The organism is Frankia sp. CcI49 (assembly GCF_001983215.1).
GTDB lineage: Bacteria > Actinomycetota > Actinomycetes > Frankiales > Frankiaceae > Parafrankia > Parafrankia irregularis.
Genome location: NZ_MOWP01000026.1, coordinates 1 through 230,686, shown reverse-complemented (window position 1 = coordinate 230,686; position 230,686 = coordinate 1). Strand labels below are relative to the sequence as shown.

Sequence of the window (230,686 nt, the reverse complement as noted above, 5' to 3'; positions counted from 1 at the left end):
TCTACGGGCCGGCCGGTTTACCCCGGGCAGCGGCCGTGCCCAGCACATCTGCGTTCCGGCGGCGCCCGCCATCGGACGTCCGGCGGGATGTGATGGTCGTCGCGCGCCCCCGGTGAGCGGCACCGACGGGTCAGCCCGCCGGTGGGTCGGTCCGCCGGCGGTGGGTCGCCGACGGTGGGTCGCGGGCAGGCCGGGACGGGGATCCCGTGCCATCGCGCAGCGCCGGTCCGGCGATTCACATCAAGAGCGGCAAAAGGGGCGCAGAGCCACCTGGCAATCCGCAAGAACTGAGGATTCTGGTTGCGAGAACGACCACGATCCTCAACTGCTGCCCGGCAGCAGCCACAGTCGCGGCGGCCGCCCGACGCGGCGGCGCGAAGAGCCGAGGATTTTCGTCGTCCCGACGACCCCGATCGTCAGGTCCCGTTTGGCGGCGGCCACAGCCCGAAGCTCGCGATCTGCCACACGTTCGCTGGCTCTGGCGACCAGAACCCTCGGGTCCTGTTCGGCGGCGGCGGAGGCGCTCCGCTGGGCCTGGACCCGGAACCGCACCGCCCCCCGAAGGTGTCGTGACCGGGCCTGATAATCAGGCGACGTCCACGCGCACGTCTCGCGCGCGCCGGCGGCCCTGGCCTGAGGATGGAGGGAGCGGCCGTGTCCACAACTGCCGCGGGTGGTGCCGCGGATACTGCCGCGGGCCGCGCGCCGTTCCAGCTCGCCGTGCTGGAGGCGGTGCTGGAGCGGATCACCTACGCCAACGAGGAGACCGGCTACACGGTCGCCCGCGTCGACACCGGCCGCGGCGGTGACCTGCTGACGGTGGTCGGCGCGCTGCTCGGTGCGCAGCCCGGCGAGTCGCTGCGCATGCGCGGGCGGTGGGGGTCGCACCCCCAGTACGGGCGCCAGTTCCAGGTCGAGGACTACACCACCGTCCTGCCGGCCAGCATCCAGGGCATCCAGCGCTATCTGGGCTCCGGGCTGGTCAAGGGGATCGGCCCGCGCTTCGCCGAGCGGATCGTCGACCACTTCGGCCTCACCGCGCTGGACGTCATCGAGAACACCCCGGAGCGCCTCATCGAGGTCCCCGGGCTCGGCCCGAAGCGGACGAAGGCGATCGCGGCCGCCTGGGACGAACAGAAGGCCATCAAGGAGGTCATGGTCTTCCTCCAGGGCGTCGGTGTCTCGACGTCACTCGCGGTCAAGATCTACAAGCAGTACGGGGACGCCTCGATCGGCGTCGTGCGCACCGAGCCCTACCGGCTGGCCACCGACGTCTGGGGCATCGGGTTCCGCACCGCGGACGTCATCGCGCAGGCCGTCGGCATCCCGCACGACAGCCCGCAGCGGATCAAGGCCGGCCTGCTGTTCACCCTGTCGGAGGCGACCGACGGCGGTCACTGCTTCCTCCCGGAGAACCAGCTGATCAGTGACGCGGTGCGCATCCTCGCCGTCGACACCGGGGCGGTGATCGAAGCTCTCGCCGAGCTGGTCGCCGAGGAGGGGGTCACCCGGGAGGAGGTGCCGGGGGAGGACCCGCAGCAGCCGGTGGCCGCCGTCTATCTGGTGCCGTTCCACCGCGCCGAGGTCTCGGTGGCGAACCAGCTGCTGCGGCTGCTGCGGGCCGACACCGACCGCCTGGCGGCCTTCGCCGACGTCGACTGGGAGCGGGCGCTCGGCTGGCTGCACGGGCGCACCGGCGTCGAGCTCGCCGAGGGCCAGCAGGCGGCGGTGACCCTGGCACTGACGTCACGGGTCGCGGTGCTGACCGGCGGGCCGGGGTGCGGGAAGAGCTTCACGGTCCGGTCGATCGTCGAGCTGGCCCGCGCGCGGCGGGCGAAGGTCGTGCTCACCGCGCCGACCGGGCGGGCCGCCAAGCGGCTCGCCGAGCTGACCGGCCACGAGGCGTCGACCGTGCACCGGTTGCTGGAGCTGCGCCCCGGCGGGGACGCGGCCTTCGACCGGGACCGCCCGCTCGACGCCGACCTGGTGGTCGTCGACGAGTCATCCATGGTGGACCTGCTGTTGGCGAACAAGCTGGTCAAGGCGGTCGCACCCGGCGCACACCTGCTGCTGGTCGGCGACGTCGACCAGCTCCCGTCCGTCGGCGCCGGGCAGGTGCTGCGCGACCTGCTCGCCCCCGGCACTCCCATCCCGCACGTGCGGCTGACCCAGGTGTTCCGGCAGGCGAGCGAGTCGGGTGTGGTGACGAACGCGCACCGCATCAACCGGGGCGAGCAGCCGCACGTGCGCGGGCTCGACGACTTCTTCCTCTTCGCCGCCGAGGACGCCGAGCAGGCCGCCGCCCTCACCGCCGACGTCGTCGCCCGCCGCATCCCGGCGAAGTTCGGCCTGGACCCGCGCCGCGACATCCAGGTGCTCGCGCCGATGCACCGCGGGCCCGCCGGCGCCGGCGCGCTCAACATCGCGCTGCAGGAGGCGCTCACCCCAGCCCGCCCGGACCGGGCCGAGCGCCGCTTCGGCGGGCGGGTCTTCCGGGTCGGCGACAAGGTCACCCAGGTGCGCAACAACTACGACAAGGGCGCGAACGGCGTGTTCAACGGCACGCTCGGCGTCGTCACCGCGCTCGACGAGGACAACCAGACCCTGACCGTGCGCACGGAGGAGGACGAGGACGTCGACTACGCCTTCACCGAGCTCGACGAGCTGGTGCACGCCTACGCCGTGACGATCCACCGCTCGCAGGGCAGCGAGTACCCGGCCGTGGTCATCCCGCTGACGACGAGTGCCTGGATGATGCTCCAGCGCAACCTCCTCTACACGGCGGTGACCCGCGCGAAACGGCTGGTGGTGATCGTCGGGTCGCGGCGCGCGATCGGCCAGGCGGTCCGTTCGGCCGGCCACGGCCAGCGGCACACCTCGCTCGCCCACCGGCTGCGGACCGCGGTGGGTTCGGCAGGTTCCTGACCGGGAGGCCGTCGTCCCGGCGCGGCGGGGCGCGTACCCTGCGTGCAGGGGCAGGGCGGGGAGAGGACGCGGGCGTGACGACAACCGACGGACCGGTGGCCGGGGCCCGCGAGGCGGTCACGCCGCCGCTGCGTGACCTGTACGGAGAGGCGCTGCGCCGGCTGCGGCGGGAACAGGGCCGCACCCTGCGGGACGTCGCCGACGCGGCCCAGGTGTCGATGCCGTACCTCTCGGAGGTCGAACGCGGCCGCAAGGAGGCCTCCTCGGAGGTGCTCGCGGCGATCTGCCGCGCGTTGGGCATCAGGCTGGTCGACCTGCTCGTCGTCGTGATGGGTGAGCTCGTCCGCTATGAGCCTCTGCCCGCGCAGCCCGCCCGCCCGGTCGGCTTCGTCAGCTCCAGTTACAGCTCCAGCTCCAGCTCCAGCGCCGGCTTCGGTGTCAGCGCTGTCCGCTCCGTCGGCGGTCTGGTGGGCCAGGCGGGCCAGGTGGGGGTGGCCGGGCCGCACGAGATCGTGTCCGGTGGTTTCTCCGGTCCGCATGCGGTCCTCGGCCGCCACCTGGCCCGCCGGGCGCTCGCCCGCCACCGGTACCCGCTCTCGCCGCGGCCAGGGCTGCAGCGCCGGCCCGCGGTCCGTCCCGGGGCGGCGGGCCCGGCCGTGCCTGCTGCGTCAGGCGGGCCGGGCCACCCGGGTTTCGGGAGCCGGTCCGCCGTGGCGTGGCACGCGGTCGTGGCGCGCTGAGACGTCCACCAGGCCGCCGGGCGGGCCACCCGCCGGGCCGCCGCCCAGGCCTCCTGCCGGGCCACCCGCCGGGCCGTCGGTCAGCTCGCCGGCACGGTGCAGCACATGGTCGACCAGGCCGTACTCGCGTGCCTGCTCGGCGGTGAACCAGCGGTCCCGGTCGGCGTCCGCCTCGATGCGTTCGACCGGCTGCCCCGAATGCAGGGCGATCAGCTGCTGGAGCAGGCGCTTGGTGGCCAGCATCTGGGTGGCCTGAATCGCGATGTCCGAGCTGCCCCCGCCGATGCCGCCGGATGGCTGGTGCATCAGCACCTGTGACCGCGGCAGTGCGTAGCGCTTGCCGGGCGCGCCCGCGGTGAGCAGGACCTGGGCCATCGAGCCGGCGAGCCCCAGCGCGACGGTCGCGACGTCGTTCGAGACGTACTGCATCGTGTCGTAGATGGCCATTCCCGCGCTGACGGAGCCACCCGGTGAGTTGATGTACAGGTAGATGTCCGCGGTCGGGTCGTCGGCGGCCAGCAGAAGCAGCTTGGCGCAGATGGCGTTCGCCATCGCGTCCTCGACCGCCGAACCGAGGAACACGATGCGGTTCGCGAGGAGGCGCTGGAAGACGTGCTCCTCGGACGGTCCGGACGGTGAGCCCGTGGCGTCACCGCCCGCGTGGGCCGGGAGCTGGGCCTGCGCCGGGAACTGCGCCTGCGCCGGGAACCGGGTGTGGGCCTGCAGCTGTGGGCGGGCCTGGACCCGCGGGTGAGCCTTGGACGAAGTGTGCATGGTGGCTGACCTCCCGCCGGCCCGGCGGGGGTGGGAGACGACGAAGGGCCGGCGCTGCCAGCCTCACCGACGGCGACGGCCGCCAGGGGTGTGCTCTGCCTCCGGCAGATCTGCTGCTGGCAGAGCACAGCGCCGGTGCCGACCCGGAGCCGCCGGTGTCAGGAGCTGCCCGGTGCCAGGAGCCGCCCGGTGCCAGGAGCGGCGGTACCAGGAGCGGCAGGCGTCAGTAGGCGTCCGGGTCGGCGTCGAAACGCAGCCGGGCGCGGACGGTGTCGTCGTGCAGCGTCACCATGAAGTCCTCGGCGACGCGCACCTGCTCCTGCAGCGACGCCAGCTTGTCCTCCGCGAGGCTGACCCAGGCGGAGAGCCGTTCGTGCAGCTCCTCGCGTCGCTGCCGGGGAAGCCCGTCCTGCTCGATCTCCTCCCGCAGGCCCACCAGCGCGCGCATCTCGTCGAGGGTGAAACCGAGCGGCTTCATCTTCTTGATGAGAAGGAAACGGTCGAGCGCGTCGTCGTCGTAGAGCGGCCCGCCACCGTCGGCCTGCCCGACGGCCACGAGCAGGCCAGCCTCCTCATAGAAGCGGACCGTCCGCAGGGACAGCCCCACCAGAGTGGCGACCTCGCCGATCTCGTAGCTGCCGCGGTGGGCTGAGGACGGGGTGATGTTGCCAGTCGTGGACAATTCGACCCTTACGTCGGTATCGCGGGCGGGGTGACTGTGGGGTTGGCGCGACCGCGCCGGCCGGGGCGCATTCGGCTGCCGCGCCGTGGCCGGCAGGGGCGAACCCAGCATATTGCGGACCCGCCGGCGGGCATGGAGGCGGCGCCGAACGCGCCGGAGCGATCGAACCCGGCGCGGTGCGCGGCGGGACTGGTCACTGGGCCTGCTGGTCGTCCACCTGGCTCGGCCGCCCCTGCTGTGCCGACTGGCCGGGCTGCCCGTGCGGGTCGTCGGAGCCGGCACGGGACCGCTCGACGTCCCCGTGCAGGCCGACGACGAAGTCCTCGGCGACACCGGCCTGTTCACGCAGGGCCGCGAGTTTCTGTTCGGCCAGGACGGCCCAGGTCCGCAGCCGCTCCCGAAGCTCCACCCGCCGCTGCGCGGTCAGCCCGGGGTCGGCCAGCTCGTCGCGGACCGTGAGCAGCGACCGCATCTCCTCGAGCGTGAAACCGAGGGGCTTCATCTTCTTGATGAGAAGGAGGCGGTCAACCGCGTCGTCGTCATAAAGGCGAAAACCGCCGGGTGTGCGGCCCGTGGGGACGAGAAGGCCGGCCTCCTCGTAGTAACGGACCGTTCGCAGTGACAATCCCACCCGCTCTGCGACTTCTCCGATCTGGAGAGCGTTGCGGCGGATCAGGCCGGGATGGGATTCGTCCCTGCGTATCGTCGACAAAGCTACCCTAACGTCAGGGTCGGGAATCGTGTGCCGTGGCGGACAGGCGGCCGAACGGGGTGACTCCCGAACACGTCTACAGAGACTGTGCCATTGGTAGGGAGCACTGTACGACGTCTGGGAGTCCGGCGAAAATCGGCCAGGGGCGGAAGATCCGGACCTGCTCGGCGGGTCGCGGAGCAGGCGGGCATCGGAGGGCCGCGCCCGGATCGCCGGGGTGTGCCGGCGGCCCGCATGGTCTCGTCCCGTGGGCGGGGCGCTCTCCTCCGGTGGGCCGGCCCGCAGGTGCCTCGGGCGGGCGCCACTTCCGTGGTCGGACGGTCACCCTCGATGAGGTGCGCCGTCGCGGCGGAGGCGGCGGCGCGTGCCGTGGCCGGCTGTGTCGGCCCGGCGATCGGTGGGCGGCCGGCAGGGCGTCCAGCAGGCCTCTCAGTGGCTCCTGGCCGGGCCGACCGGGCGGGCGTGACGGGCGTCGCAGTCGATTCATGATCGAATCTTCGTGGGTCCTTGGTCCCGAACGGGTGTAAGGGCTAGCACGGTCTGGCGGAAATTTCCGGTACATCCGTTTTGTCAGGGCACGATTTCGGTGGATGTCTGTCCGGACATTCAGAACGGGGGGGAGCCCGGCGGATGGAGATTCCGAGGAGGTTGGGGCCGTTCCTGCTCACCCGCCGCATCGGCGCCGGCGGGATGGGGACGGTCTACTACGGGACGATGGGCGGGCCGGACGGTCCGCCGGCAGCAGTGAAGATCATCCGGGCGGAGCTCGCCGATCACCCGGAGTTCCGGGCGCGGTTCCGGCGCGAGATCGAGGTCGTGCGCCGGGTGGCGGGCGCCTGCACGGCCCGGGTGCTCGCCGCTGATCCGGATGGCGACCCGCCCTACCTGGCCACCGAGTACCTGGCTGGGCCCAGCCTCGCCGAGTACGTGCGCCAGCACGGCCCGCTCGCCGGTGACTCGCTGCGCACGCTGGCCGTCGGCCTGGCCGAGGCACTGGTCGCCATCCACGACGCCGGCGTGGTCCACCGTGACCTCAAGCCCTCCAACGTGCTGCTCACCAGGGAGGGGCCGCGGGTCGTCGACTTCGGTATCGCCCAGGCCGTCGACACGGTGTCGCTCACGGGCGCGGGCTCGTCGGTGGGCAGCCCCGCCTACATGAGCCCCGAGCAGATCAGCGGACGCTTCAACGACCCGGCCATGGACGTGTTCGCCTGGGGCTGCACCGTGGCGTACGCGGCGACGGGACGTTCGCCGTTCGGCGGGGGCTCGGCGGACGCCGTGCTGTTCCGCGTCCGGCATGACCCGGCGAACCTGGACGGGGTGCCCGGTCGCCTGTACGGGCTGCTCGCCCGCGCCCTGGCGAAGAACGCGCAGGCGCGACCCGACATCCGCGCGCTGCTGCGGGAGCTGCTCGCCCTGTCGGACGTGGGACCGACGGTCAGCAGTGACGCCGAGGGCACCGACCTGACGGCGCTGGTGAACGAGGTGATCGCGGCGGGCTGGCTGTCCACCGCGCATCTCGACGCCCGGATCCTCGACCTCGACACCCAGGACGTCGAACTGCTGCCGATCGTGCGGGCTCCGACGCCGCCGCGCCCCACGCCGTCTCCCTCGGCGTCCCCGGCCGCCGGCCGGCGCAGGCCCGGCGCGGGCGTCCCGCCGGGACGGAGCGTCCCGGCGGCGTCGACGGGACGAGGCGCGCCCCTGGCGTACCTGCGGTGTGTGCTTCCCGAGCAACGGACCGAGGAGCAGCGAACCGAGGACCAGCGAACCGGCGGAGCCGAGACGACGGCGCCGCGGGCGGCCCCCAGGATGGACACCGCCGCCGGTACGCGCTCCCCGGGCGGCAGGCCTGCCTGGGGCGGAACCACCGCCGCCGCGTCGAGACGGGCGGCGTTCGGGGCACAGCATGCGCCTGGGGCACAGCACGTACCTGGCGCACCGCATGCACCTGGGGATCAGCAGGTGGTACCTGAGGCGCAGCGGGTGCCCGGGGGGCGGGTCGCGCCCGGGGCACCGGCCGGCACGGTGACGGCCGCGGCGCCGGCCCGGCCCCCGCGACCTCGCAGCCACCGGGCCGAGCGGAGGCGTTGCCGGCACCGGCGGGTCGGCGGATCCCACTCCGTCCGGGCCCGATCCAGGAGYCAGGCCGTGGGAGAGCGGACCGCCCGGGTGGGTCCATGGTCGGTGACAGCGGCTGTCACCGCTGCCACCGCTGTGACAGCCGTCACCGGCTCGTTCGGGATCGCCATCGTGGCGCTCGCCGTGCTGGTGCTCATGCTGGTCGGGCTGGCGGCCCGCTGACGGCTCGGACCCCGGCACCGCACCGCTTGGCCGGAGAGGCTCCGGCGCGGTCGTCCCGTGCGGGCTCGGGACGGGACGACCGCGTTCCGGACTGACAGGAATGCCGCGGCGCCGTCAGGAACGGAGCTGACCGGGGGCGCGGTGTGGCGAGCCGTGCCGTGACGTCCGGACCATCGCGTTGCGCACCGCCGATGTGCGCAGCAGCGCAGTGTCCAGCACCATCTCGTCGACGGGGACGGTCAGGCCCTGCTCGACCAGAACCGACGCCGTGACGCTGTCGCCGGCGCGCAGAGTGTCCCTGACCTGTTCCAGGAGCCCGCGCAGGGTCGCGATCTGCTGGGCACAGGTCGGTGCGCCGAGCGACGGCAGCCAGGTCGGCCACGGATGGGCGCTCACCTCGTGGTCCGAGACGCCCAGTTCGCGGGCGAGCGCGAGCTGGGAAATCCGATCCGGGATCACCCCGCGATTCTCCCAGCGCCAGATTTTCTGGCGCTGGGCCGCCATGCTGGAGACACCGAGTTCACGGGCACGTGCGGCGACGATTCGCGCCACGGTTTCATAGGACCAGCCGTGCAATGCCCGTAGCCGGCGGAGCGGATGGGTGGGCCCTGGCTCTGGAAAAACAAGGGGATGGTCGGGCCGCACGACGAACATTCATCTCACCTCTTTCTTGCGCGCCCCCGCCCTCCGATCCGTGCCGCGGACTTCATCTCGACATCTCGACGCCTTTGTCGCGTGCTTTCGATCGCCGCGCACCGTTGTGCCGCCCTGGCCCGCCCTGACCCGGAGGTCGTCTGGTGGTGGCACCCGGGTGGTGCCTCCACAGCGGAAGGAGCCGCATCGCGCCGCCCCCGACAGCGACCGGTGCAAGCCTCGTCGAAACCCCGGCAGGCATCGGCGAGACGCTTCCGACCCGTGCCCGCACCGGACGCGCGGGACGGCCGGACCCGCCCGCACGCTCCACGCGCGGAACGTCGATCGGCATTCAAGCAACGGAAGCACAATAGCACCGTTTCGCGCGGGAAGTATTTGTCGTTTCCCTCGCGCGGCACTCCGTGCGCACCAGGAACGCGCTGCCTGTGCACTGCTCCGTCCTGGGTGGCGCCCGTTGTCGCAGGTCTGCGCCATCATCTCCGGCTGTGAGTGCTGAGGTTGCTGACCCGCTCGGCTTTCCAGCGCGGTTCCCGCGCCCGTACGCGGTGGTTGACGTGGAGACCACAGGCCTGTCGCCCGCTCGGGACAGAGTGCTGTCCGTGGCCGTTGTGCTGACAGCTCCCGACGGCGCGGTACAGGGCCGTTGGTCCACACTTCTCGATCCGGGATGCGATCCCGGCCCCGTGCACATCCACGGTCTGACCCGGGAGCGCCTTGCCGGCAGCCCGACCTTCGCGGCCGTTGTCGACGAACTGTCCGAGCTGCTCGCCGGGCGCGTTCTGGTCGCGCACAACGCGGCATTCGACTGGCGGATGCTCGCCGGTGAGGGGCTGCGTATCGGGCGCACGCTGCCGGTGGAATGGCGGCTGTGCACGCTGACACTGGCCAGCAGGCTCGGCCTGGAACTGGCGAGCCTGCGGCTGGCGGCCCTCGCGGAGCACTGGGGTGTCACCCAGCGGCGGGCGCATGACGCCGAGGACGACGCCGAGGTTCTCGCGGCACTTCTTCCCCGCATTCTCAGCCGCGCCGCGGAGCAGTTCCTCGAACTGCCGCTGACCCGGTGCGGTGTCGAACGTGACGGTGTCGCGGTGTATCCGCCGCGCTACTCCGTGGCGGGGCGGCCGCCGCCGTGCGGCTACCGCAATCCCGGCCCGTTGGCGCCCGGGGCTCCGCTGGTCCAGGGCATGCGGGTCGTCTTCACCGGACCGACCAGGACCGAGCGCGGCGCGCTCGTCGACCGGGCGGCGGCCGCGGGCCTGGAGGTGACCGCCAGCGTCAGCCGGCGGACGAGCCTTGTGGTGACCAACGAGAGGCGCGGAGCCACCCGCAAGGCGCGGGCCGCCGCGCAGCTGGGAATTCCGACCCGTGACGAGCGGGAGTTCCTGGCGTTGCTGGCGGCCGTCGCGCCCGGAGCACCGGAGGCGACGACGCCGGCGCCCACCTGATCCGGGCGGCGGTCGGCCGCCGGCTGATCCCGGTGGACCGGCGCCGGCCGGGGCTGGCCCGCGCGATACTCGAAGGGGCGGCGATCGGGGGTGGGTTCCGGATGTGCTTCTCCCCGGAGGCGGACGTCGTCGCCGCTGCCGTGATCGGCGCCGCGGGTGTCGATGCGCTCCGGCACGTTCAGCGCCGTGCGCAGTGGCCGCTTGCCGCGTTGCCGATCCTGCTGGCCGGGCACACGTTCGTCGAGGCGTTCGTGTGGTGGAGCCTGCGGGGTTCGGTCGGTGCGCCGGGCCAGACGGTCGCGACCGCGATCTACCTGGGATTCGCCTTTGTCGTGCTGCCGATGTACGTGCCCGTCACGGTGCTCGCGCTGGAACGGGTGCCCGCGCATCGGCGGTACGAGATCGTGAGCCTCGTCGCCGGGGCCCTCTGCGCGGTGGCACTCGCCGCGACGTTGATCGACGGGCCGGTCACAGCCAACGCGGACCATCACCACATCGTGTACCGCGTGGATCTGTGGGCCGGCATCGCGGTCATCGTGCTGTATCTGCTCAGTACCTGTGGTGCGCTGCTCGTCTCAAGCCTCCGCTTCCTGCGCTGGTTCGGCGCCGTCAACCTGGCCGCGGTCGGCCTGCTGGCCTGGTTCGAGACGGACGCCGTCACCTCCCTGTGGTGCGCGTGGGCCGCCGTGACCAGCATCGCCGTGGCGGTGCACCTGCGCCGCCAGGGCGACAGCCGCAGGTCCGGTGCGCGCGCGTCCGCTCCCTGACTCCGCCGGCCGGCGGAGTCAGGACCGAAGGAGGCGGGGCGGTCGCAGGTCCGCCACCGGCACCTCACCGGCCTCCAACCGGCGCAGCAGATCGTCGGCCCAGCCGGTGACGCCGGGAAGATCGACGTCGCGTCGTCCCCATCCGCCGCCAGCTCCACCGGCCTGACCGGCCTGACCGGCGGCAGGTTCGGCGGGTGCCGCCGCGTCGGGCTCGCGGGGCCGGTCCGGCCCGCCAGGTGGGAGCGGGGAGTCGGCGGCAGCGGAGTCGATGGCGGCGGGTGCTGACGCCGGCCCCTCGGACGGGCGCGGTCGCGGTGCCAGGCCGGCCAGTCCGCGCCTCAGCAGCGTGATCGCGCCCTGCCGGTTGCCGCGGCCGACATGGACGAGGCCGACCACGATCTGGGTGAGCCCACGCCACAGGTCACGTTCCAGGGCCGGAGCGGCCTTCCAGGCGGCCTCRAGTACCTCGTGTGCCTGGAAGTACAGGCCTTCGTCCAGCAGGTTCTGCGCGGTGAGCAGGATCTCCCGGGGCGACCGTGGCAGGTCCTCGGTGAGTGGAGGGACCCCGGGCGAGCCGTAGGGCAGTGGCCGCCCGAGCCGGTCCCGTGGTCGTTGTGCCGCGGCCAGCGGTGGTGGCTCCCTGCGGTGGCGTGGTATCGGGCGATCGTTCATCCAGGCAGCTCGATCGTCAAGATCGTCGCCAAGGTGCCGACCTCCAGGATCTCCTCGGCCGCCGCGGGTACCCCGGCGGCGGGCGGTGCTCGCTGTCCGTCAGTGCGTCACCGTCGCTGTCAGCGGCGACGGCCCTTTCGGGAGCGGTGTCACCGTCGGGAGCGGTGTCACTGTCGACAGCGACGTCGTCGTCGACCGTATCCGGTCCGTCGAGGACCGGCTCCAGGCCGTGGTCGGCCCCGGGGGGCGTGCTCGCCTGCCGCGGCCGCTCGGCGGTCCGGGCCGGGAACCGACTGGCCGCCGCCCGGACGTCGTCGTCCAGGAACGTCGGCGTCCGGGCCCGCGTGAGCCAGTCGGTTCCACGTGTGCCCGCCATCGCCTGGGCGAGGGCGAGGGCGAACTCGCGGGCGTCGGCCGGGCGCCGGTCCGGATCCTTGGCGAGCGCCCACTCGACGACCTGCGCGACCGGCCCGGGTATGCCGGTCAGTGGGCGCGGAGTGACCGCGACATGGTGGTTGGCCCAGCCCTGCTTCGTCGACGGCCGCACCTGGAAGACGGGCCGGCGGGCGAGCAGTTCGTACAGCACGACGCCGAGGCCGTACAGGTCGGTCGCGGGGCCGAGCTCGCCGAGGGTGAACTGCTCCGGCGCCATGTAACGCGGAGTGCCCGAGGGTGCGCGGACGGGTGTTCGTCCGCCGGCTCTCGGGACGTCCGCATGGGCGATGCCGAAATCGGTCAGCTTCGGGACACCGGCCGAGGTGTGCAGGATGTTCGCGGGCTTCACGTCGCGGTGGAGGATCCCGCGGGAATGCGCGTGCCCGAGCGCCGCCGCCGTACCGAGCCCGATCGCGCAGGCGGCCTCGACGGAGAGCCCGGCGGCGGCCCGCTGCGCCAGGCTGCCGCCGTCGAGCAGCTCCATGACGATCAGCGCGACGTCGCCGTGGCGGACGTGATGGGAGACCTTCACCAAGTGCGGGTGGTCGAGGCCGGCCAGCAGGCGTGCCTCGGCCTCGGCGTCGGGATCGGTCGCGGCGAGGACACGGGGCACGCCGGTGACGCCGAACAGGGGCCGTTCCTCGTCGGCGATCTGCATGATCTTGACGGCGACCCGCTGGTCCGCCTCGTCCCGGGCGGCGAGCACGACACCGGAGCCCCCACGGCCGAGCTCGGCGCCGAGGGTGTAGCCCGGCAGTGCCGCGGCGATGTGGTCGCGATCGATGTTCACGACGCCGCCCGGTGCGCGGGCACGTTGACATCCAGCAGGCGCCGATGGCCCGGGCGCCGGTCACCCGGGCACCGGTTACCCAGGCGCCGGTTACCCAGGCGCCGCTGGCTCACGCGCCGGTATGAAGGTAAACACCGCATGATCGCACCATTGTGGACGTTTCGGTGGCTCTGCGGCGAATTCGCCTCCCGGCCGGACCAGGGTGAGCCGCCCGTCCGAGCCGCGGCCCGGGCTTGGATCAGCCGCCGGCGTGACCGGGTCGACCGGGCGTCGGCGTGACCGGCTGACACAGCGCCCGCGCGGCGGACGACACTGGACCCATGTCGGCCACACTTGTCGCCTCCGATCTGACCGTGCTGCGTGGCGGTGCCGTCGTCCTGGCGGGCGTCTCGCTCACCGTCGCGCCGGGCGACCGTCTCGGCGTGGTCGGCCCCAACGGGGTCGGCAAGTCGACCCTGCTGCGGGCGCTCGCGGGCCTGGTCCCCCTCGACGGCGGCCGGATCGACCTCTCGCCGCCCACCGCCGTGGTCGGGCTGTTGCCCCAGGAACCCGACCGGCGTGCCGACGAGACACTGCGGGAGTTCCTGGCCCGGCGGACCGGTGTCACAGCGGCACAGCTGGCCCTGGACGAGGCCACCGCCGACCTGTCCGGCTCGGTGGCCGGCGCGGATGATCGTTACAGCCACGCGCTGGACCGCTGGTTGGCGATCGGCGCGGCGGACCTGGACACCCGGGCCGAGCAGGTCGTCGCCGACCTCGGCCTGCCCGCCGGTGCGCTGGACCGTCCGACGGTCGCGCTGTCCGGCGGCCAGGCCGCGCGCGGCTCGCTGGCGAGCGTGCTGCTCTCCCGGTTCGACATCACCCTGCTCGACGAGCCGACCAACGACCTGGACTTCGACGGCCTGGAGCGACTGGAGCGCTACGTGGCGCAGATGGCGGGCGCGCTCGTCGTGGTCAGCCACGACCGGGAGTTCCTCGACCGTTCGATCGACGGGGTCGCCGAGATCGATCCGCACCAGCACACGGTCACCCGCTACGCGGGCGGCTGGGACGCCTACCTGGAAGCACGCGGGCTCGCGCGCCGTCAGGCCCGCGAACGCTACGAGCGCTTCGCCGACCGCCGCGCCGATCTCGTCGAGCAGGTACAGCGGCAGCGGGAGCAGTCGGTGCGCGGTGCGGTCAGGGCGAAGCGCCGCTCCTCGGACTCCGACCGCTCCGCCCGGGGCGCCCGGATCGAGGCGGCGACCAAGAGCGCCGGGCGCGTTCGCACCCTGCAGACGCAGCTCGACCGCCTGGACAACAGCGAGGGTGCGGTCGCCGAGCCGCGCAAGGAATGGCAGCTTCGGATGTCGATCGCCGCCGCGCCCCGCTCGGGTGACGTGGTCGGGACGCTGTCCGGCGCCGTCGTGGAGCGCCCCGGTTTCCGGCTCGGGCCGGTGGACCTCACGGTCGCCTGGGCTGACCGGTTCGTCATCACCGGACCGAACGGCGGTGGGAAGAGCACCCTGCTCGCCGCGCTGCTCGGCCGGTTGCCGCTGAGCGCGGGTACCCACTCGCTCGGCTCCGGCGTGCGCCTCGGCGAGATCGACCAGGCGCGGTCGGCGTTCCGTGGGGCGTCCACCGCCGCCGCCGTCGCCGAGGAGGCCACCGGTGCCTCGGCCGCCGACGTCCGGACGCTGTTCGCCAAGTTCGGCCTCGGTGCCGATCAGATGACCCGGCCGTCGTCGTCGCTGTCGCCCGGGGAGCGCACCCGGGCGGCCCTGGCGCTGCTGCAGGGAGTCGGGGTGAACTGCCTGGTGCTGGACGAGCCCACCAACCATCTGGACCTTCCCGCGATCGAGCAGCTCGAAAAGGCCGTCGAGGGCTTCGCGGGAACCCTGCTGCTGGTCACCCACGACCGCCGCCTGCTCGACGCGGTGCGGGTGACCCGACGGTTGCGTGTCGCCGGTGGACAGGTGACGGAGACGGTGCCGTGAGCGGCGTCGAGCTCCTCGCGGTGGCCCTGGTCATGGCGGTCGGGGTGGTCGGTGTCCTGGTCCCCGTGCTGCCGGGCCTGCTGCTGGTCTGGTGCGCCGGCGCGTGGTGGACGATCGCCGACGGTGGCGGGCCGGGGCGCTGGGCGGTGCTGGCGGTGATGAGCGCGCTGTTCGTCGCCGGCACCCTGGCCAAGTACGTGCTGCCGGGCCGCGCCGCGTCCGCCTCCGGTGCGCCGATCGGGACGATGCTCGTCGGTGCGGTCTGCGCTGTCGTCGGGTTCTTCGTGGTGCCGGTCGTGGGCCTGCTGGTGGGCGGCCTCGCCGGCATCTACCTGGCCGAGCTCGCCCGCCTGCGGGACCCGGTGCGGGCGGGCGCGTCGACCTGGGCGGCGACGGTCGCCTTCGGGGTCGGCCTGCTGGTCGAGATCTGTGCCGGCCTCGCGATGGCGGCCGTCTGGGGCCTCGGTGAGCTGGTCACCTGACCGCCTGGTCGCCGCGCTGACGACTGGCGACCAGGTGCGGCGCTGACGGCCCGGTGCGGTGCTGGCGGCCTGGTGGCCGCGCGCCGGGGAACGTCCCGCCGGTGCCCGCTGATGTCGCCGGCATCCTGACAGGCCTGTTCCCCGGCGCCGTCCCCGTGCCGCTGCCCGGCTCGGCGGTGATCAGCGGTCTGGGACGTGGTGGATCAGGAATGTGGTGGGTCAGGAACGTGATGGGGGCAGCGGACTACCAGCCCCAGTCGTCCTTGTCCCACTTGTCCTTGTGCTTACGGTCCTTGTCCCACTTGTCCTTGCGCCAGTCGTCCTTGTTCCACTTGTCCTTGTGCCAGTCGTCCTTGTCCTTGCGCCAGCTGGCTTCCTTGCCCCAGCCGTCCTTGTCCCACTTGTCCTCGTCCTTGTGTCGCTTGTCCTTGTCGCCGAACCAGTCGTCCTTGTCCTTGTGTCGCCTGTCCTTGTCCTTGTCGCCGAACCAGTCGTCCTTGTCCTTGTGCCGCCTGTCCTTGTCCTTGTCGCCGAACCAGTCGTCGCCGAACCAGTCGTCCTTGTCGTGCTTGTTCTGGTGGTATCCCTTGTCGTCCCAGAACGCCTGCGCGGACCCGGCACCCGGACCCAGGGCCAGTGCGGCGGCGGCAACGCCCGTCGCCGCGAGGGCGAGGATCCTACGTGGTGCGGACTTTCCCATCGTTCCCCCATCGCTGAATTCACGTGCGGCGGCCCCGCAGCAATGAAGGGCCTCCCACCCGGAATTCATCGACAAACAAAAATCTTTCCGCCGCGAAATTGCGGCGAATTGGTGCGGGGTAATTTCCGGAATGTTGGTGTGCCGGGTCGCGAACTGGCCGGAGAATGATTTGGCGGATGGTGGGACCTGGCGACGGGTCCGACCCGGGGCTCGCCCAGCGGGGTGGTGGCGGCGGGAATGACCACGGCTCCCGCCGTCCTGGTGCGGATCGAGAATCTCTGGTTGCTCTCGGTCCGCACTGGGTGGACTGTCGCCGGAAATGCGTATCATCCCCGTCGGGAAGGTGGTCCACACATGGAGATCGACCCGTTGGTCACCCTGGCCGGGGTGCTGGTGGGATTCGTCGTCGGGCTGACCGGCATGGGCGGCGGCGCGCTGATGACACCGATTCTGGTGCTGCTCTTCGGGGTGCAGCCGCTCGCGGCCGTCTCGAGCGACCTGGTCGCGTCGGCGGTGATGAAGCCGGTGGGGGCGACGGTGCATCTGCGCCGTGGCACGGTCCACCGCGGGCTCGTCACCTGGCTTGTCCTGGGCTCGGTGCCCGCGGGCTTCTGCGGTGTCCTGATCCTGCGCGCGATGGGCGACGGCGAGGCCGTCCAGGACCGGATGAAGATCTTCATGGGGGCGGTGCTGATCGTCGCCGCGCTCGCCATGCTCGCGAAGGCGGAGCTCGACCGCCGCCGCGGACCCGCACCGACCGACGACGACGCCGCCGTCGAGGTCACCGTCCGGCGGTTGCCGACGCTGGCCGTCGGTGTCGTCGGAGGCCTCGTCGTCGGGATGACGTCGGTGGGCTCGGGCTCGCTGATCATCGTCCTGCTGCTGGCCCTGTACCCGTCGATCCGTGCCTCGCAGCTGGTGGGGACCGATCTGGCCCAGGCCGTCCCGCTGGTCGCCGCCGCGTCACTCGGCCACCTGCTCTTCGGCGACTTCCAGCTGGGGCTGACCGGCTCGCTGCTCATCGGCTCGCTGCCCGGGGTCTACCTCGGCGCCCGGATCTCGGCGGGCAGCGCCACCAGCGCGCTGATCCGCCCGGCGATCGTCGTCGTGGTGTCGCTGAGCGGACTGAAGCTCGTGGGTGTGCCCACCGGGGCCCTGGGCGTGGTGTTGGCGCTCATGCTGGTCGCTGCGGCGGGCGCCGTGGCGCGGGGTCGTCGCGCCCAGCCAGCCACCCCCGCGACGCCGGCCGTGCCCGGGCCTGGGGACACACCCGTCGAGGCGGTGCCGCGCCGGCCCTGATGCCAGGGGACCTGACGCCAGGGGCCCCGACGGAGATGTCGCGCCACCGACCCCCCGAACAATCCGGACCCGTCGATGCCAGACTTGCCGGTGGGCCGGTATCGGTGTTCCGGAGCCGGTAGCGGCAGGGCGTCGGTCGGGTCGCGTCGCTTGGGGGGCGGGTGCGGGCATCGTTTGCCTCGGCGGTGTCACGCGTCACCGCTGCCGGCGGGGGAGAACAGGACCGCGCCGGCGAGGTCGCGCTGCTGGCGGTCCTCGGCGGAGCATTCGGAGCGACCGTTCTGATCCTGACCAGCCCGGACCGATATGACGGCTCCACCGGCACCGTGTTCTCCGGCCTGGTCGGATTCACCTATTTGGCCACCGGTGCCGTCGCCCGTCGGCGGGCGCCCCGCAATGCGGTCGGCCTCCTCATGATGCTCGTGGGCATCGGCTGGTTCGCCGAGGACGTGCAGATTTCCGGCGATCCGCTGCTGCATACCGTCGGGCTTTTCACCCGGGCGGCGTCCGGTGGATTTCTCACGCACCTCGTCGTGGCGTATCCGGACGGAGAGTACCGCTCGGTCTGGGAACGCCGTCTGGTAATCGCCGCCTACGTCATCGTGTTCGCGGTGGTGCCGGCCGCCAGCGTGTTCGACGACTCGTCCGTGACGAACCTGCTGCTCATCCACTCGTTCCGCGGTTTCGGTGCCGGGTATGACGTGGTGCAGGGCGCGATGGGTGTCGCGGTCGTCGTGGTGCTCGTCGCCCACTGGCGTGCGGCGGCCGGTAATCCGGCGGCTCGTGAGCGGCTCGCTCCCGTTCTCGCGGTAGGCCTGCTGGGCGCCGTGGTCAGCGCGCTGCGGGCGGCGAGCCCGCACGGTGGATGGCTGCGCCTGCTCCTGGGCCAGCTGTCGCATGGGTCGATGGTGGCCCTGCCGATCGCCTTCCTGATGGGTGTGCTGCGGGTGCGGCTGGGGCGCCGCGGCGTGGTCGATCTTCTCGTGCGGCTGCCGGGGTCGTCCCCGGACGAACTGCAGGCCCTGCTGGCCAAGGCTCTGCGGGACCCGTCGCTGCGGGTCGGCTTCCACCGGCCCGACCACGGCGGATATGTGGACGCGGCCGGGCGGCCGCTGCGCCCGGCATCGGGGCAGGTGGCGACTCCGGTCGAGCGCGACGGGCGCGCGGTGGCGATCCTCCTGCACCACCCGGCGCTGCGGGAGGATCCGCACCGGCTCGCGGCAGTGGGTTCGGCCGCCGCGCTGGAGCTGGACAACCAGCGCCTCGCGGCCGAGGTCCGGGCCCAGCTGATCGACGTGCAGGCGTCCCGGGCGCGCCTCGTCGCGGCCGAGGACCAGGCCCGCCGCGAGCTGGAGCGCAACCTGCACGACGGCGCGCAGCAGCCCGTGGTCGCCACCGCGCTCGAACTGAACATGGCCCGAGGCATCCTCCGCCGGCGCCCCGAGCCGGACGAGGAGCTCGCGCCGATCCTGGCCCGGTGCGCGGCATACGTCGAAGAGGCGTCCGCCCGGATGCGGCTGCTCGCGCGGGGAATCCATCCCGCGGCGGACGGAGACCTGCGGACGCCGCTGGAGGAGCTGATCGGGCGCAGCCCGTTCCCGATCCGGCTTTCGGGCCGCCCCGTCCCCAGCCTGCCACCGCTCGTCGCGACGGCCGCCTACTTCGTCGTCTCCGAGTCGATCACGAACGCGCAGAAGCACGCGCACGCCTCGTCGATCACCATCGAGGTGGAGTACAGCACCGAGCCGGTTGCTGTCGACCCCACCGAAGATGATCAGGATCTCGCTGGCCGCGTCACCGAGTTACGACTGGCGGTCATCGACGACGGGGTCGGCGGGGCGGTGTGCGACGACGGGCCGGACAGCGGTACGGGGCTGGTCGGCATCCGGGACCGGATCGACGCCCTGGGCGGAGAGTTCGAGCTGGAAAGCCCACCTGGAGAGGGGACGGTTGTGCGGATGACGCTGCCGGTCGCACCACGGTGACGCCGTGCGACGCCGTGCCGGCCGCAGCTGCGAGTGGTGTTCGGGATGCTCGGTCGCGGGTGGTGCTCGCCGACGATCATCCGATGTGGCGTTCGGGTCTCGCGCGGTTGCTGACGGCCGAGGGCTTCACGGTGGTCGAGGAGGTGGGCGACGCGGACGCGCTGCGCGCGGCGGTGTCCGCGCGGCGGCCCGACCTGGCGATCGTGGACATCCGGATGCCACCGGGCGGGCGGCTCGACGGGCTCGAGGCCGCGATCGACCTCCGGCGGTCCCAGCCGGGTCTCGCCGTTCTCGTCGTGTCGGAGCATCTCGCGACCGCACACGTCGACCGCCTGATCGGTGACCGCAGGCATGGCATCGGCTACCTGCTCAAGGCACGGTCCGGTGAGGACGACTTCCTCGACGCGGTACGGCGGGTGGCCGGCGGTGGCTGCGCCTTCGACCGCGACATCGTGGAGATCATGCTGGGGGCGACGCGACGGCGGACCGGCCTCGGCGCGCTGACCGACGCCGAGCGGAAGGTGCTCGAACGGGTCGCGCAGGGGAGGTCGAACGCCGCCGTCAGCCTGGATCTCCAGATCAGCCGACGCACCGTGGAAGCGCACATCCGGAGCATCTTCGACAAGCTGGGGCTGCACGACGACGAGGAGCACAACCGCCGGGTCATGGCGGTGCTGATCTACCTCCGCGCGGGCGCGGGCTGACCGGGGTCGGGCGGCGGCTCCCGGTTCCCGGCGGCTCCCGGTTCCGCCGGCGCTCCGACAGCGGCGGGTCTTCACGGTGCCGATCGTGACCGCCCGGTGGCGGCGCCGCATCGGTGCTGGCACCTAGGGCTGCACCGCAAAGGCAGGTGACGGCACGGATGGCAGCGCCATCCGTGCTCAGCACGATGGAGGCGCCGGGAAATCCCGGCGCACCTGCCGGTGAACAGTGGAGCAGTCATGGACGATTCCTCGAACAGCCCGTCGCGCCGCGCACTTCTCGCCGCCGGTCTCGGGGCCGGCTCCGTCGCCCTGAGCGTCGCCACGGCCGGGACGGCCGACGCGATGCTGACCGTGAACTGGTCCCAGACCGACTGGCGGTTCTGCGGCCAGTGTTACTGCCTCGTTCGGCTCGGGGACGCGAAGAACCGGTGCTCGCTCGGCAGCCGGACGCACTGGCTGGTCGGCTGGAACTTCCGTCTGGACTACACGAAGGACTACGGGCCCCATGCTGGTGAGACGCCGCATAAGCAGAGCGCGTGGCTGCGTTGCTCCTACTGCGCGGTGCTGTACTACAAGGATTTCGGTGGAAGCTGTCCTGGCCGGGCCGGCGCGGTCCACAAGACGACGGTCCCGTTCGTGCAGTTCCTCGTGCCGCACGACGTGAACCCGGTGCCGCGGGACCGCCAGTCGCGGTGGCGCTTCTGCACCAAATGCAGCGCGATGTACTTCGACGGTTACGCGCCGGACCGGGGCGTCTGCCGGGGCAACGGCACGCTGGGGCACGCCCCGGCCGGAAACGTGTTCCAGCTGCCGATCTACCACTACTGACCTCCCGCGGCGGTGGGGGAGACGACATGAAGCGGCGGAATGCGGTGGCGTCGGGCCTGCGCAGACTGGCGGCCACCGGCCTCGCGCTGGCGATCGCCTCGGTGGTGGCGATCGCCTGCGTACCGGGCGGTGGCGAGGACCCACCGGGTGGCGACCCGCCAGGCGGAGGGTCGGCCCAGCCCGGCCTCGCCGGCTGCCCGACCCTGCATCCGGGGGACCAGGACCCGGTCGACGGTACGGACTGCGTGGCGGCCCTGCAGCAGGCGCTGCGTGACAACGGGTACCCGGACCAGGGGCTGGACGGCCAGTTCGGCTCCGGCACGAAGGCGAATGTGATCGACTTCCAGGCGAAGAACGGGCTGACCGCCGACGGCGTCGTGGGCGGGCAGACCCGGGATGCTCTGCTCTCCACGGGCGGCGGCGGCGGTGGCGGCGGGGGCGGGCAGGATCCGCCCGCCGAGGCGAGGATCGTCGCCGGATGCGCTCCCGAGAACTCACTCGGGGCCACCTGCCCGATCACCGGCTCGGGCTTCGCGCCGGGAGAGAAGGTCCGCCTCGACTTCTTCCTGCCGGCCGGTGGCGCCTCCGGTGACGCCGCGGTGGCGGACGACCAGGGTGCCTTCACGTTCACGTTCACGAACGAGCCGCATATCGCGAACACGGGAACGATCCACGTCGTGGCGACCGGTGAGCAGTCGAAGCGCRCCGCGAACGCCCAGTTCATCCAGGACGGATCCGCGGGTTCCGGCCCGGCCGAGATCCATTGCGTGCGCATCGACAACGACGGGTACGGGTTCACCTACGCCGGATCCGGATTCGGCGCCAACGAACCGGTCGAGGTGACCATCGCCCCGGACTCGAATGACCCGGAAACAATCTCGGAAACCGCACACGACGATGGATCGATCCAGCGAGGTATCAACTATCCGGTGAAGCAGGGAATCCATATCGGCCTGCGGGCCCGGGGTAGGACCACCGGCCGGGAGGCCAGCTCGACCGTTTACTGGGCGGGCCCGAGCAGCACGTCGACGAAGTGCTGACATCCGCTCGCAGAGAGGACCTTACTCGGCCGCTCAGTGCGTCGCCGACGCCGGCCTCGTCCTACGAGCCGTCTCCGCCATCGGTGAATCCGACGACTGCCGGACCTCTCTACCGCACAGGCCAGGAGATCTCGCTCGCGGGGGAGACCTCCGCCGTGTTCCCCCGGGAAGTTCCCGGCTTCCCGGGGGACGCTGCGGTGACGACGGGCTCTGGTGGAGCGACCTGTGCCCGCCGGTGACCGTGCCCGGCCGACCCGGTCCCGCGAAACGGGCCGGATGCGCCGCTGTCGTGAACAATGCCGGACGGAACCCCGCGGTGACGGGGCCGGTCGGCGTGTCGCTGCCAGCGCAACCGACCGCCCGCCACAGGCCGGTCGAACCTGGCGCCGGACCACCCGCGCACCCCGGCGAAGCGGCCCCGCTCCCGGCGCCGAGTTGCACCGGGAGCCGCGAGCAGCACGTGCGAGCAGCACGGCTAGTGACGCCTGCGGCCGTCTGATTCGCTGTCCGGCGCCGTGGCCGCGGTCAGCTCCCGCACGCGGCGCTCCGCGGGGCGTCGGCGGCGGGGGAACCGGGCGGTCCGGCCCCCGCCCCGGTTGCCCCCGCCGCGGTGGCTGACGCTCCGGTCGCCCACGCCCACGCCCACGCCCTCGCCCACGCCCACGCCCACGCCCTCGCCCACGCCCACGCCCTCGGCCGGGCCGGATGCGGGGCGCAGTGGGCGGTCCGTGCCGCCCGTGTTCGCGGCCTCGATGGCCGGGCGCTCGCCGATGGTGCCGCTGTCGATCGCCGCCCGGTCCCCTGCTCCTGCCGCTGCAACGGGGCGGGCGTCGCGGGCATGACGGGACTGCGCGGTCGTCGGCGTGCCGGCGCCACCTTCGAGCCCGTCCGGTACCCGACGCGCCGGCCTGGGCCCGCCGGGCAGCGCCCTTGTGGGGGGCAGCGCCGCGCCGAACCGCGCGAGACGTCCGTAGTAGTGCGCGAGGTGCAGGTGATAGTCGAGGTCACCGGTGGTGGGGAAGGTGGCGGAGCAGCCGAGATCCTCGCGCGGGCAGCGGTACAACGTCATGGCGGGTCCTCCTACCGGAAACCGGCGTGGAACGCTTGGCCCGACGGTACGTCCCTGCTCCGGTGAACGCACGGCCGGAAGAGCAGACTGGGGGCATGGCAAACGTGTCCCACGATCCCTCCGAGGACCCTGTGGCGGTCAGGCAGAGACCGGCCGCCGCGCCCGCCGCGCCCGCCGGGCGGCCAGCCGGTGCCCGACCGGCACTCACGGCCGAGTCCGAGGTCGTGGACCTGTGTCGGGACATGCTGCGCTTCGAGTCGGTCAACCGCGGGAACGGTGAGGGCCACGAGCGGCCGATCGCCGAGTACGTGGCCGAGAAGCTGGCCGAGGTGGGGCTGGAGCCCGTCCTGCTCGAGTCCGCCCCGGGGCGGACGAGCGTGGTGACCCGGGTGGCCGGCGCGGACCCGACCCGGTCCCCGCTGCTGATCCACGGCCATCTGGACGTGGTGCCGGCGGATCCGTCCGACTGGCGCGTGCACCCGTTCGCCGGGGAGGAGGTGGACGGATGTCTCTGGGGCCGCGGCGCCATCGACATGAAGGACATGGACGCGATGACCCTGGCGGTCGTCCGTGACCTGGCCCGATCGGGCCGCCGGCCGCCGCGTGACCTTGTCGTGGCCTTTGTTGCCGACGAGGAGGCCGGCGGCACGCTGGGGGCGCGCTGGCTGGTGGACAACCATCCCGACCATTTCGCCGACTGCACCGAGGCGATCAGCGAGGTCGGCGGCTTCTCCTACACGGTTTCGGACGACCTGCGGCTGTATCTCATCGAGACCGCGGAAAAGGGCATCGCCTGGATGAAGCTCACCGTGGCGGGCCGGGCCGGGCATGGGTCCATGCTCAGCGAGGACAACGCGGTGACGAAGCTGTGCGAGGCGGTGGCCCGGCTCGGCCGGCACCAGTTCCCGATCGTCGTCACGCCGACCGTGCGGGTGTTCCTCGACTCGCTCGGGGAGGCGCTGGGCATCGAGCTCGACGCGGGCGACATCGAGAGCACGATCGCGAAGCTGGGGCCGATCGCCCGGATGGTCGGGGCGACGATCCGCAACACCGTGAACCCGACCCAGCTGGTGGCCGGGCACAAGGTGAACGTGATTCCCGGCGAGGCCACGGCCTACGTCGACGGTCGGTACCTGCCCGGGCAGGAGGAGGAGTTCCTGCGCCAGGTGGACGAGCTGATCGGGCCCGAGGTGCGCCGTGAATGGGTGGTGAACGACCAGGCGGTGGAAACCGGTTTCGACGGCCCGCTGGTGGACGCGATGGCCGGCGCGCTGCGTGCGGAGGACCCGGCGGCCCGGGCGGTGCCCTACATGCTCTCCGGCGGGACCGACGCGAAGTCGTTCTCCCGGCTCGGCATCCGCTGTTTCGGCTTCTCCCCGCTGCTGCTGCCGCCGGACCTCGACTTCGCCGGCATGTTCCACGGCGTGGACGAGCGGGTTCCGGTCGAGTCGCTGCGCTTCGGTGTGCGGGTGCTGGACCGTTTCCTCGCGGCTTCCTGACCGCGTGACGTGACGCCGTCCCGGCGTCACCTGACGCCGGGACGGAACGAGACGAGCCCGTCCCGGGCGCATCCCCGGGACGGGCTCATCGTTTGTTCTGTTCCGCTGCCTCGCCGGCCTGGCAGTTCTCCGGCCTGACGTTCGCCGGCCTGACGTTCGGCGGCCTGGTGGCTCACCGGTTCGCCGGTGCGGTGCCCGGTCGGTCAGGCGGTGCCGGCGGAGGCGGTGCCACCGGTCGCCGGGCTGTCCGGGGTCAGCCGGGACGGCTCGGCTGTCGCCTTGCGGGCCTTGGGCACCGCGCCCGGCTGCGCGGCCGGCCGGGTCACCGCCGACGAGCCACGGGAGGCCCAGTCGTCCGGCAGCGTCGGGAAGAACCCGTCGCCGAGGCGTTGCAGCGCCGACCGGGCGAAGATCTGCTGCTGGGTGACCGTGCGCTCCGAGCGGCCGCGGCCGATGAAGCTCACCGTCCAGTGCAGCAGGGTGGTCACCCGGTGCTTGAACCCGATGATGTAGACGAGGTGCACCGCGAGCCACATCAGCCAGGCCAGGAACCCGCTGAGCTGCACGCCCTTGATGCTGGCCACCGCGCTGAAGCGCGAGATCGTGGCCATGCTGCCCTTGTCCTTGTACTCGAAGTTGCGCATCGGCGGGCCGCTGCGCAGCCGGGTGGCGATCGTCTTGGCGGCGTACTGGCCGCCCTGGATCGCGACCTGGGCGACACCGGGCAGCCGGTCGAGGGTGGCCATGTCGCCGACGACGAAGACCTCGGGGTGACCGGGCAGGGTCAGGTCGGGCTGCACCTGGATCCGGCCGGCCCGGTCCAGCACGGCGCCGGACTGCTCGGCGAGCTGCTTGCCCAGCGGGCTGGCAGCGACACCGGCGGCCCAGATCTTGCAGACCGACTCGATCCGGCGCCGGTTGCCGTCGGAGTCCTCGACGTCGATGCCACGGGAATCGACGTTGATGACCCGGGCACCGAGCTGGATCTCGACCCCGATCTTCTCCAGCTTGGCGGTGGCCTTGGCGGCGAGCTTCTCGCCGAACGTCCCCAGCACGGTCGGGGCGGCGTCGAGCAGGATGATCCGGGCCTTGGTCGTGTCGATGCGCCGGAAGTCGTGGCGCAGCGTGCGGTGCGCCATCTCGGCGATCTGACCGGCCATCTCGACGCCGGTCGGGCCGGCACCGACGACCACGAAGGTCATGTAGCGCGCGACGTCCTCCGGGTTGGGGGCGGTCTCGGCGACCTCGAAGGCGCCGAAGATCCGTCCGCGCAGCTCCAGCGCGTCGTCGATGCTCTTCATGCCGGGCGCGTGCTCGGCGAAGTGGTCGTTGCCGAAGTACGACTGGCCCGCGCCGGCGGCGACGATCAGGCTGTCGTAGGGCTGCACGTCCGACCGCCCCAGCAGGTTCGACGTCACCGTCTTCGCGGCGAGATCGATCTCGGTGACCTCACCCATGATCACCCGCGCGTTCGTCTGGCGGCGCAGCACCTCGCGGGTGGCCGGGGCGATCTCGCCCTCGGACAGGATGCCCGTCGCCACCTGATAAAGCAGTGGCTGGAACAGGTGATGTGTGGTCTTTGCGACGACAGTCACCTCGACGGGCTCGCGGCGCAGCGCCTGGGTGGCGAACAGCCCGCCGAAACCCGAGCCGATGACTACGACCCGGTGCTTTTGGTGTCCGTCGCTCGTAGCGGTCACAATCGCTCCCCACATGCCGATGGGTCTCTGACGGAGTGGTTCACGGTCCGTCCGCCTCACCATCTTCCGCCGTGAATCGGAGCGGGGATCGTGGCGATACTCACGTCTCACCCGGCGATGTCCGTCCCGGCGGGTCGGACGTCACATCTGCCGTGCTGTGCCAATTCACCTTTGGCAGGTTGTCGGTGGCGTGGGCCCGCTGCGGTCGGTGACCGGGCCGCCGGGTCAGGTGGGGAGATAACCGGGCAAGCCGCCCGGCCGGCGCCGTCGGCGTAGCACTACTCGGCGGGTCCCATCGGGGTAGATACGGGAGCGATCAAGCTCCCAGTCCCCGAACTCGGCGTGCAGGGTGAGGATCGCCACCGCGGTTCGCCGGTCGGTGCCCGGGGGCATCGTCAGCTTCTGGTACTCGAGCTCCCTGTCGACCAAGGTGCCTGCACCTCCCGTTTCGCCGGCCCGGTGAGCGCACGGACGCCCGCTCGATCACCGGCTCCCAACCCGCCTGCGCGCGTCTCGCGCGCACCTGTTCGGTCACCGTGACACCGGGGACCTTGATGAACGCACGGTGTCCTGGAAAGAAACCTTGTCGTAGCGGTCGATCGCGCACAAGCCGTTGTCGGGTGTGCCGTGGGGAAAAGTCACACCGATCCCGGTCGACGGGGACGGCGGGGCGCCCCGCCAGGGCACCGGACAGGGGCGCCGGACAACGACATCCCGCGTTGCCGGGGGTGAAGTGCGCGGCAATGGGACGCCGCGGGCGACATTGGCCGGCCTGCCCGGCGGAATTTCGGACCAGCACGGAACGACCAGGCCACGGAAGTCCGGTGAGGCGAACGGTGGCGCGGCGACGGCGCGAGAAAACGACGCCGGCCCGGTCCGTCAGACGACGGCCCGGGCGCGGCGACGCCCGCCAGGGGACGTCAGGGCACGTACGAGAGCGTGAACGCGAGGGTCGCGTAGACGGTCATCGCCGCGGCGGAGACGGTGATCACGAACGTCCACACCTCGCGGCGGGCTGTGGCCAGGGCGGCAACGAGGAGGAACGGGAACGCGCCGTAGAGGTAGCGCTCGGAGGAGTCGAGGTTGCTGCCGGTCACGATCGCCAGCAGCACGAGCGTCGACCAGACCGGGTACGACACGGGCAGCCAGCGGAACATGACCACCAGGGCGAGCACGGCCAGCACCAGCCAGGGCACATGCAGGGCCGTGCCCAGCTCGCCGCTGGTCGCGCCGCGGGCCGCGTCGATGATCGTCGAAAGCGGGTTGGCGCTGCTGCCGTGCCGGGCCGCGTCACGTTGCATCGTCAGCGGGGCGAGCCCGTCACCGTGGGCGGACGCGGACCACAGCAGGTAGATCCCGGCTCCGGCCAGCGGGGCGACGAGCGCGCCGAGCCGGCCGGCCAGCTCACGCCCGCCGCCACCGGCAGGCCGGCCGCCAGCCTGCCCGCCGCCGGTCGTCGGCGGCGCGGAGGCGTCGGGCGCTCCGGGCGCTCCGGGTGGGAGCAGCGGGGTGGGCGGGCCCGGTGCTCCGGCAGGCCCCAGCCGGCCCAGCAGCGGGAGGCGCAGCCCGCGGGCCGCCTCGATCGCGACCGGCACGGCGAGCAGCAGGCCCAACGGCCGGCACAGGCCGCCGAGCAGCCCGGCGACGATCGCGATCTCCCAGCGGCGGGTCCGCGCCCCGAACAGGACCGCCGCGGCCAGCAGCCCCGCCAGCGCCTCGGCGTAGCCCATCACCAGCACGAAGGCGGGCGGCGCCAGCGCCCCGATCCAGATGACCCGGCGGGTCGTGTCGTCGTCGAAACCCTCGGCCCGCGCGACGCCGACCAGCACCAGGGCGAACGCGACGGCGATGAGGTTCACCAGGACGAGCAGCACGGCCCCGGCGTGGCCGCCCGCGCCGGGCAGGGCCGTGAACAGGCGGACCAGCAGGGGGAGCAGGGGGAAGAAACGCCGGCTCTCGTCACCGGCCCCGTCGTAGCCGTGCTCGGCGATGGTGAGGTACCAGCCGGCGTCCCAGCCGAGCAGGTCGGTCGTCTCAAGCGTGACGCCGCCGTCCTCGCTGGCGCTGTCCGCGATGAACCGGGTCAGCGCCAGCGCCGCGCCGACGACCACCCGTGCGGCTACCCAGGCGACGAGGACGTCCCGCAGATACCAGCGGCGGGCCCAGGCCCGGGCCCGTGCGGCCGACGTGCGGTCACCACGGCTGACCCCGTGCCTGCCCCGGGCCGGCTTCTCCCGTCGCGGCTGCGGCGTCTCCCGCGTACCCGGAGGCTGCCGTGGCGCCTCCGGGTACGCGGGCTGGCGCGCTGCGGTCATGACACCCGGAACCGCAGCAGGGCGTAGTTCTCGTACACGCGGGCCGGAATGCCCTGCGTCATCACCTCGTCGGCCAGCGGGCGCTGCTCCTGCAGCGTCGTGCGCACCTGGGTGCAGAGCTCCTCGTAGGTCCGGTACGCGCCGGAGCCGGCCATGAACACGGTGTGTGATCCGGCCTCGGCCAGCGCACGCTCGGCGACCGCGACGCCGTTGGCCTTCTTGTTCCGCTCCTCGTAGTCGACCCAGTTCACCCGGTCGGGCGGTGCGTAGGTCGGGACCACGTAGACCTTGAGCCAGGAGGGCACGGTGCGGGCCAGACCCGGCCCGAGCTGGTCCGGGCACACCAGCAGGACGTCACCGGGCTTGGACAGCCGGGTGAGGACCGCGGCGGCCTCGCCGGCCTGGCTGCGTTCCCGCCGGACGTCGCTCGTCCCGGCGACGACGCCGATCAGCGCGGCGAGCACGACCACGCCGCGGAAGACCCGCCGGTCCGCCAGCATCGTGGCGCCGAGGCCGACCACGAGGAGGAACGGGACGAACGCGGTCGCCGTGTAGCGGTCGGCCCAGGCGTTGCCGACCGCCTTGCCGGCCGCCACCGCGACGATCAGGGTCCCGGTGGCGAGGAAGAACAGCGTGCGGCCCGGTTCGAGGCCCTTCAGGTCGAGCAGCATGAACCGGCCCCCGAGGGGACGTCCCGCGATACCGGCGGCGACCAGACCGGTCACGATGAACAGCAGCAGCCGTCCGAGGGTGGTCGGTCCGCCGGCCCACTGCCCGTAGGCGTGGGTGACCGCGGCGAAGCTCGCCGGCTCCCCCCAGGGGGTGCCGGTGTGGGCCAGCTGGGAGAAGAAGTTCGACAGCCAGGGCGCGAACACCAGGCCCCCGGCGATCAGCCCGACCACACCGGCCAGCGGGCCACGCCGGTGCCACTGCGGGACGGTGCGGGTGGCACCCCCGGCCGCGTCGGCCAGCAGCTCGGCCGGGCTCGCGCCGGCGCGGGCACCACCACCCGCCGGATCCGCCGGCTGCGTCCCGGCGGTCGCCGGCGCCAGGCCGCCGGCCGCGTGCGGCATGCTCCCGGCCGCCGTGTGTGCGGGGTTCCCCGCCGCATGCGCCGGATTCCCCGCAGCCGGCCATCCGGGCACGGCAGCCGGCGCGGCCGCCGCAGGGGGGCGCGGCGCGCGTACGGCGCCAGGGCGGTGCCCACCCCGGCCACGCCCGGCGCGGGCGCGCCGGGTGGCCTGCGCCGCGGCGATCCGGGGCCGGATGATGATCAGCCCGATGAGCCACGCGCCGACCGTCAGCAGGACGTAGAGGCACCAGTAGTGCGTCAGCGCGAGACAGCCCGCGCACAGCGCGAGCAGCGCGATGTTCTTCACGGCGGGATCGCGCAGCACCCGTTCCAGAGCCAGCCCGCCCAGCGCCGTGAGCAGCACGATCAGGCTGTACATCCGGGTCTCGGTGCCGAAGTACAGCGCGAACGGGGAGGTCAGGTAGAGCACGACCGCGACCTTCGCGGCCCGCTCGCCGACCAGCTGGCGCCCGAGGAGGAAGATCGGCACCGCCGAGAGCAGGTTGATCACCGCGGACATCGCCCGCACCGCACCCGCGCCGTCGCCGAACAGGCCCACCCACCCGTGCAGGAGGATGTAGTACAGCGGCGGCGAACCGTCCTCCAGCAGCCCGTCCCACATCGTCGGGCCGGCGCCGGACAGGGGGAGGCGGGCGATGGCCACGCTCTGCGCCTCGTCGAGCCAGAGCGGCTGGCGTGCGCTGAAGCGCACCGCCACGGCCCCGGCGATGATCAGAACGAGCGCGGCCCGGAAGATCCGGTCCTCGCGGCCGGGTCGCGCCCCGACCCGTTCAGCCGGCTCGGAGGGGTTTTCCGCCGGCCGCACCGCGACGTCGGTCACGGTCAGTCCCTTCGGTGTGCCAGGGGTGCGGTGCGCGAGGGCCGGGGCTGCCCAGGCAGGCACCCGGCGCTCGCTCGCGCCCGTTGCTACTGGTGAACGTGGACGCGTTCACAATGACGCGTGACGCCGCGGGTCGGCCACGCGAAGGCAGGCGGCGGGCTCGTCGGGAGCCCCCGGCCGTGTCACGGAGGGAGTCCCGACGCCGCCGCCGCGCGTCGCCTAGGCGCGCTTCGAGGAGGACTCCTCGTGGTAGTCCTCCTCGACGTTGACCTCCCAGACGTCGTGGGACTTTCCGTCGATGATGTTCTCAACCGTCAGCATCGCGGTGAGCATCGAGTGGTCCTGGTTGTTGTACCGGTGCATACCGTTACGGCCGACCGGGTGGACGTTGGGAGCGTTGTCCTCGAGCCAGCCGCGGATGATGTCGACGTTCTTCTTGTACTCCGTGTCGTAGTACGGGTACGCCTTGGGCATCCGCACGACGTAGCCGGTCTCGACCTGGCCGGCGCGGACGAGGCCGAGCCGGGCCAGCTCCCGGGTGCCCAGCGCGATCAGGTCCTCGTCGGACGAGTTCCACATCCCGTCGCCCTCGAAGACGAAGTACTCCAGGCCCAGGCAGGTCTTGCCGTCCTTCACCAGGAACGGCGACCAGGACGAGAAGTTCTGGATGCGGCCGACCTTGACGTCCGGGGAGTGGATGTAGATCCAGTTGTCCGGGAACCCGGCCGACTCGGGAACGACCAGCGCCACGGTGAGGAAGTCGCGGTACTTCAGGGCGTTCGCGGCGGCGAGGACGCGCGGCGGAACCGGCGGGTCCATCACGCGCACCAGCGAGGAGAAGGACATCGAGGAGATGAACTGGTCACCCGTGTACTGGTACTCGGTGCCGATGTCCGTCCGCGACGACTCCGGCGCGCCCGCGCCGGGCCCGTAGCCACCCGTGACCACCGTGGTGACACCGGTGGCCTTGCCGTTCTCGTGGTGGATCTTCTTGACCTTCTCCTCGAAGACGATCCGGCCACCCTGCTTGGTGATCTTGTCTGCGGCGGTCTCCCACATCATTCCCGGCCCGTACTTCGGGTACTGGAACTCCTCGATGAGGGAGGTGATGTCCGTCTGGTTGCGCTTCGGCAGCACCGCGTTGATGACGGCGTTGCTCAGGGACAGGCTCTTGATCCGCTGAGCGGCCCAGTCGGAGGGCATCTCGCTGACGGGAACGCCCCAGACCTTCTCGGTGTAGGTCTTGAAGAAGGTGCGGTAGAGCCGCCAGCCGAATCGCGCGACCAGCCAGTTCTCGTAGTTCGACTGGTCCTTCGGCGGGCGCACCCGGGCCGCCGCGTAGGAGCCGATGCAACGCGCCGCCTCCAGCACGCCCAGGCCACCCAGGGCGTTTCCTGGCTTCAGCGGGTAGTCGAAGAACTTGTTGTTGTAGTAAATGCGGCTGGAACGCGGCCGGAGCAGGAAGTCCTCATCCGGCAGAATCTCGTGCCACAGCTTCTCGACCTCGGGAACCTTGGTGAAGAAACGGTGGCCACCGATGTCGAAACGCCAGCCGTCCCGCTCGGCCGTGCGGCTGATTCCGCCGACCACCGAGTCACCCTCGATAATCGTCACGGGGATCTCCCGCTTCATCAGCTCCCAGCCGGCGGAGAGACCGGCCGGCCCGGCTCCGATGACGACTACCTCTGGCTTTTCGGTCACTGTGCCGGACCTCTCCTCAACAACATCGTCCGTGGTCAGTCGGGGGACGCACAGGCGGCGCGTTTCGCGCCCGCGGCTGGCTGGACCCCTCCCGGTGCCGGAACCTTCGCATCCGGCCTCCGGGGCAGTCTCGCATGGGAGTTACCGCCGCTTCACCGGACCCCCCGGTGGGGCGCCGATATCGGCCCGGCACACCTGATGCGGTGGGCCTTGCCCGGGCGGCGCCGCTCCAGTGTGCCTGACCTCGGCGGCCGACCCGCCGGGCGCTCTGGCATGGTGCGGACATGCCTCGCGCACTGCCCACCCCGCGTGTTCCGGAGCCGGCGCTGCTCCTGGCCGGCTGGTGCGGCTGCGCGGTGGGCATCAGCCTGTCGGACGGCAGGTACAGCCCCCTCGCGCTCGTCATGGTGCTGCTGGGCGCCGCCGCGGCCGTGGCCGCCCTCGCCGTTTCTCCGGTGGCGGGTCTCACACCGGGCGGCGGGTCCCCGACGTCGCGGCGCGGGTGGGGTGGCACGGCGGCAGGGTTCGCCCCCCGGGCGGTGATCGTCCTGTGTGGCGTCGTTGTCGCGGCCGGCCCGCTCGTGCGTCACCCTCGCTACTACGCCGCGGGCCCGGCCGCGGCCGTGGCGGACGTCCTGGCGGCCGCCGCGGGGCTGCTCGCCGGGGCAGCACTGCTCAGCGCCGCCCGCACGGCCAGGCCCGCAGGTCCGGCCGGCGCGGACGCTGCGCGGTCCGGGTCCGGGTCCGGGGTGGGGGCCAGGGTGGGCCTGGGCCTGGCCGGGAGCCGGGGGCCGTGGTGGGCGCGGTCCTGGGTGTTCTGGGCGGTGCTCGGCCTCGCGGTCGCCGCCGGCGTCGCCACCATCGTCGCCGCGCCGCGGCCCCGGATCGACGTGTTCCACCTGCTGCAGGGCTCGACGTCAGGGCTGGCCGACGGCGAGAACATGTACCGCCAGCAGTGGGGGCCCGACCCGGTGACCTACGCCCACACCGCGGGCGGGCTCTTCGACGTCTACCCCTACCTGCCGGGCACCTCGCTGCTGCTGGCGCCGTTTCGGTGGGTATTCGGTGACGTCCGGTACGGCCTGCTTCTGGCGGTTGCCTGCGCGGCGGTCATCGCCCGCCCACACGGCGCAGGGCACGGTACCGCGGGCCCGGGCACGGACATGTCCACCGGCACCGGCCCGCGCGTCACCCGGCTCCTTCCGCTCCTGCTCGTCGTGTTCCCGGAGTCGATGTACGCGCTGCAGCAGTCGTGGACGGAGCCGCTGCTCGTGGTGGCGCTCGCCGTGATGGTCCGGGCGGTCACCACCGGCCGCACCCGGCTGGCCGTGGTCGCCCTCGCGCTGGCGTTGGCCAGTAAGCAGCATGTGGCGCTGCTTCTGCCGGTCGCGGCCTGCTGGCCGGCCTTCGGCCCGCGCCGGGCGCTGGCGTCGGCCGGCCTCGGGCTGGCGGTGGTGGCGCCCTGGATCGTGACGGCACCGCGGGACTTCTTCGCCGACGCTGTCCGCACCAACCTCGACTACCCGGTGCTCGACCACTCGCTTTCGCTGCCGGGCTGGGCCCACCATTTCGGGATCACGCTCGGCTTCGGCGCGACCGCCGCCGTGCTGGCTGGCAGCTACCTGCTGGCCTGGCGGGCCCGCGGGGGCGCGGCAGGCTTCTGCGCGGGCTCGGCGGTGGTCCTGCTCGGGCTGGATCTGATGAACAAGCAGACCTTCTTCAACCACTACACGCTGCCGATGGCTCTGCTCGTCCTGGCGGCGACCAGCACGGCGGCCGCGCGGGGCCACCTCGTGGCCCCGCCGCAGCTCAGGGCGCGGCCTCGGCGTGCCGCGGACGGTCAGCGTGCCGCGGAGGGTCAGCGTGCCGCGGAGGGTCAGCGTGCCGCGGACGGTCAGCGCAGAGTGGAGAACCGCTCCAACGCCGCGCCCTCGTAAAGATTGCGCTTCTCGACCTGCAACGCACGGTCGCGCAGCGCCGCGAGCTGGTCGGAGACCACCGCGCAGGCACCTTCCAGGAATCGGTACCCATCGGCCCGCACGAGCAGCACGGCGTGGTCGGGCCCGGCGAGCCCGTTCACCTCGGCGGCGAAGGCCGCGCCGTTCGCGCGCTTCATCCGGTCCGCGTAGTCGACCCAGTCGACGAGGGCGGGGCCGGTCTCGTCGGCGTAGACGATCTCCCGGACGTCGATGTCGCCGCGGCGCACGATCGCCCGGTGCACCGCCGGGCCCAACTGGTCCGGGCAGTAGGCGACGACGTCGCCCGGCCGGGCGATCCGGGCGATCCGGTCGGCGATCTCACCGGCCTGGGTCCGTTCGGTGCGGGCGAGCTGGTACCCGCCGATCAGCCCGCTGACCGAGGCGATGACGAGCACGGCCACGAACGCGCGGTGAACAGGCAGGTGGGCGATGCCCAGCGCGGCCAGCAGGAGGCAGGCCGGCAGGGCGATGCCGGTGTACCGCTCCGCGTAGGCGCTGCCGCCGAACATGTTGACGAAGTAGGCCAGTACGAGCGGAACGAGCCAGATCGCCGCGAGGTACCGGCCCGGCGTGCGCCCGGAGATCTTGACGTGGAGCTCGCGGCCCAGGGGCCTGGCGGTGAGCCCGATCAGCGCGCCGCCGAGCAGGATGACGCCCAGCAGGGCCCCGGTCGACTGCGGCCCGGCCCAGTCGAAGACGGTGTCGAGCAGTACCTGAGCCTGCACCCGCGGTGCCCAGGGCGTCCCGGTGTGCAGCATCTGGAAGAGGAACACCGGCATCCACGGCGCGAAGAGCAACGCCGAGGCCGCCATCGCGGCGAACGCGCGCAGCGCCGGGCGGCGGTAGCCGGGCCGGCGCCGCGCCTGCACGAGCAGGAACGCCGCCACCGTGAACACCAGCAGGAACGTCCAGTAGTGCGTGTAGACCAGGGCGGCCGTCGCGAGTGTCAGCAGGGCCAGCCGAAACGGGCTGCTGCGGTTCAGCGCCCCGATCGCCGCGAACCCGAAGACCAGCACCAGCAGGACGACCAGCGAGTACATCCGCGCCTCGCTGCCGTAGCGGATCGCGTACGGCGAACAGGCGAAGAGCAGCAGGGCGGCGCGCCCGACGCGCTGTTCGGCTGTCGGCCCGCCGTTGCCGAGCGCGGTCGCGTAGCGGCCCACACGCCGCCCGGCCAGCCAGGCCAGCGGCAGCGTGGCGAGCGAGAGCACACCGGACAGGGCCCGGACGGCGACGTCGCCGTCACCGAACAGCGTGATCCACCCGTGCAGGAGAAGGTAGTACAACGGCGGCGAGCCGTCGTGGCGGAGCGCCTCGAGCAGGTCGGGCACCGACCGGGACGCGATCCCGACGGTCAGCGACTCGTCCAGCCACAGATGACTCGGCGTGGCGAAGCGGAGCACGGCACCGGTCACGACCGCCAGCAGCGTCCCGACGAGGACGAGCTGGGGTGCCGCGGCCACCGTCCACTGCCGGGCCAGCCCCAGCCCGGCCGCCCAGCGCTGCGACCACCCCGGTCGGACGCCCTCGGGAGCGGATCGCCGCGCGGACTCCCGCGGGTCGGCCGGCGTGGCGGCCTGCCTGACCGGCACGGCCTGCTCACCCGGCCCCGCCAGCTCGATCGGCACCCGCTGGGCGAGCACGGGACCGTGGGCGGGCGTCTCGGCCGCGGCCGGCGCCTCGCCCGTCTCGTGGGCCTCCAGAACCGGTGCCTGCCCCGGTTCCGAGCTGGTGCCCGGCGCCGAGGACGATTTCCCGACCTGCCCGGTCGGCAGGTCGTCAGGGCTCACCACCCGAACGCTACCCATTCGTGTGCCACGCGATCTTCGTCAGGTCGGGTTCGGCGCCCCGCGACAGCTTCATGACAGGTTTCCTGGCAGTCCTGTGCCCCATGACGTGTTCCTCATGACGGGCTGCCTCATGACGATCCCGCCCGCGTACCGGCCTGCGCCGGTACGGCCAGCGCGTCGGCCCGGCTGCTCGGGCCGCGCCGGCCGCTCTCGTTCGGCGTGTCGTCGGCCGGCAGCTCGTCGGCCGGCAGCTCGTCGGTGTCGTCGTAGGCGTCCTCGTCGTCGTCCACACCCGGGCCGAAGGGGTCGACCGAGCCACCGGCCAGCAGCGCGGGCAGCAGCGTCGCCCGCCGCCGCCCGCCAGCGTCACGCACCGCCGCGCGCAGCGCCGGGCCGTTCACCGAGACGATCGAGAGATGACTGCGGGCCCGGGTCATCGCCGTGTAGACCAGCGGGCGGTTCAGCATGCGACCGGCCTCCGGGGGGAACACGCCCACCACGGCGGCCCACTCGCTGCCCTGGGCGCGATGCACCGTGACGGCCCAGCCGTGCCGCAGGTCCACCACACCGTGCGACGGGATGTCGAGCTCCCCGCCGGGGAAGGCCACCCGCAGCGCGCCCCGCTCACCGAGCGCCACGACGACGCCGATCTCGCCGTTGGCGAACCCCAGGTCCAGATGGTTCGCCGTCGCCACGACCCGGTCGCCCACATCGAACCCGGAGACCTCACCGGGGCCGGGGTTGAGCGCCTTCTTGAGCGCGGTGTTCAGCGCGGTGGTTCCGGCCGGCCCGCCGTGCACCGGGGTCACGACCTGCACCTCGGCGGACGGGATGCCCAGCGCCCGCGGGATCGAGTCGGTGACGAGCTGGACGACCCGGTGGGCGGCCTCACCGGAGGTACGCGCCGGCACGACGACGACCTCGCGGCCGGGGCCGCTGGGCGGCGGAGGCAGCTCGCCCTGGCGGACCGCCGCGGCCATCGTCGCGATCGCGCCACCGTCCGCCTGCCGGTAGAGCCGGGTCAGCTCGGTGACGGGAACGATCTCGGACTCCAGCAGGTCGGCGAGCAGCTGGCCCGGCCCGATGCTCGGCAGCTGGGCGGGATCACCCACGAGAAGGAGATGGGTGCCGTCCGCGCACGCGTCCAGCAGCGCCGCGCCGAGCTCGGCGTCGACCATCGAGGTCTCGTCGACGACCACCAGGTCCGCCTCGAGCGGGTTGTGCTCGTCGCGGGTGAAGCCACCGCCGCGGCCCTGGGCACCGAGCAGGCGGTGCAGGGTGCTGGCCGGGGCGCCGCACAGCTCCTCCAGCCGCTTGGCGGCCCGCCCCGTCGGCGCGGCGAGCGCCACCTCCACTCCGGCGGCCTCGGCCAGCCGGACGACCGCGGCCACGGTGCGGCTCTTGCCCGTACCGGGACCGCCGGTCAGCACGCTGACGCCGGCCTCGAGCGCGGTGCGCGCGGCCCGCAGCTGGATCTCGTCCAGACCGGCGACGGCGTGGTCAGCGGCGGCACCCTGGTCCACCGACCCGCCCCGTGGGCCGCCGGCCGCACCGGGTGCCGCCGGGCCGGCCGCACCGTCGCCGTGGCCGCCGTCGCCGACCTCGCTCCCGCTCCCGGTGCCGGCCTCGTCGCCATCGGTACCGTCGCCATCGGATTCGTCGTCGTCGGCGTAGTCATCGTCGAACATCGACCGGGGCTCCGGCGCTGGGAGTTCGGAGGCGGCGCCGCCGGAGGGCGTGAGTGCCGGTTCCCCGGGCGACCCGGAGGCCGCCCGCCGGCGCCGCCGGGCCTGGCCGTCCTCGCCGTCGGCGCGCAGGGGCTCTGCCGTCGCGAGCAGGCGTTCCACCCCCTCGGCGATCGCCTGCTCGGCCATCGCGAACCGCTCCAGGGCCACCCGGTCGTCCACCTGGACCACCCGGCCGACCTCGAGTGCGCTGGTCAACGCCGTCAGCGGGTCGGTGACCCCCTCACCTGCCGCGGCCCGGGACACGGCCGCCACCTCGGCGGCGGTGTCACCGGCCCGGCTGGCGGCCCGGCCCAGCAGGTGGGTGACGACCGCCGGGCCACGCCGTGGGTCGGTGCGGCCCAGCCCGAAGTGACGGGCGAAGCGGTCGGCGTCCCCGAGCTCGGCCTCACCACCGTCCAGCAGTGACCAGGGGTCGGCGCGCAGCGCGTCGACCGCCGCGGGGCCCAGCGCCTCGCTCAGGCCGCGCGCGAGCCGGGCCGGCAGCCGAGCCGCGATGAGCAGCTCCACCGCGGCGTAGGTGGCCTCGGCCGCGCGGAACGTGTCGAGCAGGCGCCGGGCCCGCGGCCCGGAGACACCGGGCACCGCCGACAGCCGGGCCAGGTCGACGTCCGCCCGGCCTTCGATGCCGGCCTCGYCGAGGCGGCCGGCCGTCGTCCGGCCCAGGCCCGGCCAGAGACCGGCGGCGCAGAAGGCCGCGAAGACGACCCCGTCGTCTGGACCCGTGCCCGCCGCGGGCGAGGCCGGCCCGCCAGGGTCGGCGGTGGGCGCAAGCGGGATGTCGACGGCGTCTTCGGGCATTGCCGAAGCGTAACGACGGCGTCGGGAGCTCCGGGTACGCCCGCTCGGTAGCGTGGTGCGGTAGGTGGTCCGCGGGTGGTCCGATCACGCGTCGTGACGTCGGCCTCTGGCCGGCGGGCACGTCACGTCTGACCTGGTGCGTGTGTCCGGCCTGGCAGCCGCCGGCCGGTGCTCGGCACCGGCAGCCCCACCCGTGTGCCTGCCGGTGTCCGCTGGTGTCCGCTGCGGGTACGCGCCCCGCACTGGTGAAGGAGAAGTCAGGGTTGACCACAGTCCTGCTGGTCCGGCACGGTCTCACCGAGGTCACCGGCAAGATCCTGCTCGGCTGGACTCCCGGCGTCGGCCTCGACGACCGGGGCCGGGCGCAGGCCGCCGCGCTGGCCGATCGCCTCGCGGAGATCCCGCTGGCCGCGATCGTGTCCAGCCCGCTCGACCGCTGCCAGCAGACAGCCCAGGCGATCGCCGAGCGCCGTCCGGCGGGGCCCGCCGCCGCGGGCGGGCGCCAGCCCGTCCAGACCGACGACCGGGTCGGGGAGTGCCACTACGGCGACTGGACGGGGCAGGAGCTCGCCGTGCTGGCCCGCGACCCGCTCTGGAAGATCGTGCAGAGTCAGCCGAGCGCCATCACCTTCCCGGGCGGCGAGGCGCTGCGCGACACCCAGGCCCGCGGGGTCAACGCGGTGCGCGAGTGGAACGCGCGGCTCGGGCCGGACGCGACCTGGCTGCTGTGCTCACACGGTGACGTGATCCGGACCGTGGTCGCCGACGCGCTCGGCATGCATCTGGACATGTACCACCGGATCACCATCGATCCGTGCTCGCTGACCGTGGTGCGCTACGGCGAGCACCGCCCCTTCGTCCGGCGGATCAACGACATCGGCGGCTCCGTGACCGATCTCCTGCCGGCACCCGCCGCCCCGGTGCCGTCCGCCGGCGCGGTCGCGGAGGGCGGGTCGGGGGCCGACGGCGCGTCGGCCGCACCGGGCGAGGACGAGATCATCGGGGGTGGCGCCGGGGTGGCCCCGGTGGCGAGGGCCGCATCGGGCGGGCACCCGTCCCCCCAGCAGCCGCCGGCGGCGAGACTAGAGCCGTGAGCATTTCCKCGGCCGGTCCCGATCCGGGAGAGGGCCCTGCGCTGGATCCGCTCGACAGCGGCGGGCTGGACGCCTCGCAGGCGCTGGAGCTGCTGCGGTCCGGCGAGCTGGAGATCACCGGCCGGCTCGTCGACGCGAGCAACGCGACCCTGCTGTGCGAGATCCGCCTGGACTGCGCGGTCGCGGATGTCGTGGACGTCGAGGCTGGTGCCGGTGCCGGTGCCGGTGCGGATCCCGGTGGTGATGGTGCCGGCCGGGTCACCAGCGCGCGGTGTGTCTACAAGCCGGTGCGCGGCGAGCGTGCGCTCTGGGACTTCCCCGACGGCACACTGGCCGCCCGGGAGCTCGCGGCCTACGAGATCTCCGAGGCGATGGACCCGGGCATCGTCCCGCCCACGGTGATGCGTCCGGGCCCCTTCGGTGAGGGCATGGTGCAGCTCTGGATCGACGTCGACACGACCGTGGACCTGGTGGAGCTGACCCGTTCGGACGATCCGCGGCTGCGGCGCATCGCACTGTTCGACGCGGTCATCAACAACTCGGACCGCAAGGGCGGGCACCTGCTGCCCGCGCCGTCCGGCCGGGTCTACGGCATCGATCACGGTGTGACGTTTCACACCGACGACAAGCTGCGCACCCTGCTGTGGACCTGGCGGGGGGAACGGTTGACCGCGCGGGAGTGCGCCGTGCTCCGTGGCCTGAGCGAGTCCCTCGGAGGCGATCTGGGTGAGCGTCTGACGCCTCTGCTCACCACCGCGGAACTGGCTGCGCTCCAGGCGAGGGTCGAGCGGCTGCTGGCCCGGCGCCGCTTCCCGATGCCGTCCGCGRACTGGCCGGCCATACCCTGGCCGCCCTTCTGATCAGCGGCGCGCTTTCCGACCGGCCGGGTGGTGCGTCCCGGTCTCGGGCGAGCCGGCCCAGCTTGTCCCGCAGCCCGCTTCGGCGCGGTTACCCTGACACGCATGTACGCGTGGCCCTCTCCCCAGCTTCCCAGGCTTCCCGGACAGGGTCGCGACCTGCGTGTCCTCGACACGGCGAGCGGACGGGTCCGGGCGCTGCGGCCGGGTCCGACGGCCAGCCTCTACGTCTGTGGGATCACCCCCTACGACGCCACGCACCTGGGCCATGCGTTCACCTACCTCACCTACGACCTGGTGCAGCGGGTGCTGCGCGACGCCGGCCACGAGGTGCGTTACGTCCAGAACGTGACGGATGTCGACGACCCGCTGCTGGAGCGCGCCGATCGCGACGGCATCGACTGGCGTGACCTCGCCCGCCGCGAGATCGACCTGTTCCGCTCGGACATGACCGCGCTGCGCGTCCTGCCGCCCGACCACTACGTCGGCGTCGTCGAGGCCGTGCCGCTCATCGTCGAGATGATCGGCCAGCTGGTCGAGCGGGGGGCGGCCTACTCGGTCGAGGGCGACCTGTACTTCTCGGTGTCCTCGGCGAAGGAGTTCGGCGAGGTCGCCGGGCTGAGCCCGGCGCAGATGCTGGCGCTGTCCGCCGAGCGCGGCGGCGACCCGGGCCGGCCGGGCAAGAAGGACCCGCTGGACCCGCTGCTGTGGCGCGCCGAGCGGCCGGGGGAGCCGTCCTGGCCGTCGCCGTTCGGCCCGGGCCGGCCGGGCTGGCACGTCGAGTGCTCCGCCATCGCCCGCCACCATCTGGGCGCCCCGATCGACATCCAGGGCGGCGGCAGCGACCTCGTCTTCCCCCACCATGAGTGCAGCGCCGCGCACGCCGAGGTCGCGGGGGGCACGGCGCCGTTCGCCCGCGCCTACGTACACACGGCCATGGTCGGCCTCGACGGCCACAAGATGTCGAAGTCCCGGGGGAACCTGGAGTTCGTCTCGCGGTTGCTGGCGGGCGGCGCGGACCCCGCGGCGATCAGGCTGGCGCTGCTGCATCATCATCACACCGTGGAGTGGGAGTGGACGCCCGCGGACCTGCCGGCCGCCGACCTGATGGTGCGGCGGTGGCGGGCCGCGGCGGCACTGCCCGCACCCACCGCGCCGGACGCCGGCCGGCTGCTCGCCGTGGTCCGGGAGCGGCTGGCCGACGGACTCGACGCACCGGGAGCCGTCACCGCCGTCGACGAGTGGGTGACGGCCGCGCTCGGTGCTGGCGGTGCCGGTGTGGGCGCTTCGGGGGCATCGGGGGGAACAGACGTGACGGAGTCGGTGACCGTCCGCGATATCGTCGATGCGTTGCTCGGTATTGATCTTGGTTCGGGCCTACCGAGAGGAACGTAGCCGATGGGGGCGCACCACCGCCGGGAAGAGTCCGGCGCCGGCATGGAGCGGCCGACGTTCGACGAGGTCGCCCAGGGATACGACCGCCGCCAGGTCGACGACTACGTCGGTGTCCTGTGGCGGTACGCGAGCGAGGTGACGTCCCGGCTGGCGGCGGCGGAATCGGCACTGCGTCACGAGCGTGACCGCCAGGAGGCCCAGGCCCGCCTCGCCGAGGGCGTCCCCGCGCAGGCGGGCGGGCGGATCGGGCTCATGCTCGAGATCGCGCAGCGGGAGGCGGACGACATCCTCGGCGCGGCCCGTCAGATCGCCCAGTCGGCGCTGGCGGAGGCCGTCGCCGAGGCCGGCGCCAACCATCCGATCGTGCGCGAGGCCCGAGAGCAGGCGGAGAAGCTCCTGCTCGACGCGGTCGAGGAGAGCCGCCGGCTCGCGCTCACCCGACACGAGGACCTCGAGGCCGAGATCGCCCGCGGCACGCACTCGCTGGACGCGCTGCGCCGCCAGCAGGGTGAGATCGTCGGCGCCGTCCTGCGGCTGCGCCGCCTGCTCGGCGAGGACGAGATCGACCGTGCCGTCACCGATCTCGTCCGTTCCGGGCTCGCACCCGAGGGCCTGGCGGGCCACGTCGGCCACGACACCGGCGCCGCGGCAACCGGCGGTGCCGCCACCGGCGCCGCGGCGGCAGGTTCCGTCGGCACCGGTGGCTCCGCCGGCACCGGTGGTTCCGCTGGAGCCGCTGGGACGGCCACCACGGGGAGAGCCGCCACCGGGACGGCTACCGCAGCCACCGCCGCCCCAGCAGCCCCGCAGCCGGGAACGGGTGGTCCCGGCGCGGGTTTCGCCACCGACGGCTACGTGGGCGCGCAGGCGGCCGCCCCGTCCGGGTTCGCGGTGGGGGGAGTCCGGCACGCGACGGCAGGCGGGCGCGCGGGCCCGGCCGCGGCCGCCCGCCGCGGCCGGCACCGCCAGCAGCGCGATGTCGCCGACGCCGAGCCCTACGCGGCGGCGGACTCCTACGCGGCCACCGACCCGTACGCGGCGGCGGACCCGTACGCGGCCACCGACCCGTACGCCACGGCGGACCCGTACGCCACGGCGGACCCGTACGCCGCGACCGGCCCGTACTCGACTCCCGGCCCGCGCTCCGCTGGCAACCCGAGTTCGGCGGCGGGCACCGCCGGCGGATTCGTACCCGCGGGCGCGCAGGGCCGTGGCCCGGCGACCGGCGCGGTGCACATGCCTCCGGCAGGTCACCGGCCGGCGCGCGAGGAGGACATCATCGACGCCGAGATCGTCGAGGAGTGACCTCGCGCCCGCCGCGGCGGGCGCGAGGTGTGCGGTTATTCGCCCCGCCTGCGCAGGTAACGCTCGAACTCCCGGGCGATGGCGTCGCCACTCGCCTCCGGCAGGGCGGTCTCCGGCTCGCGTGACTCCAGCGAGCGGACGTACTCGGCCACCTCGGAGTCGCCGGCGGCGAGCTCGTCCACCTGCCGTTCCCAGGCCTTCGCCTTGTCGGGCAGCTCGCCGAGGGGGATCTCCATGTCGAGGAGGTCCTCGACCCGGCGCAGCAGGGCCAGCGTCGCCTTCGGGCATGGCGGGTTCGCCACGTAGTGCGGCACCGCCGCCCAGAACGACACCGATGCCAGCTCCGCCCGGGAGCAGGCATCGGAGAACACCCCGACGATCCCGGTCGGCCCCTCGTAGCGGGACGCCTCCAGCCCCAGCCGGGCAGCGGTCGCCGGATCCCCGGCGGTGCCGCTGATCGGAACGGGGCGAGTGTGCGGAGAGTCGGCGAGCAGGGCACCCAGCGTGATGACCATGTCGCTGCCCAGCGCGTGGACCGCCTCGATCAGCTCGTCGGTGAACCCCCGCCAGCGCATGTTCGGCTCGAGCCCACGCACCAGCACGAGGTCGGAGTCCGACTTCGCCGGCCGGGCGACCGACAGCCGGGTCGTCGGCCAGGCGATCTTGCGTGAGGCGCCGTCGGTGCCGCTCACCGTCGGCCGGTTCACCTGGAAGTCGTAGTAGTCGTCGGGGTCGATCGCACCGATGACCCGAGCGCCGAAGACGTTCTCCAGGTGCTCAACGGCAGCCGACGATGCGTCGGCGGCGTCGTTCCAGCCCTCGAAGGCGGCCACGACCACCGGCGACCGTAGCTGGCCGACGCCGGAGAACTCGATCACCTACCACCTCCTGCCGCCACCTGGCGGCCCCCAGTCCCCGTAACAGGGCAACGGTACGTCCTCGCCGAGTGCGAGAACGTCTGTCGTCCAGTCTGCCGCGTGATCGCAACCTCCGCCTCAAGGGCGCCGAACAACCCCGGCCCGGGGGCCGTCACCGGCCCCGGGTGTTCCACAACGTCATGTCCCGTCGGAGAGGGTATGCCGCACAGGCGCCACCCGGGTGACGACGGGTCACCGCGGGGCTCCCCGGTGGCCCGCGGGCGGCCTTTCGACCCGGTCCCGGTACCCTTCCGGAAGCGTCCCAAGCGGCCGCGGACCTTTCGGAGGACGACATCCTGTGAGTGATTTGCCGGCGGCGGTTCTGCTCGACATGGACGGTCTGCTGGTCGACACCGAGCCGTTGTGGACGATCGCGGAGCACGAGGCGGCCGCGCGCCTGGGCCGGGAGTTCACCCCCGAGATGAAGCAGGCCATGATCGGGCACGGTATCGACACCGCCGTCCCGATCATGCTGGAGATGCTGGGAGCCCCGGCCGCGGAGGAACCCGCGACCGCCGAGTTCCTGCTGCGCCGGTCGGCCGAGCTCTTCCGGGAGCCGGGGGCGATCATCCCCCAGCCGGGCGCGCCGGAGCTGCTGGGTGTCCTCACCGCCGCGGGTGTGCCGACCGCGCTGGTCTCCTCCTCGTTCCGGTCCCTGGTGGACCCGGTGGTCGCCCTGCTCGGCGCGCGGCACTTCACCGTGACCGTCGCCGGCGACGAGGTCGAGCGGCGCAAGCCGCACCCCGACCCGTACCTGGCCGCCACTCGGCTGCTCGGCGTCGACCCCGCCGCCTGCGTCGTGCTGGAGGACAGCCTCACCGGCGCGGCCGCCGGTGTCGCCGCCGGCTGCGTGACGGTTCTCGTGCCGTCGATGCCGCTCCCGCCCGGCCAGGACCTCCCGCCCGTCCAGGCCCGGGTCGCCAACCTGCACGAGGTCGACCTGGCGCTGCTCGCCGGCCTCGTCCGGCGCTCCGACGTCACCTGACCGCGCACCGGCGTCAGGTGACGTCGTACCGGCGTACCGGCCTGACGTACGCCTGACGGCCTCACCACGGTCACGGCGATCATCGGTCAGGTCGAGGCGATCGCGCGCAGGATGTCCATCCGGGCCGCGCGGCGGGCGGGGAAGACCGCGGCCAGCACGCCCAGCAGCGCCCCGACGATCATCACGGCGATGATGGTGCCGACGGGATAGGCGAAGGTGCTCACGCCCTGGCTCTCCAGGGCCCCGGTGAGCGCCCAGCCGAAGAAGCTGCCGACGACCACGCCGAGCACCGCGCCGAAGATCGCGATGATCACGGACTCGACGATCACCATCAGCCGCATCTGCGGCCGGGTCATCCCGATCGCGCGCAGCATGCCGATCTCGCGAGTGCGTTCGATCACCGACAACGCGAGGGTGTTCACGATGCCGAACAGTGCGATGACCACGGCCAGGGCGAGCAGGACGTACACGAACCCGAGCAGCTGGTCGACCTGTTTCTCCTGCTCGGCCACGAACTCGCTCTGGTCGTTGACCTTCAGGTTGGCGTACGGCTTGACGACCTTGTCGATCTCGGCTCGCACCGCGGCCGGGTCGGCGTCGTCGGCCCTCTGGACCATCACGAACAGATCCAGGTTGTTGCCGGAGTGCTTCTCGTAGTCGCCGGTGGTGATGAGGACCGGACCGGCGATCGTGCTCTCCTCGTAGGTACCGACCAGGGTCAGGTTCGTGGTGCCGTCGGGGAACGTGACCGGTACCGGCGCGCCGACCCGCAGGCCCTGCTCCTGGGCGATCTTCTCGTCCATCAGGACCGAACCGTCCCCGAGTGCGCTGAGATCGCCGTCGACCTGCTTGATCGCCAGCAGCTGGCGCAGGCCCGCGGGATCGCCGGCGGTGACGGACGACGTCTTCGACCCCAGCTTGATCGCGGTGCTGCGCACGCCGCTGGAGGTGGCCACACCGGGCAGGTCCTTCAGGCCCTTGGCGACCTCCGGACTGAAACTGGCGTAGTTCTCCCCGAACACGTAGAAGTCGGCGCCGAGGCTGCTCGACACCGTCTCCCGCACCGACTCCTTGATGGACTGCCCGAGGACGGCGAACGCGCTCACCAGCGCGAGGCCGATCATCAGCGCCGACGCGGTGGACGCGGTGCGCCGCGGGTTGCGGATCGCGTTCTCCTGCCCGATCCGGCCGCTGGTCCCGAACAGCGCACGCAGCGGCATGCCCACGATCCGTGTCACCGGCGGGGCGAGCAGAGGGGAGAGCGTGGTGATACCGAGGAAGACGAAGGCGGCGCCCGCCCCGACGACGGTCGCGTTCGCGGACTCGCCCGTGGTCAGCCCGGCCACGACCATGATGGCGCCGAGCCCGGTCAGGACACCGCCGGCGATCGCCCGGGTACGCAGCGACCTGGTGGGCAGCACGTAGGTCTCGCGCATCGCGGCCACCGGCGGCACCGTGGCCGCCTTGCGGGCGGGCACGAACGCGGCGGCGCTGGTGACCAGCAGCCCGATGAGGTAGGCGACGAGGATCGTCCGGGCCTGGAACACCAGGCTGCTCGAGGGCAGCGACACCCCGAACGCCCCCACGGCCGCCCGCAGCCCCACCGCGAGCAGCGCTCCGAGCGCAAGCCCCACGGTCGCGCCGATGAAGCCGACGATCAGCGCCTCGAGCTGGACGGAGAGCTGGACCTGGCCGCGGCTGGCACCGATCGCGCGCAGCAGCGCCAGCTCGCGGACGCGTTGCGCGACCAGCATCGTGAAGGTGTTGAAGATGATGAACGCGCCGACGAACATCGCGATGCCGGCGAAGACGAGCAGGAACGTGGAGAAGCCTCCGATGGCGTCCTGCACGGCGCTCGCGCTCTCCTCGGCGAGGGCGGTGCCGGTGATCGCCTCGATGCCGGCGGGGAGCACCGCGGCGACCCGCTGCCGCAGCTCCTCCTGGGTCAACCCGCCGGCCGCCGCGAGGTTGATCGAGGTGAACCTGTCAGGGGCGAGCATCAGGCGCTGCGCTGTGGCCGTGTCGAACACGGTGACGATGGCGCCGCCCATGCTGTCCTCGCCGCCGATGCGGAACGTGCCGGCGAGGGTGAACTCCTCCGGGTTCGCGGCGGTCTGCACGGAGAGCTTCTGCCCGAGGGTGAGGTTGTACTTGTCGGCGGTCGCCTTGTCGACGGCGATCTCCTGGCCGGTCGGGGCGTGACCGTCGGCGATCGTCTCGGCGCTGGTCGGGGAGTCGCCGCTCCAGTTCACCCCGATGCCCGGCGCTCCGCCGCTCGAGAACGGATCGCCCGTCGCGGGGTCGATCAGCGTCGCCGTCCCGCGGACCACGCCGTTCGCGGCCACGACCCCGTCGACCTTGGCCAGGGTCGGCACCAGCGAGGCGTCCACCGGGCGCCGGCTGTTCATGTCCTGGTTGCCCACCGCGTTGACGGCGCGGACCGAGACGCTGACGTTCTTGTTGATGTCGGTGAAGAGGGTGTCGAAGGTGCGGTTCAGGGTGTCGGTCAGGACCAGCGTGCCGGTGACGAAGCTGACGCCCACGACCACCGCGAGGACGGACAGCATCAACCGGACCTTGCGGGCCAGCAGGCTCCGCAGCGTCGCGCGCAGCATCCCTCAGGACCACCCACCCGGCTGGGGCCGGCCGATCGCCGGCCCACCGGGGCGACCCCCGCGCGGGTCCGGGCGGCCGAAGTCGACGGGAGCCGTGTCCGTGGGGCCCGGCGCCGCGTAGCCGGACACGCCGCGATCGGCGGGGCCACGGTCGGACCCGCTGTGGTCGGACGCGCTGTAGTCGGACCTGCTGTGACCGGCCGCGCCGTAGCCGGGCGTCAGATCGCCGGGGTACTCGTCATCCGGGGCGTCGTAGTCACCGTGGTCGGCGTCGACGGGGGTCCGCTGGGGGCGCGCGGACCGCGGCCGAGGCGGCCCGCCGTCGAACGGCCCGTCGTCGAACTCGGTGTCCGGGTGGGCGCCGGCACCTCCGCGGGCGAGCGCGTCCAGGTTCTTCATCCGGTCCAGGACGGCGTCCGGGGTCGGTTCGGCCATCGCGTCGACCAGACGACCGTCCGCGAGGAAGATCACCTCGTCGGAGTACGAGGCGGCCGTCGGGTCGTGGGTGACCATGACCACGGTCTGACCCAGCTCACGCACCGAGTCGCGCAGGAACGACAGGACCTCCGCACCGGACTGCGAGTCGAGGTTGCCGGTCGGCTCGTCGGCGAAGATGATCTCCGGCCGGGTGACGAGCGCGCGGGCGCAGGCGACCCGCTGCTGCTGCCCTCCGGAAAGCTCCGGTGGGCGGTGGCCGAGCCGCTTCTCCAGACCGACGGCCTCGACGACCATCCGCATCCACTTCTTGTCGGGCCGGCGGCCCGCGATGTCCAGCGGCAGGGTGATGTTCTCCGCCGCGGTGAGCGTGGGCAGCAGGTTGAACTGCTGGAAGATGAAGCCGATCCGGTCCCGGCGAAGCTGGGTGAGCTGCCGGTCGCCCAGGCGGGAGAGATCGATGTCCCCGATGAAGACCCGCCCGGAGGTGACCGGGTCCAGGCCGGCGAGGCAGTGCATCAGGGTCGACTTGCCCGAGCCGGACGGGCCCATGATCGCGGTGAATCTGCCGTAGGGGAAGGTCAGGTCGATACCGCGCAGGGCGGTCACCGCGGTGGGGCCCGAGCCGTAGACCTTGGTGAGCCTGGAGGCGCGCGCGGCTGAGCCCTGCCGGCGGCCGGAGCCACGGCGGGCGGGCGGGTGGTCCGATGCGGGGCGTCGGGCCATTGCGTTCCTCCAAGTCGCGTACTACGTCACCGGCCGGCGGGTGCTGCCCGTGCGGCGCCTCCGGTCCGGGGGCTCCGAACGAACAACGCGGAAGGTAAGATCAACATCTTTCCGCCTGACATGTTCGCAGCTGACGGTAACCGGCCCGGCCTTGGGCCGTACTGTCGGATATTCCGGACATGCTCCCACCGGTCACGCCGGGTGACCACACCGCGGGTGTGGACCGCTCCCGACTGCGCCGCCCACCGGTCAGCCATCGGCCTCACACACCGCGGGCGCGCCGTCGTCGACCGGCACCTCGGCCACGCTTTCCGGCAGCGGCGGAGGCGTCCCGCCGAAGGCCGGGCAGCGCACCTTGTGGTCGCACCAGTCGCACAGCCGGCCCGGGGTCGCCCGCCAGTCGCCCGTGCGGTGGGCGCGCGCGATGGCCGCCCACAGCGCCTCGATCCGGCGTTCCGTCGCCCGCAGCTCGGCCTCGTCCGGAGCGGCCCGCAGCCAGGTGCGGTCGCCCAGGTAGTACAGCCGCAGCTCCCGCGGCAGAACGCCACGGGAACGCCACAGGACCAAGGCGTAGAAGCGCATCTGGAACATCGCCGCGCCCTCGAACGCCGGGCCGGGAGACCGCCCCGTCTTGTAGTCGATGACGCGCAGCGCGGTGCCCTGCGGTGTCTGGGCCTCGTCCAGGCGGTCGACGTAGCCGCGCAGCCGCAGGCCGGACCCGAGAACGTGCTCGACGTACAGCTCGCGCGCCGCCGGCGCGAGCCGGCGAGGGTCCTCCAGGGTGAAGTAGCCGGTGAGAAGGTCGCGGGCGCTGTCCAGCCAGGCCGCCAGCGCGGTCGGATCGGTGAACAGGCCGCCCAGCGACGCGTCCCGCGCCAGCAGGTCCGCCCAGACCGGCTCGACCAGGCCCGCCGCCGCCGGCTGGGTGCGCTCGCGGGCGGGGAGATCGAACAGCCGCTCGAGCACCCCGTGCACCACCGTGCCACGGGTCGCCGCCTCACTCGGCGGTTCGGGGATCCGGTCGATCACCCGGAAGCGGTAGCGCAGCGGGCAGTTGACGAAGTCGGCGGCCCGAGAAGGCGACAGCGAGGCCACCGGACGGGGGCCCTGCGACGGAACCGACGGAGCCGCCGGATCCCCGGCCCGGCCGGGCCGCCCGCCGAGCTGCCCGGGAGAACGACCCTCGGCGCCCCGGCCGGCGGCACCCGGCGTGCCGGACACCGGCCTCGCCGCCGCCGCTCCCTCAGCCGCCGCAACCTCCGCCGCCGGGGCGTCGGTAGCCGGTGCGTCGGCAGCCGGAACAGGTGGGGCGGAGGCCGGTCCTGTGCTCATGGGTCCGACCCTAGAACGCCCCACCGACACGATCGGTCCCGGCTCGTGCCGGTGCCGGTCGCGGTGTCCCGAACGACCGTGGCGCCAGCCCTGTCCGTGAACCGGGCGTGACGCAGCCCACCGGGAGCAACCGGGCATCTGTGGGAGGAGGGGCGTCATCCGGACCGGACAGAGCGCCGGTTGGTCCGTAGCATCTACACCTATGGAGGGTCAGCCCGGTCCGGGGCAGCGCAGAGCATCGGGGGCGACCGAGCCGCCCGAGCGGCGCCCGGCCGAGCGTCCACAGGGGCTGCGGGTCGGCGCGGTGCACGGCGTCCCGATCTTCGTGTCGCCGATGGCGCTGGTCTTCGCGGCACTGGTCGCCTCGCTGCTGGTCGGCACGATCGGGAACCGGCTGCCGTCCGCGACCGACGAGCACGTGCTCGCGCTGTCCGTCATCGTGTCCGTGGGTTTCGTCCTGTCGCTGCTCGCGCACGAGATCGGGCATGCGCTGACCGCGCAGGGCTTCGGGCTGCGGGTCCGGTCGGTGACGATTCACGGGTTCGCGGGCTTCACCGAGTTCGAGCCCGAGCCACCGTCGGCTGGTCGCGAGTTCCTGATCGCCTTCGTCGGCCCGGCCGTCAACGGCATCCTCGCCGGCCTCTGCTGGCTGGGGCTGCTGGCCGTCCCGGACGACGGAAGCATCGGAACGGTGCTGTTCTACCTGGGATTCACGAACCTGACGCTGTTCGTGTTCAACCTGGCACCCGGCCTCCCGCTCGACGGCGGTCGCGTGGTGGTCGCCGCGGTGTGGGCGATCGGGCACGACAGGCTGCGCGGCCAGCGGGCCGGGGCCTACGGTGGCTTCGTCGTCGCCGGGGCGCTGGTGGTGTGGGGCACGCTGACCAGCTCGGACGGGTTCGGCGCCTTCTACGCGTACCTCCTCGCCGGTTTCCTGGGCTTCGGGGCCTACCAGTCGCTGCGGCTGACGAAGGTGCGGGAGCGGCTTCCGGGACTGTCCGCGGGGCGGCTGGCCCGGCGCACGCTGCCCGTCGAGGGCGCGGTGCCGCTCGGCGAGGCGCTTCGGCGGGCGCAGGAGGTCGGCGCGACGGCCGTCGCCGTCATCGACCGGGGCGGCATGCCGGTCAAGATCATGAATGGTCTGTCGGTGGACGCCATGCCGCAGCACCGCCGGCCGTGGACGACCGTCGACGAGGTGAGCCGGACCATCGGCCCGGGGATGACCCTGCAGGCCGAGCTCGAGGGCGAGGCGCTGCTGTCCGCGGTGCAGCGCGTCCCCGCTCCGGAGTACCTCGTCGTCCAGCACGGCCGGCCGGTCGGTGTGCTGGCGATGGTCGACCTCGTGGCCAGGATCGACCCCGCGGCCGCGGCCCGTATGGTCTCTTCTCGGTGACGTTTCGAAAAGCAGGGCGTGTGGTGGCCGTGGGCTGACCGCGGGCACGCGCCGAGAGGACATCGAGATCAGTACTGACCCGACCCCGCCGCACGCGGTCGCGTCCGGCGCCCATGCGGAGCCGGCGGCGAGCGAGCACCGTGAGAACGAGCCGACGCCTCGCCCAGACGAGGCCCAGGAGCCGGTCGAGCTCCTGCCCGTGAGCGGGGAGATCCCGCCCGACCTGGGAGAGATCGCGGCCGGTCGAGCCCCGACCGGTGCCGCGCATCGCCGCGGGGTCTTCACCAAGGGCGACCGTGTCCAGCTCACCGACCCGAAGGGCYGGCGGCACACGGTCGTGCTGGAGCCCGGCAAGCAGTTCCACACCCATCGCGGCGCCATCCCGCACGACGACCTCCTCGGGCAGCCGGAGGGCATCGTGGTCCACAGCACCGGTGGAACCGACTACCTCGCGCTGCGACCGCTGCTGGCCGACTTCGTCCTGTCGATGCCGCGCGGCGCGACCGTCGTGTACCCGAAGGACGCGGCGGCGATCGTCATGTACGCGGACGTGTTCCCGGGGGCGCGGGTCCTCGAGGCGGGTGCCGGGTCGGGGGCGCTGTCGTGCGCCCTGTTGCGCGCGGTGGGCGACGGGGGCCGGCTGGTCTCCTACGAGCGCCGGGCCGACTTCGCGGAGGTGGCACGCAAGAACGTGGAGGCGTTCTTCGGTGGACCACATCCAGCGCACACGCTGCACGTCGGCGATCTGGGTGAGGCGTCCGAAAAGGGTATGGACAGGGTGATTCTGGACATGCTTGCCCCCTGGGAGGTCGTGGGTGTCGCGGCGGACGCGCTCATCCCCGGCGGGGTGCTGTGCGCCTACGTCGCGACGACCACCCAGCTCTCCCGCACGGTCGAGACGCTGCGGGAGCACGGTGGCTTCGCCGAGCCGGCGGCCTGGGAGACGATGATGCGCGACTGGCACGTCGAGGGGCTGGCGGTGCGGCCGGGCCACCGCATGGTCGGCCACACCGGTTTCCTGGTGACGGCCCGGAAGCTGGCGGACGGCGTCACCGCCCCACCGCGGCGTCGCCGGCCCGCCAAGGGCTCCTACCCGGCCGGGCAGCTGGACCAGGGCAACCCGTCAGGTCTGGCGGACCCCGCGAGCCTGGTGGATCCCTCGAGCCTCCCGGGGCCCACGGGCGCCGCGGTGCCCCCCGGGCTGGCCGTGCCCTCGGGCGAGCCGGATCGGGCGGTCGGGCTGGATCAGCCGGACGAGGCGGGCCAGCCGGACGAGGCGGGCCAGCCGGACTAGGCGGACCATTCGGACGAGGCGGGCCAGCCGGACGGGCCGCGGCCGCGGGCGTAGAGCCGAGCCATGGGCGTGATCCGAGCCAGCGGCGTGCAGCCGGATGGCCGGATTCGTTCCGACCCGCCGGAGAGGCCAGGTGGGCGGGGGATGCGGCCGGTGCTGCTCGGGTGCCGTGGCCGCCGGTTTAGGCGGCGGGGTGGGCGGAGAGGTCTGCGGGGGTGAGCGCTGTCATCCGGCGTCCGCACGGGCCTGCTCCGCCGGCTCCTCCTGTGGGCCGCCGGCCTCCAGGGTGCCGTCCGCGTGTTCGAGGTAGATGCAGAAGCCAGGGCACTGCTCGGCGGCGTCACGGACCTCGGTGAGCAGCGGCAGCGGCACGACCACGTGGGTGCCGGGCTCGCTCTGCAGCTCGCCGTCGGCGTTCTTCACGTAGGCGAGGCCGTCGATGTCGAACTCGAACACGGAGGGTGCATACTGGACGCACAGACCGTCGCCGGTGCAGGAGTCCTGGTCGATGCGGACCCGGAGGTCGGGCGAGAGGTCGGGCGAATCGCCCGGGTTCACTGGTGTTGCCACAGAGCTCCGATCTTCTGTCACCATGGCACCGTAACCCGCTGTTTACGGCAAAGCCGCGTCGTACTCGTGCGACAGGCCTGCCAGCGGCTGTGACAACGGTAGTGTTGGTTGCGTCCCGGTCGGCACGGGGGAGGTGGAGGCGCGGTGTCCGGTCCCCGTTCGGGCTCTGGCTCCGGTGGGAGCACGGGTCGTCCTGGTGACGCCGATTCGCAACGGTCGGTGTCCGAGAAGGAAGTACACGAACTCACGACTCAGGTCACCTTCCTGGAGGAAGAAGTGGCCATGCTGCGGCGAAGGCTGTCTGAATCGCCTCGACAGGTACGTGTCCTGGAGGAGCGGCTTGCCCAGATACAGGCGGAGCTACAGACCGCCACCGGGCAGAACGACAGGCTTGTCGCGACCCTTCGGGAGGCACGTGACCAGATCATCTCGCTGAAGGAGGAGGTCGACCGGCTCGCGCAACCGCCGAGCGGGTACGGCGTCTTCGTTCATGGATACGACGACGGCACGGTCGACGTGTTCACGCAGGGCCGAAAGCTCCGCGTGACGGTGTCGCCGAACGTCGACGTCAAGCTCCTGCAGCCCGGTCAGGAGGTCATGCTCAACGAGGCGCTCAACGTCGTGGAGATCCGCGCGTTCGAGCGGCAGGGCGAGATCGTCCTGCTCAAGGAGGTCCTCGAGAGCGGTGACCGGGCTCTGGTGATCGGCCATACCGACGAGGAACGGGTCGTCATGCTGGCCCAGCCCCTCCTGGACGGGCCGATCCGAGCGGGCGACTCGCTTCTCATCGAGCCCCGGTCGGGCTTCGCCTTCGAGCGGATCCCGAAGTCCGAGGTCGAGGAGCTCGTCCTGGAAGAGGTGCCCGACATCGGGTACGAGCAGATCGGTGGGCTCAAGGGTCAGATCGAGTCGATCCGCGACGCCGTCGAGCTGCCGTTCCTCTACAAGGACCTGTTCCTGGAGCATCAGCTCAAGCCGCCGAAGGGTGTGCTGCTCTACGGCCCGCCCGGCTGCGGCAAGACGCTGATCGCCAAGGCGGTGGCGAACTCCCTGGCCAAGAAGGTCGAGGCACAGACAGGCCAGGGCTCCGGCCGGGCCTTCTTCCTCAACATCAAGGGTCCGGAGCTGCTCAACAAGTACGTCGGTGAGACCGAGCGGCAGATCCGGCTGGTGTTCCAGCGGGCGCGTGAGAAGGCGTCCGAGGGCATGCCGGTGATCGTGTTCTTCGACGAGATGGACTCGATCTTCCGGACCCGTGGCTCGGGTGTCTCCTCGGACGTGGAGAACACGATCGTTCCGCAGCTGCTCAGCGAGATCGACGGCGTCGAGCAGCTGGAGAACGTGATCGTGATCGGCGCGTCCAACCGGGAGGACATGATCGACCCGGCGATCCTGCGGCCGGGCCGGCTGGACGTGAAGATCAAGGTGGAGCGCCCCGACGCCGAGGCGGCCAAGGACATCTTCGCCAAGTACGTCCTGCCCGAGCTCCCGCTGCACGCCGATGATCTCGCCGAGCACGGAGGCAATCGCGAGGCGACCTGCCAGGGCATGATCCAGCGGGTCGTCGAGCGGATGTACGCCGAGAGCGAGGAGAACCGGTTCCTCGAGGTCACCTACGCCAACGGTGACAAGGAGGTCCTGTACTTCAAGGACTTCAACTCGGGTGCCATGATCGAGAACATCGTCGCTCGGGCGAAGAAGATGGCGGTGAAGGACCTCATCGAGAGCAACGTCCGGGGCCTGCGCATGCAGCACCTGCTGTCGGCGTGCCTGGACGAGTTCAAGGAGAACGAGGACCTGCCCAACACCACGAACCCGGACGACTGGGCCCGGATCTCCGGCAAGAAGGGCGAGCGGATCGTCTACATCCGCACGCTCGTCACCGGGACGAAGGGCACCGAGGCCGGGCGCTCCATCGACACCGTGGCGAACACCGGCCAGTACCTGTAGGTCGGATGAGCAGGTGGGTGCGGGCCGGTGGCGGGCCCGCACCGGCAGGGCACGCGCGGCGGCCGTCTCGCTAGGCGAGGCGGCCGCCGCCGCTTTGGTGTGCCGCCCCGCCGTAGTCCGGCGCGGCCCTGATGCGCCGGCCCAGGCCGGGAACTCGTGCCCTCGCTGTGGCCTCCTGCCGTGACCGTCGCACCCCATGATTCAAGATAGTCAACGGTGTTGACGTACGGTCGCCCCAAAAGTGATCATGAAAATTCGGGCTGCTGTTCCTGGTTCCGGAACCCGCAAAGACCACGCTTCCGTCGCCGAGGACCTTCCGGGCGGACGGGTCGGAACGACCAAGGGCGCCGTCCGGCCGCCCAGGTGGCTCCTCAGCACCTACGCTTGCAGGGTGAGCGTGCGCCGGATCATGGGGATCGAGACCGAATACGGCGTGTCCGTGCCCGGTCAACCCAACACAAACCAGATGCTGGCCTCGTCGTTGGTGGTGAACTCCTACGCCAACAGAGCCGCGACCGGGGGCAGTCGTGCCAGGTGGGACTTCGAGGAGGAGTCCCCGCTGCGCGACGCCCGCGGCTTCGAGCTGCCCAGGGAGCCCGCGGTCGATCCGAGCGCGCCCGCGAACGAGGATGACCTCGGGCTGGCGAACGTCATCCTGACGAACGGCGCCCGGCTGTACGTCGACCACGCCCACCCGGAGTTCTCGACGCCCGAGGTGACGAACCCACGCGACATCGTCCTGTGGGACAAGGCCGGCGAGCGGGTGATGGCCGAGGCGGCCCGCCGTGCTCTCGCGGTTCCCGGCACGATGCCGGTCCACCTGTACAAGAACAACACCGACAACAAGGGTGTCTCGTACGGGTGCCACGAGAACTACCTGATGGCCCGGTCCACCCCCTTCGGTGAGATCGTGCGGCATCTGACCCCGTTCTTCGTCTCCCGGCAGGTCGTCTGTGGCGCGGGCCGGGTGGGGATCGGCGCGGACGGGCGCGAGGCGGGCTTCCAGATCAGCCAGCGCGCGGACTTCTTCGAGGTCGAGGTCGGCCTGGAGACCACGCTCAAGCGCCCCATCATCAACACGCGCGACGAGCCGCACGCCGACCCCGAGAAGTACCGGCGCCTGCATGTGATCATCGGTGACGCCAACATGAGCGAGATCTCCACCTACCTCAAGGTGGGTACGACCTCGCTGGTGCTCGCCATGATCGAGGAGGGCTGGCTGGAGGTCGACCTGTCGGTGGACGCGCCGGTCGCGACCCTGCGGGCCATCTCCCACGACCCGTCGCTGCGGCACCTGCTGACGCTGCGCGACGGGCGGCGGATGACCGCGGTCCAGCTGCAGATGGAGTACTTCGAGCAGGCCCGCAAGTTCGTCGAGGACCGGCAGGGGGCGGACGTCGACGCCCAGACGGCCGATGTGCTCTCGCGCTGGGAGTCGGTGCTCGCTCGCCTGGAGGTCGACCCGATGTCCTGCTCACGGGAGCTGGACTGGGTGGCGAAGCTGTCGATCCTGGAGGGCTACCGCTCGCGCGACACGCTCGGCTGGGACTCGCCCCGGCTGCAGCTCGTCGACCTGCAGTACCACGACGTCCGGCCGGAGAAGGGCCTCTACAACCGCCTGGTGGAGCGTGGGCGCTTCAACCTGCTGCTCGGCGAGGATGAGGTCACCAGCGCGATGACGGAGCCTCCCGAGGACACCAGGGCGTTCTTCCGCGGCCGCTGCCTGGCGCAGTACCCGCAGCAGGTGGCTGCCGCGTCCTGGGATTCGGTCATCTTCGACATCGGCCGGGAATCGCTGCAGCGTGTGCCGACCCTGGAACCGCTGCGCGGCACCAAGGCCCACGTGGGTGCGTTGCTCGACCGTTGCCGTACCGCTTCCGACCTGGTGGACGCTCTGTCGGGGAACTGACACCCAACCGTTCTGGTGGGCGTGTCTCCGGAGGCCTGCACCGCGAGGCGGCGGTTCATCCGGGGATGGCGGACGGTGCCATGGGTGGTCGGAGTTTTTGCGCCCTCGGCGGACGAGGCGACGTCGTCGCAGGTTCGTGATGGAGTGGAGCACGCACCGGTCCATCGGAAGTTGTCGGTGGAGCGGGATAGTGTCGCCCCAGGCGATCGAAGGAGGCTCCCATGGCCCAGAGGGACAGCGGTGGCGGGCAGCAGCACACCAGCCGCCGCACCGACGAGAGTGGCGAGGCCCAGGTCGAGGAATCCGCTGCCTCGGACCTCAAGGAAAGGCACGAGAAGCTCTCCGAGGACGTCGACTCCCTGCTCGACGAAATCGACGACGTTCTTGAGGAGAACGCCGAGGAGTTCGTGAAGGGATACGTCCAGAAGGGCGGCCAGTAGGGTCTGTCGTCCCCGCGGGCGGTCAGGTCGGGCACTCGCCGTGCCCGGCTGACCGGCCCGCGGAGGGCTGCGGCGCTGCGCCCTGCGCTGCTTTGGTCGGTGCTGTTCCTGCCCTGCGCTGCTTCCGCCCTGCGCTGGCCCGCTGTCCGGTTGGTCCCGATGGAGGGTCGGATCGGGCCGGGTCGAGCGCCCGGCGCGGTGTGGCCCTGGTGGGACGGAGCGGGGCCACTGCCACTGCGGCCGCCCGTCACGCGACCTCACGTGGCATGTTGTGCGTCACCGGCGGCGGCGGCGGGCTGGGCCAAGGGGCCATCCGACGCTGCCGGGGGGAATGATCGACTATCTGAAGGGGGATGCGTGCCTGATCCATCGGGAGTCGGGCGTCTACCGGCTGTGTTCATGACGCCGGGAACGTCGTCGTTCACCGATTTCCTGTCCGTTGCGGCGCCGGAACTGCTTCCGGGCGCCCGCGGCCCGTTGCCCGCTCCGGTGACCGACGCGGCTCACGGCACCACCATCGTGGCCGTGACCTTTCCCGGTGGTGTGATCATGGCCGGCGACCGCCGTGCCACACAGGGGCACATGATCGCCCAGCGGGACGTCGAGAAGGTCCACCACGCGGACGAGTTCTCCTGCGTGGGGTACGCCGGCACCGCCGGCGTGGGCGCCGAGCTGATCCGCCTGTTCCAGGTGGAGCTGGAGCACTACGAGAAGATCGAGGGCTCCACGCTGAGCCTGGACGCCAAGGCGAACCGGCTCGCGTTCATGGTGAAGGGCAACCTTCCCATGGCGATGCAGGGCCTCGCGGTCATCCCGCTGTTCGCCGGCTTCGACACCGAGACCGGCCAGGGGCGGATCTTCTCCTACGACGTCGCCGCGGCGAAGTCCGAGGAGCGCACCTACGAGTCGATCGGGTCGGGTTCGGTCTTCGCCCGCGGCTCGCTCAAGAAGCGCTTCCGCCCGGACCTCAGCGCCGACGACGCGGTCCGGATCAGCATCGAGGCTCTCTACGACGCCGCCGACGACGACTCGGCGACCGGTGGGCCCGACCTGATCCGCAAGCTGTACCCGATCGTCGCCTCGGTGACCGCCGACGGCTACCGCCGCCTCACCGATGACGAGGTCGGCCCGGTGGTCGAGTCGCTCATCGACGCCCGCGCGCAGAATCCAGGAGGCTGACGTGACCATGCCGTTCGGTTACGCGAGTCCCGAACAGCAGGTCCGGGACAAGTCCGAGTACGCGCGCAAGGGCATCGCCCGCGGCCGGAGCGTGGTCGTCCTGACCTACGTGGACGGGATCCTCTTCGTCGCGGAGAACCCGTCCTCGACCCTGCACAAGATCAGCGAGATCTACGACCGCATCGGTTTCGCCGCGGTCGGCAAGTACAACGAGTTCGAGAACCTCCGCACCGCGGGCATCCGGATCATGGACACGCGGGGCTACATGTACGACCGCCGTGACGTTACCAGCCGGGCACTCGCGAACGCCTACGCGCAGACACTGGGTGCGATCTTCACCGAGAGCATCAAGCCCTACGAGGTCGAGATCGTCGTCGCCGAGGTCGGGGAGACCGCCGCGGCGGACCAGATCTACCGACTGACCTACGACGGCTCGATCGCGGACGAGCGTGGCTTCATCGCGATCGGTGGGCAGTCCGAGCAGGTGATGACCTCGCTGCGCGAGCACCACACCGAGGGCCAGCCGCTGGCCACCGCGCTGAGGGTCGCCGTGTCCGCGCTGACCGCCGGTGCCCCTCCGGGAACGGCACAGAACGGCGAGCGCACCCTGACGGCCGCCAACCTCGAGGTCGCGATGCTCGACCGCACCCGCAGCCGGCGACTGTTCAAGCGGATCGCCGGCAGCCAGCTCGAAAGCCTCCTGGCGGAGTCCGCACCCTCCTCGTCCTGACACGGGCGGTTGTCTCACCGCGCCGTCCCGGGGCCAGCCCCGGGACGGCGCCGCGCCTCAGTCAGCCCTGCCGCCGTAGGGGCTCGGCCGCTGCACCGTCAGGTTCGGCTCATCGATGCCGGCCCTGACGTTCACGGTCGGCGTACAGCCGACGCATCTCCTTGTGGGTGCTCTTCCACCGCGCCCGTTCCTCGGCGGCGAGCCGGGCGTCGTGACGGGCCTGGATCCAGGTGCTTTCCCGCTGGAGCTTCCGGTAGCTCGCCAGCCTTCGACTGGGCAGGGAGCCGTCCTCGACCGCGGCGAGCACCGCGCATCCGGGTTCGGAGCTGTGCTCGCAGTCGGTGAACCGGCAGCCGGACGCAAGCTCGGTGATCTCGGCGAAGGTCGAGTCGATGCCGTCACCGGCCCCCCAGAGCCCGACGCCGCGGATGCCGGGAGTATCGATCAGCACTCCGCCGGCGGGCAGGGCGATCAGCTCCCGGCGGACGGTGGTGTGCCGGCCCTTCCGGTCACTGGCCCGTACGGGCCCGACGGCGAGCAGGTCCGTGCCGACGAGGGCGTTGACAAGGGTGGACTTCCCCACGCCGGAAGGTCCGACGAGCACGGCGGAGCGACCGGCTGGGCTGGGCCCGGCCAGCTCGCCGCGCAGTTCGTCCATGCCGAGTCCGTCCGCGGCGCTCACGGTGAGGACGTCGACGCCGGGTGCGACTGCCGCCGCAGCAGACAGCCATTCCGAGTGGGTGGCCGTTCCGGTGACAGCCAGGTCGGCCTTCGTCAGGACGATCAGCGGTCTGGCACCGCTCTCCCAGGCCAGTGCGAGCAGCCGTTCCAGCCGGGCCATTCGTGGTGGCTCGGTGAGCGCCGCGACGACCAGCACCAGATCGATGTTCGCGGCGAGAGCCTGGCCGGTGGAGCGCCCGCCGGCGGTGGCGCGGACCAGCACGCTGTGTCGGGGGAGTACCTCGAGGATCACGGCGGCGCTGGCCGGGTCATGCGTAGCCGGTCGTCGCGGGCTGGGCGCGCCCAGGGCAACCCAGTCGCCGGTGCACGCAGACAGGAGCGGGTCGGCCGCGACGTCCCGGCCGATCTCGGCCTCGCACGGCCCGTGCTCACTTATCAGGCTGCATCTGCTCCGGTCGCGCCGGACGACCCGGGCCGGTGCCTGACCCGCCCGGCGACGGGCCGTGAACGCGGTTTCGTCCTTCTCAGTCCAGCCGTAGCGGCTCAGGAGAGGTCGCGGCGTGCCCGGGGCCGCGGGTGGTGGGCCCGCGGGTGGTGGGCCCGCCGGGAGGCCGGCGGAGGAGGGCAACCGGGGGTCGAGGGTCGGCGGTAGGGAGGGATTCCGGGGAAACGGCGGATTCTGCGAGGATGACGGAATACGAGAAGACAAGGTGGAGACCTTCGGGATGAGGCCTCCCTGACCCGCCAGGCGAACTCGAGACCACCCGGCCGGGCTGGCCGGATGGTCGTGGCGGGGCTCAGGCAGAGGCCTTGCGGACAGGACGGAACGACTCGTCTGAAGCGGTCAAAATCCGCGCGGCCATGGCCACCCTCTCCCGTGTTCTCACCTGCTCGATCACGTGCTGCCAGCGACCCGTCCAGCTCGGGCCGGTCAGGCGCCGTGGTTCTGGTCGTGCTCGCTCGCGGGTCGGGACATTACCTTGCCGGCGCCGCGGCGCCCACCGGTTTTCGTGCCGCCTGCTGCCCCGTGTACCCCGCCCGCGGGGAGAACACCCGCGGGCTCGCCGGCACCTGGTCCGCTCAGACCGGGCGTACCTGCCGCGCCGCCCAGCGGTGTCGGCCGGCGCGGCCGTGTTCTCGCCTCAGGGCTGCCGGAAACTGTCGGGTGTGAAGCCCGGGACTGACGACCCGAGGGCCACTGTTCCCATGGGCCTGGTGGTGGGCGCCGGCGCGGGGGACGTGTCGAAAAGCTGGGCCACCATAGCGGCGCGAGTCGAGACGGACAGCTTGGCGAATGTTCTGCGCAGGTGAGTGGAGACTGTCCAGGTGCTGATTTGCAACGTGCGTGCTATTTCTTTGTTTGTGTAGCCTCTGGCTACCATCTGCGCGATTTCCTGTTCGCGGGGGCTGAGTATCTCCGCGTTTTCTGGAAATGGGCTCCTGGGTGTGCGGGTAAGCAGGTAGCGGCGGCCTTCGATGGTGATGTCGAGCAACAGGGTGCTCTGGTCCGTGCACCCGGACTCGTCGACTGCGGCGAGGAGCTGCCGGAGTGCCGTCTCGACGGGTGTGCGACTTCGTTGGTGAGGAACCTGGTTCGTGGTGCGGTCGCCGAAAGGCGATCCGGGCATTTGGTCACCGCCCCCTTCGTCACCCCGCCCTCTGGCGGCATGTCGGTGCAAATGCCCAATAGTAAATTGATATCGACGTTCGCGCAATCACTCGAACGTGTGACCATCGAAAAGGGACCACAAGCGAGTTTCCTGCTTTCGAGTGACTACGCGCCGACCGTCGGCTGGGGCTACAACAGGACTGCTTCACCAGCCGAGGGAGGTTGCATGAGCACGCGTGAGCGGCAGCTCGAGTACGAGGCGGAGCTCGAACTGGAAGGCGAGGGTGAGGGGGAGAGCGAGCTGGAGGCGGAGGAGGAGGCGATCCTTTCGTCTCGCTTCCGTGGGGCGAGAGGAACGCTCGGCGGCGGGTCCGGCGAGTTCGAGAGCGAGTGGGAACTCGAGGGCGAGTACGAGCTCGAGGGTGAGTGGGAAGGCGAGTTCGAGAGCGAGTGGGAACTCGAGGGCGAGTACGAGCTCGAGGGTGAGTGGGAAGGCGAGTTCGAGAGCGAGTGGGAACTCGAGGGCGAGTACGAGTACGAGGGTGAGTGGGAAGGCGAGTTCGAGAGCGAGGAGTTCATTCGGCGGGCGTTGCGCAGAGTCGCTCCCATAGCCCGCAGGCTCGCCCCCCATGCGGCTCAGATCGTCGGCACCGCGGTCGCCGGACCCGCCGGTGGTCTGGTGGCCCGTCGGCTTGCGCAGGCACTCAGCGAGGCGGAGAGCGAGGGCGAGCTGGAAGGAGAGCTGGAGGCCACACCGGCGAGGAGCCGGGCAGTCGCGGAGATGATGGCGGCGGCCGCGACCCGTGCGCACACGCAGGCCGAGGCCGAGGCGTACGTGGGCGCGGCGACCATACAGGTGCTGACGGCTCGTGACCGCCGTGCGCTTCTCGAGCTCCTGCCCCATCTTGTTCACGGCATGGCAGCGCTGACCCGCATCCTCCACCGGCGGCGTGACACCCGGCAGGTCATCCGCACTGTCCCCCACATCGTGGGTGGAACCGCCAGAACACTGAGCCGGCGGGCCAGCGCTGGCCTCCCGGTGAACCGCCGGATCGCCGGTCAGGTGATGGCGCAGCAGACACGTCGTGTTCTCGCCAATCCACGGGTCATCTCCAACGTCGCCGCTCGCAACGTGCGGGCCACCCGCACGGTGGCGCGTCCGGCTGCGGCGACCAGGGCGGCGGGCACCGGCCTCCGTCGCCCGCCGAGCGGTGTGCGGCGGCCACCGCCAGGAGTAGTGGTTGCCCGCACGCCCAGCGGCCGGCTGGTTCCTGCCCGTGTCGTCCCGCTCAGCGGTGCCCGGGTCGTCCCTCGGGCGACCGCGGGTGCCCGCGGGGTGCCCCGGCGCATCTGAACCGGGGCTTGGCCACCCGTGGTTGGGCTGCCTGCGCGACTGGCAGCCGTACCCGGGTGCGGCAGCACTTGCTGGCGAGGCGACGATTCCAGAAGGCGGTGGGTACATGACAGCCCCTGCCCCGACCTTGCCGGGGACACGTGGAACTCCAGTGGCACGACGCGTCGGCGCACGCCGCTCCCCGGCGCCCCGCCCCGGCATCAGCCCGGTGCCCAGAGAGTTGCTCACGTGGGTCCGGGTTCAGTCCGACAACGCGGAGCGCCATGTGGCGGCGCTGCGCCCGTTCACTCGCGCCGAGTTCGGCACCGGGCCGGAGGCGCCGACCGAAGGGCAGGTCGCTGCCGCCAACGAGCTGGTCGATCTGCTGCGCGGGCAGTTGCGGCTGCGGGCACGAGAACTGGACCGGATGGTCCTGGCGGCGACGAACGTGCCGTCGCGGGACCACCTGCGGCGAGTCGTGCGGCAGAAGGAGGCGGCGCACGACGCCGCCCGGCGGGCGGAGCGGATCTGGGATTTCTACTTCGAGCTCTTCGGCCAGCGTCAGTCACGGTTCGGGACGTGGCTGCTGGGCTGTGACCGGATCGCTCTCGACTGCTACCAGTACGCCTACCTCGGTCTCGGTCGGGCCCGATCGATTCCCGCACCCGCGGCCTTCTCCTATATGCGGACGGGATTCTCTCCGGCGACCTTCCGGAGAGGGGTGCCGCTGCGCCGACTCGGACGTCATCTCAACCCCTTCCCACTCATCCAGCTTCCCTATCACCGGCTGGTGAACCCGTGGACGCTCGGCGCGATCCTGCACGAGGTGTCCCACAATCTGCAGAACGACCTGGGACTCGCGCGGGCCGTTCCGGCGCTGGTCGGCCATCGGCTGCGCGCCGAGGGCATACCGGCTCCGGTCGCGGCGGTGTGGGTCCGATGGAACCGGGAGACCTTCGCCGACCTCGCCGGCCTGCTGCTTGGTGGGCCGGCGGTGGTCTCGTCCCTGTTCGACGTGATCGGCAGAAGCCCGCAGTTCGTGACCCATTACAACCCGCGGGGCCCGCATCCGGTGCCGTATCTGCGGGTCTACCTGAGTATTGAGCTGCTGCGCCGGATGGGGCTGACCGCGGACGCCGACCTGTTCCGGAGAATCTGGAGCCGGGTCTATCCGGCCGCGGCCGCGAGGTCGCTTCCCGGCCCGCTTCGGGCGACCTTTCCCGACGCGCACCGGGTGGTTGTGGACGCGATGTGCTACACGGCGTTTCCCTCGCTCGGCAACCGGTCGCTTGCCCAGGTCCTGCGGTTCGAGGCCAAGGAACAGCAGATGATCGAGGAGGCGGCCAGGCGTCTCGCGACCGGAGACGATCCAGGTGTTGTGCCGGAACGCTTCCTGATCGGCGCCGCCCGTTTCGCTGTCGACCGCCGACTCGCCTCACCTCAACTGATCACCACCAACTTCTACCGAGAGCTGGCCAGGAGGTAGACGCTCGTGATCGAGACCTCTGCGGATGCGGGCGATCCTTCCGGCATCCCTGCGCGGGAGGAGCAGTCAGCGAGGACCAGGACGGTGACCTTTCACTACCGCCGACCGAACGGGAACTACGACGGCTGGTCGTTGGAAGTCGACGTCGACGGCGACAGGCGAGTCGAGGGGCCTGACGATACGGACGAATTCGGCCTGTTCTGGAAAATTTCCGTGCCGTACAACGCGTCCGAACTCGTCTATACCCTCAGGTCCTCGTCGGGCTCGGGGACGGACTCCAGGCGGGGCAGGGCGCCCGCCAGGTCCGACCCTGCGGAGGTTCACCGGCAAAAGCTGATCTTCGCCCAGCACGGGTACGAGGTCTGGTATTTCTCCGGTGACACGGCCGGGGGTGAGGCCGTGCGCTACCTGCCGCRCATCCCGCCGACATCCACGTCCTCACGTGACGCTGTCGAGAGCCAGATCACGGCTGTCGTCTCCGCGCTGGACGAGATCGAATCCCAGGCCCGCAGCGGGCAGGCATCGGTGGCGCGGATCGCGACGACCGTGGAGAACCAGCAGAAAACGATCACCGGCATCGGTGAAAGCCTGGAAAGACTGTCTTCAGGGATCGGAGTCTTCCTAGGACGTCTCATCCCGACCGAGGAAGGCGGAAATGCCGACGCGCTGGCGCTGGCCGCTGCGGCCGATGCCGGCTTGGACGTGGTCACGCAGGCGTTGGACCACGAGCGCCAGAAGCTTCTCGGTGCCGCGCACAGCCTGCCGCGGGAGGAGGAGCTCCTGCCTGGTCTCGCGTCGTGGCCGGCGGGTGGCCGGGTGTCGGTGCCTGTCGTCGGCGTCGGGCCGCGGCCGCTGTCCCGCCGGGATGCGCTGCTGGGGCGCCTCGATTTCGTCCGCGGTGTTGTGGCCGGAATGAAGGCCAGGGTCACCGCGGTACAGGAGCGACCCGGGCCGCACGATCCGGGGCGCCTGGAGGCGGACATCCTCGGCGACGTCCAGCACCTCAGGAACTGCATGAGTCAGGTGGTCGACGAGGTGGTCGACGCGTATGAGAAATCGAAAGAAGAGGTGCCGGGGCCGGTGGAGACCCTGCTCGTCGGCCTGCGGTCGGGCGGCGATGTCGCGGTGCGGGTGGATGCGCTGGAGCGGGAGATCGAGAGCAAAGGCGGAAAGTCGTGATCTACCGGGCGGTCGAATCGACGCTGCTCTCGCTGGCCCACCAGTGCGACGAGCTGGCTGACGCGATCATCGCAGTCCAGGCCCTGCTCCAGCAGAACGGCCAGCACGAATCCGCCGGAAATCTGAGCACCTTCCTGCAGGCGGCCCGGCGACAGGGGGCACGGCTGCGCGACAGTGCGGCCCAGGTGCGCGACAAGCCGAGCATGGCGGGGGTTCTCGAGTTCGCGCTCATCGAGCTCCGCGCAACCCGGGAGCTGGTCCGGGGAGGCGTCACGGACGAGGTGAGGGCCGCGAGCGACAGGCTCGCGCCCAGTAGCGACGTGGCACGGTACAAGTCCCTGATCGACGCGGTCGACGACGTGGCGACGGAGGCGGTCGAGGAACTGGAGGCCGCGGGGAACTGGCCGAGTGGGCCCTCCTACAACATCGGGAGGATCCGCGGCGCCGTCGACGACATCGCGTCCTACCCGATCCTCACCGCCGATCTCGGCGGGCTCGGTGGTTCGGGCGGGCTGCGCGGCGGTTCGGCCGCGGCCGCACCCGGCGCCGGCCGTGACAGCTTGCAGCGCATCGTGGACGGCGCCATCCAGCAGACCCTCGGAAGGCTGCCCCGTCACACCGACAGCACGGCGTTCGTCGCGGCGCTGAACGCGTCCTTCGACCGGACGGAGGTCGCGGGACGATCAGTGGTCACCTGGCGGCCGCGCAGCTACGTCGGCCAGACGGAGCTGGGTGGGGCGGTGACCGGGGCGCAGGCGAGCCTGTACGCGCGTGCCCGGGATTCGCTCGCCGCCGTCCTGCCGCTGCTGCACGGCCTCACACCGCTGCGTGCGGACGTCGATGTCGAGGAGATGGACGCGGCCCGCAGCATCATTCAGGCGGAGTTCAGCGCCGTGGTCAACGAGCTCGGGGCGGAGGGCGGCCCTCGGGTGCCCCGCGTTGACGACCTGTTCGAGATCCTGCTCAAGCAGGATGTCGTCGGTATCGGCAACAAACCGGTTCGCGGCGGGATGGTGGGCTATCTGAGCTGGGTCTTCGGGCTCGAGCCGGGCCGGGTCAACACCGTGGCCGAAGAGCAGAACCTCTCCTCCTTCCTWCTGCTGCAGGATCACATCGTGACGGTCGAGGCCAGCTGGAAGACGTTCCGTGACGGATCCTTCGGGCGGGATCTGGGAACCCGGCTGGTGTTGCTCTCGACCGCGCTGCAGGTGGTGGCGGAGTCCACCGACGAGGTCGTCGCCGCCCTGGATTCGGTCTTCGTGGGCAGCGCGGAGCGCAACGTGGCCCAGTTCCGGACCAGTGACGGCCGGGCGATGCTCGTCTCCGAGCTGCTGAGCTGGATCGCCTCGTTTGCCGGCCAGGAGGCCCGCGAGCTCGTGCAACAAGGTGGGCGGCGGGCCATGGGGGCTGTCATCACCACGGCCGGCCGGCTCGGGGGGCTGGTGGAGGACCTGCTGGGGGCGATCGGGTTCGACCCCGGGCTGCCGGCCGGAATGCGTCATCCCCGGGTCCGTCACCCACTCAACGAGCTGCGCGCCTACCTGCGTCGGGTGGATCAGCTGGCTCAGGACGTGCGGGTCGCATAGCCGGTCGGTGGTCGGTGGCCGGCGAGGCCCTGGACCCGGCCCAGGTGTCGGCTGGAGGAGGAGCAGATGGCAACGGAGCAGGAGTACCAGGCCCTGTACGACCGCGTCGCCGGCCTGCGGGAGCAGCTGGCCAAACAACTCGGCACCGACCTCATCGCCAATCCGCAGCTCGCCGATGCGCTGGTGCGCCAGGTGGACGACCTGTTGGCGGGTGTCGTCGCCGCGGACGCGGCCAAGCCGGTGCCGCCGGACAGGGGGCTGGCGGCGCTCATCGGCGTCGGGCCGGAAGCGGCACAGGAACTGGGGCAGACGCGCATCCCGACCGGGGTGGTGCCCTACGACGAGTCGGTCACCTCGGAGAGGATGATCGCCGTCGGCGATCTGTACTACATCTACCAGCACGAGCGGCTGGGGGTTTTCCGGGTCGTCCGCAAGCTCCAGGAGCTGTTCCGGGCCGGAACCGTCCGGTTGTCGGGCGGGCCCGGCGCGTACGGCCTTTACCAGTTCGACCGGCGTGACGTGCTGCGCTACACCCGTCGGGACAGAGCCGCCGCGTACGCGCGGGTACTGGGCTATGGGGCCGCCGCGGTACCCCGAGGATCCCGGCGCAACGTGGAGTTCCATCGGCAGTACAGCCACTTCGTCAACCAGGTCGCGCTCTTCTGGCGGGACAAGCGGATCTCCGACGTTATTCGGGAGCGCTCCTACGACCCGAGCTTCGGCAGCATCGCGGTGGTGCGCCGGGCTGGCCTCGACCTGCGCAACAACCTGAAGTTCGCCTCGTTCGGCCACCTCAACGTGTTGCGGGTGGAGGTGATGCAGGTCCTCGACGAGGCATTCCGCGTGCTGGAGTCCGACGACATCAGGCGGCTGTTCGGTGCGGACAACGCGTGGGACGTGGTCGAGGAGGTGCTGATCCGCTACTTCCACGAGCGTCTGGTCACCTCTCCGCGGCAGCGGATGGCGGTTGCCGGCCGTGAGGTGCTGCGATGGCTCGCGCAACCGCACCTGTTGCAGACCTCCCGGGTGCAGTTCGAGATGCTGCTGCTTGAGATCGCCGAGTACGCCGAGGAGTGGCTGACCAGCGCGGAGGCGCTCGGCGCGGCGGAACGGCGATCAGGGGCGCGGGTCCTGCCGTTTCAGGGCCGGGCACCGCTGCGACCGATGGCGGAAAGCGGTCGGGGAGCCACCCGGGGTGTGATCTGAACGCAGGTCCACGCGCCGCGATGTCCGCGGCGCGTGCGGCGCGCAGGGAGGTCATGGCAGATCTCTCCCGCTTCCTGCGGTTCCGGTCCGTCAGCGCCGAACCGGGCCAGGCCGGCGACCTGGGCCGTTGCGCGCAATGGCTGGCCGGGCGACTGCGGCGGTCCGGGCTCGCCGACACCCGCCTCGTGCCGACCGGCGGTGGGCCCCCGATCGTGATCGGCCATTCGGCGGACCGTCCCGGCCGGCCGCATCTGCTCATCTACGGGCACTATGACGTACAGCCGGCACCTCGCGACGGGTGGCGCACCGACCCGTTCACAGCGGTGGTCAGCAACGGCAACCTCGTCGGGCGCGGATCGGCCGACAACAAAGGGCCGATCATGGCCCACGTGGCGGCGCTGACGGCGGTCGCCCGCAGTGCGGGCCAGCTACCGCTGAACGTGAGCTGCGTCTTCGACGGCGAAGAGGAGATCGGCAGCCCGCATCTGCGGGCCGCGCTGTTCCATCATCGCCACGAGCTGGCGGCAGACGTGGCCGTGGTGTCCGACACCCGCATCCTCGGGCCGGACCGGCCGGCGCTTGTCCACGCGCTGCGGGGCTCCATCACCTTCGAGATCGAGGTCCGCGGTCAGCCACGTGATGTGCACTCCGGGGCGTTCGGTGGGGCGGTTCACAATCCGGCGCACGCCCTGGCCGACCTGCTGTCGTCGTTCCACGGCCCGGACAACCGGGTTGCCGTCGCCGGTTTCTACGACGGGGTGCGCGGGCCGATGCCCGCCGAGCGGCGCCGGATGCGGACGCACGGGCCGACCGACGCGCAGCTGCGCAGCAGTGCGGGTGGCAGGCCGTTGTGGGGGATGGCCGGTCCGACAGCCTACGAACGGAGCACGCTGCTGCCAGCGCTCAACGTGATCTCGTTGCGGTCCGGGGATCATCGGGTGACGGCGATTCCGGGGTGTGCGTCGGCGACTGTCAACGTCCGGGTGGCGGCTGGCCAGGACCCTGCGGCAGTGGTCCAGGCGCTGCGCGGCCACATCGCCGGCACGCTGCCGACCACGGTCCGGGCCACACTGCGGGTGGTTTCCTCGACCGGCCCCGCGGAGACCATGCCTGGCCATCCCGCGATGCGGGTGGCCGCGCAGGCCTATCGGCATGGCTTTGGGCGAGCGCCGGTTCTGCTCCGCTCCGGGGGCACCATCCCGGCCGTGTCCCTCATGCGGGACATCTTCGGCATCCCGGTCGTGCTACTCGGCTTCACCCTGCCCGACGCGGGCATCCACGGGCCGAACGAGCAACTGAACCTGGAGGTCTTCTGGCGGTCCGTGGACACCTGCATCTGGTTCCTGCACGGCCTCGCGCGCCCGTCGAGGGCATGAAAAGATCTTCGGGGTGCCTCGCGGCCTCCCTTCACGGACTGCCGGGCGCGCCGACGCGTGGCCTGCTCAGGCCGGGCGCACCCGCTGGTCCAGGAAGTCGACCGTCCGCCGCCAGGCGTCGACGGCCGCCTCGGGGCGGTGGACGGCCGGCCGGTCGTGGCTGTGGAAGGCGTGGCCGGCGCCCGGGTAGCTGACGAGCTCCGTCGGCTGGCCCGACCGGGCCGCGGCGACCCGAAGCTCGTTGATGTCGGTGAGCGGGATCAGGGCGTCCTCCTCGCCGTACAGGCCGAGCCAGGGGCCCATAAGCGCCGGCGCGATGTCGAGCAGCGGGGGCACTCCGGGCCAGGCGGAGGTGCTGACCGATCCGCCGTAGAACGACACCGCGGCGGCGAGTGGCCGGCGGCTCGCCGTGGCCAGCGCCACGGTCCCGCCCATGCAGAAGCCGATGACGGCCGTCTGGGACGGGTCGAGGCCGACGTCGCTCAGGTGCGCGAGGCAGTCATCCACATCCGCGTGGATGCCGTCACCGGTGAGCGTGCCCATCTGCGGTATCGCGCCAGCCCAGCCGTCGGTGGGGTCGACCTCGGCGATGCCGTCCCGGTGGTACAGGTGGGGCGCGATCGCGAGATAGCCCGCATCGGCCAGCTCGTCGCAGACGGACAGCAGGTAGGGGGTGATCCCGCGGGCGTCCTGGATCACCACGATCCCGCCGCGCGGCGGGTCGTCGGCGGCAGGGGCGGTCACGGTCGCGGGCGTGCGGTCCCGGGCCGCCACCTCGGTTCGCAGATGGTCGTGCGTGTGCTTCTCGTTGGCCTCGGCTGTCATGCGGCCATCCTTCCCCCGCGCGGGGCAGGGCAGCACCATCCGGGCCGATGTTCCCGCTTCGGATCCCGCTTCCGCTCCCACCCGGTTGCGGCCGGGTCGTGGTCGACGCCCGCGGCGCGCACCTTTCCGCCGCGGTGTCGGTGACGCGGGCGATGTGGCCTCCGGTGTGGTCCCACCCGGACACGCCACCCCTGATGCCACCCCACCCGGACGCCCTGACCTGCGGGACGCTGCCCCCTGGTCGCCCTGTGTAGGGCAGTAGCCGCCGACGGTGGCCAGGCAGTGGACAGGCAGCCAGGTAGCGGACAGGTAGTGGAGGCGTGATGGTGCTGACAGTGGAACGCCGCAGCCTGACCGTGGTGCGTCGCGCGGCAGCGCTGCCCGTGGGGATGGCTGTCCTGCTCGGCCTGATCGTCYGCCTCTACGGCTCGACCGTCACCTCCGTGCGTCCTCGTGGCCTGCCGGTGCTCGTGGCGGGCCCGGCGCAGTCGACGCAGGCGTTCATGGACGAGGTGGAGCACATGTCACCCGGTGCCATGCGGGTGACCGTCGTCGCCGACGCCGATGCCGCCGACCGCGCACTGCGCGACCGCAAGGCGTACGCGGCGTTCGTCTTCACCGCGGACGGCCTGTCGCTGCGGCTCGCCTCCGCCGCCAGCCCGGCGGTCGCCGAGGCGTTGGTGCGCGGTATGGCGATGACGTTTCCCGATCTGCGCATCCCGGTCGTGGACGTCGTCCCGAACGCCGCCGCCGATCATCAGGGCGGCGGGGTGTCGGCCGGGTACCTGCCGCTGGTGCTGATCGCGGCGGCGGTGGGCGTGTTGCTGGCACGTTCGGGCCGGTCCCGGCAGCAGCGTCTCGTGGGCCTGTCGTGCTTCGTGGCCGCCGGTGGGGTGGCTGGCACGCTGGCGTTGAGCGGTGGTCTTGATGTGCTGCCCGACAACTTCCTGCGCAGCGTGGTCGTGCTGGCCGTGATCACCGCTGCGGTCACCGCGCCCGTGATGGGGCTGGGCGCGGTGGCCGCTGTGCGCGGTCTCGTCGCCGCCGTCGCCCTGACGGTGGTCGGGGTGGCGTTGTCCGGGGCGTCGTCGGCGCCGGAGATGCTGCCGACCCCGTGGGGCGGGTTCGGCCAGCTGCTGCCGCCCGGCGCGGGGGTGACCCTGGCGCGGTCGACGCTCTACTTCGACGGGGCCGGTGGGGGCCGGGCCGCGGCGGTGCTGACGATCTGGGCCGTGGCCGGGATCGCGCTCATGCTCGTCGGCCGGGAGCGGGCCGGCGCCGGGCGCGCCCGTGGGCCGGAAGCCCCGTTGCCGGGTGAGCCCGCCCCCGCGGAGGTGGGCACGACGCCGGTGACGGGGCAGATCGTACGACCCCGAGAGGGTGGACTCGAGATCAGCCATGGCGTCTCGCCGCGCGAGGAGGGCTTCCGAGCATAGGGTCGGTCTCGTGGATCGCCGCATCTTCGGCCTGGAAAACGAGTACGGCGTCACCTGTGTGTTCCGAGGGCAGCGGCGGCTGTCTCCGGACGAGGTGGCGCGGTACCTGTTTCGGCGTGTCGTGTCCTGGGGGCGCAGCAGCAACGTGTTCCTGAAGAACGGCGCCCGGCTCTATCTGGACGTCGGTAGCCACCCGGAGTACGCCACTCCCGAGTGCGATTCCGTGCCGGACCTCGTCACGCACGACAAGGCCGGTGAACGCATCCTGGAGGGCCTCCTCGTCGAAGCCGAGCGCAGGCTGCGGGAGGAGGGCATCGCGGGCGACATCCATCTGTTCAAGAACAACACGGACTCGGCCGGGAACAGCTACGGCTGCCACGAGAACTACCTCGTCGGCCGGCACGGGGAGTTCAGCCGGCTGGCCGACGTGCTGGTGCCGTTCCTGGTCAGCCGCCAGATCCTGTGCGGTGCGGGCAAGGTGCTGCAGACTCCGCGTGGCGCGGTCTACTGCATCTCGCAGCGCGCCGAGYACATCTGGGAGTCGGTGTCCTCGGCGACAACCCGTTCGCGGCCGATCATCAACACCCGCGACGAGCCGCACGCCGATGCGGAGCGCTTCCGTCGCCTGCACGTCATCGTCGGTGACTCGAACATGAGCGAGACGACGATGCTGCTCAAGCTCGGCTCGACCGACCTCGTGCTGCGCATGATCGAGGCTGGTGTGGTGCTGCGGGACATGTCGCTGGAGAACCCGATCCGGGCCATCCGCGAGGTCTCGCACGACATGACCTGCCAGCGTCGGATCAAGCTCGCCAACGGCCGCGAGGTGAGCGCGCTGGACATCCAGCGTGAGTACTACGCGAAGGCGGTGGAGTTCGTCGAGCGGCGCGGCGGGGATGCCGTCGCGAAGCGGGTTCTCGACCTGTGGGGCCGTACCCTGCTGGCCATCGAGACCGAGGATCTGGAGCTTGTCGCCCGGGAGATCGACTGGGTGACGAAATACGTGCTGATAGACCGGTTCCGGCATCGGCACGGCCTGCCGTTGTCGTCGCCGCGGGTCGCCGAACTGGACCTGAAGTACCACGACATCCACCGCGAGCGCGGGCTCTACTACCGGATGGAGCGGGCCGGTCTGGTCGAGCGGGTGTGCCGCGACCTCGACATCTTCGAGGCCAAGTCGGTTCCGCCGCAGACCACCCGGGCCCGGTTGCGTGGGGAGTTCATCAAGCGGGCGCAGGAGAAGCGGCGCGACTTCACGGTGGACTGGGTCCATCTGAAGCTCAACGACCAGGCGCAGCGCACGGTGCTGTGCAAGGACCCCTTCCGCTCGGTCGACGACCGGGTGGACAAGCTGATCGCGAGCATGTAGGCGCGAGCAGCCCAGGGCGTTCGGCGCGGCCGGGGTGTTCTGCCGCAGCCAGGTCGCGGGTGGTCGGTGTGTGGTCCTCTACAGTCGTCTGCACATGTGCAGCCAGCTCGTCCGGAGCGTGGCGCCGAACGCGGCGGCGGTGTTGCCTGCCGTGCCGGCGTCCCGCGCAAGCAGAGGATCTCAGTTTCCGTGACCGTTTTCTCCCGTGACGTCGCAGCCCGTCATCGTCGCCGGCTGATCGGCCTCGTTCTCCCCGCCGTGCTGCTGGTGCCGATGGCCGCGTGCAGCTCGTCGGACGCCCCCGACGGAACCAAGGCCGCTCCGATCGCGGCGCCGTCAGCGGCGGCGACCGCGGTCGGGGAAGGTACGCCCGCGGTGGAGAACGCCACCGACCTCAAGCGCAAGCCCGTCGCGGCGGCCGGCGAGGGCGAGGCGCCGTCCGAGCTGGTCACCAAGGACCTGGTGGCCGGCGACGGCAAGGTGGCGAGCGCGTCGAGCACCGTCACGATCCACTACGCCGGCACGATCTGGAAGACCGGCAAGCAGTTCGACGCGAGCTGGGACCGCAGCACCCCCGAAACGTTCCCGCTGCAGAACACGGTGACCGGTTTCGGCCAGGGCATTGCCGGGATGAAGGAGGGCGGTCGGCGCCTGATCGTGATCCCGCCCGACCTGGGCTACGGTCCGATGGGCGGCCAGCCGGCGGCGGGGATCGAGGCCGACGACACGCTGGTGTTCATCGTCGACCTGCTCGCCGTGGGCAGCGGCGACGCCGCCGGCGGCGGCTCCGGGGGCGCGGCGGGCTCGACCTCCGGGCAACTGTGAGTAGCAGGCGTAGCTGACGATCGGCGTGGTCATCGCGGCAGGCCGGTTGCCGAGATCACACCGAGTACCGCTAGCCTGATCAGATGTGTCCCGCCGACGGCTGGAGCGCCTGCTCAATCTGACGATGTGCCTCATGGCGACATCGCGTTTCCTCACCGTGTCCCAGATCGGGGAGATGGTGGACGGCTACGAGCCGGGGGAGTCGGAGGAGGCCCGGGAGGCGTTCCGCCGGATGTTCGAGCGAGACAAGCAGTCGCTGCGTGAGATCGGCATCCCGGTCGAGACCGGTTCCGACTCGGCCTTCAGCGACGAGCTCGGTTACCGCATCCCGCGCGGCGACTACGCGCTCGGCGAGATCCCACTGGATCCCGACGAGTTCGCCGCGCTGGCACTTGCGGCCTCCCTGTGGTCCAGCGAGGCACTGGCCGCGCCGGCGGCGAGCGCGCTGCGCAAGCTCGCCGCCGCCGGGGCGCCGGTCCGTCCCGCGGCGCTGCGCGGGCCGGACCCGCTGGCTGTCTCCTCCGGGCCCGCGGCCGGGTTCGACGCGGCGGACGGCCTGGGCGGCCTCGGGTCCACCGACGGGTTCGCGGGGTTCGAACCGAGGGTCGACGCGACGGAGCCGGCGTTCGAGGCCGTGCTCGCCGCCGTCCAGGCCAGGCGTGAGGTGCGCTTCCCCTACCGCCGCCCTGGTCAGACTGAGGACACGGAGAGGCACCTGCAGCCCTGGGGCGTGTTGTCCTGGCGTGGCCGCTGGTATCTGGTCGGGCACGACCTGAACCGGCAGGCGTCGCGGGTGTTCCGGCTGTCGCGGGTGACCGGCCCGGTGCGGGCGGTCGGCCCGGCCGAGGCGTTCACCGTGCCACCCGAGGTGGATCTGCGGGCGATGGTGTCCGCGACGGAGCCCACCGAACCTTCCCGCACAGCCCTGCTGTGGGTCCGGCGTGGCTGTGGCCATGCGCTGCGCCGCCATGGGCGTCCCGCGGGGCCTGCTCGGGCGGCGGCAGCGGAGCGGGTGGGCCGCCTCCCGGGCGGTGATCTTCTGGAGGTCGAGTTCTCCGATCTGGAACGCTTCGCCCGCTGGGCGGTCGGCTATGGTCCCGACGTGGTCGTTCTCGAGCCGGCGGATCTGCGCGGTGAGGTCGTCCGCAGGCTGCGGGCCACTGTCGCGGCGACAGCACTGCCAACGCCGGCGGCATCGCCGGTGGCCCGTGCGGCGGCGGTGGGAACCGGGCCCAGGTGAGCGGATCGGTGGATCGGTTCAGCCGCCTGCTCGCGCTGGTTCCGTGGCTGCGGGCCCACCCGGGGGTGTCGCTGGAGGACGCGGCGAGCGAGTTCGGGATCACGGAGCGCCAGCTCCGCGCCGACCTCGACCTGCTGTTCGTCTGCGGGCTTCCCGGTGGTGCTCCGGGCGACCTCATCGATGTGAGCTACTCCGGGGACCGGGTGACCGTGGTCGACCCGCAGACCCTTGACCGGCCGCTGCGGCTGTCGGCCGACGAGGCCATGGCGCTTCTCGTCGCTGCCCGGGCGCTGACCGACGTGCCGGGGCTGACCGGCCGCGAGGCCCTCGACCGGGCGGTGCGCAAGGTGGAGGAGGCCGTCGGTCACGAGTCGGCCCGCCATGTGCGGGTGGCGCTCGACCCGCACGACGAGGTGCTCGCGGTACTGCAGGAGGCGATCCGCCTGCGCCGTCGGGTGCGCCTGCGCTATCTGGTCTGGGCCCGGGACGAGATGACCGAGCGGGAGGTCGACCCGATGCGGGTCCTCGTGCGCGGTGGCTACTGGTACCTGGAGGGCTGGTGCCACCGGGCGTCGGCGGTGCGTCTGTTCCGGCTCGACCGGATCGATGGCCGCGCGGGCGTCGACGTCCTGGAGGTCGCCGCGCAGCCGCCGCCGGACGCGACCCCCCGGGACACCGCCGAGGGGGTGTACCAGCCGGGGCCGGACGACATCCCGGTCCGGCTCGACCTCGATCCGCGGGCGCGCTGGGTGGTCGACTACTACCCGGTGTCCCAGGTGTGTGACCTGCCCGACGGGGGGGGTCAGCGTGGTGCTGCGGGTGGCCGACCTGGCGTGGCTGAGCCGGCTGGTCCTCGGCCTCGGCGAGCTGGTGCGCGAGGTGGCGCCGGCGTCGGTCGCCGCGAGCGTGAACGAGCTGGCGGGCCGCGCGCTCGCCGGGTACGGCGACGAGATCATAGGGTGATGGGTGTGCCTCTGCTCCTCGTACATCTGGTGATGATCTTCGGCTCACTCGGCGTGCTGGCGCTTTGTGCCCTGCGGCTGTGGAGGCAGATCAAGGCGACGAAATCCGCGGCCTTCGAGTTGAAGGACCGCGCCGCCGACCTCGGAAACAAGGTGTCGGAACTGACCGAGCGCCTGGAATCCGTGGATGTCGCCGCCCGGCTGGCGGCCAACGCGAGGTGAGGAGGCCGGCGGCCAACGCGAGGTGAGGAAGTCGACTTCGGTGGTGGCCGCGCCAGGTTTCCGGATGGCGACGCCGGGTGATGGTGTGGTGGTGGGGCTCGCTGTATGGCCTCGCAGGGTCATTGCGTCACGGCGGTCCGGCACCGAATGCCGGCCGGTATCCGTCGCTGATCGACCGGAGGGTGGGTCGCCCGAGGTTGGCAGCGCGCGACAAACCGTGGTCGGAGTGTCCTGGATGCCCTGCGTCGGCGGTCCGGTTTGTAGCGGAAAGTGCCGGTGAGGCAGCTCATCATCTTCGCGTTGCGAAGACGTCACCTGCGGGATACCCGGTTACTGTCTATCGCTTCCTAGGCTGACCGACGTAGCATCGACCGCACCGGTCTCCCGACCGCACCGGCATTTGCATTTTGGAGGACGCCTGCCATGCCCAACCTTGGCACGACCGAGATCATCATCATCGCGCTGGTAGTCATGGTGCTGTTCGGCTCCAAGAAGCTTCCCGACGCCGCCCGTTCCTTCGGCCGGTCGCTGCGCATCTTCAAGGCCGAGACGAAGGGCCTCCGCGAGGACGACGCCCCGGCCCCGGCCACCGCGGCCCCCGCGGCGCAGCCCGTCGCTCCGCTCCCGATCGAGAGCCGCCCCGTGGTCACTCCGGCCACCTCGGTCAACGGCGCATCGCCGGTCGACGCCGAGCGCCGCTGAACGATGCCGGTGCGGTCCGGGCCGTCAGGCCCGGACCAGCTTGCCGATCGGTCCGCGCGCTGGCCGGCCCGGCGTGCGCACATCGGCGGATTCTCCGTCTGAACCCTCACGGAGCGGTGGCGGCGAGCTGAACGACAGCGTCGCCCCGATCATCCGTGGTGAGCCCGTCCGTCCGAACCATCGCCCTCATCGAGCAGGAGCCTCAGCCCGTGCCACGGTTGCCAACGCCGCGCACCCTCGCCTCGTCGGTGAACCAGCGGCGCACCCGCACGGTCGAGGACAGCAGGATGCCTCTCACCGAGCACCTGCGAGAGCTGCGGAACCGCCTGGCCAAGGCGCTTCTCGCCTTCGGCGTCGCGTCGATCGTCTGCTTCATCTGGGAGCCGAACATCTTCCAGTGGCTGATCGACCCGTACTGCTCCCTGCCAGCGGACAAGCGCGGTGACTTCGGTGGCGGCGACGGGTCCTGCAACCTGTACTTCTTCGGCATCCTGGATGCCTTCACCATCCGGCTGAAGATCTCGATGCTCTCCGGTGCGGTGTTCTCGGCCCCGATCTGGCTTTACCAGCTCTGGTCGTTCATCACCCCCGGTCTGCACCGCAACGAGCGGCGCTGGTCGCTGACCTTCGTCCTCGCCTCGCTCGTCCTGTTCGCCGCCGGCGGCTTCTTCGCCTACATCACGCTCCAGACCGGCCTGAAACTGCTGCTCGGCTTCGGTGGCGACGGTCTTGTCAGCGTCCTGGACGGAAGCAAGTACCTGAGCTACGTCTTCGCGATGCTGCTGGTCTTCGGGCTGTCGTTCGAGGTGCCGCTGCTCATCACGATGCTGAACCTCGCGGGCCTCGTCACGACCGCGAAGCTGCGCTCCTGGCGGCGGGCCGAGATCTTCCTGGTGTTCGTCTTCGCTGCGGTCGTGACGCCGAGCCAGGACCCCTTCACCATGCTGGCACTGGGCCTGCCGATGATCATCCTCTATGAGGTGGCGCTGATCATCGGGTGGGTCAACGACCGGCGCAAGATCCGCCGGGGTGACACCTCGCCGTACGCGGACCTGGCTGACGACGAGGTCTCACCGCTCGACTTCGACGACACCAGGGCGGACCGTACGACCAGCACGGGCAGCCGGGGTGGTGGGGCCGCGGCCGGCTCGGGCAGCGGGTTGAACGTCGACACGGTGGTGGCCGGTGCCGCCGGTGCGTCCCCCGCCGACAACCTCCACGGCGACGTCACCTGATTCCGCCGAACACCCACTTTTTGCGCCACGCCCAGGCGGCGTAGGGTGAGCAACGTGTCCTCCGCGCCTGGCGCCGTCGAGGAATTCGCGGCCCGGTATCCCTTCGGGCTCGATCCGTTCCAGTCCGAGGCCGTCAACGCCCTCGCCCAGGGCGAAGGTGTGCTCGTGGCCGCGCCGACGGGCGCCGGCAAGACGGTCGTCGGCGAGTTCGCGGCGCACCTCGCGCTCGCCACCGGCACCCGCTGCTTCTACACCACGCCGATCAAGGCGTTGTCGAACCAGAAGTACGCGGATCTGGTCGCCCGCTACGGTGCCGACTCGATCGGCCTGCTGACCGGCGACACGTCGCGCAACGGCGACGCCCCGGTGGTCGTGATGACCACCGAGGTCCTGCGCAACATGCTCTACTCCGAGGCCGCGGGCAGCGGCCGGCTCGACGCGCTCGCCTACGTGGTCATGGACGAGGTCCACTACCTCGCCGACCGCCAGCGGGGCGCCGTGTGGGAGGAGGTGATCATTCACCTTCCTCAGCACGTGCGCCTGGTCTCCCTCTCGGCGACGGTCAGCAACGCCGAGGAGTTCGCCGAGTGGCTGGTCACCGTCCGGGGCCACACCAGGGTGATCGTCAGCGAGCATCGCCCGGTGCCGCTCTACCAGCATGTGCTCGCCGATCGTTCCCTGCACGATCTCTTCGTCGATCGCTCCTCCGGGGCGCGTGCCACGGCCTCCGACGGCCCGGTCTCCGGTTCTGACGCGCGCACCACGACCACCCCGGACAGCCCCGACGCCCCCGTGGCCGGGAGGCGTGCCGCGAACCGGGCCGCCGCCGCGGAGCGGGTAACGCCGGGCGGCCCGCGGTCGAGTGACTCGGGTGGCCAGGCAGCGGGCGGCCGGGTGGTCAACCCGGACCTGCTCAGGCTCGCGCGCGAGGAGTCACAGTCCGGCTACGAGCGCGGCCGCGGGCCCCGCTCCTCGCGGGCCGGCCGGCCGGGTGGCGGTGGTGGCGGCGGTAACGGTGGCGGTCGGCGTCGTTTCGGGCCCCCGAGCCGCCCGGACGTCGTGATCCGGCTCGACCGGGCTGGTCTGCTCCCCGCGATCGTGTTCATCTTCAGCCGGGTCGGCTGTGACGCCGCGGTGAACTCCTGCGTCCAGGCGGGCCTGCGCCTGACGACATCCGACGAGCGGCGGGAGATCAACGCGCACGTGCGGGCCCGGACGGCGGGCATTCCGCAGGCCGACCTCGACGTGCTCGGCTACTGGCAGTGGCTCGACGGGCTGGAACGCGGCATCGCCGCCCACCACGCCGGCATGCTCCCCACCTTCAAGGAGGTGGTGGAGGAGCTGTTCGTCCGCGGGCTGGTCCGGGCCGTGTTCGCCACCGAGACCCTCGCCCTGGGCATCAACATGCCGGCTCGCACCGTCGTGCTCGAACGCCTGACGAAGTTCAACGGCCAGACCCGCGCGGACATCACCCCGGGGGAGTACACCCAGCTCACCGGGCGTGCCGGGCGACGAGGGATCGACGTCGAGGGCCATGCGGTGGTGCTGTGGCAGCCCGGGCTGGACCCCCTCGCCCTCGCCGGCCTCGCGTCGACCCGTACCTATCCGTTGAAGTCGTCGTTCCGGCCGTCCTACAACATGGCGGTCAACCTGGTCGGGCGGCTCGGTGCGCAGCGCGCGCGGGTGGTGCTCGAGTCGTCGTTCGCGCAGTTCCAGGCGGACAAGGCGGTGGTGGGGATCGCCCGTGCCGTACGCCGCAACCAGACCGCGATCGAGGAGCTGACCGCCGCGCTGGACTGCGACCGCGGTGCCGTCGCGGAGTACGACGAGCTGCGTCGCCAGATCCGGGAGCGGGAGAACAACCTGTCCCGTGCGGGCACGGCGCGCCGGCAGTCCGAGGTGGCCGAGGCGTTGGCGAAACTGCGCAGCGGGGACGTGGTGCGCGTTCCGTCGGGGCGGCGCGGCGGCCTTGTCGTGGTGCTGGACGCCGGGCTCGACACCGGGTCACCGGAAGGGCCCCGGCCGGTCGTCCTCACCGTGGACCGGCAGGTCCGGCGGCTGTCGATGATCGATTTCCCGGTCCCGGTGGAGCCGCTGGCGCGGGTGCGGATCCCGAAGTCGTTCAACCCCCGCTCACCGCAGGCCCGCCGCGATCTGGCCTCGTCACTGCGCAACACCCGGCTGCCCGAGGAGCCCGGCCGGCGGGAGCGGATGCGGTCGCTGGCGGCGGACGACACCGAGCTCGCCCGGCTGCGCCGCGCCATGCGGGCCCACCCCGTGCACGACTGCCCGCAGCGTGAGGCCCACCTGCGTTCCGCCGAGCGCATCGACCGGCTGCGCCGGGAGACCGCTGGCCTCGAACGCAAGGTCGAGGGGCGGACGAACACGGTGGCCCGAACGTTCGACCGGGTCCGGGACACCCTCGCCGAGCTCGGCTACCTCAGCGCCGGCGGCGACTCCGTCACCGAGGCCGGGGCGATGCTGGCACGGATCTACACCGAGCAGGACCTGCAGGTCGCGGAATGCCTGCGCACCGGGGCGTGGGAGGGGCTGACGCCGCCCGCACTGGCCGCGGCCGTCTCGACGCTGGTGTTCGAACCGCGTGGCGACGATGTCGCGGCTCCCACGTTGCCCGGCGGTGCCGCCCTGCAGGAAGCCCTCGCGGACATGGCGAACATCTACACCCGCCTGAGCATGGTCGAGGACGATCACCGGCTGGGCTTCCTCCGCCCACCGGACCTGGGTTTCGTCGCGGCAGCCTTCGGGTGGGCGTCGGGCCGTGGGCTGGAACGGGTGCTCTCRGAGGCCGGCACCGAGCTCACCGCCGGCGATTTCGTCCGCTGGATGCGTCAGCTCCTCGACCTTCTCGACCAGATTGCGCAGTTGGYGCCGAGGTTCATGGCGGGCGAGAGCGGGGCCGGGGTGGGCAAGGCCGCCCGGGACGCGATGGACGCGATCCGCCGCGGAGTGGTCGCCTACTCGATGTCGACCTGAGCGCACATCGGGCCCGTGCGGAGTCGGGCCCGTGCGTGCGTCGGGGCTGCGCGGACTCTCAGACCCGGGGCGCGGTGAGGTTGGCACCGCTGACCGGGTCGAACAGGTGGAGCCGGGTCGTGTCCACCCACAGCCGCACCGGCTCGCCCTCGGCCGCGCGGCTGGCCGCGTCGAGCCGCGCCACCAGTTGCGTGCCGGCGCCTGCGGGCAGGGGCGGATCGGTGCGCAGATCGGCGGGTAGATCGGTGCCCAGCGCCACCGGGCCCGCCCAGGACGACGCCACCGGGCCCGCCCAGGACGAGTAGACGTACTTGTCGGAGCCGAGGGACTCCACGACCTCGGCGTGCACCGTGCACCGTGCGCCACCGCGGTCGGCGGGGACGAGGGCGGCGTCCTCGAAGTGCTCGGGACGGATCCCGCACACGAGTGGGCGCTCACCCGACGGCCGTGCCGCCCGGCGCAGCCGGTCCAGCCGGTCCAGCAGCCGCCCGTCGTCGGGCTGGCGTCCGTCATCAGGCTGCGGCCCGTCCAGCCGCCACTCGCCCAGGGGAGTGCGCAGCGTGCGGCCGTCGGCGGTGAGGGTCACCGGCAGGAAGTTCATCGCCGGCGAGCCGATGAACCCGGCCACGAAGATGTTCACCGGCGCCGAGTAGAGCTCGCCCGGGGGAGCGATCTGCTGGATGCGTCCCGCCCGCATGACCGCCACCCGGTCGCCGAGCGTCATCGCCTCGGTCTGGTCGTGGGTCACATACACGGTGGTTGTTCCGAGGCGGTTCTGCAGCCGGGAGATCTGGGTCCGGGTCTGCACGCGCAGCTTCGCGTCCAGGTTCGAGAGGGGTTCGTCCATGAGGAAGGCCTGCGGCGAGCGGACGATCGCGCGGCCCATCGCCACCCGCTGGCGCTGCCCGCCGGACAGCGCGGCCGGCCGGCGTTCGAGGTGCTCGGTCAGGCCGAGGATCCGTGCCGCCTCCTCCACCTTGCGGGCGATCTCGATCTTCGGCCTCTTCGCCAGCGACAGCGCGAACCCCATGTTCTGCCGCACCGTCATATGCGGGTACAGCGCGTACGACTGGAACACCATCGCGATGTCGCGATCCCTCGGCGACAGCCGGTTGACGACCTTCCCGCCGATGCGCAGCTCGCCGGCGGAGATGTCCTCCAGCCCGGCGATCATGTTCAGGGTGGTCGACTTCCCGCATCCTGACGGGCCGACCAGGATCAGGAACTCGCCGTCGGCGATCGTCAGGGTGACGTCGTCGACCACGACCCGGCCGTCGGCGAAGCGCTTGCTCACATGATCCAGAACGATGTCGGCCATGACCGGTGCCAACCCCTAGCCCTTCACCGCGCCGGAGGTCAGCCCGGCGACGATCCGTCGTTGGAACAGCAGAACGAAGACGATGATCGGGATGGTGATGACCACGGCCGCCGCCGCGATCGACCCGATCGGCTGGGCGAACTGCGACGCCCCGGTGAAGAAGGCGATCGCCGCCGGGGCGGTGCGGGACGACTCGGTGGACGTCAGCGAGATCGCGAACAGGAAGTCGTTCCAGCAGAAGATGAACACCAGGATCGCGGTGGTCACCGTCCCGGGCGCCGCCAGCGGGGCGATCACCCGGACGAAGGTCTGCGCCGGCGTGGCCCCGTCCATCGCGGCGGCCTTCTCCAGGTCCGGCGGGATCTCCCGGAAGAACGTGGCGAGGGTGTAGATGGCCAGCGGCAGCGAGAACGTCAGGTACGGAACGATCAGCCCGATCCAGGTGTCGAAGATCCCGAGCTGGCGCCACAGGTTGAACAGTGGGCTGACCAGGGAGATCTGCGGGAACATCGCGATCAGCAGCGCCAGCCCCACCAACGCCCGCCGCCCCGGGAAGCGCAGCCGGGCGATCGCGTACGCGGCCAGGCCGCCGATCCCGACGGCGAGCAGGGTCGAGATCAGTGCGATGCCGAGTGAGTTCACCAGCGCCCGGGTGAACAGCGACTGCGTGAAGATTCCCCGGTAGTTCGCCAGTGTCCAGTCGGTGGGCACGAGACGGCCGTCGCCGATGGACTCCGGCGTTTTGAACGACAGGGACACCAGCCACAGCAGCGGTACCAGCGACAGGACGACGACGACCGTGTTCGCCGTCACCCAGCCCAGCAGGGCCCGGTTTCCGGCTGCCGGGTCGCTGGTCAACGGTGGTCCGTTTCCTGGCCCGGCGCCGCCGTCCCGAATCCCCGGATGAAGACGACGGCGATCAGCGCGACGACTCCGAAGATCAGAACGGACAGCGCGGAGCCGACGCCGAGGTTCAACGCGGTGAACAGGTTGTCGTAGCCGAGGATGGACACCGAGCGGGTGTCGTGGGCGCCTGCCGTCAGCACATAGATGTCGTCGAAGATGCGGAAACCGTCCAGAGTGCGGAAAAGCAGCGCCACCAGGATCGCCGGCTTCATCAGCGGCAGCGTCACCCGGCGCAGCCGCGCCCACGCCCCGGCTCCGTCCACCCGCGCCGCGCGCAGCAGCTCCTCGGGAACCAGCGCCAGCCCCGCGAGCAGCAGCAATGCCATGAACGGCGTCGTCTTCCACACCTCCGCGAGGATGATCACGGCTACGCCCCAGGTCTGCGAGGTCAGGGGCGCGGCGTCCCCGAACAGGCCGGCCAGGTAGCCGGTGCCCGGCGTCCAGGCGAAACGCCAGCCGAAGGCGGCGACCACGGTCACGATGCCGTAGGGGATCAGGATGACTGTGCGTACCAGGCCGCGGCCAACCAGCGTCCGGTGCATCAGCAGCGCCAGCGCCAGGCCCAGCACGAACTCGATCGCCACCGAGACCACCGTGATGATCATGGTGATCTTCAGTGCCTGCCACCATAGCCCGCTCGACAGCACCGTGCCGTAGTTCGCCAGCCCCACGAACGCCGTGTCGGCGGGGAAGCGCAGGTCGTACCGGCGCAGCGACAGATAGACCGCATAGCCGATCGGATACGCGGTGACCAGCAGGATCACCAGCGCCGCCGGCGCGCACAGCAGCCAGCCCGACCGCCGCTCGGCCCGCGCCCGCGGCGACAGCCCGCTCAGGGGACCAGCCCCTTCGACTCGAGCGCGTCGGCGATCGCGGTGCGCAGGCCGTCGATCCGCCCCACCGAAGCCGACCGTGGCGGCGACAGGGCGTCGGAGATCTGCAACGACACGGTCTGGTACGCCGGGGTCCGCGGTCGGACGCTCGCGTTGCGCAGCGCCTCACCGACCGCGGCGGCGAACGGGTAGCCGTCGAGCAGCGCCCGGTCGGTGTAGAGGGCCTCCAGTGTGGGCGCCAGCCCACCCCTGATCGCGGTACGGATCTGGTTGGACCGGCCGCGCAGGCATTCGATCGCCCGCCGGGCCAGGCCGGGATGGGCCGAATAGGAGCTGACCGCGAGGTTGTAGCCACCGATGGTGGGATGCGACGGCTGCCCGGCGACGAGGCCAGGCCACTGCGCCCAGCCGATCTCGGGCACCAGGCCAGGCGCGTTGTGCCGCGCCGACGGATAGACGAACGGGTAGTTGAGCTGGAACGCCGCCGCCCCGCTCTCGAAGACCAGCCGGTTGTCGTCCTCCCGCTGGTTCGACCAGGACGGGTCGGCCGCCGGTGAGTCCGCCAGCGCCCGGATTGCCGCCACCGCCTGCGCCGCCGGTGCGCCCAGCGTTACCTGAGAGCCGTCCGCGGAGAGGATCGAACCACCCGCCGAGGCCACCAGCGTGTTGAACAGGACCGTCAGCCCCTCGTACTGGGCTCCCTGCACCTCGACGAGGTGCGGCCTCCCGCGCGCCGCGAGACCGCGGGCCGCCGCGAGCATCTCGTCCCAGGTCCGCGGGGGAGTGGGAACCAGGTCCTTGCGGTACCACAGCAGCTGCACGTTGGTGTTCAACGGCGCCGCGTAGAGGTGGTTCGCCCAGGTGCCGGTGCGGGTCGCGACCGGGAGCGTGCCGGTGGTGATCCGCTGCGCGGTGGCGTCGTCGAAGGCCTCGATCCACCCGGCCTCGGCGAACTCGGGCGTCCAGGTCACGTCGAGGGCGAGGATGTCCATCGAGGTGTCCTCGGCGGCCAGCCTGCGCACCAGCTGCTGGCGCTGGCCGTCGGCGTCGTTCGGCAGGACGTCGATACTGATCCGGTAGGCGCCATCCGAGGACTCGGTGCAGTCCGCCGCCGCTGCCGCGAACGACCCGGACGACTCGTTGTAGACGTACCAGTGCAGGGCCGGTGGACCGCCGGCCGGCCGGCTCCCGCAGCCGGCGATGAGCAGCGTCGCCGAGCCGACCACCACCGAGCCGGCGGCTGCCGTGCGGACCGCTGCCGAGCGGAGCAGCGCTGCGTGGGCCGGCCGCACCAGCACCGAGCGGGCCGACCGCGCGTCCAGCGTCACCGGCCCAGGCCGCCTTCTCGGGAGCACAGTCCCTCCTTCCTGACGGAGATCAGAGTGCTACCCGGCGCGGCCCCATGCCCGGATTTCGGGTGAGAAGAGTTGCGTGCCGATCACGGCCGGCGTTGTGACTTGGAACAGACAGGTGGAACTCACCGTTGACGGTGCGTTCGGAAATCTCGTAGCCTGACTGCCGATAGTCGTGATGTTGACAGGAAGCCGGTGAGATTCCGGCGCGGCCGCGCCACTGTGACCGCCTGGGGGGATTTCCCTCATGGGTGGAAGCCAGACCCGATTCGTCACGTAACAACCAGTGGGACGCGTGATCCCTGGGAGGTCCTCGCATGGCCGAGTCTGTTGTTCCCTCGTCTGTTGTTCCCGCTCCGTCAGTCGGCGGCGCGCGGCCGCTCCAGCTTCCGCTGCGTGAGATCGCTCCGTGGGCTGTGCTCACGGGCGTGCTCATGCTGCTCGTGATCTACTTCGTCGGGTCCGAGGAGGGCGCCTTCTCGATGGTGGGCGGCACCTGGATCCACGAGTTCGTGCACGATGGTCGGCACCTGCTCGGTTTCCCCTGCCACTGATCCGCCTCGGCCCGCGGAGCATTCCGCGCTGACGGCGGAGGCCGTTTCACATGATGCGCAGACTTCTTGTATTTGGCATGCTCGTAGGTCTCCTCGCCGGTCTGGTCGCCTTCGGGTTCGCCTCCATCGCGGGTGAGCCGCAGGTCGACGCGGCGATCGCCCTCGAGGAGGCGGCTGCCCAGGGGGAGGCGGTTACCCCGCATTCCCACGGCGAGCATGACGACGAAGCCGCGGCCACGCACTCGCACGAGGAGCCCGCGGAGGTGTCACGGTCGACCCAGAAGGGGATCGGCCTGGCCGTCGCAACCGGCCTGTACGGCGTCGCGATGGGCGGGCTTTTCGCCATCGCGTGCGCCGTCGCCTACGGCCGCATCGGCGTGCCGGGGATGCGGGCCACCGCCGCGACCGTCGCGCTGGGCGGTTTCGTCGCGGTCGCCCTGGTTCCCTTTCTCAAGTACCCGGCGAATCCCCCGGCTGTCGGGAACGCGGACACCATCGACCGCCGGACCGGTCTGTACGTGGTGATGGTTCTGGTCTCGGTGCTGGCCGCACTGATCGCGGCTCAGGTCGGCCGGATGCTCGCCGGCCGCAGCAGCCGATGGAACGCCTGGCTCGCCTCGGCCGGGGCGTTCACCGTGCTGGTGACGGTGGCCGCCGTTCTCATGCCCGTGGTCAACGAGGTGCCCGCATCCTTCCCGGCCGAGCTGTTGTGGCGTTTCCGGTTGTCCTCGCTGGGCACCCAGGCGCTGGTCTGGGTGGTGCTCGGGCTCGGGTTCGGCCCGCTCGCCGAACGTGTGCTCAACCCGTCACCGGCCCGGCGTACCACGGCCCTTCCGGTGTCGGCCTCGCCGGCGTCGAGCGGCTCGGCCGGTTGATCGGCCGCCGAGCCCTGGGCCTGCTGGTCGGCGCGGGGCTCGACGTGCTTTTCGCGGATCCGGCCCGGTTCCATCCGGTGGCTGGTTTCGGCCGGGTCGCCGGGAGTCTCGAGCGTGTCGTCCATCGTGACAACCGGCTGGTCGGTGCCGCGTACGCGGCGGTGCTCGTCGGGGTCCCGGCGCTGGCCGCGCACCGGGTGGAACGAGCGCTGGCCGCCCGCCCCGCCAGCCCGGCGGCCGGGCTGGCCCTGACGGCGCTGACCGCCGCGACCACGTGGACGGTGCTGGGCGGCATGTCGCTGCGCCGGGAGGGCCGAGCGCTCGGCGGTGAGCTGGCCCGGGCCGACCTGGCCGCCGCGCGTTCCCGGCTGCCGTCGCTGTGCGGGCGGGACCCGTCGATGCTCGACGTGGCCGGGCTCGCCCGGGCCGGGGTCGAGTCGCTGGCCGAGAACACCTCGGACGCCGTCGTCGCACCGCTGCTGTGGGGTGCGGCCGCCGGCCTGCCCGGTCTCGTCGCCTATCGGGCGGTGAACACCCTGGACGCGATGGTCGGCTACCGCAGCGCCCGCCATCGCCGCTTCGGCTGGGCCGCTGCCCGGGCCGACGACCTGGCCAACCTGCTACCCGCCCGGGTCTGCGCGCTGCTGACCTGCGCCTGCGCCCCGGTGGTCGGCGGCTCACCGGCGCAGGCGCTGCGGACGGTGCGCCGGGACGGCCGCCGCCACCCCAGCCCGAACTCGGGTATGGCCGAGGCCGCGTTCGCCGGGGCGGCCGGCCTGCGGCTCGGCGGCGAGCTGCGGTATGCCCACGGCGTCGAGCACCGTCCCGAGCTGGGCACCGGACGTCAGCCGCAGGTCGAGGACCTGGCGGTGGCGGCGCGCCTGTCCGGAGCGGTCACGGTGGCCGCGGCCGGGCTCAGCGCCGGCGTCGCCGCCGTGGCGGCGACGAGGTCGAGGACGAGGTCGAGGTCGAGGTCGAGATCGAGATCGCGGTCGCGGGCCGCGGCGGGGGAGCAGGCCTGATCGCTGGTGCGGCCACGGCGGCGCGCCCTGCTTCACCCGTTCTGATCGTCGGGCGATCGCCTGGCGTCGGCAGGCCGTCGGCGAATTTCTCGCAATGCCGCGGCCGTGCGGCGATGAGTTTCTGTCGGTGGTCGGGTCCAATCTGTCGACAGCACGAGCACGGCGACCTGCGGGCGCACCTCCCGCGCCCCGCGCGCCGCGTGCCACGACGATGAAGGAGCCCGTGATGCCCGCCAACGACACCACCCTGCCTGGCGCCCCCTGCTGGATCGACCTGATGACCTCGGACGTCGAAGGCGCCCGCGCGTTCTACGCGGAGCTGTTCGGCTGGGTCCCGGCGGAGCCGTCCGAGGAGTTCGGCGGCTACTTCATGTTCTTCAGCAAGGACGGAAAGATGATCGCCGGCGGGATGCCGAAGCAGGAGGCCGAGCTCCCCGACGTCTGGACCACCTATCTGATGGTGGCGGATGCGGAGAAGACCGTGGCGGCGGCATCCGCGCACGGGGGAACCGTGCTGGTCCCGCCGATGCCCGTGGCCGACCTGGGAACCATGGCCGTGGTGACCGATCCCGCGGGTGCGGTGATCGGCCTGTGGCAGCAGGGCAGCCATCGTGGTTTCCAGCTGCTGGCCGAGCCGGGAGCGCCCGGCTGGTTCGAGCTGATGAGCCGTGACTTCGCTGCCTCCGTCCCCTTCTACCAGGAGGTCTTCGGCTGGAAGACGAAGATCATGGGGGACACCGACGACTTCCGCTACCTCGTCCAGGTCGACGACGCCGGCGAGCAGTACGCGGGGATCATGGATGCTTCGCGTTTCCTCCCCGAGGGCGTCCCGTCGCACTGGGGTGTGTACATCGCGGTGGAGGACACCGACGCCGCGGTGGCCCTGGCCGAGAAGCTCGGCGGCACGATCGCCCAGCCGCCGATCGACACTCCCTACGGCCGGCTCGCGATCGCGGCCGACCCGTTCGGCGCCGCCTTCAAGCTGGTCGGGCCCAACAAGGAGGAGCAGGCGACTGCCTGAGGTGGATACCGCCCGCGGCCCCGGTGAGATCCGCCCGGCGGGAGGTCCGGCCCCGGTGAGAGGTGTTCACCGGGGCGGGCCGCACGTCGTCCCGGGTTCCGCCCGGCCGTTGCCTGCCCGGCCGCAGCCGCTCGATCGCCGCCTCAACCTCCGGGTCCCGCAGCGTCACCAGCTCGACCTCGACACGCTGCCGCCGCTGCGCCGCCGACAGTGCCTCCGCCGGAGCCACCAGCAGCGCGAACACGTACGCATCGAAGGCGGCGCAGTCCCGCGCGTCCTGCAGGGCCTCCCGGGTGCTGACGCGTGGCGCGAGGTCCCGAATCGCCACAACCGCACCGAACGCTTAGCGTTCGTCCCATGGCCACAGTCGCGTTCGTCGTTGCCTGCCTGGCGGTGGTGGCCGCCGGCTTCTCAGCCTGGTACGGGCGTGGGCAGAAGCGTGCGGCCGACCTCGCCGCGACGGAGGCGAGGCGTGCCGCGGACGCTGCGGCAGAGGCAGTGCGGATCGAGCAGGCCCGGCGGGCAGACGAAGTGGCCGACGCCGAACATCGACGCGTGCGCTTCAAACTGGTCCCCACCGGAGGGCAGAGCGGAAGCCTCCATCTTCTCCGAAACACGGGAACCGACACCGCCTACGGGGTTCACATCGACACGGGCGACCTGCGTGTCGCAAACCAGACCTTGGACTTCGACGAGATCAAGGCGGACACGGAGCACACGCTCTACCTCGCGAGGACCATGCGAACTACTACCGATCGCATAGAGATCACCTGGAGCCGAAGCCCCGACCACTCGGCCTCGCAGAGGTCCGTGAGGCTGCTCGTGCGGTAGTGAGGCGGGCGTCCTTCGAACTCATGCGTTCGCAGCGGCCGGGCTTCCTCCCGACGCCCGCCGGTGTCGTTCTGCCAGGCCTTGCACGAAGTCAGCGTCAGTGTCGATCGATCAGAAGTCGAGCAGGTTGTCGCGGAACAGCCGGTGCGGGTACGACCCGCGCATGAGCCCGCGGCGGCGCAGCGCCGGGGCGAGCCCGTCCACGATCTCGCTGACCGAACGGCGGTGCACCGGCGTGGCGATCAGGAAACCGTCGCCGCCGACGGCGTCCATCACCTCGCCCATCTGCACGGCGACGGTGTCCGGCGAGCCGACCAGCTCCACCGACTCGACCGTGTCGTGATCCATCACGGTCTCCCGCAGCGTGCGTCCGGCCGCGGCGGCGGYGAACCGGGCCATCGAGCTCTGGTGGCCGTTCACCTGGCCGGTCAGATCCGGGAAAGGAGCGTCCAGGTCGAACTGCGCGAAATCGATGCCGCTGAAATAGGACATCTGCCCGAGGATGGTGTCCATGACGTCGGGGTCGTGCTGCCGTGCGCGGCGGCGGGCCAGGGTCTCGCGGGCCTCCGCGTCGGTCTCGCCCAGAACCGGGTTGACCAGGAACAGCACCTTGCAGTCGGCCGGCTTGCGCCCGTGCCGAAGCATGCGCTCGGAGATGTCGTCCCGGTAGGCGCGCATCGCGTCCACCCCGTGCGGCACCGCGATGATGGTGTCGGCGTGCTTCGCGGCGAGCTCCCGGCCCGCGGGTGACCCCCCGGCCTGGCAGATCACCGGGCGGCCCTGCGGCCCGGCCGGGGCGTTGAGAGGCCCGCGGCTGCGGTGGAAACGCCCGTCGAAGTCGATGGTGTGCACCTTGCGGTGATCCGCGAAGACCCCGCCACTGGCGACCACCGCGCCGGGCTCCCAGGAGGACAGGAGCCGATCCACCAGGTCCATCCACTCGTCGGCCATCTCGTAGCGCAGGTCGTGCTCGAAATGCTCCGCGAAGCCGAAGTTCTGGGCCGAGCGGTGGCTGCTGGACGTCACCAGGTTCGCCCCGGCCCTGCCTTCGGAGAGGTGATCGAGAGAGGCCAGCATCCGGGCTGCCATGAACGGTGGACAGAACGACGTGGACAGGGTCGCCACCAGCCCGATTCGCGAGGTGGCCTGGCTCATCACGGCCACGGCGGCCATCGGGTCCAGCCGGGGGGATTCCCAGGCGTGGGCGAGGTCGACCTCCATCGTCCCCTTGTAGGTATCAGTGATCATCAGGCCGTCTTCGAGGATCAGGTAGTCGAAGAACGCGCGCTCGAGCGAACGGGCGAGATCGGTGTAAAAGCTGCCCCTGGTCCATTCCGAGGAAAGCGTGCCCGACCACATGTCGTTCCAGGCCGGCGGCCCGAATCCACTGCCGACGAACCAGCCCAGGTGGAACATGCGCACCTCTTCCTCACGGTCGTACCCACGACGGGCGGCGCCGGCCGGGGCCGACGGGGCCGTGCACGGGTCGTTGATCCAGGCACGCGGCAGTCTCGTCGCCGCGGATTGCCGGCCAGGAGCCGTCTGGTTGCCCTGCCGTTGCGCCGGTTGATCCGTCGCGTGGCGCCCGATCGGCGCGCGATGTGGTTCGATCGCGCCGCCGTATGCGCCGCTCACCGGGCGCCTGACCCGGTTTCGTCGCGGGTGGTCATCCCGCGCGCCGCGAGGACGACGTCCCGAACAGAACAGAAAGGGACCACCGTGGAACTTGGCCTGTTCACCGCCTGCCTGCCGCGGCTCGGGCTCGCCGACATCGCGGCCTGGTGTGTCCGGTCGGGATATCAGACGCTGGAGGTCGCTGCCTGGCCGGATCGACGTCCTCCATGACGGGGGTTTCTCCGAGACGGTCGCCGTCGAGCACGAGGACCCGGTGTGGAGCGGTTCGGAGGCGAAGGTGAAGAGGGGCCTTGAGATCGCCGCGCGAACTCTCGGCCCGCTGGTCCTGGGCGGATGATTTCCGGCGAACCCGCCTGCCGGGCCATCCACGGGCGGGACTTGACCTCGACCTCCCTTGAGGTCCGATGCTGGCGCGCATGACGTTCTCTGCCGCTCAGGCGGTCGTGCTCGGTCCCGGTGGGCTCGTCGGCATGGCGTGGCTGTTCGGGCTCGCGGCCGGGCTTCGCGACGAGGGCGTGGACCTGGCGGACGCCGATCTGATCGTGGGAACCTCCGCGGGCGCGATCGCCGGCGCGGCGCTGGCCTCCGGCGGTGATCTCCGGCGGCTGGCGGCGCCTCCCGAGTCGTCCGGACCGTGGCACCGGCCCGATCCCGACCTCATGGCCCGAGTGCGGGCCGTTCTAGGGGATTCCGGGCTGGAGCCGGCCGAGGCCCGCCGCCGCGTCGGCCGGCTCGCGCTCACCGCGCCCACCATCGCCGAGGAGGAACATGTGGCCTCGATGGAGTACCTGGTCGGTGCCGGCGGCTGGCCGCAGCGCGCAATGCTGATCACCACCGTGGATCTCGATACCGGTGAGCCCGTGGTGTGGGACCGCGCCAGCGCCGCTCCGCTGGCGAGAGTGGTGGCGGCGAGCTGTGCCATGCCCGGTGCCTATCCGCCGGTCACGATCAACGGCCGTCGCTGTATCGACGGAGCCCTCGCCGGGGGATCCCATCCGCATCTTGCCGCCGGGGCGAAGACGACTGTCCTGGTGGAGCCCTTCGGGGTCGACTCGGGCGACGTGCTGGTGCAGGGCACCCGCACCACACGCGTCGTGCCCGACGATGCCGCGCGCGAGGCCATCGGCACGGATGTGGGTGACCACACCCGTTGGGTACCGGCCTTCGAGGCGGGCCTGCGACAGGCCCCGGCGGCCGCCGGTCGAATCCGTCTTCCGCTTTCCTGAAGCCGGACCGCGCGCGGAAGACCTATCGACGGCGCAGGGCAGCGGGGCCGAGGTCGGCGATCCGTGGGTAGCCGTCGACCGCCATGAGCAGGTCGGCCTCGGCGAGCAGCGAACGCAGCACGTGGACGACTCCGTCCTCGCCGCCGAGCGCCAGACCGTACACATACGGTCTTCCCACGCCGACCGCCCGGGCGCCCAGCGCGAGCGCCTTGACGACGTGGTCACCGGAGCGCACACCGGAGTCGAAGACCACCGGGATCTCGCCGGCGGCCTCGACGACATCGGGCAGCATGTCGAGCGAGGCCAGCCCGCCGTTCGCCTGGCGACCACCATGGTTGGAGCAGTAGATCGCGTCGACACCACCGTCGACCGCTCGTCGGACGTCCTCCGGATGCATGATTCCTTTGAGGATCAGCGGCAGGCTGGTCATGGACCGGAACCAGGTCAGGTCCTTCCAGGTAAGGCTCGGATTGCCGAAGGTCAGCGCCCAGGTCCCCACGGCGGCCTGGAGATCCTCCCGCGGCGGTCTGGCCAGCCGGGAGACGAAGACCGGGTCGCTGAAGTAGTTCTCGAGTGCCAGCCCGCGTAACTGGGGAAAGTTCGATCGGGTGAGATCGCGGGGCCGCCATCCCGGAACCCAGGTGTCGAGCGTGACGACAATCCCTTTGAAGCCCGCCTTCTCAGCCCGGTGCACCAGGCTCTCGGCCAGCTCACGGTCGTTGGGTGTGTAGAGCTGGAAGAATCCCGGAGTTTCCCCGAGCTGGGATGCGACATCCTCCAACGGGTCGGTGGCGAGAGTGGAGGCGATCATGGGTACGCCGGTCCTGGCCGAAGCCCGCGCCACCGCCAGGTCTCCGTGGCCGTCCTGGGCGCACACACCGATCACGCCGACGGGAGCCATCAGCAGCGGTGACGGCAGCGTCATCCCGCAGAGTTCGACCGACAGATCCCGCTGGCTGCCGTCGACGAGCATCCGGGGAATCAGGCCCCAGTCGTCGAACACCGAGACGTTGAGATCCTGGGTGTGTTCGTCGCCGGCACCGCCGGCCACGTACGAGAGCAGCCACGGGTCGAGCGCCCGGGAGCCGCGTTCCTCCAGTTCGGCATAGGTCATCGGCATCGTCGGCATGACGCCGGAGAGGCCGTTGAGGTAGATCTCGAACTGATAGTCACCGAAGTTCGCCACAGGGTGCGCCTGCTCGCTCGTAGGTGGCGCAACCGTACGCCCGTACCGCCGTATCCGCCACCGGCGGTTGCCGGGCAACCACCAACGCCGGACCGCATTCGGCCAGGAACGACACCTGGTCAGGAACGACACCCGGTCAGGAACGACACCCGGTCAGAAGGCGTGCTGCATCAGATCGATGACGGTCTTCGCGCGCTGTGCGAGCATGACCCGACCGACGATCTTCATGTGCCCGGCCCAGTGCTCCTCGGCCGCGCCGGCGTCGCCCTGCTCGATGAGGGTGGCGAGCCGGGCCTGGGAACGCAGGCCGCGCAGTTTGGTGCTGGTGGCGTCGCCGGCGTCGTCGGGCTGGCTCACCGCGGCCACCGCCCGGGCGACGACCTCGTTGAGCATCTCGATGACAATGGACAACGTCTGATTGCCCGCGAGCTCGACGAGCCGGCTGTGAAAACGTGAGTTGGCCTGCCCGAATGCTTCGGGATCGTCAACCACCTCAAGCTGCTCGGCGGTGAGCCGCCGCAGCTCCGCGGCCGCCGACCGGTGCGAGCGCGACGCGGCCACCAGCCTTGCCGCGACCGGCTCGATCATGCTGCGGGCGTCGTAGACGTCCACCAGCGGGACGTTGCGGGCCTGCAGGACCATCGCCGCCGTGCGTGCCGTCAACCGCTCGTCGGGCTGATGGACGATCACACCGCCGAGCACCCCGCGGCGCACGGAGATGAGGCCTTCCGTCTCCAGGATGCGCAGCGCCTCCCGCAGCGACGGGCGGGACACGCCGAAGCGGTCGACGAGGTCGGGCTCGCGGCCGAGTGACTCACCCTCCGCCAGTTCGCCCTGCACGATGAGCCGTCGGAGCTCGTCGGCGATCCGCTGCGGCTTCTCGCGGGGCGCTGCCCGCTCACCGCCGCGGGCGTTCCCGGCCTCGGTCACCTGGCTTGACCTTCCTTCCGCTGGTTACCTTCCACGGGTCGCCTTCCGCTGGTCGCCCCGCCCAGGCCACCTGCCTTCCACGGACCGGCGCGTTCGGCGCCGGCCGCAACGGCCACGGTCCGCGGGATCAGCTGCACTGCCACTTGGGCGTGCGCTTCTCCATGAACGCCTGCGGTCCCTCCTGGGCGTCGTCGGTGCGTACGACGCGCTCGCGATAGGCCTCGGCCATGATCTCGGCCTCGTGCAGGGGGAGGTCGCGGCCCTTGCGGATGGCGAGACGGGTGCCGCGTACGGCGAGGGGGGCGTTGCGGTTCACGATGCCGGCGATCTCATGGGCGCGCTCGAGCAGCCGGTCGTGTTCGACGACTTCGGAGACGAGCCCGAGATCGTAGGCACGCTGGGCGCTCATGCGCTCGTGCCGGCCCATCAGCGCCATCCGCATGGCGATGTTGGTGGGCAGGGCGCGGGCGAGGCGGACGGCCTCCCGTCCGCTGACCAGGCCGATGCTCACGTGCGGGTCGAAGAACTCGGCGCGTTCGGAGGCGATGACGATGTCCCCGGTGGTGACGAGGTCGAGCCCGGCGCCGCAGCACAGGCCGTTGATCGCGGCGAGGATCGGTTTGGTCATGGTCCGGAAGGGGGGTGTGCCTTCCTGCGGGGCCTCCCACTGGGGGTAGGTCGTCAGGTACGGCTCCTCGTAGACGACCCGTCCGTCGCCGGAGATCTCGCCGACGTCGGCGCCGGCGCAGAAGGCCCGGCCGTTGCCGGTGATGACGAGGATCCAGACGTTGTCGTCGGCCTCGGCCTCTGCATAGGCACGGCGCAGTTCCTCGATCATGGCCGGGCTCAGGGCGTTGAGCTGGTCGGGCCGGTCGAAGGTGATCGTGGCGATGCGGTCGGCGACATCGTACTGGATCGACTCGAACCCCATGGGTGGTTCTCCCTCTCGTCCGTCTGCCCTGCACCGACGTCAGGCACCGTAAACATATAGATATTACGGAGCCTAGCTTCTCTCGTGGTGCGCGCGCAACGGTCGCGGGCCGCGCTGTGGTCAGCCGTGTCGTCCGCGCACCCGCATGCCGCCGCCGGCTGGGCGGTCGCCGCGGAGGACCCCGCTGCCGCACCTGCCGGCGGCGGTACGCGGATCGGTGGGGGCGTCGATCCTCCGTGAGGTGCGGCGTGAACATGACGCCCAAAAAGTGTAGATTTTTCGAGTTAGCTGGTTCGGTGCCGCATCCGGACCGGTCGCCCGCGCTGTGCTTGCGGGTGACCGGTCCGCAGGGATAAAAGAAAGAAATACTTTATCCAAAATCAGCCTCGCCGCCTGCGGATGTCGTCCAGCGGGCGGGGCGGCCGAGGCGCGGGCCCACCACCCGCATCGGGTGGCCGGCCAGGAACCGGCCGGGCCGGCCAGGACGTGAACCTCAGAGAGGAAGCATCACGTGGAACTGAAAGGCATACGGGCGGTCGCCGTGGGCGGCGCCTCCGGGATGGCCCGTGCGACGGCCGAGCTGATCGGTGCCCGCGGTGGCCGGGTCGCGATCCTCGACCGTGCCGCGAGCGACGGGGAAGCGGTCGCCGCCGGCCTCAACGGCACGTTCCACCCCTGCGATGTCACCGACTTCGCCGGGTTCGAGGCGGTCCTGGACGCGGCCGTGGCCGCGCTCGGAGGCATCGACGTCGTGGTGAACACCGCGGGTGGCGCGAGGCCCGGGCGAACCCTGGGCAAGACGGGTCCGCTGCCCATCGAGGAGTTCCAGCAGACCATCGATCTCAACCTCGTCGGCACGTTCAACGTGGCCCGGCTGGCGGCCGCCCGGATGGCCACCAACGAGCCGAACGCCGAGGGCGAGCGGGGCGTGATCATCAACACGGCGTCGATCGCCGCGTTCGAGGGCCAGATCGGCCAGATCGCCTACACCGCGGCCAAGGGCGGTGTCGCGGCGATGAGCCTCACGATGGCCCGGGAGCTGGGCTCGCTGGGAATCCGGGTGAACGCGATCGCGCCCAGCCTGTTCCACACCGGGCTGACCGCGGGGATCCCGGAGGACTACGAGAAGGTGCTGACGAAGGACGCGGCCTTCCCCAAGCGGATGGGCCGGCCCGAGGAGTACGCCCTGCTCGCCGTCGGGATCGTCGAGAACCCGATGCTCAACGGCCAGACGATCCGTCTGGACGGCGGCCAGCGCTTCGCCCCGAAGTGAGCGACCAGATGAGCATCCTCACCGACCTGACCGACGGCGCGCTCGTCGTCACCATCAACCGCCCCGAGGCCCGCAACGCCCTGAACGGCGAGGTCGGCCAGGGCATCGTCGACGCCCTCGCACGTGCCTCGGACGACGCGGACATCCGCTGCGTCGTTCTCACCGGTGCCGGTGACCGCAGCTTCTGCGCCGGCCTCGACCTCAAGGCCCTGGCCCGCGGTGAGAACCTCAAGCCCGTCATGGATGGCCTGAACGCGCTGCGGGACTTCCCGAAGCCGCTGCTGGGCGCGGTGAACGGTGCCTGCCTGGGCGGTGGCTTCGAGGTCATGATGTTCTGTGACCTCGTGGTCGCCGTCGAGGACACGCCGTTCGGGCTGCCCGAGGTCCGGCGTGGCCTGCTGGCCGGTGGCGGTGGCACCCGGCTGGCGCAGCGGCTGCCGATCGCGGTCGCCCTCGAGCTCGGGCTCACCGGGGAGCCGATTCCCGCGTCCGAGGCGCTGCGCTGGGGCCTGATCAACCGCGTGGTGCCCCGGGACGAGCTGCTGCCCACGGCGCTTGGGCTCGCCGCCCGCATCGGGCTCGGCGGCCCGCTCGCCGTCACCGCGACCAAGCGGCTGATGCGTGCCGAGCTCGGCGACGACGAGGCGGCGATGAAGCCGGTCTTCGCGGCGATGGGCACGCTCATGGGGAGTGAGGACGCCCAGGAGGCCGGTCGTGCCTTCGCCGAGAAGCGGACTCCCGTCTGGAAGGGCCGCTGATCGCCGGCGGGCGATAGAGCACGGCCTCTGCGCGGTCGTTCGCAAGCGCTGAGCCTGGATGGCGGGACCGACGGTTGGTCCGCCATCCAGGCTTTCCGCGGTATGGCGTCCGCTGTTACGAGGCGGGCTCGCGGTTGAAGAAGAAGGCATCCGCATTGCCGTACAGCCAGTTGTCGCGGACCTCATCGGTCAGCGGGAGGGCCTCGGCCTCACCGAGGCACCGCTTGAACGACAGCACGGGGTAGTCCGAGGCGAAGATGACCCGGTTCTTGCCGCGGGTCGACATGAAGTGCAGCAGCGATTCGGGCAGCCGCTTCGGCGACCACGCCGACGTCATCAGGCGCAGGTTGCGGTACTTGATCATCAGGCGGATCGCGGTGTCCCACCACGGATCGGCGCCGTGGATCATGCACAGCTTCAGTTCGGGAAACCGGTAGCAGACCCGGTCGAGGTGAATCGGGTCCTGGGGCTCGGCCGGCAGGGGTGGGCCGGGGATGCCGGTGTTGACGCACAGCGGCAGGTCGAGCTCGCAGCACTTCGTGTAAAGGGGGTAGTAGACCGGGTCGGTGGGCGGGTACATGCCGTCACCCCAGAAACTGGGGCCGACGGTGGCGCTCACCACCGGAAAGTCGCGGGCGAACGACTCCAGGGCACGGACCGTCGGCATGGGATGCAGCAGGTTGAAGCCACCGATCGCGAGGGCGAACCGGTCCGGGCGGGCCTCGGCGAACTGGAACGCCCGGCCGTCGGGCTTCCCGGCCTTCGCGATCAGGACCGCGCGCTCGACACCGTTCGCGTCCATGTCCTCCAGCAGCTCGGGCAGCTCCGGGCTGCGGAAGAAGTTGTCGCCGCCCTTGAAATAGTCCTCCTTCACACGGACCATCCAGTCGGGCTGCTTCTTCGTGTCGCCGAAGTCGACGTTCACCAGGCAGTCGATGGCACGGGTCAACGTGATCTCCTTTCCTTGTCGGGATTGTTCGGCCCGCGTATACCCCCTGCGCAGTCGCGCTGGGCCGTGGTCAGACCTGGGAGAGCACTCGGCGGAGGGCCTGGCTGACCATGTTGTCGTAGGGGAAGGTGTCGGGCATGAAACCCATGTCGACGACCAGCTTCCCGATCCGGACCATGATGACGGTGAACCGCAGCCCGGCGAACACCTCGAAGTAGTCGAGGTTGTCCGTGGGGCGCCCGGTGATCGACTGCCAGAGCGCGGCCGTCTCGTCGCGGGAGGGAAAGCCCGGCAGCCGGTTGACACCGGGGCCGGTGGTGAGCGTCTCGTCGGCGAAGATCCACCAGCCCAGGTCCAGGAGGGGGTCGCCGACGCTCGCCATCTCCCAGTCGAGCACCGCGGCGACCTCGAAGTCCTGGAAGATGAGGTTGCTGAGCCGGGCGTCCCCCCAGCACAGCGCCGGGGCGTCGACGGGCGTGGGCGGCTTGTTGCGCCTGAGCCAGGCGAGTGCGTCCCGGGCCAGCTCGAAGGGCCTGCCCTCCTCGGCCCAGGCCAGGAACCGTTCGTAGCGGTCGAGCTCCGCGCCCACCGGATCGTCCGGGGGCACCAGCAGGCCCGGGGGGAGAGTGAGATCCGCGAGTGCGGTGGTGTGGACTCCTGCCAGCGCGCGGACCCCGCTCACCCAGGCCCGCCGCTGTTGTTCGGGAGACGCCTCGGCCAGCCACCCGGCCGACGCGTAGGGCGGGGTGTCGCTGGGGATCAGGCCCGCGACCCGTTCCATGATCCAGAACGGGGCGCCGAACCAGGAGATGTCCGGCTCGAACCAGTGCATGCGGGCCATCGGCACGCTGGAGGCCTCGGCGAGCGCGCGCATCACGTGGAACTGCAGCGCGAACGTGTCGTCGGGGAACACCACATAGCTCGTCGGCGCGATGCGCGCGACCAGGTGATGCCGCTCCGGCCCGGCGGGGCCGGCCCAGGCGGCGTCGAACAGGACTGTCTCGTTGGATGCCCCGGTACCGGCCGGGATGGTCGGTTCCCCGACCTCGACGTCGGTCAGCCCGCGGACGTCGGTGAGCCAGCTGCGCAGGCGGCTGGCGGTCTCGAGGGGGTCACGTAACTGGAAGTCCATGAGATGGTCTCCCGGTGGTTGCGGCTGAAAGAGCCAGATGTTTAGAGGGTGGTTCCGCCTTGCTCGGCGGCCGATCTCGACAGGTGGAAAGTCGTGTTGGCTCGCCTGCGAAGGTCACAGTACCAGCGCCTGGTGCGTCGTGGTAGCTGCAGTTCGGGGTGTGCGGCATGACGACCCACCAGCCGTGTCGGGGACGTTCGTCGCGACGACTGCGAACGTCGGGTGGCAATATATCTAGATCGTTCGGGTCTTCCTGGCTGGATGTGGGTGTCATGTGGCGGGATGTCTTCGCTGTCGTGGCGTCCCCGACATGCTCGCGGACCGGGGCTGGCGGCGCTTCGAGGGCGTGGTCTACCAACTCGTGCTGAGCCTGCCCGTGGGGGGCCGTCCGCGGGCCTGCTGGCGGGGCCCGTCTACGGCGCCCAGCGCAGCCGTGCTGGGCGCCGTGTGCGTGCCGCGCAACGTCAGTACCGGTTGAACGGCGTGCGGAAGGCCGTCAAGCCGGGCAGGCGCCCTGGCGCCAGGAAAGTCTGGCGACTTAATTCTGATGCGAGAAATATTGGATAATCGAGTGGGGTGTCTTGAGCTAGTTTGTCCCTATTGTTACAGTCGCCTTCTATCTGAAGGTTTGCTGGATTATGGCAAGGGCGCGGGGTGCTCGACGGGACCTCTGGTGGCTGGCACGCTGCGAGTCGCGTGACACGACGAACTGACCTCGGAGGACCAGGCTCCTCGCGATCCGTGCAGAAGTGCAGCTCCGGCCGTGGATTCTCGGCATCGCCGATCTCGCCGTGACCTCATGGCGTTTCGGCAGGTCGGCGGCGCCGTGTGGGAGAGTCGTCGCCTCCAGGCGGCAGCCCTCCCCGTTGTCGGAGCCGATTCGGCATCGAGCCCGACAAGGAGCGTTTCAGCGTCATGATGACGAACGGTGTCGGCGCCAGTATCGACGAGGGCAGTGGAGTGATCTGTGCCGCCCGGGCCGATCGATTCCTTGCGCAGGTCGTTTCCAGGCTGCGTGCCCGTACGGGGGCTGACGTCGTCGCCGGCGGCTCTGCCGAGGCGGGCGGCCGGCAACTCAGCATACGATGCGTCGACGGTGAGCAGGCGGGTGTCTTCCTGGGGAAGGAAATATTACCCGAGGGTATCGGCGGCAGAGTCATGGCTCTGGGTCGGCACGTGGTACTCGAGCGAGGAAGGTGGGGGACCCAGTTACGTTCCGGCACCGTGAACGCAGCGAACTGTGCGAGCGGAATACGCTCGGTCCTTGCAGTTCCGCTGCGCTTCAATGGTGCCGTGCTCTTCATCCTGTACCTCGGGAGCCGATCCGATCGGATCGGCTCTGAGACGATGGGGGCCGCGCTGTCGTTCRCCAGGCGTCTGGAAACCCTTATTTCCCGAACGAATGGGCTCAACGGGCCGTTCGGGATAACGTTCGACATACAGGTGCTGCTCCGGATCGGCGAGGAGCTGGAGGTGCTTGCCGGGCAGGCGCGCAATCCGGCTGTAAGGGAGCGGGTCATGACAATCCAGCATCTGATCGAGGACAGCGTTCCCGAGGCGTCGATGGCCAGGCGCGTGGCCATCGCTCTCACCCAGCGGGAGCTCGAGGTGCTCGGACTGGTTGCCCAAGGTCTCTCCAACGCCGAGATCGCCGCCCAGCTGATCGTCAGTCTTGAAACAGTGAAAGCATATCTCCGGAGCGTCCGACACAAGCTGGGTGTACGTAATCGTATCGCCGCGGTCAATGTTGCCCGCGCAACCGGATTGTTGTGGTGACAGCACACCAATCGCATTCTGGCGCCCAGGGTGAACCGTTCCCGTCGGTCCACCCTGCCGACCGTTCACCGCCGGTGCCCGGATCACCGGGCCTCGGCGGGGGGCTGCTGCCGGATGGTCCTGTCGGCTCCCTGAATCAGGGGGATGACAGGCCGTCAAGCCGGTAATGGATGGCCTGGGCAGTGGAAACGGCGAACTCGTTCATCATCGTCTGGTGGTTTCCCGCAACCTCGACGACCTCGTGCTCAAGGTCCCACGCCGCCGTGGCGGGGATATCTGGGTCAGATTTCTCGTCGGGCTGTTGGGGCATGCGCTCCTCCGCCCGGAACAGGATGATCGGTGCCTGCACCTTTTCTGGCTCCCAGCCGTCGAACAGATCGAGATAGGCGCCCTGTGCGGTAACCTGGGTCTCGGTCATCAGCGCGAACGCCTGGTCGTTCACAGCGATTCCTCGCAGCTCCTCGTCGATGTCCGACTGCGGTATCCGGTCCCCGGGGAACCAGGTGTCCAGCAGGACCACGGCGTGGGGGTGAACGCCCCCTGCTTCGAGGCGTGCGGTCACGGCATGGGCCAGCCAGCCGCCCGAGGAGTATCCGGCGAGCGCCACAGGAACATCAGGAAGGCTTTCGGCCACAGATTCGGCGAGAATTCTGACGGCCAGGTCGGCGGTTGCTGGAAGCAGGTCTCCGTCGCCGAATCCGGGGAGGGACAGCCCGTACACGCTGCGGCGGCCGTGCAGGTGAAGTGACAGTCGGGCGAAGTTGTGAGGTCCCGACGGGGCGACCATCGACGGCACGCACACCAGCGCGATCTCGGCAGGCCCGACGGCAAGCCGCACAGGGGCGGCCCGGCCGCGGAAGCCCGCGGGGTCGCTGAAGACCTTCCGGAGCCGGCCGGCGGCTCGGAGCAGCTCGATACCCTCGACGAACTTCCCGGCCGCGCAGGCCTGGCGGTAAAGATCACGAACTCCGCCCGGACCGCCGGAGGTGGTGCCGACCGTCGGCGCCGGGCCCTCAACGGTCGGCATGGCCGCCACTGCGGCCAGCTCACCGAGGTACCTGGCGAGCTCGGTCACGGTCGGATGCTCGAAGACGACCGGAGCGGCCAACGTGAGCCCGGTGGCGCTCGCCAGACGCTGGGCGAGCTGGACCGAGGCGAGTGAGTCAAAACCGAGGTGGAGGAAGCGGCGATCGGGCTCGACCTCGTCGATCGAGCCGTGGCCCAGGACCGCGGCGGCCTCACCGCGCACCAGGTCGAACAGGGCATGGGAACGCCTGGACTCTGGCAGGGCCAGGATGGCGGCCGGTGAGTGGGCCGACGTGGAAACCCCCGAATCATCCGCCGGCTGATCCCCAGCCCCGGACGGCAGAAGATCGAAGAAGTGGCCGGGCCTGGCGGCGTTGTACAAGGGAAGGAAGCGCTCCCAGTCGACGTCAGCGATGGTGAGGCAGGTCTCGCCCGCGGCCACTGCCCGGCTGAGAGCGCTCAGTGCCGCGTCGACCGGTAGCGCGGCCACCCCGCGGCGATCCAGGTAGGCCCGCATCGCGGGTTCCGCACCCATCCCGGAAGAGGCCCAGGGGCCGAAGGCGATGGACGTCGCGGGCAGGCCGTGGGCTCGGCACCATGAGGCCATCGCGTCAAGATAGGCGTTGCCGGCGCTGTAGGCCGTCTGACCGCCGCTTCCCCAGGTGGCCGAGATCGAGGAGAACAGGACGATGGCCTCCGGCACGGTTCCGCCGGCCGGGTGCAGCAGTGCCCGCAGCCCGGCTGCGCCGGCGATCTTCCCCGCCACGACGTCGCCGAACTCGCTCAACCCGAGCTCGTGCAGGGGCACGTTGCGCCCGCTGACGCCGGCTGCGTGCACGACGGCGGTGACTGGAGCGCCGCGCTGCGCGCATTGGTCCACAAGCGCGGCGACCTGCTCCGGGACGGCGACGTCACAGGCGTGCGCACTCGCCTCAGCCCCAAGCGCGCGCAGTTCGGCGATCAGGTCCTGTGCGCCCGGGGCCTCCGCGCCGCGGCGGCTGGCCAGGACGAGTCGGTTTGTGCCCTGACGCGCGAGGTGACGTGCGGTGTGAGCACCCAGGGCGCCGGTGCCACCCGTGATCAGGACCGTGCCTTTGGGCTCCCATTCCACGGTGACACTGTCGGTGGCCTCCGCCCGGATCAGGCGGGGTACCAGTGCACCGGATGCGCGTAGGGCGAACTGGTTCTCGCCGTCGAACGCGGTGAGGCAGGCGGCGAGCCAACCCAGCGTGTGATCGTCAAGATCGGGGGGAAGATCAATGAGACCGCCCCAACCGCGGGGCTTCTCCAGGGCCAGGGCCCGGCCCAGCCCCCACACCATGGCCTGCTCCGGAGCCGTCACCGGGTCGCCGGGGGCGGTCTCGACCGCGCCCCGCGTCACGCACCACAGGGGAATGTCGAGCCCGAGGTCGCTCATCGCCTGGGCGAGCGTGACGGTGAGGGCAAGGCCGGTTGTGAGCGCGGAATGGGCGGGATGGCCTGTGCTGTCGAGCGCGAGCAGGGACAGGACACCGCCGAGCGGGTGCCGTCCAGGTTGCGCCGTATCGCCTATCAGTGCCGCGATCCGGTCCCGGTCAGTGTCCTCACCAGTCAGCCGCAGCGGAACCGCCGTGCCGCCGAGACGTTCGACCATCCAGGAGATCCTGGACAGCAGTTCGTCACTGAGCCCGGCGTCGGGGATCGGTAGCAGCCAGGCACCGCGCAGCGGCGGTGTCAGTTCGGCCTGCCTCAGGATCGCGGCGGTGACCTCCCCATCGGCGACGGGCTGCCACCTGGTGCGATAGCGCCACTCGTCCGGCTTCGCGACACGACTGGCCGCCTCAGGCGCCCGGGGCCTGGGGATGGTGGCGATCGGGTCCAGCCAGTACCGCTTGCGCTCAAAGGGATAGGTGGGCAGGTCCGACAGCGGGCCGCCGCGGCCCGCGTACACGGCCCGCCAGTCGACGGAGGTGCCGCGGACATCCAGCTCGGCGAGAGCCGCGAGCACAGCGTCGGGTTCGCGGCGTCCGGCACGTGCCACCGCCGCCATCACCGGCTCGGCTCCGGATGCGCCTTCGGTACCCATCCCACCCGGCGTCTCGGTTCCGTCGGGAGGGCCACCGGCCGGGAGGCAGTCTGGGAGCAGCGCCGTGAGCACGGCGTTCGGACCCAGCTCGAGGAAGGTGGCAGCGCCCTCGCGGCTCAGGCGGCGAACCCCTTCAAGGAACCGAACAGGCTCGCGGACGTGTCGTACCCAGTAGTCCGGGTCGGTCAACTCGGCGCCGTCGCCGAGAGCGCCGGTCAGGTTGGAGACAATGGGCACAGCCGGCGGCGTGAACGTCATGCTCGCTGCGATCCCGCGGAACTCCGCGAGCATGTCGTCCATGTGCGGCGAGTGAAATGCGTGGCTGACGGTGAGGCGTCGGACCTGGCGCCCGCGGGCGCTCCAGACCGCGGCAACCTGCTCGACCGCGTCCTCGTCCCCGGCGATGACCGTCGCCGCGGGGCCGTTGACCGCCGCGATCGTCACGCGGTCCGTGAGCCCGGCCAGGGACAGCGCGACCTCCTTCTCGGTGCCGCGAATCGATGTCATCGCTCCGCCGGTGCGGCACTGCTGCATCAGGCGACCGCGGGACGCGACGAGTTCGCACGCGTCGTCAGGTGACCACACACCAGCGACATAGGCGGCGGTGAGTTCGCCGATCGAGTGCCCGATGAGGAGGTCGGGAGTCAGTCCCCACGACTCCACAAGCCGAAACATGGCTGCTTCGTAGGCGAACAGCGCGCACTGTGTATAGGAGGTCATGTCCAGCAGCGCCGCGTCGGCGGAATCGGCGGGAGCGAACATGACATCCCGCAGCGGTCGGTCGAGGTACGGCTCGAAACGTGTGCAGAGCTCGTCCAGCGCACGCGCGAACGTGGGAAACGCCGAATGCAGCTCCTTGCCCATCCCTGGGCGCTGGCTGCCCTGACCGGTGAAGAGAAAGGCCATCCGCCCCGCCGCGACGGACCGCCGGACCCTGCCGCGGACGAGCGCGGATGCCGGCCGGCCGTCGGCGAGGGCGAGCAATGCCTGGGTCAGGTTCCGCCGGCCGGCGGAACCTGGGGCCGCCACCACGACAGCACGGCTTTCGAAACGGGTGCGGGTTGCCAACGAGAATCCCAGGTCCGGCACCGTTGTCTCGGGACGCTGATCCAGGTAGGCGGCAATGCTGCGGGCATGGGCCGCCAGCGCTTCGTCGGTGCGTGCGGACAGGATGATCGGTGCCGGGATCGCCTCCTCGGGTTCTCCGGCTGTCGCCCCCTGGCCTGCGCCGGGTACCGCTTCGGGCGCGGTTGCCGGAAGTGGGCCGGTTCCAGCGTGGTCGTCCGGCGCTTCCTCGAGCACTGCGTGTGCGTTGGTGCCGCTCACGCCGAACGCGGAGACCGCGGCGCGTCGCGGCTGCCCGTGCCGGCGCTCCCACGGACGGCTCTCCATGAGGAGGGAGATACCGGAAGTCGACCAGTCCACGTGCGGGGAGGGTTCGGTCACATGCAGTGTTCTCGGCATTGTGCCGTGCTGCATGGCCTGCACCATCTTGATGACCCCGGCGATGCCTGCGGCGGCCTGGGAATGACCGATGTTCGACTTGAGGGAGCCGAGATAGAGCGGCTCACCCGCGGGCCGGTCGCGGCCATAGGCGGCGACGAGCGCCTGGGCTTCGATGGGGTCACCCAGAGCTGTTCCCGTGCCATGGGCCTCCACCACGTCCACGTCCGCCCCGCGCAGCCGGGCGGCGGTCAGGGCCTGGTGAATCAGACGTTGCTGGGCGGGCCCGTTGGGTGCCGTAAGCCCGTTGCTCGCGCCGTCCTGGTTGATGGCGCTGCCCCGAACCAGCGCGTACACCCGACGCCCGGCCCTGCGCGCGTCGGAAAGTCGCTCCAGGAGCAGAACACCTGCGCCGTCTGCCCAGCCGGTCCCGTCGGCGTCGGCGGAGAACGCCTTGCATCTCCCGTCGCGCGAGAGTCCTCGCTTGCGGCTGAACTCCATCAGCATGCCCGGGGTCGACATGACGGTGACCCCGCCGGCGATGGCAAGATCGCATTCGCCCAGGCGGAGCGCCTGACTGGCCAGATGGACGGCGACCAGCGAGGCGGAGCACTGGGTATCCACGCTCAGCGCGGGACCCTCCAGGCCGTACACATACGAGATGCGGCCGGCAACCACGCCGAGCGCGTTGCCGGTCAGAAGATGGCCCTGGGCGCCTTCGGGAGCCTCATGCCAGGCAGGCCCGTAGTCCTGCAGCGACACCCCGGCATAGACACCGGTTCGGCTGCCCCGCAGAGAACGGGGATCTATGCCGGCACGTTCCAGGACCTCCCACGAGATCTCCAGCATCAGCCGTTGCTGTGGGTCGACGGCCTCTGCCTCGCGTGGGCCGATGCCGAAGAACGCCGCGTCGAACTTGTCGATGTCGGCGAGGAATCCCCCGTAGCGGGTGTAGAAGGTACCGGTGCGGTCGGGATCCGGGTCGTAGGAGTTCTCGAGATCCCAGCCGCGATTCGTCGGTAGGCCGGCGACGGCGTCGCGGCCCTCGGCCACCAGCTCCCAGAGGGCTTCCGGCGAGTCGGCTCCGCCGGGCAGGCGGCAGGCCATCCCCACGATGGCGACGGGATCGTCGTCGGTGCGGTGTCCGGACGCCGGCGGAGCCTGGGGCTGGTCGTCGACGCCCAGCAGCTCGCGCCGGAGGTGTTCCGCGAGATCCGCCGGTGTGGGCCGATCGAAGAACAGCGTGGCTGGCAGGGGCAGTCCGAGGGCCGTGGACAGGCTTCGGCGGAGGCGGTCGGCGAGATCCCGGTAAATCCCCAGGCGACGCCAGGGGGTGAGCAGGTCAAACCCGAGACCTGGTCCTGAGCGAGGTAATACGGTTGCCATCTCACGGTCTATGAGAATCAGCATCCTGTCGAGCTGGACATCAGCCTCCAGTGTCTGGAGAGTCTCACGCCACGCCTGTCTGGTCTTATGTGGAGATTCGCCCTGGAAATTTTTTTCGCTGCGCATGGAAAATACGTCCCTGGGTCGATGGTATTCATGTTCGCCGTGTTGCTCGCTTGGCTGAGGCGGCTGCCCGTCACGGGAAACCTGTGCTGGTCGCCTGAACGTCCGGTCAGCCCGCACCATGACTGGTGGAATCGAATCGTCAGACCTTTCGCTCGGCCGGACGTTCGGCGGAATTCGGTGTACCGGATAAGCGGCTGTCCTCGGCGTGTCTCCTTCGGTATGCGCGGAAAGCAGCACACGGCCTGAACCTAGGGCTGGGCGGCAACGCCAGATACCCTACAAAGAGGGTATTGGCGTCTGCTGCTGTCGATCCTTTGTGAGGTGCTATGCCCGCGCCGCGCCATCGTCGTCGGCATTCGCGCAGAAAATCAGCGATGCGGATAGTTCACGTGAAACGCGACTGCCCGGAGCGGGCGGTCGCTGCGACCCGTGCTCTCCCCGGAGTGGGGAGTGATGGCCTCACTGTCGTCCGTGGTCATGGGGGCGTTCGAGCGGGCGTACGGCCGGCGGCTCCGTGCTGCACATTGCTGTCACACCGGTATGGATGCGTGCAGGCGACGCCGGTGCCTTCCGCGCCGCCGGTGAGGGCGGCGATCTCGCCGGCGAGGTCGAGCAGTCCGGCGGTTGCCTGGCCGCCAGGGCGACTTGAGCCAGTAAGTCGTATAGCTTACTAATGAAGCTGATCAGCTCAAATGAGGAGGGTCCTGCGCATGGACATCGACTGCACGGCTCATGCCGTGCACCAGTACCTCGATGCCGAGGAACGGACGTTGGGCGTCGACGTCACGTCCGGGCTGGCGGTGACGATCGCATGACGCGCCCCCTGGAACTGGCCGGGGCTGTCGTGATCGTCACCGGTGGGGGCAGCGGCATCGGACGGGCCAGCGCGCTCGCGTTCGCGCGCCGCGGCGCCCGGGTGGTCGTGAGCGATCTCGATGCGGCCCGGGCCCAGGCCGTCGCCGCGGAGATCGCCACCGACGGCGGCGAGGCGATCGGCCTGCGGGTCGACGCCACAAGCGAGGCCGACCTCACGGCGATGCGCGCCGCCTGCGTCGAGCGGTTCGGCCGGGTCGACGTTGTGATGAACAACGTCGGCGTGCTGGCCCTCGGCGCCCCGGAGTCGCTGCCCGACGAGGCCTGGCAGCGTATCCTCGACGTGAACCTGATGAGCGTGGCGCGCAGCAACCGGGTCTTCCTCCCGCTGCTGCTCGCCCAGGGCTCGGGGCACGTGGTGAACACGTCGTCCGCCTCGGGGCTGCTCGCCTACGGCTTCGACCGGCTGCCCTACGTCGCGAGCAAGCACGCGATCGTCGGGCTGTCCGAAGCGCTCGCGCTTTACCTGGGCCCCCGCGGTGTCGGGGTCACCTGCGTCTGCCCCTCGGGCGTGATCACGAACATCGTGGAGCAGATCGCCGTCTACGGCGAGGTGGCCGCGTCGCCGCGCGCGCCCGAGCATCCCCTCGTCTCGGCGGAGACCGTGGGCGAGCTGGTGGCCGAAGCCGTGGTGCAGGGACGGTTCCTCGTCCTCACCGTGCCCGAGATCTCCGACGAGCTGGTCGCGCGGGCCGCTGACCTGGATGCCTACCTGCAGGCCCGCATCACGCAGCAGTCATCGGACGCCGCGGACGGCACCGTGCAGGCCGTTCCGCCCGCCGCCGTTCCGCCCGCCGCCCGCCCGTCCGCCGCACGAGAGGAACGATCATGACTGTGGGCATGCCCGCCGACGAGCTCTACCGCGCGGTGATGACCGTCGAGCCGCCGGCGGTGGAGACACCTTTCGAAGCCACGTCCCGGCGGTTCCTGTTCGGGGAGATCTGGAACCGCCCGGGCCTGGGTATCCGAGACCGGCGCCTGGTGTCGCTGGCCTGCGTCGCCGCGGCCGATGCGGCGGCGCCGATCGCCGGCCACGTCTACGCGGCGTTACGCAGCGGCGATCTTACCATCGAGCAGCTGAACGAGGTGACACTGCACTTCGCCGTCTACTGCGGCTGGCCGAAGGCCTCGTTCCTGGAACAGACCGTCCGCGCGCAGTGGCATCGGTTGCACGAGGAGCGTGGGCAGGAGGCGCCGGCCTGGCCGGCCCTGACCGCCGAGGACCTCGGTCCCGCGGACGGTGCGGAACGGATCCGCGGCGGGCAGGAGGAGTTCCGGGCCGTCAACGTGATCCCGGCGCCGCCGTCGGACTCGCCGTACTTCCACGCCGGCATCCTCAACTTCGTCTTCGGTCATGTGTGGCGCCGGCCAGGTCTGAGCCGCCGTGACCGGCGCCTTGTCACGATCCCCTGCGTGGGGGCGTCGGACGCGGTCGGGCCGATCTTCGCGCACGTCGGTTCGGCACTAGAGTCGGGCGACGTGAGCTACGAGGAGATGCAGGAGATCATCCTGCACTTCAGCGCGTACTACGGCTTCGCCAAGGGCGAGGTGCTGCACGACGCTGCCCGGCACTGGCGAGCGGGCCGGCCATGAGCGAGCCGCAGGGCACCCCGCCGAGTTCTTTGCCCGGCGCCTTCCCGGGTGCGATGGCGCTGCGGCTCCTGCAGACCGCGGAGCGGCTGTTCGCCGAGCACGGCATCGACGGGGTGTCCCTGCGGCAGATCGCCGCGCAGGCCGGGTCGGCCAACAACTCGGCCGTGCACTACCACTTCGGCTCGAAGCGGCAGCTGATCGAAGCAATCTTCGCCCACCGGCTGCCCCAGCTGGTTCAGCGGCGCACGCTTCTGCTCGCCCGCATCGACCGGGACGACCTGCGGGCACGTTTCGAGGCGCAGCTGCTGCCGGTCCTCGAACTGGCCGAGTCACCCGACAACTTCTACGTGTCCTTCGTCGAGCAGCTACAGCGCAGCGAGGAGTCGGGCGCGCTCGCCCACCCGGTGGAGATCCGGCGGTCGCAGCAGGAATTCCTCGACGACATGCGCCGGCTGCTGGCCCACCTCGATGAGCCGGTGCGCACGATGCGCATCCGCGAGGTGCAGGAGCTCAGCGTGCATGCCGCCGCGCGGCGCGAGCGGGCGATCGCGGCAGGCGAGCACGTCAGTCCGTTCGGCCTGTTCGTCAGCACCCTGATCGACGGCTTCACCGGGCACCTCGCGGCCCCGGTGTCCCCGGAGACCCGCCGATTTCTCCTCCTCGGAATCGACCAGGACCAGGCTCTCCCCGCCGTGCACCTGTCGGTGCTCTGAGGCGGGCGCTCCCCGCACCCGGCCAGCGGCGGCCGTTCCTGCCACGACAGTCATTGGGCGACGTCCCATCGGCCCGGGACTGGCTGACCGGCTTTCATCAGGCCGGATCTCATTCCGAGGTTCCTGGGAACGTCCTGCGCACCCGAATCCGTGCAGCTGTGGCCGCCGACGCAACCGGGGCTGACGCACGACGCGTGCACCGCAGAGCTTGACGATGGACGTAACGACAGCGAGGCCGCCGGTGCTTTGAGAGCCCCTGTGGATCGGCGCCATCTTCCCGCTGGCTACACTCGTGCGACTGCTCTCACCATTTCACGCTCGCACTCGCCGTCGAGTGGCGCCTCAGACGCGTACGTGGAAGTGGCTGAGGCGCGCGGCGACAGCCGAGGGGGAACGGTGCAGGTCGTCTCGGTAGTGAACTACAAGGGTGGCGTCGGGAAGACAACGCTCACCGCCAATATCGGTGCCGAGCTCGCACGGCGTGGCAATCGGGTGCTACTTGTCGATCTTGACCCGCAGGCCAGTCTGACGCTGTCCTTCTACAAGCCCGAGCATTGGCGCCAATACCTTCAGCCGCATCGGACGGTCAAGCACTGGTTCCAGTCCTGGCAGCCACGCGGAGAACTCCGTAATCCGCTCGAGCTTGTTGACAGCCCGCAACGAGCCAACTTCTACATCGGTTCGAGCGGACGCCTCGATGTCATGGCCTCCGACCTGACGCTCAGCGAGGTCGAAGAGGAGCTGGTGGTCGCCGCGAGCAAGGAGAACGGGGCTCGCGACCGCCGGAACTACCTGCGGGTCTTCGGGCGCCTTCGTGACGCCTTCAGAGGGATACCCCCGGACACCTACGAACTTGTTCTCGTCGACTGTCCGCCCAGTTTCGGGATGCTTACTCGATCAGCCATACTCGCCAGTCAGTTCATTCTGGTGCCAGCAAGGCCGGACGAATTGTCCACGGTTGCGATCGAGCATTTTGTCGATCGATTCAACCATTTCCGGGGAGCCTACAACGGCGTGGCTGGCAGGGCTCGTTCGTCGGTCCCTGACGACCGCGTGGCGGCGCAGGTCCTCGGTATCATCTTCACGATGGTCCGCTATCAGGCGAACGGGCCCGTGCTTGCCGAGCAGAATTTCATTGATCTGCCGCGCGCCGGCATCCCGAGATTTCACAACCTGGTTCGGGAGAGTCACCGATTCTACGCGGAGTCGGCCAGTGAGGGACTTCCGCTCGTGCTCTCCCACCGGGCGCCCGAGAAGAACGTGGCCGAGATGCGTGAGCTGGTCACCGAGATCGTCTCGAGAATAAAGGGTGGCAGTTATGCCTGACACGCCCGCCGAAGTGGCGAGCCTGCTGCTGCATCAGGTTTCCACGCTGTTGGAGCGGCTCGACCCGGCGCAGATCCGCGATCTGGTGGCTGGCCGCTGCAGACTCGCGGTCGTGACCACCGCCGCCGTTGCGGACAACGGTGCCGGGCCGCGCCCGCTGGAATCTCCCGACCTGGAGCTGCGGACCAGCACGGATAACGGGCAGGCGAACCGGGCCGGGCCACGCGTCCCGGCGGCCGGTGGTGTCGCCAGGGCCGGCCGCGAGATCGACGCGGAAGCTATTCGGGTGACAATCATGACGATGGCCAGCCGTGAGGAAGCGGCGAACTACGTCGGAACTCTCGGGACGGTGGTGGTGCTGCGCGACCTGGCGGGTGAACTGGGTGTCCGCCTGGCGTCAAAGGACCGCCGGACCGACGTCATCCGCAAGATTGTCGACGGCACACTGGGGGCCGTGCTGACAGCGCGCGCCATACGGGGAGATGTGGCGGGATGACAGCGACCACGATGTCGGGCGACAAACTCGACCAGCGGCCGAGCTACGGGCTCTTCGACGGCTTCGAAGCCTTTCGGACGCCATCCGACGAAAACTTCAGGTCTGTATTCTCTGCCGGACTCGTGGTGCCGGACACAAACGTTCTCCTCAATCTCTACCGGTACAGCTCAGAAGCCCGTGACAGTCTTCTCAGCGTGTTACGGAACCTCGGAAGCAGCCTGTGGGTGCCGCACCAGGTGGTAAGCGAGTTCTGGAGCGTACGTGACAGCGTTCTACGTGACCCGAGGGGCACCCTTGCACTCGCTGCGGAGCTGGACAAGGTGCAGACCCGCGCCGAGAAAATGATCACTGACTGGGCGCGGGATAGATCGCTTTCCCCCGCTACGGCGGAGGATCTTCGATCCGGTATCGAAGCTGCCTTCGACGCTGCGATCGAACGTATCGGGGAATTCGATGACGGCGACGGAGTGAGGTACCTGGAGGACTCCACGAATGACCCGGTGGTGTCCGCCCTCGACGATATTATCGCGGGGAAGGTGGGTGCGAAGCCGTCCCAGGCGGTGTTGGAGCAGAGGATGGCAACCGGCCATCAACGTGTTGAGAAGGAAATACCACCCGGCTACAAGGACAAAGGGAAGCTCGGGGATTTTCTGCTCTGGTGTGAGCTCCTCGACGAGGCGAAGCGGCGCGACTGTGATGCGCTTTTCGTCACCAGCGACGTCAAGGAGGACTGGTGGCGGCGGGTCGGGGAAGCCCCTCGTGGCCCGCGGCCCGAGCTGGTCCGGGAGATGCGTCAGCAGACGGGGCGGGCTCTGTTCATGGTGCAGCCGGACGGTCTTCTGGAACGCGCGCGGAGCCTCCTCAACATCGACGTATCGGAATCCTCCCTGGAGAACGTCGAACGAGTCCAACAGTTCGAGGTTGCGAAGCAGGCCGGCGACGAGTGGGCGGCGGAGGCGGTCGCGGCCGTTCTCGATCGGCTTTCCGAGGAGGCTCCGGTCCAGGCGCAGGTTCTGCGACGTGCCGCTGAACTGGGTGGTTTCATCAGCCGGGACGACGTCTACAGGATTGGCAACTACGACTCGACTCGCAGTCTCCGCGGATTCACGCGTCCCGTGCGCCGCATCGTCCAGGCCTTCCAGGACAGGGGCCTGATCCCCAGCGAGGTCGATGACCTGCTTCAGGCGGTCTACGACGATGAGACCGTGGGTCTGGCCACCGGCTTCACCGTGCCGAGGTCAGCGATGCCCCTTGTCCTGGAGTGGGCAGATCCAGAGGACGCTCCGGCCTAGCTGCTGACGGCGAGGGGCAGGGATTCCCAGCCGCGCATGGTCGAGGTGGAGGACAACGCGGTGTTGTCCCAGTCGACGTCCCATACCGGGAAGCGGTTGAGGAGCTCGTCGAGGGCGATACGGCCCTCGAGTCTCGCCAGGGCGGCGCCCAGGCAGTAGTGGGTCCCGAGCCCGAAGGTGATGTGCTGGTCGATCCGGCGGCGGATGTCGTAGCGTTCGCCGTCGTTCCACCGCCGCTCGTCGCGGTTGGCGGAGGCGACGAGCAGCATCATCGCGCTGCCCGCCGGGACGGTCTGGCCGTGCAGCTCGACGTCCCGTGTGACGTAGCGGGCGATGGCGTGCCCGGTGGGCTCGAAGCGCAGCGTCTCCTCGATGGTGTTCGGGATCAGGTCCCGGTTGGCGACGAGGTCGGCGCGGTGGTCGGGGTGGCGGTCGAGCAGGGCGGCGAGCCAGCCGATCAGGCGGGCGGTGGTCTCGTTCCCGGCCCCGGCCAGGACGGTGACGTAGGTCAGGATCTCCTCGCGGGTGAGGGTGCGGGTGACGCCCTTCTCGTCGACGAACTCGGCGCGCAGGAGCTCGGTCATCAGGTCGTCGGAGGGATGCTCGGCCCGCCAGTCGATGTAGTCGGCGAAGATGTCGGTGTCCATGAGCGCGCCGGCCGACACCTTCATCTGCTGGCCGGGCTCGGTGCGCAGCTTGGCGTCGGCGCGCTCGCGGACGGCCAGCTGGTCGGCTTCGGGGATGCCGAGGAGCATGCCGATGACCCGCATGGGCACCTCGTTGGCATACTCGGTCATCAGGTCGAACCGGTCGGCGCCATCGAGCCGGTCGAGGCAGCGGACGCAGTACTCCCGGATCTCGGGCTCCAGCGAGAGCACCCGCCGCGGCGTGAACACCCGCGCGAGCAGCCGCCGGTAGATGTCGTGGATGGGCGGGTCCTCCATGAGTAACGTGCCCGGCGGGATCTCGATGTCGGCCTTGATGACCTCGAGGATCGGCCCTTTGGCGGAGGAGTAGGTGGCCCAGTCGACCAGCCCGCCGTTGACGTCGTCCCAGCGGCTGAGGACCCAGAAGTCGTGGCGGTCGTTGTACCAGAGCGGGGCCTCGGCCCGCAGCCGCCGGTAGACCGGGTACGGGTCGCGCGCGATCTCACGGTCGAACGGATCCCAGTACACCGGGCTCGAGTCGCTCACTCGGACACCTCCTGACATGGCCGCATTTCGCGGTCGAAGTTTGAACAGTGATTCAAACTATCGGTGAGGACTGCTGTCAACATCGAGTGGCGGCCGGCCGGCCCTGAGTGGCGGCGGGCCAACTACGAGCGGCAGCAGGCTCGCCGCCCCGAGTGGCGCCTCGGCGCTTAATAGTTTTGGTGCACCCGACCCCCGAAAATCCGTTTCGCGTGCTGTTGTCCGTGGCCGACTATCTTGCCGGCGGACGTATTAGAGGAGCCCCGGCGGGAAAACGAACATCAGTGACCGGACTAATCAGGAGAAGGGGATCGCATGCCTGCGCTCACCGAATTCGACCGCTGGCCGGGCCGTACCGTCGTCGGCCGCGACGGGGAGAAGATCGGGACGATCTCGACTCTCTACGTCGAGCCGTCCAACACCGAGCGCCCCGCCTATGCCGCCGTGCACACCGGGCTGTTCGGGACGAAGACGACGGTCGTGCCGCTGGACAAGGCCTCCGTCCAGGGGGACAAGCTCGCCGTGCCCCTGACCAGGGAGCAGGTGAAGGACGCGCCGAGGATCGATTCCGGTGAGGACATCTCGCCGCGCAAACAGGAGGAGATCAACGCCTACTACGGCTTCGGCACCGGAAGGACAGTCCGGGGTTCCGCCGCTGGAACGGCGGCCGGTGCCGCGGCCGGCACTATGGGCGGAACCCTCGCGGGCAGTGAACGGGCCGACCAGCGAACCGTGGAGGCGGACGAGAGCGCGACGGGCCGGCGAGCCATGGCGGCGGATGAGCGGACCGCTGGGCAGCGAGGCATGGACACGGAGCAGCGAGCCTCCCGGCAGGCGACGTCGGCGACAGACCAGCGGGCCGGCGCCGCCCAGGGCAGGGCGCCCGACGAGCGGGAACGCGGCGCACCGGTCCGTGGTGCCGAAGGTGAGATGACCCGCTCGGAGGAGCGCCTCCGGATCAGCACCGAGACCGTCGAGACCGGTCGGGCTCGGCTGCACAAGTACGTGGTGACCGAGAACGTTCGCAAGTCCGTTCCGTTCAGCCACGAGGAGGTGCGGCTCGAACGCGAGACCATCACGGATGCCGACCGGGCCGCGATACGCACCAGGCCCGAGCTGACCGAACAGGACCAGGAGGTGACGCTGCACGCGGAGCGGCCCGTCATCCAGAAGGAGACCGTGCCGGTCGAACGTGTACGGCTGACCACCGAGCGGGTAACCGAGGAACGGCAGATAGAGGAGCAGTTGCGCCACGAGGAAATCAACATGGACGTCGACGAAAGTCAGGGTCGCAGCGGCGAGCAGAGGCCCCGCCGGCCCTGAAGCCGGAGACCGTCGCCGCCACCGCCCGGGAGCGGGGGCGGCGACGGCTGTGTCACGCCGCCGGGCTGTGTCGCGTCACGCCTCTGGGTTGTCAGGCCTGAGCTGTGGCCGGTGCCGGGCGCTTGAGCCCGAGCAGGTCGAACATGTTGGCGGACATGATCTTCTCGATCTCGGCCGGGGTCCGGTCCCCGAGCTCGTCGGCGAACGAGAGGGGTTCGGCGAGGCCTTCGGGGTGGGGGTAGTCGGAGCCGAAGCAGACCCGGTCGGCGCCCATGAGGCTGATGAGGCCGTCGAGGGAGTCCTCCCAGAACGGATTGATCCAGATGTTGCGCCGCAGGACCTCGATGGGGTGGGTGGGGAACTCCCGCGGCATCTTCTTCCAGGCGAGCTCGAGGTTTCTGGCCAGCAGCCCCACCCAGCTGCCGCCGTTCTCGACGCTGATGAGGCGGACACCGGGGAAGCGGTCGAGCATCCCGTGGCAGATGGCGGAGGCGAGGGTGTCCTGGATGGTGCGGCCGCCGTCGGCGACGTAGGCGAAGGTCTTGGGCCTGAAGGCGACGTACTCGCCGGTGTTGCCTTCCCAGGTGTTGAGGTAGTCCTGGTAGCCGCTGTCGGAGGCGTGCAGGGCGACCAGCACGCCGGCTTCCTGGACCCGGGCCCAGAAGGGGTCGAACTCCGGCAGGAACGGTGAGCGCAGGCCACGCAGGCCGGCGACCGGTGCCGGACGGACCAGGATCGCGCGGGCGCCGCGCTCCAGGACACGTTCGAGCTCGGCGATGCCACCCTCGACGTCGCAGGGGGAGATGATCGGGGTGGTGAGGATCCGGTCGGCGTAGCTGTACGTCCAGTCGTCGTACAGCCAGTCGTTGAAGGCCCGGATCGCGATCTGGGTGAGCGCCGGGTCGTCGCGCAGCCGTTCCTCGACGAGGCTGGCCAGCGTCGGGAAAAGCAGGCAGGCCGCGACGCCCTGCTCGTCGAGCTGGGCGAGGCGTGCGGCCGGCTCGCGGAACGCGGGAAGCGGTCGGATGGGCTTGCCACTGAGTTCGCGCAGGGTCCTGCCCTCGGGGTTGTTGCCCGAGTAGAACGCCATGTGGGCGCCGGGGGCGGCGACGACCTCGAAGGTCGGGTTGGGGATGAACTCGGTGAGGGTGTTGCGCACGACCAGCTTCTTGCGGCCGCCGAGCTCGACGAAGCGGAACAGGTCCTTGTGCCGCGCCGGCAGGTGCCGGGTGAAGGCGTCCTCCGTCTCGTACAGGTGGTGATCCGCGTCGAAGACCGGAAAGCCGAGATCCTTGCTGGTGGTCATCCTGGACATCCTGGGTGCGTAGAGGGAAGTGGCGCTTTCGCGGACCGGAGGGCCACGGGTCTTGCCCACAGTGCCCTCTTCGGGTTATACCCCAGGGGAGGTTGAGATATCTAGATGTATTGAGGTCCTCCGGCCTGTCGGCTACGGCGTGCGCCGGGCCGCCGCGGGCCGGGCCGCTGTGAGGGAGATCGCCCATGACGACCGACCAGCTCACGGAGCTTGGCTTCTACACCCTGCCCGGGCATTCCGGCACGCCCCGTGACCTGGTCACGGAGGTCCTGGCCGGCGAGCGGCTGGGACTTGGCGCCACGTTCGTCTCCGAGCGGTTCTCGACGAAGGACGCGGCGGTGCTGTCGGGCGCGGCCGGCGCCCTCACCGAGACGCTCGGGATCGCCACGGCGGCGACCAACCACCACACCCGCCATCCGCTGGTCACCGCGACCTTCGCGACGACAATGCACCGCCTCACCGGTGGGCGGTTCGCGCTCGGGCTGGGCCGGGGCTTCGACCGGTTCTGGTCCGCGGTCGGGCTCAGCCCGGTGACCAGCGCGCAGATCGAGGACTTCGCCGGGCTCATGCGCCGGCTGTGGCGAGGAGAGATGATCCTCGGCCACGACGGCCCGGCCGGGAAGTACCCGTACCTGCAGCAGGACCCGGACTTCGACGAGGACATCCCGCTCATGCTCGCCGCGCTCGGACCGCGCAGCCTGGAGCTCGCCGGGCGCTGCCTGGACGGCGTCGTGCTGCACACCTTCTTCTCGGACGTCGCGCTGACGGAGTCCGTGGAGGCGGTGCGCCGGGGAGCGAAGGCGGCGGGACGGGACCCGGACAGCGTCCGGGTCTGGTCGGTGCTGGCCGTCATCGGTGATCACATCCCACCGGACCAGATGCTGCGGCGCACCGTCGGGCGGCTGGCCACCTACCTGCTGGGCTACGGCGACATCCTGGTGCGGGTCAACGACTGGGATCCGGCGGTGCTCGCCCGGTTCCGGGCCGACGAGTTCGTCCAGGGCTTCCAGGGTGCGTTCGACGCGAAGGCCGACGAGCGGCAGCTGGAGCATCTCGCCACGCTGATCCCGGCGGAATGGCTGGCGGCGAGCGCGACGGGGACAGCCGAGCAGTGCGCTGCGGCCGTGGCCCGCCAGTTCGAGCTGGGGGCCACCGGTGTGATCCTGCACGGCGTCTCGCCGGACGAGGTCGCTCCGGTGGTCGAGGCCTATCGCGGGATCCGGCCGCCGTCGGTGCGCGGCCTGCCCGCGAACCCGGGCCGGCTGTCCTGACAGGCCGGCGACTCCGTGGTTCCAGAACCATGATCGTGGTTCCACAGGCATGATCCTGACGATGTCCACGCTGATGCCCGGCGGCGTCGGGCTGGGCTTGACCACCGGCTTCGCTTGACGTTGAAATATATAGATAAAACTGACCGGCCGAACTTCGACCACCTGGAACGGATCCTCGAATCCGGCGTCAACGTGGTCTCGACGATGTACATGATGGCGGGATTCGGCTACGGGCAGGAGGCCACCCACCGGCTGCGGGACGCCTGCCTGCGCGGTGGCTCGTCGCTCTACGCCTCCGGCATCTATCCGGGGCATGCGCCGAATGTGGCGCTGGCCGCCAGCGCGATGTGCAGCCGCATCGAACGGGTCTCGATTCTGGAGTCGCTCGACATCGCCGGCTACGCCAACGAACAGATGTTCCGCGCCCAGGGCTTCGACCTGCCCCCCGAGGATCCCGCGGCCGCGCTGGCCTGTGAGGCGTCCTGCGGATCGTTCAAGGACCAGATCCCGGTGCTCGCGAGGGAGCTCGGCGTCCGGATCGACAGGGTCGGCTTCCGGGTGGAGTTCGCCACCGCCAACGAGGACACCGACTTCGGGTTCATGACCGTCCGCAAGGGGCACATCGCCGGCTTCAGGGGCACCGTGTCCGGTGACCGGGACGGCCGATCCCTCATCGAGTGCTCCTTCGTGTGGAAGCTCGGCGCGGACATGACCCCGAACTGGCCCGTCACCCACGGCTACATCATCGAGCTCGACGGCGATCCCGGTGTCCGGGTCCGTCTCGAGCCCCAGGGAGACCACCTCGACGGCACCGTGACCACGGCGCTGCCCGCCGTCAACGCCATCCCGCAGGTCTGCGCGGCGCCGCCCGGCATCGTCAACCTCACCGGGCTGCCGTTCGTCCGGGGCGCCCACCAGCTCAGGCCCTGAAATGCGGCTCAGGCCCTGAAACACATCCGGCCCTGAACCACATCGAAGGCTGATTCCACCTCCTCACGGTCGAGGAAGGTGGCTCGCCCACGCCGGCAACGAGGCCATCGGGGCGACGTTCATTCCCGACCGGGTCAACGAGCATCTCTGGCAGGACCGGGCTTTGTCCCGGTCCGTGGCAGGGTCGGCCCTCCTCTCGGTTTCGGTGCGCGACGCGTCGGAGTACCGGGACCTGGGTGTCCGGAGTCGCGTGGAGCGGCCGGGATGTCGGGCCCGGCCACGGTAAAAGGATGGGCGGTTTTCCTGGCCCCGTCCACAGTGGAACTACGTAGACGGACTACGGAGATGTCTGACCTTGACGTCCGGTTCCGCGCCCAGAAAAGTTTGGTCATGACCGCGTCCGTGCCCGGGTCACCGCGGCCGCCCGGTGCCGTCCTGCCCACGGAGGTGACCAGCTTCGTCGGCCGGCGGCAGGAGCGCGCCGACCTACGGCAGCGGCTCGGGCGGTTTCGGCTGGTGACGCTCGTGGGCGTGGGCGGTGTGGGCAAGACGCGGCTGGCCCTGCGTACCGCGACGGAAGTCCGCGGTGAGTTTCCCGACGGGGTGTGGTTCGTCGAACTGGCGCAGCTGCGTGACCCGGACCTGCTCGCGCATCAGCTCGCGGCGACGCTCGGCTGCTCGGCGCCGGCGGATCGGACCGTTCTGAGCACGCTGGTGCGGCACCTGAACGAGCGGCGGTTGCTGCTCGTTCTCGACAACTGCGAGCATCTGGCGGACGCCTGCGCAGACCTGGTCGACAGGCTGCTGCGGGCGTGCCCGCGACTGCGTGTTCTCGCGACGAGCCGCGAATCGCTGCGTGTCGAGAGCGAGTGCACGTACCTGGTCACGCCGTTCTCGGTGCCCGAGCGGTCCAGTATCTCCGAGCGCGGTGCGTCCGGCGGCGACGCCGCCGCCCTCTTCCTGGACCGGGCGCGCGCGGTGTGGCCAGGCTTCGATCTCACCCAGGACGACCGCGACGCGATCGGAGACATCTGCCGTCTGGTCGACGGGATCCCGCTCGCGATCGAGCTGGCGGCGGTCAGGCTGCGGGCGCTGTCGCCAGCCGAGGTCCTGCGGCTGCTCCACGAGGGCAGCGAGGTCCTGCGCCACGACGGTCGCCGGATGCCGGAGCGGCGGCGCACCCTGCGAGGCTGCATCGACTGGAGCTTCGACCTCTGCACCGATGCCGAACAGCGCCTGTGGGCGCGGCTGTCGGTGTTCGCCGGTGGCTTCGAGCTCGACGCGGTGCAGGGAATCTGCCAGGGACCGGGGCTGTCTGAGCCGGTGGTCGACCTGATCCTCTCGCTGGTGGACAAGTCGATCCTGATGCCCGAGCCGGGCTCCGGGAAGGCGCGTTTCCGGCTCCTGGAGATGCTGCGCCAGTACGGCTACGAGAAGCTGCGGGACAGCGGCGAGGACACCACGATGCGCCGGGCGCACCGCGACTGGTTCCTTGACCTCGCGACGCGGGCGGAGGCCGGGCTGCTCGGCACCGACCGGCGGCAGTGGCTGCACCGCCTGCGCCGTGACCACGCCAACCTCCAGCGGGCGATGGCCTACAGCATCGACGCGCACGACCACGCGCAGGGGCGCGCCATGGCGCGGTCACTGCAGCACTACTGGGTGGCCGACGGTCGGTTCGACGAGGGGCGGACCTGGCTCGCGCGGTTCCTGCGCGCCGACGACGGAACCGTGCTGGATCGGCTCCAGACCGTACATGCCGCAGGCTGGCTGGCGACCTTACAGGGCGACACCGTCGCGTCGGCGGCGATCCTGCGCCAGGGAGCACAGCTGGCCGCCAGCAGCGATGACGCCTCGGCCGCCGCTCTGATCACCCAGCTGGACGGAATGGACGCGCTCTACACCGGGCAGCCGGTGGCGACGGAACACCTCGAACTCGCACTGGAGCGGTTTCGCCGGGTCGGTGACGTCGACCGCCAGCTGGAGACCCTCGCCCTGCTCACCGTGGCCGCGGCGCTCAGCCCCGCCCCCGTGGAGGCGGGGCGTTACCACGCGGAGTGCGGCGCGCTGGCCAGGTCCCGGCGCGAGCCGGCACTGCGCCTGTACACGGCCTGGCCCTATGCGCTCGCCGTCTGGCGCTCCGGCGATGTGGAAGCCGCGCTGTCGAGTGCCCGGGACGCGCTGTCGTTCGCGGCCAGCCGCTCCGACCAGCTGAGCCTCGCGCTGTGCCTGGAGACCATCGCCTGGATCGAGGCAGGCCGCGGCCGGCAGGTGAACGCCGCCGTCCTGCTCGGCGCGGCGGACCGACTGTGGTCGCGGATGGGGACGTCCACCGCGGCCTTCCCCGGTCTGTTCCGCTTTCGCCGTGACTGTGAGACGGACTGCCGCCGGTTGCTCGGTGACGGCCCGTTCGAGGCCGCGCGGGTTCGCGGTGCCGAGCTGACGCCGGAGCAGGCCTGTTCTCGCGGCCGCGGCCAGCATGAGGAAGGCGCCCCGCCTGGTGTCGCGGGCGGGATCGCCGAGGGGGGCCCACTGTCCGCCGCGGGGCTGACCCGCCGCGAACGGGAGGTTGCCGGCCTGCTGGCCCTGGGACGGACCAACAGGGAGATCGCGATGGAGCTGATGATCGCTCCGCGGACCGCGGAGTCACATGTCCACCAGGTCCTCAGCAAGCTCGGCTTCCACTCCCGGGCGAAGGTCACCGTGTGGCTGGCCGACCAGCTTCGTGGCGCCCCCGAGACGACGGCCAGCTGACACAACGGCCGGCCGCCGCGAAGAGCTGACAGGAGTCGCCGGCGGACCGGCGCCCGGTTGGGACCGGCTCGACTGCCGTCTTGAAATTTCTGGATGTTTCGGCTAGGTTCACTCGTCGGATGATCGTCGTATGTCGGCGGCGGCCGTCCGGACTCACGGTTCACCCACGACCAACAGGCCCAGGCGATCGTCGCGGTTGCCTCGAGTGCGGTTTCCTGTTCGAGATCCTCCGCCAGTCCGTATTCTGGACGCAGGGACGATGTACGACATGAAATCCACCGACGAGCGGCGACGAAGCGGGTCGCGTAACCTCTCGAACGCGTTTTCCCGGCCGGCGGTCGTTGTCGAGATCCTGTGAACAGCGCCGCTGTCAGTCAGCGATGAATCGAATTTTCTGCCGGGCCGGCGAAACCAGCCCCTGGGTCTCCCGGGAGTATTTCACCTCGGCGTTTCCGTCTGCACGGGCAGCGGTCGCCGATTTTATGGACCTCGGCGGCATGGGACAGGCCGCCGACGGCCGGCGAAGCGCCTGCTTCGCCGCGCGACCGCAATTTACGAAAGGAGCGACGTTATGACGTCGACCAAGGGCTTCCGGGTCCGGCCGCGGTTCCGGAGGCTCGCATCGGTCGTGTTAGGTGTAGCAGCCGGCCTGGCGCTGGTCGCGGTGCACATGCCGGTGGCCTCGGCGGCGACGCCCCCGGTGGTGCTGCCGGCGGACGAGTCCGCCCACCCGGACGCGGGGATGGAGTGGTGGTACTTCACCGGCCACCTCACCGGCAAGGATGTCTTCGGCAAGAGCCACTCGTACGGCTTCGAGACAATGGTCGTCCGTAACGACGGGCTCGACACCGCGCCGACCGGGGTCATCTACAACGTGAACATGTCGGTCACGGACCTGACCAGGGGTACCTTCAAGCAGAACCGGGACATCTACAGCATCCAGAATGACCAGACCCCGGCCGGCGGCGGATTCAGCTTCGACGTCGGTGGCGTGCACATGGACGGAAAGAACGGAGTCAATCACATCTGGGGAGGCTTCCCTGACCTCAGCTATGTGTACAGCGGGCTGACGCTGAAGCAGAGCACGCCGGCCGCGCTGCACGGGGGACCCTCGGGCGTGATCCCCTACGGCCCGTTCGGCGAGTCGGCCTACTACTCGCAGACGAATCTCGACGTCTCCGGGAAGCTCTTCGACCACGGCCTGCTCGTGAACGTCACCGGGAAGGCCTGGATGGACCACCAGTGGGGCAACTGGAACCCCGGCAAGGGTGGCTGGGAGTGGTTCAGCATCCAGCTGTCCAACAACACCCAGTACATGCTCTACTTCATCCGCGACGAGAACCACAACTACGTCCAGACGGTCGGGACGCTCATCAACCCCGACGGCAGCACCGTGAACCTGCCGGCGAGCCAGCTCAGTGAGACGGCGCTCGGCAGCTGGACCAGTCCGCACACCGGCATCGTGTATCCCCAGAACTGGAATGTCACTGTTCCGGGCGGCACGCTGACCGTGACGTCACAATTCCCTGACCAGGAGGTCTACAGCGACATCGTCACGGTGGGGTCGTACTGGGAGGGCACCACGACCGTGTCCGGGACGATCAACGGCCAGGCTGTGACCGGGCAGGCCTACGCCGAGGTCATTCCCTTCATCGCGATGCCGGGCCACGGCTATGTCTGGGAGCAGGTCGGAGATCTCCTGGGCCTCTAGTCCGCGGTCGGCATCATTTCTAGGGAAGGTCCTCCGACCTGGGTGGCGGGATTCGACACGGACCCGCCACCTGGCTCGGACGGGGGCACGGTGCCGACTCCGTGAAGGATCCTCGGGTCCGTTTGCGTTTGCGTTTGCGGATCGGTACCCCGGCGCAGAGGAAGCCTGAAGCGATGGCGGGCCCGTGTGACGGGTCCGCCATCGCCGTTGGGGCGCGGTCCGTGACTGTCGCCAGCCGCGGGTGCGGGAAGGCCGCGGCGTGCCCGGCATGGACTCCGGTTGGTCGCGGGGCTTCGGTGTCGCCCGCAACGTCGCGCTGTCGGCGGCCCCCGCCACGCCGGCTGCGCGGCGTCGGTCGCGGGGCAGGCGCGGCCAGTCGGGCCGTTGATATATCTATATAAATTGCCTAGAGTTTCGGGGCATCGCGGGTAGGCAGGCGAGGGGGTCCACGGGGACATGGAGCATCCGAAGCGGTTCGCGGAATCGGCGCCTGACCGCCCGGCGGTGGTCATCGGCGACCGGACCGTTTCATACGGCGAGCTCGAGGCACGTTCCAACCAGCTGGCACACGCGCTGAGATCGCTCGGTCTGGAGACGGGCAGTCACCTGGCTGTGCTGATGGAGAACCGGGCGGAGTATTTCGAGGTCGTGTGGGCGGGCCTGCGTTCCGGGCTGCTCGTCACGCCGATCAACTGGCATCTTTCCGCCGCGGAGGTGGAGTACATCGTCGTGGACTGCGGTGCGACGGCGTTGGTCGCGTCGGCGCCGCGAGCGGACGTCGTGGCAGCCATCGACGCGCCGGCGCTGAAGGTGCGGCTCGCCGTCGGCGGGTCCATCGACGGGTTCGCCTCGTACGAGGAGACTCTCGCGGCCTGTCCCACGTCGCCGATCGGCGACGAGTGTGAGGGCAACTGGATGTTCTACTCGTCGGGTACCACAGGGCGGCCGAAGGGGATCACCCCGGCGACGGTCGGTGGCCCCCTCGGTGAACCCGCCGGCTTCACCGCCATGGTCCGGTTCCTCTTCGGCGGCGACGAGTCGACCGTCTATCTCAGCCCGGCGCCCTTTTACCATGCCGCTCCACTGGGCTGGGCGAGCGCGATCCATCGGATCGGCGGCACGGTTGTGGCGGTCGAACGGTTCGACGCGGGTGAGTTCCTTGGGCTGATCGAACGCCATCGGGTGACGTTGGCTCAGGTGGTGCCGACGCATCTGGTGCGGCTGTTGAAGCTGCCGGAGGTGGATCGGGTCCGGTTCGATCTGTCGAGTCTGCGGACTCTGGTGCATGCGGCGGCGCCGTGCCCGCCGGAGGTGAAGCGGGCCGTTCTGGACTGGCTCGGGCCGGTGGTGCACGAGTACTACTCGGGTAGTGAGGGTGTCGGGTTCTGTGCGATCGGGCCGCAGGAGTGGCTTGCGCATCCGGGCTCGGTCGGGAAGTCGATGTTGGGGCCGGTGCATGTCGTCGGGGAGGACGGCAGTGAGCTGCCGCCGCGCACCGAGGGAAGGGTGTATTTCGAGTCGCCGAACGGTTTCGCCTATCACGGTGCTCCGGAGAAGACGGCTGGTGCGTTCAACGAGAAGGGCTGGGGTACTTTCGGGGAGATCGGCTGGGTTGATGAGGAGGGGTATCTGTACCTCACCGACCGTGCGTCGAACATGATTATCTCGGGTGGGGTGAACATCTATCCACGTGAGATCGAGGACGCGCTGATTCTGCATCCGGCCGTTGCGGACGTGGTGGTGATCGGCGTTCCGGACGCGGAGATGGGGGAGTCGGTGCGTGCTGTCGTCCAGCCGGTGGCCCCGCCAGCCGACTCGGCCGCGCTCGAGGAGGAGCTCATCGAGTTCGTCCGGGAGCGCATCGCGCGTTACAAGGCGCCGCGTTCGGTGGTGTTCCTGTCCGAGCTGCCGCGCCTGCTGACCGGGAAGGTCGCCCGCCGCCTGCTGCCCCCCGAGGTGACGCGATGAACCGACGAGCACCCTGATCGGGCGTGGCGATCCGTTCGCCGCGGCCTCGGTGCCGGCGTTCGCGCGGGTGACCTTCGCGCGGGTGACCTTCGCGTGGGTGAACGCCGAGTGCCACCAGGGAGCCGCGCACGCCGACGCCGCGTTCCGGGGGATCCGCCGATCCCCCGGAACGCGGCGTTCTGCTGTGCCGGTCACCTGCCTGCCGGCCACCCCACGGTCTTGGTCTCGGTGAAGATCTCCAGGCCTTCGAGGCCGCATTGCCGCCCGATGCCGGACTGCTTGTAGCCGCCGAAGGGGGCGTCCGCCCCGTACCACATGCCGCCGTTGATGCCGAGGGTTCCGGTGCGGATCCGCCGGGCGACGGCCTTGGCCCGGTCCAGGTCACCGGAGGTGATCATTCCGGACAGGCCGTAGACGGAGTTGTTGGCGATGCGGACGGCGTCGTCGTCATCGTCGAAGCCGATGACGACGAGGACCGGGCCGAAGATCTCCTCCTGGGCGATGGTCATGTCGGGTGTGACGTCGGCGAACAGGGTCGGCTCGACGAAGTAGCCGCGGTCGAGGTCCTTCGGTACCCCGCCGCCCAGGACGACGCGGGCGCCCTGCTGGCGGCCGGAGTCGAGGTAGCCGAGGACCCGCTCCTGCTGGCGGCGTGAGACCTGCGGGCCCTGGAGCACCGACGGGTCGGTCGGGTCTCCGTACTTCACGCCCTCGAACGCGACCTTGGCGAGCTCGATCGCCTCGTCGTAGCGGGAGTTCGGGACGAGCAGCCGGGTCGGCATGGCGCAGCCCTGCCCGGCATGCATGCAGACCATGGCGGCGGTGGGAATCGCCTTCGTCAGGTCGGCGTCTTCCAGGACGAGGTTCACCGACTTGCCGCCGAGCTCGAGGAACGTCGGCTTCACCGTGGCGGCCGCGGCCTGCATGACCCGTCGCCCGGTCGCCGTCGAGCCGGTGAAGGCGACCATGTCGACGTCCGGCGAGGTCGAGAGCACCTCGCCGACCAGGTGGTCGGAGGAGGCGACGATGTTCACGACGCCCGGCGGGATGTCGGTCTTCTCCGCGATCAGGCGGCCCAGCCGGGTGGTGTTCCAGGGCGTGTCCGGGGCGGGCTTGAGCACGCAGGTGTTGCCCATCGCGAGGATGGGGCCGAGCTTGTTCAGCGCGATCTCGAGGGGGAAGTTCCAGGGCACGATCACCCCGACGACGCCGACGGGCTCCTTCCAGACCTCGCGGGCCGACGGGAAGCCCATGCCGAACGCGTCGTGGTCCGGCAGCGAGCGCGTCCATGGGAACGACTCGATCTGCTCGGCGGGCCAGCGCAGCGCCTCCCGCAGGGGCGCGTCGAGCTGCGGGCCGTAGGTGGTGATGACCGGGCAGCCCACCTCGGCGACAAGCTCCGCGCGCAGCTCCTCGACCTCGGCCTCGATCGCGGCCTGCAACTGCAGCAGGCCCCGCTTGCGAGCCTCGGGGTCACGCGACCACTCGGTCTGGTCGAACGCGGCGCGGGCCGCGCCGACGGCCCGTTCCATGTCGGCGCGCGAGGCGTCCGCGGTGACCCCCAGCACCTCCTCCGTGGCCGGGTTGATGTTGTCGAACACCCGGCCGCCCTCGGCCTCGACAAGCTTTCCGTCAATCAACAGGCGGTGCTCGGACACGGTTGCGCCCTCCAGAGGCGCCGGCTTCGCCGGCACACGTGGTTGTGGGGTCTCGGACCGGCCTGGTCTGGTGGTCAGCGGCGCTCGGCGCGGGTCACCAGCCACGGACGATCCTGTCGGTGTCGTCCGTGATCAGCGCACGGACGTCGTTCTTGGCCACCTTGCCGGTGGCGGTCTTCGGTAGCTCGGCGATGATGTACAGCGCCTCGGGGCACTTGAAGGCGGCCAGCCGGCCGGTCGCGAAGGCCCGCAGATCATGGAGGCCGGGCGCGGCGCCGGGCCGCGGTACGACCACCGCGCAGACCCGCTCGCCCATCATCGGCTCGTCCAGCCCGACGACGGTCACCTCGGCCACGCCCGGATGCTCGTGCAGGACTGCCTCGACCTCGGTGCAGTAGACGTTCTCGCCGCCCCGGATCACCACGTCCTTGCGCCGGTCGACGACGTGCAGGAAGCCCTCGTCGTCGAGGAAGCCGACGTCACCCGAGCGGAACCAGCCGTCCTGGAACGACGTCGCGGTCGCGGCCTCGTCGTTCCAGTAGCCCCTGGCCACCTGTGGGGAGCGGAAGCAGACCTCGCCGGTCCCGCCGGCCGGAAGCGGTTCGCCGTCCGCGTCGAGGACCCGCACGTCCGCGGTGAGGTTCGGCCGGCCGACGCAGTCCGGACGAGCCTGAAACTCGACGCCGACGTTGGTCACCACGGCGGATGTCGTCTCGGTGAGACCGTAGCCGTTGAAGACCTGGACGTCGGGACCGAGCACCTCGACGGCACGCGCGACGAGGTCGGGGGGGACGGCGGCACCGCCGATCGAGAAGCCGCGGACGTGCTCGGCGAGCGAGCGGGTCCGCGGGTGTTCGAGCATCTGCCGTGCGACGGCCGGGACACCGCCGAGCGCGGTCACCTGCTCCGCGGCGGCGAGGCGCAGGGCCTCCTCGACGTCCCACCGGTGCATCATCACGATCTTGGCGCCGCCGAGCGGGCTGGAGATGATGGTGGTGACGCCGCCGATGTGGAACATCGGGCCGGTCGAGAGCGTCGCGGGCTGGCGGTTCTCGCGCGGCGCCCGGCCGGCGACGATGCCTTCACGCAGGTTCGCGAAGGCCATGTTCCAGATGTTGGCGGTCATCGCCCGGTTCGTGCTGACCGCGCCCTTGGGGCGTCCGGTGGTGCCGGAGGTGAACAGCAGGGTCACCGGGTCGTCGCGGTCCAGCCGGGCGATGGATCCGTCGTCGATCGGCTCCGCGGCCGTGAGCTCGGCGAACGGGACGTCACCCAGGTCGGAACGAACGCCGACGAGCGTGAGGCCGTCGGGCCTGCCGGCCGCGCGCACCCGGCTCAGGCGCTCCCCGTCCGCGAACAGCACCGACACCGCGGCGTCCCGTAACGCGTAGTCGAGTTCCGGTGTGGTCCACCACGCGTTCAGCGGCGTGACGATGGCGCCGACGAGCAGGGCGCCCCAGAACGACGTCACGTACTCCGGCAGGTTGCGCATGGCGATGCCGACCCGGTCGCCGGGGCGCACACCGTGCACGGAACGCAGCTGAGCCGCCACCGCCCGCGCCTGCAGCCGGGTCTGGGCGAAGGTCTGCCGCTCGCCCTGATAAACCGTGTGGATCAGGGCCTGGTGGGCGGCGCCCATCAGGAAGATGTCGTTGACGGTGCGCGGCCCGCGGACGAAGTCGCGCAGTGGGATGCCGTGGAGCTCCACGTCCTCGACCTCGAACGGTCCACCGGGCCCGAYGAGGGGAGCCAGTCGCGGATCGTCGCGATAGACCGGCGCGATGCCGGAGCCGGCCAGAAAATGTCGGGTCATCGTGGGAGAACCGCCCTTCACACGTGGGTCCCTGTCCGTCCCGGCCGCGGAACCGCAGGTCGACGGACCATCCCTCGGTGGGTTGTACCTCATCCGGGCGAAAACATCGAGATGTATCCGAGGTCGATGGTGGACGCTGCGCCGGCGCGGACGCCCCAGTCGCTACTACGGTGGCTGCTTGCGGCGGGCCTGAGGGCGGCCGTTTCCCGATGCGTCGGGCCTGTCTGGCGTTGTTAGATGTAGATGTATTACCGGGCTGGGTGTGTGAGTCCGCGCACCGGGCGCCGGTCCGCGGTGCGGCGAGTGCCCGGGCGAGCGATCAGTTCGCGCCTGACGGGCCGCTCCAGGCCTGGTGCCCGGCCGTCCACGTTCAGCGCGCCATCCGCCGTAGGTGTCCGGCGTCCCCGGGCACAGCCAACCTCCCGGAGGGGTCCATCGTGACCGAAGCAGTCATCATCTCGACCGCCCGCACCCCGATCGGACGAGCCCGCAAGGGATCTCTGGTAAGCCTGGACGCCTTCGACCTCGCGGAGATCGTCGTGCCCGCGGTGCTCGATCGCAGCGGCGTGCCGGCCCGGGACGTCGACAGCCTGGTGCTCGCCGAGGCCTACCAGGGCGGCGGGGTCATCGCCCGCAACGTCGCGGTACGGCTCGGCCTCGACGACATCGCCGGGGTGGCCACCAACCAGCACTGTGCCGGCGGGCTGAGCGCGGTCGCGATCGCCGCGGGCAGCGTCCGTGCCGGCATGGACAAGGTCGTCATCGCCGGCGGGACGGAGAGCCTGAGCAACAGCGCGATGACGACCACCCGCAAGGGCGCGGACGGTCAGCCGGTTACCTGGGTGTCGGCGTCACACCCGGAGAGCCCGCAGGCTCCGGCCTTCGACATGTCGATCACGGTCGGTGAGAACACCGCCCGCGAGCTGGGGCTGACCCGTCTCGACGTGGACGAGTGGGCCGTGTACAGCCACGCGCAGGCGATCGCCTCGATCGACGGCGGGTACTTCACCGAGCAGATCGTGCCGGTGCCGGTGCCCCAGCCGGACGGCTCGACCCGGCTGTTCGACACCGACGAGTTCCCCCGCCGCGGAACCACGGTGGAGGGGCTGGCCCAGCTGCGGCTGCTGCACCCCGAACTGCCGAACCCGACGGTCACCGCCGGGAACGCTGCCGGCCTCAACGACGCGGCCGCCGCCGTCACGGTGGCCAGCAGCGAGTACGCCGAGGCCCACGGGCTGCGCCCGCTGGCCCGGATCCGGTCGTGGGCCTCGGTCGGGGTCGCCCCGGCGCTGACCGGCCTCGGCCCCTCCCTCGCGATCCCGAAGGCGCTGGACCGCGCGGGACTGACGCTCGCCGACATCGACCTCTTCGAGGTCAACGAGGCGTTCTGCTCGGTCCCGGTGGCCACGATCCGCAAGCTCGGGATCGCGCCGGAGATCGTGAACATCAACGGCAGCGGCGCGAGCCTGGGCCACCCGATCGCCGCCACCGGCGCGCGGATGGTGGTCACCATGGTCGCCGAGCTTCGCCGCCGGGGGAACGCGCTCGGCGTGGTGTCGATGTGTGCCGGCGGCGGCATGGGTGCCGCGATGGTCGTCGAGGCACTCTGACCCTCGGGGCCTGGTGAGCTGGGAGCGGCCGGTGTCGGCGCGGCGCCCGGTCGGCGCCGGCCGCTCCCTTGACGACACCCCCTGCGGGCGAAATATTTAGAGCTATGCGGGGGTCTGACTTACACCAGCGATTCGTGGGGGCGTGGCCGTGAGCGACGGGAACGGAACACGCGCAGGTAGCACCCGGCCGACGGGCGCCGCTGACCGGCACTATGACGCGATCGTGGTGGGTGCGGGGTTCGCCGGCCTGTACGCCCTGCACAGGCTGCGAGCCGACGGGCTGCGGGTACGGGTGCTGGAGGCCGCCGACAGCGTCGGCGGGACCTGGTTGTTCAACCGTTACCCCGGCGCGCGCTGTGACATCGAGAGCATCGAGTACTCGTACAGCTTCTCCCCGGAGCTCCAGCAGGAGTGGAACTGGTCCGAGGTGCTGCCGGGCCAGCCGGAGATCGAGGCCTACCTGAACTTCGTCGCGGACCGGCTCGACCTGCGCCGCGACATCCAGTTCGACACCCGGGTCGTCGAGATGTCCTTCGACGAGGCCGACTCGACGTGGACGGTGYGGACCGAGGCGGGGGAGAGCTTCACCGCGCCGTTCGTCGTCGCCGCCACCGGCATCCTCTCCGCGCCGCTCGACCCGGGCATACCCGGCCTCGACACCTTCGGCGGCACGGTCCTGTTCAGCAGCCGGTACCCGCGCGAGGGCTTCGACCTCGCCGGCAGGCGGGTGGCGGTGATCGGTACCGGCTCCACCGGTGTCCAGATCATCCCGGCGGTCGCCGAGCAGGCGGAACACCTCTACGTCCTGCAGCGGTCCGCCGCCTACACGCTGCCCTCGCCCGCCCGTCCCTACGAGCCGGGCGAACTCGACGAGCTCAAGGCGAACTACGACGACATCCGGGCCGCCCAGCTGGTCGCCCACGTGGGCGCGGCCCGCACGAGCGCCTTCTCCGTGTTCATGAACATGGGCGGTTTCCCGCCGCTGAAGACGGCGACGCGCGAGGAGCAGCTGCGCGCGATCGAGGAGAACGGCGTCCGGGGAGCGCTGTACTGGAGCGACGTGCTGTCCGACCCCGAGGCGGGGGAGCTGGCGACCGCGCTGTACGGCGAGGCGGTCGCGCTGATCGTGCGGGATCCGCGGACGGCCGCCGGCCTGACCCCGGCCTATCCGTTCGGCTGCAAGCGGCCGATCATCGACGTCGGCTACTACGAGACGTTCAACCGGGACAACGTCACGCTGGTGGACCTGCGCCAGGGCGCGATCGAGGAGATCACCCCCACCGGCATCCGCACCGGGCAGGGCCATCACGAGGTCGACGTGATCCTCTTCGCCACCGGCTTCGACGCGCTTACGGGCGCGCTGACGCGCATCGACGTCCGTGGCCGGGATGGCGTGGTCCTGGGCGACGTCTGGCGGGACGAGGGCCCCGTCGCCTACCTGGGCTTGGGCGTCGCCGGCTTCCCCAACCTCTTCCTCATCCAGGGGCCGGGCAGCCCGTCCGCGGCGTCGAACTATCTCGCGACCATGGAGTACCAGATCAGGTGGATAGCGGACTGCGTGGCACACCTGCGCGGCGGTGGCCACCAGACGATCGAGACCCTTCCCGAGGCACAGAGCGAGTGGATCGACGGGGTGCAGGCGCTGGTGGCGGGCAGCGTGCTGCTCCACCCGAAGTGCGACTCCTGGTACAACGGCGCCAACGTCCCGGGCAAGAAGCGGATGTACACGACCTACGTCGCCGGCGTTCCGGAGTTCCACAAACAGTGTGATCAGGTCGTCGCCTCGGGCTACTCCGGCTTCAAGATCTCCTAGGGGCTTCCGGTGGCGTTCGCGCAGGTCGGTGACGTCCGACTGTTCTTCACCGACGAGGGCACCGGCGACCTGCCGCTGCTGCTCGTCCACGGCTACACCTCCGATTCGCATGACTGGAGCTGGCAGCTGCCGTACCTGGCCGCCCGCCGGCGGGTGATCGCCGTCGACCTGCGCGGTCACGGCCGCTCCAGCGCGCCTCCCGACGGCTACACGACCACGCAGTTCGCCGCCGACCTCGCCGGGCTGCTCGACCAGCTCGAGGTGGAACGGGTCGTCGCCGTCGGTCATTCGATGGGTGGCAGCATCGCCGGCAGCCTGGCGGTCGAACACCCCGACCGGGTGGCCGCCATGGTCGGCGTCGACCCCGCCTACCTGCTCCCGGACGAGATCGCCGGCGGCATCCGGCCGCTGCTCGACCTGCTCGCGGTGTCCGACCCGGTGCCCCTGGTCCAGCAGCTGGTGGGGGGCATGGATTCCCCGGCCCGGGACCCGGCCCTGCGCACCTGGCAGGTTCGCCGCATCGCCGGCATGGCCGACCACGTGCTGCGCCAGRCGCTGGAGGCCCAGGCGACCGGGATGGCGCTGCACTCGCACAGCGCGCCCTACCTGCGCAGGCGGACCTGCCCGGTGCTGACCTTCTACGCCGACCCGACGCGGGCCGCCGCCGAGCAGGCGATCTTCGCGGACCCGCGGTCCCGGGTGGTGACCTGGGAGGGCGCCGGCCACTGGCTGCACCAGGAGCGCCCAGCCGAGTTCAACTCCCTTCTCACCACGTGGCTGGATTCGCTCGCCTGAGCTGCTCCTCGGCTGCCTGCGGCGGCCACGAAAGACGTCGATCTCACGCGACCGTTGACCGGTCGTGGAACAAGCGAGGTGTCATGCGCGCGGCTGTGATCGCTTCCGGGGGCCGGTATGAGATCACCGAGGTCCCGGATCCGTCCCCGGGCCCCGGCGAGCTCCTGCTCCGCGTCACCGCGTGCGGGTTCTGCGGCTCCGACGTCAAGGCGCGGGCGGCGATGCCCACAGGGGTGATCATGGGGCACGAGTTCGGCGGCGAGATCGTCGGGATCGGCCCGGACACGGCGGGTTGGCGGGAGGGCACCCAGGTCGCGGTGCTGCCCGCGCTTTCCTGTGGGAAATGCGAGTGGTGCGCCTCCGGCCGGGTGATCCACTGCCCGCAGGTGCGCCTGGTCGGGCTCGGTGGCAGTGGGGGCGGCTTCGCGCAGCTGGCGGTGGTCACCGCGGCCGCCGCCATCCCGCTGGCACCGGGGATCGATCCCTTGTACAGCGCGCTGGTGGAGCCGTTCGCGGTCGGCCTGCACATCGCCCGGACGGGGCACCTGACCGAAGGTGACGACGTGCTCGTCGTCGGCGCCGGGACGGTGGGCCTCACGACGATCGCGTGGGCGCGCCAACACGGCGCCCGGCGGATCACCGCCGTCGACCCGGTGGCCATCCGCCGGTCAGCCGCGGCATCCTTCGGGGCGACCGAGGTCGTCGGCTCCGTCGAGGAGGTCGCCGCCGGCACCTACAGTTTCGTCGCCGAGTGCGCGGGCAGGGCATCGCTGCTCGACGCCTGCGTGACCGCCGCACGGCCGGGGGCCCGGATCGTGATGGCAGGTGTGACGATCGAGCCGACCCCGTTCGCGTCGGTCGCGGCCCTGATGAAGGAGGTCTCGGTCGGCTTCGCCGTCTACTACACCCCCGAGGAGTTCCGCACCGTCGTCGACGCGTTCGCCGGCGGGCGGATCGACCCGGAGCCGCTGATCGCCCGGTGGGTGGGCCTCAGCGAGGTGAACGAGGCCTTCGACGATCTCGCCAACGTCACCGCGAGCGCGAAGATTCTCCTCCGGCCCTGACCCCGCGTCGTCACAGCATTTAAATATCTAGCCCATTCGCGGGTCAATGCTCCGCCGTGGTCGATCTGCCGCCCGGTTCGCCGGGCGTCGCCCAGCCCGTGGCCTCCGGGTTCCGTTGATCGTGTCGACGCCTGCGCGGGATGGCGGTGCGGGCGTTCGGTGATCGCCGGTAGGGTTGGGCTAGAAACATATATATCTATCGGCTAGGCTTCTGTGTGAGTCGTCACATGTAGGGCGAGCGGGCCTGGAGCCGGTGCCGGGCAGCCCGCCCTACCGACCTCGCCCGGGATGTCGTGGCCGCCCACCCTGACGCGTCCCGTCAGTAGCCCTGGCCAATGGCTCGAGCCCTGGCTAACGGCTCGCCACACATCGATCACCTCGTGCGTGACACAGGAGGCCCCATGCCCACCCCGGCGGCACCCGCTGCCCCAGCGGACGACCCACTTCTGACGCTCGGCGGCGTCAGCAAACGATTCGGCGGCGTACATGCGCTCACCGACGTCGACCTGGAGGTCGCACCGGGAACCGTGCGTGGCCTGATCGGGCCGAACGGAGCGGGGAAGACGACGCTGTTCGACGTCATCTCGGGGATCACCCCGGCCAGCCGCGGCTTCGTGCGGTTCGCGGGCGCCGACGTGACCGGCCGGTCCTCGACCGCACGCGCGCGCATGGGCATGCGGCGGACCTTCCAACGTGCCCAGGTCTTCAGCTGGCTGTCCGTGGCGGACAACGTGCTGGCAGCGTTGGAATGGCGTGGTGGCGGCGGGGGCGTCCTGGGCGATCTGTGCGGCTGGCCGGCGCGGCGGCGGCACGAACGCGAACGCCGGGAGCGGGTCGCCGAGATCCTCGAGTGGTGTGGCCTGACAGCCGTCCGCGGGGTCACCGCCGGTTCGCTGCCACTGGGGCAGCAGCGACTCGTCGAGCTGGCGCGGGCGATCGTGGACCGCCCGACCCTGCTGCTGCTCGACGAGCCCACCTCGGGCCTGGACGCCGCGGAGTCCGCGCGTTTCGGTGATCTCATCGAGTCACTGCGAAGCGAGGGCTGTGCGGTCCTGCTGGTCGAGCACGACGCCGGCTTCGTGATGCGGATCTGTGACCGGATCTCCGTGCTCAACCTCGGCTCGGTGCTCGCGGAAGGAACCCCGGACGAGATCCAGCGTGATGAAAGAGTCCGCGATGCCTACCTCGGCTGACCGGCTGGCGAAGGCACCCGCATCGCTGACCGCGAAACGTCCGACGGAAAAGGCTCACTGGGAGAGGAACGCATGACCGAATTTCTCAGCCTGGTGGTCGCAGGCCTGGTCTCCGGTGCCTTATATGCGATTCTGGCGTCAGGACTCACTCTCACCTATCAGACGTCGGGTGTCTTCAACTTCGGGCAGGGCGGGGTCGCGTTCGCGACCGCCTATCTCTTCTTCCAGCTGAACACCGGTCAGGACATGCCGGTGGTGCCAGCGGCTCTCCTGTGCGTCGGAGTGTTCGCGCCACTGCTCGGCTGGCTGCTGCACCGGGTGCTGTTCAACCCGTTGCGGGAGGCGTCGATCGCGGCCCGGATGGTGGGAACGCTCGGTCTGCTGATCGCGCTGCCCGCGTTCGCTTTGTGGGTCACCGCGATGCTGCGGGAGAAGGCGCACTGGGACCTTCCGGCGATCGAGGACGTGTTCCGTATCCCCGGTCTCGGTCCGAGCCCGAAGGAGAACTTCTCCTTCGGGGACGGGCTGGTCATCGACACCGACCAGCTCGCCATGCTGGGCGCGGCGATCTTCGCCGCGCTGCTGCTGTGGTGGTTGGTGCGGCACACGCGGATCGGCCTCGAGATGCGCGCCTCGGTGAGCCGGCCCAAGATCGCCGCACTGCGCGGTGTCGACCCGGACCGGGCGTCGGCGGTCTCCTGGATCCTGTCCTGCGGCCTCGCCGGCCTGGTCGGTGTGCTGCTGGCGCCGATGTTCGGGCTCGGCAGCTTCACGTTCAACACGATGCTCTTCGTGTCGATCCCGGCCGTCGTGCTGGCCCGGTTCGCCTCGATTCCGATGGCGATGGGCGGCGGTCTGCTCCTGGGAGTGGCACAGAACCTGGTCGCGGGTTACGTCGACCTGGACATCACCGGTTTTCCGACCGCGGTGCCGTTCATCATCCTGTTCGGCCTGTTGATCTATTTCGGTGCCGAGCGCGGCCGCAGTGCCGGGGCCACGCTGGAGGAGAAGCCACCGGCGGACGATCCGACCGAGGCCTCGCCGTGGGCCCGGCGGGCGCTGTGGGCCGCCGCGGTCGCGGGACTACTGGCCTACACGGCGTTCGGTGCGACGGACTTCTGGGCGGGGCTGYTCGCACAGGGGCTGGCGACCGCGATCGTGCTGATGTCGTTCACGGTCGTCACGGGTGTCGGCGGGATGGTCAGCCTCGCCCAGGCGGCGTTCGTGCTCTCGGGTGCGTTCACCGCCGGCATCCTGATCGGGCATGACGTCCCGTTCCTCCTCGCACTGCTCGCCGGGACAGCGGTGGCCGCGATCACCGGGCTGATCGTGGCGCTACCGACCCGCCGGCTCGGTGGTCTGCCGCTTGCCCTGGCAACCCTGGCGCTGGCGTACATCGGGCAGAACCTGCTCTTCCAGATCCACGACATCTCCAACGGCAGCTCAGGCTGGGCCCTCCCGGCGCCCGACCTGGGGATCGTCGACACGGAGAACCCACGGTGGCTCGTCGTCCTCATGCTCGTGCTCGTCGGCCTGGTGCTCTGGCTGGTGCACGCGCTGCGCACGTCGAGCACCGGGCGCGCGATGCTCGCGGTGCGCTCCACCGAGGTCGGCGCCCGTACCAGCGGCATCGCCGTCGACCGGATGAAGCTGCTGGTGTTCGTCATCTCGGCGGCGATCGCCGGCTTCGGCGGGGTGATGTTGGCGACCAGCCGGGGACGGGTCACCAACACCGACTACGACGTTCTGCTCGGCCTGGTCTGGCTTGCCACAACCGTCACCTTCAGCATTCGCCGGCCGGCCGGTGCTGTTCTCGCCGGCCTGGTCAGCGCGCTCGCACCGCAGGCGTTCGAGGCCGTCCCGGCCTCGTCCTACTTCATGCAGGTGCTGTTCGGCCTCGGCGCGATCGGCCTGGCCCGCGACCCGGACGGAGCGCTGGCCGCCATCGGCCGCTCGAGCCGGAAACGACGGCGCGCGCGGGCCACGGCGGGCACCGCCGACCTGGTGGCGGTGTCCGAGACGACGGCTCCGTCCAAGGTCACAGCCGTCTCCGAGGCAGCGGCCGCGGTCGCTGACACGGCCGCGGAGCCTGCAGGCCCGGTGCTGCTGAAGGTCCAGGGGGTACGCGCGGGCTACGGTGAGATCGAGGTGCTGCACGGCATCGACCTCACCGTCGCCGCCGGCGAGGCGGTCGCGCTGCTCGGTGGCAACGGCGCGGGCAAGAGCAGCCTGTGTGCCGTCATCGGCGGCCTGTTGGCCCCGAGCGCGGGCACGGTCATCCTCGCCGGAACGGACGTGACCCGGACCCCTGCCCAGCGTCGTGAGCGGGACAGCATCTACCTCGCACCCGAGGGCCGGGGCATCTTCCCCGACCTCACGGTCGAGGAGAACCTGATGCTCTGGCTGCGTCAGGAGGACGAGCGCAGCGCGGCCTACGAGGCCTTCCCGGTGCTCGGTGAGCGTCGTCGCCAGCTCGCCGGCGCCATGTCAGGTGGTGAGCAGCAGATGCTCACCCTCGCGCCGGCGCTGGTGCGGCCGCCGCGCCTGCTCATCGCCGACGAACCGTCCCTGGGCCTGGCACCGCTGGTCATCGACCAGATCTACACGGCGCTGCGTGAACTGCAGGGCCGGGGCACCGCACTGCTCATCGCCGAGGAGAAGACCCGCGACGCGCTGGCGCTGGCCGACCGGGTCGCCTTCCTCACCGTCGGTGACATCTCGTGGAGCGGTCCGGTCAGTGCGGTCGACTCGGACCGTCTTGCCTCCGCCTACCTGGGCATGGCCGTCGATCCGGCGGAGGCCGGTGCGCGGCCGGGCTCGGAACCGGAGGCGGTGTCAGCCACGGAGAAGGCGGGAGTCCTCACGGGATCCAGCGCCGAGGGCGGCTCGCCTGGCCCGTCCGGCCCCTCCGGCCCGTCGAACGACTGACAACAGCGGGACTCCGCTGGTCACGGATGCCCCTCGCCCGGCCGCGTCAGCGGCCGGGCGAGGGGCATATCGGAAGGGCATATCAGGAGAAGGTGCAGCCGGGATGGGCAGTCGGCTGGGCCCGGCGACGAAGACGGTCGGCATGCGTTCCCCCGCCCCGCGTCAAACGTCGTGGTCGTGGTTCCGAGCGGCGTCCGGCCGGTGCGCAGGCGCGGGTGTCGGGTCGCTCAGGAGCCGGCCGTGCCGAGCAGGTCGAGGCAGTTGTCCCGCATGATCTTGCGGGCCTCGTCGTCGGTGAAGCCGTCGAGCTCCTTGAAGAAGTCGGTGGGCTCGGCGAGGCCTTCGCCGTGGGGCCAGTCGGAGCCGAACAGGATGCGTTCGACGCCGATGAGGTCGGCGAGCTTGCGGAGGTCCTCCTCGTAGTAGGGGGTGACCCAGACATGCTCGCGGATGGTGTCGAGGGGGTCGTCGGTGAACGCCCAGGGGGTCTGGTTGGCCTGCTTGCGCAGGCGCTTGGTGAGGAGGGCGACCCAGTCGGAGCCGTTCTCGATGCTCGCGACCCGCAGGGTGGGGTGGCGGGTGAAGACGCCGTCGATGACGAGGGAGGCGATGGTGTCGTGGATCGCGCGGTCGGAGACGAGGACGCGGGTCAGGACGCTGACCTGACCGAAACCCTCGAAGCGTTCGGAGCCGCCCCACACGGTGGTGGAGGCTTCGTAGCCGCTGTCGCCGAGGTGGAAGGCGACGGGGATCGACGCTTCGGCGAGGCGGGCCCAGACCGGGTCGTAGCGCTTGTCGCCCAGGGAGCGTGAGGTGCCGTTCTCGGCGGGAACGGGGGCGGGGCGGACGTGGACGATCCGTGCGCCGCGCTCGATCAGGCTGTCGATCTCGGTGACGGCGGCTGCGGGGTCGGCGAGGGAGATCATCGGTGCGCTGATGAGCCGGCCGCGGTAGTTGAAGCCCCAGTCCTCCTCGAGCCAACGGTTGAAGGCGTGGAGGCTGGCYATCGTGGCGTCGATGTCATCTTTGAGTGCCTGCTCGACGCCGCAGCCAAGGGTGGGGAACAGCAGGATCGAGTCGAGGCCCTGCTGCTCGACGAGGTCGGCGCGGATGTCCTTGTCGCGGTATTCCGGGCGCAGCGGCTCGACCTTCATGAGGGTGCGTGGGTCGACGCCGTCGGGGATCTGGCCGCGGAACAGCGGGTCCAGGCAGCCGGGAACGATGATCGGGTCGAAGGTCGGGTTCGGGATGAACCGGTTCACCCGCCCACCCATGATCAGTTGTACCCGCTTGCCGGCCTGCACGACCTGGACAGCGCGGTGCCTGAACCTCGGATCCAGGTGACGGGTGAACGCGTCGAGGCTCTCGTAGTAGTGGTTGTCCGCGTCGATCGGCCTGTAGCTCGTCATCGGAGTCCTTTGATGAATGCGTCGGACGACGTGAGTGGATCTGGTTGTCKGGCGGTGCGGATGTGTTCGTCCCGATGCCTCGTCGCGCCCGGGACGGGGGTCCTACGTCCTGATGGTGGTGGCGGGCACGGCGTCCACCGCGGCCTTTCGTGCCCAGGTGTAGTCGGCCTTGCCGGACGCGTGGCGGCCGAGCTGGTCGCAGATCAGGACGGCGCGTGGTGCCTTGAACCGGGCGAGGGAACGCGCGACGAACTCCCGGATCTCCCCGGGAGCCAGCGAGATACCCGCGCGCGGCTGGACGAGCGCGACGACCTCCTGCCCGAAGCGCTCGCTCGGGCGGCCGACCACGAGCGCGTCGAGCACGTCGGGGTGCTGGCGCAGCACCTCCTCGACCTCCTCGACGAAGACCTTCTCCCCGCCGGTGTTGACGACCATCGCGTCCCGGCCGAGAAGCTCGATCCTGCCTTCGGCGGTGAGACGGGCCCGGTCTCCCGGAACGGCGACCCGCTGGCCGTCGATGATCGGGAAGGTCTCCTCCGTCTTCGCCCGGTCGTCGAGGTAGCCGAGCGGGGTGCGCCCGACGCGCACCACCCAGCCGATCTCGTCGTCGCCGGGGGCGAGGAAGCGGGAGCGGTCGGCGGCCAGCACCGCGGCACCGGGCGAGGGCTCGAACTCGCGGGTCTCGGCGCCCTTGCGGGAGGCCCCGAAGGCCATGCCGCCCGTCTCGGAGGCGCCGTAGCCGTCGACGACCGTGAGGCCGGGCAGCAGCTCGAGCAGGCCGTGCTTGAGACTCGCGCTCGTGACCGCGCCGCCGGTTCCGAGGCGGACCAGCGAGGACAGGTCGTAGTGACGGGCCCGCATCTGTTCGAGCAGGGGCCGGGCGTAGGCGTCGCCGACAATGGACATCAGCGTCACGCGTTCGCGTTCGATGGTCTCGAGGATTCCCGGAGCGTCGAAAGGCTTCGCGTCGTCGTGCAGGATCACCGTGGCCCCGTTGTCCAGCCCGGCGAACGCGGTCCACTGGGCGGCGCCGTGCATCAGCGGTGGTGCCGCGAACCAGACGCCGGCGCCGTTGCCGGCGATCGAGGCGATCAGCTCGCGGGTGGCCCCGTCGACGCCGCCCGCCGCGGAAACATAGACATCCGCCTGCCGCCACAGGACGCCCTTCGGGGTCCCGGTCGTGCCGCCGGTGCAGACGAGGTACAGATCGTCCGGGGACGGCTCGGGCAGGTTCTCGACGTCCACGGCGGCGGCGATCGCGTCCTCGAAGGCGATGCTGCCGGGCAGCGGCTCGATCCCGGAGCCGTCGTCGACCTCCAGCAGCAGGCACCCCGCGGCGCCGCCGGAGGCGGCGATCGCCGGGCCGAGGCGCCGGTGGTAGACGATGGCCTCGGCGCCGACCTGGTCGAGCAGCGCGCCGATCTCACGCGGTGCGTAGTGGTGGTTGACGTTGAACGGCACCGCGCGGGCGCGGAAGGCTCCGATCATCGTCTCGATGTACTCGGGGCAGTTCGACAGCAGGATCGCCATCGGGCTCTGCCCACACTCCCAGCGCTCCAGCTCCGCCCGCTCGTGCCGGACGCCGAGCCCGCGGCTCACGAGGAAGGCGGCGAGGCGCCGCGTGCGGTCCCGTACCTGCGCGTAGCTGCGGCGCACGGTCGTCCAGACCAGCATCTCGCGCTCCGGCGCGACGTCGGCGACGATGTCGATCACCGCGGGCAGGGACCACTCGTTCGCTGTCATAAGGACTCCTCGAGACGCCTCGGCATGAGGCGATGTTACGAAGATGTCTAAATCTATTCAACGTCTTGGTTCGGTGGTGGCACCTCCCCGTGCCATCGGCCGCCGGTCCGCCGGGGCGGTTCCGGTGGTGGCCGGGGTGGGGCCGGTTCGGTGCCGCCGACGAGGTGGTGCCGGGCAACTCGGTCTCCGGGTGGCGGCTGACCGCTCGGGCACGGGAGGCGCCGTGGAAAAATTTAGATCTATCGGCTAGCATCCGTCGCGGCGAGAGTGGAGGCGCAGCCCGGCCCAGAGGGATCCCCGGCGTTCCGTTGCCGCCGGCTGCCGCCCGCATGGTGGTCGGTCTGGCACACGAGAACCTGGTCCGCCCGGAGAGGGAGCCGACGTTGCTCATCCCTTTTGATGACTACCCGCTGCACCAGACGGCGCTGCCCGTCGCGCACGCGGGTGACGGACATGCTGACTTCTATGATCGTTTCTGGTTCAACGGCTACGACGAGGACATGTACTTCGCGGTCGCACTCGGGCTGTATCCGAACCGCGGCGTGATCGACGCTGCTTTCAGCGTGGTCCGCGACGGGATGCAGCGTTCGGTGTTCGCCTCCGGGCGGATTCCGCTGGACCGGACCCGCACGACCATCGGCCCGATCTCGGTCGAGATCGTGGAGCCGATGCGGGTGAGCCGGATCGTGGTCGACTCCCCGGAACACGGGCTGACCGCCGACCTCGTCGCGACCGCCCGTACCGCCGCCTATGAGGAGCCGCGCCAGACCCGCCATGAGGGGACGCGGCTGGCCATGGATGTCACCCGCGCCACGCAGATGGTCAGCTGGTCCGGGGCGTTCTCGACGGGTGGTGAGGAGGTCCGGATCGCCCCGGGGACCTTCGGGACCAAGGACCGCTCCTGGGGGATCCGAGGCGTTGGAGACCCGGCTCCGGCGGCACCGCGTACCGCGCTTCCCCAGCTGTTCTTCGTGTGGGCTCCGCTGAACTTCGCCGACGAGTGCCTGCACTACCTGGTGTTCGAGAACGAGCTCGGGCAGCCGTGGGCGGAGACGGCGGTGGTGATGCCGGTACTCGCGCCCGGTGCTCCGGTGGCCGGGCCGGATCTCGGGTTCCGCCAGCTTCCCGGGACCCGCCACGACATCCGTTGGGCGCCGGGGCTGCGCCGTTCCGAACGTGCTTCGCTCGTCATTCCCGGCGCTGAGCCGGTCGAGCTGGAGCCGCTGCGGACGTTTCGCATGAAGGGCGCCGGCTACCTGCATCCCACCTGGTCGCACGGCAGATGGCACGGTGAGCTCGCGGTGGGCGGCGAGGCGCACAAGACCGCCGACCTGGATGTCCTGGCCTTCGACACGGTGCACGTACAGCAGGTGGTGCGGGCTACCTGGGGGCAGCGGACGGGCCTCGGCGTGCTGGAGCAGGCCGTCATCGGGCGGTACCGGCCCGGCGGCTTCCTCGAGCTGTTGGACGGGGCGCAGGAGCGGCGCGGTGACGAGGTGGCCCGCGTCGAAGTGGCCCGCGTCGGAGCGGCCCGTGTCGAAGCAGGCCGCGGTGAGAAGGGCGAGGAGGAACTGTCCGGTGAGTGACGGCGTGTGGAGCAGCGCCCAGCAGCACACCACCACGGAGCTGCTGGTGCGGCGGATCGAGAAGGATCCTGACAGCGAATATCTGGACGTCGGTGGCCGCGCGCTGACGGCGGCTCAGGTCGGCGACGGCGCCGCGCGCCTTGCCGCCGGCCTGCGGGCGCTGGGGGTCGCCCCCGGTGACCGGGTGGCGATCCTGCTGGAGAACTCGCCGGAGATGCTGATCTCCTGGTGGGCGGCGCAATGGGCGGGCGCCGTGGCGGTGCCCATCAACACCGCCTACAAGGGCGAGTACCTGCGTCATCAGCTGCACGACTCGGGGTCGACCGTGCTGGTGGTCGCCGGTGACCTCGCCGACCGCGCCGCCGCCGTCACCGCGGACCTGCCCGCGCTGGCCCACGTGCTGGTGACCGGGCCGGAGATCCCGACGTTCCCCGGCGCGACCGGGCATCCCTTCGACGATCTGCTGGCCGGTGCGCCGCTGGCGGAGCCGGTGGCACGCCGGCCCTCGGACCTCGCGACCTTCATCTACACGGGCGGGACGACCGGACTTTCCAAGGGCTGCATGCTCAGCCACAACTACCACGAGGCGCTGTCCCGCCAGATCGGGTACAGCTGGGGCCGCACGGCGGATGACGTGGTGTGGACACCGCTGCCGATGTTCCACTACAACGCGCTGGTCACGGCCGTGGTCGGAACACTGGTGTACGGCGGGAGAGCGGCGATCTACCGGAAGTTCTCGGTGTCGAACTTCTGGCCGGAGATGAACCGCACCGGCGCGACGATGACCTCGACTCTGGGCACGATGGCCTACCTCCTGGCGCACGACGTGGACCGGCCGGAGATGCCGCGCTCGGGTGCGCCGGAGGCCAACCGGACCCTGCGGCTCATGGGCGCGGCGCCGCTGCCGCCCGAGGTCGACGACGTGATCCGCACCAGGTTCGGGATCGACACGTTCTCCGGGGCGTACGGCGTGACCGAGGCGAGCCTCATCTCCTGGCAGCCGCCGGGGGTGCGTAACCGGCCGCGGGCCGCGGGCGTCATCAACACCGAGTACTTCGACGTGCGGATCTTCGACGACGAGGACAACGAGCTGCCGCGCGGAACCGACGGCGAGATCGTGATCCGCCCGAAGCGGCCGCACGTGATGTTCGAGGGCTACTGGGGCCGCCCCGAGGTCACGGTCGAGACCAGCCGCAACTGGTGGTACCACACCGGCGACATCGGAAAGATCGACGAGGATGGCTACCTCTACTTCGTCGACCGCAAGGCCGACTACCTGCGCCGGCGCGGGGAGAACATCGCCAGCTTCGAGGTCGAGCGCATTCTCATGAGCCACGGCCAGCTCGCGGACGTCGCCGTGCACGCGGTGCCGAGCCGGCTTACCGAGGACGACGTGAAGATCACCGCGACCCGTGTCGCCGGCTCTACGCTCACCGAGGAGGAGCTTTTCCGCTGGTGCGTGGACGCCCTCCCGTATTTCGTCCTTCCGCGCTATATCGAGTTCCGTGACGAGCTGCCCCGCAGCCCGGTGGGCAGGGTCCTGAAGCGTGAACTGCGTGCGGAGGGCCCCACCAGCACCACCTGGGATGTCGAGGCGTCCGGCATCACCTACGAGAAGCGGTAGCCCGAAACCGCACCAGGCCGACGACCGCACCGCGGCGCGGTCGTCGGCCTGTCGAAATGGGCGCGAGGGCTCCTTCGGAGCCGCCCGATACTACGGAACGGACGGTGGACATGACGTTTCGTGTTGTGCAGTGGACGACCGGCAATGGACGAGGTCGTCTGCGAGGCCGAGTACGCCAGGACGACCCAGGATGTCGATCTCGGCTCGTGGCGGATCGCCGCCGACCATGTCGCCGGCATCGCCGTCAGCTGGCAGGGGAGGGTCGGCGGGCGGACGATCGTCGACCTGCGGGTGCGGTGGCGCAAGGGCCAGACCCTCGACCCGGACTGGCAGATCAGGACCGGGTACGTCATCGAGGTCCAGGGGCGCCCGACGATCCGTACCAAGGTCGACATCGCTCCGCCACCTGACTTCGCCTGGAAGACGCTCGGCGACTTCATGGTTCTCGGAATGATCATGACCGCGCTGCCGGCCCTGAACGCGATCCCCGCGGTCGTCGCGGCGCCGCCCGGCATCGTCACCTACACCGACATCCCGCTCCCGTTGCCGCGCGGGCGCGTCCGCGTCTGAGCGCAGCCGGATGCCGACAGCCGACCCGGCGTGCCCGGAACACCCGGCGCGGCGGCGGACCATGGACGAACGAGACGCACGACTCAGCCGAGGAGCCGGCCGTGGATGATGTTCTGACCGACGAGCAGCGGATGCTGGTGGACGCGTCCGCGCGTTTCATCGAACGCACCTGTCCGCTGGAGAAGGTCCGCGCGCAGGCGTACACCGATCCGGCCTTCGCCGGGGCGTACCGGCGCCAGGCGGCCGAGCTGGGTTGGTTCGCGCCGCTCGTTCCCGCCGACCTCGGCGGCGGGAGCATGTCCGACAACGCGGTTTTCGACGCGGCCCTGGTCGCCTACCACCGCGGCCGCCTGCTGCAGCCGGGTCCGTTTGTCGGGACCAACGTCGTGGCGTACGCCCTCGCGGTCGCGGGCACCGGCGAGCACACGGCGAAGGTGCTGCCCGCCCTGCTGTCGGGGGAGGCCTCGGCGGCCTGGGCACCCGCGGTGCCGTCGGCGTCGGCGTCGGTGCCGACGGGAACCGGCCGCGTGCCGGGCGCCCGCCCGTGGCCGAACCGTGTCGGTGGCCCGGGAAATCCTGTGTCGGCGACCAGGAGCGGCGATGGCTGGCGCCTGTCCGGGCGGGCCACCTTCGTGGAGAACCCCGGCCCGGACGGCTGGTATCTCGTGTCCGCCGCGGCCGAAGACGCCACAGCGACCACCGACGGCGGCGGCGGGCCGGCGCTCGTGCAGTTCCTGCTGCCGGCGGACACGCCCGGCCTGCGTGTGCAGCCCCTGGAATCGCTGGATCTCACCCGCCGGTTCGTCGGCCTGGAGTTCGACGGCGTCACCGTCGGGTCCACCGGCCGGCTGCACGCGGCCGATCTCGGCGACGACGAGCTCATCGCCAGGCAGCTCGCCCTCGCCTGCGTCCTGACCGCGGCGGAGTCGGTCGGCGCGATGGACTACGAGCTCGCGCTGACAGTCCAGTACGCGAAGGACCGGATCGCGTTCGGCCGCCCGATCGGCTCGTTCCAGGCGCTCAAGCACGTGCTGGCGGACGCCAGTCTGGTGCTGGAGATGAGCAAGGCGATCACCGCCGCCGCGGCCCAGCGCCTCGGCGAGGCGGTCGGCCTCGCCGGCACGGACGTGCCGGGGCGGTCCACGGACGCGAACCCGGCCGAGGCGGGCTCCAACCTGCGGGACTACGGCCTGGAGGCGGCGAGCATGGCGAAGGCCTACGTCGGAGAACACGGCGTCTCCCTGGCCCAGAACTGTTTCCAGATCTTCGGCGGGATCGGCTTCACCTGGGAGCACGACCAGCACCTGTTCCTGCGCCGCCTGACCACCGACGCGGCGTTCTTCGGTGACCCGGCCTGGCATCGGGAGCACCTGTGCCAGCTTTCCGGGATCTAGTGCCGCGAGTGCGCGAGGTGGGGCGCGGGCGCACCCCGGACGCCAGCGACGACGAGCGACGACGAGCGACGAGACTGATGATGCGAGGGCGGGCGACGTGACGACGGGCGACGTGACGACGGGCGATGCGACGACAGGCAGGGCGATCGGCCTCGACGAGTTCCGGGCCGAGATCCGCGCGTGGCTGGCCGCGAACCTCGAGCGGAAGGCACCGGGCGCCGGGGACGGCGGGGAGGCCCGCAGCGACGAACAGGTCGCGGCCGCCCGTCCGCTGCAGCGCAAGCTGTTCGACGCCGGGTACGCCGGCCTCTCGTTTCCGCGGGAGTACGGCGGCCGGGGACTGACAGGCGAGTACGAGCGCGTCTTCCGGGAGGAGGCGCGGGACTACGCCACGCCGCAGTTCGGCGGTGCCGGCCATGTCACCTTCACCGCGATCGCCCGGTCGATGCTCGCGCACGCGTCCGCGGACTTCCTGAGCCGGCACATCCCGCCGATCCTGGCGGGGGAGCGGTTGTGGTGCCAGTTCTACTCGGAGCCGGAGGCCGGTTCGGACCTGGCGGGGATCCGGACCACGGCGCGCCGCGACGGAGACCGGTGGGTGCTGAACGGGTCGAAGATCTGGAGCACCGGCGCCCACCAGGCCGACTACGCCATGTGCCTGGCGCGCACGGACTGGGATGTTCCGAAGCATCAGGGCCTGACCTGGTTCGCCGTCCCCACCGGCGCCCCCGGAGTCACGGTGCGGCCGATCCGGCAGATCAACGGCGCGTCCGGCTTCTGCGAGGCGTTCCTCGACGATGTCGTCGTCACCGACGAGGACATCATCGGCGAGGTCAACGGGGGATGGTCGGTCGCGCAGACCATGCTGGTGCACGAGCGAGGCGCCGGGAGCTCGAGCGGGGTCCGGGTCGAGCCGCGGGAGCTGGCTCCCGACCTCGTGGAGCTCGCGCGCAGGGCCGGCCGTCTCGACGACCCGCTTGCCCGGCAGGCGATCGCGACCGCCCACATCAACGACTACGCCCAGTACCACCTCGGCCGGCGGATCGCCGCGCGGCTGCGTAGCTCCGCCCAGCCCCAGCCGGCGGTCGCCGCGTACGGCAAGCTGGCCGCGGGCGTGCTCGCCCCGATCCGGGCCCGGATCGGGGTCGAGATCGGTGGGGCCGAGGCACTGCTGTGGCCCGAGGGGGCCGACGAGGCGGCTGCGCTGCCCGCGACCACGTACCTGAACGGCCGGATGGTAGCGATCGCCGCCGGTACGAACGAGGTGCAGCGCAACGGTATCGGTGAGCGGGTGCTGGGCCTGCCCCGGGAGCCGAGCTTCGACGCCCGCAAGCCGTTCCGTGACGTCGTGCGGGACGCGCGTACCTGGGACGGCCGGATCGGCTGAGCCGGCGGCCGGACTCGTCCGGCCACACCGACACGCGACGCCTGGCCGGGCCCTCAGCGAGGAGGGCCCGGCCAGGCGCCGTCTGTGGCCGGACGGTCAGAGCCGGACGGGCAGCCGCAGCGGACCGCGGACGGTGCTGGTGTAGAGCATCTCGGTGGCCTCGCGGTCCACCGCCCAGTCCGGCCACCGCCGCAACGTCTCCTCCAGACCGATGCGGCCTTCGCGGCGGGCCAGCGCCGCCCCGAGGCAGAAGTGCATCCCGTATCCGAAGGTCATGTGCAGGTCGACCTTGCGATGGATGTCGAAGGTGTCCGGGTTCGTGTACTGCCGCTCGTCGCGACCCGCCGAGCCGGTGATGAGGATGACCCGGGAGTTCGCCGGGATCTTCTGGTCACCCACGATGACGTCGCGGGTCGACCACCGGGCGTTGACCGGGGACGGTGGTTCGAAACGGAGGATCTCCTCCAACGCCCCGGGGATCAGCGCCGGGTCCCGTGCGAGGTCCGTCCGCTGGTCGGGGTGCTGGTCCAGGAGGCTCGCCGCCCAGCCCAGGTTGCGCGCGACCGTCTCGCTGCCGGCGCTGAACAGCAGGATCGCGAAACTGGCGAGTTCCTCGTCGGTGAGCCGGCGCGGCTCGCCGGTCACCTCGTCGGCGACCTCGGCGGTGACCAGGTCGGTGAAGACGTCGTCGCGCGGGTTCGTGCGACGGTCCGCGAAGTGCGCACCCAGGCGCAGCCCGAGTTCGGTCAACGCCGCGTAGGACACCTCGTTCGCCATGCCGACGCCCTCCTCCATGTGGAAGACGTTGTCGACGACCTGACGCAGTTCCTCCCGCTCGCTGCGGGGCACACCGAGCAGGATCGAGATGACCGTCGGCGGGAGGATCGCCGCGAAGTCCTGGACGAAGTCGAAACCGCCCGAGCCGATCCGCGGGTCGAGCAGCTCCGCGCAGATCTCGCGGATGCGGTCCTCCAGAGCCGACACCCGGCGGACCGTGAACGCCCGCGAGACGAGCTTGCGCAGCGTGGTGTGCCTGGGCGGGTCGAGCCAGATCATCATCGCCGAGTCCATCGGTTCCGGCGTCATCGTCTCGAGGATCGTGCCGTGGTTCGAGCCGAACGTCTCCGCATCGCGGTGCGCCGCCTCGATGTCGGCGAAGCGGGACAGCGCGTAGAAGTCGAGGCGGTCGTTGTGGTAGACCGGCGCCTCGTCTCGCAGCCGCCGCCAGAGCGGGTACGGATCGTCGCGCAGTTCGGGAGAGATCGGGTCCCAGTAGAGATCGGTCATGTCCGCCTCCGGCCGGTTCGGTTCCTGTGACCGAGTGCTTTCCATGCGGTCCGCCGGCGGCAGCCGCGGGCGCGGTTCATGCGCTGCCGGGCACCGGACCGCCAGGCCCGGCAGCGCATGTGGCGAGGTGACGCGTCCGCCACCTCGACCCGGATGTCAGCTCTTCAGGTAGGCGCCGCAGGACAGCTTGCTGGTCACGTCGTACTTGTCGCCGGCGAGTTGGACGACGGAGGTGCACGGCGTGGACACGAAGTGGTTGAACGGCCAGCGGGACTCGGCGACCGCGCCGTCGACGTGGTAGCTGAAATCGCCGTTCAGGACCTTCATGAGCGAGTCGACGGTCAGATCCTTGCCCGCCTTCGTCGCCGCGGCGACGAACATGTCCGCAGCCCAGTACCCGGCCATCGTCGGCAGACTGAGCACGGTCTCGGGGGCGTACTTCTTGATGTCGTCGGTCATCTGCTTGATCGCCGGCACGGAGACGTCGGTGCCGGGCTGCCACTGCAGGGAGGTGTAGGCCCCGTCCAGACCCGCGACCTTGGCTGCGGCCAGGCGGGGGTCATAACCGACGGTGTTGAGGTGCTTCCCCTGGAACCCGGCCGCTTTCAGCGCCTCGGTCAACTTGAGTGTCGTGCTGAAGTCGGTGCCGTAGAGGACCACGTCCGGCGGTGAGCCCTTGCTGGCCGTCATGAGCGCGTTCACGACCGGCGTGGCGTCCGTCAGGCCGGCAGCGGGAACCGGCGTCTCCTGGTACACCACGTCGAGGCCGACCGCCTTCATCTGCCTGGCGATGGAGGCCAGCCCGGCCCGTGCGGTGTCGCCGTCGTTACCGACGAGGGCGACGGTCCGGCCGGACGCATCGCCGTCGAACAGCGAGTTGAGCATGACGCCGTAGGTGGTCGCCTTTGCCGTGATCTCCTTGCCGGGCAGCAGGCATCCGGTGATGCCGAAGCCGATCGAGGTGTTGCAGAAGCCCGAGTTGAAGCCCCAGCCGAAGAACGGAACGGTCTCGTCGCAGAAGGTGTCGAGGTAGCTGGCGTTACTGGTCATCACCGGCACCGCGGCGAAGATCTTCTTCTGGTCGACGAGCGCCTTGGCCTGCGAGCTGTTGCGCGCGGGGTCGTTGCCGTCGTCCAGGGTCCCGACGTAGTTGATCTTCCTGCCGTTGATGCCGCCCTCGGCGTTGGCCCGCTCGAACCGGGCTCGCGCCCCCTCCTCCGTGCCGGCCATCGAGGAGCCGGACGGGCTCGTCAGATAGGCGAGGCCGCCGATGGTGATCTCGGTGTCCGTCACTCCCCGGGTGGGATCGGACGCCGTCTGGCCGCATTTCATCGTGGACAGGTCGGGCTGGAAACCGCCGTCGCTCCAGCCGGACTCCGGTCCGGCCTTGATGTCGGCGATGGTGACTGCGGGAGCACTCGCGGTCGGGTCGGGCTCGTCGTCCGAACAGGCCGTCATGCCGGCCATCACGGCGCAGGACGTGGCCAGCACCGCGACGACTCGGGAAGCTAATCGTGCCGCTTGCTTCATGGGGGTCCTTTGGTGTTAACCGCAGCGTGAGTCGGACATGCTGCGACCGATGGGATTGAAAGAGGAACCGCGCCGCGGGGGAGGATCAGACCCCCGTGGCGACGGCGTCGCGGCCCCTGCCGCAGCGTGAAAAGAACTATAGGTTTTGATGTCCTGTGTCGCTAGCCCATGACCCGCCTCGGTCGCAGAAAGTCGTCCTGATCAGAACGCGGGGGCATCCGTACCAGCGACAAGTGAGTGGTGGTAGCTCTGCGTCCCGGTGGCGGCGTCGCGCTCCGGTCCGAGTGGGTGGCGAGATCGCGTGCCTATGTATCTAAACTATTAGCGGGTTTCGGGCTAGGGTGGGGCGTCATGCGGATCGATGGTGGGATGCCGTCCGTGCTTGCCGGGGTGCCGGCTGCGGCCGGCGCACTGGAGCGGATGGGGTACGACGGCGCGTGGTGCGGCGAGGTGAACCACGACCCCTTCCTGCCGCTCGTGCTCGCCGCCGAGCACACCACCCGTCTCGAGATCGGGACCTGCATCGCGGTGGCGTTCGCGCGCAACCCGATGTCCGTCGCCCAACTCGGCTGGGACCTGCAGACATACTCCGAGGGCAGATTCGTCCTGGGCCTGGGCTCGCAGGTGCGAGCGCACATCGAGAAGCGGTTCGGCATGCCGTGGGGGAAGCCGGTCGGCCGGATGCGGGAGTTCGTCCTCGCGCTGCGGGCGATCTGGTCGTCCTGGCAGGACGGGAGCCCGCTGCGCTTCGAGGGCGACTTCTACACCCACAAGCTCATGACGCCGGCCTTCGTCCCCGAGCCGCAGCCGCACGGCCAGCCGAAGATCTTCGTCGCCGCGGTCGGTACCGCGATGACCCGGATGTGCGGCGAGGTGGCGGACGGGATGCACACGCACGCCTTCACGACCCGCCGGTACCTGGAGGAGGTGACTCTCCCGGCCCTGGCCGAGGGCCTCGACGCCGCCGGCCGTGCCCGCGGTGACGTCCAGGTCTGCTGCCCGGCGTTCGTGGCGACCGGAGTGGACGACGCCCAGGTGGCGGCGGCCGCGGACGCGATGCGCCAGCGGATCGCGTTCTACGGGTCGACCCCCGCCTACCGGGCGGTGCTCGAACTGCACGGCTGGGGTGAGCTGCAGACCGAGCTGCGGGCATTGTCGCTGCGAGGGGAGTGGGCGAGGATGGGCACCCTGATCGACGACGAGATCCTCGACGCCTTCGCGGTTGTGGCGCCGCTGGACACGCTCGCGGTCCGGGTCCGGGATCGCTTCGAGGGCGTGGTCGACCGACTCATGCTGAGCCTGCCCGCCGGCACGCCCGCGGCGACCGTCGAAGCGGTGCTGGACGAGGTACGCGGATCCCGCGGCATCGGCTAGGCATCGATCAGGCATCGGTCAGGAATCGTCTGGCCGGGCGATGCCATGCGTCGCCTGGGCGGCTCGGCGGGCGGTCCGCATCCGTTCGGGATCAGGCTGGTGGGAGCAGATCCAGGCGGTCGAACCTTGGCTCGCGGCGTTCGAGGAACGCCGTGGCGCCCTCGACGGGGTCAGGGCGCCGGAAGGACTCCCGCATGAGGCCGTCGGTCTGGTCGACGGCCTCGCCGAGATCACGTTGAAGGTGCTGGTAGACAAGCTGTTTGGACACCATCATCGAGTGCGGCGACGCGATGGCGGCCAGCTCGGCGATGTACGCGCGACATTCGTCCAGCAGGCGATCCGACGGCACGACCCGCTGGGCGAGACCGATGGCCAGTGCCTCCGGGGCCGAGACGACCCGGGACGACCAGAGCAGGTCGAGGGCGTGGGCGGGCCCCACGAGGCGCGGCAGCAGCCAGCTGACGCCCTGCTCGGCGCCGGTGAGGACGATGCCCACCACCCGCCGATCGTGCTCGGCGCGGGTGAACGCCTGGTGCAGCTCCCGCAGCGTCTGCCCCCGGAAGGCGTTCATGCTTGCGGGCCGGTCGATCGTCACGACGGCGACCGGGTCATCGATGTCCAGGCGAACGTCCTCGAACGCGCCGGTTGCCGGCATGGGGCTCTCAACCTTCCCGGTCGTCGTCAGGGGGTTGCGTTCCCCGCCGTCAGCGTGTCGACGGGGGATGGCGCCGGGCGGCCGGCGGGGCGCGGGACGAGGGTCAGTGACGGCACCACGCTGCTGGCGCCGAAGCCGAGCGTGGCGGCCGTGACGTCGACGAGGTGCTCGACGTCGATGAAATGGCCCGTCAGGTAGCCGAGGCGCTGCCATTCGTTGACCGCCTGTCCGATGTGCTCCGGGTCGTTGCCGGCGAGTGCGCCGGTCGCCGAGTCCCCCTCACCGCCCAGGCAGTCGCCGATCGTCAGGCGGGTGAAGCCGACCGAGGGATGCTCGACGTTCCAGGCCTCGATCAGCTTGTCCAGTGCGGCCTTGCTCACCGCGTAGCCGCCGATGAACGGCCACGGAGGCCCCGCCGAGGCGCTGATCGACGACAGGTACACCGCCGACCCGTGGGACTTGGCCAGATATGGCAGCGCCGCCGCGGTGACCAGCGAGGCGCCGGTGACATTGGTGGCGAAGAGCCTGGCCCAGGCGGCCGCGTCCATCTCCTCGATGGGCCTGATGGTGATCAGGCCGGTGGAGTACACGAGGCCGTCGATGCCACCCATCGCGTCGGCGGCTCGCGCGATCGCCTCCTGGCAGGACGACTCCACGGTGACGTCGCAGGCGATCGCGACGGCGCCGTCACCTGCCTCCTCGGCCGCCGCCTCGAGACGGCCGAGCCGGCGGGCGAGCATGGCGACCCGGTGGCCCCGCTCCGCGAGACCGAGGGCGATGCAGCGGCCCAGGCCGCTGGAGGCGCCCAGCACGACAATCCGTTTCATGCGGCGCTCACGGGGGCCACGGCACGGTCCCCGGCCGGCTGCTCGTGGGCCGAGCCCCCGGCTGCCTGGGCGGGCGCCAACCGTCGCAGGCGTCGACAGCGGAAGGTCATCGCGCCACCTCCGTTCTCGGGAGCCCGACAGCCACGGTGGCCGCGATCCCGCTCCCGCCCCTGTTCTAACGCATCTACCCTTAAATATCTAGATATTAAATTCAGGTGCGGAGGCCGCCTGCTGTCGCGCGGGACGGCTGCCGTCCACGGCCCCGGCGAGACGCGGCCAGATCGTGCGGCACAGCTCCGCCGGCGTGCCCGGGCAGTCGTGACGGAGCCAGTCGAGGACGAGGCCGAGCAGCGCGCCGGCGTACAGCGCGGCGGTCGGGTCGTAGGGGATGTCGGCCGGGTCGTCGGCATGGGTGCCGGTGCCGGGGTGGGTGAGGTTGACGTGCAGCGAGATGGCGAGCCGCCGGTGCAGATGGTTGATCACTCGGGCGCTGCCGTCGTCGCCCAGCAGGGCGTAGTAGAGGCCGGCCTGCTCCTTGATGTGCGTCAGCACTCGGATCAGGGCATCCCGCTCGTCGAGCTGCCGGGACGGGACGCGGCTCGGCGCGATCACCGGCGAGCTGGAGATCAGTTCGTCGAACATCATGGTGCAGGCGCTTGCCGCGAGGTCGTGCACGTCGGCGTAGTGCTCGTAGAAGGTCGTGCGGTTGACGTCGGCCCGCCTCGTCAGGTCGGCGACCGAGATCTGGGCCAGGTCGCGCTCGGTGATCAGCTCCAGCAACGCGCGTTCCAGCGCGGAGCGGGTCCGTCGGGTCCGACGGTCGAGGGGTTGCGGCATGGGCGGTCCTCCGCCATAGTTACCGGACAGATGTCCTCTAACGGACGATAGTCCTTTCGTTGGGGCCGCGCGCGGCGAGCGGCTGATCGTGCCGTAACCGCTGATCGTGCCGTAACCGCTGGTGGCGCCGGAACCGATGGTGCCGCTACTCGTGATCTCCTCTCGGGCTGCCGAGGCGGACGGCATCCCATGCCCGGCCGCGATCCTCCCGAGCTGGTCGGTGCTCCGTGAAAATGCCACCAAACAAAAGGGGCAGCATGCCGGACCTCGATGTTTCGAAGGCCAACATCATCCCGTATGTTCATCTGGCCGACGCGTCCGTCCAGGACTATTCGACGCAGGACGGGCAGTTCCCCGGTCTCCACAACGACCTGTTGTTCCTCTGGGCCATGGCCGACACGGAGGACGGCAAGCGCTACGAGCTGATTCGCATGCTCTCGTCGGGCGGGACGTTCGACTTCATCGTCCATGAATGCTCGACCGACCTGTGGGCCCATCCGACGACGGTCCGTTTCCCGTACGAGAGCGACCTGTACTGGGGCCCCATTGTCTGGGCCGACTCCAGGGCCGGCAGGGCCGCGATCCCCGTCAACTTCAGCGCGAAGCACAGCCTTTCGATCTCGCTCGGGCCGGCGGCGTACGTCTGGAAGGAGGACGACGGGCTCGTCGAGGTCGTCCTGACCCCGCTCCCGATGAACGTGACGGCCATCTACGTCCCCGGCCTGCCCGACGACGTCGGCTACACGAGCTCGGGGTGCACTGTGGCGGGCAGCATCGCCGGGTCGAGGATCACCGGCGGCTACGGCGGCCTCGACCGGATGTACTGCCTGCCCGGCCTGAGCGCCTGGGTGTCGAAGATCGCCAAGCTGGAGCACTACTGGTTCGTCTGGGGGTCGATCCTCGAGGACGGGCGCTGGGAGACCGGCAACGCCATGCTCGGCGCGGGCGACTACGCGACCGCGACCTTCCACCGTGAGGGTGAGTCACCGGTCATCGCGACCAACGGTGACGTCAGCTCGAAGATCGTCTGGGAGACGAAGGGTGAGGTGAGCCAGCCGAGGCTGGCCACCCTCACCTTCGGCGGCCGCACCTTCAACTTCGAGGGGACGCACAACGCGGCAGCGGCCGCGGTTTCCCTGGGAATCGCCTGGCTGCACGGGACCATGCAGGAGGAAGGCGGCCCCACACCGGTGCGGAGCTGGTCCACAATGGAGATCATCAAATCCCGCGCGACATCGCGCGAATAGCTCCCCGCGCCAGCGGCGGCGGTCCCCGGCGACCGCCGAAGGAAATCATCGGAAGGCGTCAGAGGAGGATAGTTGAACCTGACAACGGAGCTGGCCGGAAAAGTCGCGGTCGTCACGGGCGGCGGGGCGGGCCTCGGCGCCGCCCTGGCCCGGGTGTTCGCGCGGCAGGGCGCGGCGGTAGCCACCCTGGACATCGACGGTGTGGCCGCCGAGCAGACCGCGAAGACCATCACCGAGGAACTCGGCGTTCCGACGACCTCGGCACGTGTCGACGTCGGAGACGGTGAAAGCCTCGCCGTGGCGGCGCGGCATGTACGGGAGACGCTCGGCGGGTGCGACGTGTTGTGCGCGAATGTCGGCGTGCAGCAGTTCGGGGCGATCGATCGGCTGACCGACCAGGACTGGGAATGGGTCCTGAACGTCAACGTGCTCGGCACGATCCGCACGGTGCGGGAGTTCCTCCCGCTCATCCGTGAGCGCGCCGGCTGGCGTCGGATCGTGCTGACCGCCTCGTCCAGCGTGCTTACTCCGGCCGTGCGGATGGGTGCCTACCAGACGAGCAAGTTCGCCGTCACCGGGTTCGGGGAAACCCTGCGCGAGGAGCTGGCCCCCGAGGGCATCGGCGTGACACTCCTGTTCCCCGGCGGGATGGCCACCGGGCATCTGGAGAGCAGCGTTCAGGCACGGCCGGCGGCGCTCGGCACGACGAGCGTCGACATGGACGACCTCGCCGCCATGCTCGCGCACCGGCCCGTGGGCGAGGCCGACGTCGTGACACCGGAGCACGCCATCCGCAACCTGCTCACCGACCTGCGTGACGACGAGCCGTACTCCGTCACGCACGGCTCGTTCCGCCCGTTCTACGTCGCCCGGCGCGACGCGATGGACGCCGCTCTGAACCGGATGGAGGCATCGTGACCGACCAGGAGCCGAACCTGCTGCGCCGGCTTCTCGACATCGAGGAGCTCAGGCGGCTCAAGGCGAGCTACTTCCGCAACCTGGACACGAAGAACTGGGACGGTTTCGCCGGGGTGTTCGCGTCCGACGCCGTCCTGGAGGTTCCGGAGGCCGAGATGGTCGTCAACGGCCGGGAGGCGATCGTGAGGTCGGTCAGCGAGGCGTTGGCCGGTACCCGGACGGTTCACCACGGCCACATGCCGGAGCTCGAGCTCACCGGGCCGGACACCGCCCGCGGCACCTGGGCGATGTTCGACTACGTCGAATGGCCCGCACCCGAGTCGGGTGGTCGGGTCGGCCTGCAGGGCTACGGGCACTATGTGGAGGAGTACGTCCGCGAGGACGGTCGGTGGCGGATCAACCGCTCGCGGCTGGAGCGCCTGCGGGTGGATTCGCTCGCCTCCGACGTGCCTGCCGTCGCCGGGTAGCGCCGGTCGCCGGTCGGCATGACTCCAGCCCATAGATCTAGATGTATCCATCCCCGGCCTCCCTTGATCGGGTGATGTGGCGGTTGGCGCGGTCAGGATGAAGATCGTTGGATCTGGTGGTGCGGTGTACGTGGGCGGGGTGCGGATGCGGGCGAGTGCCGACTTTGCTCGACACCACTCAAACATCTAGATAGATTGAGCCACTGGAGGTGCCCCGCCGTCGGCGGTGTGCTCGTCCACCCGCTCGGTCTTGCTCGCACCGACCCACGCGAGCGGTCCTTCCGGTTGGAGGTCCGGTGTCCCGACCCCGGGGCGGGGTCGGGACACCGCAGACGTTCCCGCCCCAGGAGGGGATTTCGTGATGGACTCGACGCTCGTCGAACGCAAGGACGGCCTGGTCACGGTGACGTTCAACCGCCCGGAGCGGAAGAACGCGCTCGACGCGGCCAGCTGGGCGGCCCTGGACCAGGTGCTCACGGAGGTCGCCGGCAACCCCGAGGATCGGGCCCTGCTCCTCACCGGGGCGGGCGGTAACTTCTCGTCCGGCGCCGACCTGACCGGCAGCGGTAGTGGTGCCAGTTCGAGCGGGCTCACAGGCCGCGGCCGGCAGGCCATCCTGCACGAGATGCGACATGTCGGCGAGCTCATCAACCGGTTACACCGGCTGCCGAAGCCGACGATCGCAGCGGTCGACGGGGTCGTCGTCGGGGTGTCGATGGGCCTTGCGCTCGCCTGCGACCTCATCGTCGCCAGCGACCGGGCGCGGTTCAGCTCCGTCTTCGTCCGGCGTGGCCTCGCCCTCGACGGCGGGACGTCCTGGAGCCTGCCGCGCCAGGTCGGCCTGCGCCGGGCGAAGCAGCTCGCCTTCCTCGGGGACTGGCTCGGCGCCGAGCAGGCCCTGGACTGGGGGCTCGTCAACGAGGTCGTGCCGGCCGAGGACCTGCACAAGACCGCGGCGGCTCTCGGCCAGCGGCTCGCGGGCGGCCCGACCACCGCGATCAGCCTGATCAAGCGGATGCTGGACGCCAGCGAGTCGCTGACCTTCGAGCAGGCGGTCGAGGAGGAGGCCCGGGCGCAGCACATCACCTACACCACCAAGGACATGCGAGAGGGCATCCAGGCGTTCATCGAACGCCGCGAGCCGAAGTTCACCGGCGAATGAGCGTTCGGCTGCTGGCGGCGGCGACGGCCGAGCAGGGGATGCTCGTCGACACCACCGTCCGTTTCATCGAGGACACGCTGCCGCTGACCGGTGTCCGCGCACTCGCCGAGAGCACCGAGCCGGTGGGTGCGGCCTACATCGCCGACGCGGCCTCCCTCGGCTGGTTCGGGATGCTGGTCGACGAGCGCCACGGCGGTGGCAGCGCGTCCGGTATCGGGCTTGTCGACGCGGCCGCCGTGGCCGCCGAGCGTGGCGCCACGCTGCAACCGGGTCCCTTCGTCGGGACGAACGTCGTCGCCCACGCACTGTCCGTCGCGGCGATCCTCCCCGCGGACCAGGCGTCCGGCGACGAGACGTCTGGCGACGAGACGTCCGGCGACCAGGCGTCCGGCGACGAGACGTTCGGGGACCGGGCGCCAGGGGAGGCCGGCCCGCACGCAGATCTGCTGGCGCGGCTCGTCGCCGGGCAGGTCGTCGCGACCTGGGTGGCCGGTGCGGTGGGCGGCCTGACGCCCGGCGCCGGCGAGGTCACCATCCGGCCTGCCGCCGCCGCGCCCGGCAGTGGCTCCGCTCTGGACGGCTATGTCCTGGATGGCGAGGTCCGCCACGTCCCCGACGCCCTCGGCTGCGACGTGCTGCTGGTCACCGGCAACGGCACGGACGGCCTGACACAGGTCCTCGTCGACACCACCGCACCGGGTGTCGAGATCCGCGCGCTGTCCGGCCTCGACATCACCCGGCGGATCTGCGCCGTTCGCCTGAGCGGTGTCCACGTTCCCGCCGGCGCGCTGGTCGGGACGCCCGGAACGGCCACCGAGGAACTGTTCGCCCGGCAGACACAGGTGGCCGCCGTGCTCGCCGCCGCCGAGTCGGTCGGCGCGATGCACCGGGACTTCGAGCTGGCCGTCGAGTACGCCCGGGCCCGGATCGCCTTCGGCCGCCCGATCGGCTCGTTTCAGGCGATCAAGCACCTGCTCGCGGACACCAGCCTGTCGCTGGAGATGGCCAAGGGCCTGGTGACCGCCGCCGCCGAGGCACTCGGCGGGGGTGCGCCCGACGGCGCCGAGCTCGCCCACGCCGCCAAGGCGTTCGTCGCGGAGCACAGCATCACCCTCACGCACGCGTGCTTCCAGGTCTTCGGCGGGATCGGCTACACCTGGGAGCACGACCACCACCTGTTCATGCGCCGGCTGGCGGCCGACGCGGTGACCTACGGATGCGCGCAGTGGCATCGGGCGCGGCTGGCCGAGCGGATCGGAGGAGTCGGCTGATGGGGGACACCGCCGTGAAGGGTGAGGAGCAGACCGCGGTGCCGGCCGAGGCTTCGAGCGAAACGCCCGGAACATCAGAAACGCCGACCCTCGACGAGTACCGGGCCAGGGCCCGGGCCTGGATCCGGGAGAACCTCAGGCCCGTTCCGGCCGCGGGGCCGGCCCCGGTGGGCATGCGCACGACGGAGACACCTCCGGAGGTCATCGCCGCCGGCCGCGCGCTGCAGCGAAAGCTGTTCGACGCGGGGTACGCCGGCATCACCTGGCCGCGGGAGTACGGCGGCCAGGGGCTGGGCGGGGAATACGAGCGGGCTTTCCTGGAGGAGGCGCGCGGCTACCAGATGCCGAATCTCGGCATCGCCGGGGGCACGACGTTCGGTGTCTGCGCGATGACGATGCTCGCGCACGCGTCACCGGATTTCCTGCGGCGTCACATTCCGCGGATCCTCACCGCCGAGGAGCTGTTCGTGCAGTTCTTCTCGGAACCGGAGGCGGGATCCGATCTCGCCGGCGTCCGGTCGCGGGCGGTCCGGGAGGGCGGTCGCTGGATCCTGAACGGCGCGAAGATCTGGAGCAGCGGCGCCTACTACGCCGACTGGGGCATGTGCCTGGCCCGCACCGACTGGGACGTCCCCAAGCATCGTGGCCTGACCTGGTTCGCGGTTCCGATCGGCGCCAAAGGCGTGACGGTCCGGCGGATCCGGCAGATCACCGGGGACGCCGAGTTCTGCGAGGAGTTCTTCGACAACGTCGAGCTGACCGACGACGACGTGATCGGCGACGTCAACGACGGCTGGACGGTCGCGCAGACCATGCTGATGTTCGAACGGGGCGGCGGGCTGAGCCACGGTGGCCCGGTACGCAAGGTCCCCCAGGGCATCGCGCCGGATCTGGTCGAGCTCGCCCGGTCCGTCGGCCGGATCGACGACCCGCAGGCCCGGGACCTGATCGTGCGGGCGCACGTCGACGATGTCGCCCGCCGTGCGCTGATGGCCCGGCTCGGTGGCCTCATGCGGGCCGAACCGGGCCGGGCCGCCCACCTCGCGTCGTACGCCAAGCTGGCCTCCGGTGTCCACGACCCCGTCCGGGCGAACCTCGCGATGGCGATCGGCGGCCCGGACGCGGTGGCCTGGGAGGAGAACGACGAGGCAGCCGGGCGCACCGCGATCGGCTTCCTCAACAGCCGCTTCATGTCGATCGCCGGCGGGACGAACGAGGTTCAGCGCAACGGCATCGGTGAGCGGGTGCTCGGTCTGCCCCGGGAGCCCTCGTTCGACAGCGGCAAGCCCTTCCGGGAGGTGCTGCGCGACGCCCGGAACTGGTCCGGCCGCGCGGGCTGAGCCGCGCGCCGGCCGTTCCCGCGACCGGCCGCTCCCGCCTGACCCGAGCCGCCCCGGCCTGACCCGAGCCGCCCCGGCCTTACCCGACCCGATCCGGCCTGACCCGCCCCGGCCCCGCGACGGAATTTCCGGCATTCCCCGCAGGCGCGGAATGGGTATCGCTCACCGAGCGGAAACCGAGCGACGGCCTTAGGGTCCGTGGACAGGGGGAGGGAGAACCGAGGTCCACGTTCTCCGGCTGTGTTCTCCGGCTGCCTTTCGCCGGGGATTTCCGCGCCGCGGATGACGGTCAGACGGGCCTGCGATCTCGGGAGTACCCCGTAGTCGTCGGTGCGGTCGTTGGGGAGCGATGTGTCAGGTCCAGTCCGGCCCAGAAGGCGGCCTCGCGGTGCCACGGTGAACGCGGTTCGCGGGGTTCTTTTCGTTGTCTCGCTGCTCGTGCCCACCGCTGTCTCGGTATGCGCGGCCGACGCCGCCGCCGGGCGACCGTTCGGTAGCGACCGGGTTGTCGTCGCCAGCGGAACCGTTGGATTCACGCTCGTCGTTGGTGGCGGTCCCGGCGGCGGCGACCACACCGGCGGGTACGGCGTCGGTGGTGGCGGATCCGGCGGTGCGGGATGGGGTGAGGGTGAGACCGGCGGCTCCGGCTCCGGCAACCATGGTCCGCAACCGGCCGGTCCCACCGGCGTCGGCGCGGCGGCCGGGTCAACGGGTCCCGGCGGCACGGCGGGCCCGGTCGGCGCGGCCGGTACGGAGGACAAGGCCGGTACGGAGGACAAGGCCGGTGCGGAGGACAAAGCTGGTGCGGCTGACAGGGGCGGCGCGCCGGCCGAACCGACGGGTCGGCTGCCGTTCACCGGCACGGTCCCGCTCCTGCTGGTGGCGGTGGGCGCGCTGCTGGCCGGCGGTCTCGGGATCATCTTGATCTCCTCGGCGGTGCCGAGGCCGGTCACACCTGCGGCCCGCCGCCGTGGTGGCGGCGCGCGGCTCCGAAGGCGCCCGCGACGGCGGTGATCCCTCCGGATCGTCGGGCAGCCGGGTTCGAAGAGCGGGAATCGCCCGCCGGCTGGCGGGCGATTCCCGCCGTCTCGCATCTTTCGTGATCGCGCGCGGCAGGCCAGCATCAGGGATGTCGGCCGAGCTGGAACCTGCGGGAGCGAGAATGGCTGTGAGCGATGTGGATACCGGTGACGTGCGGGTCGGTCCACCACCGCCGTTCGACGTCGAGCTGGCGGCTGCCCTCGAGATGTTCGGGGCGCTTCTGCCGCAGCCGATGACGCCGGCGGTGATCCGGGAGCTTCGCGAGCGGATGGCGGGCATCGTCGTCTCGGATGAGCAGCTCGCCCGCGGCGGCGCGTTCACCGTGGAGACGGTCTCGTTACCGGTCGGGCTCGGCGGTCAGGGTGGGTTCGAGCTGCCGCTGGTCGTGTGCCGGCCGACGTCGACCAGGACCCCGGCGGCGGCCGTCTACTTCATGCACGGCGGCGGGATGGTCATCGGTGACGCGCGCACCGGTGTCTCCGAGGCGCTCGAGTGGGCCGAGGAGCTGGGTCTGGTGGTCGTGTCGCCGGACTACCGGCTCGCGCCGGAGAACCCGCATCCGACCCCTGTCGACGACTGTTACGCCGGCCTGCTCTGGACGGCGGACCGGCTGGCCGAGTTCGGTGTCGCCCCGGGCCGAACCATCGTGGCGGGCACCAGCGCGGGCGGCGGCCTGGCCGCGGCCGTGGCGCTGATGGCCCGCGACCGCGGTGGCCCGGCCCTGGCCGGGCAGATGCTGCTGTGCCCGATGCTCGACGACCGCAACGACACCCCGTCGGCCTGGCAGATGGCCGGGCGTGGTGTCTGGGACCGGGCGTCGAACGAGACCGGCTGGACGGCACTGCTCGGCGATCAGCGCGGTGGCCCCGACGTCTCGCCGTACGCCGCCCCGGCCCGCGCCGGCGACCTCTCCGGCCTGCCGCCGGCCTTCATCGACGTCGGCTCGGCGGAGACCTTCCGGGACGAGGACGTCACCTACGCCAGCCGGATCTGGCAGGCGGGCGGCGCGGCCGAGCTGCATGTCTGGCCCGGCGGCTTCCACGGCTTCGACCTGATGGCACCGCAGGCTCCGGTATCGCAGGCCGCGAAGGCCGCCCGGACGAACTGGCTTCGCCGCCTTCTCGCGCCGTAGCGGTCGCGGCCCTCCCGGTCGGCACGGCACTATTGCCCGGTGAAGGATGCCCGGTGAAGGAGCTCGCCGGCCGGCTCTCGGCGCTGGACCCCGACGCCGGCGCGGCCTTACGGGCCGTCATCTACTTCGACCGGCTCGTCGAGGGCCGGGCCGGGCTCGAGGCCATCGTGCGGGGTGCGGCGCTGCTGACCGGTGTGCCGGCCCGTCTCGTCGACGTCGGCCGGGGCGTGCACGTCGAGGTCGACGTCGAGGGGCGCCGCCGAGCCGCCGCCACCGCGGCCGACGACACCTGGCCGGCAGTCGCGGTGGTGCCGGGTGGGCCGCCGACGCTGTGGCTGGAAAGACCAGGCCCCATCGGCCCGCTGGACGCGGTCGTGCTCGAGCGGGCGGCGGCCGCCTGCCGAGCGTGTTTCGACCGTACGGGCGCCCGGCCGTCGGTGACCGCCGACGACGGGACCACCCGGGCCTCGATCGAGGTTCTCCTGGACGCGGCGGCGTCGTCACGGACTCGGCGGACGGTGGCGGCCCAGCTCGGCCTCGACCCGGCGGGCCTCGCCCGCGCGCTCGCGCTGTCGGACGGCACCGCGCTGGTGGAGGCTGTGCCGGCGGGGCCCGGCCGGGAACCCGTCCCCGCCCGGGAACCCGTCGCCGCCGGCCAGCGGGTCGTCCCCGCACAGGTCGCGGATCGGCGGACGGGCGTCGGACCAGCCGTGCCGGTGCTGGAGCTCCCGTCGTCCTGGCAGGCCGCCCGCACGGCGCTGCGTTTCACTGCCGGCGGCACCGCGATGGACCCGGGACCGCGGGTGGTGCACGCGGACCAGCTCGGCGGTCTGGCCGTGCTGGCCGCGGCGGTCGGCCCGGCCACGCCGCCCGACCCCGACGTCCAGGCCCTGAACCGGGCTGCCGCCGCGGCCCCCTGGATGCTCGCCACCCTGGAGGCCGTCACCACCAGCCCGAGTCTTCGCGCGGCGGCCGTGGGGCTCACCGTGCACCATTCGACCCTGCAGGAACGTCTCCACCAGGCGGAGCAGGTTCTCGGCTGGTCCGTCCACGACCCGAACGGCCGCCTGCGCCTGCATCTCGCGTTCGCGCTGCGGAGGCTGCACCGCAGCCACATAACCGGCGCGGGATGACCGTCGTGGTGCTGACCGTCGTGGTGCGGCGGGCTGACCTACGCGGTTCCGGCCGCGGCCACCGGTGAATCAGGTCAGGATTCGCCGTTTCCCCTGCTCGAACTCCGCTTCGCTGATGTCGCCCTGCCGGCGGAGATCGGCCAGCTTCGCAAGCTCGTCAGCGGTCCCCTGGGTGGCCCGCACCGCGGAAGGGCCGAACCCCTGCTGCAGGGAGTCGCGCCGTTGAGCTTCCTGGTAGGTGCGCTCACCCATCTCCTGGCCGTAGATGATCGTGTAGGTGAAGACACCCAGCAGCGGAAGCAGGATCACGGCGGCGAGCCAGCCGGTCTTGCCCCAGCCGGACAGGTCGCGCCGGCGGAAGATATCCGCGATCACAAAAACCAGGACACAGATCCACAGTGCGAAGGCGAAGAACCAGAGCATCGTCCAGAAGACGTTGAGAAGTGGATAGTCCATGAACGGTTCCTCCTCCGGCTCGCGGACGGCCACCGCAATGTGAAGGCCTGGTCCGGTAGGTACCCTGCCAGCCCGAAGGTCCAACAGCTCCGATGACCGCAAGGTGGTTCGGTGGCCTTTGGCCGAGCATTCACCCGGCCGAGACGGGTCCCCTCGACCGGGGGGCTGGTTCTCGTCGGCGGCGAACCGGTTGGCGCCTAGGTGGCAGTGTCCGTCCACTGCCGATCGGCGTAGTGGCCGGCGGCACATAGCGTTTGGCTGCCGAAGGCGTCCGCGGCGGGCCCGCCAGCACGAGGGCCCGGTGCCACCCGGGACGTCGCCGACCGGCCCGGAAACGCTCACCTGACGAAGGGGACCGATGTCATCCGAGCTGTGGCTTCTGGGCGGGACGCGCGCGCGGCGACCACGCGACCTCTCCCGCCGGTGACCCGGACGGGGCACACGACTGAGCCTTCTCCATCGTCGATTCGGACCGGCGGCATCCCTGGCCGTGCACCGTGCGATGGACAAGGCCCACTGAACCACGACGGGTGACACAGATGGCCACAGACCTCCCTGCCCACACCGAGCCCACCGAGGCTGCGGAGCCCACCGAGGCTGCGGAGGCCGCCGGCTCCGGTGCTGCCGTGCGGTGCGCGCGTCCGCAGCCCGTCGGTGTGTTTCCGCTGCCCGCGGGCTTCCTGCTCATCCCCGGCGGGGACGAGACGGCCGCCGTTCGGCGGTCCCTGGCGGCCGGGATGCTGCCGACGGCGTGGCCGCCGCAGCTCGCGGCGATCGAGCTCGCCTACCGGGGGGACCTCGCCGGCGCCGTCGCGCTGCTGACCGGCGACGACCCGGTCACCCGCTACAACCGGTTCGTCCTGAGCCCGACCGGTTCCGCGGCGCCGGCAGGGGCGGAGACGGCGGCGGCCACCGCGACGGACGACCCGCTCTCGCTGCGCACGGCGCTCGGTGACGAGCTGGGCATCCTGGTGGATGTCGTCCGCTTCGCCGGCGGTCAGCGGTCCGTGCCGCCGATTCTCACCGGCGAGTCCGAGGAGATCGCCGCGCTGGTGTGGTCCGCGCACGCCGCGCACGCGACAGCCGCCGGCCGGATCGGTGATGCGGCCCGGATGCTCGGCCGCGCGATCGCGGCGGCACACAAGGCGGCCCCCGGGCTCGCCGCCCAGCTGATGGCGACCACCGCCGGGCTGCGCCGCGACGTCGAGGGACCGACCAGCGAGGTCATCGCCGACCTGACGGCCGCGCTCAACACGCTGGAGCCCACTGACCTGGTCGCCGTCCGGGCCGAGCTGCACCTGACGCTGGGCTCCGTCCACCATGAGCTGGCCGGCGCCGGCCAGACCGGCGACGACCAGGTGGGAGAGGATCTGGCCGGTCTGCGTACCGCCGCCGAGCACTACCTCGCCGCGCTGCGGCTGATCACCATCGACACCGCGCCGGAGCTGTTCGCCTCGGCCCAGGTCAGCCTGGCTGCCGCCTACCTGGCGATGCCGATGAACTCGGCCTCCGACCAGCTTCGCATCGGGGTGGCGATGCAGGGCCTGCGGACCGCCCTCACCGTGTACACGCGGAAGACCCATCCCCAGCAGTGGGCCAGCACCCAGCTCAACCTGGCGAACGCGCTGGTGCATGCCCCGTCCTCGCACCGGCGGGACAATCTCGTCGAGGCGGTCGGCCGCTACCAGGAGGTCATCGCCAACAAGGTGGGCCTCGCCGACCCGCCCGCCTATGCCCGGGTGCTCACCAGCCAGGGCAACGCGCTCGCTCGTCTGGGCGCGTTCCCGCAGGCCACGGCGTTGCTTCACGAGGCCCGCACGATCTTTGAGAACAGCGGTGACGACGAGTCCGCGGCCACGGTCCGCCACCTGCTGGACGAGATCGCCCGCCACCGCGCGCTGATCAGCTCGACAGCCGGATCTTGACGTCTCACCCCTCGCCCGACGACGGCGCGACCACAACGTTCGCGGACGGCGGGGCGGCGCAGGCTGGCGGCAGCGCGGGCCGGGTTCGGTGGCGGGTGACCGCCGAAGGTGTCGTGCAGGGAGTCGGGTTCCGGCCCCATGTCTACCGGCTCGCGGTTGGACTGGGGCTGGCGGGCTTCGTCCGCAACGACGCGGGTGCGGTCGTCGTCGAGGTGGAGGGGGCGGCCCGCGCCGTCGCCGAGTTCCGGCGGCGGCTCACCGCCCCGTCCCCACCGCTTGCGCGGGTGCAGCGGATCACCGTCACCGAGATCGCGCGCGCCGGGAACGCGGACGCGGCCCTGAACGCGAACCATGCGGACGCGAACGGTGCGGACGCGAACGGTGCGGACGCGGGCGGTGCGGACGCGGGCGGTGTGAACCTGGGCGGTGCGCGCGCTGCCGGGGCGGCCGCGGCCGCGGGCTTCCGCATCCTCGCCAGCGCACCGGCACCCGGCCCGCGCACAATGGTCCCGCCGGACACGGCCGTGTGTGACGACTGCCTGCGCGAGCTGGCCGACCCCGCGGACCGCCGCCACCGGCACCCGTTCATCACCTGCACGAACTGCGGTCCCCGCTTCACGATCATCGAGAGCCTGCCGTATGACCGCGCGGCGACCACGATGGCCCGGTTCCCGATGTGTCCCGAGTGCGCGCGTGAGTACGGCGACCCGGCGGACCGGCGGTTCCACGCCGAACCCATCTGCTGCCCGTCCTGCGGGCCGACGCTGTGGTTCGAACGAGCCACCGACCCGGGCACGAGCCGGGCCGACCACGACCGCGACCACGACCGCGACGGCGAGCGCGGCGGTGACGGCGAGCGCGACGGCGACGGCGACCGTGATGGCGAGCGCAGCGGCAGCGGCAGCGGCGGCGGCGGCGAGGGCGACCGAGCCTGCGGCCCAGAGGCCGCGTCCGCGCGGCGGCGGYCGGATGTCGCGGATGTCGCGGATGTCGCGCTCGCGGCGGCGCAGCGAGCGCTGGTGGCGGGTGAGATCGTGGCGGTCAAGGGCGTCGGCGGCTATCACCTCGCCTGCGACGCAGGTGCCAGCGACGCCGTCGCGCTGCTGCGCGCACGTAAGGGACGTCCGGACAAGCCCCTGGCGGTCATGGTGGCGGACCTGGCGAGCGCCGCCAGGCTCGCCGACCTGTCCGCGGCCGAGCGGGAGCTGCTGGCCTCGCCCGCCGCGCCGATCGTCCTCGCCCGACGGAAGGCCACCGCGCCCCTCTCGGAGCTGGTGGCACCCGGTAGCCCGCTCATCGGACTGCTCCTAGCGTACACGCCGCTGCATCATCTTCTGTTCACCCCGGTGCCCGGTGTGGACGCGGATCCACCCCAGGCGCTGGTGATGACCAGCGGCAACCGCTCCGGCGAGCCGATCTGCATCGCGGACGACGAGGYCCGCGCCCGGCTGCGTGGCATCGCGGACGCCTTCCTGGCCCATGACCGGCCGATCATCGCGCCGTGCGACGACTCGGTCGAGCGATTCGACGGCGAACGGGTGCTGCCGGTGCGCCGTTCCCGTGGCTACGCCCCGCAGGCGGTCGACCTCGGACGTCCCGTCGGCTCCGTGCTGGCGGTGGGCGGCGACGGAAAGGCCACGGTGTGTCTCACCACCGGACGGCACGCGGTCGTCTCGCAGCACCTCGGGGACATCGCCGGGCTCGACGCGCTGCGCACGTTCGAGGATTCCTGCGCCCGGATGACGCGGCTGTACGACGTCGCGCCGGCCACGCTCGCCGCCGACCGCCATCCCGGCTATCTCACCCGGGCCTGGGCGATCCGGCGACCCAACGGTGCCAGCCGAAGCCACGATGTCGGGCACCATCACGCGCACGTCGCCGCGCTGCTCGCCGAGCACGGCCGGCTCGGACGTCCCGGTGCTCCCGGCACGCCTGGTGCTTCCGGCGGGTCCGGTGCTCCCGGCGGGGCCGGCGATCCGGTTGCCGGACCGGTCCTCGGGATGGCGTTCGACGGCACCGGGTTCGGGCCCGACGGGACCATCTGGGGCGGTGAGGCGCTGCTGGTCGGGGCCGATCTCACCAGCGTCGAACGGTTCGCGTACCTGCGGCCGGTGCCGCTGCCGGGCGGCGACGCGGCTGCCCGCGAGCCGTACCGCTGCGCCCTCGCGCATCTCGCGGCCGCCGGGCTGCCCTGGTCCGACGATCTTCCGCCGGTGCGGGCCGTGCCTCCGGCCGCGTTGGCGGTGCTGCGGACGATCCTGGACCGCGGCGTGTCCTGCGTGCCGTGCAGCAGCATGGGCCGGCTGTTCGACGCGGTGGCCGCGCTGCTCGGTGTGCGTCAGCGCAGCACCTTCGAGGCGCAGGCCGCCACCGAGCTGGAAGCCGCGGCCGATCTGGCAGACGTCGAGGGGCTGGCAGACGTCGAGGGGCTGGCGTCTGCGCTCACGTTCGGGTTCGACCGCTGGCCCGGCGGGGGTGTGCTCGACCCCGCGCCGCTGATCTCCGGCCTGGTCGAGGGGATCCGCGCCGGGGTCGCGGTGCCGGTGCTGGCGCAGGCGTTCCACCTGGCCGTCGCCGAGGCGGTGGTGACGGTCGCCCGTGCGGCGCGTGACCTGCGCGGCGTCGGCGCGGTCGGGCTGACCGGCGGCGTGTTCGCGAACGTCGTCCTGGTGCGGGCCTGCCGCTCCCGGCTGGTCGCGGCCGGCTTCGAGGTGCTGACCCACCGAATCGTTCCACCCGGCGATGGCGGGCTCGCGCTCGGGCAGGCCGCGATCGCGGCCCTCGCCGGCCCATCCGACCGTCACGATCGAGATGATGAGGGCGAACGCCGATGAGGTATCTGCGGGAGTTCCGTGATCCCGTGCTCGCGGCCCGGCTCGTGGACGCGATCGCCACGGTCGCCACCCGCCGGTGGACGATCATGGAAGTCTGCGGTGGCCAGACCCACTCGATCATCCGTAACGGCCTCGACCAGCTGCTCGCCGAGCAGGTCGAGTTCGTCCACGGGCCGGGCTGCCCGGTGTGCGTCACTCCGCTGGAGACGATCGACCGGGCGCTGGCGATCGCCGCCCGTCCCGAGGTGATCCTCTGCTCGTTCGGCGACATGCTGCGGGTTCCCGGCAGTGACACGGATCTGTTCAGCGTCCGTGCGCGCGGCGGTGACGTCCGGGTGGTCTACTCACCGCTGGACGCCGTCCGCCTCGCCGAGGAGAACCCGCGCCGGCAGGTCGTGTTCCTCGGCATCGGCTTCGAGACGACCGCCCCGGCCAACGCCATGGCGGTGGTGGCGGCCCGGGCCCGCGGCCTGCGCAACTTCTCGATGCTCGTCAGCCACGTGCTGGTGCCGCCGGCGATGGCCGCGGTGCTCGCGGCGCCGGAGAACCGGGTACGCGCCTTCCTCGCCGCCGGGCACGTGTGCGCGGTCATGGGGACGTCCCAGTACGAGCCGCTGGTTTCGTCGCACCGGGTGCCGATCGTGGTCACCGGCTTCGAGCCGCTGGACCTGCTCGACGGGGTCCGCACCGCCGTCGAGCAGCTTGAGGCGGGCCGCGCCGAGCTGGCCAACGCCTACTCCCGGGCGGTGTGCGCCGACGGCAACGTGGTGGCCCGGCGCACCCTCGACCGGACGTTCACCGTGTGCGACCGGGCCTGGCGTGGCATCGGGGTCATCCCCGGTTCGGGCTGGCGGCTCGCGGACGAGTACGCCGAGTTCGACGCCGAGATCCGGTTCGACGTCACGGGCCTCACCGCCGAGGAGTCGTCCGAGTGCCACAGCGGTGACGTGCTGCGCGGCATGATCAAACCCCCGCAGTGCCCGGCGTTCGGCGGCCGGTGCACTCCGCGTACCCCGCTGGGAGCGACGATGGTGTCCACCGAGGGCGCGTGTGCCGCCTACTTCCAGTTCCGCAGGCTCGGTGCCGACCATGGCTGACACGGGCTCGGCTGGCACCAGCGCGGCTGGCACCAGCGCGGCTGACGCCGGCGCGGTGGATCCGTCCCGCTGGGTGTGCCCGCGCCCGCTGCGGGATCACAGCGCGGTGATGCTGGGGCACGGTGGCGGGGGCATCCTGTCCGGCGAGCTGATCGAGCACCTGTTCCTGCCCGCGTTCGGTGCGTCACCGGACCAGCCGATGGCCGATGCGGCGGTGCTGGAGGTGGGCGGCATCCGGCTCGCCTTCTCGACCGACTCGTATGTGGTCCGCCCGTTGTTCTTTCCGGGGGGCAGCATCGGCGAGCTGGCCGTTCACGGCACCATCAACGATCTCGCGTGCAGCGGTGCCGCCCCGATCGCGCTGTCCGCCGGCTTCATCCTGGAGGAGGGCCTGGAGCTGGGCGTTCTCGGCCGGGTGGCGCAGGCGATGGGGCAGGCCGCGGCCCGGGCGGGGGTGCGGCTGGTCACCGGCGACACCAAGGTCGTCGAGCGCGGGCTGGCGGACGGCCTCTACGTGAACACGAGTGGCATCGGTGTTGTCCCTCCGGGTGTCGACATCCGGCCGGAGCGGGCCCGGCCCGGTGACCGGGTGATCATCTCGGGGCCCGTCGGGGAGCACGGAGTGGCGGTGCTGAGCGTCCGCGAGAACCTGGAGTTCGGCGGGGACGTCCGGTCGGACACCGCCGCCCTGCACGGGCTGGTCGCGGCGATGCTGGCGGTGGCGCCGGCCGGGGTGCACGCGCTGCGCGACCCGACCCGGGGCGGCCTCGCCACCAGCCTGTGCGAGATCGCCGCCGCCTCCGGCACCGGCGTCGAGCTCACCGAGGGCTCCGTGCCGGTCCCGCCGGTGGTCGAGGCGGCCTGCGCGTTCCTCGGCCTCGACCCGCTGCACGTCGCCAACGAAGGCAAGATCGTCGCTTTCGTCGCACCCGAGGACGCCGACGCCGTGCTGGCGGCGATGCGAACGCATCCGGCCGGGAGTGACGCGACGATCATCGGCACCGTGACCGCCGAGCATCCCGGGATGGTCGTCGGGCGCACCGCCTTCGGGACGACCCGCATCGTCGACCGCCCGCTCGGCGAGCAGCTGCCCCGCATCTGCTGATCGGCGGTCGCCGGGTGGCCGTCGCCCGATGGCGGTCGCCGTCCGTGGCGGTGGCCGCCACCGGCGGTGGCCGCCACCCGGCGGGCGGGCGACGGACGGGTCAGGCGGCGGGGGCGGTGAGGGCCGCGCAGGACCAGGTGAACCCGGCTCCGGTGCTGAGTACCAGCGCGGTCTCGCCGGGGGCCAGGATCTTGCTCTCCAGCAGGTCGGCGATCCCCGCGGTGAGGTCGCCGGCGCCCAGATGCCCCGTCTCACGGCCGAAGTCGATCGGTTCGGCGCCGGTGACATCCGCGACGATCGGGACGAACACAGACTGCAGCGGCGCCCGGTGCACGCGCGGCAGGACCACACAGCGCGGGCGCGTTCCGCGGGGGAGCTCGGCCTCGGCCACGGCCAGCCGCAGCAGCGTCTCCACCCGTTCCCGCTCGGCGGCCCGGTACCCGGAGCTGCCGTGGCGGCGCAGATAGGCCCGCTTCGTCCGGCGCGTGTCGACGGTGGGAGCGTTCGCGCGGGCCGCCGGGGAGAAGGTGTCGTTGCCCCGGTGCATGCCTTCCAGGCTCGGCGCGGAGACGGAGCTCATCGAGGTCAGGTGAAGCTGGGCTCCGCTGCCGGCTCCGCCGCCGAGGACTGCACCGCCGGTGGAGCCGCCGGTGGAGCCCGCGAGGTCGGCCCGGCTGACCAGGACGGCACTCGCGCCGTCCCCGTAGGCGACGCCGAAGTCACTGTTCCACCGGTCGAACCCGGGCGGGCAGAAGCGGTCCGCGGTGGTGACCAGCACCCGGGCCGTGGACGGATCGGCGAGCAGGTGCGTCGCGGCGGTCTGCAACGCGGCCGCGCCGCCGTTGCACATCTGCTGGATGCCGATCGGCTGTGCGGCCTGGGCGCCGAGCTGGTCGGCGATGTAGTGGGCTGGCGACCAGAAGTCGTGCCCCTGGTAGTAGCTCCAGGCGTGCAGGACGAGGTCCAGCTCCGCTCCGTCCCAGCCGGCCCGTTCCAGCGCCGTGCTCGCCGCCAGCACCGCCATCTCCGGAGCGGAGGGGCCGTCCGACACGGTCAGCGATGTGTAGCCGGGGTCGTCCGCGGAGTCGTCGGATTCGGCTGGAGCCTCGCTTCGAGGCGGGAGCCAGGCGGCGGCGGCACTGATGACGACAGCATCTGTCCTCACCCGGACGTGCTCCCTCCCACGAGTCAAGGGGCCCGGAGACATACCCGACGTGCTCGAGGGAGCTCGACGGCTGCCTACAAAGAATATGCGGATCTGTGGTGCGAGGCTCCAGTTATCCCGCGGAGGGCCCGCCGGGCGTGGCGGCGGCACCGACGATGAGTTTCGGGAGTCAGCGTGGTCCAATCCCACATGCACGCACCCGACGCGACCAACCTCGCCGACCTCTACGACCTGCCGCCGGTGGACTGGGCGTTCATCCAGGCGCGCCTCGAGGGCGGGCTCACCCAGGCCCCGGGCTCCGGTGGGCCCGGCCGGCACACCTGCTGGCTGACGACGCTCAACGCGGACGGCTCGCCACATGTCACCGGCATCGGGGCCCTGTATGTGGAAGGGGGCCTCTGGTTCGAGACCGGCGAGCGCACTCGCAAGGCGCGCAACGTCGCCCGCGATCCGCGCTGTGCGCTGAGCCTGGCCACGGCCGAGTTCGATCTCGTGGTCGAGGGGCGGGCCAGCCAGGTCACCGATCCGTCGGTCGTCGCGGCACTGGCTGCCCGCTGGGCGGGGGAGGGCTGGCCGGTGTCGGTGGACGAGTCCGGCCGGGCCCTGACCGCCGAGTTCAGCGCGCCATCCGCCGGCCCGCCGCCCTGGTTCGTCTACCGGATCGATCTGACCGCGGCGACGGCCGTGCGGACTGTCGATCCCGGCGGCGCCACCCGGTGGCGTTTCTGAGCCCGCCGGGTGTCAGCGCGTCGGCAGCGCCTCGATGCGTGCCGTGCTCGCGGTCGGGGACGCGGGGCTCAGGTAGGGACCGTGCACGGCACGCACGTAGTACTCGAACGTGTGCGCCGGATCCGGCAGGACGAACTTCCAGCTGTCGGCGGGCAGCGGCAGGTCGGATGGGGCGAACTCCCGGCCGAGGGTGGCATCCCGTGAGTACAGGACGTAGCCGCCGGCGCCGAACGAATGCGACCAGCGCACCGTCACGATGCCGCCCGCCTTGACCGCGGTGATCGACTGCGGGGCCGACGGCATGGTCTCCGGGACGGTCTGCGGTATCGGCGTGCGGTAGGGCGGGAGGCCGAACGCGGTGGCCAGCGCGTCGGCGAACGCCCTGGCCACCCGGAACTCGCCCACGCCGCCCGGATGGACGCCGTCATACGTGTCGGTCGCCGCCTGGTAGGCGGCCCCCAGGCCGGCGAGCGCCACCGGGGACGAGGCCGTGCCCCAGCTCGGGAGCTCCCGGGCCAGCAGCGCGTTGTACTCGGAGATCCTGGCGTCGAGGTCGGGTGACATGCCCGGCAGCGGCGTGGGATGGATGACGTCCGCCAGCACCACCTTGATCGACGGCCTGGCCGCGCGCGCTCTCGTGAGGAGAGTGTGCAGATCCGCGACGAGGCCGGCGGGCGTGTTGAGCGCATACGCCAGATCGTTGTAACCGAGCTCGACGAGCAGGATGTCCGGCTGGTACCGGGCGACGTCGCCGGCGATGGTCTGTTTGGCCTCCAGCGCGGTCCAGCCCCACTCGGCGTTGTTCTCCGTGGGAAAGTCGATGCCCGCCCGGTAGGCCCCGTCATGGGAGATCGGCGCGTCGACCTTCGGATACTCGTCCGGCTGGGCGGGCGGGATGACATAGGTGCCCGTCCAGGGGCCGACGAACCGTGCGTTCACACCGCCGGAGCGAAAGTGCTCCCACAGGCGATAGCGCCAGGTGAAGTCGCCCTCCCGGCCCTGACTGATCGAGTCACCGGTGACCATCACCCGCAGGGGTCCGTCCTGCCTGTTCTTCCCGTCGCGCCCGGCCAGGTTGGTGCGGCGGGTTGGTTCCGGTCCGGCCGGAGCGGCTTCGGCTGGCCAGACCAGGGCCGCGACGGCCCCCGCGCAGGCGGCGGTCGCGACGAGTGCGGTCAGGGCCAGTGCCAGCGCGACCACGGCCCACGTGGACCGCCTCTTCTTCCTCGAATGATTCGGCAAGATGGCGTCGATATTCCTGGTCGGTGCCCGGATGTGGGCAGGCTGGACCGGTGGAGGATTCCGAGGAATCCGGTTAACCGAGGTCGCGGGCTTGGGAGCCGTCATTACCCGCGCAGGCGACGAGCCAGGGTTTCCCCGGGTAATCATTCGGAGGGCTGGCCGAAGGCCGCCGTCTCCAGCTGGACAAGATCTTCCGGGAAGATAGCTGCGAACGATGCGGATGCGCAAGCCGGTGTTGTCCTCTCGGGACAAGGTATTTGTTCCCGGCGTTCGCGACGCATGCACATCGGGTCGCGGAAGAAAATACTGAGCGTAGCGTCCGTGTCTATCGGGCTGAGCTCCGCATGGTCCTGCGGCAGGGCCCTGACGACGGCTTGTTGCTCTTTTGTTGAATGCCTGGCAAGGCGCGGGCCGGTGGGGATTCTAACGGCGTGTGATTGTGCTGCTTTCGGTTCCTCGCCGCGGGTGACAGGTTCCTGTGGCGGTTGTCACATCGATGTGTCGGTGCTTCGGGCGACCGGCCCGTGCGCGGGCCGGTCGCGGGCCGATGCTCCGGCCGTCGGCCGCGATCACAGCGTGCAGGTCGGCGGGGCCTGGCCCTGCGCGGCGGGGCTTTCGGGAGCGGGTGCGGGTGCGGGCGCGGTCGCGGTGGCTGGCGCCGTGCCGGTGGTCGTGCCTGTCACGGTGGGGGTGACCACGCCGGTGTACTCGGAGCCCAGGATCAGGTGGATCCCGGTGATGGTCGGGTCGGCGCGGGTGATCGAGCCGGGTACGGCCGCCTGCACGGTCCAGGCGGCCTCCTGTCGGCCGGGGCCGTACAGCACGCGGGGTGCCGTGTACTTCTTCGAGTCGGCGTTTCCCGCACTGGTCGCGTGGAAGCCCTGGCCCGTGAGCGCGGTCGTCGCCTTCGCCGCGAGGCCGGACGTGGTCGAACCGTTGTAGACCGAGACGGTGACCTGGTCCGCCGGGACCGTCACGGGCCCGGGTGTCGCTCCCGGGTCGGGCGTGCCGGCCGCACCGGGAGCGGCCGTGCCGTCGAGGTCGACGTCCTCGACGTGCCCGCCCAACGGTACGACGATCTTCGCGAGGTCGACCGGATCGTAGAGCTGGACCGACCCATACGGAGGCAGTGTCCCGTCCTCGGGGTTCCCGCCGTCGGCGAGGCCGGGGGAGCGCGTGGGCAACGTCGTCACGTTCATCCCGCCCACCATGCCCTTCATGGACAGTGCCAGGTCCAGGAGCTCGTCGAGACTGGTGTCGTCGTCGAGGGTCACCGCCCCGGTCGCCGCCCGCAGCAGCGCGGACGACTTGAGCGGGTTGGTGAGGACGTCACCGCTCATGGCCTTGTGGAACACGGCGCCGAGGAACTGCTGTTGACGCTGGATCCGGGCGATGTCGCCGTCACGAAAACCGTGCCGTTGGCGGACGAACGCGAGTGCCTGATCGCCGTTGACATGCACCGTGCCCGGACCACCAACCCAGCCGCTCATCGAGTCCTTGGTGTTGGTGCTCGTCCGCCAGCGGCCGTTGTCGTCCTTGAAACGGTCCACGAAATCCGAGGGCTTCACGCAGACGTCGACGCCTCCGATCGCGTCGGTGATCTTCTTGAAGCCGGCGAGGTCGACCGCCACATAGTGGTCGACCTGCATGCCGGTGAGGCTCTGGATCATGTTCACGAGCAGCTGGGGGCCGCCGTCGTGCAGTGCCGAGTTGAACTTTCCCTTGTGCTGCCGATGTTTTTTGCCGGCATTATCGGTGTACGCGGGGATGTCGACGAGGGTGTCGCGTGGAAAGGAGATCATCGTGGTGGCGCCGTCGGCGGCGACATGCATCAGAATGGTGGTGTCCGAATGCTGGCCGGGCTCGTCACCGTATTCGCCGTTGGTGCCTGCTCGGCTGTCGTTGCCGACGAGCAGGTAGTTGGCCACGTCATGCTTCGCGGACTTGTCGTCACCGCCCAGGTCGAGCCCGAGGCGCGTGACGTTGCGGTCCGAATAGGTGGCGACGGACCAGCCGCCCACGCTGAACAGCAGCACGGTCGCGGAGCACAGGGCAAGCACCGACAGACCGAGGTGCCCGGCGAGCCCACGCCCACCCTGCGACCGCCCGAGCCCGCCACCCTCGTGCAGGCCCAGGTGCGAGGGAAGTCGCGTCCCGCCTGGCATGGTGTGCCCCCCGATATTGCACCATGTGCCCTGATAATGCATGCGCCTGAATAGTGATGATGGCAGCGTAATGTGCCAGATCGGCAGGGTAGCTGCGGGGTCCGGAACCAGACTGAGTGGCCTGGAGGCCGTGCCACTCGACGGCCCTCAGCACCCGATCTCGGCACGCGCTCTCAGCGTGGAACCCGGCGCGGAGCCTCAGCGTGAAGTCTCAGCGTGGAGCCGGCGTCACATCCGGGTCGAGGGCCGGCACGGTGCCCACCGGAGTGAGGCCGGCCGTGGCGGGGGAGCGTCGCGTGCTCAGGAGCACGGTGGCGGCGGCGAGCACGGCGAACGCGGCGGCGATCAGGTAGCTGACGGCGAAGGGGCCCGGTTCCAGCGTGTCCGCGACCACGGCGGAGAGCAGGCTGGTGCCGACGACACCGCCGATCTGGCCCGCGGTCTGCTGTAGCGAGGTGACCAGCCCGAAGCTTCCGTCGGCGACGGCGTTGCTGGCGATGACGATCAGTGGCGGCTGCGCGTGCCCGAAAGCCAGACCGCTCACGATCAGCCCCACGATGACCAGCCACAGCAGGTCCGCCCGGGCGCCGAAGGCCAGGATGAGCAGCGCGACGACGTACACACAGCTGGCGAGAGCGGCCAGCAGCCGGGGCCCGAACTTCGTTCCGAGCCAGCTCGCGGACGGAGCGGCAAGCGCGATCGACAGGGTGCGGCACATCGTCACGACCGAGGTGAGCGACACCGACAGCCCGAAGACGCCCTGCAGCAGCAGCGGCGTCACCAGGAAGTTCCCCAGGTGCGCGGCGCAGAGCAGGAACGACGTCCCTCCGGCGGCACGGACGTCCCGGGCCGCCAGCAGCTCCAGCGGGACGACCGGCTCGGCGCTGCGTCGCTCGACCACGACAAGCAGCCAGAACAGTCCGGGTGCCGCGGCCAGCAGCACGCAGACGATCGGCTTCGGCCCCCACGCCGCCGCGCGGTTCACCCCGAAGGTGAGCGTGAACACCGCCAGAGCGAGGACCGCGGCACCCGCCTTGTCCAGCGCGGCCCGGCTCTCGCCGTGATCCCGGGGCAGCACCCGGACGGCGGCGACCAGCGGAACGATCGCGATGCCGGCCTGCAGGAAGAACACCGCACGCCAACCGATCGAATCGATGATCACACCGCCGACGGCGAGGCCGGTGACCGACGCGCCGGAGAGCACCCCGGAGGCCCACGCGGACGGCCGCACCCGTTCCTGCGGCGGGAAGACGTTGAACAGCATCGCGAACGACGCCGGAATCGTCGCCGACCCGGCGAGCTGCGCCAGGATCCGGAACGTGATCAGGGACGTCGCGTCCCACGCCAGCGCGGTGGCGGCGGAGAAGACGACGGCGAACGCCGTGCCGGTGAGGAAGGTGCGGCGATGCCCGCGGATGTCGCCGATCCGGCCGAGAATCGGCATCGCCACCGCCAGGGCGAACAACGCGCCTGTCACCGACCAGGAGATCACCCCGACGCTGGAGCCGAGGTCCTCGGCGACGGTGCGCAGGGAGACGGTGAGCAGTGTCGCGGTGAACGTCGTCGCGAACATCGCGGTGAGGCAGGTCAGCAGCACTCGCCGGCGTGCCGCCGGATCGCCCACGCTCGGCATCAGTGGCTCCTCCCCCGCGCGGGCGCGGGAGGCACCGCCTTTGAAATCCTGTGCCCTGGTTGTGCCCACAGGCAAGCGATGCCGCCTACTGATCGTCAACGGCGGTGCCGGGATCAGTGCCGGGAGCTGCGACAGGAGCGTCCGTGGCAGTGGCCGGACCGCCGGCCGCGAAGAGCGGTCGCACCTTCGGCTGGCACGGCCTGATTCGCTCGGATTCCCTCTGGGCCAGGGTGGCGGATGAACCCGCGTCGGTGGATTCTGTCGCCTCCGTGACAGATCAAACGAGGCGCGCGAAGAGCCATGGTCGAATGACAGGTGCTGTCCAGACCACGTGTGGCCGCCGGGCTTGCTGTTGCTTTCCTGGTGGGCGCGGTGGCGTGTGATGCCGCACCGGCGCCGCTGGCGACCTGTGAGCTGCTGACACCGGAGGAAGTCACTCGCGCGGTCGGCGTGGAGTTCACCGAAGGCCAGCCCTTCCCCAGCGAGGGCGCCCCGGAGGTCATCGGCTGCCCGTATGGTTCAGCCAGGGGCTGGGTGCAGGTCTGGGCCACCCGAGACAATGCCGGCCAGAAATACCAGAGAATGCGCGATCACCCGAAGCTCCAGCCGGCAGAGGATGTTTCCGGGGGCGGTTACAAGGCATTCACCTACACCAGCGGCGGGAACATCCAGGACTTCTACGCGGTCAAGGGAGGGGTGTACCTCTATGTGACCGTCGGCGCCGGAGCGAAGCCGGGAACGGCGCGCGCACTGGGGGAGATCGCGGTCACCCGGCTGCCCTGAGCGGGCGTCACCGGCCCTGGTCTGCCCTGGTCCGAGCTGGTCTGGCGGAGGGCGCGCCGCTGTGCCTGAATAGCATCGTCAGGGTGAACGTGCGCCGCATCGAGGCTGCCGACGCCGAGCGGCTGCGCGAGGTGCGACTCGCGGCGCTCGCCGACGCACCCGACTCGTTCTGGCAGACCCTGGCCGGTGAAGGCGCCCGGCCCTTCGCCGACTGGCAGGCCCGCGCGGCCCGCAACGCCACCGGCGACGCGCACGCCACCTTCCTGCTGGAACACACCCCGGGCCGGCCCGAAGGCGCCCTGGGGCAGCTCGTCGGCATGGTCGACGTGCATCGTCCGTCGCACGCGCCGGAGTTCCGCGAGCTCGCCGCGATGTGGGTGGCGCCGGCCGTGCGCGGCACCGGGGCGGCCGACCTGCTGCTCGGCGCCGCGCTGGGGTGGGCGCGGGAGGTCGGCGCGGTCGGTGTGCGCCTGTGGGTGGTGCCGACGAACCCGGCCGCCGTCGGCGTGTACCTGCGCCACGGCTTCCGCCCCGTCGGCACGGTCGAGGAGGCCGCCCCGGACCAGGCAGGAAAGGTCTACCTGCCGATGCTGCTGGCGTTGGACGACGACGCCGCCGCCGAACCGACGTTCCTCGAACGCGCGCAGGCGCCCTGGACAGACGAGTCAGGATAGGCCCCGCGGCGCCCGGCGGACAGTGTTCTCCCCGTCGGTGACCAGCGGGGGAAAGTTCGCCTCCCACACCTCCACCGGTGAGATGACTCCGTGGTCGCGCAGGTGTACCCGATGCGCCGAGAACGTCACTCCGTCCGGGATCATGTCGTCGCTGGGAAGTGACCCCGCCATCACGATCCGGGGCAGCGTGCCGGCCGCGAGCCGTTCGTGGCGCAGCCGGACACCCACCGCCCACGCCACCCGCGTCTGCATCAGGGATGTGAAGCGGCGATGCAGCACAACCAGGCCCACGGTGGCCAGTTGCGCCACGCCGATGCTCGCCCCGACCATCACATCCGCGTCGACCCGGATCAGGTCGCACAGCARCATCTCCTGTGCCTCCCCGCCCGCCTGGATCGACGCAGGCAGCAGGCCGACGATCAGGCTGTCGGACGGCTCCGGCCACAGGGCCCGAAGCCCACCGGACTCGAACTCCCAGCGGGTGGCCGCCGTAGCCGTCGACGGGGTCGTCTCCGCCGTGGATCCGCCCGCCGGGTCATGATCATCTCCGGCGCCGGACGCGGCCATGCCCCGCGGCGCGGCGTCCGGTAATCCGGCGACGGAACTCCCGGCCCACGGGTAATCCAGCCACCGGAATTCTCCGGGCAGCCAGGGCCAGGGCGTGAACCAGTCGTCGTTATTCCACATCCATTCGTCGTCAGCGTCGATGTCCGTGCTGTCCCCATCCCTCATAGCCACCTCCCGAATCCGTCAGCGCCGCTGGCGATCGCGAGCGGAGTCATGTCGTGGGACAGGCTATGTTTCGCGCGTAACCAAACGTTCACACCTGCGAACCGATTTGGCCGGACGGGTCGTGTGGCGTTCACCGCCGTGAATGCGGGGTGTCTCATCGGGCGGGATAGGCTGGCGGCACCTGCCCGCGCTCCGTGAGACCGGGAGACGCTGTCATGAACGACGGATCGGAACTGCCGACAATCGGCATACGCATACGGTCCTGCCGGCGCTACCGCGGAATGAGCCTGGAGACCCTCTCGGGGCTCACCGGACTGTCCAAGGGCTTCCTGTCGATGGTGGAGAACGGCCAGCGCCGCATGGACCGCCGATCACACCTCGAAACGGTGGCCGCCGCCCTGCAGGTGTCGATCACGGACCTGACCGGCCAGCCGTACGCGCCGACGAACCCGGCCCAGGCCCAGTCCCTGGCGGCGATTCCCGCCCTTCGCATCGCCATCCTGGGCACGGCCTTTCACGAGCGGCCGGAGCGGCCCGCCCGACCCGTCGCCGAACTCCAGCGGATCGCCGCCGAGGTCGGTGTCGCCTGGCAGGCATCGGAGCACGCCAGCTACGCCCCGCGCCTGCCGGAGCTGATCGAAGGGCTCCACAGCCACGCCGCCGACCCGCACGGGCCGGGCTCCCGGGCGGCCATCGCCACCCTCGTCGAGGTCTACCGCGCCGCGTTCGTCCTGGCCAAGGACCTCGGCTATGTCGACCTCGCGTGGATCGCCGCGGAACGTTGCGTGCAGGGGACGCAGCTGCTGGAAAGCCCGGAATGGGCCGCGCTCGGTGAGTTCTCCCGCGCGAACGGCCTGCTCACCGCCGGGGCCCGCGACCGTGCGCGCCGGGTGGCGCAGCACGCGGCGGACACCGCCGCCGCCAGTCTCGACCACCCGGACGTCATGCCCGTCTACGGCATTCTTCACCTGACCGCGGCATTGGCCGCCGCCCCCGGCAGCGACCCCCGCGACATCGACGCCCATATCGCCGAGGCCGCGGACATCGCCCGGCGCACCGGGGAGACCAGCGCCTTCCGCCTGCATTTCGGGCCGACAAATGTCGCCGTCTGGCAGGTGAGCATCGCCGTCGAACGAGGCGACGGCGGCAAGGCCGCGGAACTGGCGCAGGGAGTCGACCCGACCGTTCTTCCGTCGCGCCGCCGCCGCGCGCATTTCTACGCCGATCTCGGCCGCGGCCTCGCGCAGACCCGCGGAAAGGACCAGGAGGCCCTCGCCATGTTCCGCGAAGCCGAGAAACTCGCGCCCGAGCAGATCAGAACCAGCCCGCTCGTCCGCGAGACCGTCGCCGTCATGCTGCAGCGGGCCCGCAGCGCGGCCGGCGGCCGCGACCTACGCGGACTCGCCTACCGCATGGGCGTCACCTGAGAACACAACCCCGCCGTGGCCGGCCTCCTTACGGCGCGCCCACGCGGAAACGGCCGAGAGGTCAGGTTTCCAGGTCGGTGGGTGATCCCAGGGGCAGCCAGCGGATGCGGTCGCGGACGTCGGGCGGGGCGTCCGCGAATTCGCGTTCGATGGTGGCTCGGGACTGCTGGAAGTGCTGCCACCCCTCGTAGTGCACCGGCACGGCGGTGTGCGGCCGGACGGCGCCGAGCAGGTCGACCGCGTCGCGGGCGGTCATCGTGTAGCGCAGCGGGCCGGTGACCGGGAAGCGCACACCGCCCAGGTGCAGCAGCGTGAGCCCGACGGTCAGCCGCTCGGCGACGTGGCGGACACCGCCGTAGAGCACGGTGTCCCCGGAGATCCACAGCACGCCGTGCCGCTGCCCGTCCCAGCGCAGGGCGAAGCCGACGACGTCCCCGACGATCGGATGGCTCAGCGGCGGCCCGTGCCGGCACGGGGTGGCGGTGACCTCGATGGACGGCCGCCCCGGAGCCTCCAGCGTGGTCGACTGCCAGGGGCTCAGCCCCCGGGCGCCGGCGCCGAGCCGGGCCGCCCCGGGCACCGTGGTGATGACCGTGCCCGCGGAGGGCAGCAGTGCGCGGCCGGCCTCGTCCAGGTTGTCGCCGTGGTGGTCGTGGGTGAGCAGCACCGCGTCGATGGGCCCGAGCTCGCCGGCCGGGATGGCCGGGCCGGCGAGCTTGCGCGACGAGGTGCCCCAGCCGAACGCGTACCTGCGCCCGGCCGGGTCGAACGTCGGGTCGGTCAGCAGCCGCCAGCCCGCGAACTCCAGCAGCGTGGTCGGCCCGCCGATGTGGGTGACGCGGACGGTGTGCGGGGCGGAGCTCATCACTGTGCGTGCCGCAGCGCCCAGTCGAGGGCGTAGTCGGCGATCTCCTCCCAGCCCTTCTGCGCGGGCAGCAGATGCGCGTACCCCTCGTACTGCTTGATCTCGGTGATGGTGTTCGACTTGTAGTGCTTGGCGTTCGACTGCTGGATCGCCGGCGGCATGATGTGATCCTCGCTGCCGGAGATGAACAGCAGCGGCGCACGGTCGTCGTTGTGGTAGTTCACCCAGGTGTCCTGGTGGCCGGGCTGGAAGTTCGCCAGGACGCTGCCCCACAGGATCCCGCCGTTGGCGGGGATGTGGTAGCGCTCGTAGAGGGCCTCGGCCTCCTCGGCGGTGAACGTGTTCGTGAACGCGTACGTCCACTGCTCGAGCGAGAGCCCGACGGCCTTGTGCCGGTTGGCCGGGCTCTTGAGCACCGGGAACGTGGACTTCACCTGGGACAGCGGTACGACCTTGACGCCCTCGGTGGGCGCCGAGTTGAGCGCGACGCCGGCCGCGCCGTAGCCGCGGTCGAGCAGGATCTGGGTGAACGCGCCGCCGGCCGAGTGGCCCATGATGATCGGCTTGCGGTCGAGGCCGTCGATGATCCCCCCGATCTTCTCGATGATCGCGGGAACGGTGACGTCCACGATGATCTGCGGGTCGGCCCGCAGCGCCTCCACCTCGACCTCGAAGCCCGGGTAGCCGGGGGCGATCACCCGGAAGCCCTTCGCCTCGTAGTAGCTGATCCAGTTCTCCCAGCTGCGGGGCGTCACCCAGAAGCCGTGGACGAGGACGATCGTGTCCGGTGCGGTCACTGAGACTCCTTGTGTTTGTCGAGGAAGGCCAGCAGGTCGTCGCAGAGCTGCTGCTTGTGGGTGTCGGTGATGCCGTGCGGTGCGTCCGGGTACACGACGAGCGCCGCGTCCCGGATCCGCGTGGCGGAGGCCTGGCCGCCGACCTCGAACGGCACGACCTGGTCGTCGTCGCCGTGGATGACGAGGGTCGGGATGTCGAACGCGTCGAGATCGGGACGGAAGTCGGTGGCGGAGAAGGCCGCGATCGACTCGTAGGCGTTGCGGTGCCCGGACTGCAGGCCCTGGCGCCAGAACGCGTCGCGCACGCCCTGGGAGACGCTCGCCCCGGGCCGGTTGAGGCCGAAGAACGGGCCGTCGGCGAGGTCCCGGTACAGCTGCGACCGGTCGGCGAGCGAACCGGCGCGGATCGCGTCGAAGACATCCACGGCCAGGCCGCCCGGGTTGTCGTCGGTGCGCAGCATCAGCGGCGGCACGGCGGAGACCAGCACCGCCTGGGCGACCCTGGCCGTGCCGTGGCGGCCGATGTACCGGGCGACCTCCCCGCCGCCGGTGGAGAACCCGACCAGCGTGACGTCCCGCAGGTCGAGGGCCTCGATCAGGGCGGCCAGGTCGTCGGCGTAGGTGTTCATCTCGTTGCCGCCCCAGGTCTGGGTGGAACGGCCGTGCCCGCGGCGGTCGTGCGCGATGGCCCGGTAGCCGTGCTCGGCGAGGTGGAGCTGCTGCGCCTCCCAACTGTCGGAGTTGAGCGGCCAGCCGTGGCTGAGCACGACTGGCCGGCCTTCGCCCCAGTCCTTGTAGTAGATCTGCGTGCCATCAGCGGTACTGACGAACGGCATGGAAGCGCTCCCAGGGGGAGAGTGCCGAACTCCGGTCCCCACCATCGTGGGGCCGGGCGCACGGCCGCCGAATCCCGCGAAACACGTAGTCACGAAAGCCGGGCCGTCCCCCGCGTGTGGTTCGGGCCCGACCCGGCGTCGGCCGCGTTGTCGGCGTTGTCGGTGTTGTCGGGGTTGGCGGCGTCGTCGGGGTGCCGGCCCAGCTCGGCGGCGAGCACGGGCCCGAGCTGGCGGCGGGACGTCACACCGAGCTTCCGGAAGACCTTGCGCAGGTGGTAGTCCACGGTGTTGGCGCTGATGAACAACTGGGCCGCGATCTCGGTGTTCGTCGCACCGGTGGCGGCCAGCCGGGAGACGGCGAGCTCCTGAACGGTCAGGCCGGTGACCGTTTCCGGGCTCCGGGGGCGGCAGGTCTCGCCGGTCGCGGCGATCTCCTGCGCGGCCCGGGCGGCGAATCCGGCCGCGCCGATCTCCTCGAACATCACCAACGCCGCACGCAGCTGGTCGCGGGCGTCCCGGCGACGCCTGCGGCGGCGCAGCCACTCGCCGTAGAGGAGGTGAGCACGGGCGAGGTCCGTGCGGGCGCGGCTGGCGGAGAGCAGGGTGATCGCCTGCCGGTAGAGCGGCTCGGCGCGGTCGTCGGGGGCGAGCACGGCCTGGCAGCGTGCCAGCAGGCCGAGCGCCCACGAGCCGCCGGCCGCCGTCGCACGCTCGGACAGCGTGCGCAGCGTCGCGGTCGCGAGCACCCGGTCGCCGCTGCGCACCGCGGCCTCGACCAGGTTCGGCAGGACCCGCGAGTGCACACCGCGAGTATCGGAGGCGATCAGATGGTGTGCCTCGGTGCGGGCCCACGCATAGTCGCCGCCACCGAGCGCGAGGATCACCCGCCCGATCCGGGCGATCGACTCGACGGCACCGTTGCCGAGCCAGGTCGCGGCGCGCATCGAATCGTCCAGGACCTTGGTCAGATCGTCCCCGCCGGCCCGCCACGCCAGCAGCTCCGGGTGGCGGTAGATCGCCCACACCTCATCCGTGGCGCCCATCGCCGCGCGGACCTGGTTGCCGTCGGCCATCAGCGTGTCAGCGGCCGCGAAGTCGCCGAGATTGGTCTCATGCATCACCGCGCAGTACAGGGCGGTGTCCAGCTGCCACAGCGCGCCGGCGCGCCGGGAGACCTCGACGGCCCGGCGGATCACCGCGGTGTGCAACGGCTCGTCCCAGATCATCATGCTCATCCAGACCGCCGACAGGTAGCCGCGCAGGTAGTCCTCGTCGGAGGTGGACGGGCCGACCAGCACCTCGCAGGCGCGTCGCAGGTGGGGGACGGCGGCCACGTACCCGTCGAGGGCGAGCACGTCGAAGGCACGCAGGAGCAGGTCGGGCCCGGTCGCCAGCCTCGCGCCACCGGTGCCGTCACCGGTGCCGGTGTTGCCCGGCGTGGCGTCGCCGTCGCCGCCGCCGTCGTCGTCGGTGATGCCCAGGATCTCCCGGATCACCCGCGCGATGTCGGCGTGGGTGATGTCGAGCAGCAGGCCCTCCGCGCCGTTCGTGTACTCGACGGCCTTCAGCAGCGCGTCCCGGGCCCGTTCCGGCGCGTCCGGGCCGAACGCCGATGCCGCCCGCAGTGCCAACGCCGGCGCCCGGGCGAACGCCCCCTCGGCGCCCAGCGTGAGCAGCGCTCCGGCACGGACCACCAGCGCCCTCCCGCGGCCGACGTCATCCGTCGCCGACTCCTCGACGGAGTCCAGCAGCGCCTGCGCCTGCAGCGGGGCGCCGGCGAGGAAGGCGGCCTCGGCGGCGGCCAGTCGCCGCTCGGCGCGGCCCGACGTCTCCGGTGTGAGTTCGGCGGCCCGGGCGAGGTAGGTGGCCCGGGCCGCGTACCCGCCGCGCGCGCCGGCATGGTCGGCCACCCGCTCCAGCTCGGCGGCGACATCGGCGTCGGTACCGGCGCAGGCGGCTGCCAGGTGCCAGGCCCGCCGGTCGGCGTCGGCGGGTCGGGACGTCGCCTCGGCCAGCGCGGCATGCGCACGGCGCCGCGCGACACTGGTGGCACCGCCGTACACCGCGGACCGCACCAGCGGATGGCGGAACTCGACGGCTGCCCGCACCGCCACCAGCCGCGCCGCCTCGGCGGGGCCGGTCGCGTCCGGCCCGACCCCGAGCCGCGCGGCCGCGTCGCGGAGATAGTCGAGGTCGCCGGCCGGCTCCGCCGCCGCCAGCAACAACCAGGTCCCCGTGGGCTCCGGCAGCGCCGCCACCTGTCGCAGGTAGTGCTCCTCCAGCCGGCTCCCGACGGGCAGCGGCTCCGGCAGCGACACCCCACCGGCCAGCTGGGCGCCGGTCAGCTCCTGCCCCAGGTCGGTGAGGGCCAGCGGGTTGCCGCCGGTCGCGGCCACGATGCGGGCCCCGACCCGGGCGTCCAGCTTCCCCGCCACGGTCGAACGGAGCAGCTCCAGCGCGTGTTGCTCGTCCAGGCCGGTGACGGGCTGGACCGGAATTCCGGCGAGCCCGTCACAGCGCCCCCGCACCGCGAGCAGCAGGCCTATGCCGTCGGCGTGCAGCCGGCGCCCGACGAACGCGAGCACGCCGAGCGACTCGGCGTCGATCCACTGGGCGTCGTCCACGCAGCACAGCACAGGCCTGGTGGCGGCGACCTCCGCGAGCAGCGTCAGCGTCGCGAGCCCGACCAGGAAGCGGTCGGGCGCCGGCCCTTCGGCCAGCCCGCACGCCACCCGCACCGCCTGCTCCTGTGCCGGCGGCAGGCCGCGTGGCGCTCCTAGGAACGGGAGCAGCAGCCGGTGCAGCGCGGCGAAGGCGAAACCGGACTCGGACTCCACGCCGGCGACCCGGACGACCTGCACGCCCGCGCCCGCGGCGGCCTCGGCGGTGTGTTCCAGCAGGGCGGTCTTGCCGATGCCGGCGTCCCCCTGGAGCAGGAGAACGCCGCTGAGCCCGTCACGCACGGACGCGACCAGCCCTTCCAGGCGTGTACGTTCCTCAACCCGCCCACGCAGCACCGCTACCTCCTGATAAGACTCCGGAAGGAACGTTAGGGGGGTGGTGCGCCGACAGCAGGGCTGTGCGTGCACCGTTGTCGGCTCACCGTGCACACAGGGCGGAGCAGAGTACACAGGGCGGAGCGGAGTACACAGGGCGGAGCGGATGGGATTCGTGCTGGACACGGCGGACCTGCCGCCGGGGGAGCGGATCGACGCCGTCCACGCGGCGATGATGGAGGCGTCCGTCCCGTCGCACGTGATCCACGAGAACCCGGGCGGTGACGTGCGCACCCGCCTCGAGGTCTGGGATCTCGGGGCGGCGAACGTGTTCGTCGCCCGCTCCTCCGGGCTGCGCCTGCTCCGTACGGCGAAGCAGGCCAGGCAGGACGCCGCGCCGGTGGTCGCGCTGTCCGTCCAGCTGCGCGCCGACGGCCGCCATGAGCAACTCGGGCACCAGCAGACCGTGCCGCCCGGCGCGCTGATGATGGCCGACCTGTCGTCGCCGTACGACTTCTCCTGGTCCGGTGACGGCGCGGCCGGCTGCATCCAGATCCCGTTCGAGCAGGTCGGGCTCCCGATCGACGTGATCCGTCGCGCGGCGGTCAACCTGCGCGACAGCCCGCTGTACGGCCTGATGACCGACCATGTCGCCCACCTGGTCCGGGAGGCGCCGAGCCTGAGCGTCGACCCGGCCGCGCACCTGCTCGGGCGGGGAAGCATCGAGCTGGCCCGCGCCCTGCTGGCGTCCGCCGCGCACGCCGAGCCGCGCGCCCGTGACGTGCTCGACGAAACGCTGCTCACCCAGATCCGGGCCTACTGCCGCCGGCATCTCGTCGACCCCGACCTGCGGCCGGCCGTGATCGCGGCCGCCCACAACATCTCCGTGCGCCACCTGTACAAGATCTGCGCCCAGGCCGACGTCAGCCTCGAACAGTGGATCATCGGTGAGCGGCTGCGGGGCGCCCGCGAGGAACTACGCCGCCCGGAGCACCGGCACCGCACCATCGCGATGGTCGCCAGCCGCTGGGGCTTCAGCGACCCCACCCATTTCACCCGCCGCTTCCGCCGCCTGTACGGCGTCACCCCGCGCGAGTGGCAGCGGCAGTCCGCGGAGCCGCACCGCTCCGGTGAGCAGCATTGTCCCGGGGAACAGGCAGCGCCCCGACCGTGAGGGCCCTGGGATTCGACTCCGCTGTTCGGTGGGCTTGAGGTCCGCTCCGGAAACGGGCGGCGGGAAATCGCATAGCAGCCGATCCTTCRCCACCACGGCCCTACTATGTTGCCTTGCTTGTCTCTTCTTGCTCTCCTTCTCCTTCGGTGGCCTGCGGTGGAACGAACGTTGGAAACGGAGCCCCTGTGGACGTCGATCTGAGCGAGGCCGAGGAGATCCAGCAGCGTCTGCGCGCGCAGCACCGCGCACTGGGAGAGAAACCCCGGCAAGGTGTGGAGTACCAGGAGGCGGTGAACGGTCTCCTGCGGACCACCGTCGAGTTGCTGGACAGCAAGGATCGGGCGGAGAAGGCAGCCGAGGAACGGCGGCGACTGGCGGCCGTCAGAACAATCCGGATGGTCAGTGCGGTGACCGCTGGTGTCGCGGCGCTCGTGCTCGTCTCGGCCGCGGCCGGCTGGGTCAGCCGATGGTGGCTCCTGATAGGCGTCCCCGGGCTGCTGGCCCTTGTGAACCTCGGTGCCGAGTCGCGCCGGCCACGTACCGGACAGGACCGTCGCCTCCTGCGAGCCGTGGCCCTCGCCACCAGCGCCGCGGCGGCGGTTCTGGTCGCCTTCGGCGCTCTCCCCGGCTGGTGTGCGGTCATCGTCGTCCTGGCGGTCCTCGGTGTCCTGCTGTCCGGCTGAGCCGGCGCGGTGAGAACGCCGGCCCCGCTGCCGGCTCCATGAAAGGGAGCGCCATGGCAACCGAGCAGGACCCGCCCCACCCCAGCCAGTCGGATTTCGACGATCTGGAAAGGGAGGTTCGCACTCTCAGAGCCGATCTTCGTAAGGCGACGAAGAAGTATGATGACGTCAAACGGCGGGTTGAGCTGCTGGACGATGGCCGCCTGGAGGAGGTGACGGCCGGCCTGGTCGGCCTCCGGGAAGAATTCGAGAAGATTTCGGCGGCGCTGGTCGTGGCACGGAATGATACGGAGGACCTGAAGCTCCGAGTGGACTTCATCGAGCAGGCCGTGCGGTCGACGGACGGGGCCCCCGTGGCCGATCTCGATGACTCCGACCATTTCACCAGGAACCTCATCGGGATAATCCGACGGGGCGACGAGGCGCGGGCCGCGGTGTTGGCCGAATCCGACCGGGCCCACCACGTCCAGGTCGTCGAGCGCCATCGAAGTCTCGGCGACCAGTACGTTCGGCGGCGGTCCGAAGCGGTCAGGCACAGCGCCGTCCTCGCCGACGTGCCGCTGGGCGGCGCTCCACACGGCGAGGCGGCGGACGCCTTCCGCCAGGCCGTTCTTGACGCGGACACTCTTGCGCGACAACTCGAGCAGGTCAGGCAGGAGGCGGCGTCGGCCTCCGCCCTCATCGCCGCGGACGACGACCAGCAGGCCGTGCACGGCCCCGCGATCACTGGCGGGGATGAGGCCCGTGCCCGGCTGTGTCAGCTGCTCCGGCGGCGGGTCGTCGCGGCGGTCAACGAGTCGGCCCTGCTGCCGAAGTGGCTGACCATCGCCCTCGGCTACGGCCCGCCATCCGGGCTGAAAGGCGGTGGCTGGCTGGACACGGCCGCGTCGTTGGCGGCGTACCGCGTCACCTACGGGGTGACGGACCTGGTCGACGCCCTGGGCACACCACCGCGGGAAGGCCAGCGTGGGCCGTACGCCTGGTACGACGAGCTCCGCACGCAGCTGCGTACCTACCAGCGATGAGCCGCCGGTGGGCTGCCGATGGCGAGGCCTCGGCGGGTCCGGGGCGCCGGCCCTGCACCTGAATGCGCGAAGGACGGGCTCAGTGGGCGGTGAAGTCGCAGTTCAGGCGCTTGACGCCGTTGATGAAACTGCTGGCCAGCCATTCGGGTTCGCCGACCGCGTGGATGTCCGGGATGCGGGCGAACAGCTCGCGCCAGATCACCGAGATCTCGCGGCGGGCCAGGTGGGCGCCGAGGCAGAAGTGCGGGCCGTGGCCGCCGAACCCCAGATGCGGGTTGGGGTCGCGGCGGACGTCGAAGCGGTCGGGGCCGGTGAACACGGACTCGTCGCGGTTCGCCGACGAGTAGAACAGCAGCACCTTGTCGCCGGCCGCCAGCCGCTGACCGGCGACGTCCACCTCGCGGGTGACGGTGCGGCGCATCCAGCGCACCGGGCTCGCCCAGCGCACGATCTCCTCGACGGCGGTCGCGGTCGTCCCGTCGATGTCACGTTGCCAGATCTCCCGCTGGGCCGGGAACGCCGTCAACGCGAGCAGCGCGTGGCTGATCGCGGTGCGCGTGGTCTCGTTGCCGGCGACCAGCAGCAGGATGAAGAACGAGGCGATCTCGCCGTTGTCCAGCCGCTCGCCGTCGACCTCGGCGAGGGCGAGCGCGGTCGTGAGGTCATCCGTCGGGTTCGCCCGCCGCGCCGTCGCGGTCTCCTGCAGCAGCGCGGCGAGCTCAGCACCCGCGCCGAGCAGGGCGGCGACGATGTCGGTGCCCTCGGGTACGTAGTCCGCGTCGGCGGAGCCGAGGATCACGTTCGTGCAGCGGAAGACGTCGGCGTAGCGCTCTCGCGGCAGGCCCATCATCCGGCAGATGACCTCCAGCGGGAGCCGGGCGGCGACCCGCTCGACGAACTCGCCCGGACCGCCCGCGACCAGGTCGTCGACGACGGTGCGGGCGATCGCGGCGATGTCGGCCTCGGTCTGCGCGATGATGCGCGGCGTGAACGCCCGGGAGACGATGCGGCGTAGCCGGTGGTGCCGGGGTGCGTCCAGGTTGATCATTCCGCCGAAGAACTCCAGGAACTCCGCCGGCAGGTCGACGATGGTCGTGGCGCCCTGCGCCGACGAGAAGATCCCCGGCTCGGCGCTGATCCGTGCGATGTCGGCGTGGCGGGTGACGGCGTAGTAGCCGGCGCCCGAGGGGATGGCGCCGTTGGCGAAGACCGGCTCCGGGTAGAACGGCAGCGGGCGTTCGGCCCGCAGCAGGGCGAACGCGGCGTCGATCTCGGCCCGCGGCCGGACCCAGAAGGACATGTCGGACAGGTCGACGTCGTCGACCGTGCGTAGCGGCGTCGAACCGGCGGCCACTGTCATCGCGGCGCATTCCTCCCGGGTCGGAGCTGGCTGGTGGCCGGCCTGGTCCTACTGGCTGGCCTGGCTGTTCTTGCTGTACTGGTCTACAAGTAGCCGCTTGTAGAGCTTGCCGGTGGGATGCCGGGGCAGCTCGGTCACGATATCGATGTCCCTCGGCCGCTTCGGGCCGACGAGGTGCTCATGGCAGTAGCGCATCAGCTCGTCGACCAGCTCGTCCTGCGCCGCTGCGATGGCGGTGTCGGTGATGGCCGCGGCGGGACCCGCGGTGGCGGCTCCGGTGATGCTCTCGACGACGGCGGGCACGGGCTGCACGACGGCCTGCACGCGCTGGCCCAGATCCGGGTCGGGCACGCCGAAGACGGCGGCGTCGAGGACGTCCGGATGCCCCACCAGCAGATCCTCGATCTCCTGCGGGTAGACGTTCACCCCACCGGTGATGATCGTGTAGGACCTGCGGTCGGTGAGGTAGAGGAAGCCCTCCTCGTCCAGATAGCCGATGTCGCCGAGGGTCGACCAGCCGCGGGCGTCGTGCGACTCGGCGGTCTTCACCGGATCATGGTGGTAGCTGAACTCGGGACCCCCGGAGAACCAGACCGTGCCGATCTGGCCGGGGCCGAGCTCGACGCCGTCGTCGTCGGTGATGTGCGGGACACCGAGCAGCGCCCGGCCGACCGAACCGGGATGCGCCAGCCAGTCCTGCGGTGAGCAGGCCACATAACAGTTGCCTTCCGAACCCGCGTAGTACTCGTGGACGATCGGCCCCAGCCAGTCGAGGACGGCCTGCTTGACCTGGCGCGGGCACGGCGCCGCCGCATGGATCACATACCGCAGGCTGGAGGTGTCGTAGGCGAGGCGCTGCTCCTCGGGCATCTTCAGCAGCCGCACGAACATCGTCGGCACCACCTGGGCGTGGGTGGCCCGGTACTCGCTGACCGCGCCGAGGAACGCCGCGGGGTCGAACCGCTCCATCACGACGACGGTGCCGCCGAGCCGGGTCGCGGTCACGCAATACCGCAGCGGGGCCGCGTGGTAAAGCGGTGCCGGCGACAGGTAGACCGTGTCCGGCCCGAACCCGTAGAGCTGCCGCAGCAGCGCGGGCAACGGCCCGCCCTCACCGATCGGCGCCGGCTCGGCGATAGCCGACCGGATGCCCTTCGGACGCCCGGTCGTCCCCGAGCTGTAGAGCATGTCCCCGCCCTCCAGCTCGGTGTCGAGCGGACGCGCAGGGAAGGCCGCGACGGCCTCCTCGTAGCGCTCGTGGCCGGGCAGGTCGGCGCCGACCGCCAGTCGGACGCGCACCGATGGCGTGCGGTCGAGCAGCGTGAGCGCCGACTGCTCGGTGGCGGCGGAGACGACCAGGGCCCTGGCCCCGCTGTCGTCCACCATGTAGGCCAGCTCATCGGGAGTCAGCCGGTAGTTGGCGGCGGTGTACAACAGGCCGGAGCGCTGCGCCGCCCAGACCACCTCGAGGTAGCGGGCGTTGTTCTCCATGCAGACGGCGACCACGTCGCCGGGTCGCAGCCCGCGGCTCCACCACAGCTGGGCGAGCCGGTTGGAACGCTCGTCGAGCTCGCGGTAGGTGACCGACTCCCGCACCTGGCCGGCCTCAGTTCCGTCGATGACCAGGTACGCGATCTTGTCTGGCACCTCGCGGGCGACCGATCCCAGGTACACGTGTCTCCTCCGATCCTCATCCACCGCCGACGCGGTGTGAGCGCAGCCTGAGTCTCGACAAATGTGACCTGGATCGCAGTGCATGCCAGCCCGAAACGACGTAGGGGTTTGTTGTGAGATCTCACAACGGCGACGCGAGCCCGCCGGCCGAGCCGGGCCCGCAGCCGGCGCAGCCGCAGCCGCAGCCGGTGCGGCCGCAGCCGCCGCGCTCGATCTGTGACCGGCTCGACCGCTCGCTCGGCGTGATCGCCGGCCGGATGGTCTCCGCCGTGATCGCGGAACTGCCGCCCGCGCAGGTCGTCCCGGAGCTGGGGCACGGTGAGCTGTCCGGCCTCGCCTTCGCCGGAGTGGAGCTGTTCGCCCGCTGCCTGCGCGAGGACCGCCTGCCGATCTCCGCGGAGCTCGCCCTGCTGAAGCCGTCGGTGGCGCTGTCCGCGCCGGACGAGGTGGCGTCCGAGGCCATGCTGATGGCGCACCACATCGGCGCGCGGATCACCCTGGAGGAGGTGGCCCGGCTCGCCGGCCCCGGCGAGGAGGACGACGTGATCGCCGTCGCCGTGTTCCTCCAGCGCTTCCTGCCCATGCTCATCCCCGGCGTCGGCGCCGTCGCCGCCACGAACACCGGTCACGCCGCCCAGCGTGAGCTGCTGCGCGAGCTGGTGGGAGCACTGCTCGCCGGTGCGCCCGCGGAGGTCCTCGCCGACCGTGCGGGGGTCGTGCTCGGCGCCGCCCACGTCGTGGCGGTGCTCCGTGCGCGCCAGCCCGGCGCCCCGGACCGGACGGGCCGCTACGCCCGGCGGCTCCACGAGGCGTTCGGTACCTGCTTCGGGCCGGCGGTCCCGGTTGCCGTGGACGACGACGGCCGCGGCGCGACGGCCCTGCTCCCGGTCGATGACGACGACACCGCCGCCGTCATCGACCGGATACCGGCCCTGCTCGCCGCGGCCACCGAGGCGCTCGACGGCGCGCTGGTGGATGCGTCGGTCGTGGCGGCGGATCGCCGGGCCCGATTGCCCGAAGCCCACGAGCAGGCCACCGAGCTGCTGCGGCTGGCCCGGGCGCTCGAACGCGCCCCGGGCCTGTTCCAGCTTGCCGACCTGCTGGTCGAGTACCAGCTCACCCGGCCCGGCGTCGCGCTGCCGGCGATCGAGCACCTGCTCGACGGCCTCGAGGGCAGGCCCGATCTTCAGCGCACACTGCGGACGTACCTGGCCCTCGACCTGCGCCGCCAGGAGGCGGCCACGGCGCTGCACATCCACCCGAACACCCTCGACTACCGGCTGCGCCGGATCGCCGAGCTGACCGGCGCCGACCCGACGACCGCCCGCGGCCTGCATCTGCTCTCCGCCGGCCTGACCGCCCGCGCGGCCCGCAGGGACCCCTGACGAACGAAGCTTCCCCCGGGTGGCGGGGCGGTTCCCTGGACTCGGAATGGGATGCCTGCGGGCGGATCATGCCGATGGGCACGGTGAGGATTCATCTGGCCACGGTTGGTTAGAATACTGATGATCGGTGTTATGGCGATGCGGCATCCGGACGGTCGTCCGGCCGGGGCGAGCCGATCGGGGATGTGACGTATGCCGATGGATGAGTCCGGTGGGCGGGATCGCCGGCTGTGGCCGGCGGCGTTCGGGTGCTGGTCTTGCTGGGCTTTTGCCCTGTTTGCCACGATCTGCGTTGTCGTACTGCCGGCCCCTTATGATCTTCAGGCTGTCGATATGGCCTGCACGGCGGCGACGCTGGTGGCCACCGTGGTGCTGCTGTCCACCGCGCGGCGCGCCGGTGGGAACGACCGGCGATGGCGCCTGCTGGTCGCCCTGACCACGTTCGGCGGCTTCCTGATCGCGTCGGCGAACTCCTGGCACGGCATCGTCCACGGCGCCGATGTCTACAACGAGATCCAGCTTGTGCACGCCACGTTCCTGCTCGCCTACCTGCCGGCGCTCGCCGGGCTGCTGCTCCTGCCGTCCGAGCTGGTGCTCGCCCGGGCGGGCCCGCGCAGCCTGCCGCGGCCGCACGGTCGGCACTGGTATGTGATCACCGTGCTCGACAGCGCGCTGATCGTCGGTTCCGGCGCACTCGTCGCCTGGTCGACGCTGCTGGCGCCGGTCGTCCACCGAACCACGCTGAGCAGGCCGGCCCTGGCGATCGTCTTCAGCTCCATCGCGATCGGACTGGTTCTCGTCGTGGTGGCGGCACTGCTGGCCACGGCCCGCCGGCCCCGCTCGCTGCCGACGCTGATACTGCTCGCGGCGGGCATGGCCGTCATGTCGGTGACGATGGGTGTCTACCTGTACCTGGCCGCGGCCACAAACGGAGTGGTGCCGGCGGCGGTTCACCTCGGCTACCTCGTCTCCTGGCTGCTCATGATCAGTGCGGCGCTGGTCCCGCCCCCGCCCGGACCGCTGCCGTCGGAGCCGAGCCCGCAGACCGGTGCCTGGGTGTTCAGCGTGCGCGCCGTCCTGCCGTATCTCGCGTTCGGCGCGGCCGGAGCGGTCACCCTCACCCGGCTCGCCACCGGCGCGCGGGCCGATGAGCTCGACTTCTTCGGCCTGATCGGCCTGCTGGTGTTCCTCGTCTGCCGGCAGCTGGCGACGATCGGCGAGAACGCCCGCCTGCTCTCCCTGGTGGACACCAGCCGACGCGAACTGCACCATCAGGCGTTCCACGACCCCCTCACCGGAGTGGCGAACCGGGCGCTGTTCGCCGTGCGGCTGGAACAGGCCGTCGCCGCCCACGTCCGCGACCACCGACGACTCGCGGTGCTGTACTGCGACATCGACGACTTCAAACAGATCAACGACAGCCTCGGGCACTCCGTGGGCGACGCGCTGCTGCAGGTCGTCGCCGGCCGGCTCCAGCACGGGACCCGTGACACGGACACGGTCGCCCGCCTCGGCGGAGACGAGTTCGCCGTCGTCCTCGGCGGTGCGGGTGGTGATCCGGAGCCGGTGGCCCGCCGGCTCGGGAACATCATGCGGGCCCCCTTCCACCTGGGGGAGCACAGCTACCCCGTCGGGATCAGCCTCGGCCTCGTCGTCAGCGAGCTGTCCCCCGGAACGGGCGACCGCGGGGCGACAACCGTCACGGCCGACAGCCTGCTGCGGGATGCCGACATCGCCATGTACGCGGCCAAACGTGCGAAGCGGGGTGGGCTCGTCGTCAGGAGGGCCGGCAGGCCTTCCTCGGACTCCCCGATACAGCTCGGTGGTCAGCTCGCGGCGGCGTTGCGCGGCGAGCCCGGCAACGGGACGCTGGACGTCGTCTACCGCGATGTCGTGGACCTCAGGGACGGTCGCGTCGTCGCCTTCGACGCCGGACCATGCTGGAACCACCCGGAGATCGGCCGCGTCGATGCCGGTCGGCTGTACCGCCTGGCCGGCCGCGGCGGGCTCGCTCGGGCGATCGACACGTTCCTGCTCCAGCGTTGTTGCGAGGAGCTCGGCCATGACACGGCGGACGCCGGCTGCGCCGGTGCGGATGACGGTGCGGATGCGGATGTCGACCGCCCCGCCGTGCTCGTCCCGATCTCCGCGGGCCGTGCTGCCGAGCCGTCGCTGGCCGCCGAGATCCTCGAGGCACTCGCCGAGCGGGGGCTCCCGCCCCGCGTGGTCGTTCCCGCGTTCAGCGCCGCGGCGGCCGAGGTCGGTGACCTCGTCGCGGCCCGGAACGTGCTCGGCCAGCTGCGCCGCAGCGGTGTCCGGTGCGCCCTCACCGAAGCGGCCGGCGACGCCGCCACACTGCGTCTGCTGCGTCTGCTGCCCATCGACATCATCCGCCTCGACGCGGCCCTCACCAGCGTGGACGGTGAGGTACCCGCCAACCGTGACGCCGGCGACGCGGCGGCCGGCGCGGGAGCCGGAAACCGGGGCAGTGGCGAAGGCGACCCGACGATGGCGGACACGATCCGGTCCGCGCTGGTAGGCGCCGCCATCCGGCGTGGTCTCACCGTGATCGCCCCCGCCGTCCGCGGCGAGCGGCAGGAACACCGACTCGCCGCCGACGGCTGCCAGCTCGGGGAAGGCCCGCTCTACGACCGTGCAAGGCAAGGACGTCGAAGACACGGCCCGGCGCTCGTATAACTCGTACAGCTCGTATTCGGGTCTCGGCACGGAACTTCCGGACGGTACCGAGCCGCCGGACGCAGGCGCCTGACCGCAGGGATGGGCACTATCCGAAGGTCAGCTCCCGGGCGTTCTCGGCCATGATCCTGCGCTGGTCCGCGGCCGGGAAGTCGGTGACGTTGGCGAGGAAGTCCTTCGGCTCGGCGACGCCCTCGGCGTGCGGCCAGTCCGACCCGAAGATGATTCGCTCCACCGGCACCGACCGGGCCAGCTCGGCGACCGTCTCCTCGACGAACGGGGAGACCCACACGTTCTCGTGGAACTGGTCCACCGGGCTGCGGGAGAACATGCCCGGGTTCTGGCTGTGCAGGCGCTGCAGGACCCGCAGCAGCGACGGAACCCAGGTGCCGCCGTTCTCGATCGAGGCGAAGCGGACACCCGGATGCCGCTCGAAAAGGCCGTGGCAGACCAGCGCGGCCAGGAAGTCGTGAATGCGGCGCTCGTGCATGAGGGCGTCCACGAATGGCTCGTAGAACGCGAGCGACGACACCTTTCCGGCGCGCCGCCGGCTCGCATAGCCCCAGGTGTGCGCGATCGCGTCCTCGACCTCGCGATGCCCCTCGTCGAAGCCGGCGTGCGCCGTCACCACCAGCCGGGCTTCGGCGACACGTGCCCAGAACGGGTCGAAAACCGGGTCGGCGGGCGACTTCGTCCCGTCGGCGGTGAAGACCGGCCCAGGCCGGATCGTGACAATGCGCGCGCCGCGCCCGATCGCCCATTCGAGTTCCCGGATCGCGCCGTCCAGGTCGGACAGGGTCAGGTAGGGAACGCCGAAGATCCGGTTCTGGTAGGCGAAGCCCCAGTCGTCGTCCAGCCAGCGGTTGAAGGCACGGAAGATGTCCACCGCCGCCTCGATGTCGGGCTGCATCGGGCCTTCCATGCACACGCCCTGGGAGGGGAACAGCCAGATCGCCTCCAGGCCCTGCTCGTCCATGACCCGCAGGCGGGCATCCCGGTTGTACCACTCCGGATGATCGGCCGGCTGCTCGCAGGTGAGCATGTGCGCCACGTCGGCCTTGGCGCCCCGGCCGGCGAAGTACTCGTACAGCGCGCCGGGCCGCGGCCGCGGGTTGACGTCACCGGGGCCGGGAATCCAGGGATGCGGCTCGTCACCGACGACGTAGCGCATCCGCCCGTCGATCTCCTTCACCAGCACGCCGCGATCGGCGTACTTCGGGTCACGGTGGCGGGTGAAGGCGTCGCTCGTCTCCCAGTAGTGGTTGTCGGCATCGAAGATCGTCGGCAGTTCCGGGCTGATGCTGATCACGCTCATCGACCTTTCCGCACGTTCGGAACCGACCGATGCCGCCCGGCGACGGCTCCCTCGGTATCGACACTGACCTCGACATTAGAAATGGCACTGATGAGTGTCAAGGTGCTGGTCGTCCCCTGCCGCGGACTCGCGCCGACGGTCTCATGCGTCGATCAGCAGCTGCTCGCGTGCGATGTCGAACATCTGCTGTTGGATCGCCAGCTTCTCGGTTGTGGCCGCGGTGTCGAAGAGCAGCTGGTAGACCTGGCCTGCCTGGCCCGCCACGAACAGCTCGACCCGCTTGCGCGGCTCGGCCTGGCCGACCCAGTGGTAGTCCATCTCCAGCCAGAGGGCGTCCTTGCCGTTCTGCCGGATCGGGTGGCTGGCAGGCTCGAGGTCAGCCATGGAGGACTCAGCCGTGTTGCGGTACCAGGCGAGCTGCCCAGCGGCGGCGCTCTCGGGTGTCGACCCGTGCGTGGTGTCCCGCTTGACGCTCATGGCATGGACCTCGTCCGGGGAATGCCAGGTGCTCTGGAGCTCGTTCTTGACCACCCGGTTCCAACCGTCCGGCACGGCGAACGTGACAGTGAGGTCGGGTTCGCTGACCCGGCGCCAGCCGGCCGGCAGCACGGGCGGCGCCGCGGCCGGACCGGACCGCGTGGCCGACGCGAACAAGGTCGGCACGGCCGACGCCGCGGAATCGGAATCGGTCGGCGTTTCGAAAACCGGAGTCCGCGAAACGGCCGGCGTCGCGGAAGCCGTCGATATCGAAGGGGCGTCGGCGCCGTAGGCGAGTGAGCCGCCCGGCGGTGAAGCGCCGGTGAGCTGCCCTCCGAACACCGCTAACAGAAGGCCAAGCACGGCGACGACCGCCGAGACCAGTGCGGCGACCTCCCCGACACCCATCCGCCGCCGCCCCGAAGGCATCCCGCCGTCACCCGGACTGTTCATCTGGCCCCCACGCCCCCCGAATCGCCTGTGCCATAGGCACATTCAACCGTGCGGCGCACTCGTGGACCGCCGTCCGGGAAGGACCGCTCGGCGCGTTTCGTCCGGCTGTCGCCGGCTATCCCTGGCGGGGCCGAAGGTCGCCGGTCGGCGGCACGGCGAAGAACGCGCTGACCTGCTCCTGCGACACCTCGGCCAGGGCCGGCGGGTTCCAGCGGGGGCTGCGGTCCTTGTCGATGATCTGGGCGCGGATGCCTTCGCGCAGGTCGTGGGAACGCAGGCTGGCACCGGAGACGCGGAACTCGGTGACCAGCGCCGCCCACAGGTCGGGCAGCCCGGCCGCGGCGCGCAGCGCCCGCAGTGTGACAGTGAGCGCGGTCGGTGACATCCCCTCGATCTCGGTGGCGGCAGCCGCGGCGGCGGGATCGCCGTGTTCACGCAACCGGGCCAGGATCGCCTCGACGGTCGGGGCGCCGTAGCAGGCGTCGATCCAGCCCGCGTTCGCTTCCAGGGCGCTGGGCGGCGGCACTACCGTGAACTCCTCGACGATCTTCGCCGGGTTGCCGGCGTCGGTCGTCGCGGTGAGCGCGTCGATGAGCGCGGGCAGCCGTTCGCTGGGCACATAGTGGTCGGCGAGACCCGCGTACAGCGCGTCCGCGCCGGAGAGGTGGCCCGCGGTCAGCGCGGCGTGCGTGCCCGACTCACCTGGCATCCGGGCGAGCAGCCAGGTGCCACCGACATCCGGCACCAGGCCGATGCCGACCTCGGGCATGGCGAGCCTGGTGTGCTCGGTGACGACCCTGACGCCGCCATGCGCGGAGATCCCGACGCCGCCGCCCATGACGATGCCGTCCATGAGGGCGATGTAGGGCTTCGGGTAGGTGCTGATCCGGTGGTTGAGGCGGTACTCGTCGGCCCAGAAGCCCAGCGACCCGGTGCCGCCGGAGCAGGCGTCCGCGTGGAAGGAGCGGATGTCGCCGCCGGCGCACAGCCCGCGCTCACCGGCACCGTCGACGAGGACGGCGTCCACCTGGTCGTCGTGCTCCCAGTCGCGCAGCGCGGCGTCCATCGCGTCGACCATGGGATGGCTCAGGGCGTTGATCGCCTTCGGCCGGTTGAGCGTCAGCCGCCCGACCCGCCCCCGCACCACCCGAACGACCTCGGACGTCCCCGAGGCCCCGGCCGCTCCGGCGGGCCCGTTCGTCGCGGGTGCTCCGGGCGCTCCGGGAACTGGTGTCTGGGACGTCTCGGGGGTCTGGGTCACCGGTGCGGCCTCCAGCTGTGCGCGGGACGTGATGCCCCGCGTGGTCTCGTTCGTCCCTCCCAGCATCTGGCGTGCGCCCCGCCCGCGCACCCTCTTCCCCGGACCGGTTTCCCAGGCCGGCGCCGCCGCCCGCCTCGCCAGCGGCGGTCCCGTACCGTCAGTGCCCGACCAGGCCCATGTGGTAGGCGTTGTAGCGATCGCCGTGAATACCCAGGCGCTGGGCGACGGCGTCGAGGTCGGCGACCTCGACGGCGGAGAGCGCCACCGAGGTCGCACCCGCGTTCTCGACCAGCCGCTCGCGGCGCCGGGTGCCGGGGATCGGCACGATGAACGGCTGCTGGGCGAGCAGCCAGGCCAGGGCCACCTGCCCCGGGGTCGCCTGCTTCGCCCGCGCCAGCGCGGCGACGTGCTCGACCAGCGCCCGGTTCACCGCCCGGTTCTCCGCGGTGAACCGGGGAATCGTCGCACGCACATCCCCGGACGCGAACGTGGTCGACGGGTCGACCGTGCCGGTGAGGAAGCCCTTGCCGAGCGGGCTGAAGGGCACGAAGCCGATGCCCAGCTCCGCACAGACCGGGAGGACCTCCGGCTCAGGGTCGCGGGTCCACAGCGAGTACTCGCTCTGCACCGCCGTGACCGGCTGGACGGCGTGCGCCCGGCGGATCGTCGCCGCCGAGGCCTCGGACAGGCCGAAATGGCGCACCTTCCCAGCCTTGATCAGCTCGCTGACCGTGCCGGCGACGTCCTCGATCGGGACGTCCGGGTCGACCCGGTGCTGGTAGAACAGGTCGATCGTGTCGACGCGCAGCCGGCGCAGGGAAGCGTCCGCCACCGCCCTGATCTGGGCCGGCCGGCTGTCGAGCCCGACGGAGCGGCCACCCTCGATTCGCCAGCCGAACTTCGTCGCGATCACCACCTGCTCCCGGACGGGAGCGAGTGCCTCCCCGACGAGCTCCTCGTTGACGTACGGCCCGTACACCTCGGCGGTGTCGAAGAACGTGATCCCGAGGTCGAGCGCGTACCGGAGCACACCGATCATCGCCTGCCGGTCGCCCGGGTTCGGACCGTAGCTCTGCGACATGCCCATGCAGCCCATGCCGACGGCGGAGACGCGCAGCCCCTGACCGAGCGTTCGCGTGTGCATCCAGTTGGCCTTTCAGTCCCTGTGTCGCCTGCCGGTCGCCTGCCGGCCGGTTGGTTGTCAGTCGGTGGGGCGCAGCCGCAGTGTGCTGCTGGCCGCCGCGTCGGCAACCATGGGCAGCACGTACCTGTCGCCGAAGCGGGAGTACTTCGCGCGGTAAGCCCGGTCGACTGCTGCTCGAACGGAGACATCCGGTCCGGTGGCGGTGACGTCGCAGTCGACGCCCGCCGCGTGGATGTGCGCCGCGCCCTGGGCCGAGGTGTTCCGGTACCAGGCACCACCGCGCCCGCGCCAGGAACGGACATAAACCTCGTCCTCGACCCGCACCGTCCAGATCGGAACGGGAGTGCGTAGCGTCCCGTCCGGTCGTTTCGTGGTGATGGTCAGCTCCTCCGCGGCGCCGAGGGCGTCAAGCTCCGAAGATGTCCATGCGCTCATCACGTGGCTCCTTCCTGATCTGGCTGTGGCCTGGGCCTTGACCTCGGCCACGGCATCCATGCAACCGGCGTTCGGGCCGGCGTGGGAGGTCACGTACTTCCAGGTTCTGACAGAACCCCCATGCCCCGGCGGGACGCACTTAGCGCGGAGACATGAACGCCAGCCGGTCCGAGGCCCGCGATTTCCTGGTCACCCGCCGCGCCGGCTCACACCCGGGCAGGCGGGGCTGACGACCTACGGGACGAACCGGCGCGTTCCCGGCCTGCGGCGCGAGGAGGTAAGCGCGGCTCGCCGGAGTCAGCGTCGACTACCAAGCCCGCCTGGAGAAGGGCAACCTGGCCGGCGCCTCCGAAGGCGTGCAGGACGCCGTCGCCACCGCCCTACACCTCGACGAGGCGGAGCGCCTCCACCTGTTCGCACTGGCCAGCGCGGCCAACACCAGCCCGGCCCGCGCGGCGCCGTCCACCCAGCGAGGTCCGCCCCGGCATCCAGCTCATCCTCGACGGGATGACGGACGTCCCCGCCTTCGTCCGCAACGGCCGCCTGGACGTCCTTGCCGCCAATACCTGGTTGCTCCGCTGGCGCAGGCGCCATCCGACACGCTGGCTCCGGGCCGGCCGATCACGAGCTGCCTACTCGGCTGGGGGCCGGGCTGATCACGGCTGTTGCCGTTGACCCCCTTACGGCCAGGCGGTTCCGGTGGCGTAGGCGAAGCCCAGCAGGTCGGGGGTGAGATCGTCCAGACTGCGGGCGCCGGCGAGGGTCATGGCGTGGCGCAGCTCGGAGGTGAGGGTGCTCAGCAGGYGGTGGACGCCGTCGGCCCCGCCCGTCGCCAGTGCCCACAGGACGGGTCTGCCGAGCAGCACCGCGCGGGCCCCGAGCGCGAGCGCGGCCAGGACATGGACGCCGCTGCGGATCCCGCCGTCGACGTAGACCTCGGCGCCGGTGCCGGCCAGCGCCTGGGCGACGGCGGGCAGGGCGGTGGCGGTGGGGATCGCGGCGTCCAGCTGCCGGCCGCCGTGGTTGCTGACGACGACCGCGCCGGCCCCGGCCCGCACGGCGGTCAGCGCGTCGTCGGCGCGCAGGACGCCCTTGACGATGACCGGCAGCCGGCTGAGGCCGCGCAGCCAGGCGATGTCGTCGAAGGTGAGGGCGGCGGCGATGGGGCCGGGGGGATAGCTGGTCAGAAGTTCGCCGCCGTACCAGGGTGCGTCCGCACTGGGCGCGGGGAAGGGACGGTCGCCGATCACCGGGGTGTCGACGGTGAGGACGAGCGCGGCGGCACCGGCGGCCTCGGCCCGCCCCACGAGATCCTCGGTAAGGGAGCGGTCGCGCAGCACGTACACCTGTGCCCACCACGGCGCACCGCCGTCGCGGATGTCGGAGTAGGGCCGGCTGGTCATGCAGGACACGCAGACGAGGGAACCTGCCTTCGCCGCGCCGAGCGCGGTGGCCACCGCGCCGCCGGGTTCGACCACGTGCTGGGCGGCGGTCGGGGCGACCAGCACCGGGGTCTGCACCGGGGCGCCGAGCACCGTCGTCTCGGTGGTGACGCTGGTGACGTCCCGCAGCACCCGGGGGTGCAGACGTAGCGCGTCCCAGGCCGGCGTCGCCTCGTCGAGCGCGGCGTGGGTACCGGCGCCCTGGCGGAAGTAGTCGTACACGTCCGTCGGTAGTACCGCGGCGGCCTGCTGCGCCAGCTCGTCCAGCCACCGGTTCACAGGCCGGCCCCGGACCCCACGCGAACCTCAACCTTATTGTTCATCGATATGATGATAAATAGATGACCGCCGGCGCGGGGTCTGGTCCGCGCCGGCGGCCGTGCCGGCCTCGCTACCAGGGCGAGGACGGACTCAGCCCGGCGGTCAGGAAGTCGTGACCTTGAAGTCGTCCACGGCCCAGTACCAGTTGTTGGTGCCGGTGTAGCGCAGCAGGAACTGGGCGTTCGTCGCTCCGGCCGGGACGGTGGCGGTCACCGTGCGCAGGCCGTTCTCGCTGGTGGTCGTCAGGGCAGCGAGCTGGGTCGCGGTGCCACCGTTGAAGCGCACCGAGACGCGGCCGGTCTGGCTGCCCTCCGCGCGGAAGTCGGAGAAGAAGCTCAGCTTCACCGTCTGCCCGGCGGTCACCGGGTACTGCGGGGTGAGCAGCGTCGAGTCGAACGCCCCGGAGCCGTGCGAGACGTCGTCCCACTCGTCGGAGTCGGCGACGGCGAAGACGTCCCGGACGAGCAGTGCGTTCTCGCGGGCCTGGCTGGCCTGGGCGCGCGACCAGAAGTCCTGCGTGGTGAACGTCCAGCCCTTCCACTCCTCCATGCCGCCGGTCGGCATCGCGGAGTTGTCGACGCTCCAGCCGGCCGGCGGGGTGTGCGTGTAGCCCTTGACCGTGGTCGGGATGCCGGTCTCGCCGCTGCGGCTGAGCAGGGACGAGCGCAGGCCGTCGAACGCGTCGGCGGCGTGGCTGCCCACCGGGACGCCGTCGAGGCCCCAGGCCGGGTTGATCGTGATGCCCATCCGGGACAGCGCGGTGGCGCCGGCGTCGGCGAGCTGGATGTCGTTGCGGTAGCCGGCGGGGACGCCGTCACCGGCGACGATCACGTAGGTGCTGCGCTCGGGGATGGTCGCCCCGCCGTGGCCGCCGGTCGGCTTGTGGCCGTGGTCGGCGGTGACGATGATCGTCCACTGCTCGCTCGCCCGGGTCGCGCGGGCGTTGATGGCGGTGAGCAGCTGGCCGAGCCGGGCGTCGGCGGTCTCGATCGCCTGGGTGAACTGGGTGCTGTTCGCGCCGTAGCTGTGGCCCGCGGCATCCACGTCGTCGAGGGCGACGAAGACGACGTCGGTCGCCGGGTCGGCCAGTGCGTTGACGCCGGCCTGGGCGGTGGTGGCGTCCGGGCCGCCGGCGAGAGAGGTGTCGGCGTGCAGGATGGTTCCGCCCGCGGTGACGTTCGTGACCAGCGGTGACCAGGTCGCGAAGGCCGCCGTGCGCAGGCTGGGGCTGACCTGCTCGATGCGGTCGATGAAACTCGGGTAGGTCGCGTACTGCTTGCCGGAGAACGTGTTGTCGACGACGTGGTGCTTCGCGGGCCAGACCCCGGTCAGCATCGTCGACCAGCCGGGGCCCGACAGCGTCTGCGCGCCCTTCTGCCCCCAGTCCGAGTCGCTCGCCGTCGAGTACAGCAGGGTGCTGCCCCAGGTGCCCGAGGCGCGCAGCGCGTCGAGGTTCGGCGCGTTCGCGGCGTCGACCCGGGCGATCTCACCCGCGCCGTCGATGCCGACGAACAGGAGCTTCGGGGTCAGGGTCGCCGCCTGGGCGGGTGCCGTGCCGGCGACGACACCGACGAGGCCGGCGGCGAGGACTCCGGCGGCCATTCCCGCGGCGAGGCGCCGCGCCGGGCGTCTGAAGAAGCTGGCCATCATGGATACAACTCCGATCAGAAGTCTGATGGTGAGGGCTGCCGCCGCTTCCGCTTCCGCTTCCGAGCAAGAAAGGAGGATTCTGGCTGCTGCAGCAACCGAAATCCTCGCTTCTTGCGGATCGCCAAGCGACTCCCTCGCCTATTTTGTCCTTATTGGCAGGAATTGCGGGCGCCGTGTGGTGGTGCGGGATCCCCGGCGGTTCGTCGTGTGGGCGCGGACAGGGCCACCAGGTCGATATCGGTGGCCCAGGGTCCACCACTTCTCGGGATTTTGCGACACGCCAAGGACGACGAAAATCCTCGGGATTCCGAGTCGTGGCCTCGAATTTCCGTGTTCGGGATCATCCACGTAGGAGGCGTGGGGTAGCACCGTGAGCGCTACCCGGGTCGTCATGCGCGGGTGGGTGTCACGATGTTCCGGCTCCGGGCGCGGCACTGCCCGGTCCGCACTGGCTCCACCTGCCTGGCCGCCGCCCCGAACCTGTCATGTGAAGTACGGTCGGGCATGCGCCATAGCTAGGTCAACGGGTACGGGATGACACCCTCGAATGTTCGTCTTCCGTTCATTCGCAGAGCTTCCTGCCCTCCAAGGGGCGCGATCGCGGATCGCCAACCTGTGTAGTCAGGTTTCCGTCCGTTGCGCTTCGGCCTGTGATCGTCGGGGCTGCTGGCGATCATAAGGATGACTTATACTCGTCGATGTGTGGGAGATCTTGCTGCACCCTGCGGTCGAGGACTGGTTCCTCGATCCGTGCCGCACGGACCCGACGAGCGCGCGGACCTGGTCTCCGAGGCCATCGACGTGCTCGCCGAGAACGGGCCGGCCCTGGGCCGGCCGCTCGTGGACCGCCTGAAAAGGCAGCATCTACCACCACATGAAGCTCCGACCTGGCTCGGCAGGCTCCACCGAGGTCCGTATGATCTTCGTTTTCGATCCCCGCCGTGAGGCGATTTTCCTGGTCGCGGGCGACAAGGCCGGAGCCTGGAGGGAGTGGTACCGGACCGCCATCCCCCTCGCGGACGAACGGTTCACCGACCATCTGACCCGCCTGAAGGAAGAGGACTGAGGAGGACCAGCCGTGAGCCCGTCGAACTGGCGTGAGGTCAAATCCAAGGCCCGCGCCGCTGATACCACCTGGGACAATGCTGAACGCGTCGAGCGCCGCGCCGAGATGCGCGCACAGATGCTCGCTTCCGTCAGCGGCGCCCAGCTCGCCGAGATCCGCCGCCAACTCGGCGTCACCCAGACCCAGCTCGCCGAGGCCACAGGGCTGACCCAGGCCAGAATCAGCCAGATCGAGAACGGCGGCGCGATGGGCCTCGACACCTTGCGCGCCTACATCACGGGCCTCGGCGGCCACCTCGACGTCGTCGCCCGCATCGGCAACATCCAACTCACCATCGCCTGACCGCCACCCCACCGAGGCTCAGTTCCCCGCGTAGCCCTGCCGGCGAGGCTGGGCACGGCCTATGATCGTGGATCATGAGCTTCCTCGCGCCTGACTACCGGGCGGGTTCGCTCGCTGACGTGATGCCGTCCGTGCTGGCCGGGATGGACGTGCCGGGCATGGCCAACGTCCTGGGGCTGCCGGCGGCGTCCAGGGTGTGCGTGCTGCTGGTGGACGGGCTGGGCTGGCAGCTGCTGCGGGAGCACGCCGACCAGGCGCCGTTCCTGACCTCGCTGGCGGCCGGCCGGGAGCCGATCTCCGCGGGTTTCCCGGCGACGACGGCGACGAGCGTCTCCGCGATCGGTACCGGAATGCCGCCTGGTGAGCACGGTGTGGTCGGCTACTCGTTCGCCGTCGGGCCCGACGAGGTGCTCAACGCGCTGGGCTGGCGCAGCCAGGGCAACGGTGCCGGCGGTGGTGACGGCGACTCGTCGGTCGACCTGCGGGACAGGATCGTGCCCGAGCAGTTCCAGCCCCGCGCGACCGCCTTCGAGCGGGCTGCGGCCGCCGGGGTGGCCGTGCGGCTCGTCGGCCCGGCGCACCATGACGGCAGCGGCCTGAACCGGGCGGCACTGCGCGGCGGGCGGCACCGCGCGGCCCACGCCCTGGGGGATCTCACCAGCGGGGTGCGCGACGAGCTGCGCGGCCCCGGCCCGATCCTCTGCTACGCCTACCACGGCGATCTCGACCTGCTGGGGCACCGGTACGGGCCGGGCAGCGATCCCTGGCAGGAGCAGCTGGCCGTCGTCGACCAGCTTGCCGCCAGGATCGCCGCGGGCCTCCCACCGGGCGGCCTGCTGGTGGTCACCGCCGATCACGGCATGGTCGCGGTCGCCGAGCAGGACCGGGTGGACGTCGACACCGAACCGGCGCTGCTCGACGGCGTGCGCCTGTTCGGCGGCGAGGCGCGCACCCGGCACCTGTACACCCACCCAGGCGCGACGGACGACGTGTGGCGCGCCTGGGGCGAGATCCTCGGTGAGCGGGCGCTGGTGCTGCGCCGCCACGAGGCGATCGAGGCGGGCTGGTTCGGCCCGCGGGTGGCCGAGCACGTCCGGCCCCGCATCGGCGATGTCGTCGTCGCCGCGCAGGGGACCCTCGCCCTGATCCGCTCAGGCGTCGAACCACGGTCGAGCCGCTTCGCCGGCCACCACGGCTCACTTACCTCCAGCGAACAGCTCATCCCACTGCTGACGGCCTCGAACTCGCGCTGAAACCCGGTCGGCTCTCGGCCGGCGCCGGGGGAGGCGGCGCGACGCCTTCGGGTTCCCGGACGCGGGGAAGATGGTCGAGCTGTCGATCGCGGATGGAGCTGCCCCGATCCCAGATCGTCGGGTTGAGCTCGTCCGGTGGGGTCGGGCCGGGCTGCTCGGTGAGTATTTCCCGGCGCGCGGCCACGGCGGCGCGCACGCGGTGGCGGTAGTCGGAGAAAACCTGGACTTCGCCGTGTGGCCAGGTGAGGTCGGTGTAGTCCATACCGTCGTGCGAGTAGTCGCCGAGGCGGTGAATCCTGACCGCGTGTTCCCTGAGCGTGGCCGGTGCGGCCGCGATGACGATCAGGCCGCCGATCCGGTCGACCCACGGCCGTGGACTCGGGTCCGGCTCCCAGGCCGGCCACTGCCGGCTGCCGAGTGGTGCGGCCTGCCACGCGCGGTTGTCGGCCACGGCGGAGTCCAGGCCGGGGGTGTGCCAACGGACCGTCCCCTCAGGCCGCCGGCCCAGCGGGAGCGTTCTGCGCAGGGCACGGGCCGCGGCGGCGGAAAAGGTGGTGAGCGTGGACGGCAGGAGCACGATGGGGTCGCTCGGGGCGGCGTCGAAGGGATTGGGCGCGAGAAAGGGACGGTCAATGAGGACGAACGTGCCCGGAATCCGCTGATAGGCGAGGCCCCACAACAGTCGGCCGAGAAGGCGGGCGCCATGCCAGTCGCTGAGAACGTGCCAGGTCTCGTGGTAGTTGTTGGTGCTGAACCTGGCATAGCCACCGGGCCGGAGAGTGATGGCCGTACAGGCCCGGCCGTCGAGCCGGAGCTGGTGGCGGTGCAGCTTCATTCTGTCGCCCACCCGGCGCCGAGAATCGGGGCGCGGCTCGGCGCTCCTTCTCACGTGTCTGTCACCTTTCCGCTCCGGTCCTTTCTCCTCGCGCGTCGCACCGCGCGCCCGGCGCCGGTGCCGGTGCCGGCGGAGCGGCTCAGCGGCCGGCTGCCGAGTACACCAGGGCAGCGGCAGGCGGGCCAATGCTTTTCGGGCTGGTCGCCGCGGAGGGCTGCCCGCATGCGCGAGGTGATGGTAGCGATACGGTTACCACATGCAGCCGCCATTGCTTCGCCCACCAGCACAACGGGTCATGCAGGCCACCACCGCCGGTGAGCGCGAAACCCTGGAAGCCTTCCTCGACTTCTACCGGGATGTGCTCGTCCACAAGGTGCGCGGTGTCGGTGACCGGGACGCCGGGCGCAGGCTGCTGCCCTCGCTCACCACACTCGCCGGCCTCGTCAAACACCTGACCGTGGTGGAACGGGACTGGTTCCACCGCATGGTCGGCGGCGGTCCCGAAGCGACCGCGGATGGAGAGGGGGGCACCAGCTGGGCGCTCGCCGAAACCGACACCGTCGATTCGCTGCTGGCGGAGTACGACCGTGCGTGCGCGCTGTCCCGAGAGATCGCGGCAGGGTACGCGCTCGATGACGTCTTCGCTCACCCCAGCGCTCCGCAGGTGTCTCTGCGGTGGATCTACGTCCACATGATCGAGGAGACGGCCCGGCACACCGGCCACGCGGACATCGTCCGCGAACTGACCGACGGCGAGACCGGCGTGCTGGGATAGCAGGCCAACCGAGYCCCGCCGCGTGGACGGTCAGGGCTTGGCCCGGTCAGGCTGAGACGGCGGCCCGGTCAGGCTGTGTGGCCGGCCGTCGGGGTGGTCGCCTCCTGGCCGGTCGCGGTGAGGTCGGGGCGCATGCGGCGCATCAGCTCGGCGAGCTCCTGCGTGGTCGGGACCGGCGGTGCGGTGACGCCGGACGGCACGAGGGGGAAGATCTGACCGAACGAGTCCGCGGTGACCCACAGGCAGGTGGGTATCGTGACGGGGGCGTTCGATGACGCCTGGGGAGAGCAGGCCGCCTGGCCGCCGCCGGGGCCTGGAATGACGTCGACGGTCGTGTGGCCGTAATATGTCGCGCCGTCGCGGAATGCCGTCAGGAGACGGGCGGGGTCGGGGGTCTTTCCCCAGAAGACGAAGAGATCGTTGTCGGGCGCCCGGTACACCGCGGAAAGCACGCTCGCGGAATCGACCGTGCCCGCGGGGAGCTGCGCGAGCGTTCGCGCCGCGAGACCTCTGGTCGCCGCTTCCGTCTCGTGGTTCCGCGGCAGCCCGCCGGCGATCTCAGGAGCGCCGCCCACGCCTCCCGGCCAGACTGGCGCGGGGGCCGAGGCCGCCGGCCCGGGAACGGACGTCACGGGCGGGTCGCCGATCTCGGAAAGGTCCCGGGCGGTGCCGCTGTCGACCCCGACGCCGCAGCTGATTCTCCCGGTCGATGCGAGCAGGACTCCCACCACGATCACGGTGGTTCCCACGACCCGGCGGAACCAGGATCGCGGGCGTTCCTCGACTGGGTCGTCCATGACCGTGCCTCACCTCACCAGCCATGCCGGCGTGCGCTCCCGTGACACGATGAGGCAGCCCGCCGGTGGCCTCTGATGTGTGATCCCAGTGCCTGTCGTCGCCACCAGAATATTCTTGTCTGCCGATTCACGTGCGGTTTTCTGTGTAGTCGTCGGACGGGTTCTCGGCGTATCGACCTGGTCATTTCGCCGACATCTGCCGGGAAGTCATGATCCAGGTGTGCGGAAAGGAAGACGGAAGCAGTATTCTGGGCCGAACAGGGGTATCCCGGCCCCGTCCGGCGGGCGGGCAGGCAGGACCTTCCGAGCCGGCCGATGCACGCACTGCGGGCGGGTTCCGGGCTCTTGCCCCTCTATGTTGGTGGGGTGCTCAGAGGAATCCAGCGTGCCCGTCCGTCCCGGCGGATGTGGCCGCTGTACGCGGCCGGGTTCACCACCGCGTTCGGAGCGCACGGCATCGCCGCGAACCTCGGTGGCTTCTCCGACGACGCGGTCACCTCGCTGCTCGTGCTCGGTGGCCTGCTCGCCCTGTATGACGGCGCCGAGGTGCTGCTCAAGCCGGTTTTCGGCAACCTCGCCGACCGGGTGGGTGCCCGCCCGGTGCTGCTCGGCGGGCTCGTCGCCTTCGCGGTCGCCTCCGCGCTGTACGCCGTCGCGGACAGCCCCGGCTGGCTGTGGGCCGCCCGCCTGGGCCAGGGAGCCGCCGCCTCCGCGTTCTCACCGTCGGCGTCGGCGCTGGTCGCCCGGCTCAACCCGGCGGCGAAGCACGGCCGGGCGTTCGGCTCCTACGGCTTCTACAAGTCGATCGGTTACACCCTCGGGCCGCTGCTCGGCGGGGTGCTGGTCTGGGCCGGGGGCCTGCGGCTGCTGTTCGCGGTGCTGGCGGTCCTCGGTGTGACGGTCGCGGTGTGGGCGGCGGTGGCCGTTCCGGTCGTGCCGCCGCTGCCACGGGCCCGGCAGACGGTGCTGGACCTCGCCCGGCGGCTGGCCAGGCCGGACTTCCTCGGCCCGACCGCCGCGTTGGCGGCGGCGACGGCCGCGCTGTCGGCCGGGGTGGGGTTCCTGCCCGTCTCGGGACGCGCGGCCGGCCTCGGGACGGTCGCCACCGGCGCCGCCGTCTCGGTGCTCGCCGCCTGTGCGGCGTTCGTCCAGCCGCGGACCGGGCGGGCGCTCGACCAAGGGCGCCTGACAGCCCGTGCCGGCATCGCCGCGGGCCTTGCGGTCACCGCGGTCGGACTGGCCGGCGCGATGCTGCCGGGCCTCGCCGGGGTGCTGATCGGCGCCGCCCTTATCGGTGTGGGCACGGGCCTGATCACCCCGCTGGGCTTCGCGGCGCTGGCCGCGAGCACCCCCGCCGAGCGCCTCGGCCAGACCATGGGCACCGCCGAGCTCGGCCGGGAGCTCGGAGACGCCGGCGGCCCGCTGCTCGTCGCCGCCGTCGCCACGCTGACCACGCTCACCTACGGCTTCGGGGCGCTCGCCCTGCTCCTCGCAGCCGGGGCGGCCATCGCCCTCGCGGGCCGCCAGGCCACGGCACCCGCTGCCGAGACGGAGCCGTCGCGAGCGGAGTCGTGACCGGTCGGGTGACCTCACGCCTCTGACAGGCCGGACGCCTCTGACAGGCCGGACGACCGTCATCGGCTTCAGCCTTGCTGCCACCGGTGACGGGCCGGTCGACGAATCCACGCGCGGCGGAGAGGACGACCCGTCCGGCGGCCATGCCGCAGCGCTGGTGCGGACTTGATCTGGCGCCCGCACAAGTCGAGCAGGGGTCCGGCCAGGGGCCGCGGCCCCCGGCCACGCTCCATCCTGGAGAGTGCCCGCTCCGCATCCTGGCGCGACCGCTCCCTGATCCTGAGCGCGGGTCTCACCACGAGCGGTTCGTCCGAGGTTCCGTTGCTTTGGCGTCCAAAAGTTCCTATATTGACGTCGATGTTGCATATAACGCGGAGCAGTGAGTGCGATCCGTATCGTGAAGATGTCGATGCGTATCGGGCGGCCCTCGAGGCATGGCTGGCCACCCGGCCGCCGGTGTTCGAGGCCGCGGCGCGCCCCATCGCGTCCTATGAACAGCGGGTGGCGGTGAGCTGCGCGCTCATGCAGGTGCTGTTCGACCAGGACTGGGCCCGCTACGGCTGGCCCGAGCACCTCGGCGGGCTCGGCGGGGACATCCGCCACCGGGCGGCGATGTGGGAGGCGCTGGCGCGCCACGGGCTGCCCGCGATGGCCCTGTTCGAGCACCTGGAGATCCTGGCTCCGACGCTGGTCGCGCTGGGTGACCCGGGCCTCATGGGCCAGCTGCTGCCCCGGTTCCTGCGCGGCGAGCAGCTGTGGTCGCAGGGCTTCTCCGAGCCGGAGGCGGGCTCCGACCTCGCCAGCGCCCGCACCCGCGCGGTGGCCGTCGACGGCGGTCACGTCATCACCGGGCGGAAGATCTGGACGAGCTGGGCGCGCTACGCGAGATGGTGCCTCGTCCTCGCGCGCACGGGAACGCCACAGGAGCGCCACCGCGGGCTGAGCGCGTTCGTCGTCGACCTGGAGCACCCGGGTGTCGAGGTCCGGCCGATCGAGCAGGCCAACGGCACCGACGAGCTCGCGGAGGTGACGTTCGACGAGGTCCCCGTCGGGCCTGAGCGGCTGGTGGGCGAGCTGGGCGGCGGCTGGCGGGTGGCGATGCACATCCTGGCCCATGAGCGGGGCACCTTCGGCTGGTACCGGCACAGCTTCCTGAACCGGCAGCTGCTCGAGAACCGGGACCAGGGCACATCCGCCGGCGACGCGCTGCTCGGCAACGCGCTGCTCGACCTGGCGGCCGTCCGGGCCGCCAGCGGTGCGGCGGTGCGGGCCCATGCCGCCGGCGGCACCCTCGGCCCGCGAGCCGCGTTCGTGAAGCTGATGCTCGCCGCGAGCGAGCAGGCGGTCAACGACTGGACGCTGGCGAGCGTCCCCGACCTCGCCGTCGCGCCGAACGATGATCACATGGCGGTGTGCCGGCAGGACTACCTGTTCTCCCGCATCGTCACCGTCTACGGAGGATCTCAGCAGATGCAGCTCGACACCATCGCCAAGCAGATCCTCCGCCTCCCGTGAGCCGCGACGGTGACGTCGGGGACGTGCAGGAACAGGCCGACCAGGAGTTCCTCGATGCGGCCTGCCTGGCCCTGCGGGCCCAGGCCGACGCCAGCCCCGGGGGCCCGGGTGGTCCGGGTGGCACCGGTGCGGGTGACGTCGCGGGTGACGGCACGCCGGGAACCCGGAGCGACCCGCTGCGGGAGCTCGGGTGGTTCGACCTGCTGCCCGAGCTGGCCGACCGTGACGCCCGCGTCGCCGCGCTGACGCTCTTCCGCGCCCAGGGCCGGGAGCTGGCCGGCACCCGTGCGCTCGGTGCCCTGCTGGCCCAGCCCTTCCTCGCCGCGGCTGGCCTGCCCCCCGACGCCGCCGTCGCGACGATCAGCCGTACGTCGGCCCGTCGGGGCGAGCGGCTGATGGTCGTCGGGGATGTCGCGGACCCGGCCGGCGCGATCGGCATGGCTGGCACGGCGCTGCTCATCGACCGGCCCGGGCACGGGGCCGCGGTGGTCCCGGCCGAGGAGGTCGAACTGTGGCCGGTGGCCGTCAGTGGGCGCCTCGAGCTCCATGAGGTGATCCACGGGCCGGAGCGCTGGGTTCCCACGGTCGACGAGGAGCACGCCGCCGTCGCCAGGGTCCGCGCCCGGTTCCTCGGACGTCTCGCGGCCGCCCTGGAGATCCTGGGCGCGGCCGAGGGCGCGCTGGCGCTCGCCGTGGCCTACGCCCGCACCCGCGAGCAGTTCGGCCGGCCGATCGGCACCTTCCAGGCCGTGCGCCATCTGCTGGCCTGGGCGCAGACCGACTGCGTGGCCCTGGAGAAGGTCACCACCGCCGCGGCGGCCCTCGACGGGGTGGAGGCGGCGCCGCCCCGCCACGACGAGGTCGTCAAGGCGCTGGCCGGCCGCAACGGCCGGCGGGTCTGCGAGCGGGCGCTGCAGGTGCTGGGCGGGATCGGGTTCACCAGCGAGCACACCCACCACCATTTCCACAGCCGGGTGCTCGCCCTCGACGCGCTGCTGGGTACGTCGGCCGAGCTGACCCACGGCCTGGGGGCCTGGCTGCGTGAGGCGGACGACGACACGACCGCGGCGGCGCTGTGGACCGCGCCGCAGCAGCCGCAGCGGCTGCTGCCGAGCAGGAGCTGAGGATCCTGGCCGCCGGCACGACCGACATCCTCAGCCCTTCTGAGCTGTGGCTTCGAGTTTCCACTGCTGCCGAGCAAGAGTGAAGGATCCTGGTCGCCGGCGCGACCAAAATCCTTCACTCTTCGGGCGGGCAGGCGGGCAGGCGGGCGCAGGCAGGCGGGCAGGGCCGGCCGGGTGCCGGTGGGGGAGCGGGCGCCGTCAGTCGCTCGCGCGGACTCCGAGCGCGTTCGCCCACAGGATGGTGAGCTGCTCGACCGCGTTGTCGAGGGTGAAGCCGGCGCTGTTGTCGGTGTTGAACAGCAGGTCGGCGAAGTAGGCGACCATGCCGCCGAGGGCCTGCGCGGCGTAGGCGGGGTCGACGGTGCGGTCCGCGATGCCGGCGTCCTGCATGGAGGCGACCCGGCGTTCGATGGAGCGGGCGAAGACCTCGTGGCGCTGCAGGCGGATCTTGTGGACGTCCTCGTCGAAGGTCGCGACCTGCTGGATGACGTGCATGATCTTGGCGCTGGTCGCGTACGTCTCGAGGTAGTGCCGGTTCGCTGCGCGGATCCGCTCGACCGGGTCGGCCGTCGAGGTGGAGGGCTCGGGGCTGAGCAGGTCGAGCTCCACGGAGTCGACGACCTCGCGGAAGATCTCTTCCTTGGACACGAAGTACGTGTAGAAGGAGCCGTGCGAGAAGCCGGCGAGGTCGCAGATGTCGGCGACCCGGGCGTGCAGGAAGCCGTCGCGCTCGAACACGGTGCGGGCGGCGTCGACGAGCTGGCTGCGGGTCTGGCGACCGCGGCGGGTGCGGCCGGTGCCGCGCCGCTTGCCGACCTCCTGGTCGTCGCGGGCCGGGCGGGGGGCGATGGGGGTGGCGGTCCCGTGTTGCGTGTGCTCCGGCACGGCGGCTCCTCGTGGCGTATGTCAACCGGCTCGGCCGGCGGTGCCGGAACCTGGTGACCAGTGACGGGTCAGGGAGGCCCGGCCTCGGTGGCCGGATCGCACCAGTCCCCTCCCGGGACGTCCGTGTCATGGTGCACGAACATTCAGGTCGACGTCGATATTGTAGATGTGGCGTTGGCAACGGTTGACGCGGCGATGATCGTAACTGTCGGCGTGTCGCCGGCGGGCCCGGACGGCCCGACCGGCGTCAGCCCTGCTGTCCCAGCCCGCTGTACCAGTCCTGCTGTGCTCAGTGCGGGTGGTCGTGCAGCCGTTCCGCGAGATCGCCGGGGTGTGCCGCCGCGTCGCGGGCGAGGGCGGAGCGCACGATCTTTCCCGAGGCCGTCCGGGGGAGTGGCCCGTCCCAGCGCACCAGTTGCTCGGGCAGCTTGCGGGTGGCGAGACCGCCGGCGCGCAGATGCGTCAGCACGTCGTCCAGCGTGACGGTTGCATCGCCCGCCACGACGACCGCGACCGCGAGCCGCTCGCCGGTCGTGGCGTCGGGAAGTCCGAAGGACGCGAACTCGGTGACCCCCGCCAGGCCCTGCACGGCGGCGTCGATCTCGCTGAGCGCGATCTTCAGGCCGTTGCGGTTCACGACCTCCTTGAGCCGCCCGACGACGGTGAGCCGGCCGGAGTCGGTGTCGATCTGATCGCCGCTGCGGTACCAGTCGCCCTCGAAGGCGGCCTCGTCATCGGCCGGGTCGAGGTAGCCGAGGAAGACGCTCGGCCCTCGCAGCAGGCCTTCCCGGGGGTGCGCGGCGGACCCGACACGTACCTCGCCGCCAGGCATGAGCGCGCCGTCGTCGGCCAGCCGGCGCTCCAGTTCGTCGGAGGGCAGGCTCCCGGAGAAGTTCGGCGCCTCGGAGGAGCCGTAGACCCGGGCGATCTCGATGCCGAACGTGCGCGACGCCAGCTCGAGCAGCGGGCGCGGCAGCATCGAGCCACCCAGCGCGAGCGTCCGCAGGCCGATACCGACGCGGTTACCGGAGTCGGCCTCGGCGTCACCCTCGCTGTCGCTGCCGGTACCGGAGTGGCTGCCGGTGTCGGTGCTCGGCGTCGCGCGGGTCGCGGCGGCGAGCAGCCGTTCGGCGATGACCGGCGCACCGCCGAGCAGCGTCGCGCCGACGTCGTTCAGCCGCCGCAGGGTCGCCGCCGGCTCGAACCGGTCCTCCAGCACGAGCGCTCCGCCCTGGTCGGCCGCGAGATGCAGCTGCATCAGGCCGGTGATGCTGGTCAGCGGGCTGACGAGGAACACGACGGCGCTCTCGTCGGCGGAGGTGATGCGCGCCATGTTCGCGGCACCGGCGGTGAGGGTGTTGAGCGAGTGGAGCACGCCCTTCGGCCGGCCGGTGGTGCCCGAGCTGAACAGGATCACCGCCGGCCGGTCCCGGTCCGGCTCGGCCCACCGCACGGCCGGCGGGTCGCCGGCCGTGGCCGGCCCGTCGAAGTGGTCAAGGGCCAGGGTGTCGGCGGTGGCCAGGGCCTCGCCGAGGCGGTCCCGTTCCCCGGTGGGCACGATGACGAAGGGCCGGGAGGGCAGCACGGCCAGCGCGTGGCGCACCTCCGCGGCCCCGCAGCGCCGGTCGAGCACGACCACGGTGGCCCCGGCCCGCAGCAGCGCGTGGTAGGCGATCACCCCGTGGCGGGTGTTGCCGCTGACGAGCACGACGCCGTCACCGGCCCGCACGCCGTGCTCGGCGAGCAGGTCCACCCCGGCGGCGACGGCCGCGGCGAGCTGGGCACTGGTCAGCGTTCGCTCGTTGTCCGCAAGCGCCGGCGCGCCCGGCCGGCGGGCGGCGGCCGCCTCGACACCGTCGGCCAGGCCGCGGCTGTCCCACTGGCCATCTGCCCGGTAGCGTGCCGCCAGCTCCGGCGGCACCCGCCTCGGTGCCGCCAGTCCCGGTGCCGCCAGTCCCGGTGCCGCCAGTCCCGGTGCCGCCAGTCCCGGTGCTGCCAGTCCCGGCGAAACCAGTTCCGTCGATGTCAGCCCTGGCGACACCGGCCCCGGCCCGCCGAGGGCCGGCTGGGCGGACGGGTCACGCGGCTGGTCGGGTCCGGGCTTGTTCCCCACGGCCGTCCCCATGTCAGGCCGATCCGGTCCGGCTCAGCATCCGGGCCAGGTTGCGCTGGAACGCGGGCTCGTCGAACGACGCGGTCTCGCTGTCGAGCGCGGTGGTCAGCAGCCCCTCGACGGCCCGCCTGATGCCGTCGTTGAGCAGCGCCTTGCTCGCGATGACCGCCTGCGGCGGCAGCGCGGCGATGCGGTCCGCGAGCTCCAGCGCGGTCGACAGGGCGGTGCCCTTCGCCACGACCCGGTTGGCCAGCCCCAGTGCCAGTGCCTCCTGCGCCGGGATCCGGTCGCCGAGCAGGATGAACTCCTTGGCGCGCAGCAGGCTGGTGAGCTGCGGCCACATCAGCGCACCGCCGTCGGCGGCGACCAGGCCCAGCATGACGTGCGGGTCGGCGAAGTACGCCTGCTCCTCGACGACGACGAGGTCGCTCATCGACGCCAGGCTGCAGCCGAGCCCCACCGCGGGGCCGTTGACGGCGCTGACGATGGGAACCCGTACGGAGGTCATCCCGCGGACGATGTCGGCGGCCTCCGCCATCACGTCGGCCCGCAGCCGCGGGTCGCGGACCATGCGGTCGAGCAGGCCGAGGTCGCCCCCGGCGGAGAAGGCGCCACCGGCGCCGGTGAGGACGACGGCGCGGATGTCCGGGTCCGCGGCGAGCGCCGGCCACAGCTCGGCGAGCGCGCGGTGCAGGCTCTCGTCGGCGGCGTTGTAGGCGTCGGGGCGGTTCAGCGTCACGACGCGCACCGCACCGCGGGCCTCGACGATCAGCGGACTGCTCGGTTCCTCGCGCTCGCTCACGTCACTCCCTGGAGATCACACGAATGTCGACGTTGCTTCGAGGTTGGCAGTTTCCTATATTGACGTCAACATTGCATATAGCTTACTGGTATCGGCCGCGGCCCGTTGTGTGACGGTGTGTACGCGCTGCTACCGCCACCGTGACCGCAACCGCGACGAACCACCGCCTCGGGCCGGCAGATCAGCAGATCAGCCGGCCGGTGAGCCGGCGGACCAGCCAGGGAAGGATCTCCATGCCGTCGAGTGTGTCCCCGTATCCGATTTTCGATGCGGACAACCACATGTACGAGACCGAAGAGGCGTTCACCAAGTTCCTGCCCGAGCGGTACCGGTCGGCGATCCGCTACGTGCAGGTCGACGGCCGGACGAAGATCGCCGTCAAGGGGCAGATCAGCGACTACATCCCCAACCCCACGTTCGAGGTCGTCGCGCGGCCGGGGGCGCAGGAGGACTACTTCCGCAACGGCAACCCGGAGGGCAAGTCGTACCGGGAGATCATCGGCAAGCCGATGCGGTCCATCCCGGCCTTCCGGGAGCCGGTGTCGCGCCTGGCCCTGCTCGACGAGCAGGGCATCGAGCGCTCGCTGATGTTCCCGACCCTGGCGAGCCTGCTCGAGGAGCGCATGCGGGACGACGTCGAGCTGACCCACGTCGTCATCCACGCGCTCAACGAGTGGATGTACGAGACCTGGCAGTTCAACTACGAGAACCGGATCTTCTCCACCCCGGTCATCACCCTGCCGATCGTCGAGAAGGCGATCGAGGAGCTCGAGTGGGTGCTGGAGCGCGGCGCGCGCGCGATCCTCATCCGGCCCGCGCCGGTGCCCGGCCCCGGCGGCTCCCGCTCCCCCGGGCTGCCCGAGTTCGACCCGTTCTGGAAGCGGGTCGAGGAGTCCGGCGTGCTGGTCGCGTTCCACTCGTCCGACAGCGGCTACAACCGGTACACCCAGGACTGGGAGGGTGCCAACCGCGAGTACCTGCCCTTCCAGCCGGACGCCTTCCGGATGATCAGCCAGTGGCGCCCGATCGAGGACACCGTCTCCGCGCTGATCTGCCACGGTGCGCTGTCCCGGTTCCCGGGGCTGAAGGTGGCCATCGTCGAGAACGGCGCGGACTGGGTCGCCCCGCTGATCAAGTCGCTGAAGAACGCCTACAAGAAGCACCCGCACCTGTTCCCCGAGGAGCCGGTGTCGGTGCTGCGGGGCAACATCCACGTCAGCCCGTTCTGGGAGGAGAACATGGCCGAGCTCGCCGGCCTGCTCGGTGTGGAGCGCGTCCTGTTCGGCTCCGACTACCCGCACCCGGAGGGCCTGGCCGACCCGGCCGGCTTCTTCAGCGAGCTGACGGACCTCACCGAGGAGGAGAAGGCCCTCATCCTCGGTGGCAACCTGTCGCGGCTGATCCCGGTATGACGAGTTCCGGGTCGGGCCTGGGGGAGAGCGACCTCGCCGAGGTGCTCGCCGCCGTCCGCGCGTTCGTGCGGGAGCGGGTGGTGCCCGCCGAGGCCGAGATCGAGGAGACCGACGCCATCCCGGCCGCGCTGCGGGCCGAGGCGGCGCGGATGGGCCTGTTCGGCTTCGCCATCCCGGCGGAGTACGGGGGCCTGGGCCTGTCGATGAGCGAGGAGGTCCGCCTCGTCGCCGAGCTCGGGTACACGACGCCGTCGTTCCGGTCGATGTTCGGGACGAACAACGGCATCGCCGGGCATGTCCTGCTGGAAGGCGCCACCGAGGAGCAGAAGCAGACCTACCTGCCGAAGATCGCCTCCGGTGAGTGGACGGCGTCCTTCGCGCTCACCGAGGAGGGCGCCGGCTCCGACCCGGCGGGGCTGACCACCACCGCCGTCCGCAAGGACGACGGCTGGGTCATCAACGGGGCCAAGCGGTACATCACCAACGCGCCGAGCGCCGACGTCCTCATGGTCTTCGCCCGCACCGACAGCACGGCGACCGGCGGCGACGGCATCAGCGTCTTCATGGTCGAGCGCCACACCGCCGGGGTGAGCGTGGCGCCGAAGGACGCGAAGATGGGCCAGGCCGGGTCGCTGACGGCGGACGTCCACTTCGACGACGTGCGGGTCGGGCCGGAGACCCTCGTCGGCGGTGCCGCCGGGGATGGGCGCGGCTACCGCACCGCGCTGCGCTGCCTCGCGCACGGGCGGATCCACATCGCCGCGCTGTGCGTCGGCATGGCGCAGCGCCTCGTCGACGAATCCGTCGCCTACGCGGCCAGCCGGTCGCAGGGCGGGCACGTCATCGGTACCTACCAGCTCATCCAGGGGCTGCTCGCCGACTCGGCGACCGACCTGTACGCCGCCCGGGCCCTGGTGACGCAGACCGCCGTCGCGTTCGACGACGGCAGCGACACCCGGATCGGCCCGTCCTGCGCGAAGTACTTCGCCTCGGAGGCGGTCGGGCGCATCGCCGACCGCGCGGTGCAGATCCACGGCGGCGCGGGCTACATGCGCGGAGTTCCGGTAGAACGGTTCTACCGGGACGCGCGGTTGTTCCGCATCTACGAGGGAACCAGCCAGATCCAGCAGCTCGTCATCGCCCGCCAGCTGCTGCGGGACGCGGCGTCGGGGGCACCGGGAGCGGCGGGCGTGAGGGGAGCGTCCTGATGAAGACCGAGGACATGGTGTTGGTCAGCATCGACGACCACGTCGTCGAGCCACCCGACATGTTCACCCGGCACGTGCCGGCGAAGTGGGCCGAGCAGGCTCCCAAGGTCGTGACGACCGACGAGGGCTTCCAGTCCTGGGAGTTCAACGGCAACCGCACCGGCACGCTGTCGCTCAACGCGGTCGTCTCCTGGCCGGCGGAGGAGTGGGGCCTCGACCCCGCCGGCTACCCGGAGATGCGCCCGGGCGCGTACGACATCCACGAGCGGGTCCGCGACATGGACCGCAACGGGATCTTCGGGTCGATGTGCTTCCCGACCTTCCCCGGGTTCAGCGCCGGCAACCTCGGCCGCGGCCGCAACGAGCTCGCCTACGTGATGATCCAGGCGTACAACGACTGGCACATCGACGAATGGGCGGCGGCCTACCCGGGCCGGTTCATCCCGCTCGCGCTGCTGCCCACCTGGGACACCCAGCTGATGGTCGCCGAGATCCGGCGGATCTCGGCGAAGGGCTGCCCGGCCGTCTCGATGCCCGAGCTGCCGCACATCGAGGGCCTGCCGAGCTACCACAACCTCGACCACTGGGGCCCGGTGTTCGCGGCCCTGGCCGAGACCGGCACGGTCATGTGCCTGCACATCGGGCAGGGCTTCGGCGCGCTCAAGCAGCCCTCCGACGCCCCGATCGACAACTTCATCATCCTGGCGACGCAGGTCTCCACCCTCGCCGCCCAGGACCTGCTGTGGGGCCCCGCGATGCGGGACTACCCGGCGCTGAAGATCGCCTGGTCGGAGGCCGGGATCGGCTGGATCCCGTTCTACCTGAGCCGCTGCGACCGCCACTACTCCAACCAGAAGTGGCTGCGCCGCGACTTCGGCGGCAAGCTGCCCAGCGAGGTGTTCCGCGAGCACTCGCTGGCCTGCTATGTGACCGACCCGGTGGCCCTCAAGGTGCGCCACGACATCGGCATCGACATCATCGCCTGGGAGTGCGACTACCCGCACTCCGACTCGATCTGGCCGGACGCCCCCGAGCAGGTCATGGCCGAGATGGTCGGCGCCGGCGCCTCCGACGAGGACATCGACAAGATCACCTGGCAGAACTCCTGCCGGTTCTTCAACTGGGACCCGTTCCGCGGCCTGCCGCGGGAGCAGGTCACGGTCGGTGCCCTGCGGGCCAAGGCCACCGACGTCGACACCGCCGTTCGCCCGCGCAAGGAGTGGGCGGAGCTCTACAGGCAGCGCCACGCAACCGCCGCGGGCTGACCGGCTGACTGCCTGACTGGCTGACGCCGGTTCTGCACCGCGCCGCATCCGCTGCGCCCACTGGGCCCGGCCGCCATCCCGGCGGCCGGGCCCAGCTGTATTCACGGCGTGGTGTGGTCGGGGGCCCAGCCGTCGTGCAGGTAGGCGGTGTGGCCGAGGTGGCGTGCCCGGACGGCGGCCTGAACGCGACGTGCCAGGCGCGGGACGAGAAGGGTGTCGCATTCCGCGGCGGTGCACAGGCGCCAGGCACGAAGCTCGCTCTCCTGGAGCCGCAGGCCGCGCTCCTGCGACGGGGAGAACAATCCCCCGTCGAAGACGAAGTGGACCAGTGCGGGGCGGCCGTCGGGTTGCGGCGGTACCCAGTCGGCGACCAGGAGGCGGCCTGGCTGGACGTCGATGCCGAGTTCCTCCCGGATTTCGCGCTGGGCGGTCTGCAGCGGGTGTTCACCGTCGTCCATGCCCCCGCCGGGGATCTCCCAGGTGTCGTCCCGGTAGGTGGGTTGGACCAGCAGGACCCGGTCGTTGGCATCGCAGAAGATCGCTCCAGCGGCGGCGATCACTCGGGGTAGACGCGCGTAGTAGGTGGCGGCGGGCAGGGGCGGCGTGGGCATGCGCCATGACAGCAGGTGCAGCCGGGGCCGCGACCGAGAACCGCGACCGCGCCCCATCCTCTTCCTAGATATCCTAGGATGTTCCTAGGGGTCCTAGGAATGCGGAGGGTGCATGGCGCGAGCCGGGCTCACGGTGGAGCGGGTGACGGTCGCGGGCGCCGATCTGGCGGACGAGGTCGGTCTCGGCCAGGTGACCATGTCGCAGGTCGCTCGGCGTCTCGGGGTACGAGACGCGAGCCTCTACACGCATGTCCGCAGCCTGAAGGATCTGCACGGGCGGATCGCGCTCCTGGCAGCGGACGAGAAGTCCATCCAGATCGCGGAGGCGACCTCCGGGCGGGCAGGCAAGGACGCGCTGGTCGCGTTCGCGAACGCCTGGCGGGCGTACGCGCACCGGTATCCGGGTCGCTACCTGGCCACGCAGACCCCGATCCAGATCGCCCCCGAGCTCGCCGCGCAGGCGCCCGGCCCCCGGCGTGCGGTCGCGCTGACCTACCGCATGCTGCGCGGCTACGGCCTGGCCGAACCCGACCTGACCGACGCGGTCCGGCTGCTGCGCAGCACGTTCCACGGGTTCGTCGCCCTGGAGGCCGCGGGTGGGTTCACGCATGAGCGTTCGCCCCAGCAGTCCTGGGTCCGCACCCTCGATGCCCTGCACGCCCTGCTGGAGCACTGGCCGGCGGCGACGGAAGGACACTCCTCATGACCGAACCGACCATCGGAAGCCTGCGTGTGCACGGTGCGACCCTGCACTACGAAACACGCGGTCAGGGCCCGCTCCTGCTGCTGATTCCCGGCGGGACGGGCGGTGCCGCCGCCTTCGATGCCATCGCGGACGATCTGGCTGCCGAACACACCGTCGTGACCTACGATCCGCGCGGCATGTCCCGTAGCGTGCTGGACGACCCCGAGGCGCAGCAGCGCGTCTCCGAGCACGCCGACGACGCTTTCCGTGTGCTGCAACTGCTGTCCCCCGCGGAGCCCGTCAGGGTGTTCGGCGCCAGCTCAGGCGCCATCGTCGCCCTTGATCTGCTCTCCACTCATCCGGAGCGCATCGAGCGCGTCGTGGCCCACGAGCCGCCGGTCGTGGAACTCCTGCCGGACGCCGCCGAACACCGCGCTCTGATCGCCCGAGTGCAGGAAACATTTCAGAGGCAGGGCCTCATGCCGGCGATGGCGGAGTTCGCCGCCGGACTGGAGCGGGACGGCGGCGCCGCACCGAAGGCCGAGATCGAGCTTCCACCGCAGGCGGCGGCGCGAGCCGAGCAGACAATGGCCAACCTGCCCTACTTCGTCGGACGCATCGTGCCCAGCTTCATGTCCTATTCGCCCGACGTCCAGCGGCTGGAGTCGCTTTCCGAGCGCCTCGTGCTCGCCTGCGGCCAGGACTCTCACGGCGAGCTTCCGTATCGTGCGGCCGCCTTTCTGGCCGGGCGGCTCGGCGCGGAGCCGTGGCGTTTTCCCGGCGGGCACACCGGTCTGACCACGCACCCCGCCGAGTTCAGCGAATTCCTGCGGAAGGCTCTCGCGGCGTCCCCGCCTTTTCAGATCAGGCGGTGGCCGCCGTCGACGTGCAGCACGGCGCCGGTCATGAACTCGTTGCGCAGAACGGCGAGGTAGGCCTGCGCGAGGTCCGCCGGGGTGCCGATTCGCCCGACCGGGAGGCGGTGTGCCATCTCCGCGAGCGCGGATGACCGGTCGACCCCGGCGAGTGTGTCCCAGACCGGGGTGTCGACCCAGCCGGGGGAGACCACGTTGACGCGGATCGGCGCGAGTTCGAGGGCGAGCGCGTAGGCGAGCGATTCCAGTGCCCCGTTCGCGGCGGCTACGACCGAGCCGCTGACCGACGGCCGGTAGGCGGCGATGCCGGAGGTGAAGGTGAGGGAGCCGCCGGCCGGCAGCCGCCGCGCGCAGTGCTTGGCGACCAGCCAGGGGCCGAGCACCTTGGTACCGAGAAAGCCCAGGGCGCCCTCGACGCTGATCGTGGCGATCGGCCCGCTGGCGCCCGTCCCGTCAGCGGCCGTCGTCACGACGTGTTGGATGGGCCCGGCTTCCTGGAAAAGCCGCTCGACGTCGCTCTCCCGGGAGATGTCCGCCGCAGCGGTGCAGACGAGCGTTCCCGAGCGGTCGAGGGCGCCCAGCGAGCGGGCGGCGGCGGCCAGCCGGTCGCCGGAACGTGACACCACCGTCACCTCGGTGCCTGCGCGCACCAGTGTCTGGGCGAGCCCAAGCCCGATGCCGGAGCTACCCCCGACGATCAGCACCCGTCCGCAGGCCGCGGGCAGGGGCTGGTCGGACGACACCATGCCGGCCGAGGTGGGTGTGCCGGCCGAGGTGGGTGTGCCGGCGGATGACGTCGGAGTCGGGGCTGGAGTCGTCATGACGCCCAGACTGGCGGCAGGCAGCCGGCCCGACGAGACCGTGCTGTACCGGGTGATGCCGAACCAGGGTGTGGCAGGGCCAGGCAGCGGGCCCGGCCGACGGGACATGGGCTGACACAATCGGTAGATGGCCGATGACCACGGGATGGGAGCCTTCCTGCGGGATCGGCGGGCCCGGGTGCAGCCGGCGGACGTCGGGCTTCCCGGCGGGCCGGGCCCTCGGCGCACCCGCGGCCTGCGGCGGGAGGAACTGGCGGCGCTGGCAGGGGTGAGCGTCGACTACTACACCCGGATCGAGCAGGGCCGCGAGACCGCGCCGAGCGATGCGGTGCTCGATGCGCTCGCTCGGGTGCTGCGGCTCGACGACCACGAGCGGGCATACCTGTTCACGCTCGCCGATCACGCGGCCCGCCGGGCACCCCGGCAGCCGGTGACGCCCAGCAGAGTCGTCCGGCCCGGTCTGGCGCAGCTGCTGGAGTCGGTGCGGACGAACCCGGCGTTCGTCCTCAGCCAGCTCAACGACATCCTGGCCGCGAACCCGGAGGGCCTGGCCCTGCTCGTCGGGATCGACCGATGGCCGGTAGGCCGGCGCAACCTCATCCGTTACGTCTTTCTGGACCCGGCATCCAGGACCGTCTTCGTCGACTGGGAGCGGATCGCCCGCAACACCGTCGCGCACCTGCGTGCGGTCAGCGCCGCAAGCTCGGAGCCGGCGGACCTTACTGCGCTGGTGGAGGAGCTGTCCGCCAGCAGCGCGGAGTTCGCCGAGCTGTGGCGGACCTATGACGTGCGGGTCAAGACGGGTTCCGAGATCCGGTTCCGGCATCCGGCTGTCGGCGAGTTCAGCCTCCGCTCGGAGATCCTCGGGCCCGGCCCGGACGGTCAGCGGTTCGTCGTCTACCAGGCCGCGCCCGGCAGCCGGGACCAGGACGCTCTCGTCCTGCTGGCCATGACGATCGACGGCGGCAGCGGCGAGCGCGTCACCAGCTGAGACCGGACCTGTGGCGGGTCAGTGGACGAGCCCCTGGTACCCCCAGCGGGGGGTGGCGCCGGGATCGCCCAGGTCGGTTCCGACGGGATCCTGGGAAACCTCCTGGGCGATGGCGGTGCCCCACTCGAAGTACTCCATGAGCGTCGTGGCCAGCTCCGGCCGGGCGGGTAGCACCTCGCCGATCGCGTCAGCCATCAGTTCCAGCCAGCGTTGGCGGTGCTCGTCGCGGATGCCGAGGCCGAGATGGCTGCGCAGCAGGGCCTGATGCCCGCCGAGGCGGGCCGAGAAGTCCGCCGGGCCCCCGAAGACCTCTCCCAGCCAGATGGCGACATGGTCGAGGTGGGTGGGTGTGAAGTGCGCGAACACGGGTGCGAGCACCTCGTCCGCGAGCACCCGGTCGTAGAACGCCTCGGAAAGTCGCCGAAGACCTTCGAGCCCGCCGACGTCGTCGTAGAGCGAGGAGCTCATTGTTTCCTCCAGTGGGACGGCTGTCGCCAGCCTCCCGGAAGTCCTGACGGACCGGAACGACTTTCGCCGGTCGCGGATTCGCCGCGGGCGAACGACCACGGGCCCAACTGTTGTTCCCCGCCCGCCCGCCCGCGTGCACTGCCATGTCACCATTCCAGCGTGGTTGGCTCGGCCGATGGGCCGATGGGCCGGTCTGATGAGCTGATGAGCTGATGACGAGACAACCTGTTGAGGAGGTCCGATGGCCGACGAGGCGCTGGTCGATGTCGACGGCGACGTCATGGTCATAACGCTGAACCGGCCGGCGGTGCGCAACGCGTTCAACCGCGCGGCCAGCCAGGCGGCGGCGGACGCGTTCCGGGAGTTCGACGCCCGCCCCGATCTGAGAGTGGCCGTGCTGACCGGCGCGGGCGGCACCTTCTCCTCCGGCCAGGACCTCAGAGCATTCGCCGATGGCGAGGCCGCCGAGGTCGAAGGTGGGCTGGCCGGCATCACCGGCGCGCCTCCGCGCAAGCCGGTGATCGCGGCCGTCGAGGGCTATGCCCTGGCCGGCGGCTTCGAGGTCGCGCTCGCCTGCGATCTGATCACGGCGGCGTCCGATGCGGTTTTCGGCCTGCCCGAGGTGCGCCGCGGCCTGGTCTCCGGAGCCGGCGGTCTGCTGCGGCTGTCCAGACGCATCCCGTACCACACCGCGATGCGCCTCGCCCTCACCGGCGCGACGCTGCCCGCCCCGCAGGCCTTTGAGTACGGCCTGGTCAGCACCCTCACCGAGCCGGGTGAGGCGCTGGCGGCTGCGCTGGACCTCGCTGCCGAGATCGCGGCCAACGCGCCGCTGGCCGTCATCGGCAGCAAGGAGGTCGTCGCCGGATCAGCGCAGTGGGGCGCCGACGAGGCCTGGCAGAGGCAGCGGAAGATCATGAAGCAGGCCGCCCGGTCCGCCGACGCACGTGAAGGCGCGATCGCCTTCACGGAGAAGCGCCCGCCGATCTGGCGCGGCGAATAGCAGGCGCCGTGACGTCCCGGACGGCCGGTGTTCCGTCGAATCAGAAGATGGTGCCGACGTCCTGGGTGACGATGCGGGACATGCTGTGTTCGGCGAGGGCGGCGATGGTCATGGACGGGTTGCACGCGCCGGTGGAGCCGGGGATGCGGGCGCCGTCGAGGACGTAGAGGCCGCGGTGGCCGACGACGCGGCCGGTCAGGTCGACGGCTGATCCCATGGGGACGCCGCCGAGGGCGTGCCAGGTCGAGTTCTCGGTCAGGTTGGTGTCGATCATGACGCCGCCGCCGGTGAGGGCGAGGCCGGTCATGCGTGCGGAGATCAGGGTCTGCAGTGCGGTGTCGGCGCCGATGGGCCAGGTCAGGACGGCGTCGTC

The 230,686-nt window shown here is 71.2% G+C and carries 183 protein-coding genes, 4 pseudogenes and 1 riboswitch; of the genes and pseudogenes, 113 read left to right on the top strand and 74 right to left on the bottom strand.

The genetic code is table 11. From position 1 onward, the window contains the following. Positions 1 to 720 precede the first annotated feature (720 nt). Positions 721 to 2,925, top strand: a complete 2,205-nt coding sequence (locus CcI49_RS22980; RefSeq protein WP_116437473.1) for an ATP-dependent RecD-like DNA helicase — start codon at positions 721 to 723, stop codon at positions 2,923 to 2,925. A 128-nt stretch (positions 2,926 to 3,053) separates the two neighbouring features. Beyond that, positions 3,054 to 3,665 (top strand): helix-turn-helix transcriptional regulator, encoded by a 612-nt coding sequence (locus CcI49_RS44210; RefSeq protein ID WP_347280136.1) that lies wholly within the window; start codon positions 3,054 to 3,056, stop codon positions 3,663 to 3,665. Here CcI49_RS44210 and CcI49_RS22970 read toward each other — a convergent pair. The 3 genes from CcI49_RS22970 to CcI49_RS22960 all read right to left on the bottom strand — a co-directional run bounded on the left by CcI49_RS22970 (position 3,594) and on the right by CcI49_RS22960 (position 5,824). Next, positions 3,594 to 4,439 (bottom strand): ATP-dependent Clp protease proteolytic subunit, encoded by an 846-nt coding sequence (locus tag CcI49_RS22970; RefSeq protein WP_076829179.1) that lies wholly within the window; start codon positions 4,437 to 4,439, stop codon positions 3,594 to 3,596. The two genes, CcI49_RS44210 and CcI49_RS22970, sit on opposite strands and share 72 nt — an antisense overlap. 223 nt (positions 4,440 to 4,662) lie before the next feature. Then, complete coding sequence (locus tag CcI49_RS22965) at positions 4,663 to 5,121, bottom strand: MerR family transcriptional regulator (RefSeq protein ID WP_035953426.1); 459 nt, start codon at positions 5,119 to 5,121, stop codon at positions 4,663 to 4,665. A 193-nt stretch (positions 5,122 to 5,314) separates the two neighbouring features. Continuing rightward, a complete protein-coding gene (locus tag CcI49_RS22960; RefSeq protein WP_083473224.1) occupies positions 5,315 to 5,824 on the bottom strand; it encodes a MerR family transcriptional regulator in 510 nt (169 codons plus the stop codon). Positions 5,825 to 6,463: 639 nt separating this feature from the next. Between CcI49_RS22960 and CcI49_RS43500 the strand changes: the two genes are divergently transcribed. Beyond that, positions 6,464 to 8,137 carry a serine/threonine-protein kinase gene (locus CcI49_RS43500; protein ID WP_131831154.1) on the top strand — a complete coding sequence of 558 codons (1,674 nt, stop codon included), beginning with the start codon at positions 6,464 to 6,466 and terminating at the stop codon, positions 8,135 to 8,137. Between the two features lie 114 nt (positions 8,138 to 8,251). On the opposite strand, the gene CcI49_RS22950 is transcribed toward CcI49_RS43500, so the two are convergent. After that, positions 8,252 to 8,791 carry a helix-turn-helix transcriptional regulator gene (locus CcI49_RS22950; protein ID WP_054566100.1) on the bottom strand — a complete coding sequence of 180 codons (540 nt, stop codon included), beginning with the start codon at positions 8,789 to 8,791 and terminating at the stop codon, positions 8,252 to 8,254. A 425-nt stretch (positions 8,792 to 9,216) separates the two neighbouring features. Here CcI49_RS22950 and CcI49_RS22945 point away from each other — a divergent pair, with 425 nt between their 5' ends. Then, positions 9,217 to 10,236 (top strand): DEDDh family exonuclease, encoded by a 1,020-nt coding sequence (locus CcI49_RS22945; RefSeq protein ID WP_347280135.1) that lies wholly within the window; start codon positions 9,217 to 9,219, stop codon positions 10,234 to 10,236. A gap of 32 nt (positions 10,237 to 10,268) precedes the next feature. Continuing rightward, positions 10,269 to 11,003, top strand: a complete 735-nt coding sequence (locus CcI49_RS22940) for a DUF6629 family protein (protein WP_241840197.1) — start codon at positions 10,269 to 10,271, stop codon at positions 11,001 to 11,003. Between the two features lie 18 nt (positions 11,004 to 11,021). Here the strand turns inward: CcI49_RS22940 and CcI49_RS22935 are convergent, their stop codons facing one another. Both CcI49_RS22935 and CcI49_RS22930 read right to left on the bottom strand, forming a co-directional pair. Then, a complete protein-coding gene (locus tag CcI49_RS22935) occupies positions 11,022 to 11,675 on the bottom strand; it encodes a DUF309 domain-containing protein (protein WP_076829176.1) in 654 nt (217 codons plus the stop codon). A 16-nt stretch (positions 11,676 to 11,691) separates the two neighbouring features. After that, positions 11,692 to 12,900, bottom strand: a complete 1,209-nt coding sequence (locus CcI49_RS22930; RefSeq protein WP_076829175.1) for a serine/threonine-protein kinase — start codon at positions 12,898 to 12,900, stop codon at positions 11,692 to 11,694. 320 nt (positions 12,901 to 13,220) lie between these two features. On the opposite strand from CcI49_RS22930, the gene CcI49_RS22925 reads away from it, so the two are divergent. Together CcI49_RS22925 and CcI49_RS22920 are read left to right on the top strand one after the other, a co-directional pair. Continuing rightward, positions 13,221 to 14,876, top strand: coding sequence for an ABC-F family ATP-binding cassette domain-containing protein (locus tag CcI49_RS22925; protein WP_076829173.1), 1,656 nt, complete (start codon positions 13,221 to 13,223; stop codon positions 14,874 to 14,876). Continuing rightward, on the top strand, positions 14,873 to 15,358 hold the full coding sequence (locus CcI49_RS22920; RefSeq protein ID WP_076829170.1) for a DUF456 domain-containing protein: 486 nt from the start codon (positions 14,873 to 14,875) through the stop codon (positions 15,356 to 15,358). Before CcI49_RS22925 ends, CcI49_RS22920 begins: the two co-directional genes overlap by 4 nt. Positions 15,359 to 15,602: 244 nt before the next feature. Here the strand turns inward: CcI49_RS22920 and CcI49_RS22915 are convergent, their stop codons facing one another. Next, entirely contained in the window at positions 15,603 to 16,058 is a 456-nt protein-coding gene (locus tag CcI49_RS22915) for a hypothetical protein (RefSeq protein WP_076829169.1), read from the bottom strand. Between the two features lie 354 nt (positions 16,059 to 16,412). Here CcI49_RS22915 and CcI49_RS22910 point away from each other — a divergent pair, with 354 nt between their 5' ends. The 5 genes from CcI49_RS22910 (at position 16,413) to CcI49_RS22890 (ending at position 21,914) form a co-directional block, all read left to right on the top strand. Then, on the top strand, positions 16,413 to 17,357 hold the full coding sequence (locus CcI49_RS22910; RefSeq protein WP_054566106.1) for a sulfite exporter TauE/SafE family protein: 945 nt from the start codon (positions 16,413 to 16,415) through the stop codon (positions 17,355 to 17,357). Positions 17,358 to 17,542: 185 nt separating this feature from the next. Further along, positions 17,543 to 19,342, top strand: coding sequence for an ATP-binding protein (locus CcI49_RS22905; RefSeq protein WP_198955602.1), 1,800 nt, complete (start codon positions 17,543 to 17,545; stop codon positions 19,340 to 19,342). Positions 19,343 to 19,401: 59 nt separating this feature from the next. Then, positions 19,402 to 20,046: a response regulator transcription factor gene (locus CcI49_RS22900; RefSeq protein WP_241840196.1), complete on the top strand. Its 645-nt coding sequence runs from the start codon at positions 19,402 to 19,404 to the stop codon at positions 20,044 to 20,046. Positions 20,047 to 20,283: 237 nt separating this feature from the next. After that, complete coding sequence (locus CcI49_RS22895; protein ID WP_076829167.1) at positions 20,284 to 20,874, top strand: hypothetical protein; 591 nt, start codon at positions 20,284 to 20,286, stop codon at positions 20,872 to 20,874. A gap of 26 nt (positions 20,875 to 20,900) precedes the next feature. Further along, on the top strand, positions 20,901 to 21,914 hold the full coding sequence (locus CcI49_RS22890) for a peptidoglycan-binding domain-containing protein (protein ID WP_076829166.1): 1,014 nt from the start codon (positions 20,901 to 20,903) through the stop codon (positions 21,912 to 21,914). Between the two features lie 475 nt (positions 21,915 to 22,389). On the opposite strand, the gene CcI49_RS42140 is transcribed toward CcI49_RS22890, so the two are convergent. After that, on the bottom strand, positions 22,390 to 22,983 hold the full coding sequence (locus CcI49_RS42140; RefSeq protein ID WP_076829164.1) for a hypothetical protein: 594 nt from the start codon (positions 22,981 to 22,983) through the stop codon (positions 22,390 to 22,392). Between the two features lie 95 nt (positions 22,984 to 23,078). Here CcI49_RS42140 and CcI49_RS22880 point away from each other — a divergent pair, with 95 nt between their 5' ends. Continuing rightward, positions 23,079 to 24,482, top strand: coding sequence for a M20/M25/M40 family metallo-hydrolase (locus CcI49_RS22880; RefSeq protein WP_116437470.1), 1,404 nt, complete (start codon positions 23,079 to 23,081; stop codon positions 24,480 to 24,482). 203 nt (positions 24,483 to 24,685) lie between these two features. On the opposite strand, the gene CcI49_RS22875 is transcribed toward CcI49_RS22880, so the two are convergent. From CcI49_RS22875 to CcI49_RS22855, 5 genes are all read right to left on the bottom strand, one after another. Beyond that, positions 24,686 to 26,197 (bottom strand): NAD(P)/FAD-dependent oxidoreductase, encoded by a 1,512-nt coding sequence (locus CcI49_RS22875; protein ID WP_054566110.1) that lies wholly within the window; start codon positions 26,195 to 26,197, stop codon positions 24,686 to 24,688. A gap of 210 nt (positions 26,198 to 26,407) precedes the next feature. Beyond that, positions 26,408 to 26,611 carry a DUF5703 family protein gene (locus CcI49_RS22870; RefSeq protein ID WP_054566111.1) on the bottom strand — a complete coding sequence of 68 codons (204 nt, stop codon included), beginning with the start codon at positions 26,609 to 26,611 and terminating at the stop codon, positions 26,408 to 26,410. A 491-nt stretch (positions 26,612 to 27,102) separates the two neighbouring features. Next, positions 27,103 to 28,497, bottom strand: a complete 1,395-nt coding sequence (locus CcI49_RS22865; RefSeq protein ID WP_083749661.1) for a mannosyltransferase family protein — start codon at positions 28,495 to 28,497, stop codon at positions 27,103 to 27,105. Then, positions 28,494 to 30,410, bottom strand: coding sequence for a glycosyltransferase family 39 protein (locus tag CcI49_RS22860; protein WP_076829407.1), 1,917 nt, complete (start codon positions 30,408 to 30,410; stop codon positions 28,494 to 28,496). The genes CcI49_RS22865 and CcI49_RS22860 overlap by 4 nt, the downstream gene beginning before the upstream one ends. A 219-nt stretch (positions 30,411 to 30,629) precedes the next feature. Next, positions 30,630 to 32,111 (bottom strand): NAD(P)/FAD-dependent oxidoreductase, encoded by a 1,482-nt coding sequence (locus CcI49_RS22855; protein WP_076829159.1) that lies wholly within the window; start codon positions 32,109 to 32,111, stop codon positions 30,630 to 30,632. 284 nt (positions 32,112 to 32,395) lie between these two features. Between CcI49_RS22855 and CcI49_RS22850 the strand changes: the two genes are divergently transcribed. Continuing rightward, positions 32,396 to 34,048, top strand: coding sequence for a glycosyltransferase (locus CcI49_RS22850; RefSeq protein WP_076829157.1), 1,653 nt, complete (start codon positions 32,396 to 32,398; stop codon positions 34,046 to 34,048). On the opposite strand, the gene CcI49_RS22845 is transcribed toward CcI49_RS22850, so the two are convergent. After that, positions 34,006 to 35,898: a glycosyltransferase family 39 protein gene (locus CcI49_RS22845; protein WP_054566116.1), complete on the bottom strand. Its 1,893-nt coding sequence runs from the start codon at positions 35,896 to 35,898 to the stop codon at positions 34,006 to 34,008. The two genes, CcI49_RS22850 and CcI49_RS22845, sit on opposite strands and share 43 nt — an antisense overlap. Positions 35,899 to 36,008: 110 nt before the next feature. After that, entirely contained in the window at positions 36,009 to 38,426 is a 2,418-nt protein-coding gene (locus CcI49_RS22840; RefSeq protein WP_076829155.1) for an AAA family ATPase, read from the bottom strand. A gap of 263 nt (positions 38,427 to 38,689) precedes the next feature. On the opposite strand from CcI49_RS22840, the gene CcI49_RS22835 reads away from it, so the two are divergent. The 4 genes from CcI49_RS22835 (at position 38,690) to CcI49_RS42650 (ending at position 43,077) form a co-directional block, all read left to right on the top strand. Then, positions 38,690 to 39,520 carry a histidine phosphatase family protein gene (locus CcI49_RS22835; protein WP_054566118.1) on the top strand — a complete coding sequence of 277 codons (831 nt, stop codon included), beginning with the start codon at positions 38,690 to 38,692 and terminating at the stop codon, positions 39,518 to 39,520. Then, positions 39,517 to 40,380 carry an SCO1664 family protein gene (locus tag CcI49_RS22830; RefSeq protein ID WP_076829153.1) on the top strand — a complete coding sequence of 288 codons (864 nt, stop codon included), beginning with the start codon at positions 39,517 to 39,519 and terminating at the stop codon, positions 40,378 to 40,380. Before CcI49_RS22835 ends, CcI49_RS22830 begins: the two co-directional genes overlap by 4 nt. Positions 40,381 to 40,482: 102 nt before the next feature. Further along, positions 40,483 to 41,772 (top strand): cysteine--1-D-myo-inosityl 2-amino-2-deoxy-alpha-D-glucopyranoside ligase, encoded by a 1,290-nt coding sequence (mshC, locus tag CcI49_RS22825; protein WP_054566120.1) that lies wholly within the window; start codon positions 40,483 to 40,485, stop codon positions 41,770 to 41,772. A gap of 3 nt (positions 41,773 to 41,775) precedes the next feature. Next, a complete protein-coding gene (locus tag CcI49_RS42650; RefSeq protein WP_198955601.1) occupies positions 41,776 to 43,077 on the top strand; it encodes a hypothetical protein in 1,302 nt (433 codons plus the stop codon). A 35-nt stretch (positions 43,078 to 43,112) separates the two neighbouring features. Here CcI49_RS42650 and CcI49_RS22815 read toward each other — a convergent pair whose 3' ends face one another. After that, positions 43,113 to 43,955 (bottom strand): PAC2 family protein, encoded by an 843-nt coding sequence (locus tag CcI49_RS22815; protein ID WP_006545928.1) that lies wholly within the window; start codon positions 43,953 to 43,955, stop codon positions 43,113 to 43,115. Between the two features lie 337 nt (positions 43,956 to 44,292). On the opposite strand from CcI49_RS22815, the gene CcI49_RS22810 reads away from it, so the two are divergent. Next, positions 44,293 to 44,979: an HAD family phosphatase gene (locus tag CcI49_RS22810; RefSeq protein ID WP_076829151.1), complete on the top strand. Its 687-nt coding sequence runs from the start codon at positions 44,293 to 44,295 to the stop codon at positions 44,977 to 44,979. Positions 44,980 to 45,065: 86 nt separating this feature from the next. Here CcI49_RS22810 and CcI49_RS22805 read toward each other — a convergent pair whose 3' ends face one another. The 3 genes from CcI49_RS22805 to CcI49_RS22795 form a co-directional block, all read right to left on the bottom strand. Then, positions 45,066 to 47,594, bottom strand: coding sequence for an FtsX-like permease family protein (locus tag CcI49_RS22805; protein WP_076829149.1), 2,529 nt, complete (start codon positions 47,592 to 47,594; stop codon positions 45,066 to 45,068). 3 nt (positions 47,595 to 47,597) lie between these two features. Beyond that, complete coding sequence (locus CcI49_RS22800; protein ID WP_076829147.1) at positions 47,598 to 48,755, bottom strand: ABC transporter ATP-binding protein; 1,158 nt, start codon at positions 48,753 to 48,755, stop codon at positions 47,598 to 47,600. 249 nt (positions 48,756 to 49,004) lie between these two features. Next, positions 49,005 to 50,087 (bottom strand): PD-(D/E)XK nuclease family protein, encoded by a 1,083-nt coding sequence (locus CcI49_RS22795; protein WP_076829145.1) that lies wholly within the window; start codon positions 50,085 to 50,087, stop codon positions 49,005 to 49,007. Between the two features lie 202 nt (positions 50,088 to 50,289). Here CcI49_RS22795 and CcI49_RS22790 point away from each other — a divergent pair, with 202 nt between their 5' ends. Beyond that, positions 50,290 to 51,480 carry a site-2 protease family protein gene (locus tag CcI49_RS22790; RefSeq protein WP_054566124.1) on the top strand — a complete coding sequence of 397 codons (1,191 nt, stop codon included), beginning with the start codon at positions 50,290 to 50,292 and terminating at the stop codon, positions 51,478 to 51,480. 199 nt (positions 51,481 to 51,679) lie between these two features. Then, positions 51,680 to 52,774, top strand: a complete 1,095-nt coding sequence (locus tag CcI49_RS22785; RefSeq protein ID WP_076829144.1) for a tRNA (adenine-N1)-methyltransferase — start codon at positions 51,680 to 51,682, stop codon at positions 52,772 to 52,774. Positions 52,775 to 52,999: 225 nt separating this feature from the next. On the opposite strand, the gene CcI49_RS22780 is transcribed toward CcI49_RS22785, so the two are convergent. Beyond that, positions 53,000 to 53,368, bottom strand: coding sequence for a ferredoxin (locus tag CcI49_RS22780; protein WP_054566126.1), 369 nt, complete (start codon positions 53,366 to 53,368; stop codon positions 53,000 to 53,002). 120 nt (positions 53,369 to 53,488) lie between these two features. Here CcI49_RS22780 and arc point away from each other — a divergent pair, with 120 nt between their 5' ends. From arc to prcA, 5 genes are all read left to right on the top strand, one after another. Continuing rightward, complete coding sequence (gene arc, locus CcI49_RS22775; protein ID WP_006539392.1) at positions 53,489 to 55,294, top strand: proteasome ATPase; 1,806 nt, start codon at positions 53,489 to 53,491, stop codon at positions 55,292 to 55,294. Between the two features lie 391 nt (positions 55,295 to 55,685). Then, a complete protein-coding gene (gene dop / locus CcI49_RS22770) occupies positions 55,686 to 57,203 on the top strand; it encodes a depupylase/deamidase Dop (RefSeq protein ID WP_347280134.1) in 1,518 nt (505 codons plus the stop codon). A 221-nt stretch (positions 57,204 to 57,424) separates the two neighbouring features. Continuing rightward, positions 57,425 to 57,643, top strand: a complete 219-nt coding sequence (locus CcI49_RS22765; RefSeq protein WP_054566127.1) for a ubiquitin-like protein Pup — start codon at positions 57,425 to 57,427, stop codon at positions 57,641 to 57,643. 357 nt (positions 57,644 to 58,000) lie between these two features. Further along, positions 58,001 to 58,822 (top strand): proteasome subunit beta, encoded by an 822-nt coding sequence (gene prcB / locus CcI49_RS22760; protein ID WP_193209700.1) that lies wholly within the window; start codon positions 58,001 to 58,003, stop codon positions 58,820 to 58,822. 1 nt (position 58,823) lies between these two features. Continuing rightward, positions 58,824 to 59,552, top strand: a complete 729-nt coding sequence (gene prcA / locus CcI49_RS22755; RefSeq protein ID WP_054566129.1) for a proteasome subunit alpha — start codon at positions 58,824 to 58,826, stop codon at positions 59,550 to 59,552. A gap of 109 nt (positions 59,553 to 59,661) precedes the next feature. Here prcA and rsgA read toward each other — a convergent pair whose 3' ends face one another. Then, on the bottom strand, positions 59,662 to 60,669 hold the full coding sequence (rsgA, locus tag CcI49_RS22750) for a ribosome small subunit-dependent GTPase A (RefSeq protein ID WP_241840205.1): 1,008 nt from the start codon (positions 60,667 to 60,669) through the stop codon (positions 59,662 to 59,664). A gap of 706 nt (positions 60,670 to 61,375) precedes the next feature. Beyond that, the gene (locus CcI49_RS44515; protein WP_076829143.1) at positions 61,376 to 61,861 is read right to left on the bottom strand and encodes a helix-turn-helix transcriptional regulator; all 486 of its coding nucleotides are present in this window, start codon (positions 61,859 to 61,861) and stop codon (positions 61,376 to 61,378) included. A 207-nt stretch (positions 61,862 to 62,068) separates the two neighbouring features. On the opposite strand from CcI49_RS44515, the gene CcI49_RS22740 reads away from it, so the two are divergent. The 6 genes from CcI49_RS22740 to CcI49_RS22715 all read left to right on the top strand — a co-directional run bounded on the left by CcI49_RS22740 (position 62,069) and on the right by CcI49_RS22715 (position 70,008). Continuing rightward, positions 62,069 to 63,196: a hypothetical protein gene (locus tag CcI49_RS22740; RefSeq protein WP_076829142.1), complete on the top strand. Its 1,128-nt coding sequence runs from the start codon at positions 62,069 to 62,071 to the stop codon at positions 63,194 to 63,196. A gap of 151 nt (positions 63,197 to 63,347) precedes the next feature. Next, positions 63,348 to 64,661, top strand: a complete 1,314-nt coding sequence (locus tag CcI49_RS22735) for a hypothetical protein (RefSeq protein WP_198955599.1) — start codon at positions 63,348 to 63,350, stop codon at positions 64,659 to 64,661. An 84-nt stretch (positions 64,662 to 64,745) separates the two neighbouring features. Then, positions 64,746 to 65,840 (top strand): pullulanase-associated domain-containing protein, encoded by a 1,095-nt coding sequence (locus CcI49_RS22730; protein ID WP_076829140.1) that lies wholly within the window; start codon positions 64,746 to 64,748, stop codon positions 65,838 to 65,840. Further along, on the top strand, positions 65,837 to 67,426 hold the full coding sequence (locus CcI49_RS22725) for a hypothetical protein (RefSeq protein WP_076829139.1): 1,590 nt from the start codon (positions 65,837 to 65,839) through the stop codon (positions 67,424 to 67,426). Before CcI49_RS22730 ends, CcI49_RS22725 begins: the two co-directional genes overlap by 4 nt. A 66-nt stretch (positions 67,427 to 67,492) precedes the next feature. After that, on the top strand, positions 67,493 to 68,632 hold the full coding sequence (locus CcI49_RS22720) for a hypothetical protein (protein WP_076829138.1): 1,140 nt from the start codon (positions 67,493 to 67,495) through the stop codon (positions 68,630 to 68,632). Between the two features lie 53 nt (positions 68,633 to 68,685). Further along, positions 68,686 to 70,008: a M20/M25/M40 family metallo-hydrolase gene (locus CcI49_RS22715; RefSeq protein ID WP_158230797.1), complete on the top strand. Its 1,323-nt coding sequence runs from the start codon at positions 68,686 to 68,688 to the stop codon at positions 70,006 to 70,008. A 66-nt stretch (positions 70,009 to 70,074) separates the two neighbouring features. On the opposite strand, the gene CcI49_RS22710 is transcribed toward CcI49_RS22715, so the two are convergent. Then, positions 70,075 to 70,833 (bottom strand): dienelactone hydrolase family protein, encoded by a 759-nt coding sequence (locus CcI49_RS22710; RefSeq protein WP_076829404.1) that lies wholly within the window; start codon positions 70,831 to 70,833, stop codon positions 70,075 to 70,077. Between the two features lie 323 nt (positions 70,834 to 71,156). Between CcI49_RS22710 and CcI49_RS22705 the strand changes: the two genes are divergently transcribed. The 9 genes and pseudogenes from CcI49_RS22705 to CcI49_RS22665 all read left to right on the top strand — a co-directional run bounded on the left by CcI49_RS22705 (position 71,157) and on the right by CcI49_RS22665 (position 81,818). Next, positions 71,157 to 72,269, top strand: a complete 1,113-nt coding sequence (locus CcI49_RS22705; RefSeq protein ID WP_076829400.1) for a hypothetical protein — start codon at positions 71,157 to 71,159, stop codon at positions 72,267 to 72,269. Between the two features lie 10 nt (positions 72,270 to 72,279). After that, a complete protein-coding gene (gene pafA, locus CcI49_RS22700; protein ID WP_076829135.1) occupies positions 72,280 to 73,638 on the top strand; it encodes a Pup--protein ligase in 1,359 nt (452 codons plus the stop codon). Positions 73,639 to 73,827: 189 nt separating this feature from the next. Beyond that, a complete protein-coding gene (locus CcI49_RS22695; RefSeq protein ID WP_076829134.1) occupies positions 73,828 to 74,463 on the top strand; it encodes an FKBP-type peptidyl-prolyl cis-trans isomerase in 636 nt (211 codons plus the stop codon). Between the two features lie 133 nt (positions 74,464 to 74,596). Then, positions 74,597 to 75,703: a WYL domain-containing protein gene (locus CcI49_RS22690; RefSeq protein WP_235497828.1), complete on the top strand. Its 1,107-nt coding sequence runs from the start codon at positions 74,597 to 74,599 to the stop codon at positions 75,701 to 75,703. Next, positions 75,700 to 76,666, top strand: a pseudogene (locus CcI49_RS22685) (WYL domain-containing protein). The gene CcI49_RS22690 and the pseudogene CcI49_RS22685 overlap by 4 nt, the downstream one beginning before the upstream one ends. A gap of 5 nt (positions 76,667 to 76,671) precedes the next feature. Next, positions 76,672 to 76,887 (top strand): hypothetical protein, encoded by a 216-nt coding sequence (locus CcI49_RS22680; RefSeq protein WP_158230796.1) that lies wholly within the window; start codon positions 76,672 to 76,674, stop codon positions 76,885 to 76,887. 423 nt (positions 76,888 to 77,310) lie between these two features. Continuing rightward, positions 77,311 to 77,589 carry a Sec-independent protein translocase subunit TatA gene (tatA, locus tag CcI49_RS22675; RefSeq protein WP_054566139.1) on the top strand — a complete coding sequence of 93 codons (279 nt, stop codon included), beginning with the start codon at positions 77,311 to 77,313 and terminating at the stop codon, positions 77,587 to 77,589. A gap of 209 nt (positions 77,590 to 77,798) precedes the next feature. After that, positions 77,799 to 78,824, top strand: a complete 1,026-nt coding sequence (gene tatC / locus CcI49_RS22670) for a twin-arginine translocase subunit TatC (protein WP_054566570.1) — start codon at positions 77,799 to 77,801, stop codon at positions 78,822 to 78,824. Positions 78,825 to 78,878: 54 nt separating this feature from the next. Continuing rightward, on the top strand, positions 78,879 to 81,818 hold the full coding sequence (locus CcI49_RS22665; RefSeq protein ID WP_076829397.1) for a DEAD/DEAH box helicase: 2,940 nt from the start codon (positions 78,879 to 78,881) through the stop codon (positions 81,816 to 81,818). Positions 81,819 to 81,876: 58 nt separating this feature from the next. On the opposite strand, the gene ugpC is transcribed toward CcI49_RS22665, so the two are convergent. The 4 genes from ugpC to CcI49_RS22645 are packed head-to-tail and all read right to left on the bottom strand — an operon-like array spanning position 81,877 to position 86,230. Next, complete coding sequence (gene ugpC / locus CcI49_RS22660; protein WP_076829394.1) at positions 81,877 to 83,136, bottom strand: sn-glycerol-3-phosphate ABC transporter ATP-binding protein UgpC; 1,260 nt, start codon at positions 83,134 to 83,136, stop codon at positions 81,877 to 81,879. 15 nt (positions 83,137 to 83,151) lie between these two features. Further along, the gene (locus CcI49_RS22655) at positions 83,152 to 83,994 is read right to left on the bottom strand and encodes a carbohydrate ABC transporter permease (protein WP_054566141.1); all 843 of its coding nucleotides are present in this window, start codon (positions 83,992 to 83,994) and stop codon (positions 83,152 to 83,154) included. After that, positions 83,991 to 84,878 (bottom strand): sugar ABC transporter permease, encoded by an 888-nt coding sequence (locus CcI49_RS22650; protein ID WP_054566142.1) that lies wholly within the window; start codon positions 84,876 to 84,878, stop codon positions 83,991 to 83,993. Before CcI49_RS22650 ends, CcI49_RS22655 begins: the two co-directional genes overlap by 4 nt. Further along, positions 84,875 to 86,230 (bottom strand): ABC transporter substrate-binding protein, encoded by a 1,356-nt coding sequence (locus CcI49_RS22645; RefSeq protein ID WP_241840195.1) that lies wholly within the window; start codon positions 86,228 to 86,230, stop codon positions 84,875 to 84,877. Before CcI49_RS22645 ends, CcI49_RS22650 begins: the two co-directional genes overlap by 4 nt. A 184-nt stretch (positions 86,231 to 86,414) precedes the next feature. After that, positions 86,415 to 86,491: riboswitch (cobalamin riboswitch) on the top strand. 53 nt (positions 86,492 to 86,544) lie between these two features. On the opposite strand from CcI49_RS22645, the gene CcI49_RS22640 reads away from it, so the two are divergent. The 4 genes from CcI49_RS22640 to CcI49_RS22625 all read left to right on the top strand — a co-directional run bounded on the left by CcI49_RS22640 (position 86,545) and on the right by CcI49_RS22625 (position 89,699). Beyond that, on the top strand, positions 86,545 to 86,781 hold the full coding sequence (locus CcI49_RS22640; protein WP_054566143.1) for a CbtB-domain containing protein: 237 nt from the start codon (positions 86,545 to 86,547) through the stop codon (positions 86,779 to 86,781). 50 nt (positions 86,782 to 86,831) lie between these two features. Further along, a complete protein-coding gene (locus tag CcI49_RS22635) occupies positions 86,832 to 87,656 on the top strand; it encodes a CbtA family protein (protein WP_054566144.1) in 825 nt (274 codons plus the stop codon). Then, positions 87,653 to 88,678, top strand: a complete 1,026-nt coding sequence (locus CcI49_RS22630; RefSeq protein WP_076829133.1) for a cobalamin biosynthesis protein — start codon at positions 87,653 to 87,655, stop codon at positions 88,676 to 88,678. The genes CcI49_RS22635 and CcI49_RS22630 overlap by 4 nt, the downstream gene beginning before the upstream one ends. 226 nt (positions 88,679 to 88,904) lie before the next feature. Continuing rightward, a complete protein-coding gene (locus CcI49_RS22625; protein ID WP_054566146.1) occupies positions 88,905 to 89,699 on the top strand; it encodes a VOC family protein in 795 nt (264 codons plus the stop codon). On the opposite strand, the gene CcI49_RS22620 is transcribed toward CcI49_RS22625, so the two are convergent. Beyond that, entirely contained in the window at positions 89,656 to 90,027 is a 372-nt protein-coding gene (locus CcI49_RS22620; RefSeq protein WP_054566147.1) for a hypothetical protein, read from the bottom strand. The genes CcI49_RS22625 and CcI49_RS22620 overlap by 44 nt on opposite strands. 29 nt (positions 90,028 to 90,056) lie before the next feature. Here CcI49_RS22620 and CcI49_RS22615 point away from each other — a divergent pair, with 29 nt between their 5' ends. Continuing rightward, the gene (locus CcI49_RS22615; protein WP_054566148.1) at positions 90,057 to 90,530 is read left to right on the top strand and encodes a hypothetical protein; all 474 of its coding nucleotides are present in this window, start codon (positions 90,057 to 90,059) and stop codon (positions 90,528 to 90,530) included. Positions 90,531 to 90,641: 111 nt separating this feature from the next. Here the strand turns inward: CcI49_RS22615 and CcI49_RS22610 are convergent, their stop codons facing one another. After that, positions 90,642 to 91,946 carry an NtaA/DmoA family FMN-dependent monooxygenase gene (locus CcI49_RS22610; protein ID WP_076829391.1) on the bottom strand — a complete coding sequence of 435 codons (1,305 nt, stop codon included), beginning with the start codon at positions 91,944 to 91,946 and terminating at the stop codon, positions 90,642 to 90,644. Positions 91,947 to 92,581: 635 nt separating this feature from the next. Between CcI49_RS22610 and CcI49_RS22600 the strand changes: the two genes are divergently transcribed. Further along, a complete protein-coding gene (locus CcI49_RS22600; RefSeq protein WP_235497830.1) occupies positions 92,582 to 93,391 on the top strand; it encodes a patatin-like phospholipase family protein in 810 nt (269 codons plus the stop codon). Positions 93,392 to 93,413: 22 nt separating this feature from the next. On the opposite strand, the gene CcI49_RS22595 is transcribed toward CcI49_RS22600, so the two are convergent. From CcI49_RS22595 to CcI49_RS22585, 3 genes are all read right to left on the bottom strand, one after another. Beyond that, positions 93,414 to 94,520, bottom strand: a complete 1,107-nt coding sequence (locus CcI49_RS22595; protein ID WP_054566574.1) for an alpha-hydroxy-acid oxidizing protein — start codon at positions 94,518 to 94,520, stop codon at positions 93,414 to 93,416. A 210-nt stretch (positions 94,521 to 94,730) separates the two neighbouring features. Further along, positions 94,731 to 95,507, bottom strand: a complete 777-nt coding sequence (locus tag CcI49_RS22590) for a GntR family transcriptional regulator (RefSeq protein ID WP_054566151.1) — start codon at positions 95,505 to 95,507, stop codon at positions 94,731 to 94,733. Between the two features lie 127 nt (positions 95,508 to 95,634). Beyond that, complete coding sequence (locus CcI49_RS22585) at positions 95,635 to 96,438, bottom strand: enoyl-CoA hydratase/isomerase family protein (RefSeq protein ID WP_006539423.1); 804 nt, start codon at positions 96,436 to 96,438, stop codon at positions 95,635 to 95,637. Between the two features lie 511 nt (positions 96,439 to 96,949). Here CcI49_RS22585 and CcI49_RS22580 point away from each other — a divergent pair. Both CcI49_RS22580 and CcI49_RS22575 read left to right on the top strand, forming a co-directional pair. Then, positions 96,950 to 97,711, top strand: a complete 762-nt coding sequence (locus CcI49_RS22580; protein WP_054566152.1) for an SDR family oxidoreductase — start codon at positions 96,950 to 96,952, stop codon at positions 97,709 to 97,711. Positions 97,712 to 97,719: 8 nt separating this feature from the next. Next, positions 97,720 to 98,469, top strand: a complete 750-nt coding sequence (locus CcI49_RS22575) for an enoyl-CoA hydratase-related protein (protein ID WP_076829388.1) — start codon at positions 97,720 to 97,722, stop codon at positions 98,467 to 98,469. A gap of 115 nt (positions 98,470 to 98,584) precedes the next feature. Here CcI49_RS22575 and CcI49_RS22570 read toward each other — a convergent pair whose 3' ends face one another. Then, a complete protein-coding gene (locus tag CcI49_RS22570) occupies positions 98,585 to 99,418 on the bottom strand; it encodes an amidohydrolase family protein (RefSeq protein WP_198955597.1) in 834 nt (277 codons plus the stop codon). Positions 99,419 to 99,488: 70 nt separating this feature from the next. Then, positions 99,489 to 100,550, bottom strand: a complete 1,062-nt coding sequence (locus CcI49_RS22565) for a phosphotransferase family protein (protein ID WP_076829130.1) — start codon at positions 100,548 to 100,550, stop codon at positions 99,489 to 99,491. A gap of 915 nt (positions 100,551 to 101,465) precedes the next feature. Here CcI49_RS22565 and CcI49_RS22560 point away from each other — a divergent pair. Further along, entirely contained in the window at positions 101,466 to 102,326 is an 861-nt protein-coding gene (locus CcI49_RS22560; protein WP_241840194.1) for a helix-turn-helix transcriptional regulator, read from the top strand. Between the two features lie 136 nt (positions 102,327 to 102,462). Here CcI49_RS22560 and CcI49_RS22555 read toward each other — a convergent pair whose 3' ends face one another. After that, a complete protein-coding gene (locus tag CcI49_RS22555) occupies positions 102,463 to 108,246 on the bottom strand; it encodes a type I polyketide synthase (protein WP_241840193.1) in 5,784 nt (1,927 codons plus the stop codon). Positions 108,247 to 108,886: 640 nt separating this feature from the next. On the opposite strand from CcI49_RS22555, the gene CcI49_RS44205 reads away from it, so the two are divergent. From CcI49_RS44205 to CcI49_RS22525, 7 genes are all read left to right on the top strand, one after another. Further along, entirely contained in the window at positions 108,887 to 109,021 is a 135-nt protein-coding gene (locus CcI49_RS44205; protein ID WP_277872749.1) for a hypothetical protein, read from the top strand. A 162-nt stretch (positions 109,022 to 109,183) separates the two neighbouring features. After that, positions 109,184 to 110,077 carry an SDR family oxidoreductase gene (locus CcI49_RS22550; RefSeq protein WP_076829128.1) on the top strand — a complete coding sequence of 298 codons (894 nt, stop codon included), beginning with the start codon at positions 109,184 to 109,186 and terminating at the stop codon, positions 110,075 to 110,077. Continuing rightward, entirely contained in the window at positions 110,074 to 110,838 is a 765-nt protein-coding gene (locus CcI49_RS22545; RefSeq protein ID WP_076829127.1) for a carboxymuconolactone decarboxylase family protein, read from the top strand. The genes CcI49_RS22550 and CcI49_RS22545 overlap by 4 nt, the downstream gene beginning before the upstream one ends. Then, a complete protein-coding gene (locus CcI49_RS22540) occupies positions 110,835 to 111,551 on the top strand; it encodes a TetR/AcrR family transcriptional regulator (protein WP_076829126.1) in 717 nt (238 codons plus the stop codon). Before CcI49_RS22545 ends, CcI49_RS22540 begins: the two co-directional genes overlap by 4 nt. A gap of 396 nt (positions 111,552 to 111,947) precedes the next feature. Further along, positions 111,948 to 112,877 carry a ParA family protein gene (locus CcI49_RS22535; protein WP_076829125.1) on the top strand — a complete coding sequence of 310 codons (930 nt, stop codon included), beginning with the start codon at positions 111,948 to 111,950 and terminating at the stop codon, positions 112,875 to 112,877. After that, positions 112,870 to 113,373 carry a hypothetical protein gene (locus CcI49_RS22530; protein ID WP_076829124.1) on the top strand — a complete coding sequence of 168 codons (504 nt, stop codon included), beginning with the start codon at positions 112,870 to 112,872 and terminating at the stop codon, positions 113,371 to 113,373. The genes CcI49_RS22535 and CcI49_RS22530 overlap by 8 nt, the downstream gene beginning before the upstream one ends. Beyond that, on the top strand, positions 113,370 to 114,665 hold the full coding sequence (locus CcI49_RS22525) for a PIN-like domain-containing protein (protein WP_241840192.1): 1,296 nt from the start codon (positions 113,370 to 113,372) through the stop codon (positions 114,663 to 114,665). The genes CcI49_RS22530 and CcI49_RS22525 overlap by 4 nt, the downstream gene beginning before the upstream one ends. On the opposite strand, the gene CcI49_RS22520 is transcribed toward CcI49_RS22525, so the two are convergent. Next, positions 114,662 to 115,858, bottom strand: a complete 1,197-nt coding sequence (locus CcI49_RS22520) for a cytochrome P450 (RefSeq protein WP_076829123.1) — start codon at positions 115,856 to 115,858, stop codon at positions 114,662 to 114,664. The genes CcI49_RS22525 and CcI49_RS22520 overlap by 4 nt on opposite strands. Positions 115,859 to 116,170: 312 nt before the next feature. On the opposite strand from CcI49_RS22520, the gene CcI49_RS22515 reads away from it, so the two are divergent. Further along, the gene (locus tag CcI49_RS22515; protein ID WP_054566156.1) at positions 116,171 to 117,178 is read left to right on the top strand and encodes a DUF2382 domain-containing protein; all 1,008 of its coding nucleotides are present in this window, start codon (positions 116,171 to 116,173) and stop codon (positions 117,176 to 117,178) included. Positions 117,179 to 117,269: 91 nt separating this feature from the next. On the opposite strand, the gene CcI49_RS22510 is transcribed toward CcI49_RS22515, so the two are convergent. After that, positions 117,270 to 118,484 carry an amidohydrolase family protein gene (locus CcI49_RS22510; RefSeq protein WP_054566157.1) on the bottom strand — a complete coding sequence of 405 codons (1,215 nt, stop codon included), beginning with the start codon at positions 118,482 to 118,484 and terminating at the stop codon, positions 117,270 to 117,272. A gap of 194 nt (positions 118,485 to 118,678) precedes the next feature. Between CcI49_RS22510 and CcI49_RS22505 the strand changes: the two genes are divergently transcribed. The 5 genes from CcI49_RS22505 (at position 118,679) to CcI49_RS22485 (ending at position 127,127) form a co-directional block, all read left to right on the top strand. Continuing rightward, positions 118,679 to 119,764, top strand: coding sequence for a TIGR03857 family LLM class F420-dependent oxidoreductase (locus CcI49_RS22505; RefSeq protein WP_076829122.1), 1,086 nt, complete (start codon positions 118,679 to 118,681; stop codon positions 119,762 to 119,764). A 114-nt stretch (positions 119,765 to 119,878) separates the two neighbouring features. After that, on the top strand, positions 119,879 to 120,694 hold the full coding sequence (locus CcI49_RS22500) for a dihydrodipicolinate reductase (RefSeq protein WP_241840191.1): 816 nt from the start codon (positions 119,879 to 119,881) through the stop codon (positions 120,692 to 120,694). 390 nt (positions 120,695 to 121,084) lie between these two features. Next, entirely contained in the window at positions 121,085 to 123,448 is a 2,364-nt protein-coding gene (locus tag CcI49_RS22495) for a LuxR C-terminal-related transcriptional regulator (RefSeq protein WP_076829120.1), read from the top strand. Positions 123,449 to 124,019: 571 nt separating this feature from the next. Further along, positions 124,020 to 125,159, top strand: a complete 1,140-nt coding sequence (locus tag CcI49_RS22490) for a lipocalin family protein (RefSeq protein ID WP_076829118.1) — start codon at positions 124,020 to 124,022, stop codon at positions 125,157 to 125,159. Positions 125,160 to 125,615: 456 nt separating this feature from the next. Beyond that, positions 125,616 to 127,127, top strand: a complete 1,512-nt coding sequence (locus tag CcI49_RS22485) for an acyl-CoA synthetase (RefSeq protein WP_076829117.1) — start codon at positions 125,616 to 125,618, stop codon at positions 127,125 to 127,127. A gap of 191 nt (positions 127,128 to 127,318) precedes the next feature. Here CcI49_RS22485 and CcI49_RS22480 read toward each other — a convergent pair whose 3' ends face one another. Together CcI49_RS22480 and CcI49_RS22475 are read right to left on the bottom strand one after the other, a co-directional pair. Next, positions 127,319 to 128,785 (bottom strand): aldehyde dehydrogenase family protein, encoded by a 1,467-nt coding sequence (locus tag CcI49_RS22480; RefSeq protein WP_198955596.1) that lies wholly within the window; start codon positions 128,783 to 128,785, stop codon positions 127,319 to 127,321. 94 nt (positions 128,786 to 128,879) lie between these two features. Continuing rightward, positions 128,880 to 130,598 carry a class I adenylate-forming enzyme family protein gene (locus CcI49_RS22475; protein WP_076829116.1) on the bottom strand — a complete coding sequence of 573 codons (1,719 nt, stop codon included), beginning with the start codon at positions 130,596 to 130,598 and terminating at the stop codon, positions 128,880 to 128,882. Positions 130,599 to 131,035: 437 nt separating this feature from the next. Here CcI49_RS22475 and CcI49_RS22470 point away from each other — a divergent pair, with 437 nt between their 5' ends. From CcI49_RS22470 to CcI49_RS22445, 6 genes are all read left to right on the top strand, one after another. Next, a complete protein-coding gene (locus CcI49_RS22470) occupies positions 131,036 to 132,208 on the top strand; it encodes a thiolase family protein (protein WP_076829115.1) in 1,173 nt (390 codons plus the stop codon). Positions 132,209 to 132,356: 148 nt separating this feature from the next. Beyond that, complete coding sequence (locus tag CcI49_RS22465) at positions 132,357 to 134,021, top strand: NAD(P)/FAD-dependent oxidoreductase (RefSeq protein ID WP_076829375.1); 1,665 nt, start codon at positions 132,357 to 132,359, stop codon at positions 134,019 to 134,021. Between the two features lie 9 nt (positions 134,022 to 134,030). Beyond that, positions 134,031 to 134,816 carry an alpha/beta hydrolase gene (locus CcI49_RS22460; protein WP_076829114.1) on the top strand — a complete coding sequence of 262 codons (786 nt, stop codon included), beginning with the start codon at positions 134,031 to 134,033 and terminating at the stop codon, positions 134,814 to 134,816. 83 nt (positions 134,817 to 134,899) lie between these two features. Next, positions 134,900 to 135,880, top strand: coding sequence for an alcohol dehydrogenase catalytic domain-containing protein (locus CcI49_RS22455; protein ID WP_076829113.1), 981 nt, complete (start codon positions 134,900 to 134,902; stop codon positions 135,878 to 135,880). Positions 135,881 to 136,281: 401 nt separating this feature from the next. Continuing rightward, on the top strand, positions 136,282 to 137,073 hold the full coding sequence (locus CcI49_RS22450; RefSeq protein ID WP_054566168.1) for an ABC transporter ATP-binding protein: 792 nt from the start codon (positions 136,282 to 136,284) through the stop codon (positions 137,071 to 137,073). Between the two features lie 72 nt (positions 137,074 to 137,145). After that, the gene (locus CcI49_RS22445) at positions 137,146 to 140,001 is read left to right on the top strand and encodes an ATP-binding cassette domain-containing protein (protein ID WP_083749659.1); all 2,856 of its coding nucleotides are present in this window, start codon (positions 137,146 to 137,148) and stop codon (positions 139,999 to 140,001) included. A gap of 227 nt (positions 140,002 to 140,228) precedes the next feature. Here CcI49_RS22445 and CcI49_RS22440 read toward each other — a convergent pair whose 3' ends face one another. Next, positions 140,229 to 141,410 (bottom strand): amidohydrolase family protein, encoded by a 1,182-nt coding sequence (locus CcI49_RS22440; RefSeq protein ID WP_076829112.1) that lies wholly within the window; start codon positions 141,408 to 141,410, stop codon positions 140,229 to 140,231. A gap of 102 nt (positions 141,411 to 141,512) precedes the next feature. Continuing rightward, positions 141,513 to 143,153 carry an AMP-binding protein gene (locus tag CcI49_RS22435; protein WP_076829111.1) on the bottom strand — a complete coding sequence of 547 codons (1,641 nt, stop codon included), beginning with the start codon at positions 143,151 to 143,153 and terminating at the stop codon, positions 141,513 to 141,515. A gap of 383 nt (positions 143,154 to 143,536) precedes the next feature. On the opposite strand from CcI49_RS22435, the gene CcI49_RS22430 reads away from it, so the two are divergent. The 5 genes and pseudogenes from CcI49_RS22430 (at position 143,537) to CcI49_RS22410 (ending at position 149,714) form a co-directional block, all read left to right on the top strand. Next, entirely contained in the window at positions 143,537 to 144,739 is a 1,203-nt protein-coding gene (locus tag CcI49_RS22430; protein ID WP_116437476.1) for a hypothetical protein, read from the top strand. Further along, positions 144,732 to 146,363 (top strand): AMP-binding protein, encoded by a 1,632-nt coding sequence (locus tag CcI49_RS22425; protein ID WP_054566171.1) that lies wholly within the window; start codon positions 144,732 to 144,734, stop codon positions 146,361 to 146,363. The genes CcI49_RS22430 and CcI49_RS22425 overlap by 8 nt, the downstream gene beginning before the upstream one ends. A 144-nt stretch (positions 146,364 to 146,507) precedes the next feature. Next, positions 146,508 to 146,933 (top strand): annotated as a pseudogene (locus CcI49_RS22420) (dihydrodipicolinate reductase); the annotation flags it as partial. A 101-nt stretch (positions 146,934 to 147,034) separates the two neighbouring features. Continuing rightward, entirely contained in the window at positions 147,035 to 148,327 is a 1,293-nt protein-coding gene (locus tag CcI49_RS22415) for an acyl-CoA dehydrogenase family protein (protein ID WP_076829109.1), read from the top strand. 97 nt (positions 148,328 to 148,424) lie between these two features. Beyond that, positions 148,425 to 149,714, top strand: coding sequence for an acyl-CoA dehydrogenase family protein (locus CcI49_RS22410; RefSeq protein ID WP_241840189.1), 1,290 nt, complete (start codon positions 148,425 to 148,427; stop codon positions 149,712 to 149,714). Positions 149,715 to 149,810: 96 nt separating this feature from the next. Here CcI49_RS22410 and CcI49_RS22405 read toward each other — a convergent pair whose 3' ends face one another. Both CcI49_RS22405 and CcI49_RS22400 read right to left on the bottom strand, forming a co-directional pair. Further along, complete coding sequence (locus CcI49_RS22405; protein WP_076829368.1) at positions 149,811 to 151,001, bottom strand: cytochrome P450; 1,191 nt, start codon at positions 150,999 to 151,001, stop codon at positions 149,811 to 149,813. A gap of 156 nt (positions 151,002 to 151,157) precedes the next feature. Beyond that, positions 151,158 to 152,531: an ABC transporter substrate-binding protein gene (locus CcI49_RS22400; protein WP_054566173.1), complete on the bottom strand. Its 1,374-nt coding sequence runs from the start codon at positions 152,529 to 152,531 to the stop codon at positions 151,158 to 151,160. 351 nt (positions 152,532 to 152,882) lie between these two features. On the opposite strand from CcI49_RS22400, the gene CcI49_RS22395 reads away from it, so the two are divergent. Continuing rightward, positions 152,883 to 153,905: an LLM class F420-dependent oxidoreductase gene (locus CcI49_RS22395; RefSeq protein WP_076829106.1), complete on the top strand. Its 1,023-nt coding sequence runs from the start codon at positions 152,883 to 152,885 to the stop codon at positions 153,903 to 153,905. A 91-nt stretch (positions 153,906 to 153,996) separates the two neighbouring features. Here the strand turns inward: CcI49_RS22395 and CcI49_RS22390 are convergent, their stop codons facing one another. From CcI49_RS22390 to CcI49_RS22380, 3 genes are all read right to left on the bottom strand, one after another. Continuing rightward, positions 153,997 to 154,560 (bottom strand): enoyl-CoA hydratase-related protein, encoded by a 564-nt coding sequence (locus CcI49_RS22390; RefSeq protein WP_076829095.1) that lies wholly within the window; start codon positions 154,558 to 154,560, stop codon positions 153,997 to 153,999. 26 nt (positions 154,561 to 154,586) lie between these two features. Further along, positions 154,587 to 155,387: an SDR family oxidoreductase gene (locus CcI49_RS22385; RefSeq protein WP_076829087.1), complete on the bottom strand. Its 801-nt coding sequence runs from the start codon at positions 155,385 to 155,387 to the stop codon at positions 154,587 to 154,589. 198 nt (positions 155,388 to 155,585) lie between these two features. Next, on the bottom strand, positions 155,586 to 156,224 hold the full coding sequence (locus tag CcI49_RS22380) for a TetR/AcrR family transcriptional regulator (protein WP_054566177.1): 639 nt from the start codon (positions 156,222 to 156,224) through the stop codon (positions 155,586 to 155,588). Between the two features lie 257 nt (positions 156,225 to 156,481). Here CcI49_RS22380 and CcI49_RS22375 point away from each other — a divergent pair, with 257 nt between their 5' ends. The 9 genes from CcI49_RS22375 (at position 156,482) to CcI49_RS43495 (ending at position 165,935) form a co-directional block, all read left to right on the top strand. Next, positions 156,482 to 157,471: a hypothetical protein gene (locus CcI49_RS22375; RefSeq protein ID WP_076829085.1), complete on the top strand. Its 990-nt coding sequence runs from the start codon at positions 156,482 to 156,484 to the stop codon at positions 157,469 to 157,471. Positions 157,472 to 157,543: 72 nt separating this feature from the next. Continuing rightward, the gene (locus tag CcI49_RS22370) at positions 157,544 to 158,389 is read left to right on the top strand and encodes an SDR family oxidoreductase (protein ID WP_054566179.1); all 846 of its coding nucleotides are present in this window, start codon (positions 157,544 to 157,546) and stop codon (positions 158,387 to 158,389) included. Next, entirely contained in the window at positions 158,386 to 158,856 is a 471-nt protein-coding gene (locus tag CcI49_RS22365) for a nuclear transport factor 2 family protein (protein WP_076829083.1), read from the top strand. Before CcI49_RS22370 ends, CcI49_RS22365 begins: the two co-directional genes overlap by 4 nt. A 361-nt stretch (positions 158,857 to 159,217) precedes the next feature. Next, positions 159,218 to 160,018: an enoyl-CoA hydratase-related protein gene (locus CcI49_RS22360; protein ID WP_054566181.1), complete on the top strand. Its 801-nt coding sequence runs from the start codon at positions 159,218 to 159,220 to the stop codon at positions 160,016 to 160,018. Next, a complete protein-coding gene (locus CcI49_RS22355) occupies positions 160,015 to 161,289 on the top strand; it encodes an acyl-CoA dehydrogenase (RefSeq protein WP_076829080.1) in 1,275 nt (424 codons plus the stop codon). The genes CcI49_RS22360 and CcI49_RS22355 overlap by 4 nt, the downstream gene beginning before the upstream one ends. Then, entirely contained in the window at positions 161,289 to 162,629 is a 1,341-nt protein-coding gene (locus CcI49_RS22350; RefSeq protein WP_241840188.1) for an acyl-CoA dehydrogenase family protein, read from the top strand. Before CcI49_RS22355 ends, CcI49_RS22350 begins: the two co-directional genes overlap by 1 nt. Before the next feature lie 396 nt (positions 162,630 to 163,025). Further along, complete coding sequence (locus tag CcI49_RS41620) at positions 163,026 to 163,643, top strand: hypothetical protein (protein ID WP_076829078.1); 618 nt, start codon at positions 163,026 to 163,028, stop codon at positions 163,641 to 163,643. A gap of 148 nt (positions 163,644 to 163,791) precedes the next feature. Continuing rightward, the gene (locus CcI49_RS22340) at positions 163,792 to 164,802 is read left to right on the top strand and encodes an alpha/beta hydrolase (RefSeq protein WP_076829361.1); all 1,011 of its coding nucleotides are present in this window, start codon (positions 163,792 to 163,794) and stop codon (positions 164,800 to 164,802) included. 53 nt (positions 164,803 to 164,855) lie between these two features. Next, positions 164,856 to 165,935, top strand: coding sequence for a helix-turn-helix domain-containing protein (locus tag CcI49_RS43495; protein ID WP_076829076.1), 1,080 nt, complete (start codon positions 164,856 to 164,858; stop codon positions 165,933 to 165,935). Positions 165,936 to 166,004: 69 nt separating this feature from the next. Here CcI49_RS43495 and CcI49_RS22330 read toward each other — a convergent pair whose 3' ends face one another. Further along, positions 166,005 to 166,391: an SHOCT domain-containing protein gene (locus tag CcI49_RS22330; RefSeq protein WP_054566583.1), complete on the bottom strand. Its 387-nt coding sequence runs from the start codon at positions 166,389 to 166,391 to the stop codon at positions 166,005 to 166,007. Between the two features lie 539 nt (positions 166,392 to 166,930). Between CcI49_RS22330 and CcI49_RS22325 the strand changes: the two genes are divergently transcribed. Genes CcI49_RS22325 through hypE form a run of 4 tightly spaced genes read left to right on the top strand, consistent with a single transcriptional unit; the run spans position 166,931 to position 173,352 of the window. After that, positions 166,931 to 168,316, top strand: a complete 1,386-nt coding sequence (locus CcI49_RS22325) for a hypothetical protein (protein ID WP_083473155.1) — start codon at positions 166,931 to 166,933, stop codon at positions 168,314 to 168,316. Further along, a complete protein-coding gene (locus CcI49_RS22320; protein WP_076829074.1) occupies positions 168,313 to 171,150 on the top strand; it encodes a carbamoyltransferase HypF in 2,838 nt (945 codons plus the stop codon). Before CcI49_RS22325 ends, CcI49_RS22320 begins: the two co-directional genes overlap by 4 nt. Next, positions 171,147 to 172,247 carry a hydrogenase formation protein HypD gene (hypD, locus tag CcI49_RS22315; RefSeq protein ID WP_054566187.1) on the top strand — a complete coding sequence of 367 codons (1,101 nt, stop codon included), beginning with the start codon at positions 171,147 to 171,149 and terminating at the stop codon, positions 172,245 to 172,247. The genes CcI49_RS22320 and hypD overlap by 4 nt, the downstream gene beginning before the upstream one ends. Next, complete coding sequence (hypE, locus tag CcI49_RS22310; RefSeq protein WP_076829358.1) at positions 172,240 to 173,352, top strand: hydrogenase expression/formation protein HypE; 1,113 nt, start codon at positions 172,240 to 172,242, stop codon at positions 173,350 to 173,352. Before hypD ends, hypE begins: the two co-directional genes overlap by 8 nt. Positions 173,353 to 173,452: 100 nt before the next feature. On the opposite strand, the gene CcI49_RS22305 is transcribed toward hypE, so the two are convergent. Next, the gene (locus tag CcI49_RS22305; protein WP_054566188.1) at positions 173,453 to 174,517 is read right to left on the bottom strand and encodes a ketoacyl-ACP synthase III family protein; all 1,065 of its coding nucleotides are present in this window, start codon (positions 174,515 to 174,517) and stop codon (positions 173,453 to 173,455) included. 189 nt (positions 174,518 to 174,706) lie between these two features. Here CcI49_RS22305 and CcI49_RS22300 point away from each other — a divergent pair, with 189 nt between their 5' ends. Beyond that, positions 174,707 to 175,246: a pyridoxamine 5'-phosphate oxidase family protein gene (locus tag CcI49_RS22300; RefSeq protein WP_054566189.1), complete on the top strand. Its 540-nt coding sequence runs from the start codon at positions 174,707 to 174,709 to the stop codon at positions 175,244 to 175,246. A gap of 12 nt (positions 175,247 to 175,258) precedes the next feature. Here CcI49_RS22300 and CcI49_RS22295 read toward each other — a convergent pair whose 3' ends face one another. The 3 genes from CcI49_RS22295 to CcI49_RS22285 all read right to left on the bottom strand — a co-directional run bounded on the left by CcI49_RS22295 (position 175,259) and on the right by CcI49_RS22285 (position 180,286). Continuing rightward, positions 175,259 to 176,446, bottom strand: a complete 1,188-nt coding sequence (locus CcI49_RS22295) for a GDSL-type esterase/lipase family protein (RefSeq protein WP_076829072.1) — start codon at positions 176,444 to 176,446, stop codon at positions 175,259 to 175,261. Positions 176,447 to 177,057: 611 nt separating this feature from the next. Further along, entirely contained in the window at positions 177,058 to 178,653 is a 1,596-nt protein-coding gene (locus CcI49_RS22290; RefSeq protein WP_076829070.1) for an LCP family protein, read from the bottom strand. Between the two features lie 211 nt (positions 178,654 to 178,864). Continuing rightward, positions 178,865 to 180,286 carry an MFS transporter gene (locus tag CcI49_RS22285; RefSeq protein WP_054566192.1) on the bottom strand — a complete coding sequence of 474 codons (1,422 nt, stop codon included), beginning with the start codon at positions 180,284 to 180,286 and terminating at the stop codon, positions 178,865 to 178,867. Positions 180,287 to 180,619: 333 nt separating this feature from the next. Between CcI49_RS22285 and CcI49_RS22280 the strand changes: the two genes are divergently transcribed. After that, positions 180,620 to 181,069 (top strand): hypothetical protein, encoded by a 450-nt coding sequence (locus tag CcI49_RS22280; RefSeq protein ID WP_054566193.1) that lies wholly within the window; start codon positions 180,620 to 180,622, stop codon positions 181,067 to 181,069. 89 nt (positions 181,070 to 181,158) lie between these two features. Next, complete coding sequence (locus tag CcI49_RS22275) at positions 181,159 to 181,743, top strand: GNAT family N-acetyltransferase (protein ID WP_083473229.1); 585 nt, start codon at positions 181,159 to 181,161, stop codon at positions 181,741 to 181,743. Here CcI49_RS22275 and CcI49_RS22270 read toward each other — a convergent pair. Beyond that, positions 181,735 to 182,475 carry a hypothetical protein gene (locus CcI49_RS22270; RefSeq protein ID WP_198955595.1) on the bottom strand — a complete coding sequence of 247 codons (741 nt, stop codon included), beginning with the start codon at positions 182,473 to 182,475 and terminating at the stop codon, positions 181,735 to 181,737. The two genes, CcI49_RS22275 and CcI49_RS22270, sit on opposite strands and share 9 nt — an antisense overlap. Positions 182,476 to 182,690: 215 nt before the next feature. Between CcI49_RS22270 and CcI49_RS22265 the strand changes: the two genes are divergently transcribed. Continuing rightward, a complete protein-coding gene (locus CcI49_RS22265) occupies positions 182,691 to 183,902 on the top strand; it encodes a helix-turn-helix transcriptional regulator (RefSeq protein WP_076829056.1) in 1,212 nt (403 codons plus the stop codon). A gap of 61 nt (positions 183,903 to 183,963) precedes the next feature. On the opposite strand, the gene CcI49_RS22260 is transcribed toward CcI49_RS22265, so the two are convergent. From CcI49_RS22260 to CcI49_RS22245, 4 genes are all read right to left on the bottom strand, one after another. Then, positions 183,964 to 184,767: an MBL fold metallo-hydrolase gene (locus CcI49_RS22260; protein ID WP_054566196.1), complete on the bottom strand. Its 804-nt coding sequence runs from the start codon at positions 184,765 to 184,767 to the stop codon at positions 183,964 to 183,966. After that, entirely contained in the window at positions 184,767 to 185,564 is a 798-nt protein-coding gene (locus CcI49_RS22255) for an alpha/beta hydrolase (protein WP_054566197.1), read from the bottom strand. Before CcI49_RS22255 ends, CcI49_RS22260 begins: the two co-directional genes overlap by 1 nt. Further along, entirely contained in the window at positions 185,561 to 186,400 is an 840-nt protein-coding gene (locus CcI49_RS22250) for an alpha/beta hydrolase (RefSeq protein WP_054566198.1), read from the bottom strand. Before CcI49_RS22250 ends, CcI49_RS22255 begins: the two co-directional genes overlap by 4 nt. Positions 186,401 to 186,489: 89 nt before the next feature. Next, complete coding sequence (locus CcI49_RS22245) at positions 186,490 to 189,417, bottom strand: LuxR family transcriptional regulator (protein WP_241840187.1); 2,928 nt, start codon at positions 189,415 to 189,417, stop codon at positions 186,490 to 186,492. A 145-nt stretch (positions 189,418 to 189,562) separates the two neighbouring features. Here CcI49_RS22245 and CcI49_RS22240 point away from each other — a divergent pair, with 145 nt between their 5' ends. The 3 genes from CcI49_RS22240 to CcI49_RS39825 all read left to right on the top strand — a co-directional run bounded on the left by CcI49_RS22240 (position 189,563) and on the right by CcI49_RS39825 (position 192,278). Further along, positions 189,563 to 190,570, top strand: coding sequence for a helix-turn-helix domain-containing protein (locus CcI49_RS22240; protein ID WP_054566199.1), 1,008 nt, complete (start codon positions 189,563 to 189,565; stop codon positions 190,568 to 190,570). Between the two features lie 185 nt (positions 190,571 to 190,755). Then, positions 190,756 to 191,253 (top strand): hypothetical protein, encoded by a 498-nt coding sequence (locus CcI49_RS22235; protein WP_054566200.1) that lies wholly within the window; start codon positions 190,756 to 190,758, stop codon positions 191,251 to 191,253. 53 nt (positions 191,254 to 191,306) lie between these two features. Beyond that, the gene (locus tag CcI49_RS39825) at positions 191,307 to 192,278 is read left to right on the top strand and encodes a hypothetical protein (protein WP_054566201.1); all 972 of its coding nucleotides are present in this window, start codon (positions 191,307 to 191,309) and stop codon (positions 192,276 to 192,278) included. A 79-nt stretch (positions 192,279 to 192,357) separates the two neighbouring features. On the opposite strand, the gene CcI49_RS22225 is transcribed toward CcI49_RS39825, so the two are convergent. Further along, positions 192,358 to 193,638 carry a cytochrome P450 gene (locus CcI49_RS22225; RefSeq protein ID WP_054566202.1) on the bottom strand — a complete coding sequence of 427 codons (1,281 nt, stop codon included), beginning with the start codon at positions 193,636 to 193,638 and terminating at the stop codon, positions 192,358 to 192,360. A 48-nt stretch (positions 193,639 to 193,686) separates the two neighbouring features. After that, on the bottom strand, positions 193,687 to 195,312 hold the full coding sequence (locus tag CcI49_RS22220; RefSeq protein ID WP_076829053.1) for an AMP-binding protein: 1,626 nt from the start codon (positions 195,310 to 195,312) through the stop codon (positions 193,687 to 193,689). Positions 195,313 to 195,425: 113 nt separating this feature from the next. Here CcI49_RS22220 and CcI49_RS22215 point away from each other — a divergent pair, with 113 nt between their 5' ends. Then, positions 195,426 to 196,697, top strand: a complete 1,272-nt coding sequence (locus CcI49_RS22215) for a helix-turn-helix domain-containing protein (protein ID WP_076829051.1) — start codon at positions 195,426 to 195,428, stop codon at positions 196,695 to 196,697. 333 nt (positions 196,698 to 197,030) lie between these two features. Then, positions 197,031 to 199,394 (top strand): diguanylate cyclase, encoded by a 2,364-nt coding sequence (locus tag CcI49_RS22210; protein ID WP_054566205.1) that lies wholly within the window; start codon positions 197,031 to 197,033, stop codon positions 199,392 to 199,394. Between the two features lie 88 nt (positions 199,395 to 199,482). On the opposite strand, the gene CcI49_RS22205 is transcribed toward CcI49_RS22210, so the two are convergent. Continuing rightward, positions 199,483 to 200,709 (bottom strand): amidohydrolase family protein, encoded by a 1,227-nt coding sequence (locus tag CcI49_RS22205; RefSeq protein ID WP_076829049.1) that lies wholly within the window; start codon positions 200,707 to 200,709, stop codon positions 199,483 to 199,485. A 141-nt stretch (positions 200,710 to 200,850) separates the two neighbouring features. Next, positions 200,851 to 201,186, bottom strand: coding sequence for a hypothetical protein (locus tag CcI49_RS42640; RefSeq protein ID WP_198955594.1), 336 nt, complete (start codon positions 201,184 to 201,186; stop codon positions 200,851 to 200,853). A gap of 46 nt (positions 201,187 to 201,232) precedes the next feature. On the opposite strand from CcI49_RS42640, the gene CcI49_RS42635 reads away from it, so the two are divergent. Next, complete coding sequence (locus tag CcI49_RS42635) at positions 201,233 to 201,478, top strand: hypothetical protein (RefSeq protein ID WP_198955593.1); 246 nt, start codon at positions 201,233 to 201,235, stop codon at positions 201,476 to 201,478. 276 nt (positions 201,479 to 201,754) lie between these two features. Here the strand turns inward: CcI49_RS42635 and CcI49_RS22195 are convergent, their stop codons facing one another. The 3 genes from CcI49_RS22195 to CcI49_RS22185 all read right to left on the bottom strand — a co-directional run bounded on the left by CcI49_RS22195 (position 201,755) and on the right by CcI49_RS22185 (position 204,479). Further along, on the bottom strand, positions 201,755 to 202,900 hold the full coding sequence (locus CcI49_RS22195) for an enoyl-CoA hydratase/isomerase family protein (protein ID WP_076829355.1): 1,146 nt from the start codon (positions 202,898 to 202,900) through the stop codon (positions 201,755 to 201,757). A 157-nt stretch (positions 202,901 to 203,057) separates the two neighbouring features. After that, positions 203,058 to 204,044 carry an aldo/keto reductase gene (locus tag CcI49_RS22190; RefSeq protein WP_076829038.1) on the bottom strand — a complete coding sequence of 329 codons (987 nt, stop codon included), beginning with the start codon at positions 204,042 to 204,044 and terminating at the stop codon, positions 203,058 to 203,060. A gap of 57 nt (positions 204,045 to 204,101) precedes the next feature. Beyond that, a complete protein-coding gene (locus CcI49_RS22185; protein ID WP_054566209.1) occupies positions 204,102 to 204,479 on the bottom strand; it encodes a DUF2255 family protein in 378 nt (125 codons plus the stop codon). A gap of 152 nt (positions 204,480 to 204,631) precedes the next feature. Here CcI49_RS22185 and CcI49_RS44510 point away from each other — a divergent pair. Beyond that, positions 204,632 to 205,043 (top strand): annotated as a pseudogene (locus CcI49_RS44510) (helix-turn-helix domain-containing protein); the annotation flags it as partial. 116 nt (positions 205,044 to 205,159) lie between these two features. Here the strand turns inward: CcI49_RS44510 and CcI49_RS22180 are convergent. Together CcI49_RS22180 and CcI49_RS22175 are read right to left on the bottom strand one after the other, a co-directional pair. Further along, positions 205,160 to 206,200 (bottom strand): alpha-hydroxy acid oxidase, encoded by a 1,041-nt coding sequence (locus CcI49_RS22180; protein ID WP_076829035.1) that lies wholly within the window; start codon positions 206,198 to 206,200, stop codon positions 205,160 to 205,162. Between the two features lie 144 nt (positions 206,201 to 206,344). Next, the gene (locus CcI49_RS22175) at positions 206,345 to 207,889 is read right to left on the bottom strand and encodes an alkaline phosphatase family protein (RefSeq protein WP_083749671.1); all 1,545 of its coding nucleotides are present in this window, start codon (positions 207,887 to 207,889) and stop codon (positions 206,345 to 206,347) included. A gap of 703 nt (positions 207,890 to 208,592) precedes the next feature. Here CcI49_RS22175 and CcI49_RS22170 point away from each other — a divergent pair. The 3 genes and pseudogenes from CcI49_RS22170 (at position 208,593) to CcI49_RS22160 (ending at position 210,553) form a co-directional block, all read left to right on the top strand. Beyond that, positions 208,593 to 208,958, top strand: a pseudogene (locus CcI49_RS22170) (type II toxin-antitoxin system RelE/ParE family toxin). Positions 208,959 to 208,970: 12 nt separating this feature from the next. Then, positions 208,971 to 209,300: a helix-turn-helix transcriptional regulator gene (locus CcI49_RS22165; RefSeq protein ID WP_076829033.1), complete on the top strand. Its 330-nt coding sequence runs from the start codon at positions 208,971 to 208,973 to the stop codon at positions 209,298 to 209,300. Positions 209,301 to 209,374: 74 nt separating this feature from the next. Then, positions 209,375 to 210,553, top strand: coding sequence for an alkaline phosphatase family protein (locus CcI49_RS22160; protein WP_054566217.1), 1,179 nt, complete (start codon positions 209,375 to 209,377; stop codon positions 210,551 to 210,553). On the opposite strand, the gene CcI49_RS22155 is transcribed toward CcI49_RS22160, so the two are convergent. Next, positions 210,519 to 211,388 (bottom strand): hypothetical protein, encoded by an 870-nt coding sequence (locus tag CcI49_RS22155; protein WP_131831152.1) that lies wholly within the window; start codon positions 211,386 to 211,388, stop codon positions 210,519 to 210,521. The two genes, CcI49_RS22160 and CcI49_RS22155, sit on opposite strands and share 35 nt — an antisense overlap. A gap of 256 nt (positions 211,389 to 211,644) precedes the next feature. Between CcI49_RS22155 and CcI49_RS22150 the strand changes: the two genes are divergently transcribed. Further along, positions 211,645 to 212,163, top strand: a complete 519-nt coding sequence (locus tag CcI49_RS22150) for a DinB family protein (RefSeq protein WP_054566219.1) — start codon at positions 211,645 to 211,647, stop codon at positions 212,161 to 212,163. Positions 212,164 to 212,231: 68 nt separating this feature from the next. Here CcI49_RS22150 and CcI49_RS22145 read toward each other — a convergent pair whose 3' ends face one another. Further along, a complete protein-coding gene (locus CcI49_RS22145) occupies positions 212,232 to 212,960 on the bottom strand; it encodes a hypothetical protein (RefSeq protein WP_076829029.1) in 729 nt (242 codons plus the stop codon). A gap of 405 nt (positions 212,961 to 213,365) precedes the next feature. Here CcI49_RS22145 and CcI49_RS22140 point away from each other — a divergent pair, with 405 nt between their 5' ends. The 3 genes from CcI49_RS22140 (at position 213,366) to CcI49_RS22130 (ending at position 217,174) form a co-directional block, all read left to right on the top strand. Further along, positions 213,366 to 214,535 (top strand): MFS transporter, encoded by a 1,170-nt coding sequence (locus CcI49_RS22140; RefSeq protein ID WP_054566221.1) that lies wholly within the window; start codon positions 213,366 to 213,368, stop codon positions 214,533 to 214,535. A 357-nt stretch (positions 214,536 to 214,892) separates the two neighbouring features. Further along, positions 214,893 to 216,050, top strand: coding sequence for an acyl-CoA dehydrogenase family protein (locus CcI49_RS22135; protein WP_054566589.1), 1,158 nt, complete (start codon positions 214,893 to 214,895; stop codon positions 216,048 to 216,050). Next, positions 216,047 to 217,174 (top strand): acyl-CoA dehydrogenase family protein, encoded by a 1,128-nt coding sequence (locus CcI49_RS22130; RefSeq protein ID WP_076829026.1) that lies wholly within the window; start codon positions 216,047 to 216,049, stop codon positions 217,172 to 217,174. The genes CcI49_RS22135 and CcI49_RS22130 overlap by 4 nt, the downstream gene beginning before the upstream one ends. A 198-nt stretch (positions 217,175 to 217,372) precedes the next feature. Here CcI49_RS22130 and CcI49_RS22125 read toward each other — a convergent pair whose 3' ends face one another. The 3 genes from CcI49_RS22125 to CcI49_RS22115 form a co-directional block, all read right to left on the bottom strand. Then, positions 217,373 to 218,059, bottom strand: coding sequence for a TetR/AcrR family transcriptional regulator (locus CcI49_RS22125; protein WP_054566223.1), 687 nt, complete (start codon positions 218,057 to 218,059; stop codon positions 217,373 to 217,375). A gap of 289 nt (positions 218,060 to 218,348) precedes the next feature. Then, positions 218,349 to 220,184, bottom strand: a complete 1,836-nt coding sequence (locus CcI49_RS22120; RefSeq protein ID WP_076829024.1) for a class I adenylate-forming enzyme family protein — start codon at positions 220,182 to 220,184, stop codon at positions 218,349 to 218,351. Between the two features lies 1 nt (position 220,185). Continuing rightward, a complete protein-coding gene (locus tag CcI49_RS22115; RefSeq protein WP_006541931.1) occupies positions 220,186 to 220,974 on the bottom strand; it encodes an enoyl-CoA hydratase/isomerase family protein in 789 nt (262 codons plus the stop codon). Between the two features lie 233 nt (positions 220,975 to 221,207). On the opposite strand from CcI49_RS22115, the gene CcI49_RS22110 reads away from it, so the two are divergent. The 3 genes from CcI49_RS22110 to CcI49_RS22100 are packed head-to-tail and all read left to right on the top strand — an operon-like array spanning position 221,208 to position 224,859. Beyond that, entirely contained in the window at positions 221,208 to 222,386 is a 1,179-nt protein-coding gene (locus CcI49_RS22110; protein ID WP_076829349.1) for an amidohydrolase family protein, read from the top strand. 17 nt (positions 222,387 to 222,403) lie between these two features. Next, positions 222,404 to 223,594 carry an acyl-CoA dehydrogenase family protein gene (locus CcI49_RS22105; RefSeq protein WP_076829346.1) on the top strand — a complete coding sequence of 397 codons (1,191 nt, stop codon included), beginning with the start codon at positions 222,404 to 222,406 and terminating at the stop codon, positions 223,592 to 223,594. Beyond that, positions 223,594 to 224,859 (top strand): amidohydrolase family protein, encoded by a 1,266-nt coding sequence (locus CcI49_RS22100; RefSeq protein ID WP_076829021.1) that lies wholly within the window; start codon positions 223,594 to 223,596, stop codon positions 224,857 to 224,859. Before CcI49_RS22105 ends, CcI49_RS22100 begins: the two co-directional genes overlap by 1 nt. A gap of 101 nt (positions 224,860 to 224,960) precedes the next feature. On the opposite strand, the gene CcI49_RS22095 is transcribed toward CcI49_RS22100, so the two are convergent. Next, entirely contained in the window at positions 224,961 to 225,470 is a 510-nt protein-coding gene (locus CcI49_RS22095) for an NUDIX hydrolase (RefSeq protein ID WP_076829019.1), read from the bottom strand. A 112-nt stretch (positions 225,471 to 225,582) separates the two neighbouring features. Here CcI49_RS22095 and CcI49_RS22090 point away from each other — a divergent pair, with 112 nt between their 5' ends. Together CcI49_RS22090 and CcI49_RS22085 are read left to right on the top strand one after the other, a co-directional pair. Then, a complete protein-coding gene (locus CcI49_RS22090; protein ID WP_076829017.1) occupies positions 225,583 to 226,176 on the top strand; it encodes a TetR-like C-terminal domain-containing protein in 594 nt (197 codons plus the stop codon). Further along, complete coding sequence (locus CcI49_RS22085) at positions 226,173 to 227,090, top strand: alpha/beta hydrolase (RefSeq protein ID WP_241840186.1); 918 nt, start codon at positions 226,173 to 226,175, stop codon at positions 227,088 to 227,090. Before CcI49_RS22090 ends, CcI49_RS22085 begins: the two co-directional genes overlap by 4 nt. On the opposite strand, the gene CcI49_RS22080 is transcribed toward CcI49_RS22085, so the two are convergent. Then, positions 227,015 to 227,776 carry an SDR family oxidoreductase gene (locus CcI49_RS22080; RefSeq protein WP_076829015.1) on the bottom strand — a complete coding sequence of 254 codons (762 nt, stop codon included), beginning with the start codon at positions 227,774 to 227,776 and terminating at the stop codon, positions 227,015 to 227,017. The two genes, CcI49_RS22085 and CcI49_RS22080, sit on opposite strands and share 76 nt — an antisense overlap. A gap of 202 nt (positions 227,777 to 227,978) precedes the next feature. Between CcI49_RS22080 and CcI49_RS22070 the strand changes: the two genes are divergently transcribed. Next, entirely contained in the window at positions 227,979 to 228,842 is an 864-nt protein-coding gene (locus tag CcI49_RS22070) for a helix-turn-helix transcriptional regulator (RefSeq protein ID WP_076829011.1), read from the top strand. 18 nt (positions 228,843 to 228,860) lie between these two features. On the opposite strand, the gene CcI49_RS22065 is transcribed toward CcI49_RS22070, so the two are convergent. Then, on the bottom strand, positions 228,861 to 229,310 hold the full coding sequence (locus tag CcI49_RS22065) for a group II truncated hemoglobin (RefSeq protein ID WP_076829008.1): 450 nt from the start codon (positions 229,308 to 229,310) through the stop codon (positions 228,861 to 228,863). A gap of 241 nt (positions 229,311 to 229,551) precedes the next feature. Here CcI49_RS22065 and CcI49_RS22060 point away from each other — a divergent pair, with 241 nt between their 5' ends. Next, complete coding sequence (locus CcI49_RS22060; RefSeq protein ID WP_076829006.1) at positions 229,552 to 230,313, top strand: crotonase/enoyl-CoA hydratase family protein; 762 nt, start codon at positions 229,552 to 229,554, stop codon at positions 230,311 to 230,313. A 40-nt stretch (positions 230,314 to 230,353) separates the two neighbouring features. On the opposite strand, the gene CcI49_RS22055 is transcribed toward CcI49_RS22060, so the two are convergent. Then, positions 230,354 to 230,686: GMC oxidoreductase (locus tag CcI49_RS22055; RefSeq protein WP_241840079.1), on the bottom strand; the 333-nt coding region annotated here is incomplete at its 5' end.

Bases quoted from the DNA above. Each gene is read 5' to 3' on its own strand.
- CcI49_RS22915 (WP_076829169.1), bottom strand. From the start codon at position 16,058: ATGGGAAAGTCCGCACCACGTAGGATCCTCGCCCTCGCGGCGACGGGC.
- CcI49_RS22110 (WP_076829349.1), top strand. From the start codon at position 221,208: ATGCCGTCGAGTGTGTCCCCGTATCCGATTTTCGATGCGGACAACCAC.
- CcI49_RS22895 (WP_076829167.1), top strand. From the start codon at position 20,284: ATGGACGATTCCTCGAACAGCCCGTCGCGCCGCGCACTTCTCGCCGCC.
- CcI49_RS22330 (WP_054566583.1), bottom strand. From the start codon at position 166,391: ATGGACTATCCACTTCTCAACGTCTTCTGGACGATGCTCTGGTTCTTC.
- CcI49_RS22690 (WP_235497828.1), top strand. From the start codon at position 74,597: ATGGCGACATCGCGTTTCCTCACCGTGTCCCAGATCGGGGAGATGGTG.
- CcI49_RS42640 (WP_198955594.1), bottom strand. From the start codon at position 201,186: ATGAGCGTCAAGCGGGACACCACGCACGGGTCGACACCCGAGAGCGCC.
- CcI49_RS22090 (WP_076829017.1), top strand. From the start codon at position 225,583: ATGGCGCGAGCCGGGCTCACGGTGGAGCGGGTGACGGTCGCGGGCGCC.
- CcI49_RS22970 (WP_076829179.1), bottom strand. From the start codon at position 4,439: ATGCACACTTCGTCCAAGGCTCACCCGCGGGTCCAGGCCCGCCCACAG.
- CcI49_RS22505 (WP_076829122.1), top strand. From the start codon at position 118,679: ATGACGACCGACCAGCTCACGGAGCTTGGCTTCTACACCCTGCCCGGG.
- CcI49_RS22910 (WP_054566106.1), top strand. From the start codon at position 16,413: ATGGAGATCGACCCGTTGGTCACCCTGGCCGGGGTGCTGGTGGGATTC.
- CcI49_RS22615 (WP_054566148.1), top strand. From the start codon at position 90,057: ATGGCCACAGTCGCGTTCGTCGTTGCCTGCCTGGCGGTGGTGGCCGCC.
- CcI49_RS22800 (WP_076829147.1), bottom strand. From the start codon at position 48,755: ATGGCCCGACGCCCCGCATCGGACCACCCGCCCGCCCGCCGTGGCTCC.
- CcI49_RS22510 (WP_054566157.1), bottom strand. From the start codon at position 118,484: ATGACCACCAGCAAGGATCTCGGCTTTCCGGTCTTCGACGCGGATCAC.
- CcI49_RS22515 (WP_054566156.1), top strand. From the start codon at position 116,171: ATGCCTGCGCTCACCGAATTCGACCGCTGGCCGGGCCGTACCGTCGTC.
- CcI49_RS22795 (WP_076829145.1), bottom strand. From the start codon at position 50,087: ATGAGCACAGGACCGGCCTCCGCCCCACCTGTTCCGGCTGCCGACGCA.
- CcI49_RS22625 (WP_054566146.1), top strand. From the start codon at position 88,905: ATGCCCGCCAACGACACCACCCTGCCTGGCGCCCCCTGCTGGATCGAC.
- CcI49_RS22545 (WP_076829127.1), top strand. From the start codon at position 110,074: ATGACTGTGGGCATGCCCGCCGACGAGCTCTACCGCGCGGTGATGACC.
- CcI49_RS22435 (WP_076829111.1), bottom strand. From the start codon at position 143,153: ATGACAGCGAACGAGTGGTCCCTGCCCGCGGTGATCGACATCGTCGCC.
- CcI49_RS22250 (WP_054566198.1), bottom strand. From the start codon at position 186,400: ATGCCGTTCGTCAGTACCGCTGATGGCACGCAGATCTACTACAAGGAC.
- CcI49_RS22395 (WP_076829106.1), top strand. From the start codon at position 152,883: ATGCGGATCGATGGTGGGATGCCGTCCGTGCTTGCCGGGGTGCCGGCT.
- CcI49_RS22240 (WP_054566199.1), top strand. From the start codon at position 189,563: ATGGGATTCGTGCTGGACACGGCGGACCTGCCGCCGGGGGAGCGGATC.
- CcI49_RS22525 (WP_241840192.1), top strand. From the start codon at position 113,370: ATGACAGCGACCACGATGTCGGGCGACAAACTCGACCAGCGGCCGAGC.
- CcI49_RS22325 (WP_083473155.1), top strand. From the start codon at position 166,931: ATGGCCACAGACCTCCCTGCCCACACCGAGCCCACCGAGGCTGCGGAG.
- CcI49_RS22865 (WP_083749661.1), bottom strand. From the start codon at position 28,497: ATGACCGCAGCGCGCCAGCCCGCGTACCCGGAGGCGCCACGGCAGCCT.
- CcI49_RS22190 (WP_076829038.1), bottom strand. From the start codon at position 204,044: ATGCACACGCGAACGCTCGGTCAGGGGCTGCGCGTCTCCGCCGTCGGC.
- CcI49_RS22875 (WP_054566110.1), bottom strand. From the start codon at position 26,197: ATGTGGGGAGCGATTGTGACCGCTACGAGCGACGGACACCAAAAGCAC.
- CcI49_RS42650 (WP_198955601.1), top strand. From the start codon at position 41,776: ATGGGGGCGCACCACCGCCGGGAAGAGTCCGGCGCCGGCATGGAGCGG.
- CcI49_RS22595 (WP_054566574.1), bottom strand. From the start codon at position 94,520: ATGCCGACGATGCCGATGACCTATGCCGAACTGGAGGAACGCGGCTCC.
- CcI49_RS42140 (WP_076829164.1), bottom strand. From the start codon at position 22,983: ATGACGTTGTACCGCTGCCCGCGCGAGGATCTCGGCTGCTCCGCCACC.
- CcI49_RS22100 (WP_076829021.1), top strand. From the start codon at position 223,594: ATGAAGACCGAGGACATGGTGTTGGTCAGCATCGACGACCACGTCGTC.
- hypE (WP_076829358.1), top strand. From the start codon at position 172,240: ATGGCTGACACGGGCTCGGCTGGCACCAGCGCGGCTGGCACCAGCGCG.
- CcI49_RS22140 (WP_054566221.1), top strand. From the start codon at position 213,366: ATGTGGCCGCTGTACGCGGCCGGGTTCACCACCGCGTTCGGAGCGCAC.
- tatA (WP_054566139.1), top strand. From the start codon at position 77,311: ATGCCCAACCTTGGCACGACCGAGATCATCATCATCGCGCTGGTAGTC.
- CcI49_RS22720 (WP_076829138.1), top strand. From the start codon at position 67,493: ATGGCAACGGAGCAGGAGTACCAGGCCCTGTACGACCGCGTCGCCGGC.
- CcI49_RS22485 (WP_076829117.1), top strand. From the start codon at position 125,616: ATGGAGCATCCGAAGCGGTTCGCGGAATCGGCGCCTGACCGCCCGGCG.
- CcI49_RS22160 (WP_054566217.1), top strand. From the start codon at position 209,375: ATGAGCTTCCTCGCGCCTGACTACCGGGCGGGTTCGCTCGCTGACGTG.
- CcI49_RS22155 (WP_131831152.1), bottom strand. From the start codon at position 211,388: ATGAAGCTGCACCGCCACCAGCTCCGGCTCGACGGCCGGGCCTGTACG.
- CcI49_RS22070 (WP_076829011.1), top strand. From the start codon at position 227,979: ATGGCCGATGACCACGGGATGGGAGCCTTCCTGCGGGATCGGCGGGCC.
- CcI49_RS22780 (WP_054566126.1), bottom strand. From the start codon at position 53,368: ATGGTGACAGAAGATCGGAGCTCTGTGGCAACACCAGTGAACCCGGGC.
- CcI49_RS22490 (WP_076829118.1), top strand. From the start codon at position 124,020: ATGACGTCGACCAAGGGCTTCCGGGTCCGGCCGCGGTTCCGGAGGCTC.
- CcI49_RS22350 (WP_241840188.1), top strand. From the start codon at position 161,289: ATGGGGGACACCGCCGTGAAGGGTGAGGAGCAGACCGCGGTGCCGGCC.
- CcI49_RS22285 (WP_054566192.1), bottom strand. From the start codon at position 180,286: ATGCCGAGCGTGGGCGATCCGGCGGCACGCCGGCGAGTGCTGCTGACC.
- CcI49_RS22715 (WP_158230797.1), top strand. From the start codon at position 68,686: ATGGCAGATCTCTCCCGCTTCCTGCGGTTCCGGTCCGTCAGCGCCGAA.
- CcI49_RS22185 (WP_054566209.1), bottom strand. From the start codon at position 204,479: ATGAGCGCATGGACATCTTCGGAGCTTGACGCCCTCGGCGCCGCGGAG.
- CcI49_RS22390 (WP_076829095.1), bottom strand. From the start codon at position 154,560: ATGCCGGCAACCGGCGCGTTCGAGGACGTTCGCCTGGACATCGATGAC.
- CcI49_RS22805 (WP_076829149.1), bottom strand. From the start codon at position 47,594: ATGCTGCGCGCGACGCTGCGGAGCCTGCTGGCCCGCAAGGTCCGGTTG.
- CcI49_RS22300 (WP_054566189.1), top strand. From the start codon at position 174,707: ATGCACGCACCCGACGCGACCAACCTCGCCGACCTCTACGACCTGCCG.
- CcI49_RS22710 (WP_076829404.1), bottom strand. From the start codon at position 70,833: ATGACAGCCGAGGCCAACGAGAAGCACACGCACGACCATCTGCGAACC.
- CcI49_RS22060 (WP_076829006.1), top strand. From the start codon at position 229,552: ATGGCCGACGAGGCGCTGGTCGATGTCGACGGCGACGTCATGGTCATA.
- CcI49_RS22740 (WP_076829142.1), top strand. From the start codon at position 62,069: ATGAGCACGCGTGAGCGGCAGCTCGAGTACGAGGCGGAGCTCGAACTG.
- CcI49_RS22095 (WP_076829019.1), bottom strand. From the start codon at position 225,470: ATGCCCACGCCGCCCCTGCCCGCCGCCACCTACTACGCGCGTCTACCC.
- CcI49_RS22640 (WP_054566143.1), top strand. From the start codon at position 86,545: ATGGCCGAGTCTGTTGTTCCCTCGTCTGTTGTTCCCGCTCCGTCAGTC.
- CcI49_RS22765 (WP_054566127.1), top strand. From the start codon at position 57,425: ATGGCCCAGAGGGACAGCGGTGGCGGGCAGCAGCACACCAGCCGCCGC.
- CcI49_RS22850 (WP_076829157.1), top strand. From the start codon at position 32,396: ATGCCTCGCGCACTGCCCACCCCGCGTGTTCCGGAGCCGGCGCTGCTC.
- CcI49_RS22845 (WP_054566116.1), bottom strand. From the start codon at position 35,898: ATGGGTAGCGTTCGGGTGGTGAGCCCTGACGACCTGCCGACCGGGCAG.
- CcI49_RS22530 (WP_076829124.1), top strand. From the start codon at position 112,870: ATGCCTGACACGCCCGCCGAAGTGGCGAGCCTGCTGCTGCATCAGGTT.
- CcI49_RS22355 (WP_076829080.1), top strand. From the start codon at position 160,015: ATGAGCGTTCGGCTGCTGGCGGCGGCGACGGCCGAGCAGGGGATGCTC.
- CcI49_RS22085 (WP_241840186.1), top strand. From the start codon at position 226,173: ATGACCGAACCGACCATCGGAAGCCTGCGTGTGCACGGTGCGACCCTG.
- CcI49_RS22260 (WP_054566196.1), bottom strand. From the start codon at position 184,767: ATGAGCTCCGCCCCGCACACCGTCCGCGTCACCCACATCGGCGGGCCG.
- CcI49_RS22360 (WP_054566181.1), top strand. From the start codon at position 159,218: ATGGACTCGACGCTCGTCGAACGCAAGGACGGCCTGGTCACGGTGACG.
- CcI49_RS22385 (WP_076829087.1), bottom strand. From the start codon at position 155,387: ATGAAACGGATTGTCGTGCTGGGCGCCTCCAGCGGCCTGGGCCGCTGC.
- CcI49_RS22225 (WP_054566202.1), bottom strand. From the start codon at position 193,638: ATGACAGTGGCCGCCGGTTCGACGCCGCTACGCACGGTCGACGACGTC.
- CcI49_RS22265 (WP_076829056.1), top strand. From the start codon at position 182,691: ATGAACGACGGATCGGAACTGCCGACAATCGGCATACGCATACGGTCC.
- CcI49_RS22455 (WP_076829113.1), top strand. From the start codon at position 134,900: ATGCGCGCGGCTGTGATCGCTTCCGGGGGCCGGTATGAGATCACCGAG.
- CcI49_RS22600 (WP_235497830.1), top strand. From the start codon at position 92,582: ATGACGTTCTCTGCCGCTCAGGCGGTCGTGCTCGGTCCCGGTGGGCTC.
- CcI49_RS22950 (WP_054566100.1), bottom strand. From the start codon at position 8,791: ATGTTCGTCGTGCGGCCCGACCATCCCCTTGTTTTTCCAGAGCCAGGG.
- CcI49_RS22080 (WP_076829015.1), bottom strand. From the start codon at position 227,776: ATGGTGTCGTCCGACCAGCCCCTGCCCGCGGCCTGCGGACGGGTGCTG.
- CcI49_RS22575 (WP_076829388.1), top strand. From the start codon at position 97,720: ATGAGCATCCTCACCGACCTGACCGACGGCGCGCTCGTCGTCACCATC.
- CcI49_RS22550 (WP_076829128.1), top strand. From the start codon at position 109,184: ATGACGCGCCCCCTGGAACTGGCCGGGGCTGTCGTGATCGTCACCGGT.
- ugpC (WP_076829394.1), bottom strand. From the start codon at position 83,136: ATGGCCGACATCGTTCTGGATCATGTGAGCAAGCGCTTCGCCGACGGC.
- CcI49_RS22135 (WP_054566589.1), top strand. From the start codon at position 214,893: ATGTTGCATATAACGCGGAGCAGTGAGTGCGATCCGTATCGTGAAGAT.
- hypD (WP_054566187.1), top strand. From the start codon at position 171,147: ATGAGGTATCTGCGGGAGTTCCGTGATCCCGTGCTCGCGGCCCGGCTC.
- CcI49_RS22450 (WP_054566168.1), top strand. From the start codon at position 136,282: ATGCCCACCCCGGCGGCACCCGCTGCCCCAGCGGACGACCCACTTCTG.
- CcI49_RS22405 (WP_076829368.1), bottom strand. From the start codon at position 151,001: ATGACCGATCTCTACTGGGACCCGATCTCTCCCGAACTGCGCGACGAT.
- CcI49_RS22375 (WP_076829085.1), top strand. From the start codon at position 156,482: ATGCCGGACCTCGATGTTTCGAAGGCCAACATCATCCCGTATGTTCAT.
- CcI49_RS44515 (WP_076829143.1), bottom strand. From the start codon at position 61,861: ATGCCCGGATCGCCTTTCGGCGACCGCACCACGAACCAGGTTCCTCAC.
- CcI49_RS22340 (WP_076829361.1), top strand. From the start codon at position 163,792: ATGGCTGTGAGCGATGTGGATACCGGTGACGTGCGGGTCGGTCCACCA.
- CcI49_RS22210 (WP_054566205.1), top strand. From the start codon at position 197,031: ATGGCCTGCACGGCGGCGACGCTGGTGGCCACCGTGGTGCTGCTGTCC.
- CcI49_RS22400 (WP_054566173.1), bottom strand. From the start codon at position 152,531: ATGAAGCAAGCGGCACGATTAGCTTCCCGAGTCGTCGCGGTGCTGGCC.
- CcI49_RS22635 (WP_054566144.1), top strand. From the start codon at position 86,832: ATGATGCGCAGACTTCTTGTATTTGGCATGCTCGTAGGTCTCCTCGCC.
- CcI49_RS22565 (WP_076829130.1), bottom strand. From the start codon at position 100,550: ATGGACTTCCAGTTACGTGACCCCCTCGAGACCGCCAGCCGCCTGCGC.
- CcI49_RS22290 (WP_076829070.1), bottom strand. From the start codon at position 178,653: ATGCCAGGCGGGACGCGACTTCCCTCGCACCTGGGCCTGCACGAGGGT.
- CcI49_RS22205 (WP_076829049.1), bottom strand. From the start codon at position 200,709: ATGAGCGTGATCAGCATCAGCCCGGAACTGCCGACGATCTTCGATGCC.
- CcI49_RS22925 (WP_076829173.1), top strand. From the start codon at position 13,221: ATGTCGGCCACACTTGTCGCCTCCGATCTGACCGTGCTGCGTGGCGGT.
- CcI49_RS22495 (WP_076829120.1), top strand. From the start codon at position 121,085: ATGACCGCGTCCGTGCCCGGGTCACCGCGGCCGCCCGGTGCCGTCCTG.
- CcI49_RS22065 (WP_076829008.1), bottom strand. From the start codon at position 229,310: ATGAGCTCCTCGCTCTACGACGACGTCGGCGGGCTCGAAGGTCTTCGG.
- CcI49_RS22145 (WP_076829029.1), bottom strand. From the start codon at position 212,960: ATGGACGACCCAGTCGAGGAACGCCCGCGATCCTGGTTCCGCCGGGTC.
- CcI49_RS22880 (WP_116437470.1), top strand. From the start codon at position 23,079: ATGGCAAACGTGTCCCACGATCCCTCCGAGGACCCTGTGGCGGTCAGG.
- CcI49_RS22540 (WP_076829126.1), top strand. From the start codon at position 110,835: ATGAGCGAGCCGCAGGGCACCCCGCCGAGTTCTTTGCCCGGCGCCTTC.
- CcI49_RS39825 (WP_054566201.1), top strand. From the start codon at position 191,307: ATGGCAACCGAGCAGGACCCGCCCCACCCCAGCCAGTCGGATTTCGAC.
- CcI49_RS22380 (WP_054566177.1), bottom strand. From the start codon at position 156,224: ATGCCGCAACCCCTCGACCGTCGGACCCGACGGACCCGCTCCGCGCTG.
- CcI49_RS22585 (WP_006539423.1), bottom strand. From the start codon at position 96,438: ATGGGGTTCGAGTCGATCCAGTACGATGTCGCCGACCGCATCGCCACG.
- CcI49_RS22555 (WP_241840193.1), bottom strand. From the start codon at position 108,246: ATGGCAACCGTATTACCTCGCTCAGGACCAGGTCTCGGGTTTGACCTG.
- CcI49_RS22175 (WP_083749671.1), bottom strand. From the start codon at position 207,889: ATGGCCAGCTTCTTCAGACGCCCGGCGCGGCGCCTCGCCGCGGGAATG.
- CcI49_RS22120 (WP_076829024.1), bottom strand. From the start codon at position 220,184: ATGGGGACGGCCGTGGGGAACAAGCCCGGACCCGACCAGCCGCGTGAC.
- CcI49_RS22790 (WP_054566124.1), top strand. From the start codon at position 50,290: ATGGAGGGTCAGCCCGGTCCGGGGCAGCGCAGAGCATCGGGGGCGACC.
- CcI49_RS22150 (WP_054566219.1), top strand. From the start codon at position 211,645: ATGCAGCCGCCATTGCTTCGCCCACCAGCACAACGGGTCATGCAGGCC.
- mshC (WP_054566120.1), top strand. From the start codon at position 40,483: ATGTACGCGTGGCCCTCTCCCCAGCTTCCCAGGCTTCCCGGACAGGGT.